This window comes from Chryseobacterium lathyri (genome assembly GCF_019970085.1).
Classification (GTDB): Bacteria; Bacteroidota; Bacteroidia; order Flavobacteriales; family Weeksellaceae; genus Chryseobacterium; species Chryseobacterium lathyri.
On sequence record NZ_JAHXYG010000002.1, the window covers coordinates 173,015 to 403,700 of the forward strand.

The 230,686-nt window shown below is 37.7% G+C and carries 204 protein-coding genes, 8 tRNA genes and 1 pseudogene (2 of these 213 cut by a window edge); 121 read left to right on the plus strand and 92 right to left on the minus strand.

Translation table 11 applies throughout. The annotated features are described in order from the left end of the window. The 3 genes from asnB to LC418_RS06170 form a co-directional block, all read right to left on the minus strand. On the minus strand, positions 1-1,359 hold the 5' portion of the coding sequence (asnB, locus tag LC418_RS06160; protein WP_111959288.1) for an asparagine synthase B. The gene continues 312 nt to the left of window position 1, outside the view; the window shows 1,359 of its 1,671 coding nt (coding positions 1-1,359); its start codon is at positions 1,357-1,359; the stop codon falls past the left edge of the window. A gap of 321 nt (positions 1,360-1,680) precedes the next feature. Then, positions 1,681-3,348: a GLPGLI family protein gene (locus LC418_RS06165; protein ID WP_223558457.1), complete on the minus strand. Its 1,668-nt coding sequence runs from the start codon at positions 3,346-3,348 to the stop codon at positions 1,681-1,683. 195 nt (positions 3,349-3,543) lie between these two features. After that, positions 3,544-4,749 carry an RsmB/NOP family class I SAM-dependent RNA methyltransferase gene (locus LC418_RS06170; RefSeq protein ID WP_111955660.1) on the minus strand — a complete coding sequence of 402 codons (1,206 nt, stop codon included), beginning with the start codon at positions 4,747-4,749 and terminating at the stop codon, positions 3,544-3,546. Between the two features lie 362 nt (positions 4,750-5,111). Between LC418_RS06170 and LC418_RS06175 the strand changes: the two genes are divergently transcribed. After that, positions 5,112-5,459, plus strand: a complete 348-nt coding sequence (locus tag LC418_RS06175; protein ID WP_111955662.1) for a zinc ribbon domain-containing protein YjdM — start codon at positions 5,112-5,114, stop codon at positions 5,457-5,459. A gap of 302 nt (positions 5,460-5,761) precedes the next feature. Here the strand turns inward: LC418_RS06175 and LC418_RS06180 are convergent, their stop codons facing one another. After that, the gene (locus tag LC418_RS06180; protein ID WP_223558458.1) at positions 5,762-6,697 is read right to left on the minus strand and encodes a sulfate/molybdate ABC transporter ATP-binding protein; all 936 of its coding nucleotides are present in this window, start codon (positions 6,695-6,697) and stop codon (positions 5,762-5,764) included. A 75-nt stretch (positions 6,698-6,772) separates the two neighbouring features. On the opposite strand from LC418_RS06180, the gene LC418_RS06185 reads away from it, so the two are divergent. Both LC418_RS06185 and pheS read left to right on the plus strand, forming a co-directional pair. Continuing rightward, positions 6,773-7,432 carry a YceI family protein gene (locus LC418_RS06185; RefSeq protein WP_111955666.1) on the plus strand — a complete coding sequence of 220 codons (660 nt, stop codon included), beginning with the start codon at positions 6,773-6,775 and terminating at the stop codon, positions 7,430-7,432. 126 nt (positions 7,433-7,558) lie between these two features. Continuing rightward, positions 7,559-8,569, plus strand: coding sequence for a phenylalanine--tRNA ligase subunit alpha (gene pheS / locus LC418_RS06190; protein ID WP_111955668.1), 1,011 nt, complete (start codon positions 7,559-7,561; stop codon positions 8,567-8,569). Between the two features lie 314 nt (positions 8,570-8,883). Here pheS and LC418_RS06195 read toward each other — a convergent pair whose 3' ends face one another. Continuing rightward, positions 8,884-9,651, minus strand: coding sequence for a DUF3108 domain-containing protein (locus LC418_RS06195; protein WP_223558459.1), 768 nt, complete (start codon positions 9,649-9,651; stop codon positions 8,884-8,886). A 154-nt stretch (positions 9,652-9,805) separates the two neighbouring features. Here LC418_RS06195 and LC418_RS06200 point away from each other — a divergent pair, with 154 nt between their 5' ends. Together LC418_RS06200 and LC418_RS06205 are read left to right on the plus strand one after the other, a co-directional pair. Beyond that, the gene (locus tag LC418_RS06200; protein ID WP_111955672.1) at positions 9,806-10,861 is read left to right on the plus strand and encodes an NAD(P)/FAD-dependent oxidoreductase; all 1,056 of its coding nucleotides are present in this window, start codon (positions 9,806-9,808) and stop codon (positions 10,859-10,861) included. Between the two features lie 12 nt (positions 10,862-10,873). After that, the gene (locus LC418_RS06205) at positions 10,874-11,203 is read left to right on the plus strand and encodes a 2Fe-2S iron-sulfur cluster-binding family protein (protein ID WP_080778227.1); all 330 of its coding nucleotides are present in this window, start codon (positions 10,874-10,876) and stop codon (positions 11,201-11,203) included. A 71-nt stretch (positions 11,204-11,274) separates the two neighbouring features. Here LC418_RS06205 and LC418_RS06210 read toward each other — a convergent pair whose 3' ends face one another. The 5 genes from LC418_RS06210 to LC418_RS06230 form a co-directional block, all read right to left on the minus strand. Beyond that, positions 11,275-11,811 (minus strand): hypothetical protein, encoded by a 537-nt coding sequence (locus tag LC418_RS06210; protein WP_223558460.1) that lies wholly within the window; start codon positions 11,809-11,811, stop codon positions 11,275-11,277. An 18-nt stretch (positions 11,812-11,829) separates the two neighbouring features. After that, positions 11,830-12,411, minus strand: a complete 582-nt coding sequence (locus tag LC418_RS06215; protein ID WP_223558461.1) for an LOG family protein — start codon at positions 12,409-12,411, stop codon at positions 11,830-11,832. Positions 12,412-12,614: 203 nt separating this feature from the next. Then, positions 12,615-14,057 (minus strand): aminoacyl-histidine dipeptidase, encoded by a 1,443-nt coding sequence (locus LC418_RS06220; RefSeq protein WP_223558462.1) that lies wholly within the window; start codon positions 14,055-14,057, stop codon positions 12,615-12,617. 107 nt (positions 14,058-14,164) lie between these two features. Then, positions 14,165-14,656: a hypothetical protein gene (locus tag LC418_RS06225; RefSeq protein WP_111955682.1), complete on the minus strand. Its 492-nt coding sequence runs from the start codon at positions 14,654-14,656 to the stop codon at positions 14,165-14,167. Positions 14,657-14,674: 18 nt separating this feature from the next. Continuing rightward, complete coding sequence (locus tag LC418_RS06230) at positions 14,675-15,280, minus strand: LURP-one-related family protein (protein WP_111955684.1); 606 nt, start codon at positions 15,278-15,280, stop codon at positions 14,675-14,677. Positions 15,281-15,798: 518 nt separating this feature from the next. On the opposite strand from LC418_RS06230, the gene recR reads away from it, so the two are divergent. Together recR and LC418_RS06240 are read left to right on the plus strand one after the other, a co-directional pair. Next, a complete protein-coding gene (recR, locus tag LC418_RS06235; RefSeq protein WP_111955686.1) occupies positions 15,799-16,410 on the plus strand; it encodes a recombination mediator RecR in 612 nt (203 codons plus the stop codon). 1 nt (position 16,411) lies between these two features. After that, on the plus strand, positions 16,412-17,245 hold the full coding sequence (locus LC418_RS06240) for a glycosyltransferase family 2 protein (RefSeq protein ID WP_223558463.1): 834 nt from the start codon (positions 16,412-16,414) through the stop codon (positions 17,243-17,245). Positions 17,246-17,296: 51 nt separating this feature from the next. On the opposite strand, the gene secG is transcribed toward LC418_RS06240, so the two are convergent. The 3 genes from secG to LC418_RS06255 all read right to left on the minus strand — a co-directional run bounded on the left by secG (position 17,297) and on the right by LC418_RS06255 (position 21,200). After that, complete coding sequence (gene secG / locus LC418_RS06245) at positions 17,297-17,656, minus strand: preprotein translocase subunit SecG (protein WP_111955690.1); 360 nt, start codon at positions 17,654-17,656, stop codon at positions 17,297-17,299. Between the two features lie 132 nt (positions 17,657-17,788). Continuing rightward, complete coding sequence (locus tag LC418_RS06250) at positions 17,789-19,834, minus strand: M16 family metallopeptidase (RefSeq protein ID WP_223558464.1); 2,046 nt, start codon at positions 19,832-19,834, stop codon at positions 17,789-17,791. Positions 19,835-19,886: 52 nt separating this feature from the next. Continuing rightward, entirely contained in the window at positions 19,887-21,200 is a 1,314-nt protein-coding gene (locus LC418_RS06255; protein WP_111955694.1) for a M16 family metallopeptidase, read from the minus strand. Positions 21,201-21,495: 295 nt separating this feature from the next. Here LC418_RS06255 and LC418_RS06260 point away from each other — a divergent pair, with 295 nt between their 5' ends. Together LC418_RS06260 and LC418_RS06265 are read left to right on the plus strand one after the other, a co-directional pair. Continuing rightward, the gene (locus LC418_RS06260) at positions 21,496-23,826 is read left to right on the plus strand and encodes an ATP-dependent helicase (protein WP_223558465.1); all 2,331 of its coding nucleotides are present in this window, start codon (positions 21,496-21,498) and stop codon (positions 23,824-23,826) included. Between the two features lie 272 nt (positions 23,827-24,098). Then, on the plus strand, positions 24,099-26,825 hold the full coding sequence (locus LC418_RS06265) for a TonB-dependent receptor plug domain-containing protein (RefSeq protein WP_223558466.1): 2,727 nt from the start codon (positions 24,099-24,101) through the stop codon (positions 26,823-26,825). 73 nt (positions 26,826-26,898) lie between these two features. Here the strand turns inward: LC418_RS06265 and LC418_RS06270 are convergent, their stop codons facing one another. From LC418_RS06270 to LC418_RS06285, 4 genes are all read right to left on the minus strand, one after another. After that, the gene (locus tag LC418_RS06270; protein ID WP_223558467.1) at positions 26,899-28,740 is read right to left on the minus strand and encodes a carbon starvation CstA family protein; all 1,842 of its coding nucleotides are present in this window, start codon (positions 28,738-28,740) and stop codon (positions 26,899-26,901) included. A 206-nt stretch (positions 28,741-28,946) separates the two neighbouring features. Beyond that, the gene (locus tag LC418_RS06275) at positions 28,947-29,969 is read right to left on the minus strand and encodes an alpha/beta hydrolase (RefSeq protein ID WP_223558468.1); all 1,023 of its coding nucleotides are present in this window, start codon (positions 29,967-29,969) and stop codon (positions 28,947-28,949) included. Positions 29,970-29,992: 23 nt separating this feature from the next. Continuing rightward, positions 29,993-30,376 carry a DUF3037 domain-containing protein gene (locus LC418_RS06280; RefSeq protein WP_111955704.1) on the minus strand — a complete coding sequence of 128 codons (384 nt, stop codon included), beginning with the start codon at positions 30,374-30,376 and terminating at the stop codon, positions 29,993-29,995. Continuing rightward, entirely contained in the window at positions 30,363-31,136 is a 774-nt protein-coding gene (locus LC418_RS06285; protein ID WP_223558469.1) for a HipA family kinase, read from the minus strand. Before LC418_RS06285 ends, LC418_RS06280 begins: the two co-directional genes overlap by 14 nt. A 141-nt stretch (positions 31,137-31,277) precedes the next feature. Here LC418_RS06285 and LC418_RS06290 point away from each other — a divergent pair, with 141 nt between their 5' ends. After that, entirely contained in the window at positions 31,278-32,120 is an 843-nt protein-coding gene (locus LC418_RS06290) for an alpha/beta hydrolase family protein (RefSeq protein WP_223558470.1), read from the plus strand. A 58-nt stretch (positions 32,121-32,178) separates the two neighbouring features. Continuing rightward, on the plus strand, positions 32,179-32,679 hold the full coding sequence (locus tag LC418_RS06295; protein WP_223558471.1) for a hypothetical protein: 501 nt from the start codon (positions 32,179-32,181) through the stop codon (positions 32,677-32,679). A gap of 64 nt (positions 32,680-32,743) precedes the next feature. Here the strand turns inward: LC418_RS06295 and LC418_RS06300 are convergent, their stop codons facing one another. The 7 genes from LC418_RS06300 to LC418_RS06330 all read right to left on the minus strand — a co-directional run bounded on the left by LC418_RS06300 (position 32,744) and on the right by LC418_RS06330 (position 40,379). Next, positions 32,744-33,568 carry a flavin reductase family protein gene (locus LC418_RS06300; protein ID WP_223558472.1) on the minus strand — a complete coding sequence of 275 codons (825 nt, stop codon included), beginning with the start codon at positions 33,566-33,568 and terminating at the stop codon, positions 32,744-32,746. 171 nt (positions 33,569-33,739) lie between these two features. Then, positions 33,740-34,987, minus strand: coding sequence for a fumarylacetoacetase (gene fahA, locus LC418_RS06305; protein ID WP_223558473.1), 1,248 nt, complete (start codon positions 34,985-34,987; stop codon positions 33,740-33,742). A 73-nt stretch (positions 34,988-35,060) separates the two neighbouring features. Then, complete coding sequence (locus LC418_RS06310; protein WP_111955714.1) at positions 35,061-35,519, minus strand: hypothetical protein; 459 nt, start codon at positions 35,517-35,519, stop codon at positions 35,061-35,063. A 71-nt stretch (positions 35,520-35,590) separates the two neighbouring features. Continuing rightward, the gene (gene hppD / locus LC418_RS06315; RefSeq protein WP_223558474.1) at positions 35,591-36,721 is read right to left on the minus strand and encodes a 4-hydroxyphenylpyruvate dioxygenase; all 1,131 of its coding nucleotides are present in this window, start codon (positions 36,719-36,721) and stop codon (positions 35,591-35,593) included. A 242-nt stretch (positions 36,722-36,963) separates the two neighbouring features. Continuing rightward, entirely contained in the window at positions 36,964-37,749 is a 786-nt protein-coding gene (locus tag LC418_RS06320) for a hypothetical protein (RefSeq protein ID WP_111955718.1), read from the minus strand. 141 nt (positions 37,750-37,890) lie between these two features. Next, entirely contained in the window at positions 37,891-39,165 is a 1,275-nt protein-coding gene (locus tag LC418_RS06325) for an acetyl-CoA hydrolase/transferase family protein (RefSeq protein ID WP_111955720.1), read from the minus strand. A gap of 26 nt (positions 39,166-39,191) precedes the next feature. Then, complete coding sequence (locus tag LC418_RS06330; RefSeq protein WP_223558475.1) at positions 39,192-40,379, minus strand: homogentisate 1,2-dioxygenase; 1,188 nt, start codon at positions 40,377-40,379, stop codon at positions 39,192-39,194. 122 nt (positions 40,380-40,501) lie between these two features. On the opposite strand from LC418_RS06330, the gene LC418_RS06335 reads away from it, so the two are divergent. Together LC418_RS06335 and LC418_RS06340 are read left to right on the plus strand one after the other, a co-directional pair. Further along, positions 40,502-42,571 (plus strand): TonB-dependent receptor plug domain-containing protein, encoded by a 2,070-nt coding sequence (locus LC418_RS06335; RefSeq protein ID WP_223558476.1) that lies wholly within the window; start codon positions 40,502-40,504, stop codon positions 42,569-42,571. After that, positions 42,568-43,029: a thioredoxin family protein gene (locus LC418_RS06340; RefSeq protein WP_223558477.1), complete on the plus strand. Its 462-nt coding sequence runs from the start codon at positions 42,568-42,570 to the stop codon at positions 43,027-43,029. Before LC418_RS06335 ends, LC418_RS06340 begins: the two co-directional genes overlap by 4 nt. A 73-nt stretch (positions 43,030-43,102) precedes the next feature. Here the strand turns inward: LC418_RS06340 and LC418_RS06345 are convergent, their stop codons facing one another. Then, positions 43,103-43,579 (minus strand): cupin domain-containing protein, encoded by a 477-nt coding sequence (locus LC418_RS06345; protein ID WP_223558478.1) that lies wholly within the window; start codon positions 43,577-43,579, stop codon positions 43,103-43,105. Then, entirely contained in the window at positions 43,572-44,564 is a 993-nt protein-coding gene (locus tag LC418_RS06350; RefSeq protein ID WP_223558479.1) for an NADP-dependent oxidoreductase, read from the minus strand. Before LC418_RS06350 ends, LC418_RS06345 begins: the two co-directional genes overlap by 8 nt. Positions 44,565-44,656: 92 nt before the next feature. Here LC418_RS06350 and LC418_RS06355 point away from each other — a divergent pair, with 92 nt between their 5' ends. Next, on the plus strand, positions 44,657-45,034 hold the full coding sequence (locus LC418_RS06355) for a winged helix-turn-helix transcriptional regulator (RefSeq protein ID WP_223558480.1): 378 nt from the start codon (positions 44,657-44,659) through the stop codon (positions 45,032-45,034). A gap of 210 nt (positions 45,035-45,244) precedes the next feature. Here the strand turns inward: LC418_RS06355 and LC418_RS06360 are convergent, their stop codons facing one another. After that, the gene (locus LC418_RS06360) at positions 45,245-45,610 is read right to left on the minus strand and encodes a DUF1304 domain-containing protein (RefSeq protein WP_223558481.1); all 366 of its coding nucleotides are present in this window, start codon (positions 45,608-45,610) and stop codon (positions 45,245-45,247) included. Positions 45,611-45,677: 67 nt separating this feature from the next. Here LC418_RS06360 and LC418_RS06365 point away from each other — a divergent pair, with 67 nt between their 5' ends. The 3 genes from LC418_RS06365 (at position 45,678) to LC418_RS06375 (ending at position 47,193) form a co-directional block, all read left to right on the plus strand. Further along, complete coding sequence (locus tag LC418_RS06365) at positions 45,678-46,250, plus strand: Crp/Fnr family transcriptional regulator (RefSeq protein WP_223558482.1); 573 nt, start codon at positions 45,678-45,680, stop codon at positions 46,248-46,250. Positions 46,251-46,313: 63 nt separating this feature from the next. After that, positions 46,314-46,742: a DoxX family membrane protein gene (locus LC418_RS06370; protein ID WP_223558483.1), complete on the plus strand. Its 429-nt coding sequence runs from the start codon at positions 46,314-46,316 to the stop codon at positions 46,740-46,742. A gap of 7 nt (positions 46,743-46,749) precedes the next feature. Then, positions 46,750-47,193, plus strand: coding sequence for a carboxymuconolactone decarboxylase family protein (locus LC418_RS06375; RefSeq protein WP_111955738.1), 444 nt, complete (start codon positions 46,750-46,752; stop codon positions 47,191-47,193). Positions 47,194-47,265: 72 nt separating this feature from the next. Here the strand turns inward: LC418_RS06375 and LC418_RS06380 are convergent, their stop codons facing one another. From LC418_RS06380 to LC418_RS06405, 6 genes are all read right to left on the minus strand, one after another. After that, entirely contained in the window at positions 47,266-48,237 is a 972-nt protein-coding gene (locus tag LC418_RS06380; RefSeq protein WP_223558484.1) for a cyclase family protein, read from the minus strand. 76 nt (positions 48,238-48,313) lie between these two features. After that, a complete protein-coding gene (locus LC418_RS06385; protein WP_223558485.1) occupies positions 48,314-49,297 on the minus strand; it encodes an aldo/keto reductase in 984 nt (327 codons plus the stop codon). Positions 49,298-49,376: 79 nt separating this feature from the next. Further along, on the minus strand, positions 49,377-50,051 hold the full coding sequence (locus LC418_RS06390; RefSeq protein ID WP_223558486.1) for a type 1 glutamine amidotransferase domain-containing protein: 675 nt from the start codon (positions 50,049-50,051) through the stop codon (positions 49,377-49,379). Between the two features lie 79 nt (positions 50,052-50,130). Next, the gene (locus LC418_RS06395; RefSeq protein WP_223558487.1) at positions 50,131-50,418 is read right to left on the minus strand and encodes a putative quinol monooxygenase; all 288 of its coding nucleotides are present in this window, start codon (positions 50,416-50,418) and stop codon (positions 50,131-50,133) included. Position 50,419: 1 nt separating this feature from the next. Beyond that, positions 50,420-51,304, minus strand: coding sequence for an NAD-dependent epimerase/dehydratase family protein (locus LC418_RS06400; protein WP_223558488.1), 885 nt, complete (start codon positions 51,302-51,304; stop codon positions 50,420-50,422). Continuing rightward, positions 51,304-51,918, minus strand: coding sequence for an NAD(P)H-dependent oxidoreductase (locus LC418_RS06405; RefSeq protein WP_223558489.1), 615 nt, complete (start codon positions 51,916-51,918; stop codon positions 51,304-51,306). The genes LC418_RS06400 and LC418_RS06405 overlap by 1 nt, the downstream gene beginning before the upstream one ends. 179 nt (positions 51,919-52,097) lie before the next feature. On the opposite strand from LC418_RS06405, the gene LC418_RS06410 reads away from it, so the two are divergent. Together LC418_RS06410 and LC418_RS06415 are read left to right on the plus strand one after the other, a co-directional pair. Beyond that, positions 52,098-52,850 (plus strand): metallophosphoesterase family protein, encoded by a 753-nt coding sequence (locus tag LC418_RS06410; RefSeq protein ID WP_223558490.1) that lies wholly within the window; start codon positions 52,098-52,100, stop codon positions 52,848-52,850. Positions 52,851-52,891: 41 nt separating this feature from the next. Then, a complete protein-coding gene (locus LC418_RS06415; protein WP_111955750.1) occupies positions 52,892-53,812 on the plus strand; it encodes a LysR family transcriptional regulator in 921 nt (306 codons plus the stop codon). On the opposite strand, the gene LC418_RS06420 is transcribed toward LC418_RS06415, so the two are convergent. After that, entirely contained in the window at positions 53,765-54,232 is a 468-nt protein-coding gene (locus tag LC418_RS06420; protein ID WP_223558491.1) for a GNAT family N-acetyltransferase, read from the minus strand. The genes LC418_RS06415 and LC418_RS06420 overlap by 48 nt on opposite strands. Beyond that, entirely contained in the window at positions 54,232-54,666 is a 435-nt protein-coding gene (locus LC418_RS06425) for a GNAT family N-acetyltransferase (RefSeq protein WP_223558492.1), read from the minus strand. The genes LC418_RS06420 and LC418_RS06425 overlap by 1 nt, the downstream gene beginning before the upstream one ends. A gap of 206 nt (positions 54,667-54,872) precedes the next feature. On the opposite strand from LC418_RS06425, the gene LC418_RS06430 reads away from it, so the two are divergent. From LC418_RS06430 to LC418_RS06440, 3 genes are all read left to right on the plus strand, one after another. After that, complete coding sequence (locus tag LC418_RS06430; protein WP_223558493.1) at positions 54,873-55,748, plus strand: aldo/keto reductase; 876 nt, start codon at positions 54,873-54,875, stop codon at positions 55,746-55,748. A gap of 109 nt (positions 55,749-55,857) precedes the next feature. Further along, positions 55,858-56,562 (plus strand): DNA alkylation repair protein, encoded by a 705-nt coding sequence (locus LC418_RS06435; RefSeq protein ID WP_223558494.1) that lies wholly within the window; start codon positions 55,858-55,860, stop codon positions 56,560-56,562. 93 nt (positions 56,563-56,655) lie between these two features. Beyond that, the gene (locus LC418_RS06440; RefSeq protein WP_223558495.1) at positions 56,656-57,720 is read left to right on the plus strand and encodes an NAD(P)H-dependent flavin oxidoreductase; all 1,065 of its coding nucleotides are present in this window, start codon (positions 56,656-56,658) and stop codon (positions 57,718-57,720) included. Positions 57,721-57,876: 156 nt separating this feature from the next. Here the strand turns inward: LC418_RS06440 and LC418_RS06445 are convergent, their stop codons facing one another. The 5 genes from LC418_RS06445 to LC418_RS06465 form a co-directional block, all read right to left on the minus strand. Beyond that, positions 57,877-58,257: a hypothetical protein gene (locus LC418_RS06445; RefSeq protein WP_223558496.1), complete on the minus strand. Its 381-nt coding sequence runs from the start codon at positions 58,255-58,257 to the stop codon at positions 57,877-57,879. A gap of 291 nt (positions 58,258-58,548) precedes the next feature. Further along, positions 58,549-59,886: a UDP-N-acetylmuramate--L-alanine ligase gene (locus tag LC418_RS06450; protein ID WP_223558497.1), complete on the minus strand. Its 1,338-nt coding sequence runs from the start codon at positions 59,884-59,886 to the stop codon at positions 58,549-58,551. 2 nt (positions 59,887-59,888) lie between these two features. Next, positions 59,889-60,332, minus strand: coding sequence for a hypothetical protein (locus LC418_RS06455; protein ID WP_111955766.1), 444 nt, complete (start codon positions 60,330-60,332; stop codon positions 59,889-59,891). A gap of 15 nt (positions 60,333-60,347) precedes the next feature. Beyond that, positions 60,348-61,154 (minus strand): lysophospholipid acyltransferase family protein, encoded by an 807-nt coding sequence (locus LC418_RS06460; protein WP_111955768.1) that lies wholly within the window; start codon positions 61,152-61,154, stop codon positions 60,348-60,350. Positions 61,155-61,181: 27 nt separating this feature from the next. Further along, positions 61,182-61,811: an NUDIX hydrolase gene (locus LC418_RS06465; RefSeq protein WP_111955770.1), complete on the minus strand. Its 630-nt coding sequence runs from the start codon at positions 61,809-61,811 to the stop codon at positions 61,182-61,184. A gap of 351 nt (positions 61,812-62,162) precedes the next feature. Here LC418_RS06465 and LC418_RS06470 point away from each other — a divergent pair, with 351 nt between their 5' ends. From LC418_RS06470 to LC418_RS06495, 6 genes are all read left to right on the plus strand, one after another. Then, the gene (locus LC418_RS06470) at positions 62,163-62,981 is read left to right on the plus strand and encodes a hypothetical protein (protein WP_223558498.1); all 819 of its coding nucleotides are present in this window, start codon (positions 62,163-62,165) and stop codon (positions 62,979-62,981) included. Between the two features lie 157 nt (positions 62,982-63,138). Beyond that, positions 63,139-63,540 carry a hypothetical protein gene (locus tag LC418_RS06475; protein ID WP_223558499.1) on the plus strand — a complete coding sequence of 134 codons (402 nt, stop codon included), beginning with the start codon at positions 63,139-63,141 and terminating at the stop codon, positions 63,538-63,540. Between the two features lie 10 nt (positions 63,541-63,550). Then, entirely contained in the window at positions 63,551-64,282 is a 732-nt protein-coding gene (gene csgH, locus LC418_RS06480; RefSeq protein WP_111955776.1) for a curli-like amyloid fiber formation chaperone CsgH, read from the plus strand. A gap of 11 nt (positions 64,283-64,293) precedes the next feature. Continuing rightward, on the plus strand, positions 64,294-64,704 hold the full coding sequence (locus tag LC418_RS06485) for a curli production assembly/transport component CsgF (RefSeq protein WP_111955778.1): 411 nt from the start codon (positions 64,294-64,296) through the stop codon (positions 64,702-64,704). A 26-nt stretch (positions 64,705-64,730) separates the two neighbouring features. After that, on the plus strand, positions 64,731-66,095 hold the full coding sequence (locus tag LC418_RS06490) for a CsgG/HfaB family protein (RefSeq protein ID WP_223558500.1): 1,365 nt from the start codon (positions 64,731-64,733) through the stop codon (positions 66,093-66,095). Positions 66,096-66,105: 10 nt separating this feature from the next. Then, positions 66,106-67,617, plus strand: coding sequence for a carboxypeptidase-like regulatory domain-containing protein (locus LC418_RS06495; RefSeq protein WP_223558501.1), 1,512 nt, complete (start codon positions 66,106-66,108; stop codon positions 67,615-67,617). A gap of 286 nt (positions 67,618-67,903) precedes the next feature. Here the strand turns inward: LC418_RS06495 and LC418_RS06500 are convergent, their stop codons facing one another. The 6 genes from LC418_RS06500 to LC418_RS06525 form a co-directional block, all read right to left on the minus strand. Then, positions 67,904-68,551 (minus strand): response regulator transcription factor, encoded by a 648-nt coding sequence (locus LC418_RS06500; RefSeq protein WP_111956225.1) that lies wholly within the window; start codon positions 68,549-68,551, stop codon positions 67,904-67,906. A 227-nt stretch (positions 68,552-68,778) separates the two neighbouring features. Further along, a complete protein-coding gene (locus tag LC418_RS06505; protein ID WP_223558502.1) occupies positions 68,779-69,249 on the minus strand; it encodes an OsmC family protein in 471 nt (156 codons plus the stop codon). A gap of 78 nt (positions 69,250-69,327) precedes the next feature. Next, complete coding sequence (locus tag LC418_RS21020) at positions 69,328-70,746, minus strand: T9SS type A sorting domain-containing protein (RefSeq protein ID WP_338075524.1); 1,419 nt, start codon at positions 70,744-70,746, stop codon at positions 69,328-69,330. A 318-nt stretch (positions 70,747-71,064) separates the two neighbouring features. After that, a complete protein-coding gene (locus LC418_RS06515; protein ID WP_111955788.1) occupies positions 71,065-72,624 on the minus strand; it encodes an Rne/Rng family ribonuclease in 1,560 nt (519 codons plus the stop codon). A gap of 365 nt (positions 72,625-72,989) precedes the next feature. Continuing rightward, entirely contained in the window at positions 72,990-73,280 is a 291-nt protein-coding gene (locus LC418_RS06520) for an HU family DNA-binding protein (RefSeq protein ID WP_002984212.1), read from the minus strand. A 138-nt stretch (positions 73,281-73,418) separates the two neighbouring features. Continuing rightward, the gene (locus LC418_RS06525) at positions 73,419-74,090 is read right to left on the minus strand and encodes a response regulator transcription factor (RefSeq protein ID WP_111955790.1); all 672 of its coding nucleotides are present in this window, start codon (positions 74,088-74,090) and stop codon (positions 73,419-73,421) included. A 180-nt stretch (positions 74,091-74,270) separates the two neighbouring features. Between LC418_RS06525 and tssO the strand changes: the two genes are divergently transcribed. The 13 genes from tssO (at position 74,271) to polA (ending at position 93,002) form a co-directional block, all read left to right on the plus strand. After that, complete coding sequence (gene tssO, locus LC418_RS06530; protein ID WP_223558503.1) at positions 74,271-74,804, plus strand: type VI secretion system TssO; 534 nt, start codon at positions 74,271-74,273, stop codon at positions 74,802-74,804. A 16-nt stretch (positions 74,805-74,820) separates the two neighbouring features. Beyond that, on the plus strand, positions 74,821-75,348 hold the full coding sequence (locus LC418_RS06535; protein ID WP_223558504.1) for a type VI secretion system transmembrane protein TssO: 528 nt from the start codon (positions 74,821-74,823) through the stop codon (positions 75,346-75,348). A 45-nt stretch (positions 75,349-75,393) separates the two neighbouring features. Further along, on the plus strand, positions 75,394-76,302 hold the full coding sequence (locus LC418_RS06540) for a PKD domain-containing protein (protein WP_111955796.1): 909 nt from the start codon (positions 75,394-75,396) through the stop codon (positions 76,300-76,302). A gap of 44 nt (positions 76,303-76,346) precedes the next feature. Continuing rightward, a complete protein-coding gene (tssR, locus tag LC418_RS06545) occupies positions 76,347-78,746 on the plus strand; it encodes a type VI secretion system protein TssR domain-containing protein (protein ID WP_111955798.1) in 2,400 nt (799 codons plus the stop codon). An 819-nt stretch (positions 78,747-79,565) separates the two neighbouring features. Beyond that, positions 79,566-82,061: an ATP-dependent Clp protease ATP-binding subunit gene (locus LC418_RS06550; protein ID WP_223558505.1), complete on the plus strand. Its 2,496-nt coding sequence runs from the start codon at positions 79,566-79,568 to the stop codon at positions 82,059-82,061. A 75-nt stretch (positions 82,062-82,136) separates the two neighbouring features. Beyond that, complete coding sequence (locus LC418_RS06555; protein WP_223558506.1) at positions 82,137-83,009, plus strand: lytic transglycosylase domain-containing protein; 873 nt, start codon at positions 82,137-82,139, stop codon at positions 83,007-83,009. Between the two features lie 357 nt (positions 83,010-83,366). Next, positions 83,367-83,777, plus strand: coding sequence for a type VI secretion system tube protein TssD (tssD, locus tag LC418_RS06560; RefSeq protein ID WP_174772299.1), 411 nt, complete (start codon positions 83,367-83,369; stop codon positions 83,775-83,777). Between the two features lie 207 nt (positions 83,778-83,984). Beyond that, a complete protein-coding gene (locus LC418_RS06565; protein ID WP_223558507.1) occupies positions 83,985-86,180 on the plus strand; it encodes a type VI secretion system Vgr family protein in 2,196 nt (731 codons plus the stop codon). Between the two features lie 33 nt (positions 86,181-86,213). Then, positions 86,214-87,068: a hypothetical protein gene (locus LC418_RS06570; protein WP_223558508.1), complete on the plus strand. Its 855-nt coding sequence runs from the start codon at positions 86,214-86,216 to the stop codon at positions 87,066-87,068. A gap of 19 nt (positions 87,069-87,087) precedes the next feature. Further along, positions 87,088-88,350, plus strand: a complete 1,263-nt coding sequence (locus LC418_RS06575) for a Tle-like phospholipase domain-containing protein (protein WP_111955810.1) — start codon at positions 87,088-87,090, stop codon at positions 88,348-88,350. A 1-nt stretch (position 88,351) separates the two neighbouring features. Further along, complete coding sequence (locus LC418_RS06580) at positions 88,352-89,266, plus strand: ankyrin repeat domain-containing protein (RefSeq protein WP_223558509.1); 915 nt, start codon at positions 88,352-88,354, stop codon at positions 89,264-89,266. Positions 89,267-89,573: 307 nt separating this feature from the next. After that, positions 89,574-89,984, plus strand: a complete 411-nt coding sequence (tssD, locus tag LC418_RS06585) for a type VI secretion system tube protein TssD (RefSeq protein ID WP_174772298.1) — start codon at positions 89,574-89,576, stop codon at positions 89,982-89,984. Between the two features lie 183 nt (positions 89,985-90,167). Then, positions 90,168-93,002, plus strand: coding sequence for a DNA polymerase I (gene polA, locus LC418_RS06590; RefSeq protein ID WP_223558510.1), 2,835 nt, complete (start codon positions 90,168-90,170; stop codon positions 93,000-93,002). Positions 93,003-93,319: 317 nt separating this feature from the next. Here polA and LC418_RS06595 read toward each other — a convergent pair whose 3' ends face one another. The 6 genes from LC418_RS06595 to LC418_RS06620 form a co-directional block, all read right to left on the minus strand. Continuing rightward, complete coding sequence (locus LC418_RS06595) at positions 93,320-93,898, minus strand: hypothetical protein (RefSeq protein WP_223558511.1); 579 nt, start codon at positions 93,896-93,898, stop codon at positions 93,320-93,322. A gap of 99 nt (positions 93,899-93,997) precedes the next feature. Next, entirely contained in the window at positions 93,998-94,732 is a 735-nt protein-coding gene (locus tag LC418_RS06600; protein ID WP_223558512.1) for a hypothetical protein, read from the minus strand. 57 nt (positions 94,733-94,789) lie between these two features. After that, positions 94,790-95,536, minus strand: coding sequence for a DUF6000 family protein (locus tag LC418_RS06605; RefSeq protein ID WP_223558513.1), 747 nt, complete (start codon positions 95,534-95,536; stop codon positions 94,790-94,792). A 101-nt stretch (positions 95,537-95,637) separates the two neighbouring features. Next, entirely contained in the window at positions 95,638-96,090 is a 453-nt protein-coding gene (locus LC418_RS06610; protein WP_223558514.1) for a hypothetical protein, read from the minus strand. 210 nt (positions 96,091-96,300) lie between these two features. After that, positions 96,301-96,699: an immunity 22 family protein gene (locus LC418_RS06615; protein WP_223558515.1), complete on the minus strand. Its 399-nt coding sequence runs from the start codon at positions 96,697-96,699 to the stop codon at positions 96,301-96,303. 27 nt (positions 96,700-96,726) lie between these two features. Beyond that, entirely contained in the window at positions 96,727-97,284 is a 558-nt protein-coding gene (locus LC418_RS06620; protein WP_223558516.1) for a YdeI/OmpD-associated family protein, read from the minus strand. A 130-nt stretch (positions 97,285-97,414) separates the two neighbouring features. Here LC418_RS06620 and LC418_RS06625 point away from each other — a divergent pair, with 130 nt between their 5' ends. After that, positions 97,415-98,062 carry an MgtC/SapB family protein gene (locus tag LC418_RS06625; RefSeq protein WP_223558517.1) on the plus strand — a complete coding sequence of 216 codons (648 nt, stop codon included), beginning with the start codon at positions 97,415-97,417 and terminating at the stop codon, positions 98,060-98,062. Between the two features lie 30 nt (positions 98,063-98,092). Here LC418_RS06625 and LC418_RS06630 read toward each other — a convergent pair whose 3' ends face one another. Then, positions 98,093-98,581 (minus strand): copper resistance protein NlpE, encoded by a 489-nt coding sequence (locus LC418_RS06630; RefSeq protein WP_223558518.1) that lies wholly within the window; start codon positions 98,579-98,581, stop codon positions 98,093-98,095. Positions 98,582-98,989: 408 nt separating this feature from the next. On the opposite strand from LC418_RS06630, the gene LC418_RS06635 reads away from it, so the two are divergent. From LC418_RS06635 to LC418_RS06645, 3 genes are all read left to right on the plus strand, one after another. Continuing rightward, a complete protein-coding gene (locus LC418_RS06635) occupies positions 98,990-101,128 on the plus strand; it encodes a S46 family peptidase (RefSeq protein ID WP_223558519.1) in 2,139 nt (712 codons plus the stop codon). A 69-nt stretch (positions 101,129-101,197) separates the two neighbouring features. After that, complete coding sequence (locus LC418_RS06640; RefSeq protein ID WP_223558520.1) at positions 101,198-102,196, plus strand: polysaccharide deacetylase family protein; 999 nt, start codon at positions 101,198-101,200, stop codon at positions 102,194-102,196. Continuing rightward, a complete protein-coding gene (locus LC418_RS06645) occupies positions 102,193-103,275 on the plus strand; it encodes a GNAT family N-acetyltransferase (protein WP_223558521.1) in 1,083 nt (360 codons plus the stop codon). The genes LC418_RS06640 and LC418_RS06645 overlap by 4 nt, the downstream gene beginning before the upstream one ends. Before the next feature lie 117 nt (positions 103,276-103,392). Here the strand turns inward: LC418_RS06645 and LC418_RS06650 are convergent, their stop codons facing one another. After that, on the minus strand, positions 103,393-106,260 hold the full coding sequence (locus tag LC418_RS06650) for a M16 family metallopeptidase (RefSeq protein WP_223558522.1): 2,868 nt from the start codon (positions 106,258-106,260) through the stop codon (positions 103,393-103,395). 183 nt (positions 106,261-106,443) lie between these two features. Between LC418_RS06650 and LC418_RS06655 the strand changes: the two genes are divergently transcribed. The 9 genes from LC418_RS06655 to LC418_RS06695 all read left to right on the plus strand — a co-directional run bounded on the left by LC418_RS06655 (position 106,444) and on the right by LC418_RS06695 (position 118,610). Then, on the plus strand, positions 106,444-106,926 hold the full coding sequence (locus tag LC418_RS06655) for a GNAT family N-acetyltransferase (RefSeq protein ID WP_223558523.1): 483 nt from the start codon (positions 106,444-106,446) through the stop codon (positions 106,924-106,926). Between the two features lie 92 nt (positions 106,927-107,018). Beyond that, a complete protein-coding gene (locus LC418_RS06660) occupies positions 107,019-108,344 on the plus strand; it encodes a sigma-54-dependent transcriptional regulator (protein ID WP_223558524.1) in 1,326 nt (441 codons plus the stop codon). Between the two features lie 676 nt (positions 108,345-109,020). After that, a complete protein-coding gene (gene kdpA, locus LC418_RS06665) occupies positions 109,021-110,715 on the plus strand; it encodes a potassium-transporting ATPase subunit KdpA (protein WP_223558525.1) in 1,695 nt (564 codons plus the stop codon). Positions 110,716-110,885: 170 nt separating this feature from the next. After that, a complete protein-coding gene (gene kdpB / locus LC418_RS06670) occupies positions 110,886-112,925 on the plus strand; it encodes a potassium-transporting ATPase subunit KdpB (protein ID WP_223558526.1) in 2,040 nt (679 codons plus the stop codon). A gap of 10 nt (positions 112,926-112,935) precedes the next feature. Beyond that, entirely contained in the window at positions 112,936-113,493 is a 558-nt protein-coding gene (kdpC, locus tag LC418_RS06675) for a K(+)-transporting ATPase subunit C (RefSeq protein WP_223558527.1), read from the plus strand. A gap of 13 nt (positions 113,494-113,506) precedes the next feature. After that, entirely contained in the window at positions 113,507-114,595 is a 1,089-nt protein-coding gene (locus LC418_RS06680; protein ID WP_223558528.1) for a porin, read from the plus strand. A 660-nt stretch (positions 114,596-115,255) separates the two neighbouring features. Next, complete coding sequence (locus LC418_RS06685) at positions 115,256-116,365, plus strand: sensor protein KdpD (RefSeq protein WP_223558529.1); 1,110 nt, start codon at positions 115,256-115,258, stop codon at positions 116,363-116,365. 5 nt (positions 116,366-116,370) lie between these two features. Next, the gene (locus LC418_RS06690) at positions 116,371-118,086 is read left to right on the plus strand and encodes a sensor histidine kinase (protein ID WP_223558530.1); all 1,716 of its coding nucleotides are present in this window, start codon (positions 116,371-116,373) and stop codon (positions 118,084-118,086) included. A gap of 59 nt (positions 118,087-118,145) precedes the next feature. Next, positions 118,146-118,610 (plus strand): hypothetical protein, encoded by a 465-nt coding sequence (locus LC418_RS06695; RefSeq protein ID WP_223558531.1) that lies wholly within the window; start codon positions 118,146-118,148, stop codon positions 118,608-118,610. A 102-nt stretch (positions 118,611-118,712) separates the two neighbouring features. On the opposite strand, the gene LC418_RS06700 is transcribed toward LC418_RS06695, so the two are convergent. Beyond that, a complete protein-coding gene (locus LC418_RS06700; protein WP_223558532.1) occupies positions 118,713-121,178 on the minus strand; it encodes a DUF7619 domain-containing protein in 2,466 nt (821 codons plus the stop codon). 451 nt (positions 121,179-121,629) lie between these two features. Next, positions 121,630-123,636, minus strand: a complete 2,007-nt coding sequence (ligA, locus tag LC418_RS06705) for an NAD-dependent DNA ligase LigA (RefSeq protein ID WP_223558533.1) — start codon at positions 123,634-123,636, stop codon at positions 121,630-121,632. A 238-nt stretch (positions 123,637-123,874) separates the two neighbouring features. On the opposite strand from ligA, the gene LC418_RS06710 reads away from it, so the two are divergent. The 9 genes from LC418_RS06710 (at position 123,875) to LC418_RS06750 (ending at position 138,651) form a co-directional block, all read left to right on the plus strand. Beyond that, positions 123,875-126,961, plus strand: a complete 3,087-nt coding sequence (locus LC418_RS06710; RefSeq protein ID WP_223558534.1) for a TonB-dependent receptor — start codon at positions 123,875-123,877, stop codon at positions 126,959-126,961. Between the two features lie 60 nt (positions 126,962-127,021). Continuing rightward, a complete protein-coding gene (locus tag LC418_RS06715) occupies positions 127,022-127,768 on the plus strand; it encodes a glycerophosphodiester phosphodiesterase family protein (protein ID WP_223558535.1) in 747 nt (248 codons plus the stop codon). A 330-nt stretch (positions 127,769-128,098) separates the two neighbouring features. After that, positions 128,099-131,071: a SusC/RagA family TonB-linked outer membrane protein gene (locus LC418_RS06720; RefSeq protein WP_223558536.1), complete on the plus strand. Its 2,973-nt coding sequence runs from the start codon at positions 128,099-128,101 to the stop codon at positions 131,069-131,071. Between the two features lie 11 nt (positions 131,072-131,082). Next, entirely contained in the window at positions 131,083-132,528 is a 1,446-nt protein-coding gene (locus LC418_RS06725; protein ID WP_223558537.1) for a SusD/RagB family nutrient-binding outer membrane lipoprotein, read from the plus strand. 58 nt (positions 132,529-132,586) lie between these two features. Beyond that, the gene (locus tag LC418_RS06730; protein ID WP_223558884.1) at positions 132,587-134,152 is read left to right on the plus strand and encodes a calcineurin-like phosphoesterase C-terminal domain-containing protein; all 1,566 of its coding nucleotides are present in this window, start codon (positions 132,587-132,589) and stop codon (positions 134,150-134,152) included. A gap of 369 nt (positions 134,153-134,521) precedes the next feature. Beyond that, the gene (locus LC418_RS06735; RefSeq protein WP_111955875.1) at positions 134,522-135,235 is read left to right on the plus strand and encodes a 3-ketoacyl-ACP reductase; all 714 of its coding nucleotides are present in this window, start codon (positions 134,522-134,524) and stop codon (positions 135,233-135,235) included. Positions 135,236-135,491: 256 nt separating this feature from the next. Further along, a complete protein-coding gene (prmA, locus tag LC418_RS06740; protein WP_223558538.1) occupies positions 135,492-136,319 on the plus strand; it encodes a 50S ribosomal protein L11 methyltransferase in 828 nt (275 codons plus the stop codon). Positions 136,320-136,336: 17 nt separating this feature from the next. Next, positions 136,337-137,179 (plus strand): SH3 domain-containing protein, encoded by an 843-nt coding sequence (locus LC418_RS06745; RefSeq protein WP_223558539.1) that lies wholly within the window; start codon positions 136,337-136,339, stop codon positions 137,177-137,179. A 383-nt stretch (positions 137,180-137,562) separates the two neighbouring features. Beyond that, positions 137,563-138,651, plus strand: coding sequence for a fatty acid desaturase family protein (locus LC418_RS06750; RefSeq protein WP_116012115.1), 1,089 nt, complete (start codon positions 137,563-137,565; stop codon positions 138,649-138,651). Positions 138,652-138,826: 175 nt separating this feature from the next. On the opposite strand, the gene LC418_RS06755 is transcribed toward LC418_RS06750, so the two are convergent. Further along, entirely contained in the window at positions 138,827-139,777 is a 951-nt protein-coding gene (locus LC418_RS06755; RefSeq protein WP_223558540.1) for a Dyp-type peroxidase, read from the minus strand. 185 nt (positions 139,778-139,962) lie between these two features. Between LC418_RS06755 and LC418_RS06760 the strand changes: the two genes are divergently transcribed. From LC418_RS06760 to LC418_RS06790, 7 genes are read left to right on the plus strand one after another with little or no spacing between them, the layout of a single operon-like run. After that, entirely contained in the window at positions 139,963-140,712 is a 750-nt protein-coding gene (locus tag LC418_RS06760) for a sulfite exporter TauE/SafE family protein (RefSeq protein ID WP_223558541.1), read from the plus strand. A 16-nt stretch (positions 140,713-140,728) separates the two neighbouring features. Further along, on the plus strand, positions 140,729-140,971 hold the full coding sequence (locus tag LC418_RS06765; protein ID WP_223558542.1) for a MoaD/ThiS family protein: 243 nt from the start codon (positions 140,729-140,731) through the stop codon (positions 140,969-140,971). Positions 140,972-140,976: 5 nt separating this feature from the next. After that, positions 140,977-141,393: a molybdenum cofactor biosynthesis protein MoaE gene (locus LC418_RS06770; protein WP_223558543.1), complete on the plus strand. Its 417-nt coding sequence runs from the start codon at positions 140,977-140,979 to the stop codon at positions 141,391-141,393. 46 nt (positions 141,394-141,439) lie between these two features. Then, positions 141,440-142,315: a formate dehydrogenase accessory sulfurtransferase FdhD gene (fdhD, locus tag LC418_RS06775; protein ID WP_223558544.1), complete on the plus strand. Its 876-nt coding sequence runs from the start codon at positions 141,440-141,442 to the stop codon at positions 142,313-142,315. Continuing rightward, on the plus strand, positions 142,312-142,662 hold the full coding sequence (locus LC418_RS06780) for a DUF7009 family protein (protein ID WP_223558545.1): 351 nt from the start codon (positions 142,312-142,314) through the stop codon (positions 142,660-142,662). The genes fdhD and LC418_RS06780 overlap by 4 nt, the downstream gene beginning before the upstream one ends. A 28-nt stretch (positions 142,663-142,690) precedes the next feature. After that, positions 142,691-145,093, plus strand: a complete 2,403-nt coding sequence (locus LC418_RS06785; protein WP_223558546.1) for an FdhF/YdeP family oxidoreductase — start codon at positions 142,691-142,693, stop codon at positions 145,091-145,093. A 32-nt stretch (positions 145,094-145,125) separates the two neighbouring features. Then, positions 145,126-146,043 carry a bestrophin family protein gene (locus tag LC418_RS06790; protein ID WP_223558547.1) on the plus strand — a complete coding sequence of 306 codons (918 nt, stop codon included), beginning with the start codon at positions 145,126-145,128 and terminating at the stop codon, positions 146,041-146,043. 58 nt (positions 146,044-146,101) lie between these two features. Here LC418_RS06790 and LC418_RS06795 read toward each other — a convergent pair whose 3' ends face one another. From LC418_RS06795 to moaA, 5 genes are read right to left on the minus strand one after another with little or no spacing between them, the layout of a single operon-like run. Continuing rightward, positions 146,102-147,136 carry a HesA/MoeB/ThiF family protein gene (locus LC418_RS06795; RefSeq protein ID WP_223558548.1) on the minus strand — a complete coding sequence of 345 codons (1,035 nt, stop codon included), beginning with the start codon at positions 147,134-147,136 and terminating at the stop codon, positions 146,102-146,104. 23 nt (positions 147,137-147,159) lie between these two features. Further along, complete coding sequence (locus LC418_RS06800) at positions 147,160-147,762, minus strand: NTP transferase domain-containing protein (RefSeq protein WP_223558549.1); 603 nt, start codon at positions 147,760-147,762, stop codon at positions 147,160-147,162. Then, positions 147,743-148,219, minus strand: coding sequence for a cyclic pyranopterin monophosphate synthase MoaC (moaC, locus tag LC418_RS06805; RefSeq protein ID WP_223558550.1), 477 nt, complete (start codon positions 148,217-148,219; stop codon positions 147,743-147,745). Before moaC ends, LC418_RS06800 begins: the two co-directional genes overlap by 20 nt. Positions 148,220-148,226: 7 nt before the next feature. Then, positions 148,227-149,426 carry a molybdopterin molybdotransferase MoeA gene (locus tag LC418_RS06810; RefSeq protein ID WP_223558551.1) on the minus strand — a complete coding sequence of 400 codons (1,200 nt, stop codon included), beginning with the start codon at positions 149,424-149,426 and terminating at the stop codon, positions 148,227-148,229. A gap of 2 nt (positions 149,427-149,428) precedes the next feature. Beyond that, positions 149,429-150,415: a GTP 3',8-cyclase MoaA gene (gene moaA, locus LC418_RS06815; RefSeq protein WP_223558552.1), complete on the minus strand. Its 987-nt coding sequence runs from the start codon at positions 150,413-150,415 to the stop codon at positions 149,429-149,431. Positions 150,416-150,569: 154 nt separating this feature from the next. Between moaA and LC418_RS06820 the strand changes: the two genes are divergently transcribed. Together LC418_RS06820 and LC418_RS06825 are read left to right on the plus strand one after the other, a co-directional pair. Next, entirely contained in the window at positions 150,570-151,412 is an 843-nt protein-coding gene (locus LC418_RS06820; protein WP_223558553.1) for a helix-turn-helix domain-containing protein, read from the plus strand. A gap of 653 nt (positions 151,413-152,065) precedes the next feature. Then, complete coding sequence (locus tag LC418_RS06825; RefSeq protein ID WP_223558554.1) at positions 152,066-153,133, plus strand: hypothetical protein; 1,068 nt, start codon at positions 152,066-152,068, stop codon at positions 153,131-153,133. Between the two features lie 113 nt (positions 153,134-153,246). Here LC418_RS06825 and LC418_RS06830 read toward each other — a convergent pair whose 3' ends face one another. Then, positions 153,247-153,561 carry a helix-turn-helix domain-containing protein gene (locus tag LC418_RS06830; RefSeq protein WP_223558555.1) on the minus strand — a complete coding sequence of 105 codons (315 nt, stop codon included), beginning with the start codon at positions 153,559-153,561 and terminating at the stop codon, positions 153,247-153,249. A gap of 6 nt (positions 153,562-153,567) precedes the next feature. Then, positions 153,568-154,005, minus strand: coding sequence for a transposase (locus LC418_RS06835; protein ID WP_223558556.1), 438 nt, complete (start codon positions 154,003-154,005; stop codon positions 153,568-153,570). Between the two features lie 364 nt (positions 154,006-154,369). On the opposite strand from LC418_RS06835, the pseudogene LC418_RS21085 reads away from it, so the two are divergent. The 7 genes and pseudogenes from LC418_RS21085 to LC418_RS06870 form a co-directional block, all read left to right on the plus strand. After that, positions 154,370-154,423: pseudogene (locus LC418_RS21085) on the plus strand (hypothetical protein); the annotation flags it as partial. 99 nt (positions 154,424-154,522) lie between these two features. Further along, positions 154,523-155,881, plus strand: a complete 1,359-nt coding sequence (locus tag LC418_RS06845; RefSeq protein WP_223558557.1) for a hypothetical protein — start codon at positions 154,523-154,525, stop codon at positions 155,879-155,881. Continuing rightward, the gene (locus tag LC418_RS21025) at positions 155,860-157,290 is read left to right on the plus strand and encodes an ATP-binding protein (RefSeq protein WP_223558558.1); all 1,431 of its coding nucleotides are present in this window, start codon (positions 155,860-155,862) and stop codon (positions 157,288-157,290) included. The genes LC418_RS06845 and LC418_RS21025 overlap by 22 nt, the downstream gene beginning before the upstream one ends. Further along, the gene (locus tag LC418_RS06855; RefSeq protein WP_111955917.1) at positions 157,265-157,879 is read left to right on the plus strand and encodes a response regulator transcription factor; all 615 of its coding nucleotides are present in this window, start codon (positions 157,265-157,267) and stop codon (positions 157,877-157,879) included. Before LC418_RS21025 ends, LC418_RS06855 begins: the two co-directional genes overlap by 26 nt. Positions 157,880-158,293: 414 nt before the next feature. Continuing rightward, positions 158,294-159,040: a hypothetical protein gene (locus LC418_RS06860; RefSeq protein WP_223558559.1), complete on the plus strand. Its 747-nt coding sequence runs from the start codon at positions 158,294-158,296 to the stop codon at positions 159,038-159,040. Between the two features lie 22 nt (positions 159,041-159,062). Continuing rightward, positions 159,063-159,797: a hypothetical protein gene (locus tag LC418_RS06865; protein WP_146896878.1), complete on the plus strand. Its 735-nt coding sequence runs from the start codon at positions 159,063-159,065 to the stop codon at positions 159,795-159,797. 15 nt (positions 159,798-159,812) lie between these two features. Continuing rightward, positions 159,813-160,538, plus strand: a complete 726-nt coding sequence (locus LC418_RS06870) for a hypothetical protein (protein WP_223558560.1) — start codon at positions 159,813-159,815, stop codon at positions 160,536-160,538. A 300-nt stretch (positions 160,539-160,838) separates the two neighbouring features. On the opposite strand, the gene LC418_RS06875 is transcribed toward LC418_RS06870, so the two are convergent. The 3 genes from LC418_RS06875 to LC418_RS06885 form a co-directional block, all read right to left on the minus strand. Then, positions 160,839-160,912 (minus strand) — tRNA-Arg (locus LC418_RS06875). A gap of 33 nt (positions 160,913-160,945) precedes the next feature. Continuing rightward, a tRNA-Pro gene (locus LC418_RS06880) sits at positions 160,946-161,020 on the minus strand. Positions 161,021-161,335: 315 nt separating this feature from the next. After that, positions 161,336-163,348: a M43 family zinc metalloprotease gene (locus LC418_RS06885; RefSeq protein ID WP_223558561.1), complete on the minus strand. Its 2,013-nt coding sequence runs from the start codon at positions 163,346-163,348 to the stop codon at positions 161,336-161,338. A 77-nt stretch (positions 163,349-163,425) separates the two neighbouring features. On the opposite strand from LC418_RS06885, the gene LC418_RS06890 reads away from it, so the two are divergent. Further along, the gene (locus tag LC418_RS06890; protein WP_223558562.1) at positions 163,426-163,914 is read left to right on the plus strand and encodes a hypothetical protein; all 489 of its coding nucleotides are present in this window, start codon (positions 163,426-163,428) and stop codon (positions 163,912-163,914) included. 44 nt (positions 163,915-163,958) lie between these two features. On the opposite strand, the gene LC418_RS06895 is transcribed toward LC418_RS06890, so the two are convergent. From LC418_RS06895 to LC418_RS06910, 4 genes are all read right to left on the minus strand, one after another. Continuing rightward, positions 163,959-164,729, minus strand: coding sequence for an ABC transporter permease (locus tag LC418_RS06895; RefSeq protein WP_223558563.1), 771 nt, complete (start codon positions 164,727-164,729; stop codon positions 163,959-163,961). After that, positions 164,726-165,625: an ABC transporter ATP-binding protein gene (locus LC418_RS06900; RefSeq protein ID WP_223558564.1), complete on the minus strand. Its 900-nt coding sequence runs from the start codon at positions 165,623-165,625 to the stop codon at positions 164,726-164,728. Before LC418_RS06900 ends, LC418_RS06895 begins: the two co-directional genes overlap by 4 nt. Then, positions 165,625-166,902: an erythromycin esterase family protein gene (locus LC418_RS06905; RefSeq protein WP_223558565.1), complete on the minus strand. Its 1,278-nt coding sequence runs from the start codon at positions 166,900-166,902 to the stop codon at positions 165,625-165,627. Before LC418_RS06905 ends, LC418_RS06900 begins: the two co-directional genes overlap by 1 nt. Before the next feature lie 382 nt (positions 166,903-167,284). Continuing rightward, the gene (locus LC418_RS06910; protein WP_223558566.1) at positions 167,285-168,898 is read right to left on the minus strand and encodes a helix-turn-helix domain-containing protein; all 1,614 of its coding nucleotides are present in this window, start codon (positions 168,896-168,898) and stop codon (positions 167,285-167,287) included. A 414-nt stretch (positions 168,899-169,312) separates the two neighbouring features. Here LC418_RS06910 and LC418_RS06915 point away from each other — a divergent pair, with 414 nt between their 5' ends. From LC418_RS06915 to LC418_RS06925, 3 genes are all read left to right on the plus strand, one after another. Continuing rightward, on the plus strand, positions 169,313-170,668 hold the full coding sequence (locus LC418_RS06915; RefSeq protein ID WP_223558567.1) for a cupredoxin domain-containing protein: 1,356 nt from the start codon (positions 169,313-169,315) through the stop codon (positions 170,666-170,668). Positions 170,669-170,985: 317 nt separating this feature from the next. After that, positions 170,986-171,645, plus strand: a complete 660-nt coding sequence (locus tag LC418_RS06920) for a Crp/Fnr family transcriptional regulator (protein WP_223558568.1) — start codon at positions 170,986-170,988, stop codon at positions 171,643-171,645. Positions 171,646-171,699: 54 nt separating this feature from the next. Then, entirely contained in the window at positions 171,700-172,383 is a 684-nt protein-coding gene (locus tag LC418_RS06925) for an MBL fold metallo-hydrolase (protein ID WP_223558569.1), read from the plus strand. A 272-nt stretch (positions 172,384-172,655) separates the two neighbouring features. Here the strand turns inward: LC418_RS06925 and LC418_RS06930 are convergent. The 3 genes from LC418_RS06930 to LC418_RS06940 form a co-directional block, all read right to left on the minus strand. Beyond that, positions 172,656-172,729 (minus strand) — tRNA-Arg (locus tag LC418_RS06930). 32 nt (positions 172,730-172,761) lie between these two features. Then, a tRNA-Pro gene (locus tag LC418_RS06935) sits at positions 172,762-172,836 on the minus strand. 26 nt (positions 172,837-172,862) lie between these two features. Further along, positions 172,863-172,947: transfer RNA gene (locus LC418_RS06940), tRNA-Ser, on the minus strand. Between the two features lie 135 nt (positions 172,948-173,082). On the opposite strand from LC418_RS06940, the gene LC418_RS06945 reads away from it, so the two are divergent. From LC418_RS06945 to LC418_RS06960, 4 genes are all read left to right on the plus strand, one after another. Continuing rightward, the gene (locus LC418_RS06945; RefSeq protein WP_223558570.1) at positions 173,083-174,108 is read left to right on the plus strand and encodes an N-acetylmuramoyl-L-alanine amidase; all 1,026 of its coding nucleotides are present in this window, start codon (positions 173,083-173,085) and stop codon (positions 174,106-174,108) included. A gap of 69 nt (positions 174,109-174,177) precedes the next feature. Next, positions 174,178-175,578 (plus strand): aspartate ammonia-lyase, encoded by a 1,401-nt coding sequence (gene aspA / locus LC418_RS06950; protein WP_223558571.1) that lies wholly within the window; start codon positions 174,178-174,180, stop codon positions 175,576-175,578. A gap of 68 nt (positions 175,579-175,646) precedes the next feature. Then, positions 175,647-176,501, plus strand: a complete 855-nt coding sequence (locus tag LC418_RS06955; protein WP_223558572.1) for a glycosyltransferase family 2 protein — start codon at positions 175,647-175,649, stop codon at positions 176,499-176,501. 137 nt (positions 176,502-176,638) lie between these two features. Further along, positions 176,639-177,685: a glycosyltransferase family protein gene (locus tag LC418_RS06960; protein WP_223558573.1), complete on the plus strand. Its 1,047-nt coding sequence runs from the start codon at positions 176,639-176,641 to the stop codon at positions 177,683-177,685. On the opposite strand, the gene LC418_RS06965 is transcribed toward LC418_RS06960, so the two are convergent. The 5 genes from LC418_RS06965 to LC418_RS06985 form a co-directional block, all read right to left on the minus strand. Then, a complete protein-coding gene (locus LC418_RS06965; protein ID WP_223558574.1) occupies positions 177,678-179,156 on the minus strand; it encodes a lipopolysaccharide biosynthesis protein in 1,479 nt (492 codons plus the stop codon). The genes LC418_RS06960 and LC418_RS06965 overlap by 8 nt on opposite strands. A 9-nt stretch (positions 179,157-179,165) precedes the next feature. Next, a complete protein-coding gene (locus LC418_RS06970) occupies positions 179,166-179,960 on the minus strand; it encodes an FkbM family methyltransferase (RefSeq protein ID WP_111955950.1) in 795 nt (264 codons plus the stop codon). 277 nt (positions 179,961-180,237) lie between these two features. Beyond that, positions 180,238-181,065, minus strand: coding sequence for an N-acetylmuramidase domain-containing protein (locus tag LC418_RS06975; RefSeq protein WP_223558575.1), 828 nt, complete (start codon positions 181,063-181,065; stop codon positions 180,238-180,240). Between the two features lie 151 nt (positions 181,066-181,216). Further along, on the minus strand, positions 181,217-183,109 hold the full coding sequence (locus LC418_RS06980; RefSeq protein WP_223558576.1) for a hypothetical protein: 1,893 nt from the start codon (positions 183,107-183,109) through the stop codon (positions 181,217-181,219). A 227-nt stretch (positions 183,110-183,336) separates the two neighbouring features. Further along, positions 183,337-184,938, minus strand: a complete 1,602-nt coding sequence (locus tag LC418_RS06985; RefSeq protein ID WP_223558577.1) for a hypothetical protein — start codon at positions 184,936-184,938, stop codon at positions 183,337-183,339. 384 nt (positions 184,939-185,322) lie between these two features. Between LC418_RS06985 and LC418_RS06990 the strand changes: the two genes are divergently transcribed. The 20 genes from LC418_RS06990 (at position 185,323) to LC418_RS07085 (ending at position 201,176) form a co-directional block, all read left to right on the plus strand. Further along, positions 185,323-186,162 (plus strand): energy transducer TonB, encoded by an 840-nt coding sequence (locus LC418_RS06990; RefSeq protein ID WP_223558578.1) that lies wholly within the window; start codon positions 185,323-185,325, stop codon positions 186,160-186,162. A gap of 167 nt (positions 186,163-186,329) precedes the next feature. Next, complete coding sequence (locus LC418_RS06995; RefSeq protein WP_223558579.1) at positions 186,330-187,103, plus strand: ParA family protein; 774 nt, start codon at positions 186,330-186,332, stop codon at positions 187,101-187,103. A 71-nt stretch (positions 187,104-187,174) separates the two neighbouring features. Further along, positions 187,175-188,065 carry a ParB/RepB/Spo0J family partition protein gene (locus tag LC418_RS07000; RefSeq protein WP_223558580.1) on the plus strand — a complete coding sequence of 297 codons (891 nt, stop codon included), beginning with the start codon at positions 187,175-187,177 and terminating at the stop codon, positions 188,063-188,065. Beyond that, positions 188,066-188,722, plus strand: coding sequence for a DUF5683 domain-containing protein (locus LC418_RS07005; RefSeq protein ID WP_223558581.1), 657 nt, complete (start codon positions 188,066-188,068; stop codon positions 188,720-188,722). Positions 188,723-188,793: 71 nt separating this feature from the next. Continuing rightward, positions 188,794-189,495, plus strand: a complete 702-nt coding sequence (gene dapB, locus LC418_RS07010) for a 4-hydroxy-tetrahydrodipicolinate reductase (protein WP_223558582.1) — start codon at positions 188,794-188,796, stop codon at positions 189,493-189,495. 131 nt (positions 189,496-189,626) lie between these two features. Beyond that, positions 189,627-191,273, plus strand: coding sequence for a signal peptidase I (gene lepB, locus LC418_RS07015; RefSeq protein ID WP_223558583.1), 1,647 nt, complete (start codon positions 189,627-189,629; stop codon positions 191,271-191,273). Positions 191,274-191,332: 59 nt separating this feature from the next. Continuing rightward, entirely contained in the window at positions 191,333-191,953 is a 621-nt protein-coding gene (locus LC418_RS07020) for a WbqC family protein (RefSeq protein ID WP_223558885.1), read from the plus strand. A 91-nt stretch (positions 191,954-192,044) separates the two neighbouring features. Then, the gene (locus LC418_RS07025) at positions 192,045-193,727 is read left to right on the plus strand and encodes a S8 family serine peptidase (protein ID WP_111956231.1); all 1,683 of its coding nucleotides are present in this window, start codon (positions 192,045-192,047) and stop codon (positions 193,725-193,727) included. 125 nt (positions 193,728-193,852) lie between these two features. Beyond that, positions 193,853-194,344 (plus strand): lipocalin family protein, encoded by a 492-nt coding sequence (locus LC418_RS07030; RefSeq protein WP_111955974.1) that lies wholly within the window; start codon positions 193,853-193,855, stop codon positions 194,342-194,344. Positions 194,345-194,368: 24 nt separating this feature from the next. Further along, positions 194,369-195,058: a YiaD family glycine zipper/OmpA-like lipoprotein gene (locus LC418_RS07035; RefSeq protein ID WP_111955976.1), complete on the plus strand. Its 690-nt coding sequence runs from the start codon at positions 194,369-194,371 to the stop codon at positions 195,056-195,058. Between the two features lie 108 nt (positions 195,059-195,166). After that, complete coding sequence (locus tag LC418_RS07040) at positions 195,167-196,054, plus strand: decaprenyl-phosphate phosphoribosyltransferase (protein ID WP_223558584.1); 888 nt, start codon at positions 195,167-195,169, stop codon at positions 196,052-196,054. Then, positions 196,051-197,370 carry an FAD-binding oxidoreductase gene (locus LC418_RS07045; RefSeq protein ID WP_223558585.1) on the plus strand — a complete coding sequence of 440 codons (1,320 nt, stop codon included), beginning with the start codon at positions 196,051-196,053 and terminating at the stop codon, positions 197,368-197,370. The genes LC418_RS07040 and LC418_RS07045 overlap by 4 nt, the downstream gene beginning before the upstream one ends. Continuing rightward, positions 197,370-198,095 (plus strand): SDR family NAD(P)-dependent oxidoreductase, encoded by a 726-nt coding sequence (locus LC418_RS07050; RefSeq protein ID WP_111955982.1) that lies wholly within the window; start codon positions 197,370-197,372, stop codon positions 198,093-198,095. The genes LC418_RS07045 and LC418_RS07050 overlap by 1 nt, the downstream gene beginning before the upstream one ends. A 5-nt stretch (positions 198,096-198,100) precedes the next feature. Next, positions 198,101-198,688, plus strand: coding sequence for an HAD family hydrolase (locus LC418_RS07055; RefSeq protein WP_111955984.1), 588 nt, complete (start codon positions 198,101-198,103; stop codon positions 198,686-198,688). 24 nt (positions 198,689-198,712) lie between these two features. Continuing rightward, the gene (locus tag LC418_RS07060; RefSeq protein ID WP_223558586.1) at positions 198,713-199,177 is read left to right on the plus strand and encodes a hypothetical protein; all 465 of its coding nucleotides are present in this window, start codon (positions 198,713-198,715) and stop codon (positions 199,175-199,177) included. Between the two features lie 2 nt (positions 199,178-199,179). Continuing rightward, positions 199,180-200,355: a cysteine desulfurase family protein gene (locus tag LC418_RS07065; protein WP_111955986.1), complete on the plus strand. Its 1,176-nt coding sequence runs from the start codon at positions 199,180-199,182 to the stop codon at positions 200,353-200,355. Between the two features lie 85 nt (positions 200,356-200,440). After that, a complete protein-coding gene (gene trxA, locus LC418_RS07070) occupies positions 200,441-200,758 on the plus strand; it encodes a thioredoxin (protein ID WP_047099031.1) in 318 nt (105 codons plus the stop codon). A 133-nt stretch (positions 200,759-200,891) separates the two neighbouring features. After that, positions 200,892-200,965, plus strand: a tRNA-Asp gene (locus tag LC418_RS07075). A 32-nt stretch (positions 200,966-200,997) separates the two neighbouring features. After that, positions 200,998-201,071 (plus strand) — tRNA-Asp (locus LC418_RS07080). Positions 201,072-201,102: 31 nt separating this feature from the next. Beyond that, positions 201,103-201,176 (plus strand) — tRNA-Asp (locus LC418_RS07085). Positions 201,177-201,254: 78 nt separating this feature from the next. On the opposite strand, the gene LC418_RS07090 is transcribed toward LC418_RS07085, so the two are convergent. After that, complete coding sequence (locus tag LC418_RS07090) at positions 201,255-201,935, minus strand: aspartate/glutamate racemase family protein (RefSeq protein ID WP_223558587.1); 681 nt, start codon at positions 201,933-201,935, stop codon at positions 201,255-201,257. 157 nt (positions 201,936-202,092) lie between these two features. Between LC418_RS07090 and LC418_RS07095 the strand changes: the two genes are divergently transcribed. Both LC418_RS07095 and LC418_RS07100 read left to right on the plus strand, forming a co-directional pair. Next, positions 202,093-202,611: a GNAT family N-acetyltransferase gene (locus LC418_RS07095; RefSeq protein ID WP_111955990.1), complete on the plus strand. Its 519-nt coding sequence runs from the start codon at positions 202,093-202,095 to the stop codon at positions 202,609-202,611. A gap of 352 nt (positions 202,612-202,963) precedes the next feature. Then, the gene (locus LC418_RS07100; RefSeq protein ID WP_223558588.1) at positions 202,964-203,986 is read left to right on the plus strand and encodes a L,D-transpeptidase; all 1,023 of its coding nucleotides are present in this window, start codon (positions 202,964-202,966) and stop codon (positions 203,984-203,986) included. On the opposite strand, the gene LC418_RS07105 is transcribed toward LC418_RS07100, so the two are convergent. The 3 genes from LC418_RS07105 to LC418_RS07115 form a co-directional block, all read right to left on the minus strand. Further along, positions 203,979-204,506: a hypothetical protein gene (locus LC418_RS07105; RefSeq protein WP_111955994.1), complete on the minus strand. Its 528-nt coding sequence runs from the start codon at positions 204,504-204,506 to the stop codon at positions 203,979-203,981. The genes LC418_RS07100 and LC418_RS07105 overlap by 8 nt on opposite strands. 3 nt (positions 204,507-204,509) lie before the next feature. Continuing rightward, positions 204,510-205,832 carry a PDZ domain-containing protein gene (locus tag LC418_RS07110; protein WP_111955996.1) on the minus strand — a complete coding sequence of 441 codons (1,323 nt, stop codon included), beginning with the start codon at positions 205,830-205,832 and terminating at the stop codon, positions 204,510-204,512. A gap of 121 nt (positions 205,833-205,953) precedes the next feature. After that, positions 205,954-206,592, minus strand: a complete 639-nt coding sequence (locus LC418_RS07115; protein ID WP_223558589.1) for an alpha/beta hydrolase — start codon at positions 206,590-206,592, stop codon at positions 205,954-205,956. 225 nt (positions 206,593-206,817) lie between these two features. Between LC418_RS07115 and LC418_RS07120 the strand changes: the two genes are divergently transcribed. Beyond that, positions 206,818-207,240 (plus strand): hypothetical protein, encoded by a 423-nt coding sequence (locus LC418_RS07120; protein WP_111956000.1) that lies wholly within the window; start codon positions 206,818-206,820, stop codon positions 207,238-207,240. Between the two features lie 47 nt (positions 207,241-207,287). On the opposite strand, the gene LC418_RS07125 is transcribed toward LC418_RS07120, so the two are convergent. Together LC418_RS07125 and LC418_RS07130 are read right to left on the minus strand one after the other, a co-directional pair. Beyond that, complete coding sequence (locus tag LC418_RS07125; RefSeq protein ID WP_223558590.1) at positions 207,288-207,932, minus strand: response regulator transcription factor; 645 nt, start codon at positions 207,930-207,932, stop codon at positions 207,288-207,290. Then, entirely contained in the window at positions 207,922-209,889 is a 1,968-nt protein-coding gene (locus LC418_RS07130; RefSeq protein WP_223558591.1) for a tetratricopeptide repeat-containing sensor histidine kinase, read from the minus strand. Before LC418_RS07130 ends, LC418_RS07125 begins: the two co-directional genes overlap by 11 nt. A gap of 192 nt (positions 209,890-210,081) precedes the next feature. Here LC418_RS07130 and LC418_RS07135 point away from each other — a divergent pair, with 192 nt between their 5' ends. Continuing rightward, positions 210,082-210,498 carry a hypothetical protein gene (locus LC418_RS07135; protein WP_223558592.1) on the plus strand — a complete coding sequence of 139 codons (417 nt, stop codon included), beginning with the start codon at positions 210,082-210,084 and terminating at the stop codon, positions 210,496-210,498. A gap of 77 nt (positions 210,499-210,575) precedes the next feature. Here LC418_RS07135 and tyrS read toward each other — a convergent pair whose 3' ends face one another. Continuing rightward, complete coding sequence (tyrS, locus tag LC418_RS07140; protein ID WP_223558593.1) at positions 210,576-211,871, minus strand: tyrosine--tRNA ligase; 1,296 nt, start codon at positions 211,869-211,871, stop codon at positions 210,576-210,578. A 145-nt stretch (positions 211,872-212,016) separates the two neighbouring features. On the opposite strand from tyrS, the gene LC418_RS07145 reads away from it, so the two are divergent. Next, positions 212,017-212,577, plus strand: coding sequence for an RNA polymerase sigma factor (locus LC418_RS07145; protein ID WP_111956010.1), 561 nt, complete (start codon positions 212,017-212,019; stop codon positions 212,575-212,577). Between the two features lie 96 nt (positions 212,578-212,673). On the opposite strand, the gene LC418_RS07150 is transcribed toward LC418_RS07145, so the two are convergent. Beyond that, the gene (locus tag LC418_RS07150; RefSeq protein ID WP_223558594.1) at positions 212,674-213,306 is read right to left on the minus strand and encodes a hypothetical protein; all 633 of its coding nucleotides are present in this window, start codon (positions 213,304-213,306) and stop codon (positions 212,674-212,676) included. A 109-nt stretch (positions 213,307-213,415) separates the two neighbouring features. On the opposite strand from LC418_RS07150, the gene lipA reads away from it, so the two are divergent. Continuing rightward, positions 213,416-214,282: a lipoyl synthase gene (gene lipA / locus LC418_RS07155; protein ID WP_223558595.1), complete on the plus strand. Its 867-nt coding sequence runs from the start codon at positions 213,416-213,418 to the stop codon at positions 214,280-214,282. 200 nt (positions 214,283-214,482) lie between these two features. Here lipA and LC418_RS07160 read toward each other — a convergent pair whose 3' ends face one another. Then, positions 214,483-215,343, minus strand: a complete 861-nt coding sequence (locus tag LC418_RS07160; RefSeq protein WP_223558596.1) for an AraC family transcriptional regulator — start codon at positions 215,341-215,343, stop codon at positions 214,483-214,485. Between the two features lie 193 nt (positions 215,344-215,536). Here LC418_RS07160 and LC418_RS07165 point away from each other — a divergent pair, with 193 nt between their 5' ends. Then, a complete protein-coding gene (locus LC418_RS07165; protein ID WP_223558597.1) occupies positions 215,537-216,736 on the plus strand; it encodes an MFS transporter in 1,200 nt (399 codons plus the stop codon). Between the two features lie 166 nt (positions 216,737-216,902). On the opposite strand, the gene LC418_RS07170 is transcribed toward LC418_RS07165, so the two are convergent. Beyond that, a complete protein-coding gene (locus LC418_RS07170) occupies positions 216,903-217,283 on the minus strand; it encodes a SpoIIAA family protein (protein WP_111956020.1) in 381 nt (126 codons plus the stop codon). 115 nt (positions 217,284-217,398) lie between these two features. Between LC418_RS07170 and LC418_RS07175 the strand changes: the two genes are divergently transcribed. Then, positions 217,399-218,604, plus strand: coding sequence for an NAD(P)/FAD-dependent oxidoreductase (locus LC418_RS07175; RefSeq protein ID WP_223558598.1), 1,206 nt, complete (start codon positions 217,399-217,401; stop codon positions 218,602-218,604). A 92-nt stretch (positions 218,605-218,696) separates the two neighbouring features. On the opposite strand, the gene LC418_RS07180 is transcribed toward LC418_RS07175, so the two are convergent. The 3 genes from LC418_RS07180 to LC418_RS07190 form a co-directional block, all read right to left on the minus strand. Next, positions 218,697-219,893, minus strand: coding sequence for a vWA domain-containing protein (locus LC418_RS07180; protein WP_223558599.1), 1,197 nt, complete (start codon positions 219,891-219,893; stop codon positions 218,697-218,699). 257 nt (positions 219,894-220,150) lie between these two features. Continuing rightward, positions 220,151-220,825, minus strand: a complete 675-nt coding sequence (locus tag LC418_RS07185; RefSeq protein ID WP_111956026.1) for an SIMPL domain-containing protein — start codon at positions 220,823-220,825, stop codon at positions 220,151-220,153. A gap of 177 nt (positions 220,826-221,002) precedes the next feature. Continuing rightward, positions 221,003-222,757, minus strand: a complete 1,755-nt coding sequence (locus tag LC418_RS07190) for an amidohydrolase family protein (protein WP_223558600.1) — start codon at positions 222,755-222,757, stop codon at positions 221,003-221,005. A 192-nt stretch (positions 222,758-222,949) separates the two neighbouring features. On the opposite strand from LC418_RS07190, the gene LC418_RS07195 reads away from it, so the two are divergent. The 6 genes from LC418_RS07195 to LC418_RS07220 all read left to right on the plus strand — a co-directional run. Continuing rightward, the gene (locus LC418_RS07195; RefSeq protein ID WP_223558601.1) at positions 222,950-224,731 is read left to right on the plus strand and encodes a histidine kinase; all 1,782 of its coding nucleotides are present in this window, start codon (positions 222,950-222,952) and stop codon (positions 224,729-224,731) included. A 121-nt stretch (positions 224,732-224,852) separates the two neighbouring features. Beyond that, complete coding sequence (locus LC418_RS07200; RefSeq protein ID WP_111956030.1) at positions 224,853-225,587, plus strand: LytR/AlgR family response regulator transcription factor; 735 nt, start codon at positions 224,853-224,855, stop codon at positions 225,585-225,587. A gap of 71 nt (positions 225,588-225,658) precedes the next feature. Beyond that, a complete protein-coding gene (locus LC418_RS07205; protein ID WP_111956032.1) occupies positions 225,659-226,201 on the plus strand; it encodes a lipocalin family protein in 543 nt (180 codons plus the stop codon). A 339-nt stretch (positions 226,202-226,540) separates the two neighbouring features. Further along, on the plus strand, positions 226,541-227,791 hold the full coding sequence (locus tag LC418_RS07210; protein WP_223558602.1) for a CinA family nicotinamide mononucleotide deamidase-related protein: 1,251 nt from the start codon (positions 226,541-226,543) through the stop codon (positions 227,789-227,791). A 104-nt stretch (positions 227,792-227,895) separates the two neighbouring features. Further along, entirely contained in the window at positions 227,896-229,953 is a 2,058-nt protein-coding gene (locus tag LC418_RS07215; RefSeq protein ID WP_111956036.1) for a M13 family metallopeptidase, read from the plus strand. Positions 229,954-230,102: 149 nt separating this feature from the next. Beyond that, positions 230,103-230,686, plus strand: the beginning of a protein-coding gene (locus LC418_RS07220) for a glycoside hydrolase family 55 protein (RefSeq protein WP_223558603.1). It continues 979 nt past the right edge of the window; the window shows 584 of its 1,563 coding nt (coding positions 1-584); the start codon lies at positions 230,103-230,105; the stop codon falls past the right edge of the window.

Sequence of the window (230,686 nt, forward strand, 5' to 3'; positions counted from 1 at the left end):
TTCTTTCTGTCTCCAGACAATAGATTCTGGAAGAACATCTTCAAAAGCTTTTCGTAGCACCCATTTTTCGATTTTTCCTTCTTCAACACTGATCATTTTGTCTTTTGGGTTGACAGCCATGGCAATGTCCATAAATTCTTTATCCAGGAAAGGAACTCGGCCTTCAATTCCCCAGCTCATTAGGGCTTTGTTGGCTCTTAAACAGTCATATAAATGAAGCTTGCCTAGTTTTCTTACTGTCTCATCGTGGAATTCTTTCGCGCTCGGTGCTTTGTGGAAATACAGATATCCTCCAAACAGCTCATCTGAACCTTCTCCGGAAAGAACCATTTTGATCCCCATGGATTTGATCACTCTGGCCAGAAGATACATCGGAGTGGAAGCTCTGATAGTCGTCACATCATAAGTTTCCAGATGATAAATGACATCACGTACTGCATCCAATCCTTCCTGAACAGTGAAATTAACTTCATGGTGAACGGATCCGATGTGGTCTGCAGCTTTTCTTGCTGCAGCCAGGTCTGGAGAGCCTGTTAAGCCTACTGCAAAACTGTGAAGCCTCGGGTACCATGCTTCCTGAGTGTCACCACTCTCAACTCGCTGTCTTGCAAATTTTGCTGTAACTGCTGAAATAACAGATGAATCCAGACCTCCGGAAAGGAGAACCCCATAAGGGACGTCACTCATCAGCTGTCTGTGAACGGCATCTTCAAGGCCTTTTCTTATTTTTGAAATATCGGTTTCGTTGTCTTTTACGCTGTCAAAGCTCTCCCAGTCTCTTTTGTACCATTGCTGAAGCTCTGTTCCATCCGGGCTGTATACAAAATGCCCGGGAAGAAATGTCTCGATGGTTTTGCATATGCCTTCCAACGCTTTTAATTCGGAAGCGACATAATAGTTTCCGTTTTTATCCCATCCCTGGTAAAGAGGGCAGATGCCCATATGGTCACGGGCGATCAGATAGATCCCTTTTTCTATATCATAAAGGGCGAATGCAAAAATTCCGTTGAGCTTTTCAATAAAGTCTTTTCCATATTTTCTGTAGAGGGCAAGGATCACTTCACAGTCCGATTGAGTCTGAAATTCGAAATCCGGAAACTCTTCTTTTAATTCTCTATGGTTATAGATCTCTCCGTTCACTGCAAGTACTACTTTTTCGTCCTTGGTGAATAAGGGCTGTTTTCCTGAAGTAGGATCTACGATAGCAAGCCTTTCATGAGAAAATACTACTTTTTCATCCTGAAATACACCGCTCCAGTCCGGTCCGCGGTGACGGATTTTTTTTGACATTTCTAAAACCTGAGGTCTTAATATTTCGGTTTTTTGTTTGGCATCGAACAAACATACAATTCCACACATATTGTTTCTTATTTGAAGCAAAATTAGTTTTAATGTTTAAAAATAACAACAAAAAATAATTAAAAGTTAATATTTTTAACTTAATAATTTGTTTTTAAGAAAAATATCAACTTTTTAATCTATTTATCACGTATTTAATTGATTTTTTTCGTTAGGAAAAATAGAGTTATTATCTTCTATACAAAATTAAAATGAAATAATTAATAATATATGGTAATTTATTATATGAATTTTAGCCCTTACTTTGTGGCTCGAAATAATTTTTTTTCATCATTTGTGTTTTTACCTTCTTGCAATTCTCTTTGCAAGAAGGTTTTGTTTTTATTGGGATCCAAGCAAAACTCCTGAAACATTCCAAGAGCTGAAACTTGTACCTTCCGTTGCTCCCTGAGGGATCTTTATCTGTATTGTATGCTTGCCTGCTTTCATATCTCCAAGAGGAATGAAGTTAGGATTGGTAACTGTTCCGGGACACCAGTTGGACCTGCTGAGGTCCGATGAGGAAAGCCCGTCCGGAAAATTACCTGATGCAGGGTTATAAAGCCTGTAAGAACCACAGTCTGATCTCCAGGGTACAAAAGAAAACATCATTTTCCCATCTAGGAATATAGAATTAGTTTTGGGAACAAATTCATCACCATTTTCCCAGCCCCCGTGTCCGGTAGTGATGTATCTCAGCTGAGCATTCTTTAAATCTTTTTCTAATGTAAATTCTACCAAAAGTCCTTTATCCCTGTCGAACATCGTTGAATAATCCTGACCTGCCATCTCCATGATATTTAAAGTATTAAAAAGAGGAATCGCCACATTGTTCTTATAAATGTTCTGGTCACTTTTATGAATAGTGACCTCAAGATTTATTTTATGACCGCCTTTATCATAATTACCGATAAAAGTACCCACCCAGAGTTCCTTTTCAGAAAGAGAGGGCTTCAGTTCTGTAATATCCTGTCGGTACGGGCTTACGGTCTGCCAGTCTTTTCCTTTCAGTTGGATATGATTGAATTTCTGAATCCCGAAGGCTGTAAAGAATCTCATCATCTCTATGACAGGACTGTAATTTTTGGTTGTTGCTACTCCGTAATACTGCTTTCCATTTCCGTTATCATAAACAGGAAGTGTTTTAGCCCCTTTTTCCAGTCCGTCAAAAAATGAGGTTTCTTTATCCTGTGGAATAAAAAATACGGTTCCTGTTCTGTCGTAAGCATCTCCGTTAGATTGCTGTTTCACTTCGATAAAAATATTTTCACCTTCTTTAATCGTAGGGAATTTTATTTTTTTTAGGATGATGGTTCCGTTGGCAAATCTTTTTACCTGTTCATCCGGTTTAGATTGATCTGAAAAATTGATGGTTTCATTGTCAAAAACTTTCAATGTGGTAAAACGACTTTTCCAGAAAAGATCCTTGTAACCCAGCAGATCGGTTGACTGTATTGAGCCTTTTAAAATATGATCAATATCTGTTTTTTTTACTTTTTTAATGGAGCTGGCAGTGACCTGCGAATTTTTATTTCTTTCGATTTCCAGTACAAATCCCAAATTCTGTCCTACAACAGACGGTCCGCCATTAATTTTTAAATCATTGGTATACCAAACCTCGATCGTATTGGAATTGATCTTCGTTACTGCTTTTTTACAGGTATAACCCAAAATCTTTTTCGTTTCATTGGTTAATTCAAATGTTTGTTTTCCTATAGATTCGGCATCTGAAGAAGAAATAATTTCTCCCGGTTTCAGGAAAGCATAAGAAACAACCGTATTGGAAGGCTTCTCGACCTTGGTGATCTCAAATGGGTAATCACTTTTCTGTTCCCTTATCTTATTATTCAGAATAAAATTACTTTTTCCATCCGCCCAAACAAGAGTAGGGGACTGTTCGGTAAGAATTTTCCCATTATAAGAACTGGTATATTGGATCTCATAAGTCTGTGCATATGAAAGCCAACATAGGAATAAAGCTGAGAAGCTGAATAGAATTCTTTTATCCATAAGTCTGGGTTTCCGTAAAGTTAATTTTCAATTTATCGGATTTTTGAAACAGTTACATATTATAAGTAGGGATTAATGATGCAGATGTTACAAACCGCTTTCCAATATGGAGAAAAAATATATATTTGACTGCAATTTTCAATAAAAAAGCTGCTCTGGATAGAGCAGCTGTATATTTTATAGATGAGTCAAAGACTAAGAAACTCTTTCAATCAGTGCCATATAGAATCCATCATAACCATGGCTAGGCATTACTTTATCATCTTTAATTAACTTATAACCTGAGTTGGTTTTCAAGAATTCTTCAACCTGTAAATTATTTTCAGAAGGTAGAATAGAACAGGTAGCATATACCATTTTCCCGCCTACTTTAAGCATTTTGGAGTAATCCTGAAGAATCTGTTGTTGCTCTTTTTTAATTCTGTCAATAAAATCCTGGTCAATTTTCCATTTACTGTCCGGATTTCTTTTTAAAACCCCAAGTCCAGAGCATGGAGCGTCGATCAGAAGTCGGTCCACTTTATCATGAAGGCGCTTGATCACTTTGTTGTCAGAGATCATGCGGGTTTCGATATTGTGCGCTCCCGCTCTTTTTGCACGGCGTTTCAATTCAGCCAGCTTCCATTCAAAGATATCCAAAGCTACGATCTGTCCTTTATTCCCCATCAATGCAGCTAAGTGAAGGGTTTTTCCCCCCGCACCCGCACAAGCATCTACAACTCTTTGCCCTTCTTTTACATCCAGGAAATACCCGATCTTCTGTGAAGAAGCATCCTGAACCTCAAATAGGCCTTCTTTAAAGGCTGTTGTAAGGAAAACATTCTTCTTTTCCTCAAGCTGTACAGCATCCGGATAGTTTTTTACCGTGTAAGCCACTACACCTTCATCTGAAAGATCAGAAATAAGTTCTTTTGGAGTTGTTTTAAGACTGTTTGCTCTTAATACGGTCGGAGCCTGCTCGTTCAAAGCGTGCATTTCTTTTTCCCAGCCCGGTCCTAATTCTTTTTCCAAAGTTTCAGCCAGCCATTCAGGAATAGAATGCTCGATAGCTTTTGTAGGAACGGTGTTCTTTTTAAGCTTGGTAAGGATATCTGCGATTTTAATTCCGTCAAATTCTTCAAACTTTTTATAATTGGTCTTGCTCCAAAGCAGATACGCAATCATCAGCTTATATATATTGGTTGGTTTTACACCTTCCCCCATATAATATTCAAGACGTTTTTTCCAGCGGATAATATTATAGAAGATCTCAGAAACAACGGCTCTGTCCTGACTTCCCCATTTTCTGTGGGCTTTTAAAAGTCTTTCGATTACCTTATCGGCATATTTATTTTTCTCGAAAAATGTTTCCTGTAAAGCATCGTGAATTCCGATCGCTAGGTTTCTGTGAATAAGTTCCATAAAATTGCTTCGCTGTTTGAATCTGCAAAAGTACGAATTATAGTTGAGAGTTGCAGAATTCAAGTTTTAGAGTGGGAGAGCTTGTGGGTTATGAAGTTTTGGGGTACGGAGTGCCGGCATGAAAGTCGGAGAGTTTTAGGGTTTGAGAGTTCGAAATCCCTAGGGATGAGATCCAGGTTTGAGTTTTTGGGTCATAGGATTCCATATGATCAAGAAATATTAAATGAATGGCAAGTATCTTGTGGGGTTTCGAGGTCACCAGTTTTAATGTCTGACATCTAAAATCTTGATTTCTGGCCTTTACTTATCTTGATCATGAATACATTCTACAAAAAATTCTACCTTTGCAAAAAATAAAAAATATGAGTGATACTGTACTTTGTCCGAAATGCGGCTCCGAATTTACCTATCCGAGTGAAAATAATATGATGACCTGTTCGCAGTGTTTTTACGAATGGAATCCTGAAGAAACGACTGCTGAAAGTTCTAATGAAGGAAAAATACTGGATTCAAACGGAAATGAGCTTCAGGATGGAGATTCTGTAGTAGTAATCAAGGATCTTCCCGTAAAAGGAGCACCAAAACCGGTAAAAGCTGGAACAAAAGTTAAAAATATCCGTCTAAGACCGGACAGCGATCATAATATTGACTGTAAAATTGACGGTTTCGGATCTATGGCTTTGAAATCAGAGTTTGTGAAGAAAGCATAACGTTTATTTGAAAAAAATAAAAAAAGGAAAAGATTGGACAGTGTAATCTTTCAAAGACTTAATTGCAGGGAAGTGCTAATGTCCGTCTCAGGGCAGAAAGAGAATTAACCAAAAATTTCCTTATGCTGTGGAAATACAAATGTAAGAAAAAGTTTCAAACTGCTTCTTAGATTTGTATTTTTTTTATCCACATATTAACAATAACTGTAAGGAAATGTATAAGTTATGGAAGATTGGCAGATAAGTTTGTGAATTGTATGTATAGAAAAATAGTTCAATACCAATAATAATCTTTCTGTTATTTAAACAAAAGAAATCCTGATATTTCCCTCTATCTTCCCGTCTGTATAAACAATAAGTTCTTTATTTTGAACCTTGATCTTATTCCAGTAATGGTTTCCTGCAAACCTGCTTTCCAGGAGTTCGGCTTCATTTCCATTGTCAGAGATTTTTATTTCTTTAGGATAATATGAAAACTTAGGAAGCTGGAACTCCTCTTTTTCTTCCTCACTGAATATGTTCACTTCACCAAAAAGTTTGGCGACATAAGAATTATAAGGCTGCTTGTAGGTTTCTTCTGGGCTGTCGTTCTGGATTAGCCTTCCATCCTTCAGAATAACGATCTGGTCGAGCCAAGGCATAATATCCTGAAGTTCGTGGGTAGAAATAATTAAAGAGATCTGATGTTGTTTCACGTACCTGAACAGCCTTTCACGAAGCTCTATTTTTCTGGGGAAATCCAGGTTACTGAAAGGTTCATCTAAAATAAGCAATTTCGGCAATACAGAAAGTGCTCTGGCTATGGCAACCCTCTGTTGCTGGCCTCCGCTTAAATATTTAGGAAGCACATGGGCGAATTCCTGGAGTCCTACCACTTCCAGAAGTTCCATCACCGTTTCTTTTTTTTGAGCTAAATTGATATTAGAAATAAATTTCCCCACATTTTCAGCAACAGTAGCATAAGGCATCAGGTCAAAATTCTGGGCTACCAGCTTCATTTCAGCTTCTCCGGGAACAAGATTTCCCTTGGGACCCAAAAGCCGTTTTTCATTAAAAATAATCTCGCCACTTTCCCAGTCCAGCAGTCCGTAAATAAGGTTAAGCAATGTAGACTTTCCACAGCCGCTTTCTCCTGCCAGTGCAATGATTCTGCCTTCCTCAAAACCCAGATTAAGGTTCTGAAACAGGGGATTATCTTTGGTGTGGGAAAAATATAAATTGTTTATTTCTAAAAGCATAATACAAATGTAAGGTTTTTATGAAAAAATAAAATTTTTTATTATATTAGCGGAAGCAATAAAAATATATCAAAAATGAAAAAAAAACTGTTTACACTAGCTATTCCTGCTTTATTTGTTGCAGCTGTGGTGGTTTCTTGTAAAAAAGACAAACCGGTTACCAGCGAAAGCAATGAAGTAACAACTACAAAAGACGGGAATCAGTATACGGTGGACACATTGAACAGTAAAGTGGAGTGGAAAGGATATAAAGTTTTCAAGTCTGAAAGTACAAGTCATTTCGGAACGATCAAGTTTGAAAGCGGTGATGTTACCATAAAAGACGGAAAGCTTGAAAGCGGGAAATTTGTGGCAGATATGGGCTCTCTAACATCTGTAGACCTTAAAGACGATGCTGACCAGTTAGGAAAACTGAACGGTCATCTTAAAAGCGGTGATTTCTTTGAAGTAGAAAAATTCCCAACGGCTTCCTTTGAAATTACCAAAGTAACGCCGGCTACGGAAGGAGATTATAATACACTTTTGGATGGGAATTTAACCATTAAAGGTATTTCAAAACCGGTTCAGTTTAAGGCCAACGTTTCTGTAAAAGACGGAGAAGTAAGTGTGGCTACTGAGCCAAAAGATATTAAAAGAGAAGAGTTTGGCGTAAAGTTCCAGGCTCCTGCTGAAAACGGGGTGATCAAGGATGAGGTAACTCTTCAGATCAACGTTAAAGCTTTAGAAAAGAAATAATTTTTTTATTTAAGTGAAATAAGTGATTGAAGTCTGCCTCCCGTAAAGGGGCAGATTTTTTTATCACAGATTCATTATTAAACTTAAAAAACGTATTTTTGCAAAACATTTTGAAAGGGTAAAACAATGATAGAAAAGATAGAAGAACTACTTACCGAAGTAAACAGCTTCAATGCTACATCTAAAGAGGAAATTGAAAACTTCCGAATTAAATATAATGGTAAAAAAGGTGTTCTGAATGATTTTTTTGAAAAATTTAAAGAAGTTCCAAACGACCAGAAAAAAGAATTCGGACAGAAGATTAATTCTTTAAAACAAGCTGTTGCAGGAAAACTGGAAGATCTTAAAGATGCTTCCCAGTCTGCTATTGTCACAGAAAAAGAAGATCTTACAAGGCCAGCTTTTCCATTGGATCTTGGGTCAAGACACCCGATCAATCTGGTGAAAAACAGAATTATTGAAATCTTCAAATCTATAGGTTTCGCAGTAGCCGATGGCCCTGAAATAGAGGACGACTGGCACAACTTTACAGCGCTTAACCTTCCCGAATACCATCCGGCAAGAGATATGCAGGATACTTTCTTCATCGAGCAGAATCCGGATATCCTTTTAAGAACGCATACCTCTTCCGTACAGATCCGTTATATGGAAGAAAACCAGCCGCCGATCAGAATTCTTTCTCCGGGAAGAGTATTCAGAAATGAGGCTATTTCTTCACGCTCACACTGTATTTTCCATCAGATTGAAGGATTGTATATTGACGAAAATGTAAGTTTTGCCGATCTTAAGCAGACAATCCAGTTCTTTACCACTGAGCTTTTCGGTAAATCCAAAATCAGAATGAGACCGTCTTATTTCCCGTTCACAGAGCCTAGTGCTGAAATTGATGTATACTGGGGATTAAACTCTGAAACTGATTACAGAATTACCAAAGGAACAGGTTGGCTGGAGATTATGGGATGCGGAATGGTAGACCCTGCGGTTCTTAAAAATGTAAATATCGACTCTGAGAAATATTCAGGATATGCTTTCGGAATGGGGATTGAAAGAATTACAATGCTTCTTTACCAGATGAGCGACATCAGAATGTTCTTCGAAAATGATATCAGAACTTTAGAACAGTTTAAATCACTATAAAAAATTAAACCTCCGGAATCTCCGGAGGTTTTTGTTTTTAATTACTGACCTAAGAAACAAAACGTAATTAAAAACGAGATTATATTGAAAAATCACAACGTGACCGTTTTAATAGAGGTTTATTAATTTTATATTAATTTTTTCTTCTCTGAAATTCCCTCACCTGAACGAAGTCGAAGCGTTATCTTTATTAGTCTTTAGTTTGCTGTTATTAGTAAGACAGCTGGAAATTAAAATGTATTACATTAAACCATAAAAAAGCCTGCAAAAATATTTTGCAGGCTTTTTTTATAATTCAAAAGGCTGAATATCTTTTATTTATATTTTAAAGGGTATTTCACATTTTTAAGATCATCAATACTTGCTTTCAGTGAACCTACGGCCAGTTCGGCCTGCAGAAGCATTGGAATATGATTGGCGTCATTGGTAACCCACATTGTTACGCCTTCTTTTTCTTTGAAAACCCTTCCACTTTTTACAGACGGGATAATTTTAAGACAGTTAATGGTTCCGAATTTGGTTTTCAGATCCTCAGTTCCTGTCACTTTCAGCTGAAATGGAAACATTTCATCATCGATCCATACATTCATGTTGATCACTGTTCCGACCTTTAATTCACTGGTACCTTTGCTTCTCAGGTAGTAGAAGCATGAAAGCATATCCTGAACGCCTTTTACAGATTTAATCACCTTGGAGCCATTGGCAGGAGTCTTCTTATCCGTTAATATCAGCGTATTATTAGTATGGTTGAAAACGGTTTCAAAATGCTGGCGGTAGCTACCTTCACGTACATTTCTTACATAAAAGCTTGGCAGCCCGGTTTCTATATTAATGAAGCTTTCATATAAATCTTCTACTTTAAAAAAGGCTTTTACAGCGCCTGTAGTTTTTCCTGTACCTTTTACGTACAGATGGGGAACACCCATATAATTTGTCTTTTTGGCAGTAAGATTGGCAGTTCCGGCATTCAGGATTCCATAGTGTATTCTGAATGTAATAGACTCACCGTCAGAGATGTTGTCGATCTGAGCATAGCTCAACAGGAACATAAATAGTGCAAAAAGATTTAAAATTTTCTTCATGGTATGAAATTTAACAAAAACATTGCCAAATTTAAGATCCTTAACTATTTACAGAGATTTGATAAATCTCAGGTTTTTATTTAGAATCAATTAAATATGCTTCGCATTAAAATTAGTAAATTTGCAGTTACATGTATAATTAAATTATCTTATTATGATAACCACTGATATATTGATCATAGGAGCCGGACCTACCGGGCTTTTTGCTGTTTTTGAAGCAGGTTTATTAAAAATGAAGTGCCATATTATTGATGCACTTCCGCAGCCAGGAGGACAGCTAGCAGAGCTTTATCCGAAAAAACCTATTTTCGATATTCCGGGATATCCTTCAGTGAATGCTGGAGAATTGGTAGATAATTTAATGGAACAGATCAAGCAGTTCCAGCCGGGATTCACTTTGGGAGAAACTGCGGTTTCTTATACAAAAGTGGATGATGAATGGTTTGAAGTGATCACCAACAAAGGAACGGTGCACAGATGTAAAGCTATTGCCATTGCCGGTGGATTGGGAACTTTTGAGCCCAGAAAGCCTACTTTTGAAAATGTAGCTGACTATGAGGAAAAAGGTCTTGAATATTTTGTTAAAGAGCCTGAGCATTTCAGAAACAAAAGAGTAGTGATTGCCGGAGGTGGAGATTCTGCTCTTGACTGGAGCGTTTTCCTTTCCAATGTAGCAAGTGAAGTGACTTTGATCCACAGAAGAAATGAGTTCAGAGGAGCTTTGGATTCCGTAGAGAAAGTTCAGGATCTTAAGAACCAGGGTAAAATTAAATTAATTACGCCTGCTGAAGTTACTGGTATCAAAGGGGACGGAAAAGTTGAAGCGATCACGGTAGAAATTGAAGGCCAGGAAGCTTTCGATATTGAAACAGATTATTTCATTCCTCTATTCGGACTGACTCCAAAATTGGGAGAGATCGGAAACTGGGGATTGAATATTGAGAAAAATGCGATCGTTGTAAACAATGCGCTTGATTATCAGACGAATATCGATGGAATCTATGCGATCGGAGATATCAATACCTATCCGGGAAAACTGAAGCTGATCCTTTGTGGTTTCCACGAAGCTACTTTGATGTGTCAGAGTGTTTACAACAGACTGAATCCGGGTAAGAAATTTGTCCTTAAATATACAACAGTAAGCGGTGTAGATGGATTTGACGGCAGCCGTAAGGAAGCAGAAAAGGCAGTTGTGAAAAAAATTGACTAATTTTGCACTATTATGTCAGATATTAATATAAAGATCACCGATCGGGAAGGGGTGACCCATGATGTTGTAGCGCCTACAGATATGTCTATGAACCTGATGGAGATCATCCGCTCTTATGAACTGGCGGAAGAAGGAACCATCGGGGTATGCGGAGGAATGGCGATGTGTGCCTCATGCCAGGTATATGTGATTAACGATCCGGGCCTTGAGCCGATGGGCGATGAAGAAGATGCGATGCTGGCGGAAGCTTACCACGTAAAAGACAACAGCAGACTGGGATGCCAGTTACATATGATGGATGAAATGGAAGGTCTTGAAGTGGAGATTGCTCCTTATCCTTAGAAAATATTAAATTTAATATTAAAACCTCCTGAAGATTTTCTTCGGGAGGTTTTGTTTATGTCAAAGAATTATTATCTGTAATCAGAAAAATAAATTATTCCAAAATCTTTAACAGTTTCAACTTTTGTATTACTTTCAATCTCTCCGTTTTTATAAGATTCAAATATTCTAACTTTTTTGTGAAGGATAAAATTATTTGAAAGTTTATTGTACTTAAAAGTAATTACTTCTGTCATTTTGGTTCCTTCAGGAACATGTTTGTACTCGTGGATAAAAGAAAAACTATTTTTTCTAATTTTTAAATCCTTGAAAGGATCTGTAAGATCTTCATTACAGTTTGAACAGGGTACAATATTATAGTTTGATGTAGAAAATGAAGATGTTCCATCTTTTTGTAACAAGTCGATGCTTACAATTCTACATTTCATATAATCATCATCTCCAATATAATTATTTTTACATTTAACTGTTTCAATTTCTATATTGTCAGAAATCTTATCATTATTCAAATCATTTGTATATTCTTTGAAGATGTATCTTGGTTTTTGTGCCTTACAAAAACTATTTAAAAAGAATGAAGAGAGTAGTATCAGTGTAAGTTTAATCATTATTTATCGATTATTATTTTAAACTTCATCCTTCGAAATCCATTTCCCCACAGTAGGAGCCTGATAATTTTTCATCTTTTCTAAAAGCTCATCAATATTTTCACTTATCAAAAGCATATCACGATTCACCAACTTTAAAAATCCTTTATCCACCATCGTCTGAACCAGTTTTATCAGATCGTCATAAAATCCATCAATATTCAAAATCCCGATTGGTTTCTTATGAAGTCCCAGTTGTGCCCAGGTGATCATTTCAAAAAACTCTTCCAGTGTTCCATAGCCGCCGGGAAGAACGATCACGCCGTCGCAGAGGTCATTCATCTTTGTTTTTCTTTCATGCATGGTTTCTACGAGGATGAGTTCGGTAAGTTTTTTATGGGCAATTTCTTTGGATTGCAGGAAGTGGGGAAGAACTCCAACGACTTCCCCCTTTTCATTTAAAGCTCCATCCGCAACGGCTCCCATCAAACCAACATCTGCACCGCCGTAAATCAGTTGAATGTCTTGTTTTGCCAATGTTCGTCCCAAAAGGAAAGCCTGTTCTTTAAAAATATCATCTGTGCCGAAACTTGAGCCGCAGAATACTGTTATACTTTTCATTATTGTAAATCTTGTTAAATGATTTTTGAACCATTAAGGGCAATGAAGTTATTAAGGAAAGTTAAGTAAAATATCAAAGATATTTTTAAGCCTAATATCTGTAAATTCTTAATGATCTTAGCGACTTAAAAAACTTAATGGTTTAAATTAAAAATATCCAAAATCATACGACTTTGGATATTCGATATAGCAATTTTATCTTCTTATTTTAAAGGAATATTCGCTAAAATTTCTTTAGTGAAATTCCAGAACTTCTGAGCAGAAGGAATATTAGCCTTCTCGTCCGGAGAATGTGCTCCTCTGATCGTAGGTCCAAAGCTTACCATTTCCATTTCAGGATAATTGGCTCCGATGATTCCACATTCCAGTCCTGCGTGACAAGCTACCACATGAGGCTTTTCGCCAAATTTTTCTGTGTAGATTTTTTCCATCAGCTGTACGATCTCAGAACCCGGTTTTGGTTTCCATCCCGGATAAGAACCACTGAATTCAACATTCATTCCGGCTAATTCTGCAACAGATTTTAGCTGTTCGGCCACAGAATACTTAGATGAATCTACTGATGATCTGGTCAGGTTTAAAATTTTAAGCTCTCCGCCTTTTAATTCTACTCTCGCGACATTGTTGGATGCTTCTACCAGATCTTTTACGTCCGGACTCATTCTGTAAACCCCATTGTGAAGAGATTTTAAAGTCAGAATAATCTTCTTTGAGTCTTCCTCAGAAATAGCTTTGTCAGAGGTTGTAGAATTTTCAATATTGATATGAAGACCCGGTTCTACGGTAGCAAATTCTTCTAAAATATCTTTTTTAAGAATGGTTGCCGCTTCGATAAATTCCTGAGCATTTCTCACAGAAATAAGTGCCGTAGCTTCTCTTGGAATAGCATTTCTCAAGCCGCCGCCGTCAACCGTTACCAACTGAATATTCTGGTTAGTTAAGCCACTGTAAAGAAGTCTTCCCAGAATAATATTGGAATTACCGAAACCTTTATGAATATCCATTCCTGAATGACCTCCCTGCAGGCCTTTTACTTCAATTCTTATAATCTGTCCTTTTGCTGGCTCTGTTCCATAATTTTGAGTAATGGTTACATCTACACCCCCTGCACAACCGATATCGATCTCATCATCTTCTTCGGTATCAAGGTTTAACAGGATTTCTCCAGTCAACTGTCCAGGCTTTAAACCTAAAGCACCGGTCATTCCCGTCTCTTCATCAATGGTGAAGAGAGCTTCCATAGCCGGATGTGGAATATCTGAACTTTCAAGAATAGACATGATGGTTGCTACTCCTAAACCGTTATCAGCACCTAAAGTTGTTCCTTTTGCTTTTACCCAATCTCCATCAACCTCCATTTTGATACCTTCTGTATCGAAATCAAAATTTACATCACTGTTTTTCTGGCATACCATATCCAGATGTGACTGAAGAACGACGGATTTACGGTTTTCCATGCCCGGAGTTGCAGGTTTCTTGATAATAACATTTCCTACTTCATCTACCGTAGTTTCCAATCCTAAATTTTCACCAAATTCTTTGATGAAAGCAATGACTCTTTCTTCTTTTTTAGATGGTCTTGGAACTGCATTTAATTTGGAGAAATTTTTCCAGATAATTTGCGGTTCTATATTAGATAATTCCATGAAATTTTATTTTTATCAAAATTACAAAATAAAAAATGCTTCCGGGAATCCGGAAGCATTTTTTATGTGGAGACTAGAGGTAAATTTGTTTTTACCTCTCTTGTTTTTTAACATCCGCATTCGCCGTAAATAGGTAATGTTTCTACAGTACCATCCGGTTTTTCAATCGTCAGGGTACCTTCGAATAATAAAGCTTCTTCGCTTTTTATTTTTTTTCCTTTTACAGAAATCTTGTAGTTGTCGCTTTCAATTTCTTTCGTCAGCTCCTCGTCAACTTCCATATCACTTGACGAGATAAGATTCATTGTTAATCTTTTACCGTCAAGTTTCATGTAGGCTGTTTTTCCTGCATCATCAGCATAAATGTATTTTTCTGCTTCAAAATCAGCCTTATTTCTTGCAAAATAGCATGAGCATTCTTTGATCTCTTTTGGAAAAGGGATAATGTCTACTAGAACTTTTCCTGGTGCCGTTTCTGTTTTTGCAGAATCTTTAACAAGGTTTAAAGAATCTGTTGAGGCACTATCCTTAATGACTTCCTTATCTTTTTTACAGGCGGTCAAAAGAAGTGCTGAAAAGAAAATGATTAGATATTTCATTGTTTGTGGTTTTTATGTTTAGCCTCTCGCTCTTTCCAGAAGAACCATCATCAGTAATGATAAGATCACTAAACTTTCGTCTTCGTCATCAATATCGATCATTCTGTCCAACTGGAATCTTCTTCCGAAGAACGAAGGCATTTTTTTAAGTTTAAAATATTCCTTTCCGTCAATACCTCTTACGGTATAAGCGGGGTTAAGAAAATATCCTGTGAACATTCCTATAATTGGAATCTCACTCACCATTCCATCAAAGAATTTTGTCCATGCATTATCCTCTGCAACCGTGAATTTGGGTTGGTCATTTGAATCCAGGATGTCATAAGTAGATTTCCAGAGAGAGCGCATGCCTTTTCTTGCCAGTCTTCCGTAATTTTTGTTGTCGGTAAGGTCATTTAAAGAATAAGAAGCATTGAAATCGATCCATTGATTGGCTTTGATCCTGAAAAGCTCTTTAGATTTGCTTTCGTCATTGAAAACAATAACATCTTCCTTCAGCTTGAACATTTTCTGACGGACATACGCTACATAGTTCCCGTTTCTGTCAGTAATATTGAAATCACTTGCCAGAGTGGAGATTTTAAATTTGAAATCCAGAGGATAATTTAGGTTTTTAAGTACCATTAGTTTATTTTTTTCATATTAGAACCCCAAAGATAGAGGTTTTTTTTAGAACTAAGAACCAAGAACCAAGAGTCAAGAACCAGGATTTTAGATATCAGATGCCAGATTTCAGACATGAGACTTTAGGGTAAGGCTGAGATTCAGGTTGGAAAATGCCAATGATGAATTTTGCTTTGCAAGTGAATGGTGAGTGAGCGAACCACGATATAAGAGTCAAGAATCAAGATGCCAGATATCAGATTATGAGTATTGGTGGCTTCGGTGCCTCAGCCTCCAGATATTGTTTTTTTTTATTTCTGAACATGTCAGGTTTTAGTTTATTAAATACGGACCTTAAATAATACAATCATCAACCTTTTTATACCTACATACTCTAAACCCCTCCAACGCTCAAACCCGCATCCCGGAATAGAGCCCCTGAAACTTATAATTCCACCATGTTAAAACCCTAAAAACTCTCCGACTCTCTAACTCTGAAACACACCCAATTCTCAACAATATTCCTTATTTTTGTAGTTATGGATTACCCTAGTAAAGTTTTAGCAAAAGCCGTAGACGAAATTTCAGGGCTGCCCGGAATCGGGAGAAAAACAGCGCTGAGATTGGCATTGCATCTGTTAAAACAACCCAGTTCCAGAGCAATAGGACTTGGAAACTCATTAATCAACCTTGTTAACGAAATAAAGTATTGCAAAGAGTGTCATAATTTTTCAGATTTTGACGTTTGTGAGATCTGCAGCAATGAGAAAAGAAACAGCGAGCTGATCTGTATTGTTGAAGATGTACGTGACGTAATTGCCATTGAAAATACAGGAAAGTTTACAGGGAAATACCTAATCTTGGGTGGGAAAATATCACCGATGGAAGGCGTTGGGCCCAATCAGCTGAATATACCGAGTATTGAAAGAAAAGTGAACGAAGGCGGGGTAAAAGAATTTATTTTTGCGTTAAGTGCCACAATGGAAGGGGATACGACAGCCTATTATATTTACAAAAAATTTAAAAACTTTAAGGTTAGTTTTTCAAGCATTGCCAGAGGAATCTCAGTAGGAGACGAGCTGGAATATGCGGATGAAGTATCTTTGGGAAGATCCATTATTAACAGGTTGCCATACAACGAAAAGGACTAATATGAAGCTGTCGATAATCATTGTCAATTATAATGTAACCAGGCTGCTGAGAAATTGCCTTTTGTCTGTTCAGAAATATACAGAAGGAGAGGATTATGAGGTAATTGTTATAGATAATGCATCAACAGATACGTCCTGGGGAGATCTTATTCCAGAATTTCCCAAGGTACATTTTATATCTTCTGAGCATAATGAAGGTTTTGCTGTTGCCAATAACAAAGCGATAAAAACAGCAGCTGGAGAATATGTTCTTCTTTTAAATCCGGATACCGAACTGGAAGGATATTATATGAAAGATATTCTTGATTTTGCTGATTCTAAGCTGGATTTCGGATGTCTTGGAATAAGAATGCATGATGCAGAGGGGAACTTTCTGCCTGAAAGTAAACGCTCAGTACCGGATATGTTCAATTCTTTTGAAAAACTGTTTACGAACTTTAAAAGAAGCAATTCAAAATCCTATTACAGAAGTGATATTGATGAAACTGCAGTTGCAGAAGCAGATGTGGTTACCGGAGCTTTTTTATTGATCAGAAAGGAGGTTTACGAAAAAATTGGTGGGCTGGATGAAACATATTTTATGTACGGGGAAGACATTGATCTGTGCTATACGCTGTTGAGAAACGGTTATAAAAACTATTATTATGGAAAGGCTTCCCTTCTCCATCATAAAGGAGAGAGCACTATTAAAGATGAGGTGTATCTTGACCGGTTTTATGGAGCTATGCAGATCTTTATTGATAAATATTACAGAGAATCTAAGCCTATGCAGTATTCATTCTTAAAAGCAGGACTAAGGCTTCGTCACAAGATCGAGAAGATCAAGTTAAAATAAAAAAGCAGTTCAAATTGAACTGCTTTTGTTATATGTAAGATAAATCTGTTATTATTTTGCCGGAGCTACAGGTGTCTGAGCCGGAGTAGTGGTAGTAGCTGCTGGAGCAGACTGCTTAGCCGGAGCTGTAGTTTCTTTCTTCACTGGCTGCTGCTGTGTAGGAGCTGCTGTTGTAGGCTTACCTGTGATCACAACGCTTATAAGGATAAGAACGATGATTACTGCGCCCAGAGTCCATGTTGCTTTTTCCATGAAATCATTGGTTCTCTGTACTCCGAACTGTGCAGGTGATGCACCTCCGAAAGTACTGGAAAGGCCTCCTCCTTTAGGATTTTGAGCCATAACGATGATTACCAATAAGATGCTGGCAATCATAACAAGAACCATCAATAGTGTAAATATAGTATCCATTAATTCTGATATCTTTTTGAATGGGCAAATTTAATCTTTTTTTACCGAATGGCAAAGAAGATAAGGGTAAATGTTATTAAAAATAAAAACGGCAGCGTCAGCTGCCGTTTTTTCTATAAAAAAGACTATTCTTTATTTAAAATCAGAATCTTTAGCCTGGTTCACTTCGTAAGATTTTACATTCATAACCATGTCCATGCCCATTTGATTTATTGAGATCGTATATGGCATTTTCACACCATTTACATCCTTGTAATTAGAGAAAGTGGTAGGGATGGTTACTTCCTGCCCCTGCGCTTTCGCAGTTCTGGTTTCTCCTGTTTTCAATCCCGTAGCTACACTATAGTAATACGTTACATTGTTACCTTTTACAGCGTAGGAATCTTCACCGCCGATTTTTTCAATTCCAGCTACTTTGTAATCTGAAGATTTTGCGAAACCCAATTCTTCAAACAGCTCAGTATTTTTCTGTTTTTCAGCAATCTGTTCAGGTTTCATAGGAGCTTTCTGTCCCATTTGCTCAGAATATCCCTGTTTTCCATCAAAAACCTGCTTCTGAACAACCTGTCCCATAGCAGTAACTGATGTCAGTTCCTTTCCACCCTGAGCTTTTATGATTTTAAAATCAATATTCTGTCCCTGCATAGACATCGAAGCGTTCATTGTGTAGGAAGAGATCTTTGCGAGATTTGCTTTTCCTCCTATTGCATTGATGTATTTATCAGCAATAGAAGCGACACTTACACTGGTATCAGCTTTTTGTGCAGTCGGCTTTGCTACCGGATTGGCTTCTTTATCGTAATATTTTACAGGATAACCCAGTTTTTCAAGCCCTTCAGAAATATCAGAAGCCTTACCGGCTATGAAAATTCTGCTTTGGTTTGGTAAAATAGTAGCTTTTACAGCATTGGAAATATCTGCAGCAGTTACTTTATCAATTGACTTTAAATAATTGGTATAGAAATCAGAAGGCAGATCCTGAACCTTTTGGTTTAAAGCAAATTTTGCAATTGTTTCCGGCTTTTCCAGAGACATGATGAAAGATCCTTTCAGCTTAGCCTTGGCATTTTCCAGTTCTTCGGGCTTTACGGTAGAAATAGCATTAAGCTCATTCATAAATTCCTTAACTGCTTTATCCGTAACCTCATTTCTTACACTGGCATCAGCAGAGAAATCAGAAGAATATTTACCGGCATTCATACTAGAATAGGCACCATAAGTGAATCCGTTCTTTTCACGAAGGTTCATGAAAAGTCTCGCTTCACCGCCTCCGCCTAAGATATAATTGGCCATTGTAGCAGCAAAATAATTCGGATCTTTCATTTTAAGATTGTTCAGGTTATTCACCGAAACCACAGACTGTACAGCCGAAGGAACATCTACTACATTAATCTCTGTTTTAGCAAGATTGGAAGCCGGTTCCAGTGCAGTTGCCGGTGTGTTGGCCTTTTTCCATCCGCTGAAAGCTTTTTCTACCAGTGATTTTACCTTGTCAAATTTTACATCACCTACAATCACTAAATAAGCATTGTCAGGAGCGTAATATTTTTTATAAACGTTTTGTACGTCAGCTAACTGGATCTTGTTGATCGTTTCCACGGTTTCAAATTCACCTCTGGCTGTATTTTTACCATACATTAATGCATTGGAAACTTTAGAAGCGATAGAAGAAGCATTTTTCTCTTCAGCTTTCAATCCTTCTACAGCTCTTTCTTTTGAATTTTGAATTTCTTCCGCAGAAAATTTAGGATTAATAATTGCATCGGCCATTAAACCCAATACCTCAGGGAAATATTTTGAAAGAGAGTTGGCAAAAGCACCGCTGGAAGAAAAGCTTAAGTTAGCTCCCAGATAATCTACTTTTTTATTAAAATCCTCTTTGCTCAGATTGGTTGTTCCGTTTTCAAACTGCTCAGCCATGATAGAGCTTACTCCGGTTACGCTTCCTTCGAGGAAAGGCGGTCTGTCCATAGAAAGAGTAGTGTTTACTCTTGGTAATTTATTGTTTTCCACAACCATTACCGTAAGACCATTGCTTAGCTGGAAAGTTTTTGGTTTTGCAATGTTGATCGCAGGAGTAGGTCCCGGTTTCGGCATTGCATTAAGGTCAATTTTTTGTGCTGAAACCGTTCCTGCGAATAAAAACGCTGCAGCTATATATGTTAATTGCTTTTTCATTTGTAAAAATTTAATTTTTAATAATCATATTTCAAACCTGAGTTTTAAATGATTACTTTTTTTCAGGAACGTAATTAATGATTACTCTTTGATTAGAATTCAGATACTTTTTAGCCGCATTCTGCAGATCCTGTCTCGTGATCGATCTGTAAATGTCGATTTCCTTATTGATCAGGTTGGTATTACCCATCAGAACATGATTGGTTGCCAATGAAGCTGCAATTCCCTGAATACTTGAGTTGGCATTTACGAACTGATTCTCATACTGGTTCTGAAGCTTCTGATAATCTTCCTCGGAGATCAGGCCTGTCTGCAGTTTTTTGATTTCTGCATCAATATCAGACTGTAAAGTCTGCTTTGTGGTCTGCCCCATCGGGATTGCGAAGAATGCGAAAATACTGTAATCTTCAAGTCCTTGATTGAAGGCCTCTACAGCAAGCGCTTTTTTATCCTGGTCAACTAATTTTTTGTATAAAACTGAAGACTTACCATTGCTCAGATAAGATGAAAGCATATCAAGAACATAGGCATCTTTTTCTTTATTAGCCGGAGTTCTGTAAGCAAAAATATAGGCAGGGAGCTGAATGTTCGGATCTGTAGCCGTTACCTCTTTTTCCTGAGTGATAGGAGCGTCTTTCGGAAAATCTTTTGGATAAAGCGTTCCTTTCTGAATTCCTCCGTAATATTCCTGAATCCATTTTTTAGTCTGCTCAGGCTTGATGTCTCCTGCAACTACCAATGTAGCATTGTTCGGAACATAATATTTTTTATAGAATGCCTGGAACTCTTCCAGTTTTGCAGAGTTAAGATCTTCCATAGAACCAATTGTAGGCCAGTTGTACGGGTGATTCGTAAATAAATTCTTCTGAATGGTAGGGAAAAGGTTTCCATAAGGCTGGTTGTCCATTCTTAATCTTTTCTCCTCTTTTACAACCTCTCTCTGAGTATCTACTCCCACCTGGTTAATGACAGCGTGACGCATTCTTTCAGCTTCCATCCAAAGACCAAGCTGCTCGTTGTTGGACGGGAAAGTCTCATAATAATACGTTCGGTCATTCGTCGTGTTCGCATTATTTTGACCTCCGTTTGAAGAAACGATCTTGAACCAGTCCCCTCTTTTGATGTTGGGTGTTCCTTCAAATAAAAGATGTTCAAAGAAATGGGCAAAACCTGTTCTTCCCTTTACTTCATCCTTCGCACCTACATGGTACATTACCCCAGTAGTGACTACCGGTGCAGAATTGTCCTGATGAAGAATTACGTGAAGGCCGTTTGGCAGGTCATACTCTTCAAATTTAATTTGCTGTGCATTCAGTACCATTCCGAAGAAAGATGCTGCTGCCACAGAAAGAAGTCGCTTTTTCATAAAGTAGAAATTGTTTTGGATAGATTAGTAGAGAAAACAGAGTATTTGTTACATAATTACTCCACTTTTTTTAATTTTTTAATTTATTTGTAAAACTTTATAAATCCACAGTTTTGTCAACAAGAATATAATTTATACGGAACGAAAAATAGTTGGTGTGAAAAACCCTAACAATTAAAACTGCTCTGATGCCGAAGAAAACCCCGATTCAATTTTTTACTTTCTTTAAATTAAACTCATAATTTGAATTGTCCTTTGAATACATTAATTTTGTGTTCCCAAATTTTTTTGCAGTATGGATTATCTGAAAGGACTCAATGAATCACAATATGAAGCCGTTACCTCTCTACAGGGACCTTTGATGGTGCTTGCTGGCGCAGGTTCCGGAAAGACACGTGTGCTTACCATGCGTATTGCCCACCTGATCCACAACGGAATTGACCCTTTCAACATCCTGGCATTAACCTTTACTAACAAAGCGGCTCGCGAAATGAAAGACCGTATTGCGAAAGTAGTGGGAGACAGCAATGCAAGAAGTTTATGGATGGGAACTTTTCACTCTGTTTTTGCAAGAATCCTGAGAATTGAAGGGCATTACCTCGGATATCCTTCCAATTTTACGATCTATGATCAGCAGGATGCCTTAAATGTTATCAGAAAAGTACTCAAAGACATGAATATCGATGCCGATCTTTATAAACCTAAAAAAGTCCAGGCAAGAATTTCAACATACAAAAACAATCTGATTACGGTAAAAGCTTATTTCAACAATCCGGAACTGATGGAAGCTGATGAAAAAGCCAATATGAAATTCATCGGGAAGATCTACCAGAAGTATGTGGAAGCATGTTTCAAGAACGGGGCGATGGATTTTGATGACTTACTGCTAAAGACCAATGAATTACTGACCCGTTTTCCGGAAGTGCTGGCCAAATATCAGGACAGGTTCAGGTATATCATGGTAGATGAGTACCAGGATACCAACCATTCCCAATATCTTATTGTAAAAGCGCTGGCTTCAAAATTTGAAAATATCTGCGTGGTAGGGGATGATGCCCAGTCCATTTATTCTTTCCGTGGCGCAAACATTTATAACATCTTGAATTTTAAGAAAGATTATCCTGATGCGATAACCGTTTCCCTGGAGCAGAATTACCGTTCAACCCAGAATATTGTGAATGCGGCCAACGTTGTCATTGCGAAAAACTTACAGCAGTTCAAGAAGAATGTTTTCAGTGATAATGAAGAAGGGGATAAGATCAAAATATACCGTTCCCTTTCCGATGCTGATGAAGCGAATTTTGTAGCCGGAAACATCTGGGAACTCAGAAACACCGACCAGAGAAAGTACAGTGATTTTGCAATTTTATACAGGACCAATTCACAGACCAGAGCATTTGAAGACGCGCTGAGACGTAAAAATATCCCGTACAAGGTTTACGGAGGGCTTTCTTTCTACCAGAGAAAGGAGGTGAAAGATCTTATTGCCTATCTGCGTCTTCTGGTTAATGAAAATGACTCGGAGGCACTGATGAGGATCATCAATTATCCTACAAGAGGAATTGGAGAAACCACACAGAATAAGCTAATCGTTTTTGCAGATTCTCATAATGTAACTATTTCACAGGTACTGAGTAATCTGCCGATGTATGCTCCGCAGTTGGGCTTAAACAACGGTGTTTTAACCAAACTGAATGATTTCTGGTCCATGATCAAAGCCTTCCAGGTATTGCTGAAAACCGATACGGCTTACAGTGTTGCTATGGAAGTAGCCAAGCGAAGTGGACTGATTAAATTCTTAAAAGATGATCAGACCCCTGAAGGAATTTCCCGGGTAGAGAACGTACAGGAATTGATGAACTCTATGCAGGGATTCATTGAAGAGCAGATGCAGCTGGAAGACGGAGATCCGAGCCTTCCGAATTTCCTTGAAAATATTGCCCTTTCTGCGGATACTCAGGATAAAAATACAGATGAAGATATGGTTTCTTTAATGACCATTCACCTGTCCAAAGGTCTTGAATTCCCCGTAGTACACCTTGTGGGTCTTGAGGAAAACCTTTTCCCGAGCTTTATGAGCTCAGCAACAAGGGAAGATCTGGAAGAAGAAAGACGTTTATTTTATGTGGCACTGACAAGAGCTGAAAAACAGGTGTTTTTCTCCTATGCCGTTTCACGTTTTCAATGGGGAAAAATTACAGATGCAGAGCCTTCAAGATTCTTAAGTGAAATTGATGATGAATATATTGAATTCCTAAACCCGGCTCTGGAAAAGAGATTCATCAACAATACAGGGATAAAATCCAATATTTTTGATGAGCATCCTTCCGAACAAAAAGCATTTAGACGGGTTGAAAAGAAAACCATTGACAAAGGAGACAGCTCAAAACCTGCACCGGAAGTCAGAAAACTGAAGCCGGTAAGTACGGCGAAAATTATCAATCCAAGTGGAGCTTCTTCACAGGATATCGAAGTAGGAGACAAGGTAAGACACGACCGTTTCGGAATAGGAGAAGTTTCTTTTCTGGATGGTACAGATCCCCAGAATATTAAGGCCAAAGTAATTTTCATACATGAAGGAGAGAAAAATCTTATCCTGAAATATGCTAAGCTTACAAAAATATAACGGTCAATTTTCAGCATAGAAGCTGATGATAATATTTTTATAACGGATTCCATTTTTGGATTCCGTTTTTTTTATTCAAACACAAATGGCAAGAGTGTACTTTGTGATCTTGGTGACATTTGTGAAAAATTAGTGTTATTCGTATTTAAAGAACAATAGACCAGAACTATCTTAAATTTTCATAAAATTAAAGTCTATTAATTTTGTAGACTAATGAATTAGTTTTACATTTGCCACTCAAAAAAACATAAACTATAAATTGATGTAAGGGTATGAAAAATAAAAAGACTATTTTATCAGCTTCAGTTCTTTTTTTTCTCGGAACTTATGCTTTCGGGCAGGAAAAAGAAAAAGACAGCGTAAAAACCAATAATGTAGAAGAAGTCGTGGTGCTGGGTTCAAGAGCCGGCGCACGATCCAAAACAGACAGCCCGGTTCCTGTGGACGTCTTCAATATAAAAGAATCATCAGTAGTCCTTCCGCAATCCAGTATAGGACAGATTTTGAACGCAATAGCGCCCTCTTTCACCTCTACCATTCAAACCAATTCCGATGGAACAGACCATTTAGACCCTGCCCAGCTGAGAGGATTAGGCCCGGATCAGGTGCTGGTTTTGGTGAATGGAAAAAGAAGGCATACTTCAGCATTGGTCAATGTGAACGGAACACCGGGAAGAGGAACAGTAGGAACCGATTTGAACTCCATTCCTTCGTTTGCTTTAAACAGGATTGAGGTGTTGCGTGACGGAGCTTCAGCCCAGTATGGATCAGATGCCATCGCAGGGGTAATCAATCTTGAACTGAAAAAGGATATCGGAAAACTAACCGGCCAGGTAAGTTATGGCGGAAATTTAACTCCGACAGCCAATGATCATACCGGAAACTTTGACGGACAAAATATTCAGGTAGACCTTAATTATGGAAATAAGATCGGGAATAAAGGCGGTTTTTATAATATCACATGGTCTTCACAGTTCAGAAATCCGACCTTCAGAGCCGGCACGGAAAGCGGGGCAATCTATAATGCATATAATGCTATCGAAAAACGTGCTTTAAATGACGGTGTGAATCTTTCCTCACTTTTCTCCAATATTAACAATGTTCCCAATCCGCAGCAGCTTATTAATTATATTCATCAGTATGCACAGGGTGTAAGCTATTTTTCTCCTCAGTTTCAGAATCAGATTCAGACTGCCAATACAATCGGTGCTTTGCAAGGTTTATTAAAAGGAGATGTTACAGATCAGGAGCTGGCTTACAGAGGACTGGACAGAAAAGATTTCAATATGCAGGTAGGACAGTCGAAACTGAACAATCATCAGCTTTTTGCCAATATTGAAGTTCCTATCAATGACAACTGGAAAGTATATACGTTTGGAGGATACAGTTTCAGGCACGGAAGCTCAGGTGGGTTCTACAGAAGGCCTAACCAGAGCAGAACTTTTACAGGGTTGTACTCAGACGGTTATCTGCCGCAAATCGGAACGGATATCCAGGATTTATCGCTTTCTGCAGGGATCAAAGGGAACTTGGACGGCTGGAATATCGATTTGAGTAATACGTTCGGACAGAATTCATTTACCTATAATATCAGCGACACAGGAAATACATCTTTACGCTTTGCGTCTCCTAATGAGTTTGATGCAGGAGGTTTAAGATTTTCCCAGAATACCATCAATTTAGATTTTTCTAAAAAGTATGATGTCTGGAATGGAATTAATGTGGCTTTCGGAGCAGAGCACCGGTATGAAAACTTTAAAATAACGCAGGGTGACGAAGCTTCATATACCACTTATGATGCGGCAGGAAATATATGGAATAATACCAGCCCGAGAGGTACGGATTTCTTTGGAAATACACTTCCCGGAGGGTCACAGGTTTTCAGCGGGTTTAAACCTGTCAATGCCGTAGACAAGAATAGACAGGCGGTAGCAGCGTATGCAGATGTTGAATTCAATTTTACCAACTGGTTATTGGTAGATGCAGCAGCGAGATATGAGAACTATTCAGATTTCGGATCTACATTCAATTATAAGCTGGCTTCAAGGATCAGAGTGGCTCCCAATTTTAATGTAAGACTGGCAGGTTCTACAGGGTTCAGAGCACCATCCATCCACCAGATTTATTATAATGTAACCTCTACTTTGTTTACAAACAGTCAGCTTCTGGAGGTAGGAACCTTCAGCAATGATTCAGACATTGCAGGATTGCTGGAAATGCCAAAACTAAAGCAGGAAACTTCCAAATCTGCCAGTGTAGGATTTACTTACAGGATTCCTTCCGCAAGCCTTACTTTTACAGCAGACGGTTATTTTACAAGAATCAACAACAGGATCATTCTTACGGATCAGTTCTTAAGAGCAGATGTACCTGCTGCTGCACAGGCTGCTTTTGATGCCCAGGGAGTTAATGCGGCTCAGTTCTTCACGAATGCTATAGATACGGAAACAAAAGGAATAGACCTTGTGATTTCTCATAACGTAAGATTTTCCGGCTTAAAACTCGATAACAGCTTTGCCGCCAATATCAGTGAGACCAGGAAAGTAGGGGATATTCATTCCTCAGGACTTCTACAGTCTCCGAATCTTGAGAAAATCTATTTCTCTGAAAAATCCAGAGTATATCTGGAAGAAGCGGTTCCAAGGGTAAAAGCAAGCTTGTCGCATACGCTGGCCTGGAAAAAAGCAAGTGTCTATCTTAGAAATACCTATTTCGGAAAAGTGACAGGTGCAGATATTATTGATGTTAATGGTGACGGGATCATTGGGTTCAATGAACACCAGCAGATCGGACATAAAATCATTACCGACCTTTCACTGGCCTATCAGTTTACAAAGAATGTAGGGCTTACATTGGGAGTAAACAATCTTTTTGATATTTATCCCGATAAAAATCTTACAGCATCTACCAACAATGACCAGTTTATCTATTCCCGTTCAACATCCCAGTTTGGCCAGAACGGAAGGTATGTGTTTACAAGACTCAACTTCAATTTTTAAATAAATAATAATTAGTAAAAAACCAGTCCGGGATATCCGGACTGGTTTTGTTTTTATGTTAGTTTTATTCTGGTTATCTTTCTACAAGCTCTTTTACAGGCTCTCCGTAATAATCTATCTCGGTGGTCTTAATCTGCAGAAGCTGGTACCATTTGATAAAAGCCCCAATGAACACAATAAGCATCAGTACCATCGCTGTAACTGCTAAAGTGGCCAGTAGATATTGTTCTTTGGGAAGATAGATTGCTGTGACCTGAATATAACCGGCCCAGAAAGTAATTCCAGCCATGAACACTCCGGGGATTGCAGAACACAGGGCATATTTGCCTCTTTTCATCCGGATCAACATCGTCGTACAGACAATCAGTCCGCAGGCTGCCAACAGCTGGTTACTGATCCCGAACAGCGGCCAGATACTGCTTACATTCCCCGTAAATACCAGATAGCCCCAGGCAAAAGTAAATAAAAGGCTGCTGATAATAATTCCGGGAACCCAGTTTTTATCATTGAATTTTGGAATGACTGAACCCAACATTTCCTGCAAAAAGAAACGGCCCACCCTTGTTCCTGCATCAATGGCAGTAAGAATAAATACAGCTTCAAACATAATGGCAAAATTATACCAGTATGCAGTCAGCTGGTCCATATATGGGATCTTATTAAAAATATGAGCCATTCCCACGGCTAGAGATACAGCCCCGCCGGTTCTTCCGTGAAGTTCGATGCCTATTTTCTGTGAATAATAATCGATATCTACACCATGGAGGGAAGGGTGTGCAGCAAGGAAAGCATCATAAGATTCCTTCGGAGTATTGATGGCGAAATAATCACCGGGCATTAATGTACAGGCAGCAATCAAAGCCATTAAAGCTACGAAACCTTCTACAAGCATGGCTCCATAACCTACAAATAGAATTTCCTTTTCTTTATTAAGCATCTTGGGAGTTGTCCCTGTTGCAATTACTGCATGAAAACCGGAAATTGCTCCACATGCAATGACTATAAAGATAAAAGGAAGCACAGGGCCTCCTATAACAGGACCACCACCTTTTATAAACTCCGTAAGAGCAGGCATTTGAATTGTTGGATGAATGACAATCACACCCACTGCAAGCATAATGATGGTTCCTATTTTAAGATAGGTCGAAAGATAATCTCGAGGAACCAGAAGAAGCCATACAGGCAGTACGGAAGCGAGAAAACCATACAATGGAATGGCAATAGAAATGGTTTTAATATCCCACGAAAACAGATTATTCATTGTTGCGTTCTGCATCAAACTATGGCCGCCAATAATGCCTGCCACCAAAAGTATACCTCCTAAAATACTGGCAAAAAGAACACTGTTTTTTCTGTATCTCATGATAAGGCCCATGATCACTGCAATAGGCATAGTGATTACAACGGTAAAAAGAGACCATGAAGCCTCATGCATCGCATTGATACAGGCGAGTGACAAACCAGCCAGTGTAAGAATAAGGATAAATAAAATAGCAAAGCCAGCAACCGTTCCTGTTGCTTTACCTATTTCTTTGGAGGCAATAGTAGCCAGACTCTGTCCTTTATGCCTTACTGAAGCAAATAAAACCACCATATCATGTACGCCTCCGCCAAGTACACATCCGATTAAGATCCATAATGCACCGGGCAGATATCCAAACTGAGCAGCCAGTACGGGCCCAACCAAAGGGCCGGCAGCAGCAATCGCAGCAAAATGATGGCCGAAAAGTACATTCTTATTGGTAGCTACATAATCTTTACCGTCGGCAAATTCTACTGCAGGAGTAGTGTTTTTATCATTAAGTCTGAGCACTTTATTGGCAATGAAAATACCATAAAAGCGATAAGCAATTGCAAAGACAAGTACTGATACAAAGATCAGGGTGAGCGCATTAGTGTTATTCAGAAAATCCATATCATCTGTTTTTTTGGAGTGAATAATTAAAATATTGGATATTTTGTTAAGAATAATTTAAATAAAAGCCAAGTTAATTATTTTATGAGTAAAAAAGATGAAATGTATATTAATCTTGCAATTTTTACGTTTGCTATGAATATTTATAATTTAATATATTGATTTATAATATTTTATATTTTGTTTTGTTTCAGGATATATATGTATTATTTTCTTTGAGAAATGATAAAATCCACCATCTGGTCAGTAAGGCTGTCCATATAGCCCTTATCCGTTGTTCCGAAACCATGAATGCCATCTTCTACGATGACCAGGCTGTTCTGAATGTTTTCTCTTTTGAGCTTTCTGTGAAGCTTTTTAGACTGTTTCATAGGAACTACTTTGTCTTTATTTCCCTGGACGATTAAGGTAGGGACGCCACCTGAAGCATAAGTAACCGGAGAAATGGTTTTAAAGTATTCTATTGTTTTAGCTTTATCTTTTTTAATATCATACCCTGACAATCCTCTTACAAGATTGGTTCTGAGATCTACGATTTTCTTTGCCGCCAGTCCGAAAAAAAAGACAGGCACTTTTCCGAGTCGGGTATGAAGCAGCTTATTCATGTCTGAGGGACCATAATGATCCACCACATAATTTACCTTTGCAGAATAAGAAGAAAGTTCCGGGCTTCCGGCAAACTCGTTGTCTGGCGTATATGCCGCGAGCATTGAGAGATGTGCTCCAGATGAAGCCCCAAAAAAGCCAATATTGTTCGAGTCGAATTTATATTTTGCTGCATTTTTCCTTACCCATCTTACTGCATCTTTAGTATCTTCTACAGGAAGCGGGAAATGAATGCTGTCATTCAGAAGCGTATAATTGATACTGATTACCGCATATTTTTTATCCAGGAGCTTTGAAATGAATGTTTCAATATAGCTTTCATCTCTGATGGTTTTATCGCCTTTTACCCATGCACCTCCATGTACATAGACGACGACGGGCATTTTGTCGTCTGAAACAGTTTTGGGAGTATAGAGGTCTAGTGAAACAGGATTTCCTTTTGCATTGGTTTTATAAACAATATTTTCTGAGACTGATGATATTTCCGACAGAAGACTGCTTTTTGTGGAATTTGATTCATGTTGGTTTTGTGAATAACTTAAATTAGATAAACCTAAGGAGAAAACAAAAAACAGGTTTATGAAAAACCTGTAGATTGATATGTTGTTTATTGATGATTTCATAGAATACTTTTTGTGGTGGAGTGTTATTTTACTAACTCCTCAAAAAGTTTACCAAACGTCTTTTCCAGGTCTTTGGATTTTCCCGGATGAGGTCTTGAAGTCTGAACCACAGAACTTCTTACAGCGGTTAGCCAGCGGAAACGTTCCGGAATATCCATCAGAGCGATAGGACCACCTTCCTTATCTCCATTAGCGATTTTTTGAAAGCTTTCAAGATTCTGGATGACGTCATCATAATCCAGTTTGCTATGCATGAGTTTGAATTTATCGGGACATAAATAAAACTCCACGCGGATGAATTTCTCCTTTTTGGAAAACATCACAAGGCCTATATTGAAAAATTCTTCTCTTTCAACTTTTGGTACCAGGCGTATAACAGCGTATTCGTATATTTTATCCTCTTGCATTTTTAGCTTCGTTTACAAAGATTTGAGAATTTTCTAACCTTGTTTTCAGGAACTGGAAGTAGATTTCACGGATCTCTTCAGGAGTTTCATCGGCGTCATCCCAGTGGAGCCAGTCCTCAGGAATTAAATTGACAATTTTCCTGAACAGTTTATCATTCAGTACCTCATGAGCAAACCGATCGGCTTCATCCAACATTTTTGCTTTCGGGAGCAGTACATGGTCCTTCACGTATTTGAACGGGGTCTTTGCAGCCGTATCAAAATTCTGCCACGAATGATGGAAATAAAAAGAAGCACCATTATCGATGACCCAAAGCTCTTTATGCCACATCAGGAGATTTGTATTCTTAAAAGTGCGGTCAATATTAGTAATGAACGCATCCAGCCAGACAATTTTTGAAGCCAGAAGAGGATCTATCTTTACCCCCGGATCATAAGTGATGGAACCCGAAAGATAATGCAGCCCCAAATTCAGGCCTTCTGAAAATTTCAGTAAATCCTGAATTTCCTCATCTGCTTCTGTTCTTCCAAAATCGGCATCCAGATTTACAAATACCAGCTCTGGAATCTTCAGTCCCAAAGCCTCCGTGATCTTGCCGCCCAAAAGTTCGGAGATCAGCATCTTTACTCCGTGGCCTGCACCCCGGAATTTCAGTACATATTTAAAATTATCATCAGCTTCTGCCAAAGCAGGAAGAGATCCGCCTTCTCTCAAAGGCAGAATGTAACGTGTGACGGTTACCGTTCTTAAATCCAGCATACTGCAAAAATAAGGTTATTTTGATAACTATTTAAGCATTTCCGGGGTTAACTTTCCTAGGTGAATTTTTTTTATTACATTTAGATTAAAGGGAAATATTGCTGGTCCCTGTTGTTTAAGAATCGTAATCAAATTTTTTATATGGAATTGATAAAAAACCTTAATATAAAACTGGAAAATGCAGAAACCCGGGATTTTCTGGCTGATGCAGTTTATCCTGAAACCAATGGAAAGCTGCCGTTAGTGATCTTTGTTCATGGTTATAAAGGGTATAAAGACTGGGGAGCATGGAATCTAATGGCTGAAAAGTTTGCTGAAGCGGGTTTTTTCTTTGTGAAATTTAATTCATCCCATAACGGAACTACTGTTGAAGATCCTTACAATTTTGGTGATTTGGAAGCTTTCGGGAATAATAATTATTCAAAAGAGCTTTCGGACCTCGGTGTTGTAATCGATCATTTTGTGAAAGATCCCAACGTAGACGACCAGAGAATAATTCTGATCGGGCACAGTAGAGGAGGAGGGATTTCCATTATAAAAACATTTGAAGACGAAAGGATCAACGGACTTATCACTCTGGCAAGTGTAGATACTTTAGACCGTTTCCCTAAAGACGGAGCTCTGGAAAACTGGAAAAAAGAAGGTGTGTATTATGTGCTGAACGGAAGAACAAAACAGGAAATGCCTCACTATTACCAGTTTTATGAAGATTATGAAAAGAATGTTCACCGTTTTGATGTGGAAAGAGCGACAGAAATGGCCAAAGCTTATGTGCTGATCATTCACGGAACCCAGGACGAAAGTGTTAGTGTGAAAAATGCGGAACATCTTCATATCCTGAATCCGAATTCAGAATTGTTCCTGGTTGAAAATGCAGATCATACGTTCGGATCAAAAGAACCGTGGACAGAAAAAAAACTTCCCCATCACCTAAATATCGTTACAGAAAAATGCATTGATTTTATTAATAAAAACATGAAATAACATTAATATATGGCATGAAATTTGAGTATCAGTTTTTCACATATTAATGATATATACTATGAACAAACTGATCTTAAGCGCCTGTGCGTTTTCGTTATTGACAGTAGTTTCCTGTAAAAAAGAGACAAAAATTGATACATCTTCCAGTAAGGATTCTTTAGCAGCAATAACTAAAGATTCTGTAATAATAAATGCAGACTCAGCTATTTCTTCCGCATCATCTTCCACCCGTAATATCATTACGAACAATATAGGAAAGTACCCTAATGATATAAAACTGTTTGAAAATGAAGATTTTACAGACAGGGTTAAGAAAATTACTGGAACGCAATATGATGAAATTTTTAAAAACTTCAATGTAGAATCCCAAATTGTATCCGAAAACGGAATCTATAAGGTAGCAGGTTGTAAGCAGCATGACTGCCCTGGGTATTCAACATCCATCTTCTATGATTCCAAGAACGATAATCTAAATGTAGCTATTGACAAAAATGGAAAAATAACAGATTTTACTGAGAAAGAAAAAATTAAGATTACTGATGTACTCAAGTCTATGTAAGCAGCTCCAGATCCATAGAAAGAAAAAAACCAGCTTGATGAAAGCTGGTTTTTATTTTTTGGAATTATTGTATTATTAAAAGCGCCCAGGCTTCTTCAATTTTACTCTCAAGAAGAAGTTTTTGAGCATCCAGATGAACGTTCTCATCTGCATGAAAATCTCCGGGAGGAAGAATTTCTACATTGGCAAGCATTCCCAGGTCATTTCCTGTAAATACCTTACTGTATTTGATAGAATCCGGCAGAAGGTCAAACCCGATTCCTTTTGTAACCAATGGTTTCGGAACTTCAAAAAGACTGTTCTCATTGCTTCTGGAATACCAGTTGCCTCCTAAACGGGCTACCATATCCAGCTTTTGCTGATCCAAATTTCCAGCCTCGTTCAGATATTCTTCCCTGATGTGGATTTTCTGCACCTCACAGATCACAAGATTTCCTGCACCGCCCTGATCTCCCAGAGACTTTACTTCTAAAACTTTACATTCAAAGTTAACAGGACATTCTTCAATAAGCTTGGGCTGTACAAGGTCTGCCTCTTTCATGGTCAGACCGGATTTAATGAATTCATTGACTCCGGTTTCATATTCTGTAGAAGCCAAAGAAATCTGCTGCACAATAGGAAAATTCACCGTTCCGATCACTACTTCCGGAACCTCCAAAATATTTTCCAGGGTATGTTTAGTGGTATTGTCTCGTACTCGCCTGGAAGGTGAAAAGATCAGCACAGGTGGAACCGTACTGAACATATTAAAAAAGCTGAATGGTGATAAATTAATATTTCCGTTTTTATCTACTGTAGAAGCTAATGCGATCGGACGCGGTGATACGGCGGTCTGCATGATGGTTTGGAGCTGTACGGGGGATAATTCGGAGGGTATTACTGTTTTCATATTCTGTTTTTTAACACTCAATTAAACTTAAGTGTTCAAATTATGTAAAAAGATGCTTCGACTTCGCTCAGCATGACATTTTTAATACTAGCCGTTTTTATTAGCAATTAATTTTTAATGATGTCATGCTGAGCGAAGTCGAAACATCCGGATTATTTATTTAAAATTGAATTAAATTGAAGGAATAATTTTACCAGAAACCTCACCAAAACCTACTCTCACTCCATCTTTTTCAGCCCAGGCTTTCATGGTAACTGTATCATTATCTTCAATGAATTTTCTTTCCTGGCTATTGCTTAGCTGTAAAGGATTTTGTCCTCTCCAGGTCAGTTCCAGCATAGATCCGAAAGATTTCGGATCGCTTCCTGAAATGGTTCCGCTAGCGTATAAATCTCCAACTTCCACGTTACATCCGTTTATCGTATGATGGGCTAATTGCTGAGCCATATTCCAGTACATGAATTTATAATTACTTTCTGAAATCAGGTTTTCTTCACCGTTTTCAGGCTGTAAATACACTTCAAGATTGATATCGTAATTTTTATCACCTTCAAACTTTAAATAGTCTAAAACTTCAGGGTCCTGCTTTGGAGAAGCTGTTCTGAAAGGTTCTAAAGCTTCAAGGGTAACTACCCACGGAGAGATAGATGAGCCGAAGTTTTTACCAAGGAAAGGTCCCAGTGGAACATACTCCCATGCCTGGATATCTCTCGCAGACCAATCGTTGAATACCACCATTCCAAAGATTGCTTCCTCAGCATCCTTTGTAGAAATGCTTTCACCCATTTCTGAGTTTCTGTTAAGAATGAAGGCCATTTCCAGTTCAAAGTCAAGCTGCTTGCTTGGTCCGAAAACCGGTTTTTCAGCGTCTGCAGGTTTTGTTTGACCTTTCGGACGGTTGATTTCTGTTCCTGAAACAACGATGGATGAAGCTCTTCCGTGATAACCTACCGGAAGGTGTTTCCAGTTCGGAAGCAGCGCATTGGCCGGGTCACGGAACATTTTTCCAACGTTCGTTGCATGTTCAATGCTGCTGTAAAAATCCGTATAATTCGGAATGTGCACAGGCATCATCATTTTTACTTTATCAAGGTCGTAGAAAGCATCTGCAATAGTTTTTTCATCCTTTGAAAGGATAGAACCTTCCTGTAGGAGCTCCTGAATTCTTGTGCGCACTACATTCGTTACAGGTTTCCCCAGTTCAATAAATTCGTTGATGGTGTAGGCTTCAAAAACATTATCGTCCAGTCCTTCAATATTTTCAAAATATCCAAGATCATAAAGAGTGGCAAGATCGATGACCTGATCTCCGATCCTTGTGCAACATCCGATATATTCTTTGTTAAAAACTGCTACTCCGAAAGGAATATTATGTATAGAAAAGTCTGAATCTGAAGAATATTCTACAAATGATTTCATAATTTTTTGGAATTAAATTAAAAATGGTAAGATAGCGAATCCATAAAGATCCGCAATCATGATTCTGTGGGAATTATTTCTTTTTGGAATAAGAAGCCTCATCTATCCACCTGTCTTTGGTATTGACATCAATAAGATACAGGATATTATCCTGCTTAGTCAGCAGCAAAGTTTTGGTTACAGGCATTGGAACTTTTTTATTTTCAAGTTTATCTGCTCTCAGAGAAAGAATGTTTTTTTTCCTGATGATATCTCCTGTAAAAACATTTGAGCTGCTTTCGCCGGTAGCTTTATCATCAAAAACTTCTACATAGGTAGCATCTTTTCCTTTAATAACAATAAAATCTCTTTCTGTATGATCCTCTGCATCTTTAATGAAGATAAACTTCTTGTTGTCAATATTTACATTTTCAAGATGCTGATTGATGCCCTTTCTTTCTTCCAGGCGATTAAGAATTTCATTAAGAGTTCCATACTGAGCATTTAGCCCTAATGTTCCGAAAAATAAAATCCCGATAAAAAATTTTCTCATAATGTGTTTTTTAAAAAAAAGTTTTGTCAAGACTCCTTCATCCTGACAAAACTTAGTATTCTATATTTAAATTAAAGATTTCCTCTTCTTTCTTGTTCTCTTTCTAATGCTTCAAATAACGCTTTGAAATTTCCGGCACCAAAACTCTGTGCACCATGTCTTTCAATGATTTCGAAGAATAGAGTAGGACGGTCTTCTACAGGCTTCGTAAAGATCTGAAGTAAGTATCCTTCTTCATCATGATCAATAAGGATGCCTAAGTCTTGTAATTTTTTAAGATCTTCATCAATATGGCCAACTCTTTCAGGAACCATATCGTAGTAAGCCTCTGGTGGAGCGGAAAGGAACTCTACCCCGCGTTTTTTTAATTCGGTTACTGTGTGGATAATATCTTTTGTAGCCACAGCGATGTGCTGTACCCCTTCACCTTCATAGAAATCAAGATATTCTTCTACCTGAGATTTCTTCTTACCTTCTGCCGGCTCATTGATCGGGAATTTTGCAAATCCGTTTCCATTGGACATTACTTTAGACATTAATGCAGAATATTCTGTATTGATCTGCTTGTCATCAAAAGAAAGGATGTTTACAAATCCCATTACTTTTTCGTACCATTCTACGGTAGGGATCATCCTGTTCCAATCTACGTTTCCTACACAATGGTCTACGTATAATAAACCTGTTTCTTCAGGCTTGTAATCGCTTTCCCATTTTTCATATCCGGGCATGAAAGCGCCTTTGTAGTTTTTTCTTTCAATAAACATATGGATTGTTTCTCCGTACGTATAAATTCCGGACATTCTTACCTCACCGTTCTCATCTGTTAAAGTTACAGGCTCCAGATATGGTTTTCCGCCTCTTTCAGTAGTTTCTTCAAAAGCTTTGTAAGCGTCATCTACCCAAAGTGCCAAAACTTTCACTCCATCACCATGTTTTTTTACGTGCTCGCTGACAGGTGAGTCGGATTTAAGCCCTGTTGTTAATACCAATCTTATTTTCCCCTGCTGAAGAACATAAGAAGCGCGGTCTCTTACTCCTGTTTCAGGACCAGCATATGCTACAGACTGAAAACCGAAAGCGGTTTTGTAATAATGGGCAGCCTGTTTAGCATTTCCTACATAAAACTCAATGTAATCTGTACCGTTGATAGGTAAAAAATTCTCAGCTTGAGCAATTTTTTCGGCAAATGTAAGTGTTGACATATTTCTATTTTTACTTTTATTTTTATGAATGCAAATTACAAAAATCTTAGAAATAGTGAAAGCATTGAAGTGGATTCCTTAAATATACTTAACATAATGTTAAAGAAGAGTTCATTTAAGTATATTTAAGTTTCTTTATAATAAAACTGGATATCTATCTTTGATACACCAATAAGTGAAAAAAAAATATTTTCGAAAAAAGAAAGCCGTAGAAATTTCTACGGCTTTCTCTATTTTTTTATTTAGGCTTTTCTATTTAATCTGCCAGCATCGGGATTATAATTATCCCATATTTTCCATGTATTATTTATTTTACGGATAAAATAAATCTGGGTATTAAGCTGATTGACAAAATGTTCCTCTCCGGTTTCACCTACTTTGAACAGAAGATTCCAGAATTCCTGGGTTTCCAGTATTTTTTTGTCAGGTTCGTCAGTAACCAGGTGAATATCAAAAACCTCGTAGTTGGAACGGTTGTTTTTAGTCACCAGATGAAAGTCTCTTTCGCATAATTCTTTGCTAAACCCGGAAGCTCTTTCTAAAAACGGAGAGCCGTCAAATACCAGATCTTTAAAAACTTCGGTTTTATGCTCGGGGAATTTTTTGTAAAATTCAAATGCTGTAGCACAATAATCATATACCATTTGGGTAAGAAATTCAAGGTCGCCTTCTACAGGTTCTTTTTCCGGACGTTTTAGCTTCATGGACTGTATATAGTCGTTAAGGTCTTTATAGCCCAGAAAAATACAGATTTTATCCAGTGTTTTCAGGAATCTGAGGTCATTATGCGTTTTGTCCTGATAATCGTTTTCAAAAAAACGCTGCAGGGTGACATGTGATATTGTATTTCCTATTTCAAATTTTTTCCCCCCTTTTAGTTCTTCAGCTTCAGATAATTCATCTTTTATAATTTCAGAAAGAATAATATAATGGCTCCTTTTCCATTCATTCACATTCCCCAAAACAGAATTTCTTACTTTTTCATGCTTTCCAACTTCTTCTCTTATCGAATTATATATAGTTTTCAATTTCCTTTGGTTTTGAATGAGTTTATCAAAAACATTGCCAAAATGTTAAAGTATTTCTAAGACCAGTTTTCGTTTTTAGTTATTAATATACTGATTATAATTTATGAAAAAATAGCCAGACAAAATAAAGCTGCGATCTTCTTAGTGTTTAAACCGTTCATAAGCAGCTCGTTCCAGCATTTCTCTATCATCAGGGTGTGCGATGCTGATAAGCTCCTGGGCCCTTTGGCGGAGATTTTTACCATACAAATAAGCTGTGCCGTATTCTGTCACTACATAATGTATATGCCCTCTTGTTGTCACAACACCGGCTCCCTGTTTAAGAAAAGGAACAATCCTGGAGACTCCTTTTTTTGTTCTTGAAGTGATGGCAATAATCGGCTTTCCGTCCTCACTTAGTGCTGCACCTCTCATAAAGTCCATCTGGCCTCCGATTCCGCTGTACTGCAATGTCCCGATGGAGTCTGCACATACCTGTCCGGTGAGGTCAATTTCAATGGCAGAATTGATGGCTACCATTTTTTTATTCCTCATGATATTGATCGGGAAGTTCACGTCGCTTACATCTTTGAATGCGAAAACAGTATTGTCATCCACATAATCGTAAAGCTTTCTGGTACCAAAACAGAAACTTGTGATGGTTTTATTATCATTATAACCTTTATATTTGTTATTGATGACATCGTTCTGGATCAGGTCTATAACACCGTCACTCAGCATTTCTGTATGAACCCCCAGATCTTTATGATTGGTTAAACATTTCAGAACAGCATCTGGAATAGTTCCGATACCCATCTGTAATGTCGATCTGTCTTCGATAAGTTCTGCTACATTTTTTCCCACAAGCATTTCCTCAGGGCCTACTTTTGAGCCGTAATCCACAGTTGGGAGTTCTTCTTCGTGCCACACCAGCTTATGGATCCTGCTGATGTGAATCATTCCGTCTCCGTGTGTTCTTGGCATTAAAGGATTGACGATGGCCACAATAATTTTGGCGGTATCAACGGCTGCTCTTGCTACATCTACTGAAGTTCCCAAAGTACAGAAACCGTGTTTGTCCGGTGGAGAAACGGTTACCAAAGCCACATCCAGCGGAAGTATGTTTTTTCTGAATAGAATAGGAATCTCACTTAAGAATACCGGAACAAAATCCCCTCTGTCCGAATTCACTGCATCCCGAACGGGTGTTGATACGAATAGAGAATTAACAAAAAAACTGTCCTTGTATTCCGGTTTTGCAATTTCAACGTTTCCCTGCTGGGTGATGGAAACCATCTCTACATTTTGCAGACGCTGAGATTGTCTCGCCAGTTCATCAATAAGATAATTTGGAGTACAGGCACTTCCATGGAAAAATACGCGGTTTCCGCTTTTTATAGTATATATCGCTTCTTCTGCACTAATATAATTGTACATAATGAAATTTTTTATGGGTGAATTTTTTATTCCTGGGAACGGTCTTCCATAGTTTTATCTGATTCTTCCAGCCATGAAGTTTTATAGGAAGGGTCTTCTACTTTCAAAGCTTCTTCTGTAATTTTCAGTGGACGGAAAGGGTCTACCATTACGGCATATTCTTCTGTGAATTTTTTACCGATACTTCTTTCCATGGCTCCCGGGTGAGGCCCGTGTACGATTCCTCCGGGGTGTAGCGTAAAGTCCATCAGGTCGATGTGGTTACGGCTCATAAAATCCCCTTCTGTGTAGAACAGAACCTCGTCAGAATCAATATTCGAATGGTTATAAGGAGCGGGAATAGCTAATGGATGATAGTCGTACATTCTGGCACAGAACGAGCATACAACGAAATTATGGCCTTCAAAATTCTGGTGTACCGGTGGCGGTTGGTGAATTCTTCCAGTGATTGGCTCAAAGTTCTTAATATTGAATTTATAAGGATAAAAGTATCCGTCCCATCCTACAACATCAAACGGATGTGTTGCGTAGATGAAATCTGTGATCTGGTTTTCTTTTTTTACTTTGATTAAAAATTCTCCTTTCTCATCCTTAGGCTCTTTAAAAACCGGAGGAATCATGTCTCTTTCGCAGAACGGAGAATGTTCCAATAGCTGCCCGAATTCATTTCTGTATCGTTTCGGAGTGTAAATAGGAGAGTGACTTTCAAGCACAAAAAATACGGTGTCTTCTGATTTCAGTTCCACTTGATAAATGGTTCCTCTCGGAATAATAAGATAGTCTCCGGTAACAAATTCTAGGTCTCCTACAAAAGTTTTCAGAACCCCGGTTCCGTTGTGAACGTATAAAAGCTCGTCACATTCAGCATTTTTGTAGAAATAATCCATAGATTTTCTGGGTTTTGACAATCCCATTTTCAGGTCATTGTTCATCAGAAGGATCTTTCTGCTGTCCATAAAATCGTCCTCAGGCGTTACATTCATCCCCTTAAACATTCTCGGAGCAACATTTTTTTCCACCGCGATCTTTGGGGTTACATCTTTTGCAGGTCCAATTGATTTGATCTGTGTAGGTCGGTGCGTATGATAGAGCAATGAGGAAATTCCGTGAAAGCCTTCCGTTCCGAAAAGCTGTTCATAGTAAAATTTATCTTCCGGTGATTTGAAAATCGTATGTCTTTTTGGTGGGATATTACCCGCTTGATGATATCTCATTTTACTTTTTATATCTAGTTTCTCAAATTTAATCATTTTTCGTGAATTCATTCCAACAACATTTGTCATGGTGTTTTGTAATTCAAAAATAATTGTTAGATTTGTCTAACAATTTTAATTTCATGAAGCGAATACTATTTTCTGTTACTCTTTTATCTTCTTTTTGTTTTTCCCAGGAAACAGACAGCCTGAATATACAGGAAACTATAAAAACGGATTCAGCAACAATTCCAAAAGCAAAAATCAGAACGAGTACTATTGAAGATGTTGTCATTACCGGAACTATAAAACCTTTCAGCAGATCAAAAAGTCCTGTAGCCGTAGAGGTTTACAGCCAGAAGTTTTTCCAGAAAAATCCAACTCCAAGTATTTTTGAAGCCATTGCGATGGTCAATGGGGTAAAACCACAGCTCAATTGTTCAGTATGTAATACGGGTGATATCCATATCAACGGGCTCGAAGGACCTTATACGATGATCCTGATCGATGGAATGCCCATTGTAAGCTCACTTTCCACAGTATATGGGTTGAGTGGAATTCCCAACAGCCTTGTAGATAGAATTGAAGTGGTAAAAGGTCCTGCTTCTTCTATTTACGGTTCTGAAGCAATGGGTGGGGTAATCAACATTATCACCAAAAACGCACTGACCGCTCCAAAATTAAGTGTAGACCTGATGACGAGCACCTGGAGTGAAAATAATCTTGATGTTTCAACGAAATTTAATATTGGAAAGAATGCTGCATCTTTACTGAGTTTCAATTATTTCAGCTTTAAAGAGAAGATAGACCAGAACAAAGACAATTTCACGGATGCGGCATTGCAGAGCCGGATTTCTGTTTTCAATAAATGGAATTTTAAAAGAAGAGAAAACCGTCAGGCAAGTTTTGCGTTGAGATATTTATATGAAGACCGTTTTGGCGGGGAAATGCAGTGGGACAGATCTTACCGCGGAAGCGGAGATGTGTATGGAGAAAGTATTTATACCAACAGGGCGGAAGTGTTTGGACTGTATCAATGGCCTTTAAAAGAATATATCGTTACCCAGTTTTCTTATAATTATCACGACCAGAACTCTTTTTACGGGAGTAATCCCTATGATGCTCTTCAAAAAGTGGCTTTTGCACAGACCTATTGGAGTAAAAAAGTCGGACAGCACGATCTGACAGGAGGAATTACTTTTAAAAGAACATTTTATGATGATAACACACCCGGGACATTATCCGGAGACGGAATCACCAATGCACCGATGAAATCGCCGATCTGGGGAGCTTTTATACAGGACCAGTGGGAAATTAATGATAAACATACTTTGCTGGTTGGCTACCGTTTTGATTATGACAAAATTCATCATGAAGTACATTCACCAAGGTTGGCATGGAAATTTTCCCCGAATCCCTATCATACACTAAGATTCAATTTTGGAACTGGTTTTAGGGTAGTCAATCTCTTTACAGAGGATCATGCCGCACTTACCGGCTCCCGTGAAGTATTGATCAAATCAGATCTGAAACCCGAAAGATCAGTCAACGGAAACCTGAACTATATCTGGAAAATTCCGGTGGGAACCCGCATGCTGCAATTGGATGCTTCTGCATTTTATACCTATTTCAGCAATAAGATTGTAGGAGATTTTGATACCGATCCGGATAAAATTATTTATGATAATCTTAATGGATACGGAATTTCGAGGGGAGCCTCACTGAATGTAGATTTCAGCTTCAGTTTTCCTTTAAGTGTCGGCTTGGGAGTGACCTATCTGGATGTTTATCAGAAATTTGACGGAGACAATAAAAAATCGCAGCAATTACACGCACCGAAATGGAGCGGAACTTATAACCTTTCCTATAAGTTTCCGAATGATCTTAGTGTTGATTTCACAGGACAGTTCTATGGACCTATGAGACTTCCGGTATTGCCTAATGACTACCGTCCTGAATATTCACCTTTTTATTCTTTAGCCAATATTCAGGTGTCAAAAAGCTTCAGATCCGGATTCGAAGTGTATTGCGGGGTGAAGAACCTGTTCAATTTTACACCGAAGGATCCTTTGATGAGACCCTTTGACCCGTTTGATAAATATGTAAATGATCCGGTAAATAACCCGAACCATTATACTTTTGATACTGCTTATGGATATGCACCCATGCAGAAGATCAGAGGTTTCCTCGGGATAAAATATACTTTAAAATGAAAAATTTTATTCTATTTTTAATGTTAGTGCCCTGTTTTTATCTGTCTCAGATGAAGACAGGCACTTTTTCTGATCTTGAAACATCGATGAAAAAAGATCCGAAACCCACTATTATCCATCTATATACAGACTGGTGCTCGGTCTGTAAAATGGAAAAGCATGCGTTGAATGAAGACAGGGAAACCGTGGACTTAATCAATGAAAATTTTTATCTGGTCAATTTTGAAGCTGAAAAAACGAAAGAAAAAATACGGTTTCAGGGAAAAGAATTTGGGTATCTGCCGAATGGAAATTCCGGAATTCATGAATTGGCTCTTGCTTTGTCTAAAAATAAGGAACAGCCTGTTTATCCCTTGTGGATTGTTCTGGATAAGGATCAGAAGTTAGTATATTATCATGAAGGTCTTTGGATACCAGAAAATATGAAGCAGAAACTTCTGGAAATTTCTGCTTTGTAGGTATTTTTTCTCTCGCAGATTGTGCAGATTAAGCAGATTTTGCTTTTTGTAAAATATGTAATACAGAAAATCTTTAAATTGGATTATCAGCATCAATAAGTACCGCGAGCTGAATACACGGCTCATCCGACCGGTTGCTCCATGCGTGATTGGTTCCTCTCTGTATGACAATGTCTCCCGGTTTAAGCAAAGTCTCACCCTCTTCCATGATCAGGTAAAGTTCACCGGAAAGGATGATGATATAATCTAAAGTCTGCGTCTGATGCATCATGGGATGAGGTTCTCCGGCTTTAAATTCCACTCCGAGATCTTTATCGGGAGGAATGACAACATAACGGAAATAAGTCCCGTTTTTTGGAGTTTGTGGAAATCCTGTATTAGAAATTTTTGTTTCAAGATCCAATACTGCTGGCATTTTCTGCGTGTTCCAAATATCTGAAATGATAAGCCCCGGAAGATGTTCCACTACGTTTTCTGCCTGCTGGTCTTCTATAATAACTGATTTCCCGTTTTTGATTCCGGTGACAACGCGTCTGGGTATTTTATTCATGTTTCATGATGAGTTTGTGACCTTGGGTTTGGTTATTTTTAAGAATGGAATGGGCTTTCAAAACTGTTTCCAGAGAAAGATTACCGATTGTTTTGTATTGAGGCGGGCTGATAATTCCGGTCTCAATAAGCTTAGAGATTTCCTCCAGATTTCCTTTGTAATATTGATAATCCTTGCTCATGGTATAGGAATAATTGGAAATATTCATAATGACAGTTCCTTTGTTAAAAAGGGTTTCATGGGCATCTTTTGTGATAAGGGCGGTAACATCGGCATAGGTTCCATTAATTTTTAAGACATCTGCTGTGACCTCGGACATATAATTTCCCACGAGATCGATTCCAAAATCGAAAGGCTTATTGTTGTTGGCTTTTAAAAGATTAGCAACAAGATTTTCTTCTTTATAATTGATGATTTGATGATTTTGTAAACCAATTTTCAATAAAATTTGTCTGTTTTCCTCACTTCCAACAGTTGCCACAATCTTGCGGAAATCATTTGCCGTTAAATATTTAATAACAAAAGCACCGACTCCGCCCGTTGCTCCGGTTACTAAAATTGTATCATCAGTATTTAATTTCAAACGTTTGAAGGTCTGCAGTGCGGTAAGTCCTGCCGAAGGAATGGCAGCGGCCTGCTCAAAAGAAATGCTTTTAGGCTTCAGTGCGACGATGGCTTCCGGAACGGCAATATATTCGGCATAAGAACCGTTGCTTCCCATGGATCCGCTTCCACAGAATACTTCATCTCCGATATTGAACTGATGGGCGGCAGCTCCTTTCTCCACAACAATACCGGACAGCTCACGGCCTAAAATAGGTGAACTGACCAGCCTTCGTTCAAGTTCATTCTCAATCATCTGGTAGTCAATCGGGTTAAAACCGCTCGCTTTGATCTGAATTAAAATTTCGTGATCTTTTGGAATTGGTTTTTCGAACACAGCATTTTCAAGCTGGAAATTTTTATTTAATGCAATAACTTTCATATCAGTAAATTTGATACACAAATGTAAAGTGAGAATAGTTTATATTTGCTACCAGTTAACTATTGGTAATTAGTTACCTTAATGAAACTATTATGGCAAAAATTATTGAAAACGGCATAGAAAGAGAAGCAAGCTGCACAGAAGAACTGTTTGCAATGCGCGACAGCCTGGATGTTTTGGGTGGAAAATGGAAGCTGATGATTTTACGCTATCTGACGAACAGGACAGACCAGCAGATCCATTTTAAAAAACTGCAGCGGGGAATTGATGGAATTTCTGCCAAAATGCTCAGTAAAGAATTGAAAGAGCTGGAAATCAATCTTCTCATTACAAGAACAATCCAGGACACAAAACCCATTACAGTAGTGTATGCGATTACGGAATACGGAAAATCAGTTTTACCGGTCACCGAAACACTCGTGAATTGGGGGATTATTCACAGGGAAAAGATCAAAGAATCGATGAGTTAGTTGATTTAAAGATTAAGTATTTAAAAATTGAAAGATGATCCCACTACAGAAATATTCGGCAAATAAAGAAATCTGCTCAATCTGCGAGATAAAAAATATTAAACAAAAAAGTTTATTTATCACTATACCTTAAAGTAAAAACAATCTCAAAATAGTATTTGTTTCTGAGATTGCTTCGTCGCGTTGCTCCTCGCAATGACAATTTTAAGACTATTCCAAAAGCACAGCAATAATAGCGAGTATCGCGGGTAAAGCCTGCACAAAAAATATCTTCTTTGTTGCAGAAATAGCTCCATAAATTCCGGCTACAGCTACACATCCCAAAAAGAATAATGCTATATTATCCTGCCACTTCGGATCATCTATTAAAAATGACCAGATTAATCCTGCGGCAAGAAAACCGTTATACAGACCCTGATTGGCAGCCAATCCTTTCGTAGGCTTAAACATTTCTGCCGGTAATGCAGCTTTGAATACTTCTTTCCCTTTGGTTTCCCAGGCGAACATCTCCATCCACAGGATATAAATATGTTCCAGCGCAACGATGGCGATCAGAATTTTAGCAACAAGTTCCATGATTTTAATGTTTTTGACATTGTAAAACTAAAAAAATAAAGTTAAGTTTGGTCACTTAATTGCAAAGATGGACAGTTTCAAAGCACATTTAAACAAATTTATAAAGGTTACGGATGAAGAGTTTGCTTCCATATTTTCTTTTTTTAAGGAAGTGGAAGTGAAGAAAAAGCAGGACCTGATGCTTAATGGGGAGATCTGTAAATCGATGTATTTTGTGTCTGTAGGCTGCCTGAGGAAATTTTTTATCAATGAAAAAGGGGCGGAGCAAACCACTGAATTTGCCATAGAAAACTGGTGGATCACGGATACTTTCGCCTATGAAAGACAGATCAAATCAGATTTTTGTATCCAGGCGGTGGAGCGTTCTGCCATTCTTATGATAGACAAGCAGCAGCAGGAGCTTCTGCTGAAAAAACATCCCGTTATGGAACGCTACTTCAGAATGATCTATCAAAGAGCTTATGCAGCTTCGGAAAGACGGATCCGTTATTTGTATGAGATGTCCAGAGAAGAATTATATGTACATTTCAGTACGCTTTACCCTTGGTTTATCCAGAGAATTCCACAGTATTTAATAGCTTCTTTTTTAAACCTTACTCCGGAATACCTGAGCGAAATCAGAGCAAAATTACGTTCTTAAACCAGTTTAAGATTTTTACCGATTATAAGTCGGAGATTTGTCATGTTATTAAAAGCCAGTATCATGACAGACAAAAATATGAAGTTTCCACAGTTATTTTTAAGAATAGCTCTTGCTGTAACCATGCTTTCTGCCGTGGCGGACAGGTTCGGTTTCTGGGGCGTCAATTCTGCCTGGGGAAACTGGGCAAATTTTGAGGCATATACAAGAAAACTCACTTTTTTCCTTCCTGAATCTTTAAGTATTGTTTCGGCTTATGCTGCTACTTTTTTTGAAATTATTTTCCCTTTAATGCTTCTCGTGGGTTGGAAAATCAGGATTGCAGCCTATGGGGCGGGTTTCTTACTGCTGGTATTTGCACTGTCCATGACCATCGCACTGGGAGTTAAGGCACCGCTTGACTACTCTGTCTGGGTAGGAAGTGCCGGAGCATTTTTACTGGCGGTTCAGCCAAAATATTTTTTTAGTATAGATCGTTTAACCCATAAATAATAATAGTATGAGCGCAAGATTAAATATTGCCAACGTAGATTCAGCGGCTTACAAAGCTATGCTTGGACTGGAAGGATACCTTCAGACCATTTCACTCAACCACATCCAAAAGGAGTTAATTAAGATCAGGGCTTCACAGATCAACAAATGTGCTTTCTGCCTTGATATGCACACAAAAGATGCCCTTAAATATGGTGAAACAACTCAAAGAATTTTCATCCTTAACGGCTGGAGAGAAGCGAAAGATTTTTTCACAGAAGAAGAACAGGTTCTTTTGGCGATGACGGAGGAAATTACCCTGATCAGCGATAAAGGCCTTACAGAAGAAACATTTCAGAAGGCAAAACAGTACTTTGATGAGGCAGCCATTGCACAGATCATCATGGCTATTGTGACCATTAATGCATGGAACAGAATAGCGGTAAGTACACATCTGGAAGTTCCAAAATAATTTTTGGCAAAACTTATGATCAAAATAGCCTTTCAAAACTGAAAGGCTATTTTATTTTTATGGATCAGGATTCTAATAGACTGCAACAGGATTGATATTCACCTGTGTGGATCCCACATACAATGGCTGTCCCAGAACAAACAGAAACTCCCAGATCCTGTCTTTTACCAATGGACGGCTGTCAATCAGTTCAAGATTGTAAATTCCCTTTTTGGCCAGCATAAACTGATTGATGGGAAATTCTTCCTTGGATTTTGGATTGGGATAGACCTCTGATGCCCAGGTATCTCCTCCGAAAGCAACAATTCCCTGCTCAGCAAGCCATTGTGCAGCTTCCATACCAATTCCCGGTTCGGTTTCTAAAAACTTCTGGTTATCCTTTCCGATCAGTTCCAGCCATCCGGTATTGAACAGGACAATATCACCTTTTCTGAGGGTAATTCTCTGTTTCTTTAAAACGGCTTTAATATCTGATGTTGTAAATTCCGTACCACCAGGAACTACTGCTTTTCCATAGTGAGCGGTCATATCTAAAACCACACCCCGGGTAACAAAAGGAGGCACTTTTTCAATACCAAGCTTCTTTACTCCTTCTACAGTTACAAAATCAATGGCTTTATTTCCGTTGTAATATGTATTATCAATTCCGATGTGGCCGATGCCGTTCAGCTGAGTTCCCACTCCGGTCCATCCATTCACAAGCTCATCATTGAACGTGAATTTATTCGGTCCAAGGCTCTTTCCGCCCTGTTCACCAGGCTGGATATTGTATAAATTAAAACTTCTGTGTCTGAAAGCCGGAAGATTTTTATCAATAGCTACAGCCAAAGGAAGTGTTTTACCCTGTTTTACTAATCCTACGGCTTGTTTTACAACTTCCGGGGTCAGCAGATTGGCAGCTCCTATTTCGTCATGTGCCCCATAAACAGAAGGGTACCATGATGTATCGTCAGGATTGATGCTTTGTTTTTGCGCTTTTAAAGCGATGCTGGTAATGGTCAATAGAGTAACCAATCCGAACATTTTGATCAGATTCTTTTTCATTTTTTATCAGGTATGGGGTGAAAGAAAGAAAAGCAGCAAACTGTTTCATCTGAAAGAGTTCACTTGCTGTATCAGATTAAATTTCGCTCAATGCTGTATTGATGAAATTCAATTCGTCCTGAGAGAGCTCAATGGACATGGCCTGGGCATTTTCGATAGCCTGCTGGGCATTTCTGGCTCCTGCCAATACAACGGTAATTGCCGGCTGCATGGTAGTCCAGCGTAATACCAGCTGTGAAAGGGAGGCGTTTTTTTCCTTAGCAATAGGTTCTATTTTTTCCAGGAAAGTTTTCACTTTATTTAAATCAAACTGTGAAAAATAGCCGTTTCTATGGTCGTTATCCTTCAATTTATTTTCTTTGAAATATTTTCCGGTCAAAAGACCTCTTTCCATCGGGCTGTAAACAATAATTCCTGAATTATTTTCTAAAGAATAAGGGACCAGATCGCCTTCAATAGCTCTGTTCAGCATGCTGTAAGAAACCTGATTGCTCGCCAGATGAAGGGTTCTGTTAGCTTCCTGCATTTGTGAAACGGTATAATTGCTGACTCCTGCTGCAAGAATTTTCCCCTGTTGGATAAGAAGTTCCATAGCTTCCATTGTTTCGCAGATCGGGGTGGTGCTGTCCGGCCAGTGAAGCTGTAAAAGGTCGATATAATCTGTTCCCAGTCTTTTTAAACTTTCTTCTACTTCTTTTATTACATTGGCTTTTGAAGCATATTTATATACCGGGAAGGTTTTTCCTTCATCCTCAGCATCAAAGAAAAATTCTCCTTTTCCGTTGTTGCTCCCGTCCCATACCAGCCCGAATTTGGTCAGCAGCTGGATTTTTGTACGGTCTTTTCCTTTAATAGCTTCTCCGATCATCTCTTCGCTGAGTCCGAATCCATAGAAGGGTGCCGTGTCAATAGAAGTTACGCCGTGATCCAGAGAGGCATGAATTGAATTGATGGAATCCTGTTTTTCATTTCCGCCCCACATATTTCCCCCGATGGCAAATGCTCCGTGAGTAATAGCAGACAGTTCCAGTTCTGTATTTCCTAATTTTCTGTATTCCATTTTTTGTTTTTGGATAAGTTTATTTAAAAATTTAACCACAAAAGGCAAAAGCTTTATTCTTTTGTGGTTAATGAATTGATTATTTACTAAGTTCTTTTAAAATAGCTTCACCTACGCTTTTTGCAGACTGTGGATTTTGTCCGGTAATCACTCTCTGGTCCGTTACTACATGGTTCTGCCAAAGCCCTGATTTTTCAAATTTTGCCCCTCTTTCTTTCAGTTTTTCCTCCAGAAGGAAAGGAACTACATTGGTAAGCTTCACTTCAGCCTCTTCTTCATTGGTAAAGGCATTGATTTTTTTGCCGTCTACAAGGTATTTTCCATTGTTCAATTTAATGTTCACAAGACCGGCCGGACCGTGGCATACTGCCGATACAATGCCGCCATTCTCATAAATTTTTGAAGCAATACCTGCCAATTCTGTATTATCTGCGAAATCCCACATGGCGCCATGACCTCCTGCGTAGAAAATTGCGCTGTAATTGTCTGGATTTACCTGAGAAGGCTGTAAAGAATGATCGATTTTGTTTTTGTATTCTGTATTTTCCCAGAATTCTTTGTTTACGGGATCTTTTAAATCAAATCCGTCTACCGGAGGAGTTCCGCCTTTTGGGCTTACAAAATCAATTTCATATCCTGCTTTGTGAAGCACTTCCCATGGATGGGAAACTTCGCCAAGATAATATCCGGTGTCTTCGCCGGTGCTTCCTTTTTTGTCATGACTTGTTACGACAAACAAAATTTTCTTTTTCATAAGTTTAGATTTTTGGTGTTGTGCCTGTATAAACCCCACAGTAAGTAAGGCTAAAAATAAAAATGCTAATTTTTTCATATTAAAGGATATGGGTGGTATAAATTTGCGGTTGTTCCTGTAGTTTCTCGTCAATAATAGCTCCAAAAGCCTGAATATAAGGCTGCTGGTTATGCTGTGCCAGCCCTTCTTCGCTTTTCCAGATCTCATAGAAAATAAACTGGTTTTTATCTTCAATTCCCTGGTGAAGGCTGTAAAGTTCACAGGCTTCTTCTTTTCTTGTTTCCTGAACCATATTCTGAAGGGTTTCCAGTACTTCCGCCTGATATTCTTGTTTGGCTTTGATAACTGCCGTAAGATAAATTTTCATATTAAATAAAATTTTCGATGGATTGATATTGGGGATTCCAGCCCAGTTCTGCTTTGGCCTTATCCGAATTACACAAACTGTTTGAAGCAAATCCAAAATACCCTCCCGCAGGGCCAAATGTATTGACTGCCTCCTGTATGCTGACAGACTGTGCCGGTTGTAAATTGTATTGTCTGCTTATATTTTCTGCCAGATTTCTGATCGTGGAAGAACCGTTTTCTGCATAATAAAGAGAACCTGCTTTTGCCTTTTCCAATGCAAGTACATACAGATCTGCAAGGTCCTCGATATGAAGGTTCGACCAGATATTTTCGCCTTTCCCAAAGTAAGCTCCAAATCCTTTGCCTTTAGAAAAATTGATCAGAGCCGGAAGCTGAATGCTGTCTTTTTTTAAACCCAGTCCCTCGCCATAAACCATGGTAGGTACAATGACGATGCTTCTTATATTTTTCTTGGCAGATTGAAGTATGTACTGATTAATCAGCACTCTTGATGCCATTTCAAGCCTGGGATTCAGGGGAATATCTTCTGTGTAAACAAAATCATTTTTTTCTCCGTTCTCTTTTCCTCCGAAAATAGCTGAACCTGAAGTAAAAATAAAGGTTTTACCGGTTCCTTCCAGCGCATTGATGAAACTGTCTGCTGCATAGGCATCATCCGCAGAATCTGCAGTATGGATAATGGCATCAGCATTGGAAATGGCAGCATTCAAAACAGCTTCGTCATGTATATTGCCTATAATGGATTCAATTCCTGCCTGCTTTAATTTTTCTGCTGCCTCTGCATTGCGGACAAGCCCTGTAAAACTGTAGTTTCGTTCTGCCAGCTTTCTGGCTACGGAACCCCCGATATAACCGGTGATTCCAGTTATTAATATCTTTTTCATTAGGCTAATTGTGGTTTAAGTTCTTTTTCAAAAACCTGCTCAATGTGGTCTCTGTAAAGTTTCATATCACGTTCTATATTGGCATTTTTCTCTACGTCGTGGAAGTGAAAGCTTCCCATTTTTTCCAAAGAAACAAAAGCATTCATTTTATGGAATCCAAATAGTGGTCCATTATCTACACTGGTCTCATTGAAGAATTCTCCGGGAAGTGTAAAGGCAGTTTCAGGCGCATTCCAGCTGGTGGTTACCATATATTTTCTTCCGCCCAGCATTCCTCCGGTCCCATAGTTGATTTCCGGGTTTTCAGCTTTTCTTCCGTCGCTCATGTAAATTCCTTTGGTATGGCCGGCTGTGAAAACTTCATCAATATATTTCTTGAATCCGTTGGGAAGCTGGAACCACCAGATCGGAGTGTGGTAGATGATAAAATCTGCCCAGACAAATTTCTTTACTTCTTCATCCTTATCGAAACCATTTGCAATTTGGGTGGTTTTTACTTCTATATTTTCAAATTTCTTAAGTACTGCAAGTGTATTTTCGGCAATCGTGTCATTATATTTTCCTCCGGAATGTCCGAAATTTTGTCCTGCGTTAATGATCAATACTTTTTTCATTTTATGATTGTTTAAATTTTATGATGCAAAGTTACATTCAGGTGTTGTATAATAAAAATAGTATAAATTATAAGTAACTATTAGAATAATGATAGTTGGATGTCTCATTCATGGTTAAATATCATATAGCCGGTTGATCCTGTTGTCAGACTTCTCCTGTAATTTTGTTATGAAATAGAATGAATATGATACGGATTGCCATTTTTAGTGATGTACATGGAAACCTTCCCTCATTGGATGCTGTGCTCGGGGATATGGAGAAAAGAGGAATTACGCAGAAATTCTGCCTGGGTGATCTGGTTGATTTTGCCCCCTGGGGAAATGAAGTGATTGAAAAGATCAGATATCTGAACATTCCCTGCCTTATGGGAAATCATGACGAAAGAATTGCTTTTGATATCCCTGTTGTCCCTTTACCTAAACATTCACCGGAAGAAACAGAAGCCAGATTTATAGCTATTGGTCATTCCAAAAAGCATATTACAGACAAGAATAAAACGTTTTTATCAGAATTACCTTTTCACATACAATTAAACTATAAAGTAGGAAAGCGGCACTGGAATATTCAATTGGTACATTCAGGTCTCTTGAATAATGATACTTACCTGTATGAATCTGAGAATAATAAGGTTTTTATAGATATGCTGGAAGAATCCCAGTCTGATATAGTTGTAATGGGACATACCCATTTATCATTTAAAAAATATTTTGAAACTAAAGGATGGGCTGTTAACTGTGGATCTGTAGGCCGTTCCAAAGAAGAAAACCGTCTGGCATCCTACCTGATTCTGACGATGGAAGAAGATTGTATGCTGCCGGAGATTATTCAAATTCCTTATCCTATTGAAGAAACTGCCCTTGCTATCGAAGAAAGCGGGATTCCCGATTATTATGCTTCCTTTCTGAAGAATGAAAAAACATCAGTATTATAATTATTTTGTAATTTTGTATCAGAATATTTATAATTAAAGTTATGGTCAATTTAGAATGGTACCGCACTTTTAAAGCGATATACAAAACCGGAACCCTCACAGGAGCAGCAGATTCCCTGTTCATTTCACAACCTGGCGTGAGTCTCCATTTAAGCTCATTGGAAGCGTATGTAGGATATAAATTATTCGACAGAACCGGAAGGAAAATGATCCCTACCGAAAGAGGAAAAGTATTATTCAATGCTGTTTCTGAACCGATTTCCAGGCTGGAAGATGTAGAGAAAAACTTTCAGAAATCCACTGAAAAACTGACTCCTACCATCAGTGTGGGAATGTGTTTTGAGACCTTCCAGACTACACTGGAGCAGTATGTTTCTACTTTACCTTTCAATCTGATCATCAGCTTTGGAGAATATCCCGAAATGCTGGATCAGCTGGATAAAGGGATTCTGGATCTGATTATTACACCCAAAAAAGGAGTTTCACCTAATATCGAACATGAGGCATTTTCTTCCGAGCAGATCATTCTTGTAGGCGGAAAAGACATAGATACGGAAAGCTTCCGGAAAACACTCGATACCAAAGGAATAGAACACGCCGAAGAATGGCTGAAACAGGAAAAATGGTACGGAACGACAGGTGATATGGAGCATCTTTTCCAGTTCTGGATCATGAATTTCGGCCATAAACCGAATTTCCGCCCCAATTATATAGTCCCGAATTTAAATTCCATTATCCGCTGTCTGAAAGGTGGGACCGGGCTGGCTGTTATCCCCAATTTTCTGTGTAAAAATGAAATAGAGAACGGGGATGTCAAAATGATCTGGGAAGGTGAGAAAAAACTGGAAAATACGCTCTATTTCGGCTGCAGAAAAAAAACAAATTACCAGTCTGAAATCGATCATATCAAAGGGCTATTCAGAAAGGTCATGGGCAAGAACAACCATGTCGCGCATCTGTAATCCGTTTTCATAAATAGGGAATGGGTAATGGTCTGTAAAGAAATCTTTACGTATTCCCTTTTTTATAAAGCCGTTCTTTTCGTAAAATTTAATCTGTTGGAAACCTGTATCTGAAGTCCCTACAGTTAAAATTGCATAGCTATTTTCTTTGGCTATTTCTTTCGCTTTATTAATAAGAATACTGCCAATTCCCTGGCTTCGGTAGCTTTCAATAACTGCTATGTTTTTGATTTCCAATTCTGTACTGCTGTTTGGATGCAGCGCCATTACAGCAATATTCTGAAAGCCGTCATTTAAAACATAAACGATACAATCAAAAATATACTGGTTAATGGCTTCAATAGTTTCATCAGCAAGTAACAGTAATTCATACGGAATATTCGTTCCCGGTTCTAACTTATTAAAAACGAGATTTTTCATTACAGACTCATATGAATAAGTGGATAATCTTTTCCTGAGCCATCCTTCTCCGATCTTCCAATTCTTTTGAAACCCATTTTTTCATAAAATCCAATAGCTTTAGGATTCTGTTCGTTGACATCCACTTTGGTCAGGCCTGTAGTCTCCTTCATAAATTCGTAAAGTTTTTTGCCATATCCTTTTCCCCGTACATCATCATGAATAAAAAGCATTTCCAGATTATCCTCAACTACAGAGGCAAAACCTTTTGCTTCACCATCTTCCGAAATCAGATAAACATCAAGATGCGGGAGGTAGTCTCTTGGAATAGCTTCTTTAAAATAATTAAAATCTTCGTCAGTAAGGAAATCATGGGTTGCTTTTACAGCAGATTCCCAGATTTCCATAATTCTTGGATAATCTTCAGCTGTAGCCAGCCTGATTTGATGGGACATTGTTATGAATTTCCTGCAAAAATAGGGAAATTAGGTTAGAAGTTAGAAGTTAGAAGTTAGAAGTTAGAAAGAGTTGTGAAATGGAGAAATATTATCAACAGCCTCTAATTAGTTTAAAAACAGTAAAAATGGTAAGCAGGATTCCAATTTTTTATTGCAAATTTGTTAGGCTTTACATTAATATCAAAAATTAAATTAAAGAAATTATGCAAAAGAAAACATATGCAGGGCAGCCTGTAGTGACCTTAAATAACGGAGTGGATATTCCGGCTTTGGGCTTTGGAGTATGGCAGATGGAAAATCTGGATGAATGTGAAAAAGCTGTGGTAAAAGCCATTCATACGGGATACAGAATGATTGATACAGCAGCTATTTACCAGAACGAAACAGCAGTGGGCCAGGCGGTGAAAGACAGCGTTGTGAACAGAGATGAGCTGTTTATTACTTCAAAAGTCTGGGTTCAGGATCATGGTTATGAAAAGGCAAAGAAAGCCTTTCAAAGAACTTTGGACAGGCTGCAGATGGATTATCTGGATATGTACCTGATCCACTGGCCATATGGAGATTTCCTGGGAACCTGGAAAGCTTTGGAGGAATTATATGCAGAAGGAAAGATCAAGGCTATCGGCGTATGTAACTTTACGGTAGAGAAGTTAGAAGAATTGAAAGCCAATTCAACGGTTCATCCTGTAATCAATCAGATTGAGCTTCATCCGGTTTTTCAGCAAAAGGAGCTTCAGGTATATGACAGAGAAAATAATATCGTAACGCAGCCATGGAGCCCTCTTGGAAACGGAAATGCAGATCTTTTAAACAACTCCCAGCTAAAAGCGGTTGCTGAAAAATACAATAAAACTGTAGCTCAAGTGATCCTGAGATGGCACCTTCAGGAAGGCTTTGTTGTCATTCCGAAATCTGTAACGCCTTCAAGAATTGAAGAAAATTTCAATGTTTTTGATTTTGAACTGACTGAAGAGGAAATGAATATTGTCCGTTCTTTAGATACAGGCAAAAGACTGTTCTTTGATCCTAAAGACCCTGAATGGGAAGAAAAGATGTTGAAATCCGTAGCGGATATTTAATATAATATTACCCCATTTTCTCCCGCAGATCAAACGGAACACAGATTTAATACAACAATCTGCTGAATCAGTTTAATCTGCGGGTGTTTTTTTTTAATTAGATAAAATCATGACTGCAGCACAATTCATAGAAAAACTGTCCACTTTCAGAAATGAGAAAGAAATAGACAAGGTTGAAAAATTTTTTAAAGGAAATGATGGTAGTACAAAGCATTTTGGAGTTAAGTTCGGAGATGTTTTCAAAACGGCAGAAGAATTTTCTGCTTTGCCGCTGAAAGAAATTAATAAGCTTCTCGATAATGATTTCTACGAAGTAAGAATGGGTGCAGTGAGTATTATGAGTTTTCAGGCGGGGAATAAAAAAACATCGGAAGAAAAGAAAAAAGAACTATTTGATCTGTACTTACAGCGTCACGACCGTTTAAACAATTGGGATTTTGTAGACCGTGGAGCCAGGAATATTATCGGAAACTATCTGATTGATAAGTCAAGAAATATTTTGTACCAGCTGGCTGAATCTGAAAACCCTTGGGAAAGAAGGACGGCCGTTGTCAGTACGCATGCTTTTATCAGAAAAAATGATGTTGAAGATACCTTTAAGATTGCAGAAATCCTTATTCATGACCCTCATGAGCTGGTAAATAAAGCAGTTGGAAGCTGGATCAGGGAAGCCGGAAAGAAAAATCCCAAAAGACTGTATGATTTTCTTGATCAGTATGCGAAAGCAATGCCTGCTGCTACTTTTTCTTATGCTATAGAAAAACTCGATCCTGAAATGAAAGAGCAATATAAGGAACTGCGTAAGGAGAAGTAAAAGATTCATCTGTAGGTGTTTGTGAGCAATATCATGCTTTATAAACTTAACATATCATCAGGTTTTTGTAAATTTTACATAAAAATAATTCTTATGTTTTGGCCGGATACACTCAATAAAATTTTTGATGTAAAATATCCTGTAATTCAGGCTCCGATGTTTGGGGTAAGTACTCCGCAGATGACTGCTGCAGCTTCAAAAGCCGGATGTCTGGGATCGCTTGCATTAGCAGATCTTTCTGCAGCTCAATCTGCTGAGCTCATCAGAGAGACCAAAAAACGGACAGATCAGCTGTTTGCTGTCAATATTTTTGTCCACCATATCCCTGAGCTGACAGATTCTTTGAAAGAAAAATTTGTTAAAACCAAACAGTTTATTACCCAGCTTGCAAAAGAAAATAATATAGAAGTTCAGCTTCCTGATCCTGAAGAGATCAAAGTGAATGGCTATCTTGAGCAGATAGATGCTATTATTGAAGAAGGCTGTAAGATTCTGAGTTTTACTTTCGGAAATCTGGATGGTAAAAGCATTCAGAAGCTAAAAGAACATGGAATAACCCTTATAGGAACCTGTACTTCTGTAGAAGAAGCTTTAGTCCTGGAGAAATCTGGAATTGATATCATTTGCGTGCAGGGAATTGAAGCCGGAGGTCACAGAGGATCTTTTGATGCTGATATTATTCCTGAAATTGGAGGAATGTCTTTATTTTCTAACGTATATAATCATGTGAAAGTTCCGCTCATTTATGCAGGCGGTATTTATAATGGAAAAACTTTAAAGGCAGCAAAAGAACTTGGAGCACAGGGGTTCCAGGTTGGAAGCATCTTGCTGGCATCAGAGGAAAGTGCTTTGCAGCCGTTTGAAAAAGGAAGACTGAAAAATGTAACAGAAAAGGACATTGTCCTGACAAAAAGCTTTTCGGGCCGGTATGCGAGAGGAATTAAAAATAAATACATCGAAACTCTTGAAAACTCAGCCTACATTCTGCCTTATCCCTATCAGAATAAGCTGACGAATGAGTTGCGCAGGGTTTCAAAAACATTGAATAATCCTGATTTTGTAGGCATCTGGGCTGGACAATCAATTCACGATTACAGTGAACTTTCTACTGAGGATATATTGGAAAAGCTTATTCATCAGGCTGAAATTATTTCCTGAAATTATTTACATATTTAAACACTGTAAATAATGAAGGAATACCCTGAATTGTTTTAAAAAAACCACCTTTAGGAATGTTCCAAAGATGGTTTTTGTATTTCTGATCAATAATAAGAGGTGATAGAGGCAAAAATAACCCTATATTCTGCTAAAATGTTAATATTCTGCTGAAGCGGTAAGAATCTGTCCAATATCTATGCTTTTTTTTACCAAAACTCCATTTACATAAATCTCAACATTCAAAGTGGAAGTGTCATTAAGACCTATTGCCTTTGCTTTAATTTTTGTAGGGAGGCTAACGTTACCAGGTGCCGGGGCTATTGTCTTATACTCAAATTCTGAACTCGTCCATGAAGTACTGTTAATTCCTGTAACTGAAATAGGCTCGACGCCATTAGGGTTAGGATTCTGATAAATAATATTAGTGATAACAGAACCAGGAGATGCTTCTACTTTGTAATACCATTTAAAATTAAATTCTTTAAGCTCTGGGTCATCATCTTGATGACATGAAGAAAGGACTGAAAATAACCCCATTATTATAAAAAAAATAATTCCTTTGCTCTGTCTTTGTGTGTTGTTTGTCATTTATATTTTCTTTGCATAATTGTGATGCAAGAATACTTGTTTTAGACAAAACAGTAATAAAAATGAAGTGTTACATAGATATGACATCTACTTAGTAATATAATAATGTTCTGTAATTATTTTATTTTGAGGATGATATAAAATAAGTAGATTGTTTCCAAAGATAGGGAATACTAATAAAAATTAAAATAAAAAAAACGTTCTTCAAATAAAGAACGTTTTTAATTGATGTGGAAAATATTATTTTGTAAGATCTAATCCTCCGAAGTTGCCGGAGCTCATCATCAGGAAAACACCGTCAGTTTTATCCAGTGTTTCCCAATAGGCATGCAGTTCTTCGGCATTGGTAAATACCTTCAGGGCATCATTTTTGAATTTTTCTTTAATGAATTCCGGGGAAATAGGTTCCATTCTTTTGATCTTTAATGCATCTTCAGAATAGAAGACTATGGCTTTATCCAAGCCGTCCATAGCATGATCATATTGTTCAAGGAATAACGGATTTAAGCTTGAATAGGTGTGAAGCTCCAGGAATCCGTATTTTTTTTCTTTTTTAAACTGCTCACAGAAAGCTTTTACCGCAGCTTTTACTTTGCTTGGCGCATGGGCAAAATCTTTGTATAGAACTCCCTGATCTTCTCTTTCTACTTTTTCGAGACGTTTTGAAGCTCCTTTAAAACTCATAATGGCTTCGTAGAAATCTTCATCCATAATACCCAGCTGACGGCAGATATGCCTTGCCCCTTCCATGTTCAGCAAATTGTGAGCGCCGAAAACGGAAAGAGGAACGTCTCCCATTTCAGTTTTTAGATACACTTTTCCATTGCTGATCTCATATTCAGGAGTTTTGTAAGGGATTTTTCTGAAGTAGTTTTCGGCTGCTTCCACTACTTTTACCACTTCTGCATCTTCTTCATTGTAGACCAGAACACCGCCGGGAGTAATGCTGGCAACGAATTTTCTGAACTGCTCTATATAATCGTCAAACGTTTTGAATACATTGATGTGATCCCAAGCAATGCCGCTCATTAAAGCAATATTCGGCTGGTAGAGAAGAAACTTTGAACGGAGATCAATAGGAGAGGAAAGGTATTCATCACCTTCCAGCACCATAAAATCATTCTCCTGTGTTAGCTTTACCATACAGTCAAAACCTTCCAGCTGTGCACCCACCATAAAATCTACATCTTTCCGGTGAAAGTTCAGCACATGAAGAATCATGGAAGTAATGGTTGTTTTACCGTGTGATCCGGCAATGACCACTCTTGTCTTATTTTTTGATTGTTCGTAAAGGAATTCAGGATATGAATAAATTTTTAAACCCAGCTCTTTTGCCTTTGCCAGCTCAGGGTTATCCTGATGCGCATGCATTCCAAGGATAACTGCATCAATATCCGCAGTGATCTTTTCCGGGAACCAGCCCATTTCCTGTGACAGAATTCCTTTCTTTTCCAGTCTGGATCTTGAAGGCTCAAAAATAGCATCATCCGAACCTGTTACCTGATATCCTTTGTCTTTTAATGCAATAGCAAGATTATGCATGGCGCTTCCGCCGATAGCAATGAAGTGGGTTTTCAACTTTATTTATTGTTTTTTTTAACATTATTATTAATGACCTCCTGGAAAGCATTCAGAATATTGTCCCAGTTTGTCGTAAAGTTCGGCATCATCATGCTGGCGTCAGACTTGCTGCCTTCATTTGGTCCTTTCTTTACATTGATGGAAGTGGTCACATGATCATACAGCTTTTTGTGGTCTTCCTGTATCCTTCTGAAATTGTTCTGGGAAAGAGTATGGTCCAGTTTCTTTAAATCTTCATCAGAAATTTTAAAGTCCTGTTTGTATTTTTTTCCCGACTCCTCTAGAGAGTAATGTGCATTATTACCTTTGATGAGTAAATTCTCGTACCTGGGAGCATAGCCTCCGCTTCTGGAATAGCTTATATCAAAATCTGAATATACTTTCTGACTGTTACACGAAACTAATACCAAGACCGTGAATAAGATCCCTAATATTTTGTTCATAATTTTCTACTTACTTTAATTATTTGAATCCTTTTGTTCTAATTTTTTAGCTTTAAGTTCTTCATCATAATTGTGTAGTACATTGAAATCTTCTGTCTGCTCAATAGCAGTCATGATCTTCAATAAAATTTCAGGCGCCTTTTCGTTGTCATAATCTATATCCAGAGGTGCTTTAAACTCCATGGTAGGTTTTACGCCCGTAACCTTTACCCGGAGGCCTTTCTTGTCAAATGCCCTTCTGAACCCGTTGATCTTGATAGGAATCACAATCGGGCGCTGATTTTTGACCAGTTTGGCTGTACCTCTTCGTCCCTGAGCAAAAGCAGATGTAGTACCTTGAGGGAAAGTAGCTACCCAGCCGTTGTCCAGAGCTTTCATAATATTGTCAACTTCCGTGAGATCTACCATTCTGTTGACTGTTTTACCCTCCGCTCTCCAGGTTCTTTTTACCGTTACGGCTCCTGCAATTTTGAAAATTTTAGGAAGAATCCCTTTATTCATGGTTTCTTCTGCTGCTACATAGTAAAAATCGATCTTTGGGTTCAGCAGGTAGATGGGGTTTTTAATGGTGTCCAGATATCCGTTGTTCACAGCGCAGAATGCATGATACATGGCAGCTACATCTGCAAAATAAGTTTGATGGTTAGACACAAAAAGCACGTTGGAATCGGGAAGATCCACAAGGTGTTCCGTACCGGTTATCTTCAATTTATTAAAGCCGTTGAACCTTCTGTAGGATACAACTCCTAAAATAAAAATGATAAACCTTTTTAAAAAATAAGGTGTTCCGAATGCATCGGTGAAAATATTTTTCTTCGCCATCTCTTAATTAAACACGGTAGTGCAAAGTTACATTTTTTTCAACAACTGGCTAAACTCGCTCAATATCATTGCTGTAGCGCCCCAGATGATATATCCGTTGAAATTAATAACCGGCACTTCATGTCCGGCAGCACTTGGCAGGGCCATAATTTCAGGATTATCCGGCAGGCTGAGAAAAGAAGTGATAGGGAATTCTATAGTTTCTACCGCTTCACTCTGCTGAAGAACGAAAAGCGGGTTCTTTTTAGTATATGAAATGTAGGGATAAACATAAAAATTACTCGGTGGTATATAGATAGGAGACATCTCCCTGATTACCCTTATATAGTGCTTGTCTATACCAATCTCTTCCGAAGTTTCACGTACTGCGGTTTCAGCAAAATCCCTATCCATTTCCTCACGCTTGCCGCCGGGTAAAGAGATCTGTCCGCTGTGTCTGTCGTGCTCGTTAATGGTTCTTTGGATCAGCGGGAAATACCATTCATTATCTTTTAAGTAAAGTACAATATTAACAGCTGCAAATTTTGGATTTTTTGCCAACACTTCATCATACGTAAATACAGGACGGGAAGGGGGTGAAAATACTCCATGGGCATTTATTCCCGGGAGCTCTACATTTGTAATTTTCCTCAATAAATCTTTTCCAAAACTTTCCATACCTCAAATTTAGTAATATATAGTGAAGAAAAGAATAGGCATTAACATTAATTAACCATTGAAAAGGATTAAAAGATTTAATAATTCAGGAATTTTAAAATTAAGGGACTGATAGAATAAGTGTTTTTGTTATTCTGTATAATTAGAGTTATTTTATGTATTTATTTGAAAATCAATGTTGTAGTATACCGTATTTTTACGTAACTGAAACACGTTACACAGAGAAAACGGTAAACAGTTACATCGGGAACGGTAAACCGTGATTTTGAAAATTTACACTTTAGCAGTGGTTTTTCATTTTGGTTTAGCATATACCTTTGTCATACTATTAACCAATTAATTTTTATCAAAATGAAAAACTTTATTACCGGTGTTTTTACACTAATGGCCATGAGTTTCAACTTCGCACAATCAAACATTGATGTAACTGCCCAGATTGGAAACTTGAATACTGCTACTGTTGATCAGACAGGGCTTTTCAATATCAACTCTCTTGCACAGGATGGAAACCGGAATACGGCAGACATAGATCAGGTGGGTGTTCTGAACATCAATACTGCTGAAAGTATCGGGAACAGAAACTCAATCGACGTAGACCAAACAGGTCTTGGCAATACCAATGAAGTAAGCCAAATGGGAAACAGAAACTCTGCAGCTACCTGGCAGCTTGGTGCATTTAACTCTACAGAACAGACTCAGATCGGAAGAAGAAATGAAACATCTTCTACACAGCTGGGGTTAGGAAATGCTGTCGTACAATATCAGGATGGAAGAAGAAATGATGCATCTGCTATTCAGTTAGGTAATGGCAATGATGCTTACCAAATTCAGCTTGGAAGAAGAAATGACGCAAGTGGTCTTCAGGTAGGTAATGCTAACCTTTTAGTACAATATCAGGACGGAAATGATAACAGTGCCACAAACGATCAGGTAGGTAACAATAATATTGCTGCTGCAGTTCAGATTGGGGATGATAATATGTCCGTGGGAGTACAGGTTGGAAACAGCAACCAATTATATCAACTTCAGTTAGGGGATTCCAATACCGCAATCGATGTTCAGATGGGTAACAGTAACTTTAGCTGGGTAGCCCAAAGCGGAGATTCTCACATTCATGTAGGAACCCAGCTGGGCAACGGAAATTCAATGGTTATTAACCAATCCAATTAATATGTATTGTAATCTAAAATAAAAGGAGGGGCCGCAGTTCTCTCCTTTTTTAAGCTTTTCATGATAAACATACCCGCAAACCGTTATTTTATATTTCTACCTGCTGGGTGTGTTTTTCCGGATACTCTATTCATATACCTTTATTAAAATTAATACCATGCTTAAACTGGGATGGGGTGCCTTTACACTTTTTGCGGTACTGTACATACAGGCACAGCAAGTAGACTGGGATAAACTCAACAGCAATACGGTTCTTTATCTTATCGCAAGACAGCAGACAGAGCAGCAGGGACTTTACGGTTCCAGTATTATCCAGATAGGAGATTACAACAATGCGGAATTTTCTCTTAATGCCAGAACATATGTTGCCGTATGGCAGATGGGGGATTTCAATACACTCTATTTTATCAATTCTTTTACAGATAAAGAGACCAAAACAGCAGTTACCACTCAGGGAAATAACAATATCATCGATATTACAGGAAGTAACACTGTTTCAGACGGAATGCAGATCAATGTAAAAGGTGACAACAAAACCATTTTCATGAGAAATTATTAAAACACAAGTGATGAAATTTTCGTATTCCTTAAGACTGTGCACTTTATTTATCTTCCTGTCTGTAATAATTAATGGGCAGGAAGATAGAAAAGTGAATGCAAAGATCGAAAGCAGTATCCTTGAAAATCAGATCAGGCTCAAAGCAGTTGTTACCAATAATACGGCAGTGTACAAAGAACTGAATTACCTGTTGATCTCCATTAAAAAAGGAAGTGCCGGAAACCTGTCCAATAATCAGCAAAGCGGAAAATTCTCCATTAATCCCAATGAAGTAAAAGTTTTATCCGAGATCAATGTTAATCTTGAAAAAAAAGATGCTCTGAAAGTTTTTCTTTATGTAAAAGATGAGGAAACCCAGAAACTGATTGCGAAAGACAGCCTGGAACTCAATAATGACCTTTTCAGAAAAAAAACGGCTAAAGTAGAAGAAGATGCAGTTTTTGAATTGAAAGGACTTACTATTGATGAGACCAAAACTAAGGTAGGAAAAGACTTTTATGATCTGTTTTATATTCAGTACAGCCAGCTTCCTGACAAAAGCAATGGTGCAGTTACCATTTCCGAACTTCCCCTTCGCGGTACCAGCGGGCAGATCAATATCCAGATCGATGATAAGGTAATTTACAGCTTTATGACCAATCCAAACGAAGATTACCTGAATGAACAGCTGGCAGCCAGCTTAAAATATATCAAAGAATTTAATGCAAAGAAAAATCTTATTAAAAATGAATTTATCTACTAAAAACGTCCGCCATGAAAACTTTTATCATTATTTTAATCTTTATTGCGGGTATTTTCTCTGGAAAATCTCAGCAGCTCGTTTATAAGCCTGTCAATCCGGCATTTGGAGGCGATACTTTCAATTATCAGTGGCTTTTAAGTTCAGCAAATGCTCAGAATCAGTTTGATGAAAAAAATGATTACAGCAGTTTGCTCGATAATGTTAATTCTCTCGACAGTTTCAGCCAGAGTCTGAATAGGCAGATACTGAGCGAGCTGTCCAGAAAATTATTTGAAGATCAGTTCGGGGAGGGTAGTTTAAAGCCAGGGAATTATCTTTTCGGATCGCTTTATCTGCAGATTACTACTACAGCCCAGGGACTTTTGATCAATATTTTGGATACCAGTTCAGGCGATCAGTCCGAGATCGTCATTCCAAAATAAAAAATAACTAAAAAACCAAACTTACCATGAGAACTTACACTTACACCAGAATTTTTTTCTGGACACTCCTGCTATGCTTAATGCAGGCCTGCAGTTCTATCCTGGGACTTCCTTCCGATCCTGAAAGATCTACCATGGGAGAACTTACAGCCTCTACTGCAGAATTGAGGAACCTTCCTCTTCCCAAAGAAAAAATTGTCATCGGCGTGTACAAATTCAGGGACCAGACCGGCCAGTATAAACCCTCCGAAAACGGGAACAACTGGAGTACGGCTGTTCCACAGGGAACTACCACCATCCTGATCAAAGCACTAGAAGACAGCCGGTGGTTTATCCCCATTGAAAGAGAAAATATTGCCAATCTTTTAAACGAGAGACAGATCATCCGGTCCACAAGACAGGAATACATGAAAGATGCTGATAAAAACAGCCAGTCCCTTCCACCTCTTCTCTATGCAGGAATTCTCCTCGAAGGTGGCGTGATTTCTTATGACAGCAATGTCGTGACCGGAGGGCTGGGTGCAAGATACTTCGGAATAGGAGCTTCTACACAGTATCGCCAGGATAGAATCACTATTTATCTGCGTGCCGTCTCAACCCTTAACGGTGAAATTCTTAAAACGATTTATATTTCTAAAACCATTCTTTCGACCAGCGTGAACGGAAGCTTTTTCAGATATATTGATACAGAAAGGCTGCTGGAAGCAGAGGTTGGTCTTACACAGAACGAACCTGTACAGCTTGCGGTAACTGAAGCAATAGAAAAAGCAGTGAGATCTTTGATTGTTGAAGGCATCAGAGATAAAATATGGGGTAAATCATCTGAAAACTTAACGGGTTATCAGAATTTGATCAATGATTACAACAGAGAGCAGGAAGAAAATGTAGGAAGAACGGTTGGTAATAAATTTCCTGAGAATTACAGAAAGAAAATTTCGTTTTTTGCCAATATAGAAGCTCAGAAAATCAAAGATGATTATGTAAATCCTAAAATGAATGTCGGCGGAAAAGCAGGCGTAAAATATTTTATAAACCCTAATTTAAATATTGAAGCCAGTGGTAGCTATTTCACTTTAGAAAATCAAAATATTATTAAAAGAAATTATATCGTTCCTGAGCTTAATCTTGAATTTCTTCTGTTTCCGAAATACAGATTCAGCCCATACGTTTACGGTGGAATGGGAGCTATGCTTTCAAAATACAAGCCTCAATATAAAGGCCAGGTTGGCGGCGGGCTGGAATATATGATAGGAAATAACATGGCAATCCGGGCTTCATCTCAATATGATATTGGTTTTAAAGATGACTGGGAGGGGATGGTAAACGGGAAAAGAAAAGATCAGGCACTTCGGTTTGCTCTTGGAATCAATTTTTACCTTGGAAACAAATAAAACATGAACTATGAAAACTTTAATTAAAATACTCAGCATATTCATCCTTACTTTTTGTCTGTTTTCATGTAATGAAGACCTTATAGAACAGGCTCAGACAGGATCATTGAAAGGAAAAGTTGTAAAAAGAGGTACCAATGTGCCTATTCCTAATGTGAAAATTTTTACAGCACCTACCACACAGACGGTTTTCAGCGGGACAGACGGCACATTTGAAATTGCCGCGATGCCTGTTGGGAATTATTCTGTGAAAGCAGAACTATCCGGCTATATCACCAATTTTCAGGGTGTTAATATACAAAACGAAAACCAGGTTGTCACCGTGGTTTTTGAAATGGACGATGATGAATCGCTCAACTCTCCTCCTTCTGCACCGCAGATGCTAAGTCCGGTAGACAATGCGGTGAATCAACCCTTAAATGTTGAGCTAACGTGGACCGCTACTGATCCCGACACAGCCGATGTTTTAAAATATAGTTTAACAATTAAAAATAACCTTGATACGAATGTAATCCAGGTTAATGATTTGGCTGCGAATCATTATTCGTTGTCCAATTTGAAGTTTGGTGTTAGTTACTTCTGGCAGGTGTCTGTTTCGGACGGCATTCACCCGCCAGTTTTAAGCTCTATCAGTAAATTTACCACCAATACGGTTCCGGCCAACCGGTATCATTATGTACAGAAGCAGAACGGAAATTTTGTAATTATGTCAAGCGATGCAACGGGGAACAGCTTCCAGTTTACCAACTCATCCTATAACAGCTGGAGACCAAGGAAAAATAACAATGCCGGACTGATTGCATTTCTGCGGACGGAAGGCGGAAGTACCCATATCTACACAGCGAATCCTGACGGATCGAATCCTTTTAAGGTTACTACAGTGCCTGCTGCAGGATTTAATAATTATGAAATGGATTTTGCCTGGAGTACAAACGGACAGGAAATTCTTTATTCAAACTTCAATAAATTATACAGGATCAATAAGGATGGAAGTGGATTGACGCTAGTTTACACAACTCCTGACGGAAGCATGATCTCTGAATGCGACTGGAGCTATGACGGAAGCAGGATTGCCTTAAAAACGAATGACTACAGCGGCTACAATACAAAAATATATGTGATTGATATGACCGGAAGTATCTTGAAAACTATTGTGTCAGGATTATCCGGAGCTGCAGGCGGACTGAATTTTTCTGTGGACAGTCAAATGCTTGTGTACACCAGGGATATGTCAGGATATCAGGATGGTAGCGGAAATTATCGCCAGCTGGATTCCCATATCTTTATCTATAATCTGGTAAACGATACCGTTTATGATATTTCTGCGGAAAGCGAAAAACCGCTTGGAACCAATGACCTTGATCCGAGATTTTCTCCGAATAATGCTCAAGTGATCTTTATGAATACCTCCAATGACAATATCTCGCAGAAGAATGTAATGGTCATTGATCTCAACAGTTCCATGACCGATCTTTCAAGAACATCTCTTTTCACCAACGGCGAAATGCCGGATTATGAGTAGGGAAGAAGAGCAATTAAGTGTGAATTGTGAATGGTCAGCTGTCAATTTAGTAGTCGGCCATTCATTTTCACGGTTCAGAATGTGAGGTTACGATATAGTGTTAAAGTATTGGAGAGGTTGAGAGCTCTTTATCTTGTGGTACATTGCGGAGAAAATCATAATATATGGCTATATCTTAAAATTTACTATTCACTTGCAATGCAAAATTGAAGATTCACTTCACCCCGAAAAAATTCCAAACCTTCAGGTTTGGAATTTTTTCGGGGTGAAGTGAAATTGGTTTTCATCAGTCGATAATGTGGTTTTCTAAGGCGTATTTTACAATTCCTACGGAATTTTTGGCATTTAATTTTAAGAGAATTCTTTTGCGGTGGGTTTCTACAGTATTGATACTTATAAAAAGCTTTTCAGAAATATCTTTACTGCTGAATCCGTCGCATATCAGTTTAAGGATTTCCATTTCTCTGCGCGTAAGGGGTTCTTTCATTTGCGGGTTCGGTTTTCCTTCCTCGCTGCTCATAAAGTTGATCATTCTTTCTTTGGCATTGTCACAGATGTAGATTTCGTTCAAAAGCAGAACATTAATAGATTTTAGAAATTCATTATATGTGCTGTTTTTGTCAAGGTAGCTTTTTATGCCTTTGTTAAAAAGCTTCCGGATGTCTGTCATATCGTAACTATTGCCTATGACAATAATTTTGATTTTTTTGTTTGTGGAGGTAATGTCTTCTACAAGTCTGAAAATATCTGTAAGCATCAGCATATTGGAGCTTATGACCAGAATTTCCGGAGGGTCTTCTTTTAATTGTTCAAATAAGCGTTCATAAGAATTACAAATGTCAATCGTGTTAAAAATTTTGCTCTGTGAGAGCAGTTTTGATAAACCTTCAGTATACAGTAGCGGCTCATCAAAAATGATTAGTCTCGGTTTCATCATGGTTAGTTTTATTTATATAAAAATATAAAAAAAACTTTACATTTTAAATAAAAATAACAATTAATTGTATTTTTTTACATATAAAATGATGATAAAATATTATTTTTATTGATTATTTGATAAATAATTCTCTTATTGTGGAGTTTTGAGCATTAATTTTAGAGTTATTGTAGTTAAAACTTAGTATTAATGGTGTTTTAATTGAATTTAAACCAGACTAAAAATTATTTAACTAACACGGTAGGGATATGTTGTACCGGAAAATTGACTGACTTAGCAATAAAGCAAAATTGCCCTGCCTTGTGATGGAGTTCTTTTGCTTTTTCGATCATTGATTCTTCCGCTACAATCACTGTAGGATGTAAGGTAACTGATGTAAAGTGGCCGCTTCCATCCGCCGCTTCAGTCATAGTTCCTGTGGCTTCATCCGTATAACTGGTAACGATAATACCTTCTTCTGAACAGAAATGAAGATACCATAGCATATGGCAGGAAGAAAGAGAGGAAAGGAAAAGATCTTCGGGATTATGTTTGGTTTTGTCTCCACGGAATGCAGGATCAGAAGAACCTTCAATGAGTGCCTTATCTGCAATCTGAATCGTATGACTTCTTTCGTAGGTTCTATAGCTGCTGGTTCCTGTTCCCTTGTTGCCCGTCCAGACAATTGTTGCTTTGTAATGGTGTTCTTTGCTCATTTTAGTAGGGAGATAAAAAAAGTATCTGCTAAAATTAAGCAAATACTTTTTAATATATTTTATAAGATAGTTTGAATCCTAATCTTTAATAAGTTTCCTGGAAATAATTTTTCCATTTTCAAAACTGACCTTTGCAACATATACTCCTTTCGACAAATCTGAAACAGTTGAATTGTTTTCTTTTATGGTTTTTATAAGCCTTCCATCAACAGAATATATCTCTATTTTAAGCACTTTTTCTTTTGAAGAATAAACAAGGTTTTTCTTAACAGGATTTTCAAATGAAAAAGCTGAAGTATCCTTTGCTGTATTTGCGGTCGCCAACGAGTTATTTAGCAAGAATTTCATTATACTATTTCCTCTTACTGCAAAAATATTAGTATCATTTATGATCATATCACCTATGAAAACCAGTCCATTAGTTGTTTCAGAATAATAATTGAAAACAGGGTCAATGTTCCCGGTTGAAGTAAGTTTGGAAATAAAAAACTTTTCCATCATAGAACCAGTTATTCCTGAAATATAATAATTGCCATTTTTTTCGGTTATTGGTAAAGATAAGTTAGCACCCTCTGTACTGGTGAAGGGGAAAGCATTGATATCAAATATAAAAGAACTGTCATAAACTCCATTGGAATTTATCCTGAAAACTTCATTATCAATGTTTGAACAAATAATATTGTTACTGCTGTCCATAAAAGCTGCATTAATGAGCCCTGGTGAAGAAGGAAAAGCTAGAACCCCATTGTTGCCAAAACTTGTAAAAGGCTGCCCGTTACTATTATATTTTTCTATTGCTCCAGTTGGGTTACTTTGGCCACTGATAAGACTTATAATATTCGATTGGTTGTCTAAGAAAACATTAGCTCCTGCAGTTTGGATAGCTCCGTTGTTACCAAAGGTATTATCAATAGTGCCATTTTCATTTAATCTATATACAAGAGAATAGCCTAAAAGTGATCCAAAATTATTAAAAGCTGCCCCATAAACAATTGGTTTATTGTTTTGTAAATATAAGCCGTATCCCAAAGTATTTGAATCCGATCCAATATAAGGGATAGTGCTTATCCCATTAGTACCGAAAGACGGGTCTAATTGCCCATTAGGGAGAATCTTTGCTACAGCGGTGCCATCATCATAAAGACATACTATGAAAAGTTTACCGTCGGTATGTTTTTTCAATTGGGTATCATATGAGTTGTATGGAATTATAGTTTCCCCGTTATTTCCAAAAGACAAGTCAACAATTCCGCTAGGAGTAAGCTTTGATAATGCAGTTTCGGGATTTCCTGAAATGTTGTCTTTGAGATAGGTGAAATAAATACTCCCGTCAGTGTTCTGAATAATCTGTGTGTTGGAAGAACTACTGGCGGTGGGAATTAAATATTTACCATTTAATGCAAAACTGCTGTCATACGAATAATCTGTGCGGATACACTTTGAATTACCATAAGTAATCCCAGTAATAAAATTTTTTTCATTATTTATATTTAAGATTTTATATTAATCTACTGTAACCCAAATGACTTTTTTCAGTTCTGAAAGTTTTGCCCTTTAGTTTTGCAATTTTATCAAGAAAGTTGATTTAATGCAAAATAGCAGCTATGACATAAATATGACAAGAATTTAACTTACATGTAGTCAGATTTTTAATTTGATAAAAAATGTTGAGTCTAAAATATGTTTAATTGATTGTCTAAAAGTGTAGCATGTCTTAAATATAATTACCCCAATAGAATCAGAGGCCGTTTCTTATATTTATGAACGGAAATAATAAAAAAACCTCCAGACAAGCTGGAGGTTTAGAATTTTGTGTTAATTAGAATATCCAACCAATTCTTCTTTTTTCGAATTGTAAATCTTGTATTCTAAATATTTGAAAGAATCCCGTGGAATGATGGTTACCCATTTTTTATACTTGATGAACCATTTCATCTGGATGCTTTTGATTCCTTTGGTAAGGTAGGCTTCAACGAAAGGGTGTACATGCAGGTAAAGTTTTCCTTTATCCTTCTGTATAATGTTTCTTATGGTTTCCTCCATTCTTTCCACGATTACAATCGGAGCTATAATTTCTCCGTCTTTGTTCGGGTTTTCTTCTTTGGTTTCGATCTGTTTTTCCGGGCGGTTTCTTTGTCTGGTAATCTGGATGAGTCCAAATTTGCTCGGTGGAAGAATCTTATGACGTGCTTTGTCGCGCTTCATTTCTTCTTTCAGATGCTCGTACAGATCCCTTCTGTGTTCAGGATTCTGCATATCGATGAAATCGATTACAATGATGCCTCCCATATCACGGAGACGAAGTTGTCTGGCAATCTCGGTGGCTGCCATTTTGTTTACCTTCAGAGCGTGCTCTTTGTTTACAGAGGCTCCGGTTGTGATATTATTTCCGGAGTTTACATCAATCACGTGAAGTGCTTCTGTATGCTCTATAACAAGGTAAGCACCTTTTGAACTTGGAATATTAACGTGTTTTCCGAAACTCTGTTTGAGTTGTTTTTCAACGTTGTAATATTCGAGAAGAGGAATGTGGGAACTATAAAACTGGACAATATTCTTTTTTTCCGGAGCTATGACCTCCACGTAGTTGGTCATTTCGTCTGCCATCTGTTCATCATCGCAAATGATGCTTACGAAATCCTGGTTGAAATTATCTCTTAAAATAGCTGAAGCTTTGTCTTCTTCGCTTAAAACTCTGGCCGGAACCTTACTTTTCTGAATATTTTTGAATGTGCTTTCCCATTTTTGGATCAGCTGATTCATATCATTATGAAGGTCTGCTACTTTTTTTCCTTCCGCTACGGTTCTTATGATGACACCGAAACCTTCAGGCTTGATGCTGTCAATAAGTGTTCTCAGTCTTTCTTTTTCCTCAGTAGTCCTGATTTTTTTAGAAATGGAAACTTTATTGTCGAAAGGGATCAGGACCAGAAAACGTCCTGTTAAAGAAACCTGGGTAGAGATCCTCGGACCTTTAGTGGAAATGGGTTCTTTAGTAATCTGAAGCAGAACAAGATCATCTTTTGCAATGACTTTGTCTACGGTTCCGTTTTTGTCTATTTCGGGTTGTATCTCGAAATTCTTTAAGCTTGAAGTGCTCTGTTTTTTAGAAATAGTATCTTTTAAAAACTTTCTGTAGGTGAGGTACTGTGGTCCCAGATCCTGATAATGCAAAAAAGCATCCTTATCGTACCCGATATTTACGAATGCGGCATTCAGGTTAGGTGCCAGTTTTTTTACTCTTCCTACAAACAGATCTCCAACTATAAATTCGCTTTTGTCCTCTTGCTCATGAAGTTCACATAGTCTTCCGTCTTCCAGTAGTGCAATCTTTGTAAGATCATCTTCATGCGAAACTATTAGTTCTTTCTTCATTTTGTATAAGATAAAAATTTATTAAGATTATAGGAAACTGGCGTATTTTTTAGCAAATAAATAATTTTAAATATAAGAATTTAGAATGAAATTGCTCTATCTTTTTAAAAATATCTGCAAAAGCCTTTTTTTCCTTGAGAATCTTATAGTTGCAAACAAAAATATAGTCGGTGAACTCTAAATAAATAAAACCACCAACTATATTATTATATTGTAAACCTCGAAAAAAAGAGATTATTTTTTCTTATGTCTGTTTGCTCTTCTTCTTTTCTTTCTTTTGTGAGTTGCAACCTTGTGTCTTTTTCTTTTCTTTCCGCTTGGCATAATTTTAATTTTTTAGTAACTAGTTAATATTCAGTTAATTTTTATTTTACTGCGACTTTTGTTTTTACTTTCTCTACAAAAGATTTTGAAGGTTTGAAAGCAGGAATGTTATGAGCAGGAATTTCAATTGCAGTGTTCTTAGAAATATTTCTTCCTGTTTTAGCAGCTCTTGTTTTAATGATAAAAGATCCAAAACCTCTCAGATAAACGTTATCCCCATTATACATAGAAGTCCTGATCTCCTGCATAAAAGCTTCTACAACTTTCTGTGTTTCATTCTTTTCTGTTCCCAACTTATTTGAGATGGTGTTTACCAATTCTGCCTTTGTCATTTCCTTTTTTAATTTTAAATTTTAGGTGTGCAAATTTAGTTAAAAAAATTGAATACTAGCAAATTAGTGGCAAAATATTTTTGCTTAAAGAGTTGGAGTTTTTATGTTTACTCTATATTAATATTACGTTAAATCTTTCTACATGCTGGAATTGTAGTAACCATTTTCCACGCAGAAACGGATAAGATGCAGCTTTGTTTTCAGCCCCAGCTTTTCCGTAAGCCTGTTAATATAAGTATCAATTGTACGCGTGCTAAGGTTCAGTTTTTCAGCAATTTCCTTGTTGCTGTAGCCTTCGTAGCAGAATTTCATAAGCTGTATTTCGGTGGGGCTCAGTTCTTCCTGGCCCTTCTTCTGCCTTTCCATATAGTTCTGTACTGCCAGCGGCTGCTGTTCCCATTCCTTAGAGTACTTTTCGTAATCAAAGCCATCAGATGCAATACTTCCTTTAATGAGATCTTTTATAATAGTGCTCTTTTTCTGACAATAATAGATATTCGGGATTTTGGAAAGGATTTCAGCCATATCCTCCTGGTAGGTGCTGGAATACGTTACAATAGGAGTTTCCGTATTGTTTTTCCTGATGTATTTTATAGCCTCTATCCCGCTTAATACCGGCATAAACAGTTCTATGATAAACACATCTTCCTGTCTCCTGTAAATCCTGTTCACAAGTTCATGGCCGTTATTACAGTCATTCAGAAGCATATAGAAAGGGTTTTCCATAAGTGTTTTGATCATGATCTTCTTAAAGTAGAAGTCACTGTCAGCTATAGAAAACCGGACTGTGTTTGATAATAATTTACTCACTTTTAATATCGATTTGGTATTTGATATTTAAAATTCAGAGGCCTAATTTAGGAAAAACTTATGAAAGGTAAAATTAATCTTAACTTAATTAGGGTTTTCACGAAATTACATTAGGGAAAATACGTATTGTGCATAAATTTTTTTTTTTATATTTTCACAGGCCAAACAAATCACAAACATATGTCTTCTAACAGGGAAAAAAAACTAAACAAATCTGATGTCAGAGCAGGCATTTGGAAGTTTATTCTGTCTTTCACCGTTTTGTCGGTGGTATCTTTTCTGTGTTTATTCTTCTTTTTTAAAAGCTACAGTATACAACGGGAAGGAATCGTGCGAGAAGCTGATGCCTATAAGGAACTTATGATGAGGGGTGACGTTCTCAGGGATCATGTAGATAAAATATATGACCAGATGAACCAGCTTAACATCAATAAGGTAGAAAATGATGTTTTCCTCAGAACCAGAATTATGGATGATGTGATGGAGGCGAAAAACATTATGGGCAAAGACAGTGCTGATAATTTCAAGCATTATGCCGTTCTGATGAAACAGATAGAGCCTATGCTGAAATTGAAGAATGATATTATAGGAGTAGAATCGCAGAAAAAGATAGTCCTCAGGGATCTTGAGGAATGTATAGCAAAAGTAGGAAGGGCCAACGGCCAGCTTAAAAAAGATCCTACAAGGAATTTTACAGGAGGAAGAAGAAGATAATAAAAAAATAAAGCATATGCAGGGATCTATTACATTATCTAAGAAAGAAAGGCATTATCAGTTTTTTTATTTAATACTGATGCTTTTAGCAGCTATGATATTCTTCGGAATTATCTTTTTAAAAGGTTACGATTCCCCATTTTCGGAAGAAGATGTAAGGGGAATACAAAGTCTGGAGCAGAAGGCAGCATTCGAAAGCCAGCAAAAAATCTTACAACCCGAAATGGACAGTACCTATGTTCTCATCAGTAGAATTGCAGACAAATCCCCGGAACCTTTCGCCGAAAACAATATTTTTAATGGAATTAACGGCCTTGCGAGTCATTTTCAAGGTAATAGCAATATCATGGATATCCGTAAAGATGCATATCCGCAGATTGCTAAATTCTACAAAATGTATTTTGAGGACAAAAAAGTTATTTCTACCACTACAGAAGATGTAAAAAGATTCGAAAAAGAAGTGGAAGACTGCAGAATCGGTTTTAAAGATAAACAAAACCGCCTTTATGAAAGAGAAAATGCGCTAAGGGCAAGAACCCAGTAAAAGAAATAAACATTAAAGGAATAAACACATCACAATCACTTAACTATGAATTATTTTCAAAAAAACAAAAAGAACATTATTATTGGTGTTATCGCAACGCTGCTTATTGCGGCACTCATTGCGTTATGGCTGCAGAAAAAGGTAATCCATTCTTCCGATGATATTGTAGGAGTAGTCTATCCTTCATCACTCTCTGTAGGAGATACCCTTTTATTTGAGGATAAAACCCAGTTCGCAAAAACCAAGAGATGGAATTTTGGGGACGGAACAACTTCAGACAAAAGTACCGGAATACACTTTTATAATAAACCGGGCTATTATTCGGTAAGCTTGATTATTGATAACAAATATAGCAAGACTTTCCCTGTAATGGTTTCGGCCAGATACCAGAAGCCACAAGACAGTGCGAAGATCAGTACCGTTATTGAAGCTCCTGCACAGGCAATGCAGAACGAAAATGTACAGTTCCGTGCCGTTTCGGAGGCTACACAGTTTGCATGGAAGTTTGGCGAAACAGGCAATATAGATGCTAAAGAGAAGATGGCCATTTATTCTTATAAAAAACCGGGAGATTACCGTGTGGCATTATTCACAGAGGAAAGTCAGGAACCTATTTACCACCTTATCAAAATTCTTCCGGCTTACAACTCTTTGCAGGAAGATGAAATACCTGTAGAAGATTCCTATAAAAAGGTTGATGATGACTTCAAATATCACCTACAGCAGATTGCCAACGGGAACAGTTTTAATATGCATTATAACTACCTGTTGAGAACCTATCTCTGCAACAACGAAAACACGGTAGTGAAAGTAAGCGACAGTAAAGCGAATAACTTCTATATGTACTGTGCCGGGCTTCAGTTTGACAAAAACGTTGTCATCCAAAGTGTAAAAGTGAACTTAGATGATAAGCAGAACTGTGTAACGAAGGTAGATATAAACCAAAGCAAATAATAGAGTCCGGCATCCGGATACACCAATCATTAAAATAAAATAGGATGAAAAATAAATTTCCTCTAGCAGCATATTACATAGGATTATCAGTATTGTTGGCAAGCTGCCAGGTCAAGCTGCCGTCTAAAAGAACTCCTGAGCCGTCGCAATACGGGCAGGTAGACAATTCGCCGGTAGTGAACGGATATCCAAAAAAGTCGGTCCCGTGGATCGTTATTTCAGACAGGTCCAGAAATACGGCCTATCTTGATAAAAGTGACGAAAAATCTTACAAAGAAGTTAAGTTTCTTGAGCCTTTAATGGTTCTGAAACATAGAGACGGAATGGTAAAAGTAGCGGAATACGTTCCCGATGCCCTGATGAAAAAGGTTTCATCAAAATCCATTAAAACCTATGGCTGGATCCCGGAATCCGATCTTCTTTTATGGAACAATTCTTTGAAAAGCGAAAAAACAGGTTTCCCTGTAAGAGTCGCTGTAGTCCCGAATCACAGCGAAGTCATCAGAAGTGCAGAAAGATACTATAAGAATGATTCCATCATGGTATTCAATTCTCCAAGTCTTATAGAAGAAGCCAAGGTCAAAATTCCAAACGGACAGATGGTATATGTTTACAAACAGGCCGAAAATAATAAACGTTTTCTGGTAGGTAAAAAGCCTTCTGTTGATATAGACAGTATCGGCACCAGTTTATACGGATGGGTAAATGCCAACGTAATCTCTGCATGGGGTGAGCGTTCTGCCGTAAAGCTCAAAAATGATACGCAAGTTACAGAGTCTGCGTTAGGAATACATGAAGGATATCCTGGTGCAGCAGACGCAGAAAGCAGAACTGCAATTCTTCTTACGGATACCAATAAGAGAACGCCTCTTGAGAATATTTATCCGGTAAATTTAGCATTAAATGAAGCTCCCACACCGGACTCCAAAACGAAATACTTTACCAATATTTTAGATTACAGTAAAAATTATGTATTCAATGTTTTGGGGGAAGAGATTTATTTTGACCGTTACAGAGAAATCACGGAAAGAGATAAAAATATCAACATCGTTTTTGCTCTGGATGTAAGTGCTCCGAATGCTCCGTATGCCCCGATCGTTAAATCTCTTCTTCAGGATCTGCAGCTTAGATTTGAAAAGCCGTCTTATTTCAATGGCGTAAAATACGGCGTTGTTTTATATAAGAACAATCCGTGTGGAGAAAATGTCATGACTTCTAATTTAAGTACAGATTACAGTAAAATTACAAAGTTCATTGACGAAAAAACCAATGAAATGAATTGTGCAAGCAACAGCGGATATCAGCCGGTTGGCGAAGCGCTTTCTGCTGCTGGAAACCTACTCTCTAATGTTCCGGATGAAACCAATATTGTCGTAACAGTAGGAACTTCTGCCGACCAAAGTGGAAATATGTACAACGTGATCAGCTCCCTTACACAGGCACAGGCCAGGGTGATTATGTTTCAGACAAGTGCAAGATCATCCGATACCTACAACGATTTTGTATTGATGTCTGAAAATGTAGTGACCAATACTGCTAAAAATATTGCTGAACTGAAAAAACAGAAAATCATCAACCAGAGTGATGTTCTTACCAAAAATAACTTTAACCTTGTGGAAGGCGATGCCGGGTTCTTCTCACTGGATTATCCTAAGCAGAGTATGTCCCAGGGATTTGTCATCTTCCCTAAAAAAGGCGATGTTGCAACACCTGGATACCTGAAAAAATCTGTGGACAGCCTTATTGCGCAGGTAACTCTAGACAACGAAACGATTGATAAATCCCTGAATGAGTATTTCCACTCCTCGGTAGGAGCAGGAAGAACAGATGTAGATCTGAAATATAAATATCTCTTCCCAGGTCTTACCAATCCGGTTTCTGCAGGAATTGCAGCACAGCTGATCAATTATGGAAACCCGTTCCTTGTAAAAGGATATATCCCGAAAAATCTGAAAGAATACAAACCGGGCATAGAAAAAGGGATTCTTATCTCTGAAACGGAATATGATAACTTAAAGAACTTCTATACCGAAGTCTATCATAAGACCGAACCTGAAAGAGCGGATTTTAGCCAGTCAAGAGCTATTAAGGAATATATCAAACTTCTGAAAAAATATAATCCTACCTTAACATTCCTGGATAAATCTGAACTGTATGAAAAACCAATGGCTTATGCAGTCGGATTAAGTACCGGTTTTGATAATTCTGAAGATGAGCTGATGTCAAAATACAAGCTGAAAGGCTGGAAAAAATCTAAAATTGTTTTAAAGGAAACAGTAAGAGCATATTTCAAGAATTATAAGAATCTGGCAGAACATATGCTTTCCCACAGAAGCAATCCGGCAGTGAAAATCCAGCAGAACGGACAAACCTTCTACTGGCTTAATGAGTACTTTATGCCGACCACTCAGACCATTGAGGAGCCGGAATACACAAAACATTAATCATTATTAATAGTATCATATCAAAAGCAGGAGTATAACTTCTGCTTTTTTTGTGTCTAAAAAATTATATTTTCCTTAATTTTTTTAAACAACAGGTTCACAAACTCCCCTTTTATAACTCAAAAACAGAACCTGAAAACTTCGCTATTTCTCATTTAAGTGTAAAATCTCTCTTTTTTCTCTACAGTCCAAAAGTTGCAAACAGTGTCCTGGTGACTTCTAACAGTGATTCTTAAATCCAAAGTCGTAGAATTACTACAAAATGTGAAATTTATATCGAAATATTTTTAGAATAGAAATAAGCTCTATATATTTGTTAAACAAACACCACATCACAAAATATTAATAGTGAAAAAATTTACGGTTATGGCAGGGAATTCAGAGCTCATAATGTTCAATGACAAAAAATAACAGAAGTTGTTGAAATTACAATACAGATGATCACCGGGTTGCAGCCATATAACGAAGACACACTATTACACATCAACATTCATAAAAAAGATCGTCCTCTAAAGACGGTCTTTTTGCTTAAAGTATTAGCTGGTTACTTTTATATTGACAGGCATACAGCAATATGAATAAAACAGAATGTCGCAAAAAAAATAATTTCAACGAACATAAAATGTTAGCGGAATTTCAGAAATATTTGATTTCATCACCAGAAAACTTATTACATCTCTAATCAAAGAATTAACTATCTTTATCCAACATACATTTTATATAAAAAAGATATATTTGTAAAAGGTATATTTTGACAGATTGCACCAAATAATCTAAAAAATTAAAAGAAACACAACATATTAATATTAGAAAATTATAATGGGAGTACTAGTAACCAACGAAACAGTAAAACAGCTATTTCATATTGCTCAGTCAATAGCAAAGGAAAACTATAATGCTACATACGGCGGTCCGCACATTCTGCAGGCCTTGATGCATAAAGATATCGGCCTCAATGAATTCCTTAAAAGTATTGATAAAGATCCCGGCTACTTTTATGAATGGGCAGACGTCCGCATTGAAGATTATCCGAAAACAGCCCATCTTCCGGATGAAGTACGTCAGGATGAAGTTGTAGATACCCTTACAGAAGAAGCAGACGATATACGCTTAAAATTGGGACTGGACGAGATCACGCCTATCTGTATTCTTACCGCTATCGTAAAACCTCAGGTCGTTTTTTCACTGCAGCAGCTGAAGTCGCTTCCCCTGAGAGAACATGAAATTTTCAACTTATATAGAAAAGATACCCCTTTCGCTGTATCCGAAGACGGTGATTTTTCATCACTTTTTTCAAACGGGTCAGATTTTACAGACTCCTCATTCCCGTCAATCAAAAGCTACTGTGTAGACAGAACGGCACAAGCCAGAAAAGGCGACCTTGAAAACATCATAGGAAGAGATAAAGAGCTCAGAATGCTCGTTGAGATCCTTTGCCGAAGAAGCAAGCCGAATGTTATTATCATTGGCGAGCCGGGTGTAGGAAAAACAGCTTTAGTAGAAGGTTTTGCCATAGAAATCACCAAAGGAAATGTTCCTGAAATGTTGAAAAATGCAACCCTTCTCGAACTTGACACCGGAGCATTATTAGCCGGAACTTCTTATAAAGGTGAAATTGAAGACCGACTGAAAAAAGTTATCACTGAATGTAAAAAAATCGAAAAGGCGGTCCTTTTCATTGATGAAATTCATACCCTTCTTGATCCGAAAGGAAGCATTGGAAATGTGGCTAACCTCCTTAAGCCTGAACTGGCAAGAGGTGAAATTACCGTAATAGGAGCCACAACACAAGAAGAATACAGAAAGATCATTGAACCGGAACAGGCTTTCAACCGTCGTTTTGAAGTTCTGACAGTCAATGAGCCGGATGAGCAGACCTGTGTGAAAATGATAGATGTCCTTCTCGACGGCTACAAAAAACATCATGGCATAGAAGTAGAAAAAAACTCCATTCCCGAGTGTGTACGTTTGGCAAAAAGATATGCAAAAGGCAAAAAACTGCCCGATGCAGCCATTGATTTGCTGGACCGTACCATGGCCGCCATTAAAATGCTGGATGAACTTTCAGAAAAAGAACTGGCAGACTGGAAAGAAACTTACGAGGCCATTTTAAAGGAAGAATTTACCGACAGCAAAGACCAGGCTAATGAGCTCATCTGGAATTATAACCTCCTGAGAGATAAAATAAGTCCTATTCTTTGGGGATCATTAAACGAACAGCCGGTTATTGACAATTCCATGCCTGTTGATCAGATCCACAAAATCATTGATGATACCTATGCGGAGCTTTTACAGCATGCAGCTGTCAAAAGAGAAAAAGTAGACCGTCTGGAACTGGCAGCAGTAATGGCGGCAAAAACAAATATTCCAATAGGCAAGATCCAGGCTCAGGAAAAAGAAAAGCTCCTGAATATGGAATCTCTTCTACTGAACAGGGTAGTAGGTCAGGATCATGCTTTAAAGATCCTGTCAGACGCCATTGTTGAAAACCGAAGCGGACTGAACAAGCCGGGACAGCCTATCGGGTCATTCTTCCTTCTGGGACCTACCGGTACAGGGAAAACCGAGCTGGCAAAATCTATGGCAGAGCTCCTCTTCAATGATGAGAAAGCCATGGTACGTTTTGATATGTCCGAATTTAAAGAAGAACATTCCGCAGCATTACTGTATGGAGCGCCTCCGGGTTATGTAGGGTATGAAGAAGGAGGAATGCTGGTTAATAAAATCAGACAGCAGCCTTATACCGTTGTCTTATTTGATGAAATTGAAAAAGCCCACCATTCCGTTTTTGATGTATTCCTACAGATCATGGATGAAGGAAAGGTTCACGATAAACTGGGAAAAGAAGGCGACTTCAGCAATGCCCTGATCCTTTTCACTTCAAACATCGGAAGTGAAGAGATTGTAAAACAGTTTGAAGAAGGAAAAGTTCCGGAATCTTCCACACTGATGCAGATTATGTCCAATTCAGGGAGGTTCAGACCGGAGTTCTTAGCCAGGATCACAGAGATTATTCCTTTTGCACCGATCACAGAATCTATTGCAGAAAGAATTTTCAATATCCAGCTGAAATCACTTCATTCCTCACTGACAAGATTGGGAATGACCTTAAAGATCAGTGACGAAGCTGTGAAGAACCTTGCATTGGGAGGCTTCAGCAGCAAATACGGGGCAAGACAGATCTCCGGAGTAATCCGTGCACAGCTGGCAAGACCGATTTCTAAAATGATCGTAAGAGAAGAAGTGAAATCCGGGCAGACCATCCATGTAGACTGGAATAATGAAGAAGAAAAGCTAAGCTGGAAAGTAGATTAAAAAATTATAAAGGAAGCCTGTTTTGATAAATAATTTATCTGACAGTTTCTTTGTCAATAACCATAAGGAATTAAAATGAAAACTGTATTCAAAACCATTTTTACAGGACTGTTGCTTGCAGGGACTTTTGTAACAGTGAACGGACAGTTTCTTGCGGCTTCCGATACTTCCGAAAGCAGCGTGAAAAAGTACAATAATATTATCAATGCAAATAAGGAAATCGTTGAATTTATTGAATATTCATTGGTACAGAAAGGACTGCCCAGACATTTGAGAAACCTGGCTCTGATTGAGTCGCATTTCAACAGAAATATAACCTCAGGAGCCGGAGCAGTGGGCATATGGCAATTTATGACCTCCCATGCCAACCAGTACGGACTTACAGAACAAAACCGGACGGATGTGTATAAAAGTACAAAAACAGCTGTAATTTCCCTGGCCAATCTCTACAGAAAGTATGGCGACTGGATTACGGTTGTCGCAGCTTATAACTGTGGCGAAGGAAATATTGCCAAAGCGATGCAGAATGCAGGTTCAACACAATACCATGTGTTTTCTAAATACCTTCCCGGTGAAACAATCAATCACGTTAAAAAATACCTGAATGCTTGCTACGCAACCGGTGAGCTGGAAAGTGTTTTGAATAACTATAATTCTTCAAGACTCAACAAAATTTTCTTTACCGAAGGGGGAAGCGGCAGAAACAGTGCTGCACCTCTTCAGGAAACCGAAATTAATGCAGGATTCAATCTGGATGTCATTGCTGATGAGCTGGATGTGGAAATGAATGAAATTCTTGCCTGGAATCCCGGAATCGTTGAAGAACTGCAGAAAAAAGGGGAGAGTCCTCTTTATCTTCCTACCGACCTTATGCCGGATTTTCTTTTGAAAAAAAATAAAATTCTTTCCCGTTCTATAAAACAAGGAAGCCGTGTACAGCAGCAATAAATCTGTGCTCATTATAATTCTTAAAACCGTAACTTTTAGTAACGGTTTTTTTTGTTAATAGATTAATTTAATCCTTGATGAAAACCTGCTAATGTTCTTAAAAATTCTTAATATTTCTCTTTTAAGTGTAAAATTAATATTGTAAATGTTGTTTTTTATTTATTTTAAATTATTTTAAATCAGTTGTTTATGTTTTGTTTTAAGTCTATTATCGTAGAATTACTACATCAAATCGTAGAATTACTACAAAATTTCAGATTTATATCCAAAAGCTTTTTTATCAAAATAGGACGTTATATATTTGTTATACAATCAATCACCAAATCACAAAATATTAACGATTAAAATTTACAAATCATGGCAGCAAATTCAAGAGGAATCTTAAAATTCAACGGAGGAGAAGGTCAGAAGCTATTAAAGCTTAACTACAGTGTATCAAGATCTACGGACGTATCAGGACGTGTAGCATCAGACCCTTCCAATGCACTGATCAAAGTTACAGTAGAAGCTACTGAAAAATCGGACATCCTTGAAAGCTTACTGAACGGAAAGTATAAGCCTACTACAGGTGAAGTTACTTTCAACAAATCTCACGAAGAAGGTACATTGACTACATTGAAGTGGGAAAACGGATATGTGATCCAGCATGAAGTAGACTTCGACGCTGTAGACGAAAACAGTATGCTCATCAGTTTCGTCGTTAGTGCAGAAGTTATCACGTTAGGTAACTCCGAGTACCGCGGAATGTGGCCTGCATCAGGTCATTAATCCTGAACAATCATCTTAGTAAAAATAAATTGGTACAGAATAGTGTATTCGCAAGAATATACTATTCTGTTTTTGCCATATTTGGACAAATCACGTCCAAAATGGTCCTTCGGAACCTTATGATAAGCGTTACGTAAGGATTGGAAGCTGCCTCCGTATTGCTGGAAGCTATTCAGAATTTATTATAATTTAAACAAAACACTTATTATGTTTAAAGATGATCAACCGATAAAAATGCAGGACCCGAAAGGAAGTATAGAAGATACAGCAGCAGAACAGCTTAACAATGCTGAAGATATTGTTGTACAAAAAGTAGATGCTAAGCTTCAGAAAGCAGATGAAGCCATCAAAAAATCTGCAAAAAACGCACAGAACATTTATTCAGGCCCTTCCCAGAGCACTAAAATGTTTATGAACCAGACTATGGTTCCCAATAATCCATCCGTCATCGAAAACAAGGTATGGTCCAAACAGCCCACTTCCAAAATACATAACGCACAGGCTATCCCGGAAAGTATTATTGCAGGAATTAACCGAGTTGTCATGCTTGATATTGTAGTGGAGGGGCAGGTAATTAGGCACTTCAAACATTTTAAACTGGTTCAGAGTGCTTCAAAGCACCACGAATTCAGCCTTATTCTCGCCCATGATACTTTAGGGGGTGCAGAAAACCATAATTTACAGGAAGCACAGGGCTTTTTAGGAAAAAGAATTACAGTAGTATTTAAATATAAAGATATCGAACAGGGGCCTGAGCGTAACTTTGTGGGGGTTATTACAGAAGTAGGATTCAGTCAGGAAAAAGGAAGCCTTGGAAATATTGTCCTTAAAGGATTCAGTCCGACTGTGCTGTTGGATGCTGCACCCCACATTCAGAGCTTCGGGGGCGGGCAGGAAGTAAGCTTGAACAGTATTGCTGATCATGTCATCAGAGAGGGATTAGGACAGAACAAGTTCGATTTCAGGGTAGATGCCCAGCATGGAAACGTTCCTTACAGCTCTCAGTATGAAGAAACTCATTACAACTATCTGGCAAGAATTGCTGAAGCTTACGGCGAACAGTTTTATTATGATGGTGAAGTTCTGCATTTCGGAAAACTTCCACCACAGGAAAAACCTGTTAAACTTACCTACGGAAGCAGTGTAAGTGATATTGCGATAAGGATGAAAGCTCAGCATGTAAGCCCAAGTTTTTATGGCTATAACAGCAGCAAAAATGAGAAACTCGTTACAGGAAGCTCGAAGATCAATCATACTTCGGATATTGCCAAACGTGCTTACGAAATATCAGAAAGAACATTTAAAACACCTTCTTTACGGGTAGCGCCTATTAAAGCCACATCATTTATGGATATTGACGCCTCCCAGAAAGGAACAGCAGGCAGCAAGGCATCGGAGGTTTTCATTACTTCAGGAGCTACAACGGTTCCGTTCTTATATCCCGGATGTACGGCAGATATTGAAATGCGTAAAACAGATACTAACGATACCTCTTATTTTACCAAATTAATGATTGTGGAAGTTACCCATGAAGTCAATGCAAGAGGCTATTATGACGGGAATTTTGAAGCTATTGCTGCAGATACTGGGTTTATTCCCCGTCCGGAATTTGAAACTCCGAAAGCAGAACCGCAATTTGCAAAGGTTATTTCCAATACCGATCCTTTAAACCAGGGAAGGGTAAAAGTTCAGTTTGACTGGCAGGGTGGGCCGGATACTACAGAATTTGTCCGTGTGATGACTCCGGATGCAGGAAGCAGTGACAAAGTAAGTAAAAACAGAGGATTTATGGCTGTTCCGGAAGTTGGGGACCAGGTCATTGTCAATTTTGTGCATCAGCACCCGGACCGTCCGTTTGTTATGGGAGGAATGTTCCATGGCGGAATCGGAGGCGGAGGCGGAACCGGTAATAACATAAAAAGTTTAAGCAGCAGAAGCGGAAATAAATTAGAATTGAATGATGGTGAAGGTTCTGTTTTTCTGACCGATCAGGGCGGTGCCAATATGAAATTTGATGGGGCAGGAAATGCACAGACCAACGCCAATAATAATAAAACTGTCAACGTAGGAAACAATAATACGGTCAATGCCGGAAGTACGAGTTCTATTAATGTAGGCGGAAAAGACGGCGGAGCGGCTAATTCGGTTTTAAAAATGGATGCCAGTGGAAACATATCGGTGGAAGGAAAAACAAAAATTGAATTAAAAGTAGGCGAAAACAGCATAACCATCACCAAAGAAGGAATCACTATTTCTGCCAAAGAAGGAATGCTGGATTTGAATTCGTTACAGAATGCTTTACTAGTAACACAGGATAAGCTGAGCATTCACAGTAAATCGATCACTTCAATCAATGCAACAGGAGATCTTTTTATTACCGGAAGTAAAGTTGATATTAACTAGTGTTGGGTAATTTATTCTAAAACTTAGCAAAGCATGACATTGGAACCGAATAATGAAGAAAATAATGACTTATCAGGATTTAAATATGCCTGGTATAAAAAAGCAGAATATCATATCAATATAAAATCCTATCTTACATTAGGTACAGGAAAAGCCAACCAGACAGAAATAGAGCAGGACTGGACCCTATTACCGGGTGAATACAACCACATCACTGTGGAGTCTTCTACCCAGCGGTATATTCAGTCAGACGGCCAGATGCAGCCTTTTTATGAAATTCTTGAGAAAATAAATAAGGCAACAGAGGTAGTAGAATTATCTTTGAATACGGATAAAAGCATTAATGAAGTCACCAACAAAAATGAAATTTTAAGTAAATGGGAGGGGATAAAAAAAGACTTACATTTCTTTGAACTGGTAAAAGAGAGTTATAAAACTTTTATTCAGATTTATGATAAAGAGTTTAATAACATAGATCGTAATATTGGGCGGAATTTATTGTACCAGATTATGTTTTACCCTTTACCGGTATTCGCAGGAGGGAGTTTTACAGATGAGATTCCTGTAAGAACCACTTTATCAACGCTTTTTCCCGGAGAAGAGCTGAATTACAGCTCTGCCTACAGAATTTACGGAAACGAAGAAGGAGGATATACGGTAAAGCTGGAAGGAAAAAGTAAGGAAAGCCAATCCCGGTTTGAAAATGTATACAAAGAAAAGTATCAGAAGACCTTGGTCAATGCTTTGGAATACAAGTATGCAATAGAAGGAGAATACATCTATAATCAGGATTCGGTACTGTCAGAAGTCATATTTCACGTGAAGGAAGAGCTTAATGAAAAAATGATATATGTCTGCAGATATCATATAAGGTTAAATAAAAAGTAACAATTAATTCACGATCACTATGAGTCAATTATATATCGCACAAGGCACTCCGCTTATCTGTAGTAAAGGCAGAAGGTTGATAGGAATTGGAGTCAGTTCCCAGTCTTCGGTAAACTTGAAAAAAGGGGCCAAACTAATGGCTACGGAGGATGACCGTTTTAAAGACAATTTTATTTGTCCTGAAATGATGATAGCCGGAGCTTTAGCTGGAGTTGCTGTAGCAGCAGCTTTTTCCGGCGGACTTTTGGTTTTGGCTGCAGCAGCCTGGGCAGGAAGTGCCCTTATTGATGACTGCCTGAATATCTGCTCATTTTTATGCAAAGGAAGCGATTGGAAAAATACCCATCCAAAAGTAAGAATTGAAAATAAAAAACCTTTACTGCAAAATTCCAGTTTACATTGTTTCATAGGAGGAGAGGTTACTTTTCATCTACCCATTGCTCAGCTTCAGGAAGCAAGTACAGCCAGCCAGATGGCACAAAATTCTTATGAAGATGGGTATAAGGATAAAGACGGAAATAATACAACAATAGATGGATATACCCGCATTAATACAGATGATCAGGGTAAATTAGACGAATTGTTTGGACCGGGAGTATTGAAGAAAGAAGATTTTAATACAAATAATGACAATGGTTTTTATGCATCCTTATACCATAACAAAGAAACAGGAGATTTTTTTGTAGCGTTTAGAGGTTCAGAGCCGAAAGGGATGCAATTCTATCATGACTGGTTTATTGAAGATGGAGGACAGGCCTTTGGCTTTGCTACTCCTCAAATAGAAAAAACCAGAAGCCTTGCTGAGAAAATGGATTATGCAACCAATGGAAATGTGAAATTTACAGGACATTCTTTAGGAGGAGGAAACAGTGCAATGGCTTCCTACTATACAGGACTTCCGGGGTATACCTTTAATACAAGAGGTGTTCATCAAAATACCTTAAATTATCTTGATGAAAAAGGAGCTGTAAAGTCAACCTCAAATATTATTAATTATAGTACAAGTAATGACATTCTTAATGGATTGCAAAACAATAGAGAAGGCCTACTCTCCACATTAGCGTTTTCAGGAATTCCCGGATTGAATTTACTTGCAGGAGCCGGAGGCCTTACCGGAGGTGTTCCCCGTGCTTTAAATGAACAACATGAAATTTACGGATATATTGAAGACAATGAAGGGCTTGGTATAAAGACCATTGGAAGCGGCCACAGTGCTTATAATGATGCATTTCAGGCTATGATGAGCACAATCAATACAGACGTTGTAGCAAATAATATATAATATGAAAGCAATTATTTTAATACTTCTATCCATTATGACACTTAACAATTGTTCAGATTCTGTTCTTAGATCCCGTAAAAATGTAAATAGAAGAAATCTTCCGCCTGGAAAACTATTTGAGGGCCCACAGCTTAAAGCCGCACAAAGTATTTTTGATGAAAACAATGTTGAACTTACAAATGTCATTAAAGCTCATCCGGAAATAATTAACCAGTTGAGTGATAAAGAAGAAGATAATGGGTACACCTTATTGCACTATGCTGCATTACTTGAAAATATGAAAGCAATGGAATCCTTACTGCAAAATGGTGCTGATCCTAATATTATTATGCCTCAAGGTTTGCCGGTTAAACATGCCGTAGCCCTTAATGATTATAATATGCTGGACTTATTATTAAAATACCATGCAACACTTAATCCTGCAGTTGGCGTGAATCCGCTTAGTGACGCGATGGTGCTGGGAGATGAAAATGTTGAAAGAAAAATGATCAACTATTTGCTTGAACATGGGGCAGATATTAACCATATATCTTACAATGGAGGCAATATTATGGAAGATGCTACAAGAGATGATTTGGATTTGGCCAGCTATTTTCTGGAAAAAGGAGGGCAGCCGGTTATCGCCGGAACAAATCTTTCTCCAATGGCCAATTATATTCAATATAAGGAAAAGCAGAAAAATGAACGTAGTTTACCGGATTCTCCATATTATCAAAAATTATTTGTACTTAAAAAACAGCTGACTGAAAAATACAATGTTCAGTTTCCTTACCAAAAAGATACAATAGAAGAGGCGAAACTCAGGATCAAGCTTTATGAAAATCTGAGCCCTAAAGATAAAATATCAGTCAATTTTAAAAAGAATTACGGTGAAAACCGCTATCAGGAAGATTTGGCTATTGTAAAGGGAAAATAAAGACAACTGGAAACAATACTTTTAATAAATATAAAATCAGATCGGACAAGGTCTGATTTTATATTTCCCATAATAGTGTGAAATATAAAGAAATTAAACCTTCTTAAAAGCATCATTTCTACTTTAAACAGACATTTTCAGCGTTATGCTAAGTCAAAAGTCGTAGAATTACTACATCAAATCGTAGAATTACTACAATATTTCAGATTGGCACTCAAAAACTTTTTCTTTCCCCGTATCGATTTTATCTTTGCTCTGTAATCAATCACTATTCACATTATATATAACAAATTAAAATTCACCAATCATGGCAGCAAATTCAAGAGGAATCTTAAAATTCAACGGAGGAGAAGGTCAGAAATTATTAAAGCTTAACTACAGCGTATCGAGATCTACAGATGTTTCAGGACGTGTAGCTTCAGATCCGTCAAATGCATTGATCAAAGTGACAGTAGAAGCTACTGAGAAATCTGATATCTTAGAAAGTTTATTGAACGGGAAATATAAGCCGACAACAGGAGAAGTTACTTTCAATAAATCTCATGAAGAAGGTACACTGACTACTTTGAAGTGGGAAAACGGATATGTGATCCAGCATGAAGTAGATTTTGATGCGGTTGATAGCAACAGCATGCTGATCAGCTTCGTAGTGAGCGCAGAAGTTATCACTCTTGGTAACTCCGAGTACCGCGGAATGTGGCCTTCATCAGGTCATTAATAAGACCCAAGTCTTTTAGTAAAAAAATAACATCAGGACAGAATAGCAGAAATGCTGTTCTGTTTTTTTATGATCTCTATAGAACACTTTGAGTATATATCATAAAAACTTATAACTCATAATTCATCGCTTATAACTCAAAAAAATATTCCTATTTTCTTATATTTGTTCATTATAGACATTATGGACGCAACACAAGATAAAAGACTCTTTCTCATCGATGCTTATGCGATGATATTCAGAGGATATTACGCATTGATCAGGAATCCCAGGCTCACAAGCAAAGGTGTGGACACCTCTGCTATTTTCGGGTTTACCAATTCCCTGATCGAACTGATCAGAAGAGAAAAGCCGACCCATCTGGCCGTTGTTTTTGATGTAGGGCAGGCAAGTGTAAGAACGGATGATTATTCAGATTACAAAGCCAACAGAAGCGAGACTCCTGAAGCGATCAAAATAGCTGTTCCATACATTCACCGGATATTAGAGGCGATGCATATTCCCATCTTAGGGGTAGAAGGTTATGAAGCAGATGATGTGATAGGCACCATTGCCTGCAAGGCAGAAAAAGAAGGGTATACCACTTTCATGGTAACACCGGATAAAGATTTTGCCCAGCTGGTTACAGATAAAATTAAAATTTATAAACCCGGTTTAAAAGGAGGGGATATAGAAATCCTTGGAGTAGAAGAAGTAAAAGCAAAATACGAGATTGAGGACCCTAAGCAGGTTATTGATTTCCTGGCAATGATGGGAGATGCCGTGGATAATATCCCCGGACTGGATGGAGTAGGAGAAAAAACTGCGATGAAATTCCTTAAAGAATTCGGTAATATCGAAACCCTGCTGGCCAATACGGATAAGCTGAAAGGAAAGCTGAAAGAAAAAGTGGAAGCTTCAGCAGAACGCGGAATTTTATCCAAAAAGCTAGCAACCATCATCTGCGATGCACCTATAGAATTCCATCAGGAACAATATGATCTTGATACCCCGGATTTCGAAAAAGTAAAAGAAGTTTTTGACGAAATAGAATTCAGGAGATTATACGAAAATCTTTACCGGGCATTTGCTTCTGCACCTACAGAAACTGTGATCGTAAGTGAGGTTGAAGTAACAAAGACTCCTGCCGGCACTGAAATAAAAGGACAGGTGATGCAGCTTGACCTGTTTGCCAATTTTGAAGAATTAGATCAGGCGACTTCTACCAAAACTTCCATCGACAAGAACGACCATCTATACCAGTTTGTGAATAATCCAAAAGCACAAAAAGTATTGGTCAGTAACCTGTTAAAGCAGAAGGCAGTCTGTTTTGATACAGAAACTACTTCACTGAACGAATTGGAGGCAGAGCTTGTAGGAATGAGTTTTTCCTATAAAAAAGGTCTTGCATACTACATCCCGTTATCCAAAGATAAAGGAGAAGTGCTTCAGACACTGGAAATTTTCAGACCGTTCTTTGAGAAAGAAGACCTGTTGAAAATTGCTCACAATTTAAAATTCGATTATAAAATATTAAAGCAGTACGATATTACGGTAAAAGGGGCCATGTTTGATACCATGATTGCCCATTACCTGTTGAATCCGGACGGAAGACACGGAATGGATTACCTTTCCGAAGTCTATCTCAACTATAAACCGGTTTCCATTGAAACCATTATTGGGAAAAAAGGAAAGAACCAAGGAACTTTCAGAGATGCGGACCTGAGAACGCAAACCGATTATGCAGCAGAAGATGCTGACGTAACGTTCCAGCTGTACGAGCTTTTTGCCCCGCAACTGAAAAAAGAAAACCTGGAAGACCTTTTCTTTAAAATAGAAATGCCTCTGATGGAAGTCCTTGCCAAAATGGAGCTTGCCGGTATTTCACTCGACGAAAAATGGCTGGCCCAGGAAAGTATCGATCTTGAAAATGACCTGAGACAGCTGGAAACCAAGATTTTTGAACTTTCCGGAGAAGAATTCAACATGAATTCACCCAAACAGCTTGGAGAAATCCTCTTTGAAAAAATGCAGCTGGACCCCAAAGCAAAGAAAACAAAAACAGGACAGTATGCAACTTCAGAAGATGTTCTTCAAAAGCTGAGCTCAAAACATGAGATCATTAAGCATATCCTGGAATACAGAACCTATCAGAAATTAAAATCTACCTATGTAGATGCCTTGCCTTCCCAGATCGATAAACACGACAGCAGGGTACATACTAATTTTTCCCAGACTACGGCTGCTACAGGACGTCTGGCAAGTGTAAATCCCAATCTTCAGAATATCCCGATCAGGACATTGCGTGGGCAGCAGATCAGAGGAGCTTTTGTTTCAGGAGAAGGGAAAAAAATCATTTCTGCCGATTACTCTCAGATCGAACTTCGTTTGATTGCCGAGATATCAGGAGAAGAAAATATGATCAAAGCTTTCCAGGACGGAGAAGATATTCACGCTTCAACAGCGGCAAAACTGTTCAAAATTCCTCTGGAAGAAGTTTCCAAAACCCAGAGAAGCCAGGCGAAGACCGTGAATTTCGGAATTATTTACGGGCAGGGAGCTTTTGCATTGGCAGAGCAAACTGGCCTTTCAAGAACCGAAGCCAAACAGATGATCGAAGCCTACTTTGAAACCTATCCGAAACTAAAAGAATATATGGCAGAGCAAGTCAGCAAAGCCCGTCAGATAGGATATGTAGAAACAATATTAGGAAGAAAACGTCATTTAAAAGATATTAATTCCAATAATTTCGTGGTGAGAGGCCATGCGGAAAGAAATGCTGTCAATGCACCGGTACAGGGAAGTGCAGCAGATGTTGTAAAGCTAGCCATGATCAAAATCGATAAGGAACTTAAAGCACAGCAGCTGCAGACTAAAATGCTTCTCCAGGTGCATGACGAACTTATATTTGAAGCTCCGGTAGACGAGATTGAAGCAGCTTCAAAACTGATCAGAACCGAGATGGAAAGTGCTTTGGAAACACAGGTACCTTTGCTGGTAGAAGTGGGAGTCGGGAATAACTGGCTGGAAGCACATTAATAAAAATAAAGAGATAATTAAAAAAATAAGGTGGGTTTAGACTCACCTTATTTTTTTTGAACTGGGATAAAGATTGCTCAATGTGGCCTTTTACAACAAAAAAGAAGACTAAAATTTAGTCTTCTCAACTTTCTGCATTATACAGAAAATTTGTAATCATTTTTCACCTCATTGATTTTACCTTCGTCTCGGTTTTTTTTAAGGTCTGTATGTCAAAAGAATGACGTTTCATTCAATTCAATACCAGATAAAGATAAGAAGTTTTCACTTCCTGTGAAATACTACTTTTGTATTAATTTAAGAAAGTATTGATTATTTTAGCATTCTTCATTTACATCTTTCATTTTGGTCAGGTTTTCAAGAATATTAGGGACGAATCTTTCAGCAAAACCAGCCAGAAATGACCAGACAAGAAGTTTTGCAAGAGCTGCGGGAATGTAAACGATATAATAAAATTTATCAGCATTGGGAAACAATGTGCCGCCGATCATTTCACCCATAAAAATCAGGGAAAGAATAAAGGCAAAAACCGCCCCTATGGTTTGTATAGAAATTAATTCCTTGATGGTTATTTTATGATCAAAAGAACCTGATCTTCTTGCTCTTGTGATAAGACTTACTGCTGCACCCAAAGCCCCAAAAGAGAAAGCAGCGCTGAAAATTGCGACTCTTGTAAGCAGTTTAAACTGTCTGGACTCCGCATTGTCTGTCCAGTCTTTTACAACGATGGTTTTTCCCTCTTCATCCATATTTTCAAAATTAGAGGAATGAGGCTGGCCTTTCAGATATAAAAAATAAATGAAAGGCAGACATAAGAGAATACTGTACAGGATAGCAGTAACGATAAAAGGACTTGTATTTTCCTTTCCTAAAAGTCCGAAATGTAGAGTTTTCATGATATTGCTGTTTTTAATTCTGTTGTTGTATCTACAAATTTCGAATTATTACAGACACTTATCAATTACCCTTTTTCGCTATTTTTCTAATGGAGGATGTTATTCATTATTTACAGATCCGTAAACTTTTTGGACAATATCTTCGGGAGAAGATTTTTCAAATATGTACCTTTCTTTTTTAAGGTGAAGAGTTTTAGATTCTGATGGCATTTCCTCTTTCATGGTATTTACGGTTTCAAGGATCAGTTTTCCTTTCATAGGCTCATAATAAAGGGCAGAGTGAGAGCCGGCTCCCATATTGTAAGTCTCAATGTAGGTGAGGATGAGGTCTCCGTTCAGGTATTTAAATCTGCTGAACTGATTTCCATAGGGCCCGATATCATAAAGGTTAATATTCAGCTCTCCTTTTTCAATGGACATATCTTCCGGATCATGTATTTTGTAGCCGGCTTCATTATATTCATCGGGGAGAACAGTATCTGAGATTTTATCAATTCTATATGTTTTATCAGTATTTTTTATCAGGATCATCATTTTTCTGGCAGCCAGCGTATCTTCTTTTTTCCTGATGACAAGAGCCATATCAGAAAGTCCATCCAGATTAAGGTCTCCTTCCGCATCATACTGGATTTCATATCCTGTAGGAACAAGATCAGCAGGTTTGTTACTTTTAAAAGAGGTAGTTTGTTCTTCAGAAACCCGATGACTTGCTGTATCTGATTTAATCACTTTTTCTACAGCATTTTTTTTCTGATCGGTAACCGGCCTTTTCTCTTTTTTGCAGGAATAGAGCAGGAGAAGGGATAAAACGATTAGAAGGATGATTTTTTTCAATGGTTTTTGTTTTGTGAGTGTATTAGTTAAGCCTTCGTATTTTCTTCAAAGCTTTTATTATTTACAATATTCTCTAAGCTCTTTCAAAAGCTGAAGAGGAGCTGTAATCCATTCTGTATCTAAATTATAATTAAATTTTAAATTACTTACAGAAGCTAGAAATTCTTTAGCTTTAGCTTCTCCCTCATGCTGTTCAATAAATTTTGCCGTTTGTATATTCCTGACTTTAGAAATTGCATTTTGATTTTCCAGCATTTTTTCCCAATTGATCATATGTTTCGCAAAGTTATTGGTTCCATTAATAGTATCGAGATAAACAACAACTTCCATGACTCTTTCCTGATCGAAGTGAAGCTGAGGTTGTTGTAAATAGTAATCAAGATACTGATTCAGATAGCCAATTGTTTTCTCATTGTTATAAAATGCAAAAATAAGGGCATAAAGATCGCCCGAATAGCATAACTCGCTTTTAAGGAGATGTACTCCGATGATATCTATCTGGGTTTCATAATTTTTTATAGCAGAAAGATAAGCTCCTACAGTTCTTGTTCTCCAGTTAAAATCTCCCAAAAGTGTAGCGGTCACTTCTTCAGTAATTTCATCTTTGAGTTCCTTTATATCGGTAATCCATGAGCCTGAGGTATTCCATATTTTCATGTAAAATGGTAAAACCCATTTATCAATAAATTCTTGATCCAGCTGAAAATCATTTTGATGACTTTTTAGATGGTCAAAAGCAGACTGATGTCGTATTGTGGCGCCTGCTGAATGTAAATTAATTTCGTTCTGTAAATTTTCGTTCATCTTTTTTGAATATATCTGAGAACATTCCTATTCAATATTTAATAACAATTTAAACTTAATGAATGAGAAACGTAGGATATCAATTGAATTTTATTCGAGGCTTATTTTGTATAAACAACTTCGTTATCCGTCAAACCATAGATATTACAGTTTTCAGGAGTAAGGTCAATAAGGTCGAAAAACAGATGGAAACTATACGTTCTGCCATTCATAAGCTTAGCATATTGGATTGTTTCTTTGATCGGAATTGTATACCTGTAACTTTCTCCCGGTTTTAGCTTTACTGTTTTTTTTATACAGTCCGTGAAGCAGTCCACATCAGCTGTATAGTCTATTTTATTTTCCTTTTCCCTGATTTTTACAAGTTGTAGTCTGTAAGGAGAAAAAATTTTGTTGATCTTAATTTTTTTGTTTCCTGTATTCATTACAGACAGCTCTACGATTCCTTTTTCCTGCAGATGAGTGGTGCCGGATTCAAGTTTTAACGTACATTTATTCTGTCCAAATACAGTTGATGTATAAAATATCAGCAAAATAAAGAGAATCTGTTTCATCAGTAATTTATTAAGCCTAAGATAATTAAAATTTTAAATTGCCGATAAAGTAATTTTGCTGTATGGTCTTAATTTTCAATAAGGGTAGTTCTTTTTACCGCTTCATGATACTGCAATAATATCTTTACTAATCATGTCATATTTCAGAAGGATCACAAAAATCTTCAGCAGATTCTCATGATCCTTTATTGAAACCCTTCTCACAGAAAGCTAGATATTGTATTCAATTTCACCGATATAATATAATGCATATTCCTCATCATTCACCGAAACCGGATTGGGAATAGCATGTTTGTTAGCGAAAATAATAGCATTTACCGGAGTTTCCAGGCCGAGCTCGTTGATCTTCTGTTCCACAACGGGAAGCCATTGATCAGCATAAGAATAATCGGTAAACTTTTCGTAGATGCCTAAACTTTCATCTTCAAAACCATATTCCAGAAAATCATAATCAAACCATTGGATATGTTGTGATTCTGCAAATTTTGAAACGTAAAGATCCTCTGTTTCCTCTTCTGTGTAATATTTCTCATCTTCTTCTGCAAAATCATTAAAGGCGTCCTCATTGTTAAAATATCCCAACCAAAAGTGTGAAATTTCTTTCTCCATAAATTATTTTTTAAGTATACTGTATGTTTATTTTAATCTCTTTAATTGTTCACTTTCACCAATAGCCTTTTCCAGTCTGGAAAGCCTTGTTTTTTCCTGTTTGGCGCTCATCAGCCAGTGAATGACCATCCTTTTATAAGAAGGAGCCTGTTTTTCAAAAAAAGCCCAGGCATTTTTATGGGTTTTAAATTGCTTTTCATACGCCGGATCAAGAATGATTTCCTCTTTCTCATGCGAGTAGACTCCCGTTTTATCTTCTTTTCTTGCTTCAAATGCTTTTTGCCCTTCTAAGGTCATAAGCCCGGCTTTCGTGAGCTCTTCCACTTTTTTTATATTGATGATACTCCAGATGCTATTCGGTTTTCTTGGTGTAAAACGGTTAGAATAGCTTTCTGCGTCCAAAGATCTTCTCACACTGTCTATCCATCCGAAGCACAAAGCCTGGTCCACAGCTTCAGACCAGTTCATAGAAGGTTTTCCACTGTCTTTTTTATAGAAGCCCACCAGAATCTCTTTTTCTTTTGTATGATGCTCCTCCAGCCACTTTCTGAATTCTTCCTTGGTTGCAAAAAAAGTAGGCGTCATCGTGAATCTTTTTATTGAATTAAAGTGTAATATTACAAAACTTTTCTTTTAAACAGTACAATACTGATTCATCAAAAGACATTAAAATACACTTTTTTATTGTAATTTTATTCAGGTAAAACTCAGTACAATGGAATTCCTTCAGGATCATTATGTCATACAAAATGAGCTGCTGCTGATACTGATCTCTGTTCTTCTGGGACTTTTGATTGGCGCAGAACGAGAATATCGTAACAAATCGGCAGGTCTTCGGACTTTTATTCTGGTATGTTTCGGCTCCTGCCTTTTTACCATTCTTTCCATAAAAATAGGCGTTGAAAATCCAGATCGCTTGGCAGCCAATATCATTACCGGAATCGGTTTTCTGGGAGCAGGCGTCATTTTTAAAGGGGATAATAAGATCGATGGAATTACTACGGCAACCACTATCTGGGCTACCGCTTCAATAGGAATGGCTGTAGGCTCGGGCTATGTTTACCTTTCACTTTTAGGAACAGCTTTGGTGCTTTTGATCCTGAGTGCACTGATCTTCCTTCAGAATTATATAGACAGTAGTCATAAAATAAGAGAATATAGAATAACGGTCACCAGATCAGAAGATATTGAGCACTGTGAAAAAATATTTGAAGAACATCATCTGAAACATTTTATGCTGAAAATGCAGTATACACAGGGAAACCTTTCTATCACATGGAGGCTCACGGGAAAACATACAAAACATGATGAAGTCGTAAAAAGCCTTATTAATGATCCTAAAATTACAGCTTATCAGTTTTAGATACAAGCAAAAAAATAAAGGCTTAAGCCCTTATTTTTTCTTGAAAACATACAGATCCTTGTTAGGTCCGGTTATTTCTTTTCCGTCCATATCCAGCTGTATAAGAACATTTTCACCTACTTTGTATTTATAGCCGGCACTTTTTCCTTTTAAGGTAATGGCACTTCCTGTGGCATCCCATTCAAAAGTTCCTTTATCCTGGTTTTTGGAATTTCTCTCAATATATTCCTCAGTGATGCTGAACGTTTTATCATTGTTAATGGTAAGCGATGTTTTAATTCCCGGACAATCTGCACAAGGAACTACAGCCTCATACGTTCCCGGCCAGTCAAGAGCGTTTTCCGAAGTGTCGCCTGGAGCAGAAGGAGTTACTTTTGCAATACTGTCAGAAGAAGGTGTTTGTACCGTTGCAGAATCTGTTGTCGTATCAACAGTTTCAGGAGTTTTTTCTTTAGGGTTACACGATGTTAAAAATGCAGCAGATGCAATTCCCAGAATGAACATTTTGCTATTTACCATGATGGAATAATTTAGATATATTAATAATTTAAGTGCTTTATTTGAAACAAAAACCAAGCCATAGAGGGGAATTGGAGGGTTGTAGAGTTTGAGAGTTTTAGGGTTTGAGCGCTTGATTTATGTTGCTAGTTGACAGTTAAATTATTGAAGAAACACTTTGAAATCTGAAATCTCACATCTGAAATCTTGATTCCTGGCTCTTCATTCTGGCACTCCAAAATTCACCACTCACTTACGAAGCAAAATTCACCATTGACATATTCCAACTTAACCTTAGTCTTATGTCTCGTGTCTGAAATCTCACATCTGAAATCTTGATTCTCGGCTCTTCATCCCTGCCGCTATATTTCCTCGCCCATGTAAGGCATATGTTTAATATTCTTTGTAAATTGGGACAAAATTTTGATTATGACAAAAAAGATACTTTTATCCGTATTTCTTTTGCCGGCTGCAATGGCATTTGCACAACAATATGGAGGAATGTGGATTCCTACAGAACTGAATGAAAAGGAAATGAAGGATTTGGGAATGAAAATCTCTGCCAAAGACATTTTCAATACTCAAAAGCCGAGCATAAAGGATGCGGTAGTACAGTTTAACGGCGGATGTACTGCTGAAATCATTTCACCGAAAGGTCTGTTACTGACCAACCATCACTGTGGATATGGGCAGATCCAGGCGCATTCTACAGTTCAGAATGATCTTCTTTCCAATGGTTTCTGGGCTAAAAATCCAGACGGGGAACTTCCGAATCCGGGGGTAAAAGTAGACTTCATTGTAGACATCAAAGAAGTAACAGATCAGATCCTGGAAGGGACAGACAACCTTGTAGAGCCTGAACTGACTAAAAAAGTTAATAAAAATATTGAGGTTTACAAAAACTCTCAGAAAATAGAATCTTACCAGTCGATCATTGTAAAATCAATGTACTACGGTAACAAATATTATGCTTTTACCACGGAAACATATAAGGATATCCGTCTGGTTGGAGCCCCGCCTCAAAGCATAGGGAAATTCGGGAGTGATACGGATAACTGGGTTTGGCCAAGGCATACCGGAGATTTCTCCATGTTCAGAATCTATGCAGGAAAAGACAATAAACCTGCAGAATATTCAAAAGACAACGTTCCTTACGTTCCGAAACACTATCTTCCTGTTTCTATAAAAGATAAAACTGAAAACGATTTTACATTCGTATTCGGGTTTCCGGGGAAAACAACAGAATATCTTCCTGCAGTAGCTGTAGAGAAGATCATGACAGATATAGATCCTGCAAGAATTGCCGTACGTGAGGTGGCGCTGAAAACATTGGACGAGAAAATGCGTACAGACAGCGAAACACGTATCAAATATGCTTCAAAATATGCTTCAGTAGCCAATTACTGGAAAAAGTGGATCGGTGAAGTAGAAGGCCTGAAAAAGTCTAATGCAGTTGAGAAAAAAGTAATGTACGAAGGTTCTTTGGTCGCTAAAAATCATGAGATCAAAACTACTTTGGACCAGTTGAATAAACTGTACAATGATCAAGCTCCTTATGCATTAAACAATGCTTATTATACAGAAGTGGTAAGAAATGCCGAAACGCTGAAGCTTGCAGGCGATTACTACGACTATATTGCCTCTGTGGAAGCAGGAAAAATGGATGAAAAAGAGCTTGCCAAATTAAAAACAAAAGTAACTTCTTTTTACAAAGACTACAGCGCAGAGCTGGATGCTAAAGTGACGGCAAAATTACTGGCTTTGTATGCCAATAAAACCGCTCCTCAGTTCCTGCCTGTCGGATTCAATAAATATAAAGACGAGAACCAGAACATTCCGGTAGTGGAAGAGATGTCTAAAAACTCAATCATTACAGGAAGAGAGCAGGTAAACGGAGCGTCTCTCACCGGAGATATTGAGAAAGTATTTTCCAACCAGGACAAGCTAATCAAAACTTTGAAAAAAGATCCAATTTATCAGCTGTACGCCTCTATGAAAGAGACCTATATGAAAAATACTGATCCTCAGTTTACTTCTCTTCAGGGGAAAATTGACGACCTTCAGAAGAAATTCATGGCGCAGCAGATGGCAACGGATAAAGACAGAAAATTCTTCCCGGATGCGAATTCTACCCTTCGTGTAACCTATGGAAAAGTAAAGGGTTCTACCCCTAGAGATGCTGTTTCTTATGGTTATCAGACGCATTTGGCAGGGGTAATGGAAAAATATATTCCGGGAGATTATGAATTTGATGTTCCCAAAAAACTGATCGATCTTTACAACAAAAAAGACTACAGCATCTATAAAGACAAAACAGGAGATGTTCCTGTAGGATTCACTGCGACCAACCATACAACGGGAGGAAACTCAGGAAGTCCTGCTCTTGATGCCAACGGAAACCTTGTAGGCCTTAACTTCGACAGACAGTGGGAGGGAACAATGAGCGACATCAATTACGATCCTCGTTTCAGCCGAAATATCATGGTAGATACCAAATACATCCTTTTCATTATCGATAAATTTGCCGATTCCAAATGGCTTATCGACGAAATGAAGGTGATCAAATAACACATAAAAGTAATACCTTTAAGAATCTATTTAAATCCAATTTGAATAGATTCTTTTTATTTAATAGAGATGAAAGATAAGATCATCAATATACTTGCTGCCTTTGAAAAAGGAGATATCGGGAATTCTTTTCCGATGGATTACTGTTTGCCCGTCTATCACTGTGTTTCTGATGAAAATCTGCCACATATCAGGCACATTATTCAATATAAGAATACAAAACAGTTCGAAGCAGATATAGACTGTCTTTCAAAGCATTTTCAGTTCGTCAGCTGGTCAGAATTCAAGGACTTTGTCAATGGTAACTTTAAACCTAAAAAAAAGATTGCTCTTCTGACTTTTGATGACGGTTTCAGGGAGTTTTACGATATTGTACTTCCTGTTCTGGAAAGAAAAGGAATATATGCCTGCAATTTTATAAATCCGGCTTTTATTGATAATCAGGAACTGATGTTCAGATGTAAGGCCAGTTTAATTATTGATGCTGTGAAAAAAACAAAAACAGCAGATTCGGAGATCTTTCAAATGCTTTCCCTGAAAAATACGTCAACAGAAGGTTTAAAACAAGAGGTTTTAAAGATCAGTTATCATAAAAGAGAACTGCTGGACAGGATTACTGAAAAACTGGAAATTGACTGCAATGCTTACCTTAAAGAGCACACTCCTTATCTTACAACAGAGCAGTTAAAAGTACTGACACAAAAAGGCTATGGAATTTCCTCCCACAGCTGGGATCATCCCAAGTATGGCGAACTGTCATTGAAGGAACAAATGGAAAGTACCGACCGGACTTTTCATTATTTGAAAGAAAATGGTTTTCTATACGAAAGCTTTGCATTTCCGTTCACGGACTTTGGAGTAAAAAAAGATTTCTTTGATGAGCTGTTTAAAAATGAAGATCTATTCTGTTGTTTTGGAAGTGCAGGCGCAAAATTAGACAGTGTAGAACGGCTTTTTCACAGAATCCCGATGGAAATGGGAGAGAGCGGAGAAAACATATTAAAAAAAGAAACCGCTTATTTCAGATTGAAAAAAATAATCAACAAAAATAAAATAGTGAGAAGATGACGGAGCTGAAGACATTTAACAAAAAAGAACTTGAGGATTTCGTGTCATCAGGAGATTTCAGAAACTTTGATTTTCTTCCTATTTCAGAACATCGGGCAAAATCCCAGATCAAAAACCTGAAAGCTTTAGATAATCAGACACTTTTGGTTTTGGCTTTTTATGACGGAAAACTGGCCGGGTATGTAGGATGTTTCCCTGATAATTATTTAATTGACGGAGAAATATTCCACTATGCATGGTTAAGTACCCTGTTTGTAAGTGAAGAATTTCGTGGGAAAAGGATTGCAAAAGCATTACTGAATAAGATGTTTGAAGAATATGACGGCAATATCATCGCAACAGAATTTACCAAAGAAGCAGAAGCTCTTTATAACATGTTAGGCGTTTTTGAATATGTTTATCCAAAAGCAGGAAAAAGATATTATTTCCGTTCAGATGCAGCGCATATTATTCCTGAGAAAAAGCCTGAAACTAAAGCTGCAAAACCACTTTTTCAAATAACTGATGCTGTTGCCAATTCTTTAATTGCCTTAAAAAACTCTGCCATCAAAAAGCCCGGATTCAGATTTGAAATCCTTGATCATATTGATGCCGAAAGCTTAGAATTCATGTCAGAATTCCGTAGCAGACGAAATGCCGATGAAATCAATGTATTTATAAAAAATCCGTGGGTATTGGAAGGTAAGAAGAAAGATGATCAATACCTGTTTTCAAGTTATGCTGAGGTTTTTAAATATGTTTGGGTGAAAATATATGATGACAACAGTAATTTAGCAGCCTGTTCACTGCTTCAGCTCAGGGACGGGAATCTTAAGATCCCCTATCTGTTTTCAGAAGCCTCTGATCTGGATCGCTTCATTGATTTCCTAAGCTATTATATTGTCAGCAATAAAGTAAAAACCTTAACCAGCTATCAGAAAGAACTCAATTCACGAATAGAGCAGTCGAAAATATTTCCAAAGATCTACGAACGTAATTTTGAAAGAAGATACTTATTCCACAAACAGCTCATACAGCATCTGCCAGAAGGATTCGATCCGGAATATCAGGACGGAGACGGAGATTGTATGATGACCTAGATGTAGCTTAAAATCAATATAAATTCTGTTTTTTTCAGTGCATTTATTTTTAGGTCCTTATACTCGGATTCAATTAATATAAAAAACCGCTTCAATCATGAAGCGGTTTAAATTTTTCTAATGTCCGAAAATCTCTTTCAGTGTTAGCTCTTTAATGGTTCCCATCTGGTTTACGGCATCCATATCCAGATTTTCTTTCTTCCCAATAATCGCTGTATTAAAATGTATTGGCCTGATCTTCGTTTGGTAAAAATCCTTCAGATCTTCAAACTTCAGGTTTTCGATCTGTCTGTAAATGTCTTTTCTGAAATCATGGTGAATCCCGAGTTTTTTCAGTCGTAACGTATTGAAAAATATATTGTTTCGGGTAATTCTGGTTGAAGCGATCTGTTTCAGAGCGGCATTTTTGGCATTTTCAAACTGGATAGGAACTTCGGGAAGCTCATTCATCAGCTCGCTCATTGTGCTTACGGCAGTCTGGAGTTTATCCGGCTGCGTTCCGATATACGTGGTAATATAATCAGGATGCCCCAGCTCAGAATTGGCTGCGTAAGAAACATACGCAGAATAGGCTAAACTCTTACTTTCGCGGATCTCCTGGAAAACGATAGATGAAAGCCCTCTTCCGAAATATTCATTGAAAACGTTAATCTTTCCGAAGTTTGAAGTATCTACCTGATGTCCTCTTCCCACTTTACTCATTTCCATCTGAACCATATCATAATCTGTAAAATAGACATTTCCGTTGGTTTCAGGTTCAGGATATTGTTTAGGCTCAGGAATCCGGAAACTTTCATTTTCCACATACCTTCCAATATACTGTTTGAAATTTTCCACATTCTTTCCATAGAAAAATATCTCATAAGGATATTTGAAAAGATTTTTCATTCTGTCTGTAAATACCTCTGCATTGCTGCCTTCAAGCTCCTCTTTGGAAATAATATCCGTGTAACGTGAGAAGCTCCCCAATTTTGTATAATTGGTCAGGGCAGTCATAATACGGGTTTTATCTTTTTTTGTAGCCTGGCGGTTTTCCAGAACCGTTTCTACGAATTGCCTGTAAATCTCCTGATCCGGTTTTACACCATACATCCAGTGCTGAAGAAGAGAAATCCCTTTTTCAATATTTTCTTCCAGCCCGCTCAGTGAGATCAGAAGCTGGTCATTTGTTGTTTTAAAATCATTGCTGATTCCGATCTTAAAGAATTCCTTCTTTAAATCCTCAGGTGAAAGATCTTCCGTTCCAAGATACTGTAAAAGCTGGGTAGACATTCCAAGATCCCTGTCGTTATCACTTCCAAAAGGAAAAATAAAGTGCACCTGGGCAATATCATTATATTTATTGCGAACGAAGCTCAGCTTTTTATCCTTTACCTTATCTGTAAGGATTTCTTTCTCATAATCAATAAATTCCGGCTGTATATCTTCTGTTTTTTCAGCAGTAATTTCCTTTAAAAAGTCAGACTGCGCATCACGGTTGATTTTAATCGGGGTAATTCCGGGATTTTCAACTCTTACCAATTGGTCATTAACACCTTTTTCCTTGTAAACAATCGCATAGTTCTCTTTAAAAAATGCATTGGCAAAATTGAGCACATCTTCTTTGGTAAAACTTTCATACTCATCCATTTCATTCAGTTCCTGTTCCCACGATCTTCCCTTGATATAGGTGTCATAAAGGTTTGTAGCCAGTCCATCTGCTGTTTCCAGGCCTTTCAGACGTTGAATTTTAAAATCATTGATGATCGCAGGAAGAATCCAATCCGGGAAATCTCCTTTTTTGATCAGCTCAAGCTGTTCCAGAACCATATCTTTTGCCTCATCCAAGGTTTGCGTTTCCTTCGGAACAGCCACGATAGAAAAATATCCGTATTGTTTTAATCCCACAGAAAAAGCCTGTGCCCAAAGCATTTTTTGCGTTTGGTTGATGTTCAGATCAAGAAGTCCGGCTTCCCCTCTGTTGCTGAGAATATTGGCAGTGATATCTGCAAGCATAGCCTCCTTTGAACCAAAACTGTCCGTTCTCCAAGCTAATTGAACCCTCGGAGTGGTAGGGCTTTTTACCGTCCTTTTTACAATTTCTGTTAATGGCTGTTCGGTAACAGGAGTTTTTTTCGGAAGTTCTTTATAAGGAATTGTCCCAAAATACTGATCGACAAGCTGAATGGTTTCTTCAAAATCCAGATCACCGACTAAAATCATAGCATAGTTATTCGGGACATAATATTCATCGAAATACTTATGAATAGCCTTCATTGAAGGATTCTTCAGATGTTCAGGTTTTCCTAGTGTCGTTTGCTGTCCGTTCGGATGGGTTGGAAAAAGAGCAGCCATCAGCTCATAGCTCACAAGCCTTGAATCATTATCCTGAGCCCTGTTAAATTCCTCATAGACCGATTCCAGTTCCGTATGGAAAAGACGAAGCACAATCTCTGAAAACCTTTCCTTCTCTATTTTAAGCCATTTTTCCAGCTCATTATTCGGAACATTATTTTTATAAACCGTCTCATCAAACCACGTGTGGGCATTGGTTCCGCTGGCTCCCAGGGATGAGATGGCTTTATCATACTCATTGGCAATGGCATATTGGCTGGCTTCCTGGGAAATTTCATCTATTTTTTTATAGATTTCCTTCTTTTTATCAGGATCTTGTTCTGCTTTATGTTCTTCATATAACGCAGAAATCCGGTCAAGGAGTTCCTTTTCTTTTTCCCAGTTCTGGGTACCTATTTTTGAGGTCCCTTTAAACATCATATGTTCAAGGTAATGCGCCAAACCCGTATTGTCAGACGGATCATTATTACTTCCTGTTCTCACGGGAATGTACGTCTGAATTCTTGGAGCATCAAAATTTTGAGCAAGAAAAACCTTTAAACCATTTTTTAAAGTGTAAATTCTTACCTTGTTTTCGTCATTGGGAATGGTGATATATTCGTAGTTGTTTTTATCTGTATGAACTGTTTCTTTGTATCTTTTGTCAATCATAAGCTAATTCATTTCATTCCTAAAAATCAGAATGCATTACAAATGTAAGGATTCAGAAAAGAACAAACCGGAATTTCCGTATTATTGCATCTATAGTTTTAATTTATATCAGATAAAAACATTATTCACATTATCAGAGGTCAAAACTATCCTGTAATTATCATTTCACAAATTAAAATCATAATGAATATTCAGTACCGAAAACTTTTACCCGAAGAAAGTGCCGTTTACAGAGCAATCAGGCTTGAAAGCTTAAAGGAATTCCCGGAATCTTTTTGCGCGGACTATGAGGAAGCGTTAAAAACTGAAAAATTCAGAATAGAATATGATATTGAAAATCAATTGGCAGAAAGGTTTGTATTGGGAGCTTTCAATGAAGATCGATTAATTGGAATCTGTACTTTTGTTAAAGATGAAAATGACAGAGGAAATATTTACCAGATGTATGTTAAAGAAGAATATCAGGGTAGAAATATAGGTTTACATCTGATTCAGAAGGTTATAGAGGAGGTTTGTAGCCATTTTAAGAGCATTGAAATCTATCTTGAAGTTAAACATAATAATGCTAAAGCATTTAATCTTTACAAAAAGATTGGTTTTGTAGAAATTTCTGATGCGAAACAAAAGGAAATTAATCCGAGTGTACTGATGAAATATTCTCGTTAAATAAAATAATATTAATCAGACATCTTTATTTTCTTTGCTTCTTTCCAAAAGAAATTCTATAAGTTTGCAGTAGTTTTCCAAAAACACACACCATGCACGGAAACATTCTGATCATCGATGACGAGATCAAGCTCCTGAAATTATTAGGAATGATTCTTTCCCAAGAAGATTTTAACGTAAAAGAAGCCTCAACAGCACGTTCTGCCATGACTATGCTCGAGCAGCATGAATTTGATGTCGTTCTATGCGATGTCCGGCTTCCCGATGCTTTCGGGATAGAGCTGGTAAGATCCATCAAAACCAAATATCCACATCTCGAAATTATTCTGATGACCGCCTTCGGAAATATTACCGATGCCGTTCAGGCGATGAGAAACGGCGCTTATGATTACTTAGTGAAGGGTGATGACAATGAGAAGATCATTCCGCTGGTATATAAAGCTTTGGAAAAAGTTAAAGACAATCGTTCTAAAATTGGTCAAAAAACTACTGTCTCAAAAGGTTTCGGACAGATCATCGGAACTTCTCCTCTGATTCTTCAGTCTAAAAAACTGGCTGAAAAAGTAGCTTTGACGGATGCGGCTGTTCTTCTGACAGGAGAAACCGGAACCGGAAAAGAAGTTTTTGCCAATGCCATCCATGACGGAAGCGAAAGAAAGAAAAATAATTTTGTGGCCATCAACTGTTCAGCATTCAGCAAAGAAATACTGGAAAGCGAACTCTTTGGACATAAACAGGGTGCTTTTACGGGTGCTGTAAAAGATAAGAAAGGTCTCATAGAAGAAGCTAACGGCGGAACTTTATTTTTAGACGAAATAGGAGAAATGCCAATTGAACTTCAGGCAAAACTGCTGCGTGTTCTCGAAACCGGAGAATTCATCAAAATGGGAGAGACCAAAGTGTCCAGATCAGATTTCAGACTGATTGCTGCGACCAACAGGGATCTGGAGGACGAAATTAAACAGGGCAACTTCCGCGAAGATCTCTACTTCCGACTGAATGTTTTCGAAATTCATCTTCCGCCATTACGTGAAAGAAAGGAAGATCTGAAAATGCTGGCCAAAAACTTCATCGATATTTTCTCCCGCAAACTTCACCTTTCAAACCTTCAGGTAAATCCTGATTACTATAAAACCCTTGAAAAAAACGACTGGAAAGGAAATATCCGCGAGCTTAGAAATGCTGTGGAGAGAAGTCTTATTCTAATGGAGGATAATATTCTGGATGCTGAAAGTTTGCCCCATTATTCAGATAAAATCGTTCCTGAAAGTGATTCTTTAAGTATAAGATCCCTCGAAAAAATACACATCCAAAAAGTCCTGCAGTACACCAAAGGTAATAAAGCCGAAGCCGCCAGGCTGCTGGAAATCGGCATTGCTACACTGTACCGCAAGCTGGAGGAGTATGGATGGAGGTAAATGAGTTGCGAGTATCGGGTTTGAGAGTCGGAGAGTTATGAGTTATTAGTTTCGGGATGCGTGTTTCGGGGTTTGTGCGTCGGAGAGTGTGAGTGTTTTAGAGTTTCGGAGTGTTTCTTGAATCTCCCATTCACTTTTCACTTGCGAAGCAAAATTCACCATTCACTACTCACAACCACCATTACAACTTCGACCAACCTTATTCCCTATTCCCTAATCCTTACAACCTAATACCTGACTCCTATCATTTCAATAAACGAGCCTATCAAAATGATAGGCTTTTGTGTTTTGGTACGGTTGAGTTATTTGATTTAATTGATTGATTATTAGTTATTTGAATGTTTTTGTATCAGAGTGGGCCTTTATTTGGCCTATAGGACCTGAATAAAATATTTTAAAAATGACAATTTCAAGAAAAACGTTCAAAAAACGTGATCACGCAGGCTTCAGTCTGCTGATGGTATCGTACGTACTGCTGACCCTATTAACTTTAATAATAACGATATGATGCTGATAAGTTTGATTCTGCTTTTTGCAGTGATGTTCTGGCTTCTCTATAAATCCGTTGAATTTTTTGATAAAATATAAAACTATGTGGAGTTTATTTTTCCTTTCAATTCTGGCCTTTGTTTACATCTGCTACGTTTTGCTGAAACCTGAAAAATTTTAACCGGTCATGAATACAGAAATTTTAGGCGTTATTGCCATGTTTGTGATCACATTAGTCATTGGAATATTTCTTGGAAAATACATTGCTAATGTGTATGGGTACAAAAAGACCTTTTTAGATCCTGTTTTTGAACCTGTTGAAAAATTAATTTATAAAATATCCGGAATCAACCCGGTCCGCCAGATGACCTGGAAGCAGAATATGTATGCCATGCTGACGATCAATCTGGTCTGGTTCATTATCGGATTCCTGATCCTGCTGACCCAGGCGTGGCTTCCTCTGAATCCTGACGGAAACCCGAATATGTCACCAGATCTTGCTTTTAATACAGCTATTTCCTTTTTGGTGAACTGTAACCTTCAGCATTATTCGGGAGAGACGGGAGTCAGTTATTTAAGTCAGCTTTACCTGATGTTCCTGCAGTTTGTAACCGCAGCTACTGGAATGGCGGCTATGGCAGTTCTTTTCAAAGCTTTTAAAGATAAAACGACTACGGAATTAGGGAATTTCTATGATTTCTTTACTAAATCTGTGGTCAGAATACTTGTTCCGATCAGTATCCTTGTTGCTCTGATCCTTTCTGCCAACGGAAGTCCGATGACTTTTGAAGGAAAAGACCATATCACAACGCTGGAAGGACAGAAAGTTGATGTTTCCAGAGGGCCTGTAGCTGCTTTTGTGGCGATCAAGCATTTGGGAACCAATGGGGGAGGTTTCTTCGGAGCCAACTCAGCACACCCACTTGAAAATCCGAACTATGTAACGAATATGACCGAAATGGTCACTCAGATGATCATTCCGTTTGCATTGGTCTTTGCATTAGGATTTTATCTGAAAAAGAGAAAATTGTCATTGGTAATTTTCAGTGTAATGACCATTGGTTTTCTGGCGCTTGCTATACCGAATATTGTCAATGAGACAAGTGGCAATCCTCTTATCACACAAATGGGGACTGACAACAGCCTTGGAGCTATGGAAGGCAAGGAAATCCGCTTCGGAAGCGCATCTTCAGGATATTGGAGCATTGCAACAACTGTGATCTCAACAGGCTCTGTGAATTCAATGCATGACAGTACGATGCCACTTTCAGGAATGAATGAGCTGCTGGCCATGATGATCAACTGCTTCTACGGAGGCTGCGGTGTTGGAATCCTTAATTATTTCATCTTCATTATTCTCGCAGTATTCATCAGTGGTCTGATGGTAGGAAGGACGCCGGAATTCATGGGTAAGAAGATCGAAGCCAAGGAGATGAAGATTGCTATGATCGTGGCTCTGTTCCACCCGTTCTTAATACTGGTAGGAACAGCATTAACTGCCTATCTGCCTGAATTTGGTGCCAAAACATTGAATAATCCAGGGTTTCACGGGTTCAGTGAAATGCTGTACGAGTTCACTTCTTCTTCTGCGAACAACGGTTCCGGGTTCGAAGGACTTGGCGATAATACCCCATGGTGGAATATTTCAACAGGAATTGTATTACTCTTATCCAGATTTATTCCGATCATCGGACCGATAGCGATTGCAGGATTATTGGCACAGAAAAAATTCATCCCTGAAAGTTCAGGAACTCTGAAAACGGATACAGCTACTTTCGGCTTTATGACGCTGGCGGTGATCCTTCTTATTGCGGCTCTGTCTTTCTTCCCGGCCCTTACATTGGGACCTATCGCAGAACAGATCCAGTATTTCTCTAAATAAATATTAAAAATTAAAATCAATAGTCAACCATTAGGAAGATTGAAATATCAGGAAACTAGTCTAAACTCATCGAAACATTCACCTGAATATATTATCCATTTCCACTCCTCTTGTTTTAATCTGTCTTAATGGTTACCGTTGATTTACAATGATATAACTCTTTCAAAAAAATGAAAAATCAATCACAGACATTGTTTCAAAAAGATTTGGTGAACGAAGCGATCAAACAGTCCTTCGTGAAGCTGAATCCTAAAATCATGTTTAAAAATCCCGTGATGTTCCTGGTAGAGGTAGGAACTGTTGTGATGTTCATCGTAAGTCTTTTCAGTCTTACAGGAGACCAATCGCAGGGAAGCTTTGCTTATAACTTTACCGTATTCATTATCTTATTTTTCACCGTTCTTTTTGCCAATTTTGCAGAAGCAATAGCCGAAGCCAGAGGAAAAGCACAGGCAGATACCCTCAGAAAAACACGTGAAGAAACTCCCGCCAAAGTAATTTTGGAGAACAAACCGGGATTTCAGGTAGAAACCATTCTGAGAATGTCCGCCGAAATGAAGCTTGGTGATATTTTCCTTTGCGAAACCGGAGATCAGATCCCGATGGACGGAGAAATTATCGAAGGACTTGCTACCATTGATGAATCTGCAATCACCGGAGAAAGTGCCCCCGTTATCCGTGAATCCGGAGGCGATAAAAGCTCAGTAACCGGAGGTACGAAAGTTCTTTCCGACAGAATAAAAGTAAAAGTGACCACCAAACCGGGAGAGTCCTTTTTAGATAAAATGATTGCCCTGGTAGAAGGAGCATCCAGACAGAAAACACCTAATGAAATTGCATTAACCATACTTTTGGCAGGATTTACCCTGACCTTTATTATCGTAACACTCACTTTAAAACCTTTTGCAGACTACGCGCAGACTCCCATTACCATTGCGGCCTTTATATCACTTTTCGTTTGCTTGATTCCCACAACCATTGGAGGTCTGCTTTCTGCAATCGGGATCGCCGGAATGGACAGAGCCCTGAGAGCGAATGTGATTACGAAAAGCGGTAAAGCAGTGGAAACTGCCGGAGATATTGATGTACTGCTTCTTGATAAAACAGGAACCATTACTATCGGAAACCGTAAAGCGACGGAATTTCACCCTGCAGACGGAATCAGGCTGCCGGACTTTATTAAAGCTTCTGCGTTAAGCTCAGTAGCGGATGAAACTCCGGAAGGAAAATCCATTATAGAATTAAGCCAGCTGAAATCAGAAGACCTTCTTGTTCCCAACCCGGTCTACATTGATTTCTCCGCGGAAACCAGAACCTCAGGAATTGATTTTGAAGACACAAGGATCAGAAAAGGGGCTTATGACACGATAAAAAAACTGACTGAAAAAGCCGGGAATATCTTCCCGAAAGAAACCCAGGATGCCGTCACCAAAATTTCTGAAAACGGGGGAACCCCTCTTGTGGTAAGCGTTAATGAGAAAGTATGGGGCGTTATCGAACTTCAGGATATTATTAAAACAGGAATTCAGGAACGTTTCCAGAGACTGAGAAAAATGGGGGTAAAAACGGTGATGGTAACCGGAGATAATCCTCTGACGGCAAAATTTATTGCAGAAAAGGCAGGCGTAGATGATTTTATTGCCGAAGCCAAGCCTGAAGACAAAATGAACTACATCAAAAAAGAACAGCAGGAAGGAAAGCTGGTCGCCATGATGGGAGACGGAACGAATGATGCGCCGGCACTGGCCCAGGCCGATGTGGGGGTAGCAATGAACAGCGGAACACAGGCTGCAAAAGAAGCCGGAAACATGGTAGATCTTGACAATGACCCTACGAAACTGATTGAGATCGTAGAGATTGGGAAACAGCTGCTGATGACCCGTGGAACATTGACGACTTTCAGCATTGCTAATGACGTTGCTAAATATTTTGCCATCATTCCTGCACTGTTTATTACTTTCATTCCTTCCCTTCAGAAATTGAATATCATGAATCTTCACAGCCCGGAAACAGCCATATTATCAGCCGTTATTTTCAATGCCGTGATCATTCCTTTCCTTATTCCGTTAGCGTTAAAAGGAGTTGCCTATAAACCGATTGGGGCCAGTGCACTCTTAAGAAGAAATCTTTTAATCTATGGCTTGGGTGGTGTTATTGTTCCGTTTATCGGGATTAAAATCATCGATTTAGTGATCAGTTTATTCTATTAAAATTTAAAAAATGAAAAATCATATTGTTACAGCATTCAGACTGACTTTTGTAATGCTGGCTATCGTAGGAATTTATCTGCTTATCGTATACGGAGGTTCAAAAATATTGCCTACAAAAGGGGATGCAGAGATCATTACCCAGAACGGACAGAAGTTCTATGCCAATGTAGGGCAGGAATTTAAATCTGAAAAATACTTTCATGGACGTCCGTCATCTGTTAATTATAATGCGGCGGGAAGCGGCGGAAGCAATAAAGGACCAAGCAATGAAGAATATCTGGAAACCGTACAGAAAAGAATTGATACTTTAAAAATGGATCATCCTGGAATTGGAAATACAAAAGTTCCTGTAGAACTGGTTACGGCAAGCGGAAGCGGTCTGGATCCTGATATTTCTGAAGAAGGGGCTCTGTATCAGGTAAAGAAAATTGCAGAAGTGCGAAACCTTTCTGAAGAAAAAGTAAGAAATTTGATTAAAAATCAGACAGAGAAACCGTTTTTAGGACTTTTAGGACCTTCAAAAGTAAATGTACTGAAGCTTAATATCGCTTTGGATCAGTTAAAATAATCTAGCTATCACCGTGAAAAAATATATCATTACCAGTGCTGTATTATTCGGGATCTTTTTCCCGAAAGCACAATCATCAGATTCATTAAAAACAGAAAATAAAGTGACTTTTTCTGCCTATGCAGAACTTTTCTACACGTATGATTTTAATGAACCAGCCAATCATCTCCGTCAGAATTTTTTATACTCCTACAACAGACATAACGAGCTCAATCTGAATTTAGGATTGGTAAAAGCGAATTATCAGAGTGAAAATCTCCGCGCAAATGTAGCTTTAATGGCCGGAACCTACGCGCAGGACAATATGGCTGCAGAACAGGAAGCATTGCGCTATGTAAATGAAGCAAACGTGGGAATTAAAATTTCAAAGACCAAAAACCTTTGGATTGATGCAGGGATTATGCCTTCCCACATCGGCTGGGAAAGTGCCATAGGAAAAGATAATGTTAATCTGACAAGAAGTTTTGCTGCTGAAAATTCACCGTATTTTGAAACCGGAGCAAAGGTTTCTTATACTTCAGACAATGGAAAATGGTTTTTAAGCGGATTAGTGCTTAATGGCTGGCAGCGTATCGCAAAACCGGAAGGTAACCAGACGATTTCTTTCGGGCACCAGGTAACCTACAAACCGACAGAAAAAATTACACTGAACAGCAGTTCATTCATTGGAAACGATAAATCAAAAGCTGAAAAAAGAATGCGGTATTTCCATGATCTTTACGGGAATTTTCAGCTGACAGAACGATTCTCAGCGTTGCTTGGGTTTGATATCGGGGCAGAACAGAAAGAGAAAGGAAGCAACAGTTATAATATCTGGTACACTCCAAATGTCTTAATGAAATACCAGCTAGACAACAAATGGGCCCTGGCAGGAAGAGTTGAATATTACAATGATAAAAATGGGGTGATCATCACCACCAAAACACCCAACGGTTTCCAAACCTTCGGCTATTCCCTGAATGTAGATTATGCTATTCTGAAGAACGTGGTTTTCCGTACAGAGGCGAGAGGATTTACGTCTAAAGACGCCATTTTTGTGAAAAATGATGAGATGAAGCAGGGAAATTTCTTTATCACAACAAGTCTGGCTGCATGGTTTTAGAAAGAGAAAAGTGAATAATGAAGAGTGAAAAATAATTAATCAACCACAAAAATCACAAAAGATCTACACTTAAGTTATTTGAAGTTTAAACGCATTGTGAAAAGAAGATCACCTAAGTTTTCAAAATCAAAGATTGTATAGTAAATAAATATGCATAAACATCCGTGAAAATCTGTGAAATCCGTGGTTAAAAAACAACCAACAAAAGTCACAAAAGATCTACATTTAAGTTATTTGAAGTTTAAATGCATTGTGAAAAGAAGATCACATAAGTGCTCAAAAATCAAAGATTTTATAGTAAATAAATATGCATAAACATCTGTGAAAATCTGTGAAATCCGTGGTTTAAAAAACAACCACAAAAGTCACAAAAGTTTTTAAACACTTAAGTTATTTGAAGTTTAAATGCATTGTGAAAAGAGTTCACATCAGTATAAAAATCAAATATTTTTATACTGATGTATACCACTTATAGAACCGGGGAAATTCCCTTCCACGGGAGGGGGTGGAGAAAATTCAAAGAATTTTTGACGGGGTGGTTCGGAGAGTAGTTCAAGAAAAAATGTCCAAAATAATCGTAACTTACTTATATCGTCTAAAGTGTTGGAAAATAAACCTTTTGTGCCTTTTGTATTAAAAAAAATAAAGCAAAAAAAATCAATGTCATCAGCAAAACATTTTTTAGAACTCATTCAGAAATCCCGCAAAGGAAAATTCAAGATCTATATCGGGATGAGTGCAGGCGTGGGAAAAACTTTCCGGATGCTTCAGGAGGCACAGTCTCTGCTGCGTAACGGCATTGATGTGAAAATAGGCTATGTGGAAACTCATAACCGTGAAGAAACCGCAGCCCTTACCGCCGGAATTCCTGAAATACCGAGAAGATCGGTTTTCTATAAAGGTAAAAACCTGGAAGAAATGGATCTTCAGACCATTATCAATGAACATCCTGAGGTGGTTCTCGTGGATGAATTGGCGCATACCAACGTAGAAGGTTCAAAAAATAAGAAAAGATGGCAGGATGTGCTGGAGATCCTTGATAACGGAATTAATGTCATCAGTGCCATGAATATTCAGCATATCGAAAGTCTGAATGAAGAAGTGAAGAACATTACAGGAATAGAAGTCGCTGAACGTGTTCCTGATAAAATTCTGGGTCTTGCCGATGAGGTAGTAAATATAGACCTTACTGCCGATGAGCTGCTGACCCGCCTGAAAGAGGGGAAAATTTATAAAAAAGAGAAGATCCAGACTGCGCTTACCAATTTTTTTCAGAGCGGACATATCCTGCAGCTTCGAGAGCTTGCTTTGAAAGAGGTAGCTGCCCACGTGGAAAGAAAGGTGGAAACGGAAATAAAAACAGAGAATTTTAAACCGATAAAATTTCTCGCATGCATCAGCAGTAATGAAAAGATCGCTAAAAATATCATCAGGAAAACAGCCCGTCTGGCAAGTTATTACAATAGCCAGTGGACGGTTCTTTATGTACAGAGGCCATCGGAGAATCCCGAAAAAATTGCCCTCGATAAACAGCGGTATTTGATTAATAATTTTAATTTAGCACAGGAATTGGGAGCGAAGGTCGTCCGGGTAAAAGACAGCAGTGTCCACAAAGGAATTCTGGATTACGTGATTGCCCATAATATCACGACAGTCTGCATAGGAAAACCCCACGCAGAGCTCTGGCAGCGTCTTTCCGGCTACAGCTGGATTTATACGCTGATGAACAGGCTGAATGAGAGGCAGATAGATATTATTATTTTATCTTAGAAGTAATGAAACTTAAAACAAAACTCACCCTAGGCGTAGGTCTTTTATTTTTACTGATTGTACTCATGTCAGTAATCGGATCCGTCTATATCAATAAATTGAAATCGGATACGGAAAAGATCCTTACGGCCAATTACAACAGTCTGGAATTTTCCAAAAATATGTTGCTGGCACTGGATAAAATAAGCACGGACAGCGCTATTGCCGTCAATGATTTTCAGAAAAACAATAAGCTGCAGGAGAAAAACCTTACTGAGTTTGGCGAAAAAGAAGCTACCCAAAGCCTGAATCTTCATTTCAACAGTTATCTGAAACAATCTTCTCCGGAAAAAGAAAAATTGATCCGTGAAGACCTCGCGAAAATCATGTCTCTGAATATGAAAGGGATTGAAAGAAAAAGTGATATCGCCATCATCACCGCTGAAAACGCCACTTTCTGGATCGTCAGTCTGGGAACCGTATGTTTCCTGATTGCTTTTATCCTGCTTTTTAACCTGCCTCAGACCATTGCAGAGCCTATCAATCAGCTGACGTTCAGTATCCGGCAGATTGCAGCTAAAAATTATAATGAAAGGGTACATTTCAAAGGAAGTGAAGAATTTAACAGCCTTGCGGATTCTTTTAATACCATGGCGGAAAAGCTTCAGGAATACGAAAGCAGCAGCCTTTCCAAACAGCTGATGGATAAAAAACGTATTGAAACACTGGTGAATAATATGCATGATGCAGTGATCGGGCTGGATGAAAATCACTTTATCTACATGATTAACGATGAGGCATTAAAGATCACCAATCTACGTAAGGAAGAAATCATTGGCAAGACCGCCCATGAAGTGGCTGTCAATAATGATCTGATGCGGGAACTGCTTAAAAATATCGATCATCCGGTGAAAGAACCGATCAAGATTGTTCGTGATAATAAGGAAAACTATTTTGAGCAAGATATCATTCCCATCAATATTGTAAAAACGGGTGAAAAAGAAACCAGATATATCGGGAAAGTAATTCTTCTTCGCAACATTACCCCTTTCAAAGAACTGGATTTTGCTAAAACCAATTTTATAGCTACAATCTCTCACGAGCTTAAAACTCCGATTTCTGCGATAAAAATGGGAGTACAGTTACTCGGAAACCAAAAATTCGGAGCGCTGAATGACCAGCAGCAAGAATTGCTCAAAGGCATCAATGATGATGGCCAAAGGCTATTGAATATCACCGGAGAACTCCTGAACCTTTCACAGGTAGAAACCGGAAATATCAGACTGACCATTGAAAAATGCTCACCGAAAGAGATGGTACAGGCTGCTGTAAAAAATGTTGAAAAGCTGGCAGAACAGAAAAATATTCCAATCGATACAGAGTATCTTATAGGCGATAATGACTGGGTAAATGCAGACTTTGACAAAACAGTCTGGGTAATTAATAATTTCCTGACCAATGCAGTAAAACATTCCTTCCAGGATGAAAATATTGCGATCAGGGTAGAAAGGCTGAATTCAATGATTCAGTTCAGCATTACTGATACCGGAAGTGGGATAGATGAGAAATATCACCGCCAGATCTTCGACCGCTATTTTCAGGTTCCGGGGGAACAGCAGAATGGAACCGGGCTTGGCCTGGCTATTTCTAAAAACTTTATTGAAAAACAAAAAGGTGAAATAGGTGTGAAAAGTGCTCCAAACCAGGGAAGTACTTTTTATTTCAGGCTGCCGGTGGTATAATGTTTAAAGGTGTAATAAATTCTTTAAATTTACAAAACAACAAACCATAAAATTCTTTAATGAAAACATCTACTAATCTGCTGTTATTCCTGTTTTTTATCCTGTTTCAATCACAGGTCTCCGGTCAGGCTTTCAAACTGGAAGAGCTCGCCGGATTCAACAGGCTTGATATGGCTTCATTTAAAACAGAAATTAAAGAGCAGCATAAATATACTTTCTATGACAAAACAGAAAGTCCTGCATTTGTTCTGTTCGAGTATGACAGCCCGGGATATATCTATAAAATTGGAAAATTTGAATATACCGATGATAAATCTCAGGACAATATAGAGTTTCAGTTCAAAGACAAAAAAGAACATGATGCCTACATAAAAGCAATTCTCGCAGCAGGCTACAAACAAACTGAAAAAGGGAAAATACTTACCGGTGAAAATTATGTGGATTACCTTAAAGATAAAGCACAGATCAGAATGGTTCATCCTAAGACTGCAAAGGATAATTACACGATTATAGTTTTCAAATAAAATGATTTTTTATATACTTTGATATCACTGGATTTTGTACGATAAAAAATAAGGGCTGTAAATTTTTTTTACAGCCCTTCAAATATAGATAAGGTTATTAGTTTATTTTTTAATGAACTTCTGGATCATCGTTTTGTCTTTTGTAAACAACTTGATGATGTAGTTTCCTTTAGCCAGTTCGGCTACATTTACAGAATTGGTTTTTACGCCTGTAGTATTCAGGATTCTTCCAGAAGCATCATAAATTTCAGCTTTGATGATCTCCTCACTGGTTTTGATGTAAAGAATATCCTGTACCGGATTCGGATAAATGCTTATATTTTCCTTGCCTGTTTTAGTTTCAGAAACTGCCAGCACATTTCTTACCGTAGTCGTGTAAGTGTTGGTAATGATCGGGGCATTATAATCAAAATAAATATTTGCCGTATTGCTGAATGCATCTCCCATGGTCAAAGTAGATTTTGTTTTGATCTTGAAAGAAACGTATCCATCATTATTGGCATCGTCAAACGGAAGCTGTATATTTTCAAAAATAAATTCGGCCGTATTTCCGGTCATTCTCGTTACAAAACTATGGCTTGCATGTAAAGGGGTGAGAGTAGAGATATCAAATTTTGAAGCATCAATTACATCTTTCACCACAATATTCCTTGCGTTGGCAGTTCCTTGATTTTCAAACCGGATCAGGTAATGAACGTAATCGCCCACCTGGGTCTGTGCAATCATCGTTCCTTCAAGACAGGTTTTATCATTCGGATCCAGAGAATTCACAACCGTTTGGTTCAGGGTAAATGTATTGTCTGTTGGCGTATCGTCAGGGGCTCCGTTGATCTGTGCTGTATAATGCAGGATATCACCATCGTTTACCGGTGGAGTATCGGTTGGTGTATTCAGTTCGAATTTAACTTTAACTTCTCTTGTTTCAAAAGGAAAAAGACCTGTGAAATTCCAGGTAAGGTTTCCGGTAGATTGAGCATCAGGAGCTACAGTAGAGCTTACGAAATCCATAATACTGTCGTTATAGCTGAATCCAACAGTTCCGGATTGCATGGTCGTTCCCTTGTTTTTGAAAACAATTTTATAATCCGAATTGAATCCCGGTACTGCAGAATCCAATGGAATAATCACAATTTCAAGGTCCGGATGAGATCCGTTGGCTGTGATACAGAAATTCTGCATCAGCGGGCTTGTCATCATCGGGAAATTAGCCGTGAAAGTGGCAGGTGAAATACTGAAATAGGCTGGGTTTTCAAGAACCGGAGTTATTGTGTGTGAGCCTGCCGGTACCGGAAAGGAATAGTCGCCAGAATTATTACTGATAACGCTTCCTGTAGTACCGCTACCTGCGATATTGAATTTCTGGAATGCCTTATTCTGATCCGCCGGATCGCAGCCGTTTCCGTTAAGATCATATTTTGTATTTCCTTTGATGGTATAGAAAGTTCCGCCGGGAGTGAATGAACAATAAGAGTTTACCGTTACATTATTATAGCCGAACGAAGTATTGTAGGCAATTGTCTGATTAATTTCAGATTCGTCACAGCAGATATAGCTTAAATTAGGATTGTTTTGATAGAGGCCAGAGTTAAGCCTGCCGTTTTTCATGAATATACTCTGCAAATTGTTATTGGGAGCATTAAATGAGTTCAAAATGGTGTTATGGGTAATGTTAAGAGAAGTAAGCTGGTTGTTATTGAGGAAAAGCGTCTGCAACAAAGGAACTCCGGAAAGATCGATGCTGGTGAACTGGTTGTTGATGATCCTCAGATAATTTAAGATCGGACTCTGACTTAAATTAAGGGTTGACAGATTATTATAACTGGCCTCAAGTGATTTTAATTTGGGTGTATTCTGAAGAATGAGAGAGGTAAGCTGGTTAGCGGAGCATACTACGTCTTCAAGTTTTGTTAAGTTACTCAGATCAAGACTTGTCAGCAAATTTCCGGAAATATGAAATCTGTATAGATCAGTCAGTGAACTTACATCAATGCTGGAGATTTCATTGTCACTGCACAGAAGATATTTCATAGTCGTACTTCCGGCATAGTTGATCGTTTGTAGCTTTCCTCCGTTACACGTCAGGATATTCATTTTCGGGAGATTGGAAATATCCAGGTTGACAATTGCGGAATTGGATACATTAATATTTTCCAGTAAGGGACATCCCGTAAAGTTGGCAGAAGTCATATTCACGTTATTCGTAAAACTTACCAGTTTCAACGTTTGCATACCGCTGACATCTACGGAAAGAACGGTTGGACAGTCGGATACATCCAGATATTCCAGGTTGGTGAAAGACTTTATCCCGTCTATTGAGGAAATCTGGAATGAATTGCCATTGGGGCTGTAGATTGTGATATTCCTGATATTGGCAGCTTCAGAAACCTGTATTTCTCCGTCGTTATTGAGATCCATAGGTATCCAGTTGCCTGCAAGATTTTGAGTAATGTGGTTGGTGGTAGTTCCGGAAAGGAGTTTGGCTTTAAATTGCAGATCCGGGATGCTGACAATCTGTGCGATGACAGATAAGTGTGCCAGAAAAAGCACAAAAAAGTAGAGTTTTTTCATGGTCGAGTGATTATTTGTTTTGATAAATATATGAAAAATTGTATTACGAAAAATAATTACTTTTTAATTTTTATTATTTCATATAATGTTTGTTTTGTTTGTTTTTGTTTAAATAATTTATTTAAATATTGTTTTTGTGTTAATTTTTTATTCTGTATAAATATTATGGAATTGTAGAAATATGAGGAAAAATATGGTTATTTAATAAACAGTTATGGCTTTCCGAATAATTTAAATTTTGGCTAAAGCCCGTTCCCATTGAATATATTTGCCACCACTATAAAAATCTGCGTTATCCGAGCCATCTGCGAGAAATATTTTCCATGTTTTATGAATCTGTGTCATCTGTTTAGTCTATAATCACAATTCAATGCTATTAGGCTTGGACTTTACAAAAAAATAAGCCATTGAAATACAATCTCAATGGCTTATTTATTATTTATTAAAGGTATTACTGTTTCTCTACCAGATCCAGAAATTCCTGTTCATCCAGAATGGTGATGGTACCAATGTCCTGCGCTTTTTTCAGCTTGCTTCCGGCCTTTTCGCCTACCACAAGGAAATTGAGGTTTTTAGAAACTGCAGAAATATTCTTTCCACCGTGTTTTTCCACCATTTCTTCAGCCTGCTCTCTAGTGAACAAAGATAATTTTCCGGTAAAAAGGAAAGTTTTCCCTTCCAGAACATTAGAAAGAACCTCATTCGTACTTTCTCCCTTTTCAAGCTGTACTCCATAAGATTTCAGACGTTCGATCATCAGGATGTTTTCCGGGTTGCTGAAGAATTCCACGATGCTTACTGCAATCTTGGCACCAATGTCTTCCACCTGGCAAAGCTCTTCTACGGTAGCGGCTTTCAGCTCATCAATAGTAGCGAAATTTTTCACCAGTTTTTTGGCAACCGTTTCACCCACATGCTTGATCCCGATTCCGTACAAAACCTTTTCAAATGCAATTTCTTTCGACTTTTCAATCCCTGAAATAATATTCTGTGCAGATTTTTCTGCCATTCTTTCCAGCGGAAGGATTTGTTCTTTCGTTAAAGCATAAAAGTCAGCCGGATTTTCAATTAAGCGTTCTCTGTAAAGCTGTTCGATAGTTTCGCTTCCCAGGTTTTCGATATTCAAAGCCTTTCTGGAAACGTAATGGATCATTCTTCCCACTACCTGAGGCGGACAGTGAAGATCATTCGGGCAGAAATGGATGGCCTGGTCTTCTATTTTTACAAGCTCGGTACCACATTCAGGGCAGTGCTTGATGTATTCTATTTCTTTGCTTTCTTCAGTCCTTTTTTCAGTATTGACGCCTACAATCTTGGGGATAATTTCGCCGCCTTTTTCCACATAAACAAAATCATGTTCGTGCAGGTCAAGTTTTTTAATAATATCCTCATTGTGGAGAGAAGCTCTTTTTACGATCGTTCCAGCCAGTAAAACAGGTTTCAGATTAGCCACAGGCGTAATCGCACCGGTTCTTCCCACTTGATAAGATACGCTCTGAAGTTGGGTTTCTACCTTTTCGGCTTTAAACTTATAAGCCATAGCCCATCTTGGTGATTTTGCCGTGTAACCAAGCTGTCTCTGCTGCAGCAAAGAATTGACTTTTAAAACAATTCCGTCAATCTCAAAAGGAAGATTATGCCTTTCCGTATCCCAGAAACTGATAAACTCCTTCACCTCATCCATTGTTTTACAGAGCTTTGCCTGCTGTGAAGTCTTAAAACCCCAGCTTTGAGCCTTCTGAAGCAGTTCCCAGTGACTCTGTGCAGGGACATCCTCAGAAATAAACTGGTAAAGTACCGATGACAGACCGCGTTTTCTTACCTCGCCGCTGTCCTGCATTTTTAAACTTCCGCTGGCAGTATTCCTCGGATTCATGAAAGGATCCAGTCCTTCTTCTTCACGCAGTTTATTGATCTTGTCAAAATTTTTACGGGTCAGATAAATTTCACCTCTCATAAAAAAATGAGCTGGGAAATCGCCTTTCAGCGTCAGAGGAATATCCGAGATGGTACGCACGTTTGAAGTAATCTCATCGCCCTGGAAACCGTCGCCACGCGTTACGGCCTGAACCAGTTTTCCGTTTTCATACAGGATAGAAATAGAAGCGCCGTCATACTTCAGTTCTGCAACGAATTCCACGGGATCATTGATTGTCTTGATAATTCTTTTCTCCCAGTCTTCAAGATCATCAAAATCATAAGAATTATCCAGGGAATACATTCTGAATTTATGCTGAATGGTTGGAAAAACTTTAGTAATACCGCCTCCTACACGAACGGTAGGCGAATTTTCATCATAAAATTCCGGGTGCTTTGCTTCCAGGTCCCGAAGCTCTTCCAGAAGCATATCAAACTCAAAATCAGAGATGGTAGCGGCATCCAGGAGGTAGTAATTTTCATTATGCTGGTGAAGTTCCTTGCGGAGCTGTTCTATTTTTTGCTCTATGTTTTCAGGCATTGCATTCTATCTTTTGAGCAAAAATAGCTAAACTAATTTCATTAAAAAATACCATAATTAAATATTATAGAAATATTAAAAAGCTGTAATATCATTTAAAGTGTTAATAATCATTATTTTAAAACGTTTGTTTAAATTAATTTAACATAATGTTATGATTTAGTTGAAAATTTGTTAAAGCTCCCTTAAACAGATGGTCCGGAAAGTCAAAATACCTTTGCACATCTAATTTGAAGAGATGAGAAAAGTAAAGATTGTACTAGGATTATTGTTTTTGGGATTTGGAACACTGGCTTATGCGCAGACTACGCAGGCTTCTATTGTGGGAAAAGTAACCGGGCTGGGCAGTACTGCTCAGGAAAAAGTGAAAGTAACGATCGTGAACGAGTCTACAGGGTTCAGGACGGAAACGGAGACCAATTCAAAAGGGGAATATATTTTCAAAGAAATTCCTTTGGGCGGGCCTTATACGGTTATTGTGAACGAGGAGAAAAAAGAAGGATATAACGTCAACTTTGGAGATCAGGTGACCGTCAATATGAGCCTGGGCGACAGCGAAAAGCAGATAGAAGAGGTGATTGTTACCGGAAACCTGAAAAATAAGATCGGAAACCTTGGAGCGGCTACAGCTATTTCAGCAAAGAATATCAGCATGTTGCCGGTAAACGGAAGGAATTTCACTAATCTTACCGAACTGTCCCCGTTAAGCGGAAAAGGAGGGAATCTTTCCGGCCAGCTGGGATCTTCAACCAACTTTACGATTGATGGAATGACGGCTAAAAACCCAACTTCAGCAGGATCCACAACCAGCAGAAGTGGTGCCCCGTTTTCTATTTCTATTGAAGCTGTCCGTGAGTTTAAAATCACAACCAACCAGTACGATGTAACACTGGGAAGAAGTGGTGGTGGAACTGTAAGCGCCGTTACCAAATCCGGTACGAATAAATTTTCTGGAAGTGCCTGGGAATATTTAAGGACAAACTGGTTATCCAGTCCGTATGACATCAGGGGAAACAAAAGAGAAAATGATTTCTCTACTTCCCAGTTCGGGTTTTCATTGGGCGGACCGATTATTAAAAATAAACTGCACTTCTTCGTGGCATGGGATCATCAGCTGGATTCAAGACCGTTGATTATTGCGGATATCAAATCTAAAGACGACGAGAAGAGATTTAATACAACAACTGAGACGCTGAACCAGTTCCTTGATATTGCAAGGAAAAAATACGGAGTTGGAAATACTCCACAGTTCGGAAGCTTTGATAAAGTAAGAAATTCTGACGCAGGATTCCTTCGTTTGGATTGGCAGATCAATGAAAAAAACTTATTGACATTAAGAAATAATTTCACCTACGATCTTAATAAAAACGGATTGGGGGATAATACCGCGATCAACTTCTTTGAATCTTACGGGAATGATAAAAACCTGGATAACAGCTTACTTTTGACTTTAAGAACTAACGTTAAACCGAATATCACGAATGAACTAAAAGCACAGTATTTATATACCTTTCAGGACAGCTACCAGAACAATGAGTTGGGACATCCGGTTCCAAGAGCCGTTGTAGAAGGAGTTGCCTCCAGTGTTGGATCTACCAATATCCAGATCGGAGGACATCGTTTTGCCCAGGAAGGTTTCCGGAATAATGTATTCCAGATTGTAGATAACTTATACTACAACACAGATAAAATTAAATATACTTTTGGAGCAGATCTGATGTTTACCAGATCAAAATCGATCTACGGAAGTGAAGTGAACGGAAGATTCCAGTTCCAGGGAATGACGAATTTTGCCAATCTTACTCCTTACAGGTTCTATAGAGAAGTACCGTTGATGGACGATCCTTCTGTAAAATCCAGTATCTGGAATGCAGGAATATACGGACAGATCCAGACCAAAATAGCAACAGGTCTTGATTTTATGGCCGGATTAAGATTCGATTACGGAGGATACCCGAAAGCTGAATTCAATCAAAAGCTTTTTGACGAAATGGGAATCAGAACGGATAACCAAATCAAGTCTTTTGTTATTCAGCCAAGATTTCAGTTTGATTGGAATATCAACGAAGAGAATAAGGATTTCTTAAAATTTGGTGCGGGAATCTTCTCTTCCGATATCAACAACTATATGGTGATCAATAACCTTGTTTTTGACGGAAAACATTTGGCAACAGTAGATGTGAATCCAGGAACTGTTGGCCTGACTCCTGATTTTCCAGGATATAGAAATGATTACGGAACGGTTCCTTCACTTTCACAGTATCAGATCCCAACAATCAATTATACAGGAGAAGACGCAAAAATTCCAATCGTTTATAAAGCGAATATTTCCTATACACACTTCTTTAATGAAAGATTCAGAGCAGGAATTGCCGGATATATGGCGCTGGGAAGAAACAATTACTTCTATTATGACAGAAACATGATGGCCAATCCATTTTTCACTTTAGCCAATGAAGGGGGAAGAGGAGTATATGTGCCTGCATCTACTATCATCAATAATGATAATAAAAGTGTGAGCATCGACTGGAAAGAAGGAAGAATCAATAAAAAATTCGGAAGAGTGCTTGAGCTTGTAAGCGATGGAAAAGTAAACCAGTTCTCGTTCGTGGTAGATACCAGCTACCGTTACTGGAAAGATGGGGAGATCACTGCAAGTTATACATGGTCCGACATCAAAGATAATACCTCATATAATGGAAATGTGGCGAATTCTGCAACATTATCTACTCCGGTTCAGGGAGATCCGAGAGATTTAAGAATGGGCTATTCTGACAACCAGTTCAGAAACAAGATCGTGGTTTACGGTAACTCACCTACCATTGCAGGCTTTACTTTGGGAGTAAGGTATTCAGGAATCGGAGGAACGCGTTTCTCGGTGACTGCAGGAGGAAACATTAATGGAGATTTCGTGGATTCCAATGATCTTGCCTATATTTTCCCGGAAATTATTACCCAGCCGCTTCTTAATGATCCGGAAGTAGGACAGGCACTGAAAGATTATGTTGAAAAATACAACAATGCCATTGCAGAACGTAACGGAGGTAAAAACGGTTTCTACGGGGTATGGGATGTTCGTGTTGCGAAGAAATTTAAATTTGAAAAGATCGGTGCATTTGAGCTTTCTGTAGATATCTTCAACCTGGCGAACCTTCTTAATAAAGAATGGGGTGTGAATAAATCTTATGGTAATATGTCGTTGTACAGGGTAACCAAATTCAACCAGGCTACAAGGCAGTTTGAATACGTTAAAAATACCAGCGGTTTGGCGCCTCTTTCCGGGAATCCTTACCAGATCCAGATCGGAGCCAAATACAGCTTTTAACATTTAAATAGTACCTTTATCAAACATTTTAAGTTTTTTATTTAATTATCCAATTGTATTATGAAAAAATTTATCTTAGGGTTAGCAGTTTTAAGCACAGTCGTAATGAAGGCACAAACCCAGATTATTGCACACAGAGGCTATTTCCAGGCTCAGCCGCCTACAACGGAAAATTCTATTAAATCTTTAGAAAATGCCCAGAAATTAAAGATATACGGATCGGAATTCGATGTAAGAATGACCAAAGATGGAGTTCTTGTGATCAATCATGACGAACATCATGGTGAAATGGAGATTTCTGAAACCAATTTCAAAGAGCTGGAAGCATTGAAGCTGTCGAATGGCGAAAAGTTTCCAACACTAAAAGATTATCTGAAGCAGGGCAAAAAAGATCCTTCTTTAAAGCTGATCGTTGAGATCAAGCCTGCAAAAACTCCGGAAATAGAAAATGAGATCACTCAGAAAACCCTTAAAATGATCAGGGATATGAAACTGGAAGGGCAGAGTGAATATATTTCTTTCAGCCTGAACATCTGCAAACAGATCAAAAAGCTGGAACCGAAATTCAAGGTTCAGTATCTGAACGGAGAGCTTTCTCCGGAACAGATCAAAAAAGAAGGTCTTGACGGAATGGATTATCATTACAGTGTTTTCCAGAAAAATCCAACATGGATTTCTGAGGCGAAAGCATTAGGATTGATCACAAACTCCTGGACGGTAAATGATCCGGCTATTTATCAGGATCTAAAAAATCAGGGAATAGGTTTTGTAACCACTAATATTCCCGATCAGTTAAAGAATAAATAACAGATTTTGGCTTAAAGAATAAAGCCGATAGTAAATTTTACAGCCTGTTTCATTTTAGAAACAGGCTGTTTTATATCTGTGTTTGAATGATTTATTGATTGAAAGCAGTATGGTATGTTTATTTTTTCAGAGAAAGACAATAAAGGTATACTAATGAAGATGTAAAACAGTATTAAAAATTATTAATTATTTAAATAGCTGAATATCAAATACATGTGTGATGTGTTAAACTTAAGTTCATGATTTGTTTAATAATATTTTAATAAATGTTAAAGTGGCGTTAAAAGCATAGCCATAATGTCGTTTTAATTTTGCGCAAACAAAAAGGATATGCGTAAAGAGACACAAAAACTGCTGGTTTTGTCGCTGTTAGGATTAGTCAGCGTCAATCTGGCGGCTCAGCAGAAAGCGAAAAAAGATACTGTTAAAGGCATTGATGAGGTGGTGGTAACCGCTTTGGGGATCAAAAGGCAGGATAAGTCTTTAGGATACTCTACCCAAACTATTAAATCAGAAGAAATCCTCAAAACCCAGAATAACAACTGGGCCCAGTCACTGGAAGGTAAAGTAGCCGGACTGAAAGTTCAGACCGCAGGGGCAGGGCCATTGGGAACCAGCCGTATCACACTCCGTGGAGACGTTTCGATGAACATGGGAAATAACGGGGCACTAATCGTTGTAGATGGTGTTCCTTTAAGTGACAGGAAAACAGGAACCGGAACTTCGGCATACGGCGCCGGTTCGGGAGGTGACTTACCTATTGATTACGGGGACAGTTTCAACAGCATCAACCCGGAAGATATCGAATCTGTTACCGTTCTGAAAGGTCCAAGTGCATCTGCATTGTACGGTTCCAGAGGTTCCAGGGGAGCTATTATGATCACCACCAAATCCGGTAAAACGAAAAAAGGAAAAATTCAGATCACACTGAACTCCTATACCAGTTTTGACAGCGTCCTTAAATGGCCGGATTATCAGTATGAATATGGACAGGGAACCATGCAGAAAGACAAAGGCGGAAATTATTACTACTCTTACGGAGCTTCCGCAGACGGAGTGAATACCGGATCTACCAGCAGTGCCTTCGGACCGAAATTTGACGGGCAGTATTATTTCCAGTATGATCCTTCAGTAGAGGGACAGAGTAAGGAAAGACAGCTCTGGAGACCCTATAAAAATAACATCAAAGATTTCTGGCAGACAGGAACCACCTATTCAAACAGTTTATCATTAGAACATTCCAATGAAACGACTGCCTTCAGATCATCTCTTTCTTACCTTAAAAATGAATGGATGATGCCGAATACAGGCTTTAACAGACTGAACGCAGCAGTATCTGTTGACCATAAAATGAGCAGTAAACTAAGGGTAGGAACCAAGTTGAATTTCAGCCAGACCAAAAGTGATAATCTTCCGGCTACAGGATATAACAACCAGTCGATTTCATACTTTATGATCTTTCAGAATCCAAACGTAGATCTGGCGTGGTACAGACCTATCTGGAAGAGCGGTCAGGAGCAGGTAGATCAGATTCATCCTTTCAGCTCATATATTGATAACCCATATGTTATTGCATATGAAAACTTGAATTCTACAGATAAAAAGATCATTACCGGAAATATTAACGTAAACTATCAGTTTGCGAAAAATTTTGATGTGGCCTTCAAATCCGGACTGGAATGGAGCAATGAGTTCCGGACACAAAGAAGACCGTGGAGCTCTGCCAATTACCTGAAAGGCTATTACAGGGATCAGTATATCAGATATTTAGATCTGAATAACGACATTCTATTTACCTATAAAAATAAATTCGGAGACTTTGGTGTAACTGCTTCTGCCGGAGGAAACATAAGGTATTATGAGCAGAGCATGAGCGATTACAGGGCGATAGGGCTTAATAAAGCAGGGGTATACCAGCTGACCAACGCCATCGCACTGGATAATAAGCTTCCGAAGCCTAATGACAACCAGGTGAATAGTATGTATGCACTGGCGAATTTCAGCTATAAAGATCTTGTTTTTGTGGATGTTACGGCCAGGAATGACTGGAGCAGTACGCTTCCTAAACACAACAGATCTTATTTCTACCCGTCGGTGTCATCATCCTTTATCCTGTCTGATATTTTTAAAATGAAATCAGACCAGTTTAACTTCTGGAAACTGAGACTTTCATGGTCAAAAGTAGGAAACGATACCTACAATTATATGCTGGATAAATACTATGAAAACAGTTCGTTTACTGGTTCCGTGGAATCTCCCTTGCTGTATCCCAATCCTGATCTGAAACCTGAAATGATCACCAATATTGAAGGCGGGATGGATTTTACAATCCTTAAAAACAGATTAAGCTATAATATCACAGCTTATCAGAACAATTCCAATAATCAGACTATTGTAATCCCGGTACTGTATGAAGTAGGCTATAACAAAAGGATTATTAATGCCGGTGAGATCAGAAACAGAGGAATTGAAATGACCTTAAATGCTTATCCGGTCAAGAATAAAAACTTCTCCTGGAATGTAAGCGCCAACTGGTCTATGAACAGAAATAAAATCCTTTCCCTTCCTGAAGAATTTCACGGCGAACCTTACACCATTGGAAGTGTAGGCGGCGTGGTGTATTACAATGCTGTAGTAGGCGGTTCGTTGGGAGATATGTACGGTTATGGCCTGATGTATTCTCCGGACGGGCAGGTAATTTACGGAAGCGACGGATTGACGGCAAAGCCAACGGAAATGAAAAAGATAGGAAATGCCTATCCAAAATGGAGAGCAGGTCTTCAAAATGAATTTAAATATAAAAATATTACATTAAGCTTCTCATTTGACGGTCAGTATAAAGGAATTGCCTATTCCCAGTCCCATCACAAAATGTCCGAGCAAGGAAAACTCGAGCATACGCTTTGGGGAAGAGATAATCCGAATGGCCTGATCGTAGGGCAGGGGGTAGTTCAGAACCCTGATGGCAGCTTCTCACCGAACACGAAAGGAGTTCCCGTTCCTACCTATTACGGTGATTATTACAGAAGAGCCAATGTGGAAACGAATTCATTTGATACCTCGTTCATCAAGCTTAGAGATGCCAGGATTTCTTATTCATTCCCTAAATCAATCGTTGATCCTTTGAAGGTTACGGATATTACCCTTGCCTTATTTGGAAGAAACCTGTGGGTGTGGACAAAATTCCCATTGTTTGATCCCGAAGCTGCAACCCTTGATGATTCTACCATTACTCCGGGGATAGAAATGGGGCAGCTGCCTTCTTCAAGAACAGTCGGGATACAGTTAAACGTTAAATTTTAAAAATCAGAACAATGAAAAAACTTATCTATATATCTTCATTTCTCATGCTTTTGGGAACTGCTGTGTCATGTGACAGAAGCCTTGATGAGATCAATAAAGACCAGAGCCGGATCAATAAGCCGGTGGCCAGCTCACTGCTGGTTCCTATACAGTATAATATGGCTGCAATAGGCTATAACAGGGCTAATGACTTTACTTTCGACCTTATGCAGGTATCTCTGGACTTCCCGAATGAAGGAAACTCGCTGAGCCGTTACTATATCACTGAAAATACCGGAGCCGGGTTCTGGAATAATTCCTACCGGTGGCTAAAGCAGGTAGATGACCTGAAAAGAGCTGCTGTTGAAGAAGGGGATAAAAACTATGAAGCCATTGCTTTGGTACTGAATGCATGGATCTATTCCAACCTTACCGATACGTATGGTGATGTTCCTTTCTCTGAAGCTTCCAAGCTGGATGAAGGAATTTTACAGCCCAAATTCGACAGACAGAAAGATATTTATGTAAAACTGCTGGATGATCTGAAAACAGCCAATTCCCTTTTTATCACCAATAAAGTGCTTGCAGGAAATGACCTTTTTTACAAAGCTGAATCAGATGCAAACGGAATCACCAACTGGAAAAAGTTCTGTAATTCACTTTCTTTAAGATTGCTGACAAGAATTTTAAGCAAGAATGGTGAAGTGAATGTTCATACAAGAATCCAGGAGATCATCGGTAACCCTTCTGTATACCCAATTTTTCAAAGCAATGCCGATGGAGCGAAACTTGATATCACGGGAGTTTCCCCTCTGATGCCGCCTATTGCCAGACCCCAGGATTTTACTACCGGAAGAGCTGCTTCCGAATTTTTTGTTACAACGCTGAAAGCAAATAATGATCCGCGTTTGGCGATGTTCTTCTCCCAGGCCAAAGATCTGAACAATGTTAGTATAGGGTACAAAGGAGCACCTTCCGGGTATGCCTTTGGAACCACATTCGATTATCAGCCTTCAAATCTTAATCAGAACCTAGCCAAAGCCCCTCTGAAAATCCTTATGTATCCTTATGCTGAGCTGCAGTTCATATTGTCCGAGCTTGCCTTTAAAGGAATTGTTCAGGGGAGTGCGCAAACTTATTATGAGAATGGAGTAAAAGCAGCGATAGAACAGTGGGGAGCAGTAATGCCTGTCAACTACTTCAGCAATCCCAATGTGGCTTATAAGCCTGAAATGGAAAGAATCATGCTTCAGAAATATGTAGCGCTTTTCTTTGTAGACCAGCAGCAGTGGTTTGAAAAAAGAAGAACGGGCTTTCCTGTACTTCCCAATAATGGAGGTCTTCTGAACGGTGGTGCCATGCCTAGTAGGTTAATGTATCCTCCAAACCCTAAAGTTTTGAACACCGCCAATTACCAAGCTGCGATTCAGCAGATGGGTGGAGATGATATCAATGTAAAAATGTGGTGGAATAAGTAGTCAAGAATTAATAGATAAAAATTAAGAATAAGATATGAATATCAGGATAAAACTTCTAATGCCTTGCGTATTGGTTTCGGCAATGGCATTTTCACAGGATTCCGTTTCAGGATATGTGTTTGAAGATAGTAATAAGAACCAGAAGAAAGAAAACAGGGAAAAAGGAATTGAAGGCGTTTCGGTATCCAATGGAGTTCAGGTTGTGCTTACTGATAAAAACGGTAGGTACAGCTTACCTGTTCAGGAAAACCAAACCATCTTTGTGATCAAACCTTCAGGATATCAGACGGCTCTGAACAGCAATAATCTACCACAGTTTTATTACCATCACAAGCCAAAAGGTTCACCGGCTGATTTTAAATACAAAGGAACAGCGCCAACAGGAGATCTTCCGAAAGAGCTGAACTTCCCGCTTTATAAAAAAGAAGAAAGCAAAAATTTTGATATTCTTGTTTTCGGAGATCCTCAGCCTTACACAGAAAAAGAGCTTGATTATTTCAAAAGAGCTATCGTGAATGAAGTGAAAGGTACTAAGAAAAATGCAGTATTGGGAATCAGTTTAGGAGATTTGGTGGGCGATAATCTGAGCCTTCAGAAACCTTACGCGGATGTAATGAAAGAGATTGGTCTTCCATGGTACAATGTGATGGGAAATCATGATATGAACTACGACGCCAAAGAAGATCAATTTTCAGATGAAACCTTTGAAAATAATTTTGGTCCGGCTAATTATTCCTTCAATTACGGAAATGTACACTTTATTATTTTAGATGATATTCTATATCCCGATCCGAGGGACGGAAAAGGCTATTGGGGTGGATTCCGTGAGGACCAGCTGAAATTTATTGAAAACGATCTGAAACTGGTTGATAAAAACAAACTGATCGTTGTTTCTTTCCATATTCCTTTAGAGCATAAAAACGAAGATAATTTCAGAAACTCAGACCGCCAGAAATTATTTGATTACCTGACTCCTTTTCAAAATGCTTTGATTTTATCGGCTCACACACACATTCAGCAACAGATCTTCTATGGAAAACAAGCGGGCTGGAACGGTTCAAAAGACCTTCATGAATACAATGTGGGAACTACCTGTGGCGACTGGTGGTCAGGAACGTCTGATGAGATAGGATTGCCTACTTCAACCATGAGAGACGGAACTGCAAAAGGATATTCGTTCATCAGCTTTAATGATAATCAGTATAAAGTTAAATATAAAACAGCCGGAAAACCGGAGGACTATCAGATCAAATTGTATGTTCCGAAAGTGATTCCTTATCCGTCAAAAACTTCAGCAAAGATCCTTGCCAACTTTTTCATGGGAAGCAAAAAGGACAAAGTAGAATACAGGATAGACAATGGAGCCTGGGAAGAAATGGATTATGACGAAACAGTAGATCCGAATTTTGCCCTTTCCGTATTTAAATGGGATTCTACACAGAATTTATTCCCCGGAAGAAGACCATCCAACCCTGAAATGTCAAAACATATCTGGACTGCAGGTTTTCCTAAGAAGCTTGCATTAGGAAAACATAAACTTGAAGTGAAAGCTGCAGATATGTACGGAAATCAGTTTACCGCTTCCGAAGAATTCGAGGTACAGAACCCTGTTCTTATTCCATAGTTTTTCATTTTTTACTATACTTTCAACAGAAACCGGTTTATGATTAAGCCGGTTTTGTTTTTTTGGAGGTAATTTGTAATGATTATGGCATGAACCACCCCGTCAAAAATTCTTTGAATTTTCGCCACCCCTCCATGGGAGGGGAATTTTGATCCGATAAATTTTTTGTTGGTAAAGATCTCCGGTTTCTTAGGACTTAAGTGAACTTTTTATCTTTAAAGCATTAAACTTTAAAATAACTTAAGTATTCAAAATCTTTGTCCCTTTGTATAAAAATCAGAGGTTACTATTAAAATTCGGTTAAATCCGGATTCTATCGGTTCTTTAAAAATGTTCTTTCGTAAATTTGTCTGACGAAACAATAATATTATGAATATAAGCGGAAAAAATGCCATCGTAACAGGTGGTGGAAGAGGATTGGGAAAAGCGGTTGCTTTAGCTTTGGCTAAGGAAGGAGTGAATGTTGCTGTTACCGGTAGAAATGCAGAAAATCTTAAAAGTACGGCTGAAGAAATTAAAGCGCTTGGTGTAAACTCGGCCTATGCTGTTTTCAGTATTGATAACGAATCTGAAGTGAAAACCGGAATCGAATCCCTTGCAAAACAGCTGGGAAGCGTAGATATTCTGATTAATAATGCCGGAATCGGGGATTTTGGAAGCATTGAAGATATGCCTTCCGAAACATGGGAACAGGTCATTAAAACCAATCTGTTTGGAGTGTACTATGCTGCCAAGGCGGTGTATCCGTTCTTAAAAGCAAATGGTGAGGGAGATATTGTCAATGTGGCTTCTACAGCAGGTTTGAAAGGCGGTCCGAATATGTCAGCTTATGCAGCATCCAAAGCAGCGGTAGTTTCCTTATCACAATCGATGATGGCAGAATGGAGAAAGCAGAACATTCGTGTGATCACTTTAACGCCGAGCACTATTGCTTCCGATATGAGTATTCAGGGGGGACTAACAGACGGAAATCCTGATAAAGTACTTCAGCCGGAAGACTTTGCAGAATGGGTAAGAGATATTTTGAAAATGAACAGAAGAGCATTGATTGCTAACGGTTCTATTTTTTCTACAAATCCATAGATTGATTATGAGTTATGGAATTTGGGTTTGTGTGATGTATCAGGAACTAACTCATGTATAAAATATTCAATAGGAGCGGGCTTTAGCCCGCTTTCTCTTTTTACACAATCTTATCCGGCTTTAGCCAAAGTAAAAAAATCTCACTAGCCTTTGCCATAAAAGAAAGACATTATTCTCAAAATATACAAGACTCATGGCACTTCAATTTTTTTAACAATAATAACATCCTTATTTTTGCACTAAATTATTCACTCACATGCAAAATTATTTAGAATTCAATTTCAGGATTTCTCCATTGCAGCCATGGAACGAGATATTAATGGCGGAGCTTATCGAAATAGGTTTTGACAGCTTTACGGAAGAAATCGACGGAATTTTAGGATATATCCAGAAAGAACAGTTTAAAGAAGAAGATCTTAAAGCACTTCCGCTTTTTGAAAATGAAAATGTACAGATCACTTATTCTTTCGAAGAAATGCCCAATATCAACTGGAATGAAGAATGGGAAAAGAATTTTTCGCCGATCAATATTGATGATAAAGTGCTCATCAGAGCAGAATTCCATGAATCTGTCCCGGGAATGCATGAAATCATCATTCAGCCAAAAATGTCTTTCGGAACAGGGCATCATCCTACAACGCATCTGATGATTCAGCAGATGATGGATATTGATTTCAATGGTAAAAAAGTGCTTGATATGGGATGTGGAACCTCGGTTTTGGCAATTTATGCAAAGCAGATAGGTGCAGGGGATACAAAAGCGATTGATATAGACGAATGGTCTGTGGAAAACTCAAAAGAAAATGCTGCCAGAAACGGGGTTGAACTTGATATTGAACTGGGAACCGCAGAAAATTTAGGAAAAGAAAACTTTGATATCATTCTGGCTAATATCAATAGAAATATCCTGATCTCCGATATTCCTACCTATGTTTCTGTTATGAATGAAGGGGGAAAACTGCTGCTTTCCGGACTGTGCTTCTTTGACGTGGATGATATCCTGGAAGTATGCAAAGAAAGCGGACTGGAACTTAAAAAGAAACTTCAGCGTGAAGAATGGGTAAGCCTTTTGCTGGAAAAATAATGAAAAACAATAGTCATATGAAATCTTTATTGACGGTTTTATGCCTGCTGTTCCTGCAGTTTTTTTCTGCACAGGAAGAAAATGGCGTTTATCCTGACGGAGTTTTCAGCTTTGAAGAAAACAAACCCCAGAAAATTTTTACAGACCGGACCAGAGTAAGAAAAGAACCGGATGTAAAAGCTGAAGTCACTGATTCTCTGCAAACCAACCAGCAGGTGCTGATCCTTAAAAAAGAAGAAGCAATACTTAAGTTAGGCGAAAGAGGGGCTAATTGGTACAAAGTTTCTTATCAGAAAGGAGATTTGGTTTCGGAAGGGTATGTCTGGGGAGGTAATCTTTCCGTTGGTTACCGCAATAAGAACGGCTACGATTTCCTTTTTGGACTTTCAAAAACGGTAGACCGGAAAAATAAAGAATATAATGAAACTGTAAAGCAAAACATTGCCGGGATAAAAGTCATCGAAGGAACCAATTTAGTTGATGAGGTGTACTTCGACACCGGAAGAGGAGAGGAACTAAGCTATGCTACATTTACCATTGAAAGCGGACATAAGCTGCAGAATGTGGAACTCACCCTTAAAGCTATGGTTTCCGGTGAAGCCTGCGGAATTGCAAGCTATACTCAGTATGTTCTTTTTAAAGACAAAAAACTGGTTCCACTGCCACAACTGATGAATGTAGGGGATGCCGATGTATACTACCATTCCGAAGAATTTGTATTTCCCAATGATAAAGGCGGAATTCCCAATGCATTTATCTTTAAAACAGAGGAAATGGAAAGAGATGACAAAGACAGAGAAAAGAAAAAACATTCTTCCAAAACGTATCTCTGGAACGGAAATTCTTATAAACTTAAATAAAATTCAAAACTAAAAATAAAGCAGCTGCCGTATAAATTACGGTGGCTTTTGTATATCCTTTAGCGAATAATAGAATCTGTTTTATTAAAATACAAAAGACTTAACATTTTCTGCAGGGTCTTTCTCAGTGAGCCTGAATCATTTTGAATTGCATTGTGTTGGCTTTAATGATTTAAGTTAGAAATCTTTCTAAATCATTCAGATGGATGAGGCATGGACAAATAAATGTACCTTTAATTAAAATATAATAAATTAACAATTAATACGTTATTATATATGTAAACAATCCGGTAATGTGCCGGAAAGCTTAATACGCTCCTCATTCCAACACCCGATTTAGCACATCTGTTTGTTCGCGTTAGGTAGATCAAACAAGATATCTTATGTCACAAAAAGTAAAATTCTCATCAGTTTCTGGTTCTCATTTTTATGCAACTCTTAGGAGCAGAGTAGATCAATTTTTCAGTCAGCATCAATTAAGTCAACATGCCAATGGCCATATGTGGGGCAAGACTGTATTTTTCCTTACAGGGTTCATTGGAATTTACCTTGTAATTATTTCAGGTCTGCTTCCGACCTGGATGCTCTTGCCACTTGCAGTAGTTCTGGGTATGTTTAGTGCCTTTGTAGGCTTCAATGTATGCCACGATGCTATACATGGTGCACTTTCCGGTAATAAAAAAGTGAATAAACTGTTCGGGTTTATTTTTAATCTGATCGGCGCCAATCCATACGTTTGGAGTATCACTCACAATGTGGTTCACCACACCTATACCAATATCCCCGGACATGATGAGGACATTGAAGTCGCGCCGGGATTGATCCGGATTGCTGAGGAAGACGAAGTGAATCGCATTCAACGGTACCAGCATTGGTATGCCTTTCCGCTTTACAGCTTAGCTTCCCTGTCATGGGTGTTCCGTAAGGATTTTGTAAAGTTTTTCCAGAAAAAAATTGGGGCACATCAGAATAAGCACCCTAAGCTGGAATATTTCAATTTGTTTTTCTATAAAGCGCTTTATTACTTCCTTTTTATCATATTGCCGCTATTGGTACTGGATGTGAGCTGGTGGCAGTTTCTGATCGGTTTTCTGTTCTTACATATTGCCGAAGGCTTGACGATGGGACTGGTATTTCAGCTGGCCCATGTTGTTGAGGGGACCAATTTTCCTGTGCCTAACGAAACCGGGCAGATAGAAGAAGCCTGGGCGGAGCACCAGATGCGTACAACTGCAAATTTTGCAACGCACAATAAGCTCGCGGCATTTTTCCTTGGCGGACTAAACAGGCAGATAGAGCACCATCTGTTTCCTAAAGTCTGCCACATACATTATGGGAAGATCTCTGTTATTGTGAAGAAGACAGCGATGGAGTTCAACTTGCCTTACATTGAAAATAAGAGCTTTTTATCGGCACTGTACTCGCATTTTCTAACACTGAAAAAATTTGGCAAAGAGGCGGCCGTTAATTAACCAAATAGGGTAGCTAGCCTTTGTGTCCCTGAACTCTTTGGCTGCTGATCTTAATTAGATTTCATAAGTATTTTGTTGATTTATAATATTTTATAATTTATTAAATGTATTTTTGATTGTTAAACTTATATTTATACATACCTTCATTATATTCTAATATTATGGTTTTATAAATTTATCCTGAAAATTCATCAAGCATGTCTAAACTTGGAACAAAAAATAATGTTCCTGTTTGTGCAGTACTGAAATCAAGAATTCGGTCATAATTTCCCGGCGGGTTACCGATGAACATATTGGTCAACATTTTTTCAACCGTGCTGAATGTACTTGCATAGCAGATAAAATAAGTTCCCATTTCATTAGTTGCTACGTTTCCGAAAGGCATGTTATCACGCACAACTTTAAAGTCATCACCAATATTAGCCAATGCGATATGTGAATTTTTAGGTTTTACATCATCATCCATTTCAATATCAAGGTCTTTGGATCTGCCTATTACTTTTTCCTGTTCTTCCACAGAAAGCGATTTCCAGGCATTAATATTGTGGATGTATTTCTGTACAAAAAGATAGCTTCCTCCTTCATATTGTAAATCAGAATCATCAATGATGGCAAAATGATCCCGGTCTATGCCGTGTGGGTTTTCAGTACCGTCAACAAATCCTAAAATAGATCTGCTATCCCAATAACGGAATCCTTGTACCTCAACTACACAATCTGCTATTTCCTTCATATATCCGGAAATTATAGAAGCCATATCATAAGCAAAGCTTTTTTCATCGGCCCGGATGTGAAAATGCAAATCTCCTTTTGTACTTACTGCCGTATGTTTACTGCCTTTTATTTCCTGGAATTTCTTAAATTCTTTAGGCAGTGGTTGAGGCAATTCAAGTTGTTGCCATGCTTCATATCCAATCCCCATTACACAGCTGGCTTTGGAATCCGGAAAACGGTCAAGTGCCGAATTATTCAAATTAATTACCAAAGCACAAACTCTTTGGAAAACTGATTTGATCTTATCGGGATCAACGTTGTCCTTAAAATTCCATATTAAAAAATAGGTGTTATTATTCGGATAATCTGTAACATTCTGAGCATTATAATCAGTAGAAAAAGTATTATTCATTGAGATGGGTATATTGGTTTTTATTTATCAAATTTAATAAATGCTGTTGGGATAATGAGGTTGGTTTTATAAAATAAACAATTCAGAATATTCTTCTCACAAATTACGGTAGAAACTTTTTATTATACCTTCGTATGACGCCCTAAAAATGAGTATTATTGTAAGAAAATTAATTCTCAAAATATATGGGGCATTGGGAAATCTTTTTGTTTTTTTTAATCATCGCTTTCATTTATTCTTCTGTAGGATTTGGTGGAGGATCCAGTTACCTTGCTGTTCTGGCAATGTATAGTCTTCCTTATCAGGAAATACGGTTAACAGCGCTTATCTGTAATGTTATTGTGGTAATAGGAGGCGTATTTATTTATATCAAAAATAAGCAGACTGACTGGAAGAAAATACTTCCGCTTACGATTATAAGTGTTCCTATGGCGTATCTGGGAGCTGTTTTAAAAATAAGCCAGGAAACTTTTTTCCTGATCTTAGGCATTACTTTAATCATTGCTGCATTGTTGCTTTGGATCAAGACAGAAACAAAAAATGGCGAAAACCCCTCAGAATATACAGAAACCTCTCTGTTCAAAAACGGATTTTTAGGAGGGGGAATCGGGTTTTTGTCAGGATTGGTGGGAATTGGCGGCGGAATTTTTCTTTCCCCTCTATTAAACCTCATGAAATGGGATACCCCACGAAAAGTTGCAGCAGCATCAAGTGTTTTCATATTGGTAAATTCAGTATCAGGGATTTTCGGACAATTATCCAAATTATCTGCAGACATGGATTATTTCAGAATTCTCAGTTTGTGTTTTGCCGTATTCATTGGCGGACAGATAGGTTCCAGGATGTCCCTGAAATGGAATCCCTTGGTCATCAAAAGAATGACAGCTGCCTTGGTTTTGGTAGCCGGGATAAATGTTTTAATAAAATATTGGTAATAAGCTAAATTTAAAAATGATACTTAAAATATTAGCATTCGGAATAACGAAAGATATTTTCGGAGCATCAGAAAAAGAAATAGAAATAAATGAAGGTGCAAATGTTAATGCGCTAAAAGAGCTTCTGGAAAAAGATTTTCCTGAACTGAAAAAACTGAAATCTTATTTTATTGCCGTTGATGATGAATATGCAGAAAACCATCAGGTATTAACGGTTTCTAACGAAATAGCAATAATTCCACCGGTGAGTGGTGGATAACAGATATGGTTGATATTAAAATAACAGAGAATATACTGGATCTTACTGATTGTTTTACCCTTGCTTCCGATCCTGCGTGCGGAGGAATAGCGTCATTTATAGGAACAGTACGAAATCAGACCAAAGGTAAATCTGTCACTCGTTTGGAATATGAGTGCTACGAATCTATGGCAGTTAAGGAAATACAAAAAATAGTGGGTAAAGCCATTTCTTTATTTTCGGTAAAAAATATTGTAGTTCATCACCGTACCGGAATTTTATTTCCAGGCGATGCTGCTGTGATCATCGTGGTGAGTGACGGGCATAGAAATGCTGTTTTTGATGCGTGCAGCTATATGATCGAGAATATTAAAAAAACCGTTCCCATCTGGAAAAAAGAAATTTTTGAAGATGGAGAAGAATGGGTTTCCGCACATCCGTAATTTGAGGAACAAAATTTTGTACCTTTATTAAACCAGTTATTAAATTATGAAAGCCCATCTGCTATCAAATAAGTCAGTGGAACAGATAGAAATCGTCAAAGTTAAGGACAACAGCAGTTTTCTTTATACGGATGATGTTTCTGTAGAAGAACCTTTGGAAATAAGGGTTGTTTATCATTTAGCAGATAAAAAAGAGTCCAGAAATATATCTGTAACGATGCGGACTCCCGGAAATGATACAGAGCTTGCTGTAGGTTTTCTGTTTACGGAAGGAATTATTTCCAGCCGTCAACAGGTTAAAAGCACATATTTTCCGGAAGCAGAATGTTCCAGAAACAGTGAAAATATTGTCATTGTTGAGCTTACAGAAGGTTGTATCCCCGAGCTTATGAAAGCCGACAGAAATTTTTATACCACTTCCAGCTGTGGTGTATGTGGAAAAGGTTCCATAGAATCCATAAGAACAGTAAGCACTTTCCATAATCATACAAAACAAAACACAGAAGTTTCTCTGGATACTCTGTATCAACTATCCGAAAAGCTGCAGTCGTTTCAGAATAATTTCAGTGCTACAGGCGGTATACACGCTTCCGGCATTTTTGACCTGGAAGGCAATCTTTTGGCACTGCGTGAAGATGTAGGAAGGCATAATGCACTGGACAAACTCATAGGATATGCATTATCAGCAGATTTACTTCCTCTCGACAATAAAATTTTGGTTCTAAGCGGAAGAGCCAGTTTCGAGCTCATCCAGAAAGCAGCAATGGCAGGAATTACGATTGTTGCAGCAATAGGAGCGCCATCTAGCCTTGCAGTAGATCTGGCAAAAGAATTTGATATCACTTTATTAGGCTTTCTCCGGGATAATAGGTTTAATATTTACCATTCAGGCAGCCATTTTAAAATTGAAAATTTGTTATGAAAATAAGAATTAAAGACAACTCAATACGATTCCGTTTGACCCAGTCTGAAGTTGCAGAATTAGGACAAAACGGAGTCATCTCAAGCTTTACGGAATTTGTAGACCGTCCGTTTATTTATGCTATTGAAAGAACGGAGGACGAAGAACTTTCAGCCGCTTTCATCGAAAACAGAATTGTACTGAAAATGCCATCAACAATGATAGCAGAGTGGATTTCTACAGACAGGGTAGGTTTTGACGGACAATCAGGATTGGTAAAGCTTTTAGTAGAAAAAGATTTTGTATGTATTGATAATACGTTGGAAGACCAAAGTGACAATTATCCCAACCCTAATATAAAATGCTAAATTTTTTCATTTTTTAAAATTTAAAATCATGGAAAACAAAGATTCATTCGATAAAATAAAAGAGGGTAGTAGATTACCTTCTGCAGAACCTCCATATAAATTGCTGGATTTGAAACTGAAACCGCCAAAAGCTTGGGCAGCTGGTGTTCCTGCTGTTATCCATTCATTGGACCAGTTGGTTCTCAATGCCTCTGTTCTTCGTGGAGGAAGAGCTCTTTTCAGTATGAATCAGTTTGATGGTTTTGATTGCCCAAGCTGTGCATGGCCCGACCCGGATGATGAGCGTTCAAGATTAGGAGAATATTGTGAAAACGGTGCAAAAGCTCTGGCGGAAGAAGCTACCTCAAAAAAGATCGGTGCAGAGTTTTTCAGAGAAAATTCGGTTTATGATTTAGCAAAACTGACGGATTTTGAAATCAGCCAGTTAGGAAGAATCGTGGAGCCAATGTATTTACCGAAAGGAGGAACCCATTATCAGCCGATAAGTTGGGATAATGCCTTTACAAAAATTTCCGAAAAATTAAACGCTTTGAATTCGCCTAACGAAGCCATATTTTATACTTCAGGAAGAACCAGCAACGAAGCAACCTGGGTATATCAGTTGTTCGCCCGTGAATTCGGAACCAACAATTTCCCGGACTGCTCCAATATGTGCCACGAGACTTCCGGTTATGCGCTTTCAAGAAGCATAGGTATCGGAAAAGGAACCGTAAAGCTGGAAGACTTTTATGATACAGACCTCATCATTATCATTGGTCAGAATCCGGGAACCAATTCGCCGAGAATGCTTTCCGCATTAACTAAAGGAAAGAAAAACGGAGCAAAAATTATGGCAGTCAATCCGCTTCCTGAAGCCGGATTAAAAGGTTTCAGGAATCCACAGGAAGTTCGTGCTTTGCTCAATAAGCCTTATGAATTGTCGGATTTATATCTTCCTGTAAAAATTAACGGAGATATGGCACTTTTAAAGGCACTTCAAATTCTGGTATTGGAAGAAGAGGCTAAAAATCCGGGAAAAGTTCTTGACCACGATTTTATCATTAATAAAACTGCGGGCTTCAATGAATTGGTTGAAGAATTAAAATTGTATGACCTCAATTTTTTATCCGAGGAATGTGGAATTCCGATTGAAAATCTAAGGGAAGCCTCACAAATGATTGCCTCAAAAAAACGCATTATCATTTGTTGGGGAATGGGAATCACGCAGCAGCACAATGGGGTAGAAATGATTTATAATATCGTGAACCTCCTGCTGATGAAAGGAAGCATAGGAATCCAGGGAGGAGGAGCCTGTCCTGTTCGAGGTCACAGTAATGTACAGGGAAACAGAACGCTGCTTATTAACCACCATCCTACGACTGAACAATTGGACAGATTACAGGAATATTATGGCTTTAAAGTTCCGAGAGAAGGCGGTTATGATGTTGTGAATGCCCTGAAAGCGATGCACGAAGAAAAGGTAAAATTTATGTTCTGCATGGGAGGTAATTTCCTTTCTGCAGCACCGGATACAACCTTTACGGCAGAAGCAATGCGGAAGCTGGAAATGTCTGTAATCGTTTCTATAAAATTGAACAGAAATCATCTTATCCATGGGAAAGAAGCTCTTATTTTGCCGGTAATTTCCAGGAGTGAGAAAGATATGGTCAATGGAGAACTTCAGCACGTAAGTACAGAAAATTCAATGGGTGTTGTGGAATGGTCAAGAGGTGTTCTGGAGCCGATTTCTGAAAATCTGATCAATGAAACACACGTCGCCTGCAGAATGGCAAAAGCAGTTTTAGGTGAACGTTCTGTTGTAGATTGGGATAAATTTATCAACAGTTATGATGCCGTTCGTAATGATATCGAACAATGTATTCCCGGATTTGAAAACTATAACGAAAGGGTTGTTCAGAAAGGCGGTTTTTATCTTCCGAACGGACCAAGGGATGGTATTTTCAACAGTGAATTTTACCCGGGAAAAGCTGCTTTCAATATAACCGCCGTACCAGATAATTCGCTTGCAGATGACGAATACCTGATGGGAACCACCAGAACACATGATCAGTTTAATACAGTTGTGTATGGTCTGAATGACCGTTACCGTGGGATTTTCAATGAAAGAAGAGTTGTCATGATGAATGAAAAAGATATAGAGAAAGCCGGTCTCAAAGAAGGTGACCACGTAGACCTTTTCAATTATGATGACGGAATTGAAAGAATTGCTCCTCTTTTTATTGTTGTAAAATATCCCATCCCGCAGAAAAGCACCATGACCTATTTCCCGGAAACCAATGTATTGGTATCCATCAATAATGTAGTTAATGGAGCTAATATGCCTGCTTCCAAATATGTCCGTATCAAAATCCGAAAGCATAGTCCCGAAATTTTTAAAAGGATTGATGATCATGTCATTGCTGCAGCCGGAACAAGCCTCGAACAACCATAAAACATATTACTTAAGTAAATTATCATTTAGTAATGATCATAAGAAAAAAAGAACACTGGTTCAGAATGCTTTTTGTGTGGCACGGTTCTGTTTTGCCTGCCTTGCTTCCCCGTTTGGGATTGCTTTTAATCCTTTCTTTATTGGTGACCTATTTTCATGGAATAATACTCTCATTTAAAGTTCCGTTAAATCCTGCGCCACTGACGCTGTTTGGCTTTGTACTGGCCTTATTCCTAGGGTTTAGAAATAATGCCAGTTATGACAGATTTTGGGAAGGAAGAAAATTATGGGGCGCCTTGTTGAATACTACACGTGCATTGACTCGACAGGCAATGACTCTAAGCAATATAAAGAACGATACAATTTCTGTCCATAGCTTTGTTAACTTACTTAGTTCCTTTGTTTTTGCGCTGAAACATCAACTTAGAGGAACAGATGCTTATGAAGATTTAAAATCAAGGCTTAATGAAGACCAGCTGAAAATTGTTGCAGGATCAAAATATAAGCCGGCAGTTATTATGCGGTTGCTTGCAGAATGGGTTCAGAAAGCAAAAGATGAAGGTTTCCTGGATTCCATCCAACAGGCACGTTTTGATGAGAATTTTGATAAGCTTTCTGATATTTTAGGAGGTTGTGAAAGATTGGTTTCTACCCCGATTCCTTACAGTTACCGTGTTCTGTTGCATCGAACGGTGTATATTTATTGTTTTTTGCTGCCTTTCGGTCTTGTAGATTCGCTGGGATGGTTTACACCTCTTATTGTTGTATTTGTAGCTTATACATTTGTTGCATTTGAAGCGATTGCAGATGAAATTGAGGAGCCTTTTGGAACAGATGCGAATGATTTAGCCTTGAACAGTATGTGTATTATGATTGATGAGACCATTCATGAGATGGTGGGAGAACATATTGCTGTTTCTCAGAAAATGACTCAGAATATTATTGATTGATGCTTAAAAAAGAAGAATGATTATTACTTCTGAATGATTTTAAATTAAGAAGTATTTATTATATTTTTTGGATGCCGTCTTTTAAAGAAAATACTTCCTTTTCAGGAAAGCTCTTTTTTATTTTCCTTACCGCTTCTGTACTTCGCTTCCCGGATTGACAATAAACCAGAATAGGTTTTGAACAACCCGAAATATAATCTGAATGATCCTGTAATTCTTCTACAGGAAGATTGATTCCTCCTATATTAAACTGTTCATGCTCTTGCGATGTACGGACATCTATGATTTCAAAATGATCTTTCTTCTGCATCAGCTGCTCAAACGTAATGGTATCAACAGCCTGAGGTAAAGCTGTAATCTGCACAGAAGTTTTTCTTAATTTAATAATCTGTGTTTTGCCATTCAGAACATTCATCATCCAGAGTTTTCCAGCCAGTGAATCTTCGGGATTTGTAAAATATTTTATAGCTTCATTAGCCTGCATACATCCTACAATTCCTGCCAGCGTAGGAAGCACGCCGCCTTCTCTGCAGTTCGGAACCTGTGATTCTTCCGCATTCGGAAAAACATCACGGTAATTGGGGGAGTAAGTACCGTCTTTCTGTATAACATTCCAGATACTTACCTGGCCTTCATATTGATAAATTGCCCCATAAACCAACGGTTTTCCAGATAAAACACATGCATCATTCAGCAAACATTTTGTTTCAAAATTATCAGTTCCTTCAATGATTAAATCAAATTCAGAAATTAAATCCATTACATTGCCGGAAGTTACCCGAAAATTGAAAGGAATGATTTTTACCGATGGATTTTGTCGCTGTAATTTTGTAGCGGCAATGTCAACTTTTGATTTTCCAATATCTTCCGGAGCATATAAAATCTGGCGGTGCAGATTGCTTTCGGAGACTGTATCATCATCCGCAAGACCAATTGTCCCTAGACCTGAAGAAGCAAGATATTGTGCCGAAGGACAGCCCAATCCGCCCATACCTACTATCAGAATTTTGGCATTTTTAAGTAATTCCTGAGAAGAAACACCAAATCCGGGTAAAGCCATCTGGCAATGATAACGTTCAAGCGGGTCACTCATATGTTTTTTATCTTCGGTTAAATCTATTTTCTTAAAATTTCCTTTGCCTTTGCCATATCTTCAGGTGTGTTCACATTCATCAAAGCTTCTGGGTTACCTGGTTTCAGGATTAATGTATCACTGTTGATCAGAACTTTTCTTGGACAGGTATTTCCTGATCCTAAAAAATTGAGGAGCAGAGGATAACTTTTAGGTTCCCAAATGGTAATCAACGGTTCTGGAAGCCCATCAAACGGGCTTTCATAAGTAGTTGCTACTTTTTCGGTATTTCTGTTTTCAATTAAAAATTCTAAAGATTTTTTATCCAATAAAGGTAAGTCGCAGGCAACGACTAACCATGCTTTATCTCTTTGAGAACGCAACGCCGAAAGTATGCCACCGAAAGGTCCCATGTTCAGAAAAGTATCGGTAAGAGCCTTGTAATCTGTGTCAGAATTTTCCAGTTGGTCTTGTCTGCAGGAAATAAAAACCTCCTCACAAAATGGAGCTAAAAGATCAGCCGCAAAATACCGCTGCTCTTTGCCATGCCAATTGATTTTATCTTTAGGATTTCCCATTCGCTGGCTTTTTCCTCCTGCCAGTATCAGTCCGTTTAATTTGGGGAAATCAGTCTCTTTTGAAATCATTTTTTCCTCCTGTTTTTTCGATGAGTTGTATTTCTTTTATCACAATGTCATGGCTCATTGCTTTGCACATATCGTAAATGGTGAGTGCAGCAACAGAAGCTCCTGTCAGTGCTTCCATTTCGATGCCTGTTTTTGCTTCAATCTCTGCAGTACAATAGATTTCAATTTCATTTTGAGAGTTGATTTCAATATCTATTTCACAGTTATCCATACCAATGGGATGGCAGAGAGGAATCAGATCACCTGTTTTTTTTGCTGCCATTATTCCTGCAATGATGGCAGTCTGGAAAACAGAGCCTTTTTTAGTTTTAAAATCATCTTTTTGAAGAGCTTCCAGAATATTTTCGGGAAGTATCACAACAGCTTTGGCAACGGCTTTTCGGTGCGTAACTTTTTTACTGCCAACATTTACCATGCCCGGCTGTTCCTTTTTATTAAGATGTGAAAAGTTTGTCATAAATACATTAAAAATTATATTTCCAGATTCTATATACTTCGCCTTTCTTAAACTCAGTTTTTTCCAGGGGAAGTTCTATGAATGCATTCGTATCTGCGAGATGGGAAAAGTCTCCGGAACCATTGGTATTTACTGATTCGGCAATTAATTGTCCCGATGGGTTCACACTGAGTTTTACCTGCGCAAAATACTGAAGTGGAGATGGAAAATCTATATCATTTTGTAAAACGGCATATTGTGCTGTTTTTGGGATCTCCAAAGATTTTTCCAACCAGGGAATAAAATACCGGTGCAGACACATAAATACGGAAACCGGGTTTCCCGGAAACGCAAAAATCAATTTTTCGTTTTGGCTTTTTCCAAACCAGAACGGTTTTCCCGGTCTTTGTTTTATTTTGTGAAAAAGCTTTTCTACTCCCAGTTCTTCACAGGCTTTGGGCAGATAATCGAATTTCCCCATAGAAACCCCGCCGCTCATCAGCAAAATATCATAATTTTCGATACATTGGGAAAGTTCCTTTTTTATGAATTCAAAATCATCATTCCAATGCAGCCAGTCAGCACTTATTCTGTATTTTTCCAAAACGGATTTTATGGTAATTCCGTTGGAACGTCTTAGTTGAAATGGAGTAGGGATCGTTTCAGGCGGTACCATTTCGTCCCCTGTGGAAATAATGGCTACTTTGGGAAGTCTTTTCACTGTTAGAAATGTTTTTCCCACTGACGCAGCAATCCCGAGAATAGATGGAGTAATGAGCTGATTGGCCTTTACCAATATTTCTCCTGTCTTTTTATCTCTTCCTTTCAGATGGATATTCTGTCCTTTTTTAACAACAATATTGATGCTTGCCATATTGTTATTTATCAAAATATCTTCATAGCGTATGACAGTGTCCATTGAAGAATCCAAAGCTGCTCCGGTCATAATTTCTATGCATTCGTTTTCGTCATCAATAGAAACTGGAACTTCTCCCGCTGCCTGTACAGCTTTGATGGTAAAGGTGCGAATTCCTTTTTCAAACGAATTAAAACTGATGGCAATTCCATCTACTGTTGACCTGTCAAATGGCGGCAAATCGCGATCTGCCAAAATATTTTCTGCTAAAATTCTTCCTGAGGCATTTTCATAGAAAATCTCCTCGATTCCGAAGTCTCTGATTTGGGAAAGTATAATCTCTTCTGCCTGCTGTACGCTGATCATTTCCATAATTATCCTCCTATTGTTGCCATTGACTGATGGATTTGTGAGGCGGTTAAACTCAGTTTCTGAGCTTCCCAGCCGTCTTTCGGTTTTTTGTGTATGCTGCTGATAATGATGTTTTTCAACTCTTCATCTGTTTTTCCTATACGGATTTCATCTTTTAGGTTGACACCGGTTCCTTCATATAAACAGGTTCTGAGAATACCGGAAGGAGTGATTCTTATTCTGTTGCAGTCTCCGCAAAATGAACGGGTATAAGCTGCAATGATCCCAATATTTCCTGCAAAGCCTGGGATCTTATAGCTGTAAGACGTTGAGCTTTTAGGATCATCTGTCTTTTGGATTTTTGGGAAATGATCTTTAATATAGCTGTAAATTTGTGTAAAATTCCATTTCAGGGAAATATCAGTATCACTTCCGTTAAAAGGCATTTCTTCAATAAAGCGGACATCTACCGGAAGCTCTTTTGCGAGCATGACCAATGGAATGATATCCTCAGTATTTTCCCCTTCCATGACTACCGTATTGATTTTTACTTTTATATGATGTTGTAATAAACTGTCTAAGGTTTTCATCACCTGATCAAAACTATTTCTTCTGGTGATCCGGAAAAAGCGTTCCTTATCGAGTGTATCAAGGCTTAAGTTGACAGATTTGATCCCGAATTTTTTAAGTTGCGGAATATACTGTTCAGTAAGAAGACCGTTGGTTGTTATACTGAGATCGGTAAGTCCATCTAATTGCGATATATTTTGGATGAGTTCAATACTGTTTTTTCTGACAAAAGGCTCTCCTCCTGTTATCCTGATTTTATCTACTCCCAATTCTGTAAATACCGAACAGATTCTGAGCATTTCTTCGTCAGTCATTAATTCCTTTTGCTTAATCCAGGTAAGACCGTTTTCCGGCATACAGTAGGTGCAGCGGAGATTACACCGGTCTACAATAGCAAGCCGAAGATAGTTTATGCTCCTTCCAAATTGATCTGTCAACATTTAAATATAATAAGTCTTATTACAAATATACTGAATGTTTTTCTTCGAAAACGGTAATTCTATACTTGCAGATAATAGACAATATTTATTTCACAATTCCGGATATTAATGAGTATTATCGAATTTAAGTAACTTTATCGGACATAAATAAGGGATGCAACAAAAGAATAATTCAGCTGTATTGAAAGAAGAGGATAAAAAAGACATTGATGTTATTTATCAGGGCGAAATAAGTTCTTCCGAGCTTAACCGCTTTCCTGACAATTCTTTCACAATCATTATTTTAGATGAATGTATTGATGGTAACTGTATTACGGATATTGATACTTATACCTTAAATTCCCGGCAATTATTTGTTCATCTCCCTAAAAGGAAATATATATGGAATCTGCCGTCGCATGCGAGTGGCAGAAGGCTGATCATTAATGATTCTATTCTTGAAACATTTTCTCCTACATTAAAGCATACTTTTTCGCCTCACAGTACATACGAAATGATTCAGTCAAATGAAGAAGCCTATGAAAAATTCAGTATGGAGTTTGATGCGATTCGTAAAGAAATACATTCGGAGGTAGTATTTCCGGAACTTATTAATGCAAGGGTAAGACTTTTAGCGCTGATGATTAACCTTTGGATAGAGCAGATGCATGGAAAATCTGCATTGAATGATTACAATAATCCTGCTTTCCGGTTCCATGAACTTGTCGAAACCTACTACAAAACGCAAAAAGGTGTCGCCTTTTATGCTGAAGAGCTATGCATTACTCCCAATTATCTAGGAGTTCTGTGCAGGAAACAATATAAAATATCTCCATTGGAATTTATAAGACAAAGGATATTATTGGAAGCAAAGAAATTATTACACAGTTCAAATAAGTCAATTAAAGAAATAGCTTTTGAGCTTGGATTTAATAATTTCTCTCATTTTTCCTATTTTTTCAGAAAACAAACAGGCTGGACTCCCAAGAGTTACAGAATGGCTATGGGAAAAAGTTAAATTTAATCAACATAGAAATAAAGATATTAAAGGTAGATACGGCAGAAAAGCTGATGTGCAGATTGAAATTTTGTCAATTCTAACTTTAAAATTGAATTCTACATATCCCAATTGTAAAAGGTTGGGTCACATATTCTTATGGGTATAAAAAAGGGGACAACTATCAAATAGTGTCTCTGTAAGTGACTTGACAGGATTATCCCCCGAACTCTTTGGCTGCTGATCTTAATTGGATTTCACGGGTATTTTGTTGATTTATAATGTTTTATTTTTTTGGGAATATTCAAGTATTCTATAAGGTGGTCAATGACTTTTTAAAGTAGAATAATATATAACAGCAGAAGTATAGAATTACTTCTACAACGGGCAAGAGTAAATCGTACGCCTTATCTATCAGTTAGTTACATGAATAAAATATCTTTGTCTTAGAGTTTTATTCTCGGATTCCCTACGATAATAGAATTTTTATATCGCTTCTAAAAGCACAAAATTTTGATTAGTTTCCTTGACTTTGGGCTCTTCTTCTCAACAGAAGAAGAGAACGAGTCACAGACTAAGCAGCCATTTGAAGGGTGAAAATCAAAAGATAGCTTTTAATGTATAGGCGATTTTAATGATTAAACACAATAAAATAATAAAAAAAGCAAAAGATTATGAAAAAAAATGTTTCGCCACTGATACTTGTACTGTCAGGTTTCTTATCATTTGGCAATGCTCAGGTTGGCGTAAGTACTTCAAACCCTCAGGGTACCTTCCATATTGATGGAGCTAAGGATAACCCTGCTGTGGGAGCCCCCTCAGTTACCCAACAGGCTAATGATATGGTTGTAACCAACACCGGATCCTTAGGTGTAGGTATTACTGTTCCTACGACTAAGATGCATATAGTTACCACCACAGCTAATTTAAACAGGTATACCTTAATTGATGCTCCAGCTGGTGGTAATAATCTGTCTATTTTAGCATTGAGAAATACGTCTCCATTGGCTGCCGGAAATTTTTCACTTCTAGGTTTTACAAACAGTGGACCTACATCGGGAGGTGCAAATTGGGGAATTGGAAGTATACGTACAAGCACAGATGAAGACTTTTATATGGGAAATTCTCTTGGTGGAGGTTATCTGGAACGTCTTAGGATCACCTCTGCTGGAAATGTAGGAATCGGAACCTCTGCACCGACAGAATTATTGGATGTAGCAGGTCATACGAGAATTAGAACGATGGATATTGTAGCAGGAACTAATGCTGTAACTCCTGTTTATGCGGATTCTAATGGAGTATTGGTTAAAGCTTCTCCTTCTACAACTTTTGGGGCCGTTCTCTCATCTGCTCTCAACAATCTCGCAAGCGGAGCTACCGGACAATTGATTACGGGTTTATCTGATGGTGGTTTTTATAAAGCTGTGGTCATAGTTGGAGATGGCTGTGGTAATGTGGCAATTGCAGAATATTACGTAATAAATAGCACTGCAAGCAGCTTATATTCGATCAATGGATTAGGGGGGAGTCAAGGGAGTGGAAATACAGCAAAGTCACCTATCTTTAATGAGATCAGTAGATACAGCATTTCAACTGCCTGGACAGATGTGGTTGGCTGTGCGGATGGTGGAAATCCGAGTGCTTTAAACTATACGCTAACCATGCCGGCGGCAGGAACAATAAATATTACTAATAATGGAAACGTCGCAAGAGGGTATAGGATAATTCTTACGAGGTATTAAATCTAAACTTAATAACGCTTTAAAATAAGTCTGCCATATACAATAGCAGACTTATTTTTTTATTCTTAATTGTAGGTATTTGTAGGCATTTAGTATTGTATTTTTCGCCCAGCTTAAAGTGTATACTCTTTTTTCCACTTAGCAACAGAATTTCTGCTTAATTTAAAGTGAGTAGCCAGCTGAGTATTATTCAGTTTATTAACTTGTTGATGCATGAGCATATCGATGATAGCATTTTTATCGTATGATTTATGTTGTTGGTTAAATCTTGTTACCTCTTTATCTGCATCATTGAAAATGATTTCATTAAGATTAATAATATCCAGAGTTGTAAGTTCTTCCTTAGCTAAAATAAATGAGCACTCTTCCCATTTTTCAGGATTTTTATGGCTAATAATATCCGTATATAGTTTCTTATAGTTAGGCATAAGGTTTTATCTTTTATATTTTTTGATCCAGGTATAGAAGGTGGCTTTCGGGATATCATAATCATCCATTATCTGCTGTTTTGTTTTCTCTCCCTTTTCAGTCAGTTCCAGGACGAAGTCAATGATTTCTTTTGTATAAATATTTTTTCTGAACTGAGGCATTATCGTTTTTTTATTTTCTGTTACTTTATGTAAAGCTTTGGAAGGAGAATATAAAATTAAATGTTGAGAATAAATCCTAAAGAAATCATATTTTAAGAGCTTCGACCACCTCAGGAGAATTTCTGAATCTAAGGATTTACTGAGGTACATATTTTCTACCTCTTCTTCTGTACATTTTAGAAAACTGCATATTCGAGAGATTTCTATGTTTGTTTCTCTCACTTTTTGTTGGACTAATGCCCCAATGTTAAGTTGCTTGAAGTTATTTGTTATTGTCTCCATAAATTTCTGGAATTTAAGAACTGACATTTTAGATACACTAGATAATTATCTTTAAACAGATGGAGGCCGTTGCAAAGAGAAATTAATGATTACTTGTATTACCGTCCAGCTGCCTGTCATGAACCAGTTTTTGTCTTTTACAAAGATATTTGTTGTGTAGCACTTTCCTGAAAATTTATCCTGCGACTTTGTCTTGTTGTATGTAGAACATATTCTACAAAATTGTACTGTATAATAGACTAATTTTGCAGAATTACCAATTGTACTATGAGAATATCTATATTGATTATTTTTTTTATTTCACTTTCAGCAATCATATGGTCAATATGTTTCTTCATGGTATAATACAGAGAATGGCCTTCCACAGAATAGTGTCAAAGCTATTGTAAAAGATAAGTATGGTTTTATATGGCTGTCTACAGACAATGGAATAGTGCAATATGATGGCTCGGTATTTACAATACATAATAAATTAGCAGTTACCAACTTACATTTTGAAAATTTCTATGGAAATGTGTTGAATGACAGTATTGTAATTTATAACAATAATGACGAGAATAAAATTCTTATAAGAAAAAGAAAAGTCCATTCTATTACAAAAAGCACTTTCACAAGAACATTTACTAAGGAGAAGTTTAATTTTTTAAAAAGGATATCGAAAAATTCTCCGGAATCCAAATACGGCTCTAATACCAAATATTATATAAAGACCAGCTCCGGAAAATATAGTTTTTATAATAACAGGATTATATATACCGATGAAAAAAATAGGCAGACCAAAGTTCCAATCGTTACTACCGATTTATCTACCATATTTCTTAATGAAGAAGATACTCTTTTTATCGCCGATCCAAAAAACAGAAAAACTTACCGAGTTGATAAGGGAAAGCTAACAACTCTTACGAAGGCAACTCTTTTTAATGATCCTGAAACGAAAATATACTGGCAGCAGATTACCGGTCAGACTTTCATCATCAATAATGATAACATTTATCTTTTGCAGGGCTATAAGAATGATGAGTTGCAATTAAAATTTTTGATAACCTATAAGAATTTTGGAAATCAATTCTTTAATTCTATATTTTATGATAAAGATTTTAAAAGATTATATCTGGGAAGCGTAACCAAAGGATTAAACATTGTACAGCTGACCCAATTTTTCACAGCTCAGAAAAAAATTCATTTTGTGGATGAAGTAAGCAGTTCTTCCATACCATTTAATGAAAATACAATTATAGACCCCTATGGATATGAAGTTAATAAGCATGGGCTCGTAAAGAATCATCATTTCGGTGTTAATGACAAGCATTTTATGTTTTACGATGATTCAGGGAATATTTTGTACAAGAATGACGATGATGTGGTTAGAAGATATAAATCCACCCAATATACTACCACTCATAGCATTCATTTTCCGGGCTTAAAAGGTTTTTTTAAAAGTGCAGACCAGTTTGCCGTTTCTACAACAGATCTTACCCATTCCTACCTACATCTATTTGAAGACGAACAATTAAAGACTATAAATACTACGTTGGAGTTTACTGGATTTGTGAATTCATTTCTGCAATATAACAACGACGAATTTTTGATTGGATGTAGCGACGGTTTGTACTTAGGACGGCTAAAACAGAAAATTGCTGCCCAAGTAGCTAAAGAGATAAATGTAAAAAATATTATCAGAACCTCGGACGGACAAATATGGATAACCACCAACAAAGATGGTTTCTTCTTGTTTAGAGATAAGAAGCTTTTCAAAATGCCTTTAGACCAGAATTCATATTTAAATTCCGCACACTATATTTTGGGGGATACGCATGGATATTACTGGATATCTTCCAATAACGGGTTGTTCAGGTGGCTAAAAAACAGCTTTTAAAATATTCTGAAAACAATAAGACTCCTGTGTTTTATTACCGTTTTACGAAAAATGATGGCTTACTAACCACTGAATTTAACGGTGGTTCTATGCCTGATGCCTATTCCTTGAAAAATGGTGAATTTGTATTTCCCTCAATGGAAGGGTTTGTATTTTTTGATCCGAAAGATATCAAAGCGTATTATCCCGATAAAAAAAGAATATATGTTGAAAGAGTGAGAATTAATGATTCAGATATTACTTATTTTTCAAAGGATCTTATTTTAGAGAATAATTATAAGCATGCAGATATTTTTATTGATATTCCTTACTATTCAAATTCTTATAACTTAAGAGTTGAGGCAAAGATAGAAGGGCAGGATCCTGACTGGCGGCAAATTGAAATTAAAAACGAAAGAAAATATACGATAAGCAATCTAATCCCGGGTAATTATACTCTGCAATTAAGGGTTCAGGTTTCTCCGGAGGGCAGTTATGAATACAGAACCGTAAAAATTAAAATCAAACCACTTTTTTACCAAACTACAGCTTTTAAATTAGCAGTTACTATTTTATTTTTATTCATATTTATAGTAATCATCTACACAAGAACTAAATTTTTACAGATAAGAAATCGATTGCTCAAAAAAAAAGTATCTAATATTAAAATAGCGCTTAAAGAAAGTACGCAACATCTTGAAGCCGTAAAAAATGATATGCAGAAAGAATCGGAGTATCAGAAAAAGCTGATAGAAGCTATCAGCCATGACATTAGTACTCCTGTTAAGTTTATTGCTATGATGTCTCAAAAATTAATCGATGTCCGTGAAGTTGATCTTCAGAAAGAATATTTCGACAGCATTCATCAATCTTCGGAAGAGCTGTATAATTTTACCATGCATCTTAAGGAATACAGTGATTTATTTGGAACTTACGATGTATACGAAAAGGATGAATATCCTATTAGTGAGATATTAATGGCCAAACAAAAACTATTTAATGAAGTTAGTAAATCACAAAATAGCAGAATTGAAATTATTGGAAAGGGCAACATTTATTGTCAGTTTAATAAAAGTATCCTATCGTGTATTGTCCATAATCTGGTTGATAATGCTGTGAAAAATACATCTGGGGGCATCATTTATATTATTGCTGAAGATAATCAGGAGAAGATCACTCTGAAAATAGCAGATACTGGCAAAGGGATGTCTCAGGAGCAATTAACTTATTACAATGGATTGTACCAAATGTCAATGAATGAGGATATTATAAAATTTAGAAATTACGGTCTTGGTCTACATATGGTTATTTATCTTGTAAAAAAAATGTATGCGGATATATCATTTTACAAAAATTATCCTGGTGGAACTGCTGTTGAAGTCAATATTTACAAAAATAAAATGAATGGAAAAAAGAATTTTAATAGCTGATGATCATTCTGTAGTAAGGGCCGGAACAGCCCTGATTTTAAGATCGGCATATCCCGGGCTTACAATAGATTCAGCAGAAAACTATGGACGTGTAAAAGAATTTCTCAAAACTAATCATTATGATCTTCTCCTTTTAGATATTGATATGCCGGGAACAAAATATACCGAAATGATTTCTGAGCTAAAAAATACTCAGAAAGACCTTAAGATTTTAATATTTTCCGCTTATGATCAAAACATTGCCATACAGTATATTCGCAAAGGAGCGGATGGCTATTTAAATAAGTTGGGAACAGAAGAGGATATAAAAAACGCTATAAAAACTATTTTAGAAACCGGATATTTCTACCCGTCTGAGCTTATTCCTTTTATCATAAAGAATTTTGATGGGGGGAATAGTATAAAAAAACTTTCTCCCCGTGAATATCAGGTATTTGAACTATTGGCTAAGGGAAATGGAAATTTAGAAATTTCGAACCATTTGGGTCTACGAATAAATACAATAAGCACCTTTAAAAAGAGAATTTTTCAAAAATTAAAAATTAACAATATAGCAGAACTCATAGAATTATATAAAAATTTACATTAGATGCAGCCTATTTGTTAGTTCACAACAATTTAAAACCCTTATTATCTGTCAAAATAGAATCTATAATTTATATTATAGATTTTTGTTTTTCCAGCTTGCGATCGGGTGCGCAAAGCTCTGCCTGTTTGTAGATTTAGTTCTATAAATAAGCAGAACAAGCTGTATGTGTTATATTTCAACACGCCGTATAAATCAAATACCTTTACGATATAAAAATTGTAACCGGAATCTTTACAGTACGAAGCCTCTTTAAAAAAACAAATCTTTACAGCTTTAAAATGAAGTACTTTCTAATGATGGAGAGGGGATTTACTATGATGATTCCTATAATCTAAGAGCAAATATAATTAAGAAAATAAATATTTAGACACTAAAACGAAGTAATGATAAAAGTATTAACCAATCCCATGAACGATGAAAAAAATTAAGCACTATTGTTATGTCTTTGCTCTCATAACAGGAATTGCCGCGCAGGGTCAGGTAGGAGTTGGCACAGCTACTCCTGATCCTTCTTCCTTGCTGGATTTAAATGCTTCCAACAAAGGATTGCTTTTGCCGAGGGTAGCACTAACCTCTACAGCAGATATTATAACGGTTCCCAACCCTGCAAAAGGACTGCTTGTGTATGCCACTCAAAATTCTGGAACAGGCATTACGGCAATACAGAAAGATACGCTGTATAAGTTTGGCGGTACCCAATGGAAGCCTCTTACGACACGAGAGAAATTTATCTCCAATGAATTACCTAAGATTGTTGCTGTAGGAAGAAAAACAACCACAGAGCCCTGTACTGGAGTTGTCACCAGACCGTTTAGCCTCAATCAAAGAAGCAGCAACTTAACTGCCGCAGGAGGCCTCACCGCTCCTCAGAATGGATATTATATGTTTTCGGTGAGAATAGTTCAATTAATGCCGCCAGTTCCCAGCCAGCCTTTTAGTCAAAGTCCATATATCAAAGCCCCAGGTCTGGCTACCTATTCTTATTTGTATAGAGGGGCGGGACTTTCGGCCCAGCCTGCCTCCATATTGGGAGTTATTTATTTAACACAGGGAACTATCACTTCAGGCTTCGAATGGCACCTAGGAAATAATACCTGTACTGCCGATGGTAGAATTCAAGGCCAGGAAGTGACTTGGGAGTATTTGGGAAATCCTTTATAAACTTAAATTTGATACTATAAAAATGAGAAAAATATATTTTTCAGTACTTTTTTCCTTCCTTTTAACCGGACAGTTAATGAGCCAGATTGGTATAGGTACTGCCGCTCCTGCACAATCATCAATTTTGGAAATGTCCTCCGCGAAAAAGGGCTTTTTAATCACTCGGGTCCCTTTAACTTCAAAGACTGATATAACCACGATTCCCAATCCTTCAATGGGCATGTTGACCTTAGCATTGCAAAACTCCGGTACTGGTGAAAACGCAGTATATGAAGGGCGGTTATATAAATTCAATGGAACAGGCTGGGATGAAATGGTGGAAGATGGAGAAATAGCTTCGGGTAGTTTATTTCCCGAGCTGGTAGCTGTCGGAAATAAAACTATTAATACTACAACCTGTACAGGTGCTGTTATGGGAAATTTCCAGTTGACAGCTCTAAAGAATATAAAAACAACTATTAACGCTAATGGCTCAATAGTGGCCAATAAAACGGGCTACTACATCTGGAGTGTCAGTATCAGGCAGTTTATGCTGCAATCAGCCTACAGCCCTTTTCTGCTTCCGGGGATGCTTAACTATGCATTCAGAGATGGTACAACGGCGGTAAGAGCCTGGCAAACCACGGTATTTACAGGATCAGTGTATTTAGAACAAGGGGACACTTCCGAACCGTTTCAATGGCATTTAGGTGGAACATGTGTAGCTGCTGATCGGATAGGAGAACAGCAGGTCGTTTGGCAATATATAGGAGAATAGATAATATAGATTACAATGAAAAAAAAGATATTTTGTTTACTAATAGGTTTGGTAACAATTACCATTAAAAGTCAAGTGGGAATAGGAACGGCCACTCCAGATCCATCTTCGATATTGGAATTATCCTCATCAGATAAGGCATTGATACTCCCAAGGGTTTCTTTGACATCCACGACAGATATTACCACAGTAACCAATCCGGTCAAAGGGTTGTTGGTATACAACCTTTCAGACTCAGGCACCGGAACGGGTAGGGTGTATAAGGATTTAATTTATTTATATGATGGGGTTTTATGGCAGGCATTAATGGATTATAAATTAGCGACTAATACGATCAATTTGCCTGTATTATATTCAAGGGGCCGAAAAACGACCGTTACAACCTGTACAGGATCAGGCAGTGGAAATTTTACTCTCGATGTGAGAGATAATAATATGGGAGTGTCCGGAACAATTACTGCTGATAAAAAGGGGTTTTATAAATTTACAGCACGTATTGTTCAGTATTTTCAATTGGAATTCCTCCCACTCTTGAGTACACCTTCCGGGACATTCAGTTATAATTTTCGGGGAACCGCAGGGTATCAGGATAGAAAAGTAACGACTTCCGGAGTAGTCTATTTAGCACAAGGTGACACCAGTTCGGCCTTTTTCTGGGGATTAGGGGGATTCAATGTATGCAACGCTACCCACAGAATTAAAGAACAGGAAGTGATCTGGACCTATCTGGGAGATTTATAATGTATATAGAAAACAGGTAGTTCCTATAGCCTACAAAAGCCTGTGGAGTTAATATTGAATAAGGTTATTGCGATTGCCGGGTTAAAATTATTACTAGTGGTAGTAAATGCAATAATAGTAATGTTGAAAGGGCATCGAGGTTCGCTATGACTCTTTCCAAATAGTTTAAGGAGACGTTTATTTATTAACGTCTCCATTTTTTTGTATTCTGTGCCTTGATTTTCTGATTCATAAAAGTTCGGGTCACAAATTTTATGGGCATAAAAAAAGGAGACAACTATTAAATAGTGTCTCCTTAAGTGAGCGCGAAAGGATTCGAACCTTTGACCGTCTGCTTAGAAGGCAGATGCTCTATCCAGCTGAGCTACGCACCCATTAAATAATTTTGAGAAAATTACTAAAAACAGTCGGGGCGGCAGGATTCGAACCTGCGACCTCCTGGTCCCAAACCAGGCGCGATGACCGGACTACGCTACGCCCCGATTGATGGTCATCTAAGCGAATATTACTTCGTTTTAGCGAGTGCAAAGATAGTAACTTTTTTCAAATAAAAAAGAGAAATGTGAAAAAAATATTGAATAGTAATTAACAACATTAAAATCTATACAAGTCAAAAAAAGCAATATTCTTATGTAATAAAATATTTAGGATTTATATATCAATGCTTTAGATGCAGATTCTTTTTTGAATTTTAAATTTTACAGTGAATTTTTATAAATTTTTGAAATGAAAAAAAACCTCCGGAAAAAAGTCCGAAGGTTTATTACAATTAAGAAAACTGCAGTTTTAGATTTAATTTATTTTTTTATAAATTTTACACTTTCTGTTTTCTTGTCATTTTTGAATGTAATGAAATAGGTTCCTTTTGTCAATTCTACTACTCGTATTTTCTGATCTTCAATGGCACCGCTTTTTACAATCTGCCCAACAGCATTGTAAATTTCATATTTAGTATTGTTAGCTATGTTCGTAACGTTAAGAACATCATTTACAGGATTCGGGTAAATTCCGGCTGTATTTTTGTCTTTTGTTACTTCGCTTGTAGCTAATGCTCCTACTACTTTGAATTGTTTTTGTTGTATGTCTGTAAACTCTTGTCCTGCAACTATGATAGCTCCGGCTGAGTTTTTAATTCTATAGAAGCCTTCATCTATATAGATACCGTCACCATAGCTATCATTGATGGTGAAAGTATAACAATCATTAAGAGGTAAGGTCCAGTTTTCAGTAAGAAGGGCAGGGAAGTTAGGATCAGTATCAGGATAATTTCCTCCACTATATAATATAGTTCCCGCACTGTTTTTTAGATCCCATGTTGTTTCTGAGCCATAATAATCAAGCTGTAATTCGAATGTAAAATTTGTACTTGATACCGGTACTGTATTTCCAAGAACTACAGAAGCAGAATTATTAGTAGCTCTTTGGTCAGTAGTTCCGTTTACTGATGTAATATTAGCTGAAATACTACCAGCTCCTGAACCTGAAGGAATGCTGATTATGGCATACTTGTCTTGAGCTAAGTTTCCGTTCCAGTTTGTTGTCTGCTGAGGTCCACCATTCACAGAGTAAGTGATAACAGCAGCCGTAAGCGGGCTTGTTCCTCTATTGTATAGTGAGAATTGGGCAGTGACAGCAGTCGGAGCATCAGCGCATGATGTTTCATTACAGTTTCTTTCTCCTTTTAGTTCACCATCATTGGCAAATAAAGGGATAGCAATGTCTGCAGTTGAAGCTTTTAATTCCATTCTTCTTGGAGAATTGTTCATTACTGCAACCATTCTGTCCTTTTGATTGATTGTAAAAATATTCATACATGTATCAAAGGTGTAATCCATGTAGTTTTCGAACATTTCATCAGTAGTACCACAGCTGTTTGATTTTGGATGTACGGGGCATCCTCCATTAGATGTTCTGTGTACTGGAGTGTCTGCAACATAATCGGTTCCACAGTTTGAGTCTCCCCAAATATGTCTCAATCCTAAGAAATGCCCTACTTCATGAGTCATTGTTCTTCCACGGTCATACGGAGCGCTTAATAAAAATGTTCCATCGTTATAAGTACTGCTTCCAAAAGTTGCATAATTAGCTACCACTCCGTCAGTATCTGCATAACCGCCATTCACGGCCAGTCCTTGTAAAGAAGAATTAGAAGGGAATTGTGCGTAACCAAGTAGATCTGGATCAGAGAAGTTTACACTCCACATATTCATGTATTTTGTAGGGTCCCAGATGGTGACAGGTTTTACATAGCTGTCAATAACAGAAGTAGACCATGAAGGTTGGCATAGGTTTACACGGTCTATACCGTTTGTAGGGTTTCCTTTAGGATCTACTTTTGCCAGTGCAAATTGTATCATAGTGTCTGCTCCTACGGGGTTGGTGTTTGCTCCTGGAGTCCCAGCCATCTTTCTGTAGTCATTATTCATTACAGTAATCTGAGACTGAACTTGTGTGTCGGTAATATTAGGTGCGGTACCTAAAGCCTGCCCACTGTGAATAACGTGTACTACAACAGGAATTGTAATGATTCCTCCGTTTTGAGATTTGTTATTTTGTGCATTGGCAATCAATGGCCCAATCCAGTCTTCAAACTGTTGTTCGGTCATCCTTTTAGGGTTCTTTTGCTGCAGCATAGCTTCATATTCCGTAGAAGCGCATCTCACAAACCCATTTGTTTTTCTGAGCTCTTCAAGTGTATAAGTTTTTCCAAAAACAATCTTATCTGTAGGATCATTTTTCTGTCCGAAAACTAAACAAAAGAGTGTTAAAAAAAGTAAAAATGGTAATTTAAAAGTAGTTTTACCTTTCATGTGTATATAATTTAATTAATTTTACAAATGTATTTATTTTTATTAATAAACTGGTTTGAAACTTTAAAATACATAAAATGAATCCTAGACTGACAATTGCGTTAATTTCCCTTATGTTATGTAATGTAAACTGTACTTCCCAACAAAAAGGAAATCCGGATGCATTTACATCAAATGCTGTACAAAAATCCAAGATTGAAAAAATAGAGATCAAAGAACAGACAAGAGGTACAGACAGACTGATAACATTTATCCCAAATTCTAAAACGATATCTCTGAACGGAAGTGTTTCAGTGTCTGCATTATCACCTCTGGATTGGGCAGACATTGTAAAACAGATTGAAGTAATAGATCTTGATAAAATTGCATCACTAAAATCTCCTTCTGAAGGGAGGTTTACAGATAGGGCCTTAATTTCCAGTGTATTAATTACAGTTGATGGCAAAACATACGAATCGTCAAGCTTTGATGCAGGAATACCCCCGAAAGAATTAGAAAATCTTTATAAAGAACTTTTCAAGGATATAAAAACCAAGCAAAAGCCTTCTACAAGAAATTTGCATTAGCAAGATTTCTAAAATTTTTAAGATTCAAGTTTTATAAACGTATCTTAACTCCTTTTCCTTCTCACAAACAAATAAAAGCTCACCACAATAAAAATAAACACCGCGGCTATATTGCAGTAATCGAGTCTTTCAAAAAGAATATTTTCATTCAGAAAATTTTCTAAGGATTTATAACCTCCGGTATAAACCAAAAAATCTGAAAATTCCTTGTCTTTGACCATTGCTGTGAACAGAAGCATGAACATGCCAAACCCAATTGGATAAATAAAGTTTCTGAATACCAGACTTAATGCCAGCTGTACCATCGCAATAGCAGAAAGTGTGATATAGAACTTTAAGAAAACATAAAATATAACTTCCCTGTAATCATAATTCTGATAACCCAGGTCAGGAAAAATGGCTGAAAGGAGATAACCGCTTCCTAAAAATACAATGTACGACAGCAATATGGATAACAGAACCGTGACCAGAATAAACAAAGCCTTAGAAAAAAAGATTTTCGATTTCGAAACGGGAATGGTAAACAGAATTTTATAATTGTTATTCCGGTATTCTACGTCACAGCAGGCATGAACAAAAAGACAGACCAGAACAGGATACAGCAAATAGAAAAACATAAATACATACCTTCCCAGTGCATATTTCCACGGATTGGCATTGCTTTCTGCTACTCCTGAGCTGATAACATCATAGGCAATATAAAAAGTAATAGCTAAAATGACAAAAGCAGGAATCAGGAATACCCCAAAGATTTCTTTATTTTTAGAGAGTTTATACTGTTCAGACGAAAAAGCTTTATAGAAAGTATTGGTCATGGTTTTTTAGAAATTAGGTTAATAAAAATCTGTTCAAGATTGGCGCTTTGAGATTCTATATCATAAATTTCAATACCGTTCCCGATCATAGTTTTCAGAAGAAGATTGAATTCCAGGTCGTCATTAATTTTTACTGAAATTTTATCCGGTTCATTTTGAGATGCAGAAAAAGTTCCCTTCAGCACAGATATCGCTTTTTCTCCATTGTTAACTTTTAAAATGATCTCCCTTTCAACCTGGCTCAGGAGTTCATTTTTTGTACCCTGAAAAACCATTTTTCCGCCCTCAATGATCCCGATGTGGGTGGCGGTTTTTTCCAGTTCACTCAGAATGTGACTCGAAAGGAAGATCGTTTTACCTTGGTCATTCAGATTCTGAAAAAGTTTTCGCATTTCAAAAATACCCTGTGGATCAAGCCCGTTCAGAGGTTCATCCAGAATCAGCAGCTTCGGATCATGAAAAATAGCCATGGCAATTCCAAGACGCTGTTTCATTCCCATTGATAGGGCGCTGGCTTTCTTTTTTTTCTCTTTATGCAGATCTACTAGCTCCAGAACTTCATCAATTCTTTTAGTTCCTTTTCCGTAAATAATATCCAGGTATTTTAAATTTTCAAAAACAGTCAGCTTTGTATAAAAACAGGGTGCTTCTATAAGGTTTCCGGTTGAGGCAAGGATCTCTGTACGGTTTTGCTTTAAACTTTTATTCTGAATAAATATTTTATCATCGGATTCCTCCAGAAGTCCTAAAAGAAGTTTTATTGTGGTCGATTTTCCGGCTCCGTTCCTTCCCAGATAACCATAAATACTGCCTTCCGGAACATTCAGGCTGATATTGGTTAAAATAGTTTTAGAGCCTATGGTATAACTTAGGTCCTGCGTTTTTATGCTTTCCATTATTTATTGATTGGTGTTAATAAAGTATTGGTATCTATATAAAATATCCCGTCAAAAGATCGACTCCAGATCCTTTTCTGATCAATTCCCTGATTGATAGTTGATACAAATTCCTTTCTCAAAAGTGAATTTTCCGGAATATCCCTGAGGTTCATAAAAAAGTAAGGCGTTTGGGTCTTATGGAATGCATTTTCAATAGCAAATTTCCCCGGTTTGTTAATGAGAATACCCTTATCACTCTTTTTGGCGTATGATGAAAAATCTATCATATAAGAAGCTTTGCCGTATTTATTCTTGATATAGGCTCCCAATGGAAGATAGTCCTTAGCATATCTTTCTGCGAAAGTATGGATATTAGCGCACCATACGATAACCTTTTTGCCCTTGTACACAGAATCAATCTGATGGATGAGGTTTCTGGCCATAAGGGAATCTCTGAAATGCATGCTTGGCATTGATCCTGGTTTGTATTTCCACGACTTGTGAAAATTATTTTTCATATCATGCAAATATTGAGCATACATTATATTTTCCGGTGTTTTCTCAAGCTTTAAAACGGTCTGTTCAAGCTTACTGATCTCACGGAGGAATTCATTTTTTTGATTTCCTTTAAGGATCTTATTGGCATAAGAGTCAAAAGTAAGATTATCAAGGGTATTGATATTCTTATTAAAAACAGGAAAGTCATTAATACTGATCTTGTTCTTGTTTAAAAATTCTTTTAAAAGCTTCCCTCGTCTGCCGGAAAGCACGTTTCCGGAAAACTGAATGTCAAAACCACCAAGCTCAATGGGAGTACCGGAGACTTTAGTCTTCTGGTAATATTGGATAAGGGGTCTTGTTTCGGTGGTTGCCCACCAGAACCAGAAAAGGCCGAGACCAGCTACGGAATCTGTAGGAACCTTCATGCTGTGGCTGTTCATTTCCCTGTTCATCAACCAGGTATCATATTGCCCAGCTTCATACAAAACTACATTATAATCCAGGTTTTCATGAAGATATTTGATCAGTCTGCCTTTTGCCTCTGAAGTAGCACCGTCAAAATGCGTGTTTTCTCCCAGCATCAAAACTCTATTGTCCTTTAGCACAGCGTCAAGTGCCTTTAGGTCGCTGTTGTCAATGTATTCCATAGAAACACTCTTAATTGGGTGCTGATAATGCTGAACTTCGGAAAGCAGCTTCTGTTGTTCTTTTTGGGGAACTTCCTGATAAACCATTTTATTCAGAACAAAAATTGCAATAACAGAAAGTATGAAAGCATATAGTATTTTCTTCATGAATTGAAATTTACATAGTTATAGCTATTTTCTTTAATAGGTGTTGTTTTAGCAAATAATGTTACTCTTCAGTCTGAATTATTTAGATAAATGGAAAATAATGCCACGGAAAAAGAAATGACGAATTGTTATTAGGTTTTTTAACAGTGGAAAATAAAAATGATCGCTTATAAAACTGAAAATAATATAATGCGGGGTTGGGAAGTAGGATAGGAGTCGGGTCCTAGCGGGTATTATCTGTGAAAAAGTAATTAAATTAAAAAGCCGGATATCTTTCAGATATTATAAAAAAATCCACATTTCTAAAGCAGAGATTCATAATTATTCCGGGAAAAATTCTGTGCAATAATTTTATACAGCAATAATGGTGCTGTCTGTTATCTTATAATAATTTTTCTTTCTTTAGATTTTCAATGAAATAAGAAGGGGTAAAGCCAGTTACCTTCTTGAAATGTATGACAAAAACCTGGCTGGAAGCAAATCCGCATTCTTTAGCTATGTACGTGATTTTATATTCTCTGTAATGCGGCTGTTCTACAAGTTTATGGAGAATATAATTGATCCTTAGCCCATTTATATAATCATTGAAGTTTTTATCTCTATAGATTTTGATAATCTCAGAAAGGTATTTAGTATTGGTATTCAGACTGGTAGCCAGCCAAGGTAAACTGATATCCTTTTTGAGGTATTTATCTGATACCTCAAATTTTTCAAGCTTTCGAAGCAGAGCTTTTGTTGTTTCTTCTGTAATAGTTGCAAATGTTTCCTGTTTATTTAGTTTATCATTTTCTTGGGGTATGATAATATTGTTTTGTTGAACTTTTTCTTCTTTAATTTTTGCAATCAGTACATCATATTTTTGATGCACCGTCCTGCTTTTCCTCTTCCAGTAAAACCATCCGCCTAAAATTAGAAAAATGAATGTTGTACTGGATGTAATTAATACATTTCGAACCGTATCTTTGCTTTCATTTTCCTTATCCAGAATAACCTGATTGACAGGAGCCAACATATTTTTCTTTTCAGATTTTAATAAACTGTCACTCAGGGAACTGTATTGGTCTAAATAATGTTTGGATGAATCTTTCTTATCGGTTTCCATATAAGAATTAAACAGTGTATGATAAATGTCCTTTCTGATATAAGGCATTGTGGCCTGCCTTTCCAATATTTCGGCTCTCCTGGCAAACAAAATCGCCTTTTTACTATTTCCATTTTCATTATAAAATTTTGCGATATCACTATACAGGGTAGCTCGCACATTTATGTAAACTTCATATTTCTTATCCTCTGTAATATCCAATGCCTTCCCAAAATAATAATCAGCAGAATCCTTTGCTTTTAATTGACTGTAAACATAACCCATACTTGCGTATTGATAAGCAAGATTTTGAAATTTAGCATTAAACATTGTTGGGCGGTCCCCGAGCATTTTATTTGATTCGGTTATACTTTTTCGCCGGTAGTATAATTGTTTATTTGTATCTCCTTTTTTGTCATATATTCCAGCATAACTCTCATAGATAAGAGCTTTTTTGTAAAATCTGATATCTGCTTTTTTAATCTTATCTGTATAGAGGAATGTCTTTCCCAATTCTTCCAAAGATTCTTTTAGAAGTCCCATTTCTCCATAAACATTGGATCTCATTCTATGAATATCAGAAAGATACTCAGTATATTGCAATTCTTTTGCGTATTTTTCAGCAAATTTTGTTTCTTCCAATGATTTTTTATAATCACCATCATTATAGTAAATTAAGACCAACCCCATAGAGCTTTTCATCGCACCGTCTTTATGATTTATTCTTACACATTGGTTTTTTGCTTCCAGTAACTTTTTTATTCCTTCGGAAGGATTTGAATGTGCCAGAAGTTTATATTCCTGGATTTTCACATCGAGCTCTTCTCTGCTAAATTTTGATAATTCCGTTGTATTTTGAGCAAAAACAGTACAAAAAGAAAGAAGAATAAAAAACAGGTAAAGTGTTTTGTTCATGAATAAAGAGGTTTATTAGTTGATTTACAAAGATATAATTTTCAATCCCAAAGAATTAATTTTCATATGAATATATTCATAATTAATGCTTACTATGTAAGCATTTTAAATAGCTTGTAGCCAGTTTGTTATATCGAATATTGACATTTTTTTTTGTATTGGTAATTTCTTCAATTTTATATAGCATAAATTCCTTATTTCTTCTACAATAGTCTTGCATACTGCAAAAGAACACAGTTATTTAGCAACATAAATCATGAGAATTGAATTCATACACTATCAAACTTGATCAACAATTACTAAAGCACTCATAAGCAGCTTTAAGATCCGGTTGAAGCCTAGAACGTATGTTCTTCCTGCTTTTTCTGAAACAATATAAACACAATTATATATAAATCCTTATTAAACATTCATATGAAAAATTTTTTATTGTTAGGAACTTTGTTCAGTTTCACAATCATATTCTCGCAGGTAGGTATTAATACTGCGAACCCTAAAACTACATTGGATGTAGTGGGAAAACCTACAGAAACAACCTCGCTTGACGGAATTATTGCTCCAAGGCTAACCGGAGAACAGGTAAGAGCCAAAACCTATACCACTGATCAGGAAGGGGCATTGGTGTATGTTACTGCTGCAGATACAGCTCCTGCAGGACAAACTATCGATGTAAAAATTCCGGGCTATTACTATTTTAACGGAACAAAATGGATGGCGGTTCTTTCGGGAAGTGACATAAATATCTATAAAGACAATGGCACACTGACATCAGATCGGACTGTCACACAGGACGGAAAATTTTTGAGTTTTTCAAACATACAGAATACAACTTTCAATAATGGGTCTGGTGGATTGGTTCAGAGCTCAGGAAGTGGGACCAGGTCTTCAATAGGTTTAACTAATAATGGAGTTAGTCAGTTTCAGTTGTATTCTGACACGAATAGCGCTACGCAGATGTATGCTTTGGGTGCTTCTACTGCACTTAATATAGGAACACATTTAAATTCTGGTTCGGCAGCACCGATTCGATTTATCACAAGTGCAGGAGGAGGTGCTACGGGGAATGAGAAGATGATTATTACGGGAGGAGGAAATGTGGGGATAAATAGTAATACCCCTACGGAAAGATTTGATATTAACGGTGTCACCCGATTCAGAAATCTACCGTTGAATGGTACACAAAACGCCATCTTTACAACCCCTGGTGGTACAGCAGCTGCTACCCAAAGCCAAACTTTTAATGCTGTAAGGACAGTAGTTGCGGATGGAAATGGTGTACTTGGATATGTTGAAGGAGTGCCAACAGATACTGGAACATCAAAAGTGCTTGTACTTGCAAATGCACCGGGAACACAGAATGTGCAAGGGCAAATTATTCCTAATGCTGCCATCGGTCAGTTTACAAATGAAGGCATTGATATATACGATTCATGGACTAATAATGTGTTTACAGTTCCATCTGGCATGGGAGGAATTTACATAATAGTCATGCAAAATTCTAATACACATACAAGTATAGGAGCAGCAACACCTACATGGCATACCATGGCCTATTATGAAAGAAGCACTAATGGAGGAACAACTTGGAGTACAATGATAAAACATACTTATTCTGATCTAGCTGGTACTATTGTAGACAATGGCAATACTTTATATTGGACAGGACTTCTGAATCCGGGAGACAAGGTAAGAGTCCGTTTCAGTTGTAATGCCACTACCAATAACATTGTAGACTACGGAGGTATTTCCATTACTAAACTGGCTCAATGATCTTAACTATTCTAAAAGAAAAGCCTGGTGAAAAATTAAGATTTCCACTTGAGGTATTTTTTAGACTTTGGCAAATCAAGAATACGAAATTATAATAGAGATGAAAACAAATGGCGGCCGTGGGAAAATTGTCCCACCGATAAGGAATATGTTATCATTTTGTGAAGCAAAAAGAGCTAACAGAGAGCAACAGTTTTTTTTATAAAATAGGAGTAATAATCGGCAATTAGAAAGCTCATACTTGCAAGGGCAAATAAAGTAAACTAAAACAAGGCTGCATCTGCAGCCTTTGTTTGAATGTATAATAATTGCTAGATTTGAATGTTGGATTCGAAATGTATCCATGGACGGTTAAAAAAATAAAAATAAAAGGACGAAAAGACTGTGAAATGACTGATGTATTTGAAAATTACCTATCCTCAACAGGAGAACTATCAGCTGAGGAAATTAACTTTTCTATGCAGTTCTTCAAACCAATCCGCTTAAAAAAGGGTGATTTTTTTATTCGTGAGGATGAGCCCTGCCGCCATATTGGATTTATTGCCAGTGGTGCTGTAAAAGCATACGCCATCGACAAACAAGGAAAAGAAAATATCACCTGCTTCAAGTTTGAAAGTGAATTTGTCACCTCGTTTCCGGAGTTTGTGGCACAGGAAAAATCCAGAAGAGGTATTAGAGCTATAGAAGATAGCGTCATCTATAGAATAAGCTTTCCGGATTATCAACATCTTCTGGATCAGGTGACGACTTGGAACGGAGTTATAAAATCGGTGATGGAGAAGGAGTATAACCAAAAAGAACGTTATATGCTGAATTACAATAATAAATCGACTGTGGATAAATACCGTCATGTCCTGTCTAACGAACCAGTGCTCGTTCAGCGCGTAGCGACGCAGGATCTGGCATCGTATCTGGGTATCACGCAGCGTTCGCTTACACGGGCCAAAGGACAAATACACAGACCCAATGTATTATAGGACAAATGTCCTTATGCAGTCCTGATCAGCGATGTAGATTTGCACAAAAAAACTATGTTACATCAAATTGCTCCCGATGTGTTCCAGATTTCACTGATGCCACGAAACAGTATCAACTGCTATATTATCGAAGGTGTATTAGTAGACTCCGGAATAAGGAGTTCGTATACCACTGTAAAGAAAGCTCTCCAGAAAATCCCCGTTTATCAACATATACTGACCCATGCGCATGCAGACCACCAGGGCTGTAGCGATCAGATATGCGCTGAGTTCGCAATACCCTTACTCTGTCATCCTAACGAAGTTTTTAGGACCGAAACAGGTATGGTAACCAGCGACTATCCAACTCCGCAACATTGGGTAGCAAAGCTTCAACAAAAGTACTGGGCAGGTCAGGGGCATAAAGTCGAACGGACAATTGTTGAAAACGATATGATCGGGAATTTTCGGGTAATAGAGACACCCGGACATTCGGCAGGTCATATTTCTTTATTCCGTGAGCGGGATGGTATACTGATAATCGGAGATGTAGCAACAAATATGAACCTGCTCACGACAGCGACCGGTCTGCGGCTTCCGCCGAATATATTCACTTCCGATCAGCAGCTCAACATCAAATCGCTCCAGAAGTTAGTAAAACTGAACCCTGCCATTATCTGCTTCGGTCACGGACCGGTCATGCGAAATACAGATCGGAAGTTTGAGCAATTTGTGGCTAAATGCAGTGCGGCTATTTAAAGATAGACCGTGCTATAATTACGGTTTAAAAGAAGAAGCACTTTAGACATCTTCTTTTATTACGTTATGCAAATGAGTTAACTAATTAGGATGACAGTTTTATGACAAGAGATTAAGGCTTGGTAAAGCCATGTTTTTCTTCTCGCTTTTTAAATACCATTTATCTGCCTTCAACTACATCAGCAATATAAATGTCCCGATAATAAAAGTTTGGGGAACAGATTTTTATGGGTATAAAAAAGGAGACAACTATCAAATAGTGTCTCCTTAAGTGAGCGCGTCAGGATTCGAACCTGAGACCGTCTGCTTAGAAGGCAGATGCTCTATCCAGCTGAGCTACGCACCCATTAAATAATTTTGAGAAAATTACTAAAACAGTCGGGGCGGCAGGATTCGAACCTGCGACCTCCTGGTCCCAAACCAGGCGCGATGACCGGACTACGCTACGCCCCGAAAAATATAGTTAGTAAGAAAAAATGCGGAGGGTAAGGGATTCGAACCCTTGCGACGCTTGCACGTCGACAGTTTAGCAAACTGCTCCATTAACCACTCTGGCAACCCTCCTTTTTTCTTATTTTTTAATGATCGTTGTTCCGTTATTGCGAGTGCAAATATAGAATAGATTTCTTTATTTACCAAATAAAATTCAAGAAAAATTTGTGTATTTTTGAGGAGATAAATGATTAAAAAATTAAACTGATGCGTAAGACATTATATATCATCGGATTAAGTACTTTTGTTTTTTCATGTACTTCCCAGCAAAATGTTAAAAAAAATACCTACAAGCCAAAAGCCCCGGTATCACAGGCGAAACCTGCTGTTAAGACTCCGGTAGCCGAGACCGCAAAACCTAAAATTACCAATGACCGCGGAGTAGAATTTTTTACAACCAATCTTGCTGATCCTACAAAAAATGACAATACGGCAAGTTACGGTTCTATCGTTTCAGCAAAGCCGGCAGGATATAAAGTTGTAAAGACTTATTTCCCTGCCATAGGACAGAACTTTAGACAGCGTTACCTTATATTACATTATACAGCGCTTCCTGATGATAAATCCATTACGGTTCTTACCCAACAGGGTGTAAGCGCCCATTATCTGGTGAATAATACCGGAGACAATGAGATCTATCAGCTGGTGGACGAGAACAAACGTTCTTATCATGCCGGAGTAAGTAACTGGAGAAATGATAAAAACCTTAATGATACTTCTATAGGAATTGAGATTGTCAATACCGGATATACATCAGATGCCGAAGGAAAAAAAGTATTTGCTCCATTCAGTGATGAGCAGGTGAAAAAAGTGGCTGCTTTGGCTAAAGATATTGTCAACAGATACCAAATCCCGGCAACCAATGTCCTAGCTCATTCAGATATTGCCCCAACAAGAAAGCAGGATCCCGGACCTATGTTTCCATGGAAAAAGCTGTATGATGAATACCAGCTTGGAATGTGGTACGATGAAGCCGTAAAACAGAATTTCTTAGCTCTGGCACAGGAAGAAGTACCCCTAAAGTATAATGATCCTTCCTTTATCTTTGCTATCCAGACGGCATTGCAGAAATTCGGATATTATGTGGATCTGAGCGGAAAGTGGGATGATGCAACAAAAAGAACCATCGAAGCTTTACAGTACCATTTCCGTCCGCAGAATTATGACGGAATTATGGATGCTGAAACATGGGCAATCCTTCAGGCTTTAAATCAAAAATATCCAGCGAAATAACAATTAAAACGCATCGGTTAAGATGCGTTTTTGCTATATTTAAAAATAAAAACAGCTAAAATATCTGTAATGGAAAATTTCAGAAAAGAAAGCGATCTGTTGGGCGAACTCAATGTGCCTGCAGATGCGTATTACGGGGTGCAGACGCAGAGAGCGATCGATAACTTCAAAATCTCGGGACAGCTTCTGTCTTCATATCCGGATTTTATCAAAGGTCTGGCCTTTGTGAAAAAAGCAGCGGCAAAAACCAATTATGAATTGGGTCTGCTGGATGAAAACCTGTATTTCAAAATAGCGGAAGCATGCGATGAAATTATAGCCGGAAAATACCATGAGCAGTTCCCTGTGGATATGATCCAGGGAGGAGCCGGGACTTCAATCAACATGAACGCGAATGAAGTGATCGCCAACATTGTTTTAGAAAAATTAGGAAAAAATAAAGGTGAATATGAATTCTGTTCACCAAATGACCATATCAATCTTTCTCAGTCCACCAATGATGCCTATCCTACAGCTATCAAGATGGGACTGCTGCATATGAATATCGGACTTGTTGAAAGACTTGAAAAAATCGTCGAAGCTTTTCGGGCCAAAGGAAAAGAGTTTCATGACGTAATCAAAATGGGCCGTACCCAGCTTCAGGATGCTGTTCCAATGACTTTAGGACAGGAGTTTGAAGCATATGCAGCTACTCTGGAAGAAGATATTTCTAAATTAAACAACAATGCCAGCCTTTTTGTAGAAGTGAATATGGGAGCGACCGCCATTGGTACAGGGCTGAATGCTCCGGTAGGCTATGCAACACTTTGTGCGAAAAACCTCGCTCAGATTACTGGTTTTCCGGTTATTTCCGCACCGGATCTGGTTGAGGCAACACCGGATACAGGTTCTTATGTAATTTATTCTTCTGCTACAAAACGTCTTGCCGTGAAGCTTTCAAAGATCTGTAATGATCTGAGACTGCTTTCTTCAGGCCCAAGAGCCGGATTATTTGAGATCAATCTTCCTCCTATGCAGCCTGGATCATCCATTATGCCTGGAAAAGTGAATCCTGTTATCCCGGAAGTAGTAAACCAGGTTTGCTTTAAGGTATTTGGGAATGATCTAACCGTAACTTTTGCTGCAGAAGCAGGGCAGTTGCAGCTTAACGTAATGGAGCCTGTACTTTCCCATGCGATCATGGAAAACATTAATTTCCTTTGCAATGCTTTAGATACGCTTCGTGAAAAATGTGTTGTAGGAATTACTGCTAACAAGGAAATCTGCCTGAATATGGTAAAGCACAGCATTGGTATTGTAACAGCACTTAACCCATATATTGGATACAAGAAATCTACGGAGATTGCTAAAGAAGCTCTTGAAACAGGGAATAGTGTTTACAATCTGGTTTTAGAGAAAGGAATTCTTTCCCAGGAAAAGCTCGATGAGATCCTTGATCCTAAAAACATGCTGAAACCGCATAACAAATAAAATAATTTAAGCGATAAATGATAATTCATTAGGATCATTTATCGCTTATCATTTATAAATTCAAAAGCTTGAGGTTTTTAATCATAATTCCTGCACATAACGAAGAAGGAAATCTTTTATTCACACTGGATTCTTTACAGCAGCAGAGCTTTAAGGATTTCCAAACCGTGGTGGTTAATGACGGTTCTACAGACGGGACGGCCGAAATAATCAGAAAATATACAGAAAATGATTCCCGTTTTGAAACGGTGAATCTTCAGAAATCTGCCCATCAGCCAGGTTCTAAAGTGGTGAGTGCATTCAAAAACGGACTGAAAACCCAAAATACGGATGAATTTGATATCATCTGTAAATTTGATGCCGACATTATCCTTCCCAGAAATTATCTAGAAACAGTAGGGGATGCATTCAAAAACAATCCTGAATATGGACTTGTTGGTGGTTTGTTATATGTGGAAAAAGATGGAGGCTGGGTATATGAAGGGAATTCGAATAAGCATCATGTAAGAGGCCCTATGAAAGCGTATCGCAAAGAATCTTTCGTTCAAATCGGAGGATTGAGAGAAACGCTGGGCTGGGACAATATTGATTCTATTCTTTTGGAAAACCTAGGTTGGAAAGAAGTTGTTATTCCTGAGCTGCAGGTAAAACTGATCAAGGTAAAAGGTGCGGATTATACAATCAGACCGGCAGACTATTACGGCAGATATTTTTACTTTTTAGGTCTGAACAGGTTTCTTGCCTACATCGCTTCTTCAAAGGAAGCTGCGAAGAGCAGATCTGTTTCCTTTTTCTTTAAGATCATTAAAGCTTATGAAGCCTGCAAAACAGCTAAACTGGAACTGAAGATCTCCAAAGAAGAGCAAAAAGCTATCAACGATAAACGGTGGGCAATGCTGAAGAAAAAATGGCTGAAAATATAATCACAATTATAAAACTGCAAAAGATAAATTGACATTAAGTCAAACATTTTACCTTTGCTAACCTCTAACCTCTAACCTCTAACCTCTAACCTCTAACCTCTAACCTCTAACCTCTAACCTCTAACCTCTAATTCCAATTGAAAAAAATCGCTTACATAGAAATAGATACCCACGCAGAAATTGCGCAGGCTTTCATGGATATCATGAAGGATTCTTCGGATTTCAGTGTAGATTACTATTTTTCGAAAAAGATTAAAGATTTGATTGTGGAGGACGGCGAAACAATATTTTTATCTGACAGTTCCATGATCATGGAGCAGTTGAAATTAAAGAAATATGATCTGGTCATCATTGGAACGGTTCATCGATATTTCAACACCTTTCATGCATTGGCTCAGAAATATAATGTATCGGTTATTGTTCATAATATGAATTTTTCTGTAGCTTCAAAAGGTGCTTTGATGAAAAGTATTTTTAAGGGGGATATTATTTACCGGCTGAAGCTTTGGTGGAAAGAAGGTCTTTTTTATACCTCAAAAGCATACAGGAATGCTAAGAATTTATTGGTACTAGATGAAGAGCTTTCATCTGATATTTATAAATTTTTCCCTCTTTTTTATAACAAGAATTTTGAAAAACAGGGAAACAATGATCTTACAGTTGTGATTCCGGGGGGTGTTTCACAAAAAAGAAGAGATTACCATCATGTTTTTAAAACCATTCAAAATTTAAAAGCTGAAGAGAAATATGAATTCATATTTCTTGGAAAAGCCAAAGACAGTGAGCTGGATCAGTTGGAAAAAATGTCTCAAAAACTTCCGGAAAATATTTCTATACAATATTTTTCAGACCGGGTTTCCCATGATGATTTTGAAAAATGGATGCAGAATGCAGATGTTTTGTGGTGTCCGATTCAGCAGAAAACAGAATTTTTCAGCAGGGAAGAAATTTATGGGCTGACCAAAATGACCGGAAACTTGGGTGATGCTATCAAATATGGCAAAATGACTGTTTTTCCTAAAGATTATCCTTCGAAATTAGGATTTATTGTTCCTGAGTCGGATAATATTCTGGAGCAGTTTAAAATGCTTAAAAATACGCGCTTTGATTTCCAGAAAAACTACAGCAAAAAGTTAGTTTTAAAAAAATTGGAAGATGTTCTCTCGGGTTTAATTTCTATTTAAATTTAAAAATACTTTTGATAAAATTTGCATTCAGATAATCCTCGAGTGGGAATACTTTGGTGAAATAATTTCCGATGTAGATCAATACCAGAACAACAGCTGGTTTGTACATCAGGTTGATGAAATTATTATGGAAAGTTGGTAAAACAATCGCCACAGTGATCGCTAAAGTACATATGATAGAAACAAATATCATTTCAATCGTCAACGGAGACACTTTAAAAACAAAATAGTTGAAAGCGATCTTGATGACATTGTAAGTTGTGAGTGAAATAGCGGTAGATAAAGCAATCCCAATCAGCTTCAGATCTGTATTTTTAATGAAATAATAATTCAGTCCAACCGTGAGTCCAGCCAGAAGAAGCATAATCAGGATATTGAATCTGTAATACTTGGAAAGCGAGATGATATTCCCGTTAAAGCCTGTCGCCAGATCAATTAAAACTGCAGAACCCCAGATCCATACTACGGGCTCATATTCTCTAAGCATCGTTCCGTTTTTAGGCATAAATTCCGTCAGATAAGGAAAACCAACCATGATGCATGAAAATAAAACCGCGCCTAAAAAATATAAGGATAATGATGTCTTTTTGTGAAACCTGTCCAGTTCCTCCATGTCACCCTCAACCAGTGTTTTATTGATGATTGGGGCAGAGATGTTGAACAATCCCAGCTGTGGAATTGAAATCAGAGAAATCAGAGCATAAAGAACAGAATAGATCCCCACTTCCTCCATTCCCAGAAACTCGCCGATCATGAAACTGTTGATCGCCAGATAATTTCCGAAAGTTCCCAGAAATCCAAAAAAGCTGTAATTGAAAAATTCTTTCCAGAAGTTATCCTTCTTAAAATAATCCGTATTAAAGTCCAGCTTTATCTTTTCAAGCTTGTTCGTATAATAAACGTATCCGAAAAGCATCAGAGCAAACATTCCGAAAAAGAAAGCAAACGCTATTTTCTGCGAGAGTAAAAAATAAGCGAACAGGCAGAAAGCTCCCAGGTTGGCAATCTTAGGGAAAAGATTGTCAAAAATATTGGATACTACAATTCTCTTATAATTGGAGGTATATTTATTAAAAATTGCACAGAAAGAAAGGATGAGAATCAGGGGAAGAATCATTTCCTTTAATTTCCATGCTTCCGAATGTCTGAATTTTGGGAAAAGATAAGGCAGTACAAAAAATACACCCGTAAAAATGATAAAATTAACAAACACGGTAAGCAGCGACAGTGACAGCATATTCTGTTTCTTGCCGTCTTTTTCTACCCTGTGGAAAAATTTCACGTTGGAATAAGAGATTCCCAATACTACAGCAGGAACCAGCATCTCGGCAGTAGGCAGGATATAACGGAGTTTTCCATAAAATTCAAAATTGTACGGAAAGATAAAAATGGCGGATATGGTACCCAGCAGAAAACCAATATAACCTATGATGGAATATTTGAAGCCCTGTCTCGCTACTACACTCATAATGTTTTTTTAATGGTTTTTTGGCGTAAAAATAATGTTGTTTATATAGCTGGTCTTGTTTTTTTCATCGTTGGTGTTGTGTATTAAGATCTCTTCCGTCAGGAGTTCCAGCTTAAAACTTTCACGGTTAAGATATTGTGCTTCGTATCCCCAGCTTTTTACTTCGGAAATATCATTCCAGATCGGGTTTTTGTGATGTCTCTGCTCCATTTCGACCATCAGTGTCGGAAGGAACCGCATGATGGTTTTTTTAGCACCGGACAGGGTTTTCATTTCATTTCCTTCCACATCTATCTTAATGAAATCCAGTCTGTCAAAATGTTCTATTGCGGCCCATTCGTCCAGCTTGATCACTTTTACTTTTTCCGTATAGCTTTTTTCCTCACCTTTCTCTTTGTAAGAGGTGTTTAAAGTTCCCCGGGAAGCAATCAGCTTGCCATTAATAATAGGAACCTTAAATTCGGCAATTGTATTTTCGTCAGAAAGAGCTAAAGGGAATATTCTCATTCTTGGGAAAAGTCTTTTCAGGCGGCGGTAAAGCTTCTTGTTGGGTTCAAAACCATAAATATGTTCATGGTTCAGCTTATGTTCCAACTGATAAAGAAAAGTTCCGACATTAGCCCCGATGTCCAGTATTACAGCATTTTTGGGAAGGTATTCCTTAATCCATACCAGTTCCGGTTCTACGTTGCGTGCCGAAAAATTATTCTTAGTAAGATTGTTTAAATTCTTAAAATATCTTTTTTTATAAAAACTCGGACTTATATATTGTAGTTTTTCTGCAATTTTTTGGTATAAAGACATTCTTAGTTATTTGACGAAAAGCAAAGATAAACAAAAATGTTAAACTAATGTTAAAAAATAACAAATATAACCTCTTGATTATCAAATTGTAGCTTTTGAATATGGCTTGTAAAAAATTGAATTTAAACAGGTTGGCATTGTTCTAAAAACGTTTCTGTAAAACCATTCAGCATTGTTTCTATTAAAAACAAAATTCCCACAGATCATAGAAGTTCAAAAAAGCTATAAGCAACTTTGAATCTATATATCTCTGCAGGAACTTAAAAAAACTGCTTATTTAATTTTGTGCATATTTTGCATAAGCTTTCGCAAGCTTCTCATCGTACTTGTTTTCCCTGTAGCCTGCTCCGTTGTAAAGCTTCGCAAAACCCGCCCAGTTTTTATTTCTGAGATGAACAAGGCAGTTATTCTTCTCCAAAAATTTTCCGAATGCTCTCAAATGTTCACCTTCATTGAGTTCCATTTTCGAAACAAAATTATCTACATTGCTGTAACCCAGGTTTTTGGCATGATAACCCATGATCTGAAAACTTCCCCACGAAGCAGAAGACAGTGCAGCCTCTTTAAAGTTAGGGTTGCCACCCAGGCTGATGGCCTCATTTAATCTGTCATACTCTTTCACACCGCCCTGGTAATAGGCTCTTGTCCATTTTGGGTAAAGAACATTCTGGCTGTCTGAATTGTAGTAAGAAGTAGGATCAATGCCTCTTTTCTTAAGCTCACTCCAGAAAACATGACCTTCAAACAGAATTTTTGGCTTATTGTTGATCAAAAATCCTTTTCCGCTGCTTTCAATTTCGTTCACGGCCTTTACGGCAGCTAGCTCCAGATTGTATTCATTTGCAAAATGGATAAGATCTTCTTCTTTCAAAAATTTATCGGTCTGGCTCAGGGGTTTTTCGTCTTTTTCAAGAAGAACGGCCCAGGTTTTTACGCCTACGATTCCGTCTACAACCAAAGAATTTTTACTTTGGAAATCTTTCACGGCTGCATCCACTTCCAGAGTAAATGAATCTGAGATCTTAATGCTGTATCCAAGTTGATAAAGGATCTCGCATAATGTAAGCACTTCCGGTGCTTTTGTATAATATTTTAAAAGTTTCATGATAGTTTTTTAATGATGAATATTTTTAGATAAAGTACGATGGCCAAGTATTCAATCCGGCATCTCATGTATAAAGTATAAAGTCTCAAAATCTCAAGTCTGATATCTTGATTCTTGATTCTTGGATCTTTCCTCTTTCCTCTTTTCTCAATTACTGATTAACCGGTATCTGCGGCATCCTCTCACAGATCATTCCAATCAGGAAAAAGGATTTAAATTTTACTTCCTCCCGTTGAAGCTTATATTCAAGGTTAAGAGGCATCGAGCTGGTAACACTGAAATTCTGATTCAAAACTGCATAATCATCAATTCTTAGCTCAATGCTGTATTCCCCAAGAGGAATCAGTTGATTGATCATGCCTGCTTCATTGCTTTCGATCTCAAAAATCCTGTTGTTATTGGTGCCTTTAATAGAAATAGCACATTTATAGATAGGTTCATTATTGACTTTGTCAGAGATCCGGAACTGTACAAGAGCATCTGTAGGCGGTGGCGGAACAGGAATAGGAATTGGCGTCGGAGTCGGGTTGGGTATTGGGGTTGGAATAGTCGGGAACTTCGGACCCCATGATCCCCATGGAGTTTTAATTGGGTTGGTAGGCTGAGGTGTGGGCTGTACCGGGCTGGCTCCGTGTGGAGCCGGGTTGAGAGGGCTTAAATTCTTAATGTTATTCAGGATATTTCCCATATTAGTTTTTCCTGCAAATGAGGCGTTGACTGTGGCTTTCATATTTTCTACCGGTTCCGGATCTAAGGCTGTTCTGGCAGAAAAATTATTAATGACGTTTACTTTTTGCGCTTCGACAATAGCTGTTTTCTTAGCCAGATAATTAAGCTGATCAGATTTGATGGTTTTCACGTTGGTGATCGCTTTCAGGAACTTCTGGTTATTGGTTTTATTGATGAAAACCTGCTGTTTCATTACCATAGGCCCGAAATAAACCAGCTGTTCCGCATTGCTTACACTGGTGCTGATAATAGACGGATCAAGGATCACTTTCAGGTTTTTAATTAGGATCATGGTTTTTGGAAATGCCGGAAGCTTGAAATCATTGGATATCGTCTGCCCGTCTGATATTTTTTTAGGCTCCTTCCATTCAAAATAATTGGAAAGCATAAAATTTTTATTGAACCAGTTTCTTTTTAAATGCACAAAAGAATAATCCATTTCCACGGCCTGGATCATGCTTTCGTCATAATCTATAGATAAAATCTCAGAAGGAATGTTTTCATTGCTGTTTTTTGCCTCGGAGTGAAGTCCTTCAAGTTCGGATTTTTCAATACGCATGCTGTTCCAACCCGATTCATTTTCCATAAAATCATACGGGATAAAATTAATGTCGTGAATTGAGGAATTGCTGATCACATCAGTTTTTTCTGCAGCCTCAAAAGTATGTTTTGCATTTTGCGCCATAGCAAGATAAAGATCAGCATCAGAAGATCTGTTGATCCTTGCCAGTTCCTTTTCAATATGATCTTTGTTGCCTTTTACTTTCCATTCAGAAAAAGCCAGTTCTTTCAGGTTGTTTAAGTTGACAAGCCGGTCATTCCAGTTTCTTTTTTCCTCATCAGTTTCCAGCCCGTCAAACAGCAACAGATGATCGGTTACTTTATTGACGGCGTCTTCATAAAGTACTCTGTATTTTTTATAAGCTTTAAACTCTTTGGTGTCGCTGTTTTTTGCATCAAAAAGAAGGGTGCTTTTGTTTTCAAGGACCTTATCGAGATTTTCTTCCAGGTTTTTCAGGTTGTTTTTATCCAGGATGTCCCTGTAAATATCAAACAAAGAATTATTGGGGTTAAGATCCCAAAAATTGGGTGAGATCGGCACAGAGTTCAGTTCATACGCTACATTTTGTTTTTTAATGATCGAAAGCGCTTTTTTCTGTTCATCATTCAGCAGGCTTTGTGGTTTCAGAAGTTCCAGTTCCTCATTGTCATAAATGCGCAGAGAAGGGCAGATCATAGGCAGATCATTTTCCATCGAGCTTTGTGACATATAAATGTTCTTAAGTTTCTGGTAAACAGCTACAAAATATTTCATGGTTATCGTTTTTAGTTTAGGTGAATAACCGGCAGAAAAATTTCTGCCGGCCATTCTATTGAGAAGGATATATTATGGTGTAAGATGGGAAGAGGGAAGAAGGGAGGCTGGAAGTTAGTAGGGTACATGCATCTTTAATAATTCTCAAAAAATTAATTAAAACTACACTGTGACTGCATCTTAGTACTCAATAACTTCCTTCTTCCGGCTTCAGACTTCCTTTCTGCTTATGATTTTCCGTCCGCCCATTTTTTGATCTCAGGATTCGGATTTGGAGACTTCGGTACGATGTGGCATTTGTAACCGATAATGTAAATTCCTTTTGAGGTCAGTTTTTTACCATCCCAGTCATAGCTGGATTTTACATTCTGATTGTCGTAGCTATAGTTTCCGCCAATTACGAAAGGTCCTATTCCTACAGCACCTCCTGCAGATATGGAATTTTTAGCATCAGTATAAGCAGAGCTGCTGTCTTTGAAATCCAGGGAAACATCTTTGGCGATAATCAGCTCCGTGATGATAGATGGCATTAGTCCTTTTCCATTTCCATCGCTGATCATATCCCCGTTTAATGCTTGTGGAGACTGCTCGTGAAGCTTCCAGTATTTGGATTCTATAAACTGCTGATTGAACCAGCCTCTTTCTACTTTTACCTTTCCGATTTTAAAAGAGATATTCATGCTGGAATAATCAGAGTTGATCTGCGTTTTTTCATTTTTTCCTCCTCCTTTTGCTCCAATGGAAAATAATCCCATGCTGAAACCTCCTGCAGCTCCCCAGTTATGAATCGATTTAGAATAATCGTAATTGCTTTTCCCTTGTGAAATAGAGATTTCAGGCCATCCTTTTGATTCTCTCAAGGCATTGGCTGCTACCGGAATACATGGAGAGTAATTTGTATAATCTAAAATTCTTGTTCTCTGGCTGTTCCTGAATTCTGCCTGTATTCTCTTCTTGATCACAAGCATATGCTTTTCCTCAATCTCACTCAGGTAATTTTGAATTCTTTCTACAGCTTCTTTGTAGCCTAAAGATTGCCAGGCCTTCAAGGCAGCATCTTCACGCTTTTTCATGTTTTTTCCGTCAATGGATATTTTGGCCATTGCGTCGGTATCCCCATTGTCAGCAGCAATTCTGATTTCGTTATTGGCATCCACGATATCATAATATTTCATCTGATACTCTACATATTTTGCATAAGTAGGCGCTACAAACGTATGGATCAGTTCAGGCTTGTTCAGGTCATCTATCGGTGCGTTCTCATCAAAATCAGGATTCTTCACCTTTTTTATTTTGAATAATTTGTCTCTCAGAGAACCCAGTTTTTTCTCTACTTTCTGATCAAAATCTGTGTCCACTACTACAGACCACTGCAAAAGATCCTCATATACTTTGGAAACTCTTTTTTCAGAATCAGTCATAATGGTAATGGCTCTTCCTTTTCCATCTTCAGTAAGTGGTGGTAAATGAGAAGGTACTGAATCTACCATTGCGGCAAATTGTTCCATCTGCAGATACTTTTTGAATTTGCTGTTAGATAAGGCGGTCTGGTAAGCTTCCATATCTATTTTTGGATTCCCGTTGGCATCCAGGATAGGTTTTCCTGTTCCGTCCAGCATTGGTTTGGGTGAGGGAGCATCTCCGAAAAGACCGTTTAGTGCATAATCAAAAGTATCTTCCGAAAGTGTAATCCCTACCGGATCAAAGGCAATAAAATCATCTGTTCCCAAATGTTCCGGATTTCCTCCGTTGGTTACTGTGTCGTAGACCTGCTTTAAAAGCATGCTCATTAATGAATTTGTTTTTGCGTCTTGAGTTAAAGTTGGCATAATTATAAGTTTTTTAAAAATTGCTTACTCTTTTTGGTTTTCAGCTTCCCCGATTTTCTATGGTACAAATGTATTTCAGTATTGCAATTGATTCATCAGTGTTTTTCCTGTTTTTTAATGTGGTTTTCACTGTTTTTAATTTTATGATATGTATTTTGTAAATAATGACTGGTTTTTTACGAATAATAAAATGAATTGAGGTTGAATTTTGAGTATTTTTGATTGATTGGAATGTTAAATTTTGCATATTGTTATAATGTTTTTTAAAATATTGATGTTTTGATAAAAAATTGGCAAATGTTTTGATATCGAAACAATACTTATCGATAAGAACACTAAAACTAATAATCACTGATTTTTTAACAGTTTAAATATTTAATAGTGATGAAACACCAAAACCAAAACCAGGAATTTCGTTTTAACGAAGTTCTTTTCGAGCACCGCAACAAAGAATATGGTGCCTATGTATTAAGAAATGAATCAGATAGATTATTAACCAAAGCGCTTTTTGTGGGCGTGAGTTTATTGGCTGCTATTTCCATAACGCCGCTTGTGATTTCGGCTTTACAGGGACCAAAAATTACGGAGCAAATCATAGCTTGTGATTTTGGACCATTTGATGTTAAGGATGTTGATCAGCCTGATATTCCTCCTGTAGAGATCAAGTTGCCAGCCGTTCAGCCGGAAAAAATGAAAACCTACGATGCAACTATCCCGGAACCTACAGCACATGTACGGACTGAAAAAGTAGTAAAAAAAATTGAAGGAGCAGTTGCCGGGCCGACAAGTAATCCGGAAGGAACGATTGCAACAACAAATTATCATCCCGTGCCTCCTCAGGTAGGAACAGGCCCAGCGGTACCTTATATCCCACCTACACCACCGGCAAAAGTTCCTGACAATCATATTGCAAGTGGTGATGAACTTGCTTCCGAAGCGGCATTTTCCGGAGGAATTGATGCATTCAGAAATAAGGTCATTAACAATTTTGACAGTTCAGGCTTTGAAGGCAATGGAGATACTATGAAAACAGTGATAACCTTTATCGTAGAAAAAGACGGAACAATTTCCGGATTAAAGGCGAATGGTAAAGACGTTGAATTTAATAATGAAGCGATCAGAACCATTAAAAATGTAAAAGGATTATGGAAGCCTGCTAAAAATAAGCAGGGTGAAACGGTAAGAAGTTATTTCAAATTTCCAATCACCATGAACTTCGAATAATTGACATAAAAACAAATCTTAAAATAGTTATCCACAAAGAATTTTTTTTGTGGATAATTTTTTTAATTGTTAAAGCGTTTATTAACAATACTTTAACTCAATTTTGAATTTCTCCATTCATACAGAGCAAAGAAAAAAGTGTATTTTTGAATCCTAAAGTTCTAATAATGGCAAAAATCATAGGTATCGCTAATCAAAAAGGAGGAGTAGGAAAAACTACAACAGCTGTAAATCTGGCGGCAGCATTAGGGGTATTGGAAAAAAGAATATTGATCATTGATGCTGATCCACAGGCTAATGCAACCTCTGGGCTTGGTGTGGAAGATGTTCAGTACTCTACATATAATCTATTGGAGCACAGTGCAGATACAAGAACCTGTATCAAAAGAACTGCCTCTCCCAATCTGGATATCATCCCATCACATATTGACCTGGTAGCAGCTGAAATTGAGCTCGTGGATAAAGAAAACCGGGAGTATATGCTTAAAAAAGCATTGGCAGAAGTGAGAGAAGATTATGATTATATCATTATAGACTGTGCACCGAGTTTAGGGCTTATTACAGTTAATGCCCTTACTGCGGCAGATTCTGTAATCATTCCGATCCAGTGCGAATATTTTGCATTGGAAGGATTGGGTAAGCTTTTGAATACCATTAAAAATGTACAGAAGATCCACAATAAAGATCTTGGTATTGAAGGACTTCTTCTCACCATGTACGACAGCAGATTAAGATTATCTAACCAAGTTGTTGAAGAAGTGAATTCACATTTTCCTGACATGGTTTTTGAAACCATCATCAGCAGAAACGTAAGATTGAGTGAAGCGCCGAGCTTTGGAGAAAGTATTCTGAATTACGATGCAGAAAGTAAGGGCGCTATACAATACATTCAGCTGGCAGAAGAAGTTCTGCTGAAGAATGAAAATTTAGTGAAAAATTAATTTAATAATAAATGGACCCTATAAGTGAATGAGGACCATCACTTATCAATCATCATTTATAGATTATATATATGAAGGACAAAAAAAGAGCTATGGGACGTGGTTTGGGCGCCATTTTGAGCGCTGAATCCAAAGCAAGTATCAACTCCGCGACCGATGAAGGAGCAGATAAGTTTGTAGGGAATATCGTAGAGGTCGCCCTTGAGGATATTTATCCGAATCCGACCCAGCCGAGAACTTATTTTGACGAAAAAGCATTAAACGAACTTGCCCTGTCGATTAAAAACTTAGGGGTAATCCAGCCGATTACCTTAAGAAAAGACGGTGAAAAATTCGAAATCATATCAGGGGAAAGACGTTACCGCGCCAGTAAAATTGCCGGGCTTCCGACAATTCCTGCTTATATCCGTTTGGTAAACGATCAGGAGCTTTTGGAAATGGCTCTTGTTGAAAATATCCAGAGAGAGGATCTTGATGCTATTGAGATTGCTTTAACCTATCAGAGACTTTTGGATGAGATTGGCCTTACCCAGGAAAATCTTAGCCAGAGAGTAGGAAAGGACAGAAGTACCATTACCAATTCCATCAGACTTCTAAGATTGAATCCTGATATTCAGAATGCAATCAGAAGTGGAGAAATCTCTGCAGGGCACGGAAGAGCCATCATCAGTCTTGAAAGTGAAGAACATCAGCAAATTTTATTTGATCTGATCATCAAAGAAAAACTCAATGTACGTCAGGCTGAGCAGGCTGCTACCACATTGAAGAATCCTAAATCACCGGCAGCAAAAAAAGTCAATACTGAACTCTCCAACAATTATAAAAGAGCACAGAAGACCATTGCCGATATTTTAGACGTAAAAGTAGAAATCAAAACCTCCGGCAACGGAAAAAAAGGTAAAATTCTTCTGGACTTCAAAAATGAAGAAGAACTGGAATATATTTTATCCCATATTAAATAAATGAAGAAATTATTTTTCACATTCTTTTTGGGCATTTTTGCTTTCGCTTATTCGCAGGTAGCTCCCAGCGACACAGTCCGTATAGGGCCTCTTCCGAAAGACAGTGTAGTTGTTACTAAAACTGTGAAACCCGCAAAAACAGTAAAATCAGAAGCTAAGATCATTGAAGATCTTGAAAATGCAAATGGGCCTACAAAGAAAACCATTAAGCTGAATCCTACAAGAGCCGGGCTGTATTCTGCAGTTCTTCCGGGATTAGGACAGTATTATAATAAAAAATACATCAAAATCCCTATTGTCTGGGGAGCCGTAGGAGCCGGAATCGGATATACAATCTGGAGTAATAACCAGTACAAAAAGTACAGAGAATATTATGTGGCAAAACTTAACGGAACACCTAATGAATTTGTAGACAGTCATCCTTGGCTGGATAAAAAAGCTTTCGGAAACGCCCAGGACAGATACAAAAGACAAAGAGATTACGCTATAGCCATTACAGGTCTTATCTACATCCTGAACATTGTAGATGCCGTGGTGGATGCGCATCTTTACGAGAGCCGCCATGATCCTGATCTGAGCTTCAATCCTACGGTGATTCAGGATCAGTATGGATTTTCAAACCCGAAAACAGGCTTAAGTTTAAGCTATAGATTTTAAATTTAAATTTTAAATAAAGCTCATCAGGACTGTATAAAGTTCCTTGAGACCATAATAAAATAAGATATCACATGAGAATAGCATTAGTTGGATACGGTAAAATGGGGAAGATCATTGATGAGATTGCACAGAAGAGAGGTCATGAAATAGTGGCCCGCCTTAAAGAAACTCCAACAGCTGAAAATCTTAATAATCCTGACGTTGCCATCGAATTTTCATTGCCGGAAGCAGCTTATGAGAACATCAAAGCCTGTCTTGAAAATAAAGTACCCGTGATCTGCGGTACTACAGGCTGGCTGGAGAAAAAAGAAGAAATTGAAAAAATTGCTGTAGACAACGATAGTGCATTCTTATACGGTTCTAATTTTAGCTTGGGTGTGAATTTATTTTTTGCCCTCAACGAAAAAGTAGCCGATATCATGAAAAATGTGGATGAATACTCCTGCCAGCTGGAAGAAATTCACCATGTCCACAAAAAAGATGCTCCCAGCGGAACCGCAATTTCCATTGCTGAAGGAATTATCAAAAATAATCCTAAATTTAATGCCTGGAAACTGGAAGAAACCCAAGGACAAGAACTGGGAATCTTTGCCATCCGTGAAGATGAGGTTCCCGGTACCCATAGCGTTTATTATAAAAGTGAAGTTGACGAAATTGAAATAAAACATACAGCCTTCAACAGAAACGGGTTCGCACTCGGAGCTGTAGTCGCTGCAGAATGGATTAAAGACAAAAAAGGAAACTTCACCATGAAAGACGTTTTAGGACTTTAATTTGTAACAAATTCTTTAAATTGCATACCAATAAAAAAATGATGAATAGTAAATTAAAAATAGCAGAACGCTGTAATCATTTATTACTCATCATTTATCATTTATATACTTAGAATAGGCACAAAAAAACTATGAATTATTTTTTAACTTATACAGTATACGTTCTCATTTTGTCTGTACTGATGGGGATTTCCACTTGGAAACTGTTCAAAAAAATGGGGTATAGCCCATTATTGGCATTTATACCTTTCTATAATTACTTCATTATATTAAAAGAAACAAAACACCCGAAATGGTGGGCTATCCTGTCCTATCTTCCGATAGTGGGACCTATTATGATGTCTGTTTTCCATATTTATTTAATGAAAAAATTTGGGAAAACCCTTTTTCAGCATCAATTGCTTACAGTGATCCTGCCATTTATCTATATGGCAACGGTAAACTATTCTAAAGATATAGAAATAGAAGATGAAAATGCCAACGATCTGTTCATGACAGACGAAGATAAAAATGCAAAAAAGAAAGATACTTTCCTAGGATCTATTACTTTTGCAGTGGTTTTTGCAACCATTATTCACGTTTTTGTAACCCAGCCGTTCGGAATTCCTACAGGATCTATGGAAAGAACACTTCTGGTAGGTGATTTCCTTTTCGTGAACAAATGGAGCTATGGATACAGAATGCCAATGCGTCCTGTAGCGATACCATTCCTTCAGGGGACCATTATGGATACAGGACAGAAAGGAAATCCAAAAGATGACCCTAAATCTTATGTTGATGGCATAAAGTTACCTTATACAAGAATTTTCCAGTTCAGTAAGCCTCAGAAAAATGATGTAGTTGTTTTCAACTATCCACGTGATTCTGTACATACAGCGATCGACAGAAAAGATCCATATGTTAAAAGATGTGTGGCTGTTGCCGGTGATACCTTTGAAATGAGGGCCGGAAGACTTTTCGTTAACGGAAAACCGGAAACGGTTTTAGGAGATCAGGAAGTACAGCACAGATATATTGTAAATACCGGAAGCCAGCTTGATATCCCTGCATTATATAACGCCTATGGATTTTTACCTGTACAGGAAATTCAAGGAGAAAAAGGATATATTTACGCTTTCCAGGGACTGACAGATAAAACGGCTCAGGAAATCAAACAGCTTCCACAGGTCATTGATATGAAAGAGGACGTTACAGCAAAAGGAGAAGCTGCAGTATACTACAGAGACGAAGCAAAAACAAAAATAGATACCACACAGTCCATCTTCCCGATTAACAAACCATGGAATCAGGATTGGTACGGACCTTTAAAAATTCCTAAAAAAGGAGATGTGGTGACACTTAACCAGGAAACTCTGCCTGAGTACAGATGGATTATTTCTGAATATGAACATAACAGTCTGGAAAATAAGAATGGGAAGATTTTTATTAATGGTAAAGAAGCGACCCAATACACTATTAAACAGGATTATTATATGATGGTGGGAGATAACAGAGATGCGTCACTCGATGCAAGATTCTTTGGTTTTGTTCCTGAAGAAAATATTGTGGGAAAACCTATGTTTACCTGGATGAGCCTTCAGGGTGCTTTTTCAGACAGCAGCTCTTCTTATCAGGCTCCATTTAAGATTCGTTGGGATAGAATGTTCAAAGCAACAAACACTGGTGAAGCCAACAAAACATCTTACTGGTGGGTTGCTGCAATGATTCTTATTCTTTTCTTTGGATGGGAGTATTTCATGAAACTATTCGGAAAGAAAAAAACGGAAGACGAAGTATAATTTAAACTAAAACTTAAAAATAAAATGAAGTATTTGAAAAAATGCTTCATTTTTGCATCATGAATATGACGAATGTATTATTGCCGGTATTTTATATGCCACCGATTTCATGGTTTTCAGTGTTTTTAAATCCTGAGAACAAGATTATATTTGAACAGTTTGAAAATTTTCCTAAACAGACCTATAGAAACAGAACCAATATCTATGGGGCAAACGGAAAGCTCTCTCTAATAATTCCTATCAATCATAACGGAAAAAGAGAATTTAAAGATATTGAAATCTCTTACAGGGAAGACTGGAGAAATCTGCATTGGAAATCCATTAAGACAGCCTACCAAAGTTCTCCTTATTTTGAATATTATGAAGATAAATTCAGGAAAATATATGAACTGAAAGAGAAATACCTCATCGATTTCAACCTTAAAGGATTAGAAGTCATACAGCAGATTCTTAAAACAGAAAAGGCACAGTCTTTGAATGAAGAATATATCAAAAATCCTGAAAGCATTAATTTTAGAGAGAAATTTTCGGCTAAACATCCTTCAGAATTTCAAATGGACGAATATTATCAGACCTTCTCTGATAAGCTGGGATTTTTGGAAGATTTATCAGTTCTGGATCTTATTTGTAACAAAGGCCCTGAATCTCTGACTTATATAAAAAATATTAAACAATTATAATAACATGAAATCGCCGCTAACAAAATTCTATGAAAATAAAACAATGAAAATGGCGATTGCATATGACTTAAGAAAAAATAATTATCAACATATGAAAAAGGTATTATTAGCTGCTGTTTTTCTGGCAGGCTTTAGTTTCTCATATGCTCAGGAAGCACAGGCTAAGAGCATTGACCCGAAAGAGGATAAAGATCTGATGACTTGGTATCATAAAGATTTTTCTGCAACAAAAGTATATGGAGTAAATACGGCAAACGCATATAAATATTTAGAATCCAAAGGTCTTAAGCCTAAAACTGTTGTTGTAGGAGTTTTAGACAGTGGTGTTCAGGTTGACCATCCGGGCCTTGTAAAAAATGTATGGTCTAATCCTAATGAAGTTCCCGGAAACGGAAAAGATGATGACGGAAACGGATATATTGATGACATACACGGCTGGAATTTTATAGGTGGCAAAAATGGTGACATCGATATAGACAATATGGAAGTAACAAGAGTTGTTGCTAAATATAAACCTGTTTTCGAAAGTGATGATTCTGCAAAAAACAAAGCGAACCAGGCAAAAATGCCCGAAGAGTTTGCTATGTATATGAAGTCTAAAGAGCTGTTCAGCAAAAAAAGCATAGAAGCAAAACAAAACCTGCAGACCTATACTATGATCAACAGTATTATTCCAAACATGGTAAAATTGTTGGGAGGTAAGCCTGTTACTGCAGAAACTTTACAGGGAATTAAACCTCCTACCGATCAGAAAGATGCTATTGCTCTTAATGTTTTAGGTCAGGTTTCTCAAAGCCCTGAATTCAAAGGAAAATCTTCTGCAGAGTTCGAAAAACTAATGAAAGAGCAGATGAAGGAAGCTATCGATCATTTTACTCCACAATCGAAACAATATGATCTGAGCTATGACCCAAGAAAAGAAATCGTTGGAGATAATTACGACGATTATTCTGAGAAAAACTATGGGAATAATGACTATGAGGGACCAGATGCGGAACACGGAACACACGTGGCGGGAATTATTGCCGGCCTTCCTCAAGGAAAAGAAATACAGTATGGTGTAGCCTCCAAAGTAGCTAAGATCATGTCTGTAAGAACCGTTCCAAACGGAGACGAAAGAGATAAAGACGTTGCAAACGCTATCAGATATGCAGTAGATAACGGAGCAAAAGTGTTAAACATGAGTTTCGGAAAACCGGTGTCTCCAGGTAAAAATGTTGTGTGGGATGCCTTCAAATATGCTGAAGATAAGGGTGTTCTTTTAGTAAAAGCAGCGGGTAATGAAAACGAAGATGTAGCCGAACACCTTGCTTTCCCTACCAATTTTAAAAATGTTGCAGATGAAAAACCGTTTGTGAACAACGTGCTGGTTGTGGGAGCAAGTACCAACAGAAATAACGAACTTAGAGCAGATTTCTCTAACTACAATAAGAAAATGGTAAATGTTTTTGCACCGGGTGAAGAAATTTATTCTACAGTTCCTAAAAACGAATACAAATATCTTCAGGGAACCTCTATGGCATCCCCGGTAGTAGCCGGAGCTGCAGCAGTATTACTTGCCTATATGCCTAATCTGAAGCCATACCAGATAATTGAAGCATTGGTAAAAAGCAGTAATCCTAATGCGGATAACAAATTTCCTGAATATTCTCAGGCCGGAGGTGTTATAGATCTTCAAAAGGCCGCAGAATATGCCTATACCAATTTCTACAACGGAAAATCTTCAAGCAGCAATAAGCCTACGAAATCCGTAAAAAAGGCTGTTAAAAAATAGTATATCTTCCTGTATATAAGGAGAAAACATTTAAAGTCCGAAAATTTCGGACTTTTTTTATTTTTATCTTTCAATTTGGCACGGTTTTTTGTAACTTTATAAATAACAAAATAATAAACAACAAAATGAAAAAGTTACTACTTGCAGGGATGATTGGAACATCACTTTTTGCAGTGTCTTGTTCCTCAGTGAAAAAAGCAGAAACATCACAAAACCAGAGAGTCGAATACTTAAAATTAAAAGGCGACTGGCAGATTGTTAGCGTGGACTATGAAAAAGGGTTTAAAATCAAGCCTTTTGACGAAGGTGCAGATGCCCAGTGTTTTGTAGGAAGTCATTGGAGATTAATTCCCAATAACTACACCGGTGCCTATACTTTAAACGGAGGTGGAGCTTGTCCAAGCCTTACACGTCCAATTAAATTTGAAGTAAAAGACGGCAATACTTTCTTGTTTAAAAAAATCGCTGAGGGAACTAAAGCTAAAGAAAATACTGTAGGATACTCTTTAACGATTACTAACCAGTCTACAGATCAGTTTTCACTTGTACAAAGCGTTCCGTTTGATGGAAGCACAGTACAGGTTGTTTACAACTTCCAGAGAACAGGAATGAAATAATTATCAATATAAAAGATTAAAAAAATGAAATTTAATAAAACATATATAGGAGCTCTTTTCTTATCATCAGCATTATTGCTAACAAGCTGTGAAGCTGTTCAGAATTCTAATCATCAGCAGAGAGGTACAGCAGTAGGTGCTGCTTCAGGAGCTGTGATCGGAGGTATTCTGGGAAATAATGTGGGAAGTGGTAAAAACTCGGCATTAGGAGCAGTATTAGGAGGTATTATCGGTGGTGTTGCTGGTAACGTAATCGGTAATAAAATGGATAAGCAGGCTAAGCAGATTAAGGAAACTTTACCTGGAGCTGAAGTAGAAAGAGTAGGTGACGGTATTAAAATTACCATGAACGAAAGCATTGTTAACTTTGCTTTTGACTCTTCAAATTTAACTTCTATTGCTCAGGCCAACCTTGATAAGCTAGCTACAGTTCTTGTAGATAATCCAGATACTAATATCAATATCTACGGTCACACAGACAGCAAAGGTGCAGATGCTTATAACCTTTCTCTTTCTCAAAGAAGAGCAGACGCTGTAAAAGCTTATTTGTCAGGAAAAGGAATTGCTTCCAGCAGAATGTTTACAAAAGGTGAAGGAGAGTCTATGCCGGTAGCTACCAACGATACAGACGAAGGAAGAGCTAAAAACAGAAGAGTGGAGTTTGCCATTACAGCTAACGAGAAAATGATTAATGATGCCAAGCAAGGGCAGTAATTAATTTAATTATATAAATATTTTCGTAAAAGACCGCCTCGGCGGTTTTTTTTGTATTTTTATGGTGTAAATTTTGAAATCACTATTTTTGTAACCGAAATAGCATAAATGAAGAAATACTTTAAACTTCTCCGTGTAGAACAATGGGTGAAAAACCTGTTTGTTTTCGTCCCTCTGTTTTTTTCCGGAAATATTACCAATTTAGACCTACTTAATAAAAGTATTTTTGCATTTATTATTTTTTCCCTTGCAGCAAGTGTTGTCTATATTCTGAATGACTATAATGATATTGAGGCAGACAGAAAGCATCCTGAGAAAAGAAGGCGGCCTCTGGCAAGCGGAGCTGTTTCTAAAGCCAAAGCTTTGGCAATCCTTGCAGCCCTTATGATCGTTGATATTGCTCTTGTGTTTCTTGCAAGGTTTTACTTCCACGAACCCCTATGGAAATTCGCTATAATCATTGGACTTTATATTGCAGTCAATCTTGCCTATACCTTTAAACTTAAGCATGTTCCGATCATTGATATTTTTATTATCGCTTTAGGCTTTGTGCTGAGGGTTTTAGCTGGCGGTTATATTACAGAAATAGGTATTTCCCAGTGGGCGATCTTACTAACTTTTGTCTTGGCATTGGTTTTAGCGATTGGAAAAAGAAGAGGAGAACTTATTAATGCTCAGGTTTCCGGAAAAACAAGGAAAGCACTGGACGGGTATAATGTACAGTTTGCAGATATTGCGCTGTCCATCTCAGTTACATTAGCCATTGTCTGCTATCTCATGTTTACCCTTTCGCCTGAAGTTCAGGCACGGTTTCATGAGAGAGTTTTTTATACTGTCATATTTGTAGTCTTTGCTTTTTTAAGATATCTTCAACAGACATTAGTATATAACAGAACAGAATCTCCTACGAAAATTGTGTACAGAGACCGATATATCCAGATCACTTTAATACTTTGGGTAGCGGCATTCTTAATCCAGATTTATTTTAAAAAATGAAGCCGAATTTCATACAGAAAGTTACAAACTGGGGCAATTTCCCGGTAGTAGAAAAAGAAATGAGATCTGAGGACAGCTTCAAAAAGATAAAAGAATTTGTACTCAATCATAACGAAATTATTGCAAGAGGAAACGGAAGATGCTATGGTGATGCATCTTTGGGAGAAACCATATTTTCTACCAAAAAATTAAATAAATTTATCAGTTTCGACCGTCTTAACGGTATTATAGAATGTGAATCCGGAGTATTGCTGTCAGATGTGCTTGAAATTTCGGTGCCGCAGGGATATTTTCTTTATGTAACTCCTGGCACGAAATTTATTTCAGTGGGAGGAGCTATTGCCTCCGATGTTCATGGTAAAAACCATCATGCGGAAGGCTGTTTTTCAGAATATGTCACCGAATTTAAGCTGATGACGGAAAACGGAAACATCATTACGTGTTCCAGAGAGGAAAACCCAGATAAATTTTGGGCTACTATTGGAGGGATGGGACTTACCGGGATTATTCTTACCGTAAAATTCAAACTTAAAAATATAGAATCTGCCTATATCCGTCAGGAAAGCATAAAAGCAGAGAATCTGGACGAAATCTTCAGACTCTTTGAAGAAAGCGAAAACTGGACGTATACAGTTGCATGGATCGACTGTCTTCAGAAAGGTAAAAATTTAGGAAGAAGCATTTTAATGAGAGGCGAGCACGCTTTTCAGCACGAGCTTCCACAAAATATGGCGAAACAGCCACTAAGACTTAAGAAAAAATTACAGCCCACAGTTCCTTTTTATTTTCCGGGCTTTGTGCTGAATGCATTAACCGTGAAGATCTTCAATCTCCTGTATTACAAAAAACAGGCAAAAAAAGAAGTTAAATCATTCGTTGATTATGAAACATTTTTTTATCCTCTGGATGCTATCAACGATTGGAATAAGATCTACGGAAAAGCCGGCTTCATCCAGTACCAGATGGTGATTCCGAAAGAAACAGGTAAAGAAGGAATGAAAAAGATCCTCGAAACTATTGCAGCAAGTGGGAATGGTTCGTTTCTGGCTGTCTTGAAACTTTTCGGGAAAAACAATCCGGAGGCTTATAATTCATTTCCGTTTGAAGGCTATACGCTGGCCCTTGATTTTAAGGTCAATTCAAAGCTGGAAAAACTTGTTGAGAAATTAGATAATATTGTGCAGCAGTTCGGAGGAAGGATTTATCTTACGAAAGACAGCATGAGCAGATCTTCACTCACGAATTATCTTAAAAACATTCAAAGTTCAAAATTTGTGTCATTACAGCACAAACGAATCATAAACAACAATTCATAATGATAGTTCTGGGAAGTACATCTGAGGTGGCACAGGCTTTTGTTGAAAAGGCCCTGCAGGAAGGGGAGAAATTTGAAAAAATATATCTTTTCACTTCAAACAAAGAAACTACTGAAAGATTCGCGAGGCATATTGATGTAAAGTTTCTGCAGCAGTCCGAAGTAATTGAAATTGATCTGATGAAAGAGATTGATTATAATACATTTGATCATGTCAGTTCAAATGTATTATTTTGTGCTGCAGGATATTTAGGAGATGGGACCGAAGAAGGTCTTTATGATAACAGGAATACAGAAAGGATCATTAACATTAATTATTCAAAGCTGGTTCCCGTTATGAACTACTTTGCACAGAAATTTGAAAGCAGAAGATCAGGAACCATCATCGGGCTGTCATCAGTGGCAGGAGACCGTGGGAGGCAGAGTAATTTCATCTATGGAAGTGCAAAAGCGGCTTTTACAGCGTATCTTAGTGGGCTCCGTAACTATCTTTTTGAGAAAAAAGTACATGTTCTTACCATAAAACCTGGATTTATGGCTACAAAAATGACCGAAGGACTACCTTTGAATCCGAAACTGACCGCAACACCAAAACAGGCTGCAGACTGCATTTACAATGCGTTTAAAAAGCAGAAGAATGTGGCATATGTTTTGCCGATATGGAGTATTATAATGATGATTATCAGGAATATACCTGAATTTATATTTAAAAAATTAAAGCTTTAGTAAAAATGAAAAAATTGTATTGTTTTGATTTTGACGGAACCCTGACGTATAAGGATACCATGTTCATGTATCTTAAATTCTATGATTCTACAAAATTCAGGATGCAATTTTTAAGACACATTCCTCTTTTCATCCTCTTGAAACTGAAGCTTGCCGAGACCGAAAAAGTAAAGAAAAGCTTTATAGGATCTATTCTGAAAGGACAGACACAGGAAAAGATTGAGATGAAGTCCAAACAGTTTTTTGAACAGCATTATCCAAAGATTGTGAGAGAAAATGCTCTTGACTTTATAAAAAATATCGATAGGGATAATACACAGAGTTTATTGGTAACTGCTTCTCTGGATATATGGGTAAAACCTTTTGCTGAAGAACTGAAAATGGAGCTTGTATCCACCCGTGCAGAGTTTAAAAATGGTATTTTTACGGGAAATTTCATTGGCAAAAACTGCAATGGAAAGGAAAAACTTCTAAGAATAAAAGCTGAGATAAGCGACTCTAAATACGATAAAATTATCGCTTTCGGAGATACTTCCGGGGATCGGCAGATGCTGAAATGGGCAAATGAAGGTCATTACCAATTTTTTCACTAATTTTGGATGATAAAAAATGTAAAAATGAAAGGACTGCTTATTTTATGTACTGCAATCATTATGAGCTGTGCAGCTACGCCGTCTCAAAAACCATCAGGAATGCAGAAAAGTACTGAACTGCTTGTTTCCGAGGCACAAGGCGGCACGGACAAGGCCGGATTTAAGATCATTAAGGATGAACAGGAATTCCGTAATGTTATCAAAGGAAGTTTCGGCCTTGTTGAGTTGGGCAAAGAACCATCCATAAACTATCCGAAATTTCCAAAAAACAAAAAAGTGGTTCTGTATAATATGGGTAGCTTCAGATCGGGAAGCCATACGATTGGTACGATTAAAAGTACCACTGTGAAAAACAATATCCTTTATGTGGAGGTTCCCGAAACACCATCAGGCGGAATGGAAATTCAGATGCTTTCAAACCCTTGGTTTATTTTTGCTGTTCCTTCAGATTATCAGTTTACCTCAGTAGAATTAAAATATTCAAAATAAAAATGAACAAAATATATTTAGATAACGCGGCAACAACTCCTCTTTCAGAAGAAGTCATAGATGCCATGGTTAGCACCATGAAAATGAATTTCGGAAATCCTTCTTCTACCCATAGTTTTGGCCAGGAAGCAAAGATCCTTATTGAAAATGTGAGAAGGCAAGTTGCGGATTATCTTCATGTAACTCCTGCAGAGATCATCTTTACTTCTTGCGGAACAGAATCAAACAATATGATCATCAAATCCAGCGTCGAGCACCTTGGAGTGGAAAGGATCATCAGTACTCCGCTGGAACACAAATGTGTTTCTGAGACTATTCTGGATATGAAAAGCAGAAAGGGAGTAGAGGTAAACTATATCCGTCCTAACGAAAAAGGGGATATCGACCTTAATAAACTGGAAGAGCTGTTAAAAGCTTCGGATAAAAAGACCCTGGTAAGCTTAATGCACGCCAACAACGAAATAGGAAATATTGCAGATATCAAAAAGATCGCTGAGCTCTGCAAAGCCAATAATGCGCTTTTCCACTCAGATACGGTACAGACAATGGCGCATATGAATCTGGACTTTTCAGATATCATGGTGGATTTTGCTTCATGCAGTGCCCACAAATTCCATGGACCGAAAGGAGTAGGTTTTGCTTTTATCAGGAAAGCGACCGGAATGCGGGGAATTATTACAGGAGGACCTCAGGAAAGAAGCTTAAGAGCCGGAACAGAGAATGTAAGCGGTATTGTAGGCCTTGGCAAAGCCTTGGAGCTTTCTTTGAAGCATATGGAAGAATATACCAATCATATGCAGGAGATTAAAGATTATGCAATAGAAAGGCTTTCTGCTGTAATTCCGGGGATTAAATTCAATGGAAGAAGCGCAGAGAAGGAAAATAGTCTTTACACGGTTTTAAGTGCTTTACTTCCATATAAAAACCCTTTAATTGGACTTCAGCTCGATATGAAAGGAATTGCTATTTCTCAGGGCAGTGCCTGCTCTTCGGGAGCATCAAAGCCTTCTATGGTCATGATGATGGTCCTTACTGAAGATGAGATGGATCATTGTACGCCATTACGTATTTCATTCAGCCATATGACGACAAAAGCAGAGATAGATGCGCTGGTAGAAGCTTTGAAAGATATTTCAAAAGACTTTGCTATAGAAAAAACAAATGTTGAGCATAGATAGTCTTATTGCTTAAAAAGCGTAATTTTGAATATCCAATTAAGGATAGAAATAGAAATATAATATTAATTTAAATAAAAGAAACAAAATGGCTTTAGAAATTACGGACAGCTCATTTCAGGACACAGTTTTAAAATCAGATAAGCCGGTATTGGTAGACTTCTGGGCTGTATGGTGTGGACCATGCAGAACTTTAGGACCAATCATCGAAGAAGTAGCATCAGATTTTGAAGGAAAAGCAGTGGTAGGAAAAGTTGATGTAGACAACAACCAGGAAATTTCAATGCAGTATGGCATCAGAAATATCCCTACAGTTCTGATTTTTAAGAACGGTGAAGTGGTTGATAAATTAGTAGGTGTGACTCCAAAAGAAGTAATCGCTGAAAAATTAAGCGCACACTTGTAAAAAAATAACTTTGATAATGAATGCCTTCCGTTTTCGGGAGGCTTTTTTTTAACAAATAATTTGCAGGGAATGAAAAAAGGTGTAATTTTGCAATCACAAAAAAGAAACAACGTTCTTTACAACAACAGAAAATGATCCGGTAGTTCAGCTGGTTAGAATGCCGCCCTGTCACGGCGGAGGTCGCGGGTTCGAGTCCCGTCCGGATCGCAAAAGTTTTATAATTTACTTTAAAAAAATTAGATCCGGTAGTTCAGCTGGTTAGAATGCCGCCCTGTCACGGCGGAGGTCGCGGGTTCGAGTCCCGTCCGGATCGCAGAAGTTTTGTCAATTTCTTTAAAAAAATTGATCCGGTAGTTCAGCTGGTTAGAATGCCGCCCTGTCACGGCGGAGGTCGCGGGTTCGAGTCCCGTCCGGATCGCAAGATCTTTTAAAATCCCTTCAATTATTTGAAGGGATTTTTTCTTGTATGAATTTTATTGGTATAAGAAAAACTATTTTACGAAACAATATACTCTACAATAGCTTCACAGTGTATTTTCGTAGTATCAAAAACAGGAATTGCAAAATCATCCTGGCTGATCAGCAGCGGGATTTCCGTGCAGCCGAGAATAATACATTCTGCACCACAGCTGATAAGGTCTTCTACAATGGAAATATAATTGGTCTTGGTTTCAGGATTAATAAATCCTACTCCCAGTTCTTCCTTGACAGTATGCTGAATATAATCTCTTGTTTCCTGGTTTTCCGGGATCAGTACTTCAAGTCCGTATTCCTGAAGTTTATTTTTGTAAAAATCCATTTCCATGGTAAATTTTGTTCCCAACAGTCCGACCTTTGTAAATCCGGCTTTACGTATTGCTTTTGCCGTTTCTGTCCCAATATGGAGAATGGGCAGTTGTACGGTATCCTGAAGCTCGTCTGCAAATAAGTGGGCTGTATTTGCACATAGAACAATGCTGTCTGCTCCGGTGTTTTTAAGATGTTCACAGGCTTTCCGTAATAATTCAAAGGAATTGGTCCATCCTTTTGCCTGAATGTCTCCGAAATTTAAGGAATATATCATACATTCGGCAGCATTCAGCCCTCCCAGTCTGGCATTGACTCCTTCATTGATGAATTTATAATAGTCCAACGTAGATACCCAGCTAATTCCGCCTACCAAGCCTATTTTTTTCATAAGATTCTGTTGTTTGTAATTGAAAACAAATCTAGATAAAAGTTTTCAATGTATCCCGCATATCGGTTGGATATTAATGACTTTAAGAATGGGTACAGACATTGAAAAATTTATTTTTTATCCCTATTTTTGTTAGATAACCCATCAAGCTCAAAATATGATTATAGAGAATAGCAATCGACAGGATATTGAAGAGATTTTCAGGCTATATCGTTTGGCAACTGATTTCCAAAGAACAAAAAATATTGTTCTGTGGCCGGAATTTGAAAGAAGTCTGATAGAAACTGAAATTGATGAAAAAAGACAATGGAAGATTGTAATAAATAATGAAATAGCCTGTATTTGGGCAGTTGCTTTCAGTGACCCGCAGATTTGGGCAGAAAAAAATGCTGATCCGGCTATGTATATTCATCGTATTGCTACCAATCCGGAATTTAGAGGCCGGAATATGGTTTCTGAAATTGTGAGCTGGGCAAAAAAATATTCGAAAGAGCATAATAAACAGTTCATAAGGATGGATACGGTTGGAGAGAATACTCCTCTGATCAATCATTATAAAAAATGCGGATTTGCTTTTCTTGGATTGGTACAACTTAAAGATACTGATGGCCTTCCCGGGCATTATCATAACGCTGAACTCAGTTTGTTTGAAATTGATTTATCAGGCACAAATTAACATATTCCATGTCGCAAAGAAAATGTATTTAAAGATATTACCCTGATAGTGTCCGTAAATTTCATAATAACGAATATGAGATCCTCCAAAAAATATATAGAAACAACGCTTTATTCTTAAATCAAAGATGAAAACCAACCGGATACAGATTATTTTCTGAGTGTAACCGTCAAAAATATAATCGCTGAAGCTCTTATTTATGCTAAAACCAATAAGCTATTGTAAATAATATACTTTAATACCGTTTTTTTACGGTATTTTTTATAATGTCTTTTGGGATTCAAATTAAGGTCTGATATTTGCAATGGGTAACCCAACTAAATGACCTGTTTTATTTATGAAAAACATATCTGTGAAAAAATCATTTTTATATGCTCTTTTTTGTGCTGCAATGCTGATTTCTTGTAAGAAAGAAATTGAAAAAATAAGCGATACTTTTAAAGATACGGTTTCTTCGTCAGAAACTTCTGCTGTAGAAAAAGATTCCATTAAGAAAGATTCTGTTGTAAAAAAAGAATCTGTACCGCCGGCAATGCAGGAAAACGGTTTTTATAATGCCCTTGTACTTCCCAAAGATAAAAAACTAAGAGATTCCATTTATGCAGAATTCAGTAAAAAATACAGTGAGAAGGAGCGTTATGCGATTCTTGCATTAAACAGACTTGATTCTAAAAATAGATGGAATGCCGATACGTTGGTCGTTCCTGCAAAAATAGACACGACACTTATGGAATATTCACCTTTTCCAATGCAGCTTGATATACTGAGCGGGGTGAAAAAATTCGTCATCTTTTCCTATCCAATACAGGCTTACGGTGTTTATTCCAATGGTAGCCTTGTCAAATGGGGCCCAACAAGTATGGGAAAAAAAGCTGCGCAGACAACACGTGGACTTACTTTTGCCAACTGGAAAAAGAAACTTTCGATTTCAACGGTAAGCAGTGAGTGGAAGCTTCCTTATAATTTTAATATTCACAATGTCGGAGGTATTGGATGGCACCAGTATGATCTTCCCGGTTATCCGGCATCGCATTCATGCTTACGTTTATTGATGAAAGATGCCCAGTGGCTGTATTCTTATGCAGATACCTGGATTCTGAATCCCGGAGGTGCCACAACCAAAGCAAAAGGAACACCTGTAATGGTATTCGGAGATTACAAATGGGGTGGCAGAAAGCCGTGGAGAAAGCTTCTGGATGATCCCAATGCCAATAATATTTCAGTGGAAGAAATGACTAAGCTATTGGAGCCTCATATTGATAAAATGATCAAGGAACAGGACAACAGAGAAAAAGTATCAGATTCCATTAAAACAGCTAAAGCTATGGCAGCTCCAATCCAGGAAGAAAAACCTGCAGAAGTTCCTGCTAACTGATTTTCTTTTCAAACTGTGAAGTAGATTCTTCCGCAAACCTTCTAAGCTTAAGCATTTCTTCTTTGCCTTTGTATTGCCCGAATCTGGCAGCTGCATAGGTAAGAAAGATGCAGAACAACATAACAAATGAAGCGCTCAGGGCCCACGGGAACTCAGCGCTTTTTATCTGATTCTCCACGTAATACATTGTAAAGAAAGTCATCCACAGGATAGAAAAGAAAAAATAGAGGAACATAAAGAAAGTCCATACAGCAGAGCTGGGGCCGAATACTCCTCGTATGACAGTTTCGTCATCTTCAATTTCTATCCGTAAAGACAGCCTGGGTTTCCAGTAATTGTCATATTCAGTTTCAACGCAGATCGTGGCCATTTCCTTGTTGATATTTCCGGAAAATTCATCCTTATGGTCGGCAAGATACTTTTTCAGATTTTCCGCATATTCTTCTTTGGTAAGATGCGTAAACATCTTGAATCTTGGACGGGTTCTTATTTTATCTATTGTGCTTTCTTCGGTTTTCATATTTTAATCTTGATAGGGTATTGGGTCTTCTAACACAAAGCTAAATGTCATTTCCTTATTTTTTCTCTGAATCACCATTGTGATATTTTTTCCTTCATCAGATTTCATCAGCTCCATAATCTTTTCCATGGTCATATCGGAAGTCCGGCTTCCGTTGATCGTGATTATACGGTCATCTTTTTTGAGCCCTGCTATAAATGCCGGTGAATCTTTTCTTACTCCAGCAACGGAAAAAATAGGTTTCAATGTAAACTTATACTGAAAATTATTGACCACGGAAATCTCACTGCTTGCTTCCGATATTTTTTTTGGTTCTATTTTTACCCGGTCTTCCTGCCATTCCAATCCGTCCTGCTTAAAATCCAGTCCGCTCATATTGAAATGAAAAGGCTCATCAAAATTCCTGTTTTTTCTAAGATACAATTTCTCACCTTTATAATCGAAAACGACAGAAAATCTACGCATTATTTCAGCCCCGACGGATCCCTTTCTATCCTTTACAAGATTAACATGCTGAATAGAATACTCGTCAGGCATTGCTGTGAGCGGTTTTTCAAATTTAAAATCTCCGAGATAGAAATTATGGATACGGCTTCTTTTACCGTAAATATCTCCATTGAAGCCACGGCCCAGATAATCATCAATGTTGGGTCTGTTGTACACAAAATCTTTAATAAGGGTAGGGAATAGCCAAATAGCATCACTGTTACCGAGATCTATCAGCAGTTTTGAGCTTTTCTTTTCCCTGGTCATTTCTATATCAGCATTAATGTAAGGTTTGTCCTTTTCCACACTCATAGGAAACTCATCAAACTTTCGGACTTTCTTTTTGAATGCATCTGTATCCTGATAGACCGTTATTTTTTTGGTTGTATAATCTATCAAAATAGGATTATTCTTAAAAAAATGATACCCGATTACTCCGTTCACAGGAATTCCTATATGAGGTGAAATATTGAATTCTTCATCGATGACAATATACAGAAGCATAGAAGAATTGATGATGTTATCACCTATTTTTGCAATATTACGATCAGATTTAAGACCGTCTATACTTACATTTCCTCCAAGCCCTGAAAATTTGATCTTTTCAATATTCTGCAGCCTGATCTCTTTATTGTCCAGGCTGAAAAGAATGGTTTCCGCAACTCCGGTATCAAGCATAAAGGTAAGCTCTGCACCATTAACATTGATGGGAATGAAGATAAGGTTATTGATAAGCTTAAAAGGAATAACCGCTTTTTTAACTTTAACCAGTTCAAAAGTATTCTGTGCACTTATAAAAATGCTTAAGAATAATGTCAGTAAAGAAAGCAGAAGTTTCATTTACTGAATTTACTGAAATTATCCTTACTATCTATAAAAAAACATTCCAAAAACAGGAATGTTTATATAAACTTCAAGGAAGAAGTAATATTAGTTGAAGAAAAATGAAATGGGTTGAGTTTTATTTTGAGAAAAAATCCATCAGGTCCATATAGTTCTTCTGATTCACACCATGTCCGCTCATATATTCTCTGAACGTAAAATAACAGCTCAGGTCATACAGAAGGTCTGCCGCTTTTCTTCCCCATTCCATTGGGATAACAGCATCATCTGTTCCGTGAGATACGAAGAAACGGAGTCTTTCCAGCCTCTTTTTGTCTTTTACGATGCCATCCAGAAGCTTTTCCTCAGGATAGCTGCTTAAACATGCCACATAATTGAAAAGATCAGGGTGCTTTAAAGCTAAAGCGTAACAAAGTATTCCGCCCTGGCTGAATCCGCACAAATGTACCTTACCTTCAATAAGTCCGTAATGATTCACAATTTTCAGAATATTTTCTAGCACTGCATTTAAAGATTCCTTGGCCTGGGAAATGTCAATGAAGTTTTCAGGATTGTTAAAATCAATATCAAACCAGGAATATCCTTCAAACTGGGTATCTCTGGGTGCCCTGAAGCTTACAATAAGCCAGTCGGCGGGAAGAGTTTCCCTGAAACTGAAAAGATCCTGCTCATTGCTGCCATAGCCATGAAGCATGAAAAGGACGGTAGTATTTGAGGTGATATGTTCCGGTTCTCTTACTATATAATCTAAATTCATACAGCAAATATAATTAATAAATCATATTGTAAATCTAAAATACAAACCTGGTTTTTATACTTAATAATTTAGGGAAGCACACACTCAAATATAGGCTGCTGCTGTAATTGTGCTTTTTTATTGATTTGATATTATTTAGAAAACTTTATTGGAAATTTTTCATAAAAGTTATTTTTATATTAATAAAAAACTTATATTTGAAACATTAAAAATCTATTTGGAGAAATGAAGCAATTTTACAAATCAAAAAGTTTACTTAGACTTTCTTTTTTATTCGTTTTATTATTTTCGGTAATTACTGTGGTGAATTCTTGTAAAAAGGATAACGACGAAGAAGAATTCGCAGATCATGTTGTTCAGTTTGAAGTGAAAACAACTACCGGAGGAGTTATCAGAGCTATCGTAACACAGGTAGGAACATCTAAAACTGATATTTTCGATCCTGTAGGAACTGTCTGGACAAGTGGCGAATTTTTTGTGAATTCCAGCCAGGCACAGTTAAACCTTGATGCGAAAGCCGATCTTCCGGATGCCGATTCAGAATTGGTCATTAATCTTTGGATAGACGGCGAGATCGTAAGAACCGATAAGAAAAAAGGAGCAGGGCCTATGGTAGCTTCTATTGATTACAGCTTCTTAGAATTATAGAATAACTTACTTATATATAAAAAAACCGCTTTTATAAAAGCGGTTTTTTATTTACTGTTTTCAATCATATTGTGTTGGATAGCCCGGTTGATCAGTTCGGTGGAATTTTTTACCTGGAACTTCTGTAACAAATTTTTACGGTGGGTATCTACGGTAAGCGGGCTCAGAAAAAGCTCATCTGCAATAATAATACTGGTTTTACCTTCAGCTACCATCTGTAGAATCTGTTTTTCCCTTTTTGTCAGTCTTGGCACCTGTAAATCGCTTTGAGAAGGTTTGCTGATAATTTGCTTAGTCTCATTGCAGAAAACAATATTTCCGGAATAGGCACCCTGAATGCATACCACCAATTCATCTATAGAAGTGTTTTTAAGAATATAACCGCTGGCACCGTTTTGTATAGACTGCATGATAATACTTCTTTCAGAGCGGTTACTGAACATAATTACTGAAGTATCCGGTGATATTTTTTTTATTTCCCGGCAAAGCTCTGTGCCATTGGCATCAGGTAGGGTGATATCCAGAAGAATAATATCCACTTTATGGTTCATGATAAAATGAATGATCTCCGAGCCCGAAGTAAAACTTTCGGAAACAGTGAACCCAAGCTGGCTGTTGAGCATCATTTTTAACCCTTCTATAACAATGGGATGGTCGTCTACAATGACAATATTTATTTTTCTATTCTCCATCTGTGTTAAGTTCAATATTAATCGTTGTCCCCTGGTTGTCAGAACTTACTTCCATTTTACCTTTCAGGTAATTCACTCGGTTTTTTAAATTTCTGAGCCCCATACTTTTCGTTGTCTGTTCAATTTTTTTATCAAACCCCTTTCCATTGTCTTCAATGGTAATCATAAAGCGTTCTGCGGACTGGGAGCACTGAAGGAGAATGCTGCTGGCCTCAGCGTGTTTCAGTGCATTTGCTAATAACTCCTGTACGATTCTGTAAATATTGAGCTGAATATTTAAAGGTAGATTTTTTTCAATATTAATGGCTTGAAAATCAATATCTAAATCCTTTCTGGAGTAAAATTCACATAGATCATTTAAAGCTGTTTCCAGGCCGAAATTAAGAAGAGATTCAGGCATCAAATTTCTTGCTATGTGGCGGAGTTCACCTACAGATTGGTCCAATTGCCCCAAAATCGTATAAAAGTCTTTATCTTTTTCAGGATGTAAATGGCTGGATGACCAGGTGGAAAAATTAATCTTAACGCCGGCAAGCATTCCGCCTAAGCCATCGTGGAGGTCTCTGGCAATACGCTCTCTTTCCCTTTCTTCACCATCAAGAATAGCTTTGGTAAGAGACAGTTCTTCCTTCTGTTTAATGTCGTTTATTTTTTGTTCAGAGATTTTTTTATTCTTTCTGAACAGGATAAAAAGGAAGATCAACAGACTTAACGCCAGCAATAAGATAAGGCTCAGTCCCCATAAATAGGAGTTCTTCTTATTCATTTCCAGATCTTTCTGATTCTTTTCAGCATTCAGGGTCGCTATTTTTCTTTCTTTTTCAGCAGTATTAAATTTTGCTTCAATTTTGTTAATCTCAAGTCTTACATTTTCACTGCTCAGGCTGTCATTGAGTTTAGAATATCTCTGCTCCCACATCAAAGCTTCTTTAGCATTTCCCATTTCTTCATTCAATGCTGAAAGTTGTTTATAGATGGTTTTTCTATTATTAAGATCAAGGGCGAGGGATTTTTCTGTTAAAATATCTTCCAGAACATTTTTAGCTTCCTCATATCTCTTTAGTTTCTTTAAAATGTCATACTTGTTAAAATAGAACATTTGTCCCTGAAGATTCTGATTAAACTTTTTGGTATAATAAAGTCCTTTTTCAATAATGGGTAATGCCTCTGAATTTTGCTGTTTCGTAATAAAATAAAGCGTTTTACCATAATAAAAAAACGAGTTGGATGACGATTCAGGATAAGGCATAATTAACTTTTCAGCTTTGTCCAGAAACTTTTTGGCTTCATTCCCTTTGGCCTGATAGCAGTAATTGCTTGCGGAATTCAGGTAGGTATAAAATAATTCGGCAGAACCCGGATAATCTTTTTCAAGAATTTCTAAAGCTTTATTATTGTAGTTACCAGCCTTTTCAAACTGGGCATTGTACGTGAGGATGATCGCAAGTTGGGTATACGCAAATCCTAAATTTCTGCTATTTCCATGTTTTTTAATCAATGGAATGCATTTTTCAACGATGGTCTTCACTAAAAAGGGGTAGCCTTCCTTATCTTTTTGGGTCACCCCATAGCTATACCAGGCTAAAGACTGATAGAAATCAGATTCCCTTGTTTTTAATTCTGATAATGCCTTAATGGCCTTTTGATAGGAACGGGCTGCCTTTTCTTTATTCCGGTCAAGATTGTATTGTCCTTCGTAGTAATCATATTTAGCTGTAAGAAAAACATCATTTTTAATGAATGCTTTCCCGTTTGTCAGGTATTTTTTACTTAAAAGAGAATCACTGTTTCTGTAATAATTTGATAAAAGAAAATATGCTGTTGCTTTTGAAGTATTTGCTGCCGTCTTTGTAATATTCTGTAAGCTGTCTAAATAAGATTTCTCATCAAGAGGGATAACCTGTGCCTGTAAAGTAAAAGACAATAATAAGCTTAATAGAATAAGTAATCTCTTCATTGGATCTGTATAATTTTTTTAAAACTGCTCAATTTAATTAAAAATTTCAGCAAATAAAATACCTGATTTTAGGTAGAAAAAATTACACCTTTTTTAGGATTGATAAAGTTTGGCGACTCTAATAGCTTTGCAGGTATCAAATCACTGATCATAGAATATTAAATAAATAATTAAAAATTTAAACAAAAGATTATGAAAAGAATGAAAATGAGCCAGCTGCTTAAAGGTACGTTTGTAGTATTGCTGACAACCATGTTGATTGGGTTTGCAACATCTTGTAGTAGCGACGATGACGATGACAACGGTCCGGCAAAAAGCAGCCATAAAGTTGTTTTTAAAGCTATAGCTTCTTCAGGAAGTGATATTGAAGTAGCAGTATATGGAATTGATGGCAATCCAACCACAGCTTCAAGTCTTAGCGGAACAACATGGACAAGTCCGGAGGTTACATCAGAAGCAGGAGCTTATAATGCCAATGTTGCTGTAAGTGCAATCGGAGCAGATGCTTCTTCTACGTTGAAGGTTCAGATCTGGGTAGATGGCGAGCTGAAAAAAGAAGGAGCTTCAAGCGGACAGTATTTATCGGCTTCTGCAAGTTATGTATTCTAAAACTAATAACTTTCATGAATAAAACCGGCGCTGAGATCACTCTCAGCGCCGGTCTTTTGTATTTTATAGATAGTGAATTAAATAACCTTCACAATAAAGTAGCTTTTTTTACCCTTTTGAAGCAGTAAAAATTTACTATCGATAAGATCACTTTCATTGGCGGTATAAGTATCGTTTACCTTTTCTTTGTTGACGGAAATTGCATTTCCTTTGATCTCCCTTTGAGCTTCACTTTTAGACTTTAAAAATCCTGATTTTTCAGAAAGAAGATCAACAATACTAATTCCCAGGACATCAGCTTTGGCAACTTCTTTTTGTGGTACACCGTCAAAAACCTCAAGGAAAGTTTCTTCATCCAGGCTTACCAGATCTTCAGCTGTAGAGCGCCCGAACAGAATTTCTGAAGCTTTTACTGCCTTTTCATATTCTTCTCTGCCGTGTACCCATACCGTTACTTCCTCAGCCAGTCTCTTTTGAAGTTTTCTTTCATGTGGAGCTGTTTTGTGCTCTTCAATTAAGGCTTCAATTTCTTCTTTTCCAATGAATGTGTAGAATTTAATGAATCTTTCAGCATCTTCATCGGTGGCATTCAGCCAGAACTGGTAGAATTTGTACGGGGATGTCTTCTTTTTATCCAGCCAGTAATTTTCTCCGCTTTCAGACTTTCCGAATTTAGAACCGTCGGCTTTAGTAATCAAAGGAACCGTTAATGCAAATGCTTCACCCTGGGCCTTTCTGCGGATCAGTTCAGTACCTGTAGTGATATTTCCCCACTGATCAGAACCTCCCATCTGAAGCTTTACATTATTATTTTGGTACAGATGAAGGAAATCATATCCCTGGATTAGCTGGTAAGTGAATTCCGTAAAACTCATCCCGTCTGCACCGCTTTCCCCAGAAAATCTCTTTTTCACAGAATCTTTAGCCATCATATAATTAACGGTGATGTTCTTCCCTACGTTTTTAGCAAAATCAAGGAAAGAAATATTCTTCATCCAGTCATAATTGTTGACTAATTCAGCCTTGTTAGGACCATTTCCGTCAAAATCCAAAAACCTTGAAAGTTGGTTCTTTAAACAGTCTACATAATGAAGAAGAGTGGCTTCATCCAGCAGGTTTCTCTCGGCAGATTTTCCTGAGGGATCTCCGATCATTCCTGTAGCACCACCTACCAAAGCAATCGGTTTGTGTCCGTGCTGCTGGAAATGTGCCAAAATTTTGATCTGGATAAGACTTCCGATATGCAAAGAATCAGCAGTCGGGTCGAAACCAATATATGCAGTAGTTACCTCTTTATTCAGTTGCTCATCGGTTCCTGGCATCATATCGGCAAAAAGACCACGCCATTTTAGTTCTTCTATAAAGGAATTCATCTATAATTTTCTTTAAAATTTTACGATGCAAAGATAGTAAATTCAGGAGTATAGAGAAGAGATGTCAGAAGGTAAAAAAATCAAAGGATAAAAAGGCCTGTCTGCACCTTTGTGTTTTCACTTAAAAAAATTATATTTGTTAATAATGAACGAAGAACAGCTATTTCTGCTTATTCAAAAGGCAAAAGAAAAGGACCAGAAGGCCCAGACCAAGCTCATCAATATTTTTTGGGTGGATGTTTTCTCTTTTGTCATGAAAAAAGTAAAAGATGAAAATGATGCAGATGAGATTACGGTGAATGTTTTTTCCAAAGTGCTGTCGAAACTGGATATGTACGATCCGCATTTTCAGTTTAAGACCTGGGTATTAACTATTGCCCAGAATACAGTCATTGATTTCTGGCGGAAAAGAAGCCGCGAAAACCAGGATCCTACCGAAAACCTGGATGAGGTTAAAAACCAGTTTGCAAAATCTCCGGAAGAGCTGATGATCTCCAATGAAGAGCAGAAAAAGATCATCAAAACCATCGAATCGCTGGATGCCAATTACCAGGATATTATTAAACTACGTTTTTTTGAAGAAAAAAGCATCAAGGAAATTGCAGAAGAGCTTGGAATTTCCGTCGCCAATACTAAAGTAAGGGTGATGCGTGCTAAGAAAGTCCTTGCCGAGCTGCTAAAAAATAATGAATTTGATGATAATTAAATGGTTAAGTAAGATAATCAGTTTCATTCAGTCTTAAAAGCAAAGCTTACCTTAATAATCTTAAAGGCTTAATAGAATCTTAATGATTCAAAATTTTCACAAATAAACTTCCTCTTTTGTCTTAGGAAGAACAATTTTCCTCGGCTCCTTCTGATTCCTGTTTTGCAGATCTATTTTCAATCCTTTTTTAATATAGGTTTCCTGCTTGGATTTACCATATTCAGAAGTGTTTTCAACTTCTTTTTTATAATTGAGCTGCCCTGTGGAAAGATTAAAGTCTATGTCTGCCCAATAATCTCCGGGTCTGCCATACGTTGAAGAATGGCCGATCAGTTCAAAATGGCCGTTTTGAAACCTGTATTTATCCGTGTAGCTCCATTTCCAGCTGCTACCGCCTGCATGGGTGATATTCAGGATTCCTTTTTCAATAGTTGTTTCCTGGTAGGGATCGCCCATCATCCCTCCGCCGGCACTTTCAAGAATGGCATTCCTTGATTTACTCAGGATCATCCATGTTCCGCCACTTTTTTTCTGAATCTGGATCTCACGGATTTTACCCAGTTCACCTTCATCTGCTGTAGTATAAATAACCACTCTTTCAGGAATTTTATCACCATCCAGATCGCCTTCCACAGTATCAATGATTTCTGAACCTGCCGGCTGAAGTTCTTTCTGGGCAAAGCAAAATGTACTGATAATAAGGGATAGGGTAAAAAAGATCTTCTTCATAATTTAATTTTGATGGTTTAAAATTACTAAATTATATGTTTCATCAATGTTTGTCTTTGATTGTTTCGATAAAAAAATCACTAACTTTGAAGCTCAATTTGAGAAATAAATGGAGAATTTAGTTCAAGATACTACCGTTCAAAAACCAAAGTGGATCCGCGTAAAACTTCCTACCGGAAAGAATTACAGAGAGCTTAGGACTTTGGTCGACAAATATAAATTAAATACCATATGCCAGAGCGGAAGCTGTCCGAATATGGGTGAATGCTGGGGAGAAGGAACGGCAACGTTCATGATCTTAGGAAATATCTGTACAAGAAGCTGCGGATTCTGTGGTGTAAAAACAGGAAAACCACTTGATGTTAATTGGGATGAGCCTGAAAAAGTGGCCCGTTCTATTAAATTAATGAAGATCAAGCATGCTGTTCTTACCTCTGTGGACCGTGATGACTTAAAAGATATGGGGTCCATCCTTTGGGCTGAGACTGTAAATGCGGTAAGAAGAATTTCTCCGGGAACGACGATGGAAACTCTTATTCCGGATTTTCAAGGACTTACCAAACATATTGACAGGTTGGTAGATGTGGCTCCTGAAGTGATCTCTCACAATATGGAAACCGTAAAACGTCTGACAAGAGAGGTAAGGATCCAGGCTAAATATGAAAGAAGCTTAGAAGTTCTGAGATACCTAAAAGAAGCTGGCCAGAGAAGAACAAAAACCGGGGTAATGCTTGGTTTGGGTGAAACTAAAGATGAGGTTTTCCAGACCATTGAGGATATCAGAAATGCCAATGTAGATGTAATCACACTTGGACAGTATCTTCAGCCTACTAAAAAACATCTGCCGGTAAAAAGATTCATTACGCCGGAAGAGTTTGATGAATTGGGAGATTTTGCAAGAAGCTTAGGTTTCAGACACGTAGAAAGCTCACCGTTGGTAAGAAGTTCCTACCATGCTGAAAAACATATTCACTAATAATATAACCGCTTCAATTGGAGCGGTTTTTTTATTTTAAACACTTAATATTTTGAGTAATGAACTCGGTGATGAGAGATATCTCTTAAATTAAAAAATTGATCACTTTCCTCCTGACAAAATCTGTCGGATCATATTCCCCTCCAAGGAAGGGGTGGCAAAAATTCAAAGAATTTTTGACGGGGTGGTAAAAAAAATAATCAATTCCGAACCTCAATATTCTTCAAATGCTTTTTCCTGAACTCTGAAGGGGTTTCACCCGTATGCTGCTTGAAAAGTTTATTAAAATAGGATAGGCTCTCGAAACCTACCTGAAAACAAACCTCCGTCACAGAATAATCTTTAAGCAGAAATATCTTAGCCTGATTGATCCTGTAATTATTAACAAAATCCGTGAACGTCATATTGGTCTGCTTTTTAAAATAGCGGCAGAAAGCAGGCGTACTAAGGCTTACAATCTTTGCAATTTCGTTGACATTAGGCTTCTTATCATAATTTCCATGGATGTAATCGTAGATGGTTCCCATTCTGATCTTGTCATTCAGGAACCATTTTATCCTGGTGTCTTCCTTATTCAGTTCTCTTACTTCATCTGAGGCGGCGAGAATCTGCAGAATTTCAATTAATCCTATCAGAGAATCAAAAGAGTTTTTATCCTTGATTTCATGAAGTTTTTCGACAACCTGCTTTTTTGTTTCTCCTGAAAATGAAAGTCCTAAATAAGACTTTTCCAGGAGCTTTTTAATGTTTTCAAACTCAGGAACGGGAACAATAATATCCTGAAGAAAATTCTCCCGCATCTGAAGCACTAATTGTCTGCATTCCGTCTGGATACCATAATCAAAATTAAGATGAGGAACATTGGATCCTATCAGAAGCAGATCGCTTTCTGTAAAAACAGAAATATCCCGGCCTACATGCCGGATTCCGTTGATGGCTTCTACATAAACAAGCTCTATTTCCGGGTGATGATGCCAGAAAAAACAGTTCTTTAAAGACGGTGAAAAAAGCTTGAAAGACTTTCCGTTTTCAAACTCTATGACTTCTTTCTGGATCTTCATTCTGTTCTGATTTGATTGATTCTGATTTTAAATTTACATAAAAAGGTTAATATGGAGCAAATTTTTATCATTTCAGGAGAAGTAAAAACCGATATTTCTCTCGAATTTTGCACTTTCAAAGTAAAGATGGGATTCTGTTTTTATTTTTTATAAAAATCACTTAAAATTAATTCGAAAAAGAAGTTTACTCATAATGAAGATTGATAAAAGAATAATACCGTTAGCCATAGGTGGTCTGGGAATAGGGACTACGGAATTTACCGTAATGGGACTGCTTCCTGATATTGCCAACACTTTAAAAATTACCATTCCTGAAGCAGGACATCTCATCTCAGCTTACGCCATGGGAGTAGTGATCGGAGCTCCGATCCTGATTGGGTATTCCGTAAAATTTCCGCCTAAAAAAGTGCTGATGGTTCTAATGATCCTTTTCACATTATTCAACGGGCTTTCTGCAGTAGCTCCTGATTATACAAGTATGCTGATTATCAGATTTATGTCCGGACTTCCTCACGGTGCGTTCTTCGGAGTAGGAACAGTAGTAGCATCCCGTATGGCTGGAAAAGGGAAGGAAGCATTTTATATATCTTTAATGTTTACAGGGCTTACGGTAGCGAATCTGATCATGGTTCCACTGGTTACCTATATCGGACATGCTTACCACTGGAAACTTTACTTTGCAATTGTAGCACTGATCGGCCTTTTCGCCATATTGTTCCTGAAATTATGGCTTCCGGCCGTAGAATCCAACCAGGATACCCACTTCCTGGAGGAATTGAAATTTCTTAAAAATAAGCAGTCATGGCTGGTTTTAGGGATTACAGCGATTGGGTTTGGAGGACTTTTCACATGGCTCAGCTATATTACTCCTTTAATGACGATCGTGGCGGGAATCCAAAGCAACCAGATGGCGTATGTGATGATCCTTGCCGGTGCCGGAATGGTTGTTGGAAACCTTGCAGGAGGATTTATTTCTGACAGGCTGGGGCCCGAAAAAACATGTGCATTATTGATCTTTCTGATGATGATTTCTCTGGCAGGAGTGTTTTTCTTTGCAGATAACCAGAATATGGCACTCATACTGACATTTGTTTGCGGAGCACTGTCGATGTCCGTTGCGGCACCTATTAATATCATGATGATGAAAGCAGCTCCAAAAAGTGAAATGATGGCTGCGGCATTTATGCAGGCCGCATTTAATATTGCTAATGCGATGGGAGCATTTCTGGGGGGAATTCCTTTGGAATATGGGTTTTCCTTCAAATATCCTTCGTTAGTAGGAGTGGGGATGACATTCATCGGCCTGGCAATAAGTTTAAGATACAGATATTTGTACGGCAAACAAGCTCCTGATGATGAAACAGCGGTAGAATGTGTGCCTTGTGATAAGTAATTGTAAAGCTGAGACTAAGTTCAAATCAATTTCTAAATTTTGTCAAAAAATGTAGATGAGTTAATTATTTTATAAGACAGCTTAAAGGCTTATAACCAGCTGTATACATACAAAAGAGGCTTTGTTCTGTCGTTGAACAAAGCCTCTTTCTCTTTATAGCATAATGCTAAACTTCTACTTCATTACCGTTTTTACACCAGTAAAGAGCATTATATAAGTTTTCTTTAGGAAAGGATTTGAATTCTCCCGGCATCAGAACACTGAAAATATCCGTGAAGTTCTGTACCCCTTCTTTATCTGTAACAATAGCTGTACGGTTCCATTTTGTAAGATTTTTTAATCCTAAAAATGCGTCTTCAAGCCATGCGCCCATGGTAAAATTATCCAGATCAGTATCCAAATACAATAAGTAATTCAGCTCACCAAACTGATCTACTTTTTCTTTTACATGAGGAATGACAAGGTTTTCAAAATCTTTTTTCGTCACATCTCCGGTTGCACTGAACGCTGCAACATTTTCCGGAGCTTCTGGAATAATCGTTATCATACTAATTATTTTAAATGGTTGGATTTTAAAACTGGGTACAATAATTGCACCATAAATTGATAAAAAATCGTTAAAATACTTATAAATGTTATTGTTTTAAATGTAATATTCAATTATGGATCTAAAATCAAACGAACCTTTCTGGCTTTTAAAAAACGGACTAATAACTTCTTATCCGTCTCTGAAATCAAATAAAGATTGTGATGTATTAATTATAGGAGGCGGCATTACCGGAAGCCTTATTGCCCATCAAATGATTAGTGACGGTTTTAAAACGATCCTGATTGATAAACGTGAACTCTGTAACGGCAGTACTTCAGCAACTACTTCCATGCTGCAGTATGAAATAGATGTTCCTCTTTTTGAGCTTGAGGAGCTTATTGGTAAGAAAGGAGCTGTAGAGAGCTACAAAGCCTGTTCTGATGCAATAGATAGTCTCGAAAAACTTTCAAAACAGATCAGGTCTGATGCGGGATTTAAACGAAAGAAATCTCTGTATTTCGCATCAAAAAAGAAAGATGTCAGCTGGCTTAAGGATGAATATGCTGCAAGAAAAAATGCCGGTTTTGATGTAAAATGGCTGGAAGCAGATCAAATTGTAGAAAAGTTTGGACTTGAAAATACATATGGGGGAATTGTGTCCAGACAAGGAGCCAGTATTGATGCTTTCAAGTTTGCTCATGAACTATTTAAACATAATGTAAGAAAAGGCTTAGAAATATTTGATAAGACTGAAATGATAAAGGTGGAATATCATAAAGGTTTTAATCTGGTCACGGTAGACAGCGGTTTTCAGATCAAAGCTAAAAAAGTGATCTACTGTATCGGATATGAAAGCAAAAACCTGATCAAAGAAAACTTTGTTGATTTAAAAAGTACGTTCGCCATCGTTTCAGAAATCGATGTCGACAAATTCAAAAATATGGGAAGTACGCTGGTCTGGAATACTGATGATCCTTATATTTACATGCGTACAACAGATGATGGAAGACTTCTGATCGGTGGAGGAGATGAAGATTTCAACAATGCTGAAAAACGTGATGCTCTTCTCGATAAAAAAGAAAAAGAGATTCTGAAAAACCTAAAAAAAATAAAACCCGATTATCATTTTTATACAGATTTTGTATGGGCCGGAACTTTTGGGGAAACCAAAGACGGGCTGCCTTATATTGGGGAGCATAAAAAATTTAAGAACTCTTATTTTGTCCTGGGTTTCGGGGGGAATGGGATCACTTTTTCTGTGACAGGGATGGAAATGGCTTCACAGTTTATGAAAAATAAAAAACACGTGTTGTCTGAATATTTTCAATTCGGGAGATAAAACTGGTAGCTTCTGGAACCTTTGTCGCCAGTGTAAGCGGGTATTAAGAAAAGTGCAATAAAAAAATGGTGACTGCGAAGCCACCATTCCTGTTATTTCGAAGTATATCCATTCGTTTTTGCCTGCTCCAGAATAGATCTTTCAATTGCTTTTCCAAGATCATCAGAATCTGCATTGCCCCGTTTTTTCATTTCGGTATCAATGTATTCCTGACGTTTTCTTGACAGCTCTTCAATCTCCTTCTGGATTTTCTCACGCTCTGCAGATTTTACAGCAACTGCTTTTTTAATTTCTTCCTTGCTTTTGCCTTTTAATTCAGCTGGTAGCGCATCATCCTTCACAGTAGCAATAAATCCTGCATCACTTTCAGCTTTGTCCACCAGGTCCCAGTGGTCGTTTTTATAAGCATTCTTTTTAGATTTGGCTACGGTTCTTTCTACGTAATTGGAAGCCGACTGAACTTCTGCATTCCTGTCCTGGGTAACCTGCTTAAGCTTATATTCAGAGCCATGACTTCCATAATAAATATAGGTATCATTCAGCTTTGTATTGCATTCTGAGATTTTTACATCATAAGGCGTTTCAATATAAATCACCTTTCTGTCACTGTCAATATTGAAGTACTTGCCGCCGCCCACTACTGCTCCGTTCTGCCAGAAGGTTTGCGTCCCTTCTTCTCTATTCCCACAGAAAATAGTATTGGTATAAATGTTTTTGTTTTTAGCTTTGGAAATGACTTCCTTGTAATTTACTTTTCCCTGATCAAACGGCTCATTGCCGGCGATATAAATCAGTTTCATGCTTTTTTCGTTGCCATCCCAGTTCAGATTCATTGAGGCATCGCGGATCACGGCACCGCAATATTCACTTCCCCCATTAGTTCTTAAGGCAAATAATTTCTCGGAAACCAGATCCAGATCCTGCGTAAGAGGAGTAACCTGGCGGATATAATTTTCATCGCGGATCCCGTCATTCCCATATTCATAAAGGGCAATTTCAACCTGTGGAGTCTGTCCGTTATACTTTAGGGTGGTTAAAGTATTCACAATATTCCAAAGCCTTGATTTGGCCTGATCGATCAGCCCGTCCATACTGTTGGAAGTATCCAGCAGAAGGGCAACCTGGATTTTATTATCCTTTGATGTTACCCAAGGCTTTACTACTGAAGCATTTTGTATAAATGCTTTCCGACCTGATGTATTGCTGTTTGAGCAGCGGATGTCTGAAAAACTGCCTGAGCTTAAAAATGCGCTACCAGCTGTTAATGCTAAGATTTTTAAAGTTGTCATAATTCTATTTTTATTGGTTATCTGTTGTAATATTGAACCCATTTTTTCGGACCGAACTTTAACTGTCGATGTTTTTGTATGCTTCAGTAATAAATGTCGTTGCAGAGTTTATTGTTTTAATTCCTGAAGTAAAATTATCTGTATTTAAGGCTGAAAATTGGGAGACTTGGTGAAATGAGACTTTCACTTGGTGAACTTTAAAAACTGTTTAAGACAAAAAAACAGCCCTTCCGGACTGTCTTTTAAATCTGTTAATTCTAAAGGATTTCGTATCTCGTTTTGATGCTGTATTTCAGCTTGATATTTTCGATATTGTCAAAAGAAAAATCTACCGCAGTATCTGCCGCTTCCAGCTGTACATTTCTGATGCTGCTTTTATAGGCTACAGGAAGAACCGTATCGCTGGTGTAATCTTCAATTTCGATAATCTCAAGAGGAGCTCCTGTCTTTTTGCCCATACTCTCCAACAGGTAATCTGCCTTTTCCTTTGCTGCTTTTAGGGCATTGATCTTAACAGTTTTCTTAAAATCAGAAATTTTAGTGTTCTTCACTTCGGCCACATTCAGATTGCTTACCCATTTCTGGTTGAGGTCTTCAAATATTTTGTTGATATCCGATTTTGTATTGGCTTTGAACTGGTAGCTCTTCGTGAATTTTCCATTTTTAGCATATACATTCTGGTACATGGATTTAAATTTGATGTCTTCATTCTTCACGCCGTATTTCTTTAATGTTTCAAACAGCTTCTTTTCATTGTCTGCCAACTCATTCTTGTTATCCGCTTTGATGCCGATGCTGAAGATGATCTCATCCGGTTCTACTTCCATTTCTGCAATACCTGTAACTTCAATTGCATTTTTCTTTATCTCCTGTGCATTTGCAAAAGTTCCCAGGGTAAAGATTCCGATCAATAAAAAATGTCTCAATTTCATAATTTCTTGTTTTAAATTCTGAAGTAAAATTACTGCGATCTGAAACCGAAAATGGAGAGACTTGGTGAAATAAGGTTTTCACTTGGTGGAGGTCACAAAAAAAGACGATCCCTGTGAGAATCGTCTTTTCAAATTTTTTAAATGTGATTTAAACTATCCGGAATGGTTCAAAAATGATTAATAGATAAAGTAAACCTTCGATATTTTATCGTTTTTAATTTCGTAAATAGCTGTTGCTTCAGTCTTTACACCAGGTCTCAGGCCCGAAACGCTCTCTTTATCAATAACAGAATTAAGATTCACAATCCTCTGCTTGACTTCGCAATGCAGATCCGGAGATTTATCAAACAGACTGGAATAGGATTTTCTCATGGCTTCCTTTCCTTTGCTGATCAGCTTTCCGGGAAACAAATACAGTTCTACGTCCTCTGCATAAGGCTCCAGAAATGCTTCAATATTTCTTGCATTATAAGCATTCACCTGCTGCTGAGCCAGAGATTCCGGTGTCACTTTTACAATTCTTTCCCGGTCTATAGGAAGTCCACTTTTTATAACCGCATCAATATCAGTAAGGTGGTCCAGATTTTCAACAGGATTTGAATTCAGTAAAACAAGATCCGCTGCTTTTCCCACTTCAATGCTGCCGGATTCCTTTTCTTTATTAAGGATTTTCGCAGGATTAATGGTTGCCGACTGAAGAATCTGCCATTCATCCATCCCGCTTTCCTTCATGGCCTTAAGTTCTGTGATAAATGATGATGCATGTTGCGTTCCGATATTTCCGGCGTCCGTACCAGCAGCGATTGTTACACCTCCTTCAGCCATTTTTTTGAGATTGACAGTTCTGATGGAGTCCGTTTTTGAAATATAAGCTTTGATCTTCGGCTCACTGAACCTTGCTTTACGCTTATTAAGCATAACAGAGTCTGACGTTTGTGTAAGGTGCTTCAGGTCATACATGGAGCCAATGCTTTCAGGATGGGAATTTTCCAGCTCATAAGTATTGTAGGTCTTCTTTTGTCCGTAAGTATCATAATAATTATCCATTACCGTAAGGGTAGGGCATACAATAACCTTTTTTGATTTTAAAAGCTTTATAAAATCATCAGAAATCAATTCATCCTCTATATTGTGTACCAGGAAATCGGCACCGTTTTGTACGGCTGTTTCTGCGGTGAAGCGTTCTGTTGCATGAATGGCAACCTTTAAATTATTTTTATGAGCTTCGTCAATAACTGCTTTTATAGCAGGTTCCAATTCCTTTGCCTGTTCTTTCTTTTTCTGCGCATCTCCCGTTACAATATACCATATCTTAATAAAATCAGGTTGATAAGGAATCTGTTCCTGAACTAGTTTCTTAGCTTCCTCAACAGACGAAAGCAGTCTGAAAGGCTCATCTTTATTAAGATTTTTAAAAGCTTCAGGTTCATAAGTAGTAATGAGTGGTCCCGACATATACACTGAAGGCAGGCGTACATTCTCTTTCAAAGAATCCCTGAGTTTTAGCAAATTATACGTTGCCCCGGGATCAATCACTGACGTCATTCCCATTTTAAGATAACGCTGCAGAAGACCTTCCATATTATGATGGCTCCAGCTGATCTCTTTTTCATAAGGAACATGTTTTCTGAGATCAAGGGCATCCGGCCTTGTATACAGACCGCCGCTCTGGAAAAAATGGACGTGTGCATCCGTCATTCCAGGCATTAGGTATTTACCTTTACCATCAATAACATGGGAATTCTTTGGAATTTTGATCTGTCTGCTGGATTTTATTGCTGTAATTGGCTTTCCTGAAAAGACAACAGTCTGGGCAGGAATCAGTTTTTTGTGAATAACATCTACAACAGTTACATTTTCAATATAAATCTGCGCATGCAAAATGCTCATACAGAAAAAGGCGGCCAATGCGATCTGGAATTTTTTGCTCATGAGTTTGGGATAAAGTAACAATACAAATATAAGAAAAGACGCACTGCCCTCTGTTACAGAATTTAAGGAGCATGTAAAGAGGAAAGATTGATTTTTAATTGGGCAAACTGGGTGAAATGAAGTTTTGACTTGGTAAAGAATAGGAAAGGATCCCTAAAGTTTTACTTACTTTGCATTCAAGATCTGAAATTTGTGAAATTAGTTTTTAAAATACTGTTTATCTTCATGCTTGCTGTAGGAAATTTTTGTACAGCACAGGATTCCATGCAGGTTACTCAGGCCTACAAATCTGCGGTCAGACTCAGAAAAGCAGTGGACAATAACGATAACAAAGGTGTTGCCGATACCTATGTAGGAATTGCTAATAATTACTACAATCAAGGGAATTATGCCAAGAGCGAAGAGTTTTTAGTCAAAGCCAGAACCATTTACAAAAACCTTAACGATAAGAAAAATCTCGAATCTGTCACCCGGAAAATTGCCCAGTCACAGGAAAAGCAAAACAAAATAACTCCGGCCATCAGCAATTACAGCATGGCGGCCGAGATGAGTTACAATGAAAAAAGCAGAGCGGTCAATACCAATGATGCGGCAAGGCTTTCTTCTCCCAACGCTGAACAGAAGGTAGAGGCCATTCAGGATAATATCAATATAGGTCTTAAAACAAAAGATAAAGGCGATCTGGCAGCAAGTTACAGCCAGATGGCAGATGTTAATATACAGCAGAAAGATATTCCTAAAGCAGAAGAAAACCTCAACAATGCTTATGTTCTTTCTAAAAAAGAAGCTCCTCAGCAGGCATTGGAAATTAATCAGAAACTGACCAATTTCTATGTTGAAAACAGAAATTTTGAAAAAGCCATTGAGGCCAAAAAGAAAGTCCTGAAAGAAGATTTTGTCAAAGAAAATTCACAGGAAAAGGTCAATCAGATCCAGGAGCTGGCTGATATTTATATAAAGAAGAATGATCCGGAAGAGGCTGTGGTATTATTAAAAAATGCTTACGGAATTGCTCTGGAGAAAGGGCATACACTTGAAGCTCAGAAAAGCGTAAAACGACTGGACAGCCTATACAGTATAACAGGAAATACGGATGCCTCAGTGTCACTGTATCGCGATTTCCTTGGGAAACTTCCGGATATTGTGTCCAAAGACAGAAGCCTGGTAGATAATAAAATTCTGGAAGATACTGAGCAGAGAATTTCACAGCTTGAAAAGGAAAAAGAGCTGAAAGATCAGCTGATCCGTAAGAAAAATGTCTTTAATTACAGCCTGATCGGAGTTCTGATCCTGTTAACCGGACTGATTATCTTTATCTTCAGAACGCTGAAGAAAGTTCAGATTAAAAATAAAAAAATCGCCCTGCAGTCATTACGGCGTGAAATGAATCCGCATTTTATCTTTAACAGCTTAAACAGCGTCAATCATTTTATCGCGACAAATAACGAACTGGAAGCTAACCAGTATCTTACGAAATTCTCTAAATTAATGCGTGGCGTCATGGAAAATTCCACCGAAGATTTCATTCCTCTTCAGCAGGAGCTGGATTTGCTTCAGAATTATCTTGCTCTCGAAAAGACACGTTTTGTCGATAAATTTGATTATGAAATTAGGGTAGACGAAAGCCTGAATATGCAAAGCCTGAAAATTCCAGGAATGCTTGTCCAGCCGTTCCTTGAAAATGCGGTCTGGCACGGACTGCGCTACAGAAGTGAAAAAGGATTTTTGAAATTAAGCTTTGAAAAAGAAGACCAGCATTTAAAAATCACCATTGAAGACAACGGAATAGGTATTGAAGAAAGCAAAAAGCAAAAAACCGAACACCAGAAAGCAAGAGAAGGCCGCGGAATGAAAAATACACTCGAAAGAATTCAGCTCCTGAATGATTTGTATAAAAAAGATATTACCTGCTCTGTAAAAGACAAAGAAAATAGCAGTGGCGTTTTGGTTACCTTAAAAATTAATCTTATTTAAAACAATGAAAGCCTTAAAAAAACTTCCTGTCAGATCCTGAATTCAAAAACGGTAAATATCAGTAAATCCATTCACCACTTAAGACCTGTTATCTAATATCTGTAACCTCTAACCTGAAAAAATGAAAATACAATCCATAATCGTAGACGATGAGATCATTGCAAGAGAAGTTCTCAGAAATTATATCACGAAATACTGCCCGCAGGTAGAAATTGTAGGAGAGGCAGAAAATATCAAAGAAGCCGTTCCCCTGATTGCTGAAAAACAGCCGCAATTGGTCTTCCTGGATGTAGAAATGCCTTTCGGAAATGCCTTTGACGTGTTGGAAGCTACCAAAGAATTTTCCTACGAAACTATCTTCATTACAGCATTTTCTCAATATTCACTACAGGCACTTAATAAATCGGCCAGTTATTATATTCTAAAACCGATAGATATTCAGGAACTCATTCTTGCAGTAAATAAGGTGGCAGAAAGCCTTGAAAGTAAAGAAGAGCTCAACCGTAATAAAATACTTCTCGAAAATTTAAAATTGAAACCTGAAAAACAACAGCTCATTCTTCCTACACTTCAGGGATTTGATGTTGTAAAAACTGAAGATATCCTAAGGCTGCAGGCAGACGGAAATTTCACACAGGTTTACCTTACCGACGGCTCAAAAAAGATGGTCTGCCGTTTCCTGAAACATTTCGATGACCTGCTGGAAAATCCTTTTGTAAGAGTTCACCGCTCCCATATCATCAATGCAGGATTTGTAAAATCTTACCATAAAAGTGGAACTGTAATGCTTTCAGATGATACGGAAATTGAGGTTTCAGGCAGTTTTAAAGATAATTTCCTGAAAGTCTTTTCCTAGAATTTCTTTCCTTAACAGCTTAAAGGCATTATTTTTGAAGTTTTCACCGCAATCACGCAAAATATCCAATTATGAAAACTCTTCAGAAAATTGCGGTTCCGGTTACATTAGGTCTTCTGGGGCTGGTTGTTTACAATTCCTGTTCTCCCGGAATTACAAAAGGAGCTGTTGCCGTCAATAATTTTGATGCTAAAAAATATCTTGGAAGATGGTACGAAATTGCCCGTTTCGATTACAGGTTTGAGAAACATATGGATAACGTCACCGCCGAATATTCCGAAAATTCAAACGGTTCCATCAGTGTCCGCAATAAAGGCTATGATTATGTTAAAAAAGAATGGAAAGAATCCATCGGAGAAGCCAGGTTTGTAAAAGATAAAACCGAAGCCCGCCTTAAGGTTTCATTCTTCAAACCAATCTGGGCCGGTTATAATGTAATTGATATCGATGAAGATTATCAATACGCCTTGATAGCAGGAAGCAGCGTAAAATACCTTTGGATTCTATCCAGGACAACCTCTATTCCTGAAAGCATAAGACAGCGTTTCCTCGAAAAAGCGAAAAGATTAGGATATAATACCGATGAGCTTATTTGGGTAAGGCATAATCAGTAATTTAGAAATCACTATTTTAGAGAAAATACCAATTGTGAATTTTGCTTTGCAAGTGAAATGTGAACTTTTTTAGAGGTAAAATCTCAGACTGAGGTTAAGGTTTAGAGGATTATTTAACATGCCCAGACTCTTTAACCAAAAAGCTCGAATCCAAACATGAAAATTCATAACTCAAATTTGCTTTAAAAATCCTATAGCACTCAGACCCCATACCTTCGCTATCGCGAAATAGTTATAGTTTTAAACAGTATCAGCCAAAGATAAAAAAAATCATTTTATGTTGTCATAGCCGCAGATTTTTACGTCATTTGCAGGACATTTTCTTTCAAGAATTTATATATGGAAAAAGCTGTTCTGATTACTATAGGTGATGAAATCCTTTCCGGGAACACCATTGATACCAATTCTAATTTTATTGCCGCAGAACTTAAAAGCATAGGCATACAGGTTACACAGATTTTTACAATTTCAGACGAGATTGCCATTATTAAAAATACTTTAAAAACTGCTTTTGAAATTGGAGACCTTGTCATTACAACAGGCGGCTTGGGCCCGACAAGAGATGATAAAACCAAAAAAGCACTGGCTGAATATTTTAATGATGAAATTGCACTGGATGAGGCAACCTTCAACCATCTTAAAAACTATATGGAAAGACGCGGCCGCCTGGATATCCTTGAAAGAAACAGAGAACAGGCTTTTGTTCCTACAAAATCGGTTGTTTTTCAAAATCATTTCGGAACCGCACCATGTATGATGATGGAGCAGGACGGAAAATTATGTTTCAGCCTTCCCGGGGTTCCTTATGAAGTGAAACCGTTGATCAGGGAACAAATCATTCCTTATTTAAAAGAAAAATTCAATCTTTACTATATCCATACCAGGATAGTTTCTGTAGTAGGCATTCCCGAAAGTATTCTCGCAGATATTATTGAACAATGGGAGCTTGCCCTTCCTGAAAATCTTGCATTGTCTTATCTTCCGGTAGGAACACGTGTGAAATTGAGGCTGACTGCTTCAGGAGATAACGAAGCTGCTCTGAAACAGCAGGCAGAAGATGAAATCCAGAAGCTTCTTCCTTTGGTAGGTGATCACGTTATCGCCGTGTCGGAAGACAAAATAGAAAAAATTCTGGCAGAGATGCTTAACGATAGAACACTGACTATTTCCACTGCAGAAAGCTGTACCGGAGGTGAGCTGGCAAGAATGATCACATCCAATTCAGGAAGCTCAAAATATTTTGTAGGGGGAATTGTACCTTACGCCACAGAAAAGAAAATAGAAATTTTAAAAGTCTCCCAGCAGACTGTAGATGAATTTACAGTGGTAAGCGAGCAGGTGGCCAGCGAAATGGCAAAAGGATGCCAGAAATTATTTGACTCCGATATTTCCATGTCCACAACAGGTGTTGCGGGCCCTGGTAAAGGTGAGGACGGTAAAGAAGTGGGAACCGTTTTTTATACCATACGGATCAAAGACAAAGAAGTCACTTCAAAACTGTATATGCCTCATCTGGACAGACTTGATTTTATGAATTTCGTTTCCCAGAAGATCATTCAGGATCTGGTAGGCCTATTGATTTCGGAGTAGTTTTTTACTAAAATAATAAAAAATTATAATTGTTAATTTTTTATTGAAAAGAATTGTAACAGATTATAAAAAAGACAGACATATACTATAAATTTGCTATCATAATGAAAAAACTAACGCTTTCTTTGTTTTTACTGGCAGGAGTTTGCTCACTTAATACAGTGAACGGACAGGCAAAAGCCGTGAAAACAGCAGTTAACAGCACAGATAAAGGCTTGGATATTAGCCTTATGGACACTTCTGTACGTCCGCAGGATGATTTTTATAACTACGTAAGCGGAACTTGGATGAAAACCGCTAAAATTCCATCCGATAAGCCGACCTGGGGAAGTTTCAACAAACTGGCAGAAGATACAGATAATAACTCAATGACTATTCTGAACTCTCTTCTGAAAGATAAATTTGAAGATGGAAGCGAGGGGAAGAAAATCCAGGATCTGTATGCTACTTATATGAATATGCAGAAGAGAAATGCAGACGGAATCAAACCTATTCAGGCTAATCTGAATAAAATTGATGCGATTAAAAATCTGGCTGATCTTCAGAACTATTTGATATCTGTAACAAAAGACGGAGAAAATACTTTGTACGGATGGGGTGTTGATGCAGATCTTAAAGATTCTAAAATGAATGCCGTGTACTTAGGAAATGCTTCTTTGGGATTAGGAAGAGATTATTATCAGAAAGTAAACGAAAAAAATACTGAAGCTCTTGCTGAATATCAGAAATATGTAGCTTCCATGCTTAAAGAATTAGGCTACAAAAATGCTGATGCAGCGGCAAAAGGAATCGTTGATTACGAAAAAAGCATTGCAAAAACATATCTTACCAACGAACAGAGCCGTGACAATACACTGCAGTACAACCCTAAAACAATGGCTGAGCTTTCAACATTGGTAAAAGGTGTTGATATCCCTGCTTACCTTAAAAAAGTAGGAGTAACTACAGATAAAGTGATCATCGGAGAAATTGGATATTACAAAGAATTCGATAAATTGGTGTCTGCTCAGAACCTTCCTGTGATTAAGGATTATTTAAAATTCCACATGATTCACGGAAGTTCATCTTACCTGAGTGAGAAATTGGGGAATATGAGATTTGACTTCTATGGTAAATACCTGAGAGGTCAGCAGGAGCAGAGAGCATTGAACAAGAGAGGTTTTGAATTGATCAATGGTACACTTGGTGAAGCTTTCGGAAAATTATACGTTGAAAAATACTTCCCTGCTGAAGCGAAAGCACAGATGGTGGAACTGATCGACTATTTAAAGAAAAGCTTTGCGGTTCATATCAATAATTTAGCGTGGATGTCTTCTACAACGAAAGAAAAAGCAATGAACAAACTGAACAAGTTTACAGTAAAAGTTGCTTACCCGGACAAATGGAAAGACTATTCAAAATTAGATATCGTTTCTGAAGCTAAAGGTGGAAATCTATACAGCAATCTTCAGAATATTTCCGAATGGCAGTACAATAAAGATCTTGCAAAAATCGGTAAAGCTGTGGACAAAACAGAATGGGGGATGACGCCGCAAACGGTAAATGCTTACTATAACCCGGTAAATAACGAAATCGTTTTCCCTGCTGCAATTCTTCAGCCACCTTTTTTCAATCCTAAAGCTGATGCTGCCGTAAACTTCGGAGGAATCGGTGCTGTTATCGGACACGAAATGAGTCATGGATTTGATGATTCAGGAGCCCAGTTTGATGCAGACGGAAACCTGGTAGACTGGTGGACGCCGGAAGATAAGGCCAACTTCGAGAAAGCAACTAAAGCTCTTGCTGCTCAGTATGACAAATACGAGCCTGTAAAAGGAACTTTCGTAAACGGTACCTTCACAAACGGTGAAAATATCGCTGACTTAGGAGGAGTAAATATTGCTTACGATGCACTTCAAATGTACCTGAAAGATAAAGGAAATCCAGGGAAGATCAGTGGATTCTCTCAGGATCAGAGATTCTTCCTAAGCTGGGCAACCGTTTGGAGAACTTTATCCAGTGAAAAATATATGGTGAACCAGGTAAAAACTGACCCGCACTCTCCGGGATACTTCAGAAGTTTCGGTCCACTCATCAACGTTGATGCTTTCTATAAAGCATTTGATGTGAAAAAAGGAGACAAATTATACAAAACTCCGGAAGACAGAATCAAAATCTGGTAAAAATAACAAGCCGCTCAGCAATGAGCGGTTTTTGTTTTTAAAAGAGGCTATGTCATAGTTTATTACACGACGTGTTCTGTCGCTACACTCCTATACCTTTGATTTCAGAAGTTCTTGCAAGAATTTTATCAACATTAAAATTTAACAAAATGAATACAATTGAAATTAATGATCCTTACATAGGAGAATGGACAACTTTTATAGAAACGGATAAAACGTATAATGGCGACATTATTATAGATGCATATTGTGACGATATTCTTTACAAAAAGGTTGGAAGCGTTTATTACAGAAGAGTTTTGGAAGACAGCAGAGTCGATATCAGATGGTTTGGAGCGCTGCCGGATGGTGTTACTGATTGTTCAGATGCAATTCAGCAGGCTTTTATTTCGGCAGATCAATTTAAATTATCAGTTACTGCGGGTAAAGGTACTTATCTTGTTACTAAAACGATCTATATCCCTCAGAATGATGATCCAACCTTTTTGTCTAAAACCTACGATTTTAATGAATCTGTGTTTTTGGTACTGTCTGATTTTACGGTATTTGAATCAGGGTATTATAATCAAGGAACATTGGTAAGTGCAATAGGGACAGATAAAGATTATAAAATGTGTTTTGGAATTAAATTTCGGAACTTTTCTCTGTTAACGACTTTGTATGATGTAACTTCTCCAGCTTTGATGATTAAAGACTGGCATCAAGGTTGTGAAATCTATAATATTTCTTCTCA

Excerpts from the sequence above, each read along its gene's own strand:
- LC418_RS06165 (WP_223558457.1), bottom strand. The coding sequence starts at position 3,348 with ATGGATAAAAGAATTCTATTCAGCTTCTCAGCTTTATTCCTATGTTGG.
- LC418_RS06170 (WP_111955660.1), bottom strand. The coding sequence starts at position 4,749 with ATGGAACTTATTCACAGAAACCTAGCGATCGGAATTCACGATGCTTTA.
- LC418_RS06175 (WP_111955662.1), top strand. The coding sequence starts at position 5,112 with ATGAGTGATACTGTACTTTGTCCGAAATGCGGCTCCGAATTTACCTAT.
- LC418_RS06180 (WP_223558458.1), bottom strand. The coding sequence starts at position 6,697 with ATGCTTTTAGAAATAAACAATTTATATTTTTCCCACACCAAAGATAAT.
- LC418_RS06185 (WP_111955666.1), top strand. The coding sequence starts at position 6,773 with ATGAAAAAAAAACTGTTTACACTAGCTATTCCTGCTTTATTTGTTGCA.
- pheS (WP_111955668.1), top strand. The coding sequence starts at position 7,559 with ATGATAGAAAAGATAGAAGAACTACTTACCGAAGTAAACAGCTTCAAT.
- LC418_RS06195 (WP_223558459.1), bottom strand. The coding sequence starts at position 9,651 with ATGAAGAAAATTTTAAATCTTTTTGCACTATTTATGTTCCTGTTGAGC.
- LC418_RS06200 (WP_111955672.1), top strand. The coding sequence starts at position 9,806 with ATGATAACCACTGATATATTGATCATAGGAGCCGGACCTACCGGGCTT.
- LC418_RS06205 (WP_080778227.1), top strand. The coding sequence starts at position 10,874 with ATGTCAGATATTAATATAAAGATCACCGATCGGGAAGGGGTGACCCAT.
- LC418_RS06210 (WP_223558460.1), bottom strand. The coding sequence starts at position 11,811 with ATGATTAAACTTACACTGATACTACTCTCTTCATTCTTTTTAAATAGT.
- LC418_RS06215 (WP_223558461.1), bottom strand. The coding sequence starts at position 12,411 with ATGAAAAGTATAACAGTATTCTGCGGCTCAAGTTTCGGCACAGATGAT.
- LC418_RS06220 (WP_223558462.1), bottom strand. The coding sequence starts at position 14,057 with ATGGAATTATCTAATATAGAACCGCAAATTATCTGGAAAAATTTCTCC.
- LC418_RS06225 (WP_111955682.1), bottom strand. The coding sequence starts at position 14,656 with ATGAAATATCTAATCATTTTCTTTTCAGCACTTCTTTTGACCGCCTGT.
- LC418_RS06230 (WP_111955684.1), bottom strand. The coding sequence starts at position 15,280 with ATGGTACTTAAAAACCTAAATTATCCTCTGGATTTCAAATTTAAAATC.
- recR (WP_111955686.1), top strand. The coding sequence starts at position 15,799 with ATGGATTACCCTAGTAAAGTTTTAGCAAAAGCCGTAGACGAAATTTCA.
- LC418_RS06240 (WP_223558463.1), top strand. The coding sequence starts at position 16,412 with ATGAAGCTGTCGATAATCATTGTCAATTATAATGTAACCAGGCTGCTG.
- secG (WP_111955690.1), bottom strand. The coding sequence starts at position 17,656 with ATGGATACTATATTTACACTATTGATGGTTCTTGTTATGATTGCCAGC.
- LC418_RS06250 (WP_223558464.1), bottom strand. The coding sequence starts at position 19,834 with ATGAAAAAGCAATTAACATATATAGCTGCAGCGTTTTTATTCGCAGGA.
- LC418_RS06255 (WP_111955694.1), bottom strand. The coding sequence starts at position 21,200 with ATGAAAAAGCGACTTCTTTCTGTGGCAGCAGCATCTTTCTTCGGAATG.
- LC418_RS06260 (WP_223558465.1), top strand. The coding sequence starts at position 21,496 with ATGGATTATCTGAAAGGACTCAATGAATCACAATATGAAGCCGTTACC.
- LC418_RS06265 (WP_223558466.1), top strand. The coding sequence starts at position 24,099 with ATGAAAAATAAAAAGACTATTTTATCAGCTTCAGTTCTTTTTTTTCTC.
- LC418_RS06270 (WP_223558467.1), bottom strand. The coding sequence starts at position 28,740 with ATGGATTTTCTGAATAACACTAATGCGCTCACCCTGATCTTTGTATCA.
- LC418_RS06275 (WP_223558468.1), bottom strand. The coding sequence starts at position 29,969 with ATGAAATCATCAATAAACAACATATCAATCTACAGGTTTTTCATAAAC.
- LC418_RS06280 (WP_111955704.1), bottom strand. The coding sequence starts at position 30,376 with ATGCAAGAGGATAAAATATACGAATACGCTGTTATACGCCTGGTACCA.
- LC418_RS06285 (WP_223558469.1), bottom strand. The coding sequence starts at position 31,136 with ATGCTGGATTTAAGAACGGTAACCGTCACACGTTACATTCTGCCTTTG.
- LC418_RS06290 (WP_223558470.1), top strand. The coding sequence starts at position 31,278 with ATGGAATTGATAAAAAACCTTAATATAAAACTGGAAAATGCAGAAACC.
- LC418_RS06295 (WP_223558471.1), top strand. The coding sequence starts at position 32,179 with ATGAACAAACTGATCTTAAGCGCCTGTGCGTTTTCGTTATTGACAGTA.
- LC418_RS06300 (WP_223558472.1), bottom strand. The coding sequence starts at position 33,568 with ATGAAAACAGTAATACCCTCCGAATTATCCCCCGTACAGCTCCAAACC.
- fahA (WP_223558473.1), bottom strand. The coding sequence starts at position 34,987 with ATGAAATCATTTGTAGAATATTCTTCAGATTCAGACTTTTCTATACAT.
- LC418_RS06310 (WP_111955714.1), bottom strand. The coding sequence starts at position 35,519 with ATGAGAAAATTTTTTATCGGGATTTTATTTTTCGGAACATTAGGGCTA.
- hppD (WP_223558474.1), bottom strand. The coding sequence starts at position 36,721 with ATGTCAACACTTACATTTGCCGAAAAAATTGCTCAAGCTGAGAATTTT.
- LC418_RS06325 (WP_111955720.1), bottom strand. The coding sequence starts at position 39,165 with ATGTACAATTATATTAGTGCAGAAGAAGCGATATATACTATAAAAAGC.
- LC418_RS06330 (WP_223558475.1), bottom strand. The coding sequence starts at position 40,379 with ATGAGATATCATCAAGCGGGTAATATCCCACCAAAAAGACATACGATT.
- LC418_RS06335 (WP_223558476.1), top strand. The coding sequence starts at position 40,502 with ATGAAGCGAATACTATTTTCTGTTACTCTTTTATCTTCTTTTTGTTTT.
- LC418_RS06340 (WP_223558477.1), top strand. The coding sequence starts at position 42,568 with ATGAAAAATTTTATTCTATTTTTAATGTTAGTGCCCTGTTTTTATCTG.
- LC418_RS06345 (WP_223558478.1), bottom strand. The coding sequence starts at position 43,579 with ATGAATAAAATACCCAGACGCGTTGTCACCGGAATCAAAAACGGGAAA.
- LC418_RS06350 (WP_223558479.1), bottom strand. The coding sequence starts at position 44,564 with ATGAAAGTTATTGCATTAAATAAAAATTTCCAGCTTGAAAATGCTGTG.
- LC418_RS06355 (WP_223558480.1), top strand. The coding sequence starts at position 44,657 with ATGGCAAAAATTATTGAAAACGGCATAGAAAGAGAAGCAAGCTGCACA.
- LC418_RS06360 (WP_223558481.1), bottom strand. The coding sequence starts at position 45,610 with ATGGAACTTGTTGCTAAAATTCTGATCGCCATCGTTGCGCTGGAACAT.
- LC418_RS06365 (WP_223558482.1), top strand. The coding sequence starts at position 45,678 with ATGGACAGTTTCAAAGCACATTTAAACAAATTTATAAAGGTTACGGAT.
- LC418_RS06370 (WP_223558483.1), top strand. The coding sequence starts at position 46,314 with ATGACAGACAAAAATATGAAGTTTCCACAGTTATTTTTAAGAATAGCT.
- LC418_RS06375 (WP_111955738.1), top strand. The coding sequence starts at position 46,750 with ATGAGCGCAAGATTAAATATTGCCAACGTAGATTCAGCGGCTTACAAA.
- LC418_RS06380 (WP_223558484.1), bottom strand. The coding sequence starts at position 48,237 with ATGAAAAAGAATCTGATCAAAATGTTCGGATTGGTTACTCTATTGACC.
- LC418_RS06385 (WP_223558485.1), bottom strand. The coding sequence starts at position 49,297 with ATGGAATACAGAAAATTAGGAAATACAGAACTGGAACTGTCTGCTATT.
- LC418_RS06390 (WP_223558486.1), bottom strand. The coding sequence starts at position 50,051 with ATGAAAAAGAAAATTTTGTTTGTCGTAACAAGTCATGACAAAAAAGGA.
- LC418_RS06395 (WP_223558487.1), bottom strand. The coding sequence starts at position 50,418 with ATGAAAATTTATCTTACGGCAGTTATCAAAGCCAAACAAGAATATCAG.
- LC418_RS06400 (WP_223558488.1), bottom strand. The coding sequence starts at position 51,304 with ATGAAAAAGATATTAATAACTGGAATCACCGGTTATATCGGGGGTTCC.
- LC418_RS06405 (WP_223558489.1), bottom strand. The coding sequence starts at position 51,918 with ATGAAAAAAGTATTGATCATTAACGCAGGACAAAATTTCGGACATTCC.
- LC418_RS06410 (WP_223558490.1), top strand. The coding sequence starts at position 52,098 with ATGAATATGATACGGATTGCCATTTTTAGTGATGTACATGGAAACCTT.
- LC418_RS06415 (WP_111955750.1), top strand. The coding sequence starts at position 52,892 with ATGGTCAATTTAGAATGGTACCGCACTTTTAAAGCGATATACAAAACC.
- LC418_RS06420 (WP_223558491.1), bottom strand. The coding sequence starts at position 54,232 with ATGAAAAATCTCGTTTTTAATAAGTTAGAACCGGGAACGAATATTCCG.
- LC418_RS06425 (WP_223558492.1), bottom strand. The coding sequence starts at position 54,666 with ATGTCCCATCAAATCAGGCTGGCTACAGCTGAAGATTATCCAAGAATT.
- LC418_RS06430 (WP_223558493.1), top strand. The coding sequence starts at position 54,873 with ATGCAAAAGAAAACATATGCAGGGCAGCCTGTAGTGACCTTAAATAAC.
- LC418_RS06435 (WP_223558494.1), top strand. The coding sequence starts at position 55,858 with ATGACTGCAGCACAATTCATAGAAAAACTGTCCACTTTCAGAAATGAG.
- LC418_RS06440 (WP_223558495.1), top strand. The coding sequence starts at position 56,656 with ATGTTTTGGCCGGATACACTCAATAAAATTTTTGATGTAAAATATCCT.
- LC418_RS06445 (WP_223558496.1), bottom strand. The coding sequence starts at position 58,257 with ATGGGGTTATTTTCAGTCCTTTCTTCATGTCATCAAGATGATGACCCA.
- LC418_RS06455 (WP_111955766.1), bottom strand. The coding sequence starts at position 60,332 with ATGAACAAAATATTAGGGATCTTATTCACGGTCTTGGTATTAGTTTCG.
- LC418_RS06460 (WP_111955768.1), bottom strand. The coding sequence starts at position 61,154 with ATGGCGAAGAAAAATATTTTCACCGATGCATTCGGAACACCTTATTTT.
- LC418_RS06465 (WP_111955770.1), bottom strand. The coding sequence starts at position 61,811 with ATGGAAAGTTTTGGAAAAGATTTATTGAGGAAAATTACAAATGTAGAG.
- LC418_RS06470 (WP_223558498.1), top strand. The coding sequence starts at position 62,163 with ATGAAAAACTTTATTACCGGTGTTTTTACACTAATGGCCATGAGTTTC.
- LC418_RS06475 (WP_223558499.1), top strand. The coding sequence starts at position 63,139 with ATGCTTAAACTGGGATGGGGTGCCTTTACACTTTTTGCGGTACTGTAC.
- csgH (WP_111955776.1), top strand. The coding sequence starts at position 63,551 with ATGAAATTTTCGTATTCCTTAAGACTGTGCACTTTATTTATCTTCCTG.
- LC418_RS06485 (WP_111955778.1), top strand. The coding sequence starts at position 64,294 with ATGAAAACTTTTATCATTATTTTAATCTTTATTGCGGGTATTTTCTCT.
- LC418_RS06490 (WP_223558500.1), top strand. The coding sequence starts at position 64,731 with ATGAGAACTTACACTTACACCAGAATTTTTTTCTGGACACTCCTGCTA.
- LC418_RS06495 (WP_223558501.1), top strand. The coding sequence starts at position 66,106 with ATGAAAACTTTAATTAAAATACTCAGCATATTCATCCTTACTTTTTGT.
- LC418_RS06500 (WP_111956225.1), bottom strand. The coding sequence starts at position 68,551 with ATGAAACCGAGACTAATCATTTTTGATGAGCCGCTACTGTATACTGAA.
- LC418_RS06505 (WP_223558502.1), bottom strand. The coding sequence starts at position 69,249 with ATGAGCAAAGAACACCATTACAAAGCAACAATTGTCTGGACGGGCAAC.
- LC418_RS06515 (WP_111955788.1), bottom strand. The coding sequence starts at position 72,624 with ATGAAGAAAGAACTAATAGTTTCGCATGAAGATGATCTTACAAAGATT.
- LC418_RS06520 (WP_002984212.1), bottom strand. The coding sequence starts at position 73,280 with ATGACAAAGGCAGAATTGGTAAACACCATCTCAAATAAGTTGGGAACA.
- tssO (WP_223558503.1), top strand. The coding sequence starts at position 74,271 with ATGTCTTCTAACAGGGAAAAAAAACTAAACAAATCTGATGTCAGAGCA.
- LC418_RS06535 (WP_223558504.1), top strand. The coding sequence starts at position 74,821 with ATGCAGGGATCTATTACATTATCTAAGAAAGAAAGGCATTATCAGTTT.
- LC418_RS06540 (WP_111955796.1), top strand. The coding sequence starts at position 75,394 with ATGAATTATTTTCAAAAAAACAAAAAGAACATTATTATTGGTGTTATC.
- tssR (WP_111955798.1), top strand. The coding sequence starts at position 76,347 with ATGAAAAATAAATTTCCTCTAGCAGCATATTACATAGGATTATCAGTA.
- LC418_RS06550 (WP_223558505.1), top strand. The coding sequence starts at position 79,566 with ATGGGAGTACTAGTAACCAACGAAACAGTAAAACAGCTATTTCATATT.
- LC418_RS06555 (WP_223558506.1), top strand. The coding sequence starts at position 82,137 with ATGAAAACTGTATTCAAAACCATTTTTACAGGACTGTTGCTTGCAGGG.
- tssD (WP_174772299.1), top strand. The coding sequence starts at position 83,367 with ATGGCAGCAAATTCAAGAGGAATCTTAAAATTCAACGGAGGAGAAGGT.
- LC418_RS06565 (WP_223558507.1), top strand. The coding sequence starts at position 83,985 with ATGTTTAAAGATGATCAACCGATAAAAATGCAGGACCCGAAAGGAAGT.
- LC418_RS06570 (WP_223558508.1), top strand. The coding sequence starts at position 86,214 with ATGACATTGGAACCGAATAATGAAGAAAATAATGACTTATCAGGATTT.
- LC418_RS06575 (WP_111955810.1), top strand. The coding sequence starts at position 87,088 with ATGAGTCAATTATATATCGCACAAGGCACTCCGCTTATCTGTAGTAAA.
- LC418_RS06580 (WP_223558509.1), top strand. The coding sequence starts at position 88,352 with ATGAAAGCAATTATTTTAATACTTCTATCCATTATGACACTTAACAAT.
- tssD (WP_174772298.1), top strand. The coding sequence starts at position 89,574 with ATGGCAGCAAATTCAAGAGGAATCTTAAAATTCAACGGAGGAGAAGGT.
- polA (WP_223558510.1), top strand. The coding sequence starts at position 90,168 with ATGGACGCAACACAAGATAAAAGACTCTTTCTCATCGATGCTTATGCG.
- LC418_RS06595 (WP_223558511.1), bottom strand. The coding sequence starts at position 93,898 with ATGAAAACTCTACATTTCGGACTTTTAGGAAAGGAAAATACAAGTCCT.
- LC418_RS06605 (WP_223558513.1), bottom strand. The coding sequence starts at position 95,536 with ATGAACGAAAATTTACAGAACGAAATTAATTTACATTCAGCAGGCGCC.
- LC418_RS06610 (WP_223558514.1), bottom strand. The coding sequence starts at position 96,090 with ATGAAACAGATTCTCTTTATTTTGCTGATATTTTATACATCAACTGTA.
- LC418_RS06615 (WP_223558515.1), bottom strand. The coding sequence starts at position 96,699 with ATGGAGAAAGAAATTTCACACTTTTGGTTGGGATATTTTAACAATGAG.
- LC418_RS06620 (WP_223558516.1), bottom strand. The coding sequence starts at position 97,284 with ATGACGCCTACTTTTTTTGCAACCAAGGAAGAATTCAGAAAGTGGCTG.
- LC418_RS06625 (WP_223558517.1), top strand. The coding sequence starts at position 97,415 with ATGGAATTCCTTCAGGATCATTATGTCATACAAAATGAGCTGCTGCTG.
- LC418_RS06630 (WP_223558518.1), bottom strand. The coding sequence starts at position 98,581 with ATGGTAAATAGCAAAATGTTCATTCTGGGAATTGCATCTGCTGCATTT.
- LC418_RS06635 (WP_223558519.1), top strand. The coding sequence starts at position 98,990 with ATGACAAAAAAGATACTTTTATCCGTATTTCTTTTGCCGGCTGCAATG.
- LC418_RS06640 (WP_223558520.1), top strand. The coding sequence starts at position 101,198 with ATGAAAGATAAGATCATCAATATACTTGCTGCCTTTGAAAAAGGAGAT.
- LC418_RS06645 (WP_223558521.1), top strand. The coding sequence starts at position 102,193 with ATGACGGAGCTGAAGACATTTAACAAAAAAGAACTTGAGGATTTCGTG.
- LC418_RS06650 (WP_223558522.1), bottom strand. The coding sequence starts at position 106,260 with ATGATTGACAAAAGATACAAAGAAACAGTTCATACAGATAAAAACAAC.
- LC418_RS06655 (WP_223558523.1), top strand. The coding sequence starts at position 106,444 with ATGAATATTCAGTACCGAAAACTTTTACCCGAAGAAAGTGCCGTTTAC.
- LC418_RS06660 (WP_223558524.1), top strand. The coding sequence starts at position 107,019 with ATGCACGGAAACATTCTGATCATCGATGACGAGATCAAGCTCCTGAAA.
- kdpA (WP_223558525.1), top strand. The coding sequence starts at position 109,021 with ATGAATACAGAAATTTTAGGCGTTATTGCCATGTTTGTGATCACATTA.
- kdpB (WP_223558526.1), top strand. The coding sequence starts at position 110,886 with ATGAAAAATCAATCACAGACATTGTTTCAAAAAGATTTGGTGAACGAA.
- kdpC (WP_223558527.1), top strand. The coding sequence starts at position 112,936 with ATGAAAAATCATATTGTTACAGCATTCAGACTGACTTTTGTAATGCTG.
- LC418_RS06685 (WP_223558529.1), top strand. The coding sequence starts at position 115,256 with ATGTCATCAGCAAAACATTTTTTAGAACTCATTCAGAAATCCCGCAAA.
- LC418_RS06690 (WP_223558530.1), top strand. The coding sequence starts at position 116,371 with ATGAAACTTAAAACAAAACTCACCCTAGGCGTAGGTCTTTTATTTTTA.
- LC418_RS06695 (WP_223558531.1), top strand. The coding sequence starts at position 118,146 with ATGAAAACATCTACTAATCTGCTGTTATTCCTGTTTTTTATCCTGTTT.
- LC418_RS06700 (WP_223558532.1), bottom strand. The coding sequence starts at position 121,178 with ATGAAAAAACTCTACTTTTTTGTGCTTTTTCTGGCACACTTATCTGTC.
- ligA (WP_223558533.1), bottom strand. The coding sequence starts at position 123,636 with ATGCCTGAAAACATAGAGCAAAAAATAGAACAGCTCCGCAAGGAACTT.
- LC418_RS06710 (WP_223558534.1), top strand. The coding sequence starts at position 123,875 with ATGAGAAAAGTAAAGATTGTACTAGGATTATTGTTTTTGGGATTTGGA.
- LC418_RS06715 (WP_223558535.1), top strand. The coding sequence starts at position 127,022 with ATGAAAAAATTTATCTTAGGGTTAGCAGTTTTAAGCACAGTCGTAATG.
- LC418_RS06720 (WP_223558536.1), top strand. The coding sequence starts at position 128,099 with ATGCGTAAAGAGACACAAAAACTGCTGGTTTTGTCGCTGTTAGGATTA.
- LC418_RS06725 (WP_223558537.1), top strand. The coding sequence starts at position 131,083 with ATGAAAAAACTTATCTATATATCTTCATTTCTCATGCTTTTGGGAACT.
- LC418_RS06730 (WP_223558884.1), top strand. The coding sequence starts at position 132,587 with ATGCCTTGCGTATTGGTTTCGGCAATGGCATTTTCACAGGATTCCGTT.
- LC418_RS06735 (WP_111955875.1), top strand. The coding sequence starts at position 134,522 with ATGAATATAAGCGGAAAAAATGCCATCGTAACAGGTGGTGGAAGAGGA.
- prmA (WP_223558538.1), top strand. The coding sequence starts at position 135,492 with ATGCAAAATTATTTAGAATTCAATTTCAGGATTTCTCCATTGCAGCCA.
- LC418_RS06745 (WP_223558539.1), top strand. The coding sequence starts at position 136,337 with ATGAAATCTTTATTGACGGTTTTATGCCTGCTGTTCCTGCAGTTTTTT.
- LC418_RS06750 (WP_116012115.1), top strand. The coding sequence starts at position 137,563 with ATGTCACAAAAAGTAAAATTCTCATCAGTTTCTGGTTCTCATTTTTAT.
- LC418_RS06755 (WP_223558540.1), bottom strand. The coding sequence starts at position 139,777 with ATGAATAATACTTTTTCTACTGATTATAATGCTCAGAATGTTACAGAT.
- LC418_RS06760 (WP_223558541.1), top strand. The coding sequence starts at position 139,963 with ATGGGGCATTGGGAAATCTTTTTGTTTTTTTTAATCATCGCTTTCATT.
- LC418_RS06765 (WP_223558542.1), top strand. The coding sequence starts at position 140,729 with ATGATACTTAAAATATTAGCATTCGGAATAACGAAAGATATTTTCGGA.
- LC418_RS06770 (WP_223558543.1), top strand. The coding sequence starts at position 140,977 with ATGGTTGATATTAAAATAACAGAGAATATACTGGATCTTACTGATTGT.
- fdhD (WP_223558544.1), top strand. The coding sequence starts at position 141,440 with ATGAAAGCCCATCTGCTATCAAATAAGTCAGTGGAACAGATAGAAATC.
- LC418_RS06780 (WP_223558545.1), top strand. The coding sequence starts at position 142,312 with ATGAAAATAAGAATTAAAGACAACTCAATACGATTCCGTTTGACCCAG.
- LC418_RS06785 (WP_223558546.1), top strand. The coding sequence starts at position 142,691 with ATGGAAAACAAAGATTCATTCGATAAAATAAAAGAGGGTAGTAGATTA.
- LC418_RS06790 (WP_223558547.1), top strand. The coding sequence starts at position 145,126 with ATGATCATAAGAAAAAAAGAACACTGGTTCAGAATGCTTTTTGTGTGG.
- LC418_RS06795 (WP_223558548.1), bottom strand. The coding sequence starts at position 147,136 with ATGAGTGACCCGCTTGAACGTTATCATTGCCAGATGGCTTTACCCGGA.
- LC418_RS06800 (WP_223558549.1), bottom strand. The coding sequence starts at position 147,762 with ATGATTTCAAAAGAGACTGATTTCCCCAAATTAAACGGACTGATACTG.
- moaC (WP_223558550.1), bottom strand. The coding sequence starts at position 148,219 with ATGACAAACTTTTCACATCTTAATAAAAAGGAACAGCCGGGCATGGTA.
- LC418_RS06810 (WP_223558551.1), bottom strand. The coding sequence starts at position 149,426 with ATGGAAATGATCAGCGTACAGCAGGCAGAAGAGATTATACTTTCCCAA.
- moaA (WP_223558552.1), bottom strand. The coding sequence starts at position 150,415 with ATGTTGACAGATCAATTTGGAAGGAGCATAAACTATCTTCGGCTTGCT.
- LC418_RS06820 (WP_223558553.1), top strand. The coding sequence starts at position 150,570 with ATGCAACAAAAGAATAATTCAGCTGTATTGAAAGAAGAGGATAAAAAA.
- LC418_RS06825 (WP_223558554.1), top strand. The coding sequence starts at position 152,066 with ATGAAAAAAAATGTTTCGCCACTGATACTTGTACTGTCAGGTTTCTTA.
- LC418_RS06830 (WP_223558555.1), bottom strand. The coding sequence starts at position 153,561 with ATGCCTAACTATAAGAAACTATATACGGATATTATTAGCCATAAAAAT.
- LC418_RS06835 (WP_223558556.1), bottom strand. The coding sequence starts at position 154,005 with ATGGAGACAATAACAAATAACTTCAAGCAACTTAACATTGGGGCATTA.
- LC418_RS06855 (WP_111955917.1), top strand. The coding sequence starts at position 157,265 with ATGGAAAAAAGAATTTTAATAGCTGATGATCATTCTGTAGTAAGGGCC.
- LC418_RS06860 (WP_223558559.1), top strand. The coding sequence starts at position 158,294 with ATGAAAAAAATTAAGCACTATTGTTATGTCTTTGCTCTCATAACAGGA.
- LC418_RS06865 (WP_146896878.1), top strand. The coding sequence starts at position 159,063 with ATGAGAAAAATATATTTTTCAGTACTTTTTTCCTTCCTTTTAACCGGA.
- LC418_RS06870 (WP_223558560.1), top strand. The coding sequence starts at position 159,813 with ATGAAAAAAAAGATATTTTGTTTACTAATAGGTTTGGTAACAATTACC.
- LC418_RS06885 (WP_223558561.1), bottom strand. The coding sequence starts at position 163,348 with ATGAAAGGTAAAACTACTTTTAAATTACCATTTTTACTTTTTTTAACA.
- LC418_RS06890 (WP_223558562.1), top strand. The coding sequence starts at position 163,426 with ATGAATCCTAGACTGACAATTGCGTTAATTTCCCTTATGTTATGTAAT.
- LC418_RS06895 (WP_223558563.1), bottom strand. The coding sequence starts at position 164,729 with ATGACCAATACTTTCTATAAAGCTTTTTCGTCTGAACAGTATAAACTC.
- LC418_RS06900 (WP_223558564.1), bottom strand. The coding sequence starts at position 165,625 with ATGGAAAGCATAAAAACGCAGGACCTAAGTTATACCATAGGCTCTAAA.
- LC418_RS06905 (WP_223558565.1), bottom strand. The coding sequence starts at position 166,902 with ATGAAGAAAATACTATATGCTTTCATACTTTCTGTTATTGCAATTTTT.
- LC418_RS06910 (WP_223558566.1), bottom strand. The coding sequence starts at position 168,898 with ATGAACAAAACACTTTACCTGTTTTTTATTCTTCTTTCTTTTTGTACT.
- LC418_RS06915 (WP_223558567.1), top strand. The coding sequence starts at position 169,313 with ATGAAAAATTTTTTATTGTTAGGAACTTTGTTCAGTTTCACAATCATA.
- LC418_RS06925 (WP_223558569.1), top strand. The coding sequence starts at position 171,700 with ATGTTACATCAAATTGCTCCCGATGTGTTCCAGATTTCACTGATGCCA.
- LC418_RS06945 (WP_223558570.1), top strand. The coding sequence starts at position 173,083 with ATGCGTAAGACATTATATATCATCGGATTAAGTACTTTTGTTTTTTCA.
- aspA (WP_223558571.1), top strand. The coding sequence starts at position 174,178 with ATGGAAAATTTCAGAAAAGAAAGCGATCTGTTGGGCGAACTCAATGTG.
- LC418_RS06965 (WP_223558574.1), bottom strand. The coding sequence starts at position 179,156 with ATGAGTGTAGTAGCGAGACAGGGCTTCAAATATTCCATCATAGGTTAT.
- LC418_RS06970 (WP_111955950.1), bottom strand. The coding sequence starts at position 179,960 with ATGTCTTTATACCAAAAAATTGCAGAAAAACTACAATATATAAGTCCG.
- LC418_RS06975 (WP_223558575.1), bottom strand. The coding sequence starts at position 181,065 with ATGAAACTTTTAAAATATTATACAAAAGCACCGGAAGTGCTTACATTA.
- LC418_RS06980 (WP_223558576.1), bottom strand. The coding sequence starts at position 183,109 with ATGAAATATTTTGTAGCTGTTTACCAGAAACTTAAGAACATTTATATG.
- LC418_RS06985 (WP_223558577.1), bottom strand. The coding sequence starts at position 184,938 with ATGCCAACTTTAACTCAAGACGCAAAAACAAATTCATTAATGAGCATG.
- LC418_RS06990 (WP_223558578.1), top strand. The coding sequence starts at position 185,323 with ATGAAACACCAAAACCAAAACCAGGAATTTCGTTTTAACGAAGTTCTT.
- LC418_RS06995 (WP_223558579.1), top strand. The coding sequence starts at position 186,330 with ATGGCAAAAATCATAGGTATCGCTAATCAAAAAGGAGGAGTAGGAAAA.
- LC418_RS07000 (WP_223558580.1), top strand. The coding sequence starts at position 187,175 with ATGAAGGACAAAAAAAGAGCTATGGGACGTGGTTTGGGCGCCATTTTG.
- LC418_RS07005 (WP_223558581.1), top strand. The coding sequence starts at position 188,066 with ATGAAGAAATTATTTTTCACATTCTTTTTGGGCATTTTTGCTTTCGCT.
- dapB (WP_223558582.1), top strand. The coding sequence starts at position 188,794 with ATGAGAATAGCATTAGTTGGATACGGTAAAATGGGGAAGATCATTGAT.
- lepB (WP_223558583.1), top strand. The coding sequence starts at position 189,627 with ATGAATTATTTTTTAACTTATACAGTATACGTTCTCATTTTGTCTGTA.
- LC418_RS07020 (WP_223558885.1), top strand. The coding sequence starts at position 191,333 with ATGAATATGACGAATGTATTATTGCCGGTATTTTATATGCCACCGATT.
- LC418_RS07025 (WP_111956231.1), top strand. The coding sequence starts at position 192,045 with ATGAAAAAGGTATTATTAGCTGCTGTTTTTCTGGCAGGCTTTAGTTTC.
- LC418_RS07030 (WP_111955974.1), top strand. The coding sequence starts at position 193,853 with ATGAAAAAGTTACTACTTGCAGGGATGATTGGAACATCACTTTTTGCA.
- LC418_RS07035 (WP_111955976.1), top strand. The coding sequence starts at position 194,369 with ATGAAATTTAATAAAACATATATAGGAGCTCTTTTCTTATCATCAGCA.
- LC418_RS07040 (WP_223558584.1), top strand. The coding sequence starts at position 195,167 with ATGAAGAAATACTTTAAACTTCTCCGTGTAGAACAATGGGTGAAAAAC.
- LC418_RS07045 (WP_223558585.1), top strand. The coding sequence starts at position 196,051 with ATGAAGCCGAATTTCATACAGAAAGTTACAAACTGGGGCAATTTCCCG.
- LC418_RS07050 (WP_111955982.1), top strand. The coding sequence starts at position 197,370 with ATGATAGTTCTGGGAAGTACATCTGAGGTGGCACAGGCTTTTGTTGAA.
- LC418_RS07055 (WP_111955984.1), top strand. The coding sequence starts at position 198,101 with ATGAAAAAATTGTATTGTTTTGATTTTGACGGAACCCTGACGTATAAG.
- LC418_RS07060 (WP_223558586.1), top strand. The coding sequence starts at position 198,713 with ATGAAAGGACTGCTTATTTTATGTACTGCAATCATTATGAGCTGTGCA.
- LC418_RS07065 (WP_111955986.1), top strand. The coding sequence starts at position 199,180 with ATGAACAAAATATATTTAGATAACGCGGCAACAACTCCTCTTTCAGAA.
- trxA (WP_047099031.1), top strand. The coding sequence starts at position 200,441 with ATGGCTTTAGAAATTACGGACAGCTCATTTCAGGACACAGTTTTAAAA.
- LC418_RS07090 (WP_223558587.1), bottom strand. The coding sequence starts at position 201,935 with ATGAAAAAAATAGGCTTGGTAGGCGGAATTAGCTGGGTATCTACGTTG.
- LC418_RS07095 (WP_111955990.1), top strand. The coding sequence starts at position 202,093 with ATGATTATAGAGAATAGCAATCGACAGGATATTGAAGAGATTTTCAGG.
- LC418_RS07105 (WP_111955994.1), bottom strand. The coding sequence starts at position 204,506 with ATGAAAACCGAAGAAAGCACAATAGATAAAATAAGAACCCGTCCAAGA.
- LC418_RS07110 (WP_111955996.1), bottom strand. The coding sequence starts at position 205,832 with ATGAAACTTCTGCTTTCTTTACTGACATTATTCTTAAGCATTTTTATA.
- LC418_RS07115 (WP_223558589.1), bottom strand. The coding sequence starts at position 206,592 with ATGAATTTAGATTATATAGTAAGAGAACCGGAACATATCACCTCAAAT.
- LC418_RS07120 (WP_111956000.1), top strand. The coding sequence starts at position 206,818 with ATGAAGCAATTTTACAAATCAAAAAGTTTACTTAGACTTTCTTTTTTA.
- LC418_RS07125 (WP_223558590.1), bottom strand. The coding sequence starts at position 207,932 with ATGGAGAATAGAAAAATAAATATTGTCATTGTAGACGACCATCCCATT.
- LC418_RS07130 (WP_223558591.1), bottom strand. The coding sequence starts at position 209,889 with ATGAAGAGATTACTTATTCTATTAAGCTTATTATTGTCTTTTACTTTA.
- LC418_RS07135 (WP_223558592.1), top strand. The coding sequence starts at position 210,082 with ATGAAAAGAATGAAAATGAGCCAGCTGCTTAAAGGTACGTTTGTAGTA.
- tyrS (WP_223558593.1), bottom strand. The coding sequence starts at position 211,871 with ATGAATTCCTTTATAGAAGAACTAAAATGGCGTGGTCTTTTTGCCGAT.
- LC418_RS07145 (WP_111956010.1), top strand. The coding sequence starts at position 212,017 with ATGAACGAAGAACAGCTATTTCTGCTTATTCAAAAGGCAAAAGAAAAG.
- LC418_RS07150 (WP_223558594.1), bottom strand. The coding sequence starts at position 213,306 with ATGAAGAAGATCTTTTTTACCCTATCCCTTATTATCAGTACATTTTGC.
- lipA (WP_223558595.1), top strand. The coding sequence starts at position 213,416 with ATGGAGAATTTAGTTCAAGATACTACCGTTCAAAAACCAAAGTGGATC.
- LC418_RS07160 (WP_223558596.1), bottom strand. The coding sequence starts at position 215,343 with ATGAAGATCCAGAAAGAAGTCATAGAGTTTGAAAACGGAAAGTCTTTC.
- LC418_RS07165 (WP_223558597.1), top strand. The coding sequence starts at position 215,537 with ATGAAGATTGATAAAAGAATAATACCGTTAGCCATAGGTGGTCTGGGA.
- LC418_RS07170 (WP_111956020.1), bottom strand. The coding sequence starts at position 217,283 with ATGATAACGATTATTCCAGAAGCTCCGGAAAATGTTGCAGCGTTCAGT.
- LC418_RS07175 (WP_223558598.1), top strand. The coding sequence starts at position 217,399 with ATGGATCTAAAATCAAACGAACCTTTCTGGCTTTTAAAAAACGGACTA.
- LC418_RS07180 (WP_223558599.1), bottom strand. The coding sequence starts at position 219,893 with ATGACAACTTTAAAAATCTTAGCATTAACAGCTGGTAGCGCATTTTTA.
- LC418_RS07185 (WP_111956026.1), bottom strand. The coding sequence starts at position 220,825 with ATGAAATTGAGACATTTTTTATTGATCGGAATCTTTACCCTGGGAACT.
- LC418_RS07190 (WP_223558600.1), bottom strand. The coding sequence starts at position 222,757 with ATGAGCAAAAAATTCCAGATCGCATTGGCCGCCTTTTTCTGTATGAGC.
- LC418_RS07200 (WP_111956030.1), top strand. The coding sequence starts at position 224,853 with ATGAAAATACAATCCATAATCGTAGACGATGAGATCATTGCAAGAGAA.
- LC418_RS07205 (WP_111956032.1), top strand. The coding sequence starts at position 225,659 with ATGAAAACTCTTCAGAAAATTGCGGTTCCGGTTACATTAGGTCTTCTG.
- LC418_RS07210 (WP_223558602.1), top strand. The coding sequence starts at position 226,541 with ATGGAAAAAGCTGTTCTGATTACTATAGGTGATGAAATCCTTTCCGGG.
- LC418_RS07215 (WP_111956036.1), top strand. The coding sequence starts at position 227,896 with ATGAAAAAACTAACGCTTTCTTTGTTTTTACTGGCAGGAGTTTGCTCA.